General features: G+C 33.5%; 186 protein-coding genes, 3 tRNA genes and 1 CRISPR repeat array (1 of these 190 cut by a window edge). Of the genes, 102 read left to right on the top strand and 87 right to left on the bottom strand.

The window, feature by feature from the left end:
* The 4 genes from HM982_RS11450 to HM982_RS11435 form a co-directional block, all read right to left on the bottom strand.
* Window positions 1-68 carry the 5' end (the start) of a hypothetical protein gene (locus HM982_RS11450; protein WP_179353354.1) on the bottom strand. Its footprint begins 985 nt before the window's first position, so only the first 68 of its 1053 coding nucleotides appear in the window; its start codon is at window positions 66-68; its stop codon lies beyond the left edge, outside the window.
* A 3-nt stretch (window positions 69-71) separates the two neighbouring features.
* Complete coding sequence (locus HM982_RS11445; protein ID WP_179353352.1) at window positions 72-1754, bottom strand: DUF6909 family protein; 1683 nt, start codon at window positions 1752-1754, stop codon at window positions 72-74.
* Between the two features lie 34 nt (window positions 1755-1788).
* On the bottom strand, window positions 1789-3291 hold the full coding sequence (locus HM982_RS11440; protein ID WP_179353350.1) for a GH3 auxin-responsive promoter family protein: 1503 nt from the start codon (window positions 3289-3291) through the stop codon (window positions 1789-1791).
* Between the two features lie 217 nt (window positions 3292-3508).
* The gene (locus HM982_RS11435) at window positions 3509-4378 is read right to left on the bottom strand and encodes a M23 family metallopeptidase (RefSeq protein ID WP_179353348.1); all 870 of its coding nucleotides are present in this window, start codon (window positions 4376-4378) and stop codon (window positions 3509-3511) included.
* A gap of 113 nt (window positions 4379-4491) precedes the next feature.
* Between HM982_RS11435 and tatA the strand changes: the two genes are divergently transcribed.
* Window positions 4492-4674, top strand: a complete 183-nt coding sequence (tatA, locus tag HM982_RS11430) for a twin-arginine translocase TatA/TatE family subunit (protein WP_179353347.1) — start codon at window positions 4492-4494, stop codon at window positions 4672-4674.
* A 99-nt stretch (window positions 4675-4773) separates the two neighbouring features.
* On the opposite strand, the gene HM982_RS11425 is transcribed toward tatA, so the two are convergent.
* From HM982_RS11425 to HM982_RS11415, 3 genes are all read right to left on the bottom strand, one after another.
* Entirely contained in the window at window positions 4774-5754 is a 981-nt protein-coding gene (locus HM982_RS11425; protein WP_179353345.1) for a DUF4837 family protein, read from the bottom strand.
* A gap of 19 nt (window positions 5755-5773) precedes the next feature.
* Window positions 5774-7333 (bottom strand): LysM peptidoglycan-binding domain-containing protein, encoded by a 1560-nt coding sequence (locus HM982_RS11420; RefSeq protein ID WP_179353343.1) that lies wholly within the window; start codon window positions 7331-7333, stop codon window positions 5774-5776.
* Window positions 7334-7515: 182 nt separating this feature from the next.
* Window positions 7516-8703 carry a phosphoglycerate kinase gene (locus HM982_RS11415; RefSeq protein ID WP_179353341.1) on the bottom strand — a complete coding sequence of 396 codons (1188 nt, stop codon included), beginning with the start codon at window positions 8701-8703 and terminating at the stop codon, window positions 7516-7518.
* A 349-nt stretch (window positions 8704-9052) separates the two neighbouring features.
* Here HM982_RS11415 and HM982_RS11410 point away from each other — a divergent pair, with 349 nt between their 5' ends.
* Entirely contained in the window at window positions 9053-10210 is a 1158-nt protein-coding gene (locus HM982_RS11410; protein WP_179353339.1) for a DNA polymerase III subunit, read from the top strand.
* 38 nt (window positions 10211-10248) lie between these two features.
* Here the strand turns inward: HM982_RS11410 and HM982_RS11405 are convergent, their stop codons facing one another.
* The 6 genes from HM982_RS11405 to HM982_RS11380 all read right to left on the bottom strand — a co-directional run bounded on the left by HM982_RS11405 (window position 10249) and on the right by HM982_RS11380 (window position 18646).
* A complete protein-coding gene (locus HM982_RS11405; RefSeq protein WP_179353338.1) occupies window positions 10249-10797 on the bottom strand; it encodes an OmpH family outer membrane protein in 549 nt (182 codons plus the stop codon).
* A 213-nt stretch (window positions 10798-11010) separates the two neighbouring features.
* A complete protein-coding gene (locus HM982_RS11400) occupies window positions 11011-11871 on the bottom strand; it encodes a class I SAM-dependent methyltransferase (RefSeq protein WP_317167427.1) in 861 nt (286 codons plus the stop codon).
* 66 nt (window positions 11872-11937) lie between these two features.
* The gene (locus HM982_RS11395) at window positions 11938-12465 is read right to left on the bottom strand and encodes a hypothetical protein (RefSeq protein WP_179353336.1); all 528 of its coding nucleotides are present in this window, start codon (window positions 12463-12465) and stop codon (window positions 11938-11940) included.
* A gap of 108 nt (window positions 12466-12573) precedes the next feature.
* Window positions 12574-14445 (bottom strand): tRNA uridine-5-carboxymethylaminomethyl(34) synthesis enzyme MnmG, encoded by a 1872-nt coding sequence (mnmG, locus tag HM982_RS11390; protein WP_179353334.1) that lies wholly within the window; start codon window positions 14443-14445, stop codon window positions 12574-12576.
* Window positions 14446-14646: 201 nt separating this feature from the next.
* Complete coding sequence (gene ybeY, locus HM982_RS11385) at window positions 14647-15066, bottom strand: rRNA maturation RNase YbeY (RefSeq protein ID WP_179353333.1); 420 nt, start codon at window positions 15064-15066, stop codon at window positions 14647-14649.
* Window positions 15059-18646: a DUF4175 family protein gene (locus HM982_RS11380; protein ID WP_179353331.1), complete on the bottom strand. Its 3588-nt coding sequence runs from the start codon at window positions 18644-18646 to the stop codon at window positions 15059-15061. The genes ybeY and HM982_RS11380 overlap by 8 nt, the downstream gene beginning before the upstream one ends.
* 382 nt (window positions 18647-19028) lie before the next feature.
* Here HM982_RS11380 and gltX point away from each other — a divergent pair, with 382 nt between their 5' ends.
* From gltX to HM982_RS11365, 3 genes are all read left to right on the top strand, one after another.
* Entirely contained in the window at window positions 19029-20543 is a 1515-nt protein-coding gene (gene gltX, locus HM982_RS11375) for a glutamate--tRNA ligase (protein ID WP_179353329.1), read from the top strand.
* A 115-nt stretch (window positions 20544-20658) separates the two neighbouring features.
* Entirely contained in the window at window positions 20659-21597 is a 939-nt protein-coding gene (locus tag HM982_RS11370) for an SPFH domain-containing protein (protein WP_179353328.1), read from the top strand.
* Window positions 21584-22102: a hypothetical protein gene (locus HM982_RS11365; protein ID WP_179353326.1), complete on the top strand. Its 519-nt coding sequence runs from the start codon at window positions 21584-21586 to the stop codon at window positions 22100-22102. Before HM982_RS11370 ends, HM982_RS11365 begins: the two co-directional genes overlap by 14 nt.
* A gap of 185 nt (window positions 22103-22287) precedes the next feature.
* Here HM982_RS11365 and HM982_RS11360 read toward each other — a convergent pair whose 3' ends face one another.
* Both HM982_RS11360 and HM982_RS11355 read right to left on the bottom strand, forming a co-directional pair.
* Complete coding sequence (locus HM982_RS11360; RefSeq protein ID WP_179353324.1) at window positions 22288-23754, bottom strand: carboxypeptidase-like regulatory domain-containing protein; 1467 nt, start codon at window positions 23752-23754, stop codon at window positions 22288-22290.
* A gap of 116 nt (window positions 23755-23870) precedes the next feature.
* Complete coding sequence (locus HM982_RS11355; protein ID WP_179353322.1) at window positions 23871-25880, bottom strand: glutamine--tRNA ligase/YqeY domain fusion protein; 2010 nt, start codon at window positions 25878-25880, stop codon at window positions 23871-23873.
* Between the two features lie 139 nt (window positions 25881-26019).
* Between HM982_RS11355 and HM982_RS11350 the strand changes: the two genes are divergently transcribed.
* The 3 genes from HM982_RS11350 to HM982_RS11340 all read left to right on the top strand — a co-directional run bounded on the left by HM982_RS11350 (window position 26020) and on the right by HM982_RS11340 (window position 26954).
* Window positions 26020-26220: a zinc ribbon domain-containing protein gene (locus tag HM982_RS11350; protein WP_179353321.1), complete on the top strand. Its 201-nt coding sequence runs from the start codon at window positions 26020-26022 to the stop codon at window positions 26218-26220.
* A 171-nt stretch (window positions 26221-26391) separates the two neighbouring features.
* The gene (gene folB, locus HM982_RS11345; RefSeq protein ID WP_179353320.1) at window positions 26392-26754 is read left to right on the top strand and encodes a dihydroneopterin aldolase; all 363 of its coding nucleotides are present in this window, start codon (window positions 26392-26394) and stop codon (window positions 26752-26754) included.
* A 129-nt stretch (window positions 26755-26883) separates the two neighbouring features.
* A tRNA-Cys gene (locus tag HM982_RS11340) sits at window positions 26884-26954 on the top strand.
* Between the two features lie 76 nt (window positions 26955-27030).
* On the opposite strand, the gene HM982_RS18455 is transcribed toward HM982_RS11340, so the two are convergent.
* From HM982_RS18455 to HM982_RS11310, 6 genes are read right to left on the bottom strand one after another with little or no spacing between them, the layout of a single operon-like run.
* Window positions 27031-27573, bottom strand: coding sequence for a GldL-related protein (locus HM982_RS18455; protein WP_218849832.1), 543 nt, complete (start codon window positions 27571-27573; stop codon window positions 27031-27033).
* Between the two features lie 10 nt (window positions 27574-27583).
* Entirely contained in the window at window positions 27584-28264 is a 681-nt protein-coding gene (locus HM982_RS11330; RefSeq protein WP_179353318.1) for a LysE family translocator, read from the bottom strand.
* Window positions 28265-28307: 43 nt separating this feature from the next.
* A complete protein-coding gene (locus HM982_RS11325) occupies window positions 28308-28979 on the bottom strand; it encodes a head GIN domain-containing protein (RefSeq protein ID WP_179353317.1) in 672 nt (223 codons plus the stop codon).
* Between the two features lie 8 nt (window positions 28980-28987).
* Entirely contained in the window at window positions 28988-29224 is a 237-nt protein-coding gene (locus tag HM982_RS11320; RefSeq protein ID WP_179353315.1) for a hypothetical protein, read from the bottom strand.
* Between the two features lie 2 nt (window positions 29225-29226).
* Window positions 29227-29553: a YbjQ family protein gene (locus tag HM982_RS11315; protein WP_179353314.1), complete on the bottom strand. Its 327-nt coding sequence runs from the start codon at window positions 29551-29553 to the stop codon at window positions 29227-29229.
* Between the two features lie 56 nt (window positions 29554-29609).
* Window positions 29610-31853, bottom strand: coding sequence for a ribonuclease R family protein (locus HM982_RS11310; RefSeq protein WP_179353312.1), 2244 nt, complete (start codon window positions 31851-31853; stop codon window positions 29610-29612).
* A gap of 804 nt (window positions 31854-32657) precedes the next feature.
* Here HM982_RS11310 and HM982_RS11305 point away from each other — a divergent pair.
* From HM982_RS11305 to HM982_RS11290, 4 genes are all read left to right on the top strand, one after another.
* The gene (locus HM982_RS11305; RefSeq protein ID WP_179353310.1) at window positions 32658-34091 is read left to right on the top strand and encodes a T9SS type A sorting domain-containing protein; all 1434 of its coding nucleotides are present in this window, start codon (window positions 32658-32660) and stop codon (window positions 34089-34091) included.
* A 179-nt stretch (window positions 34092-34270) separates the two neighbouring features.
* Window positions 34271-34705 carry a ribose 5-phosphate isomerase B gene (rpiB, locus tag HM982_RS11300; protein ID WP_179353309.1) on the top strand — a complete coding sequence of 145 codons (435 nt, stop codon included), beginning with the start codon at window positions 34271-34273 and terminating at the stop codon, window positions 34703-34705.
* 39 nt (window positions 34706-34744) lie between these two features.
* Window positions 34745-35653, top strand: coding sequence for a cation diffusion facilitator family transporter (locus HM982_RS11295; RefSeq protein WP_179353307.1), 909 nt, complete (start codon window positions 34745-34747; stop codon window positions 35651-35653).
* Window positions 35654-35740: 87 nt separating this feature from the next.
* Entirely contained in the window at window positions 35741-36184 is a 444-nt protein-coding gene (locus HM982_RS11290; RefSeq protein WP_179353305.1) for a GNAT family N-acetyltransferase, read from the top strand.
* Here HM982_RS11290 and HM982_RS11285 read toward each other — a convergent pair whose 3' ends face one another.
* The 3 genes from HM982_RS11285 to rnpA form a co-directional block, all read right to left on the bottom strand.
* Window positions 36185-37024 (bottom strand): OmpA family protein, encoded by an 840-nt coding sequence (locus tag HM982_RS11285; RefSeq protein ID WP_179353304.1) that lies wholly within the window; start codon window positions 37022-37024, stop codon window positions 36185-36187.
* A 62-nt stretch (window positions 37025-37086) separates the two neighbouring features.
* Window positions 37087-38721: a S41 family peptidase gene (locus tag HM982_RS11280; protein WP_179353302.1), complete on the bottom strand. Its 1635-nt coding sequence runs from the start codon at window positions 38719-38721 to the stop codon at window positions 37087-37089.
* Complete coding sequence (rnpA, locus tag HM982_RS11275) at window positions 38718-39128, bottom strand: ribonuclease P protein component (protein WP_179353300.1); 411 nt, start codon at window positions 39126-39128, stop codon at window positions 38718-38720. The genes HM982_RS11280 and rnpA overlap by 4 nt, the downstream gene beginning before the upstream one ends.
* 215 nt (window positions 39129-39343) lie before the next feature.
* Between rnpA and HM982_RS11270 the strand changes: the two genes are divergently transcribed.
* Entirely contained in the window at window positions 39344-41338 is a 1995-nt protein-coding gene (locus tag HM982_RS11270) for a DUF3352 domain-containing protein (protein ID WP_179353298.1), read from the top strand.
* A 70-nt stretch (window positions 41339-41408) separates the two neighbouring features.
* Here HM982_RS11270 and HM982_RS11265 read toward each other — a convergent pair whose 3' ends face one another.
* The 3 genes from HM982_RS11265 to HM982_RS11255 all read right to left on the bottom strand — a co-directional run bounded on the left by HM982_RS11265 (window position 41409) and on the right by HM982_RS11255 (window position 45860).
* Window positions 41409-43211, bottom strand: coding sequence for a M1 family metallopeptidase (locus tag HM982_RS11265; protein ID WP_179353297.1), 1803 nt, complete (start codon window positions 43209-43211; stop codon window positions 41409-41411).
* Between the two features lie 87 nt (window positions 43212-43298).
* Window positions 43299-44900 carry a S8 family peptidase gene (locus tag HM982_RS11260; RefSeq protein WP_179353295.1) on the bottom strand — a complete coding sequence of 534 codons (1602 nt, stop codon included), beginning with the start codon at window positions 44898-44900 and terminating at the stop codon, window positions 43299-43301.
* A 99-nt stretch (window positions 44901-44999) separates the two neighbouring features.
* On the bottom strand, window positions 45000-45860 hold the full coding sequence (locus HM982_RS11255) for an MBL fold metallo-hydrolase (RefSeq protein ID WP_179353294.1): 861 nt from the start codon (window positions 45858-45860) through the stop codon (window positions 45000-45002).
* Window positions 45861-46054: 194 nt separating this feature from the next.
* Between HM982_RS11255 and HM982_RS11250 the strand changes: the two genes are divergently transcribed.
* Together HM982_RS11250 and HM982_RS11245 are read left to right on the top strand one after the other, a co-directional pair.
* Complete coding sequence (locus tag HM982_RS11250) at window positions 46055-46378, top strand: DUF202 domain-containing protein (protein WP_179353494.1); 324 nt, start codon at window positions 46055-46057, stop codon at window positions 46376-46378.
* A 149-nt stretch (window positions 46379-46527) separates the two neighbouring features.
* Window positions 46528-48459, top strand: coding sequence for a cation:proton antiporter (locus tag HM982_RS11245; RefSeq protein ID WP_179353293.1), 1932 nt, complete (start codon window positions 46528-46530; stop codon window positions 48457-48459).
* Window positions 48460-48726: 267 nt separating this feature from the next.
* On the opposite strand, the gene lepA is transcribed toward HM982_RS11245, so the two are convergent.
* Entirely contained in the window at window positions 48727-50523 is a 1797-nt protein-coding gene (lepA, locus tag HM982_RS11240) for a translation elongation factor 4 (RefSeq protein WP_179353291.1), read from the bottom strand.
* A gap of 153 nt (window positions 50524-50676) precedes the next feature.
* Here lepA and HM982_RS11235 point away from each other — a divergent pair, with 153 nt between their 5' ends.
* Window positions 50677-53088: a TonB-dependent receptor domain-containing protein gene (locus HM982_RS11235; RefSeq protein ID WP_179353289.1), complete on the top strand. Its 2412-nt coding sequence runs from the start codon at window positions 50677-50679 to the stop codon at window positions 53086-53088.
* 113 nt (window positions 53089-53201) lie between these two features.
* On the opposite strand, the gene HM982_RS11230 is transcribed toward HM982_RS11235, so the two are convergent.
* Window positions 53202-54311: a TolB family protein gene (locus HM982_RS11230; RefSeq protein ID WP_179353288.1), complete on the bottom strand. Its 1110-nt coding sequence runs from the start codon at window positions 54309-54311 to the stop codon at window positions 53202-53204.
* A 109-nt stretch (window positions 54312-54420) separates the two neighbouring features.
* Between HM982_RS11230 and HM982_RS11225 the strand changes: the two genes are divergently transcribed.
* Window positions 54421-55665, top strand: coding sequence for a M28 family peptidase (locus HM982_RS11225; RefSeq protein ID WP_179353286.1), 1245 nt, complete (start codon window positions 54421-54423; stop codon window positions 55663-55665).
* Window positions 55666-55888: 223 nt separating this feature from the next.
* The gene (gene dusB / locus HM982_RS11220) at window positions 55889-56881 is read left to right on the top strand and encodes a tRNA dihydrouridine synthase DusB (RefSeq protein WP_179353284.1); all 993 of its coding nucleotides are present in this window, start codon (window positions 55889-55891) and stop codon (window positions 56879-56881) included.
* 221 nt (window positions 56882-57102) lie between these two features.
* On the opposite strand, the gene HM982_RS11215 is transcribed toward dusB, so the two are convergent.
* Together HM982_RS11215 and rbfA are read right to left on the bottom strand one after the other, a co-directional pair.
* Window positions 57103-58305 (bottom strand): ABC transporter permease, encoded by a 1203-nt coding sequence (locus HM982_RS11215; protein ID WP_179353282.1) that lies wholly within the window; start codon window positions 58303-58305, stop codon window positions 57103-57105.
* Window positions 58306-58704, bottom strand: coding sequence for a 30S ribosome-binding factor RbfA (gene rbfA / locus HM982_RS11210; protein ID WP_179353281.1), 399 nt, complete (start codon window positions 58702-58704; stop codon window positions 58306-58308).
* A gap of 173 nt (window positions 58705-58877) precedes the next feature.
* Between rbfA and mce the strand changes: the two genes are divergently transcribed.
* From mce to HM982_RS11165, 9 genes are all read left to right on the top strand, one after another.
* Complete coding sequence (gene mce / locus HM982_RS11205) at window positions 58878-59282, top strand: methylmalonyl-CoA epimerase (protein ID WP_179353279.1); 405 nt, start codon at window positions 58878-58880, stop codon at window positions 59280-59282.
* Window positions 59283-59366: 84 nt separating this feature from the next.
* Window positions 59367-59440 (top strand) — tRNA-Ile (locus HM982_RS11200).
* Window positions 59441-59861: 421 nt separating this feature from the next.
* Window positions 59862-60236, top strand: a complete 375-nt coding sequence (locus HM982_RS11195) for a hypothetical protein (RefSeq protein ID WP_179353278.1) — start codon at window positions 59862-59864, stop codon at window positions 60234-60236.
* Window positions 60237-60393: 157 nt separating this feature from the next.
* On the top strand, window positions 60394-60693 hold the full coding sequence (locus HM982_RS11190; RefSeq protein WP_115811674.1) for a helix-turn-helix transcriptional regulator: 300 nt from the start codon (window positions 60394-60396) through the stop codon (window positions 60691-60693).
* A complete protein-coding gene (locus HM982_RS11185; RefSeq protein WP_179353276.1) occupies window positions 60690-61886 on the top strand; it encodes a primase-helicase family protein in 1197 nt (398 codons plus the stop codon). The genes HM982_RS11190 and HM982_RS11185 overlap by 4 nt, the downstream gene beginning before the upstream one ends.
* A gap of 347 nt (window positions 61887-62233) precedes the next feature.
* Complete coding sequence (locus tag HM982_RS11180) at window positions 62234-63094, top strand: toprim domain-containing protein (protein WP_179353274.1); 861 nt, start codon at window positions 62234-62236, stop codon at window positions 63092-63094.
* Window positions 63072-63584 carry a mobilization protein MbpA gene (mbpA, locus tag HM982_RS11175; RefSeq protein ID WP_246296748.1) on the top strand — a complete coding sequence of 171 codons (513 nt, stop codon included), beginning with the start codon at window positions 63072-63074 and terminating at the stop codon, window positions 63582-63584. Before HM982_RS11180 ends, mbpA begins: the two co-directional genes overlap by 23 nt.
* On the top strand, window positions 63581-64450 hold the full coding sequence (locus HM982_RS11170) for a relaxase/mobilization nuclease domain-containing protein (RefSeq protein ID WP_179353272.1): 870 nt from the start codon (window positions 63581-63583) through the stop codon (window positions 64448-64450). The genes mbpA and HM982_RS11170 overlap by 4 nt, the downstream gene beginning before the upstream one ends.
* Window positions 64451-64467: 17 nt before the next feature.
* Complete coding sequence (locus tag HM982_RS11165) at window positions 64468-64779, top strand: DUF6730 family protein (protein ID WP_179353271.1); 312 nt, start codon at window positions 64468-64470, stop codon at window positions 64777-64779.
* Between the two features lie 19 nt (window positions 64780-64798).
* On the opposite strand, the gene HM982_RS11160 is transcribed toward HM982_RS11165, so the two are convergent.
* From HM982_RS11160 to HM982_RS11150, 3 genes are read right to left on the bottom strand one after another with little or no spacing between them, the layout of a single operon-like run.
* On the bottom strand, window positions 64799-65125 hold the full coding sequence (locus tag HM982_RS11160; protein ID WP_179353269.1) for a hypothetical protein: 327 nt from the start codon (window positions 65123-65125) through the stop codon (window positions 64799-64801).
* Window positions 65126-65135: 10 nt separating this feature from the next.
* Window positions 65136-65480 carry a hypothetical protein gene (locus HM982_RS11155; RefSeq protein ID WP_179353267.1) on the bottom strand — a complete coding sequence of 115 codons (345 nt, stop codon included), beginning with the start codon at window positions 65478-65480 and terminating at the stop codon, window positions 65136-65138.
* Window positions 65477-66643, bottom strand: a complete 1167-nt coding sequence (locus tag HM982_RS11150; RefSeq protein ID WP_179353264.1) for a HEPN domain-containing protein — start codon at window positions 66641-66643, stop codon at window positions 65477-65479. The genes HM982_RS11155 and HM982_RS11150 overlap by 4 nt, the downstream gene beginning before the upstream one ends.
* Window positions 66644-66837: 194 nt before the next feature.
* On the opposite strand from HM982_RS11150, the gene HM982_RS11145 reads away from it, so the two are divergent.
* The 8 genes from HM982_RS11145 (at window position 66838) to HM982_RS11110 (ending at window position 79959) form a co-directional block, all read left to right on the top strand.
* Window positions 66838-67059: a helix-turn-helix domain-containing protein gene (locus tag HM982_RS11145; RefSeq protein WP_179353262.1), complete on the top strand. Its 222-nt coding sequence runs from the start codon at window positions 66838-66840 to the stop codon at window positions 67057-67059.
* Window positions 67060-67389: 330 nt separating this feature from the next.
* The gene (locus HM982_RS18530) at window positions 67390-67530 is read left to right on the top strand and encodes a Fic/DOC family N-terminal domain-containing protein (protein WP_246296746.1); all 141 of its coding nucleotides are present in this window, start codon (window positions 67390-67392) and stop codon (window positions 67528-67530) included.
* Between the two features lie 151 nt (window positions 67531-67681).
* On the top strand, window positions 67682-67855 hold the full coding sequence (locus HM982_RS11135; protein ID WP_179353261.1) for a hypothetical protein: 174 nt from the start codon (window positions 67682-67684) through the stop codon (window positions 67853-67855).
* Window positions 67856-68509: 654 nt separating this feature from the next.
* Window positions 68510-72931 carry a type II CRISPR RNA-guided endonuclease Cas9 gene (gene cas9, locus HM982_RS11130; protein ID WP_179353259.1) on the top strand — a complete coding sequence of 1474 codons (4422 nt, stop codon included), beginning with the start codon at window positions 68510-68512 and terminating at the stop codon, window positions 72929-72931.
* A 3-nt stretch (window positions 72932-72934) separates the two neighbouring features.
* Window positions 72935-73834 (top strand): type II CRISPR-associated endonuclease Cas1, encoded by a 900-nt coding sequence (cas1, locus tag HM982_RS11125; protein WP_179353258.1) that lies wholly within the window; start codon window positions 72935-72937, stop codon window positions 73832-73834.
* Window positions 73835-73886: 52 nt separating this feature from the next.
* Window positions 73887-74231, top strand: coding sequence for a CRISPR-associated endonuclease Cas2 (gene cas2, locus HM982_RS11120; protein WP_179353256.1), 345 nt, complete (start codon window positions 73887-73889; stop codon window positions 74229-74231).
* Between the two features lie 108 nt (window positions 74232-74339).
* A CRISPR array of direct repeats spans window positions 74340-77947; the repeat unit is 46 nt; unit sequence CCTGTAAATGCTATACTAAAATAGTAATCTGAAAGCAATTCACAAC.
* Window positions 77948-78302: 355 nt separating this feature from the next.
* A complete protein-coding gene (locus HM982_RS11115) occupies window positions 78303-79070 on the top strand; it encodes a type IV toxin-antitoxin system AbiEi family antitoxin (protein ID WP_179353255.1) in 768 nt (255 codons plus the stop codon).
* Window positions 79063-79959 (top strand): nucleotidyl transferase AbiEii/AbiGii toxin family protein, encoded by an 897-nt coding sequence (locus HM982_RS11110; protein ID WP_179353254.1) that lies wholly within the window; start codon window positions 79063-79065, stop codon window positions 79957-79959. Before HM982_RS11115 ends, HM982_RS11110 begins: the two co-directional genes overlap by 8 nt.
* Window positions 79960-79985: 26 nt before the next feature.
* On the opposite strand, the gene HM982_RS11105 is transcribed toward HM982_RS11110, so the two are convergent.
* The 13 genes from HM982_RS11105 to HM982_RS11045 form a co-directional block, all read right to left on the bottom strand.
* Entirely contained in the window at window positions 79986-80165 is a 180-nt protein-coding gene (locus HM982_RS11105; protein ID WP_179353253.1) for a hypothetical protein, read from the bottom strand.
* A gap of 141 nt (window positions 80166-80306) precedes the next feature.
* On the bottom strand, window positions 80307-80483 hold the full coding sequence (locus HM982_RS11100; protein ID WP_179353251.1) for a histone H1: 177 nt from the start codon (window positions 80481-80483) through the stop codon (window positions 80307-80309).
* 171 nt (window positions 80484-80654) lie between these two features.
* The gene (locus HM982_RS11095; protein WP_246296744.1) at window positions 80655-81842 is read right to left on the bottom strand and encodes a site-specific integrase; all 1188 of its coding nucleotides are present in this window, start codon (window positions 81840-81842) and stop codon (window positions 80655-80657) included.
* Between the two features lie 299 nt (window positions 81843-82141).
* Complete coding sequence (locus tag HM982_RS11090; protein ID WP_218849824.1) at window positions 82142-82294, bottom strand: transposase; 153 nt, start codon at window positions 82292-82294, stop codon at window positions 82142-82144.
* Window positions 82295-82446: 152 nt separating this feature from the next.
* The gene (locus HM982_RS11085) at window positions 82447-83751 is read right to left on the bottom strand and encodes a TRAP transporter large permease (RefSeq protein WP_179353247.1); all 1305 of its coding nucleotides are present in this window, start codon (window positions 83749-83751) and stop codon (window positions 82447-82449) included.
* A 2-nt stretch (window positions 83752-83753) separates the two neighbouring features.
* On the bottom strand, window positions 83754-84245 hold the full coding sequence (locus HM982_RS11080; protein ID WP_179353245.1) for a TRAP transporter small permease: 492 nt from the start codon (window positions 84243-84245) through the stop codon (window positions 83754-83756).
* Between the two features lie 2 nt (window positions 84246-84247).
* On the bottom strand, window positions 84248-85222 hold the full coding sequence (locus HM982_RS11075) for a TRAP transporter substrate-binding protein (protein WP_179353243.1): 975 nt from the start codon (window positions 85220-85222) through the stop codon (window positions 84248-84250).
* 4 nt (window positions 85223-85226) lie between these two features.
* Window positions 85227-86636, bottom strand: coding sequence for a glucuronate isomerase (gene uxaC / locus HM982_RS11070; protein ID WP_179353241.1), 1410 nt, complete (start codon window positions 86634-86636; stop codon window positions 85227-85229).
* An 18-nt stretch (window positions 86637-86654) separates the two neighbouring features.
* Window positions 86655-87842 carry a mannonate dehydratase gene (gene uxuA, locus HM982_RS11065; protein ID WP_179353240.1) on the bottom strand — a complete coding sequence of 396 codons (1188 nt, stop codon included), beginning with the start codon at window positions 87840-87842 and terminating at the stop codon, window positions 86655-86657.
* 10 nt (window positions 87843-87852) lie between these two features.
* Window positions 87853-88680: an SDR family oxidoreductase gene (locus HM982_RS11060; RefSeq protein WP_179353239.1), complete on the bottom strand. Its 828-nt coding sequence runs from the start codon at window positions 88678-88680 to the stop codon at window positions 87853-87855.
* Between the two features lie 132 nt (window positions 88681-88812).
* Window positions 88813-89637, bottom strand: a complete 825-nt coding sequence (locus HM982_RS11055) for a T9SS type A sorting domain-containing protein (RefSeq protein ID WP_179353237.1) — start codon at window positions 89635-89637, stop codon at window positions 88813-88815.
* 150 nt (window positions 89638-89787) lie between these two features.
* Entirely contained in the window at window positions 89788-91992 is a 2205-nt protein-coding gene (locus HM982_RS11050) for a glycoside hydrolase family 3 N-terminal domain-containing protein (protein WP_179353235.1), read from the bottom strand.
* A 108-nt stretch (window positions 91993-92100) separates the two neighbouring features.
* Window positions 92101-93801 carry a PKD domain-containing protein gene (locus tag HM982_RS11045; protein WP_179353233.1) on the bottom strand — a complete coding sequence of 567 codons (1701 nt, stop codon included), beginning with the start codon at window positions 93799-93801 and terminating at the stop codon, window positions 92101-92103.
* 310 nt (window positions 93802-94111) lie between these two features.
* On the opposite strand from HM982_RS11045, the gene HM982_RS11040 reads away from it, so the two are divergent.
* From HM982_RS11040 to HM982_RS10965, 16 genes are all read left to right on the top strand, one after another.
* The gene (locus HM982_RS11040) at window positions 94112-98254 is read left to right on the top strand and encodes a hybrid sensor histidine kinase/response regulator (protein WP_179353231.1); all 4143 of its coding nucleotides are present in this window, start codon (window positions 94112-94114) and stop codon (window positions 98252-98254) included.
* Between the two features lie 206 nt (window positions 98255-98460).
* Window positions 98461-101457 carry a SusC/RagA family TonB-linked outer membrane protein gene (locus HM982_RS11035; protein WP_179353230.1) on the top strand — a complete coding sequence of 999 codons (2997 nt, stop codon included), beginning with the start codon at window positions 98461-98463 and terminating at the stop codon, window positions 101455-101457.
* Window positions 101458-101481: 24 nt separating this feature from the next.
* On the top strand, window positions 101482-103098 hold the full coding sequence (locus tag HM982_RS11030) for a RagB/SusD family nutrient uptake outer membrane protein (protein ID WP_179353229.1): 1617 nt from the start codon (window positions 101482-101484) through the stop codon (window positions 103096-103098).
* A 16-nt stretch (window positions 103099-103114) separates the two neighbouring features.
* The gene (locus HM982_RS11025) at window positions 103115-104938 is read left to right on the top strand and encodes a glycoside hydrolase family 2 protein (protein WP_179353227.1); all 1824 of its coding nucleotides are present in this window, start codon (window positions 103115-103117) and stop codon (window positions 104936-104938) included.
* Between the two features lie 28 nt (window positions 104939-104966).
* Window positions 104967-106106 (top strand): glycoside hydrolase family 5 protein, encoded by a 1140-nt coding sequence (locus HM982_RS11020; protein ID WP_179353226.1) that lies wholly within the window; start codon window positions 104967-104969, stop codon window positions 106104-106106.
* A gap of 121 nt (window positions 106107-106227) precedes the next feature.
* On the top strand, window positions 106228-108507 hold the full coding sequence (gene bglX / locus HM982_RS11015) for a beta-glucosidase BglX (RefSeq protein ID WP_179353224.1): 2280 nt from the start codon (window positions 106228-106230) through the stop codon (window positions 108505-108507).
* Window positions 108508-108613: 106 nt separating this feature from the next.
* Entirely contained in the window at window positions 108614-109990 is a 1377-nt protein-coding gene (locus HM982_RS11010; RefSeq protein WP_179353222.1) for a sugar porter family MFS transporter, read from the top strand.
* Window positions 109991-110419: 429 nt separating this feature from the next.
* Window positions 110420-111271 carry a hypothetical protein gene (locus HM982_RS11005; protein WP_179353220.1) on the top strand — a complete coding sequence of 284 codons (852 nt, stop codon included), beginning with the start codon at window positions 110420-110422 and terminating at the stop codon, window positions 111269-111271.
* Window positions 111272-111488: 217 nt separating this feature from the next.
* Window positions 111489-113102 carry a hypothetical protein gene (locus tag HM982_RS11000; RefSeq protein WP_179353218.1) on the top strand — a complete coding sequence of 538 codons (1614 nt, stop codon included), beginning with the start codon at window positions 111489-111491 and terminating at the stop codon, window positions 113100-113102.
* Window positions 113089-116451 carry a YCF48-related protein gene (locus HM982_RS10995; protein ID WP_179353216.1) on the top strand — a complete coding sequence of 1121 codons (3363 nt, stop codon included), beginning with the start codon at window positions 113089-113091 and terminating at the stop codon, window positions 116449-116451. Before HM982_RS11000 ends, HM982_RS10995 begins: the two co-directional genes overlap by 14 nt.
* Window positions 116452-116453: 2 nt before the next feature.
* On the top strand, window positions 116454-117140 hold the full coding sequence (locus HM982_RS10990) for a fibronectin type III domain-containing protein (protein WP_179353215.1): 687 nt from the start codon (window positions 116454-116456) through the stop codon (window positions 117138-117140).
* A 211-nt stretch (window positions 117141-117351) separates the two neighbouring features.
* Window positions 117352-117489 carry a hypothetical protein gene (locus HM982_RS10985; RefSeq protein WP_179353213.1) on the top strand — a complete coding sequence of 46 codons (138 nt, stop codon included), beginning with the start codon at window positions 117352-117354 and terminating at the stop codon, window positions 117487-117489.
* A gap of 54 nt (window positions 117490-117543) precedes the next feature.
* Window positions 117544-117714: a hypothetical protein gene (locus HM982_RS10980; RefSeq protein ID WP_179353212.1), complete on the top strand. Its 171-nt coding sequence runs from the start codon at window positions 117544-117546 to the stop codon at window positions 117712-117714.
* A 3-nt stretch (window positions 117715-117717) separates the two neighbouring features.
* Entirely contained in the window at window positions 117718-118050 is a 333-nt protein-coding gene (locus HM982_RS10975) for a hypothetical protein (protein ID WP_179353210.1), read from the top strand.
* On the top strand, window positions 118044-118850 hold the full coding sequence (locus HM982_RS10970; protein ID WP_179353209.1) for an AbiH family protein: 807 nt from the start codon (window positions 118044-118046) through the stop codon (window positions 118848-118850). The genes HM982_RS10975 and HM982_RS10970 overlap by 7 nt, the downstream gene beginning before the upstream one ends.
* Window positions 118851-119274: 424 nt before the next feature.
* Window positions 119275-120654: a DUF2130 domain-containing protein gene (locus HM982_RS10965; RefSeq protein ID WP_179353208.1), complete on the top strand. Its 1380-nt coding sequence runs from the start codon at window positions 119275-119277 to the stop codon at window positions 120652-120654.
* A gap of 272 nt (window positions 120655-120926) precedes the next feature.
* Here HM982_RS10965 and HM982_RS10960 read toward each other — a convergent pair whose 3' ends face one another.
* Window positions 120927-121694, bottom strand: a complete 768-nt coding sequence (locus HM982_RS10960) for a hypothetical protein (RefSeq protein ID WP_179353207.1) — start codon at window positions 121692-121694, stop codon at window positions 120927-120929.
* Between the two features lie 510 nt (window positions 121695-122204).
* Here HM982_RS10960 and HM982_RS10955 point away from each other — a divergent pair.
* The 3 genes from HM982_RS10955 (at window position 122205) to HM982_RS10945 (ending at window position 124322) form a co-directional block, all read left to right on the top strand.
* Window positions 122205-122714 (top strand): outer membrane protein, encoded by a 510-nt coding sequence (locus HM982_RS10955; RefSeq protein ID WP_246296737.1) that lies wholly within the window; start codon window positions 122205-122207, stop codon window positions 122712-122714.
* Between the two features lie 15 nt (window positions 122715-122729).
* A complete protein-coding gene (locus tag HM982_RS10950) occupies window positions 122730-123344 on the top strand; it encodes a hypothetical protein (RefSeq protein WP_179353206.1) in 615 nt (204 codons plus the stop codon).
* Window positions 123345-123701: 357 nt separating this feature from the next.
* Window positions 123702-124322, top strand: coding sequence for a MarC family protein (locus HM982_RS10945; RefSeq protein ID WP_179353205.1), 621 nt, complete (start codon window positions 123702-123704; stop codon window positions 124320-124322).
* A gap of 55 nt (window positions 124323-124377) precedes the next feature.
* On the opposite strand, the gene HM982_RS10940 is transcribed toward HM982_RS10945, so the two are convergent.
* The 4 genes from HM982_RS10940 to HM982_RS10925 all read right to left on the bottom strand — a co-directional run bounded on the left by HM982_RS10940 (window position 124378) and on the right by HM982_RS10925 (window position 131171).
* On the bottom strand, window positions 124378-127551 hold the full coding sequence (locus tag HM982_RS10940; RefSeq protein ID WP_179353204.1) for an efflux RND transporter permease subunit: 3174 nt from the start codon (window positions 127549-127551) through the stop codon (window positions 124378-124380).
* Window positions 127552-127554: 3 nt separating this feature from the next.
* Window positions 127555-128763: an efflux RND transporter periplasmic adaptor subunit gene (locus HM982_RS10935; RefSeq protein ID WP_179353203.1), complete on the bottom strand. Its 1209-nt coding sequence runs from the start codon at window positions 128761-128763 to the stop codon at window positions 127555-127557.
* A 6-nt stretch (window positions 128764-128769) separates the two neighbouring features.
* On the bottom strand, window positions 128770-130161 hold the full coding sequence (locus HM982_RS10930; protein WP_179353202.1) for a TolC family protein: 1392 nt from the start codon (window positions 130159-130161) through the stop codon (window positions 128770-128772).
* A 245-nt stretch (window positions 130162-130406) separates the two neighbouring features.
* Window positions 130407-131171: a patatin-like phospholipase family protein gene (locus HM982_RS10925; RefSeq protein ID WP_179353201.1), complete on the bottom strand. Its 765-nt coding sequence runs from the start codon at window positions 131169-131171 to the stop codon at window positions 130407-130409.
* Between the two features lie 153 nt (window positions 131172-131324).
* Between HM982_RS10925 and HM982_RS10920 the strand changes: the two genes are divergently transcribed.
* Window positions 131325-132167, top strand: coding sequence for an EcsC family protein (locus tag HM982_RS10920; RefSeq protein ID WP_179353200.1), 843 nt, complete (start codon window positions 131325-131327; stop codon window positions 132165-132167).
* A gap of 182 nt (window positions 132168-132349) precedes the next feature.
* Here HM982_RS10920 and HM982_RS10915 read toward each other — a convergent pair whose 3' ends face one another.
* The 3 genes from HM982_RS10915 to HM982_RS10905 all read right to left on the bottom strand — a co-directional run bounded on the left by HM982_RS10915 (window position 132350) and on the right by HM982_RS10905 (window position 134289).
* Complete coding sequence (locus HM982_RS10915) at window positions 132350-132829, bottom strand: hypothetical protein (RefSeq protein WP_179353199.1); 480 nt, start codon at window positions 132827-132829, stop codon at window positions 132350-132352.
* Between the two features lie 32 nt (window positions 132830-132861).
* Complete coding sequence (locus tag HM982_RS10910; RefSeq protein WP_179353198.1) at window positions 132862-133950, bottom strand: hypothetical protein; 1089 nt, start codon at window positions 133948-133950, stop codon at window positions 132862-132864.
* Window positions 133951-134052: 102 nt separating this feature from the next.
* Window positions 134053-134289, bottom strand: a complete 237-nt coding sequence (locus tag HM982_RS10905) for a hypothetical protein (protein WP_179353197.1) — start codon at window positions 134287-134289, stop codon at window positions 134053-134055.
* 211 nt (window positions 134290-134500) lie between these two features.
* Here HM982_RS10905 and HM982_RS10900 point away from each other — a divergent pair, with 211 nt between their 5' ends.
* The 4 genes from HM982_RS10900 to HM982_RS10885 all read left to right on the top strand — a co-directional run bounded on the left by HM982_RS10900 (window position 134501) and on the right by HM982_RS10885 (window position 138867).
* Window positions 134501-135019, top strand: a complete 519-nt coding sequence (locus tag HM982_RS10900; RefSeq protein ID WP_179353196.1) for an RNA polymerase sigma factor — start codon at window positions 134501-134503, stop codon at window positions 135017-135019.
* Between the two features lie 55 nt (window positions 135020-135074).
* Window positions 135075-135980: a FecR family protein gene (locus HM982_RS10895; protein ID WP_179353195.1), complete on the top strand. Its 906-nt coding sequence runs from the start codon at window positions 135075-135077 to the stop codon at window positions 135978-135980.
* Window positions 135967-138465 (top strand): TonB-dependent receptor, encoded by a 2499-nt coding sequence (locus HM982_RS10890; RefSeq protein WP_179353194.1) that lies wholly within the window; start codon window positions 135967-135969, stop codon window positions 138463-138465. Before HM982_RS10895 ends, HM982_RS10890 begins: the two co-directional genes overlap by 14 nt.
* A gap of 204 nt (window positions 138466-138669) precedes the next feature.
* Complete coding sequence (locus tag HM982_RS10885) at window positions 138670-138867, top strand: PID-CTERM protein-sorting domain-containing protein (protein WP_246296735.1); 198 nt, start codon at window positions 138670-138672, stop codon at window positions 138865-138867.
* Here the strand turns inward: HM982_RS10885 and HM982_RS10880 are convergent.
* The gene (locus HM982_RS10880) at window positions 138864-139454 is read right to left on the bottom strand and encodes a riboflavin synthase (protein ID WP_179353193.1); all 591 of its coding nucleotides are present in this window, start codon (window positions 139452-139454) and stop codon (window positions 138864-138866) included. The genes HM982_RS10885 and HM982_RS10880 overlap by 4 nt on opposite strands.
* Before the next feature lie 138 nt (window positions 139455-139592).
* Here HM982_RS10880 and pdxA point away from each other — a divergent pair, with 138 nt between their 5' ends.
* From pdxA to accC, 6 genes are all read left to right on the top strand, one after another.
* Entirely contained in the window at window positions 139593-140633 is a 1041-nt protein-coding gene (pdxA, locus tag HM982_RS10875) for a 4-hydroxythreonine-4-phosphate dehydrogenase PdxA (protein ID WP_179353192.1), read from the top strand.
* A gap of 79 nt (window positions 140634-140712) precedes the next feature.
* Window positions 140713-141252 (top strand): YceD family protein, encoded by a 540-nt coding sequence (locus HM982_RS10870; protein ID WP_179353191.1) that lies wholly within the window; start codon window positions 140713-140715, stop codon window positions 141250-141252.
* A gap of 8 nt (window positions 141253-141260) precedes the next feature.
* Complete coding sequence (rpmF, locus tag HM982_RS10865; protein WP_076619181.1) at window positions 141261-141464, top strand: 50S ribosomal protein L32; 204 nt, start codon at window positions 141261-141263, stop codon at window positions 141462-141464.
* 177 nt (window positions 141465-141641) lie between these two features.
* Window positions 141642-142637, top strand: a complete 996-nt coding sequence (locus tag HM982_RS10860) for a beta-ketoacyl-ACP synthase III (protein ID WP_179353190.1) — start codon at window positions 141642-141644, stop codon at window positions 142635-142637.
* Window positions 142638-142669: 32 nt separating this feature from the next.
* Entirely contained in the window at window positions 142670-143152 is a 483-nt protein-coding gene (accB, locus tag HM982_RS10855; RefSeq protein WP_179353189.1) for an acetyl-CoA carboxylase biotin carboxyl carrier protein, read from the top strand.
* Between the two features lie 91 nt (window positions 143153-143243).
* Window positions 143244-144596 carry an acetyl-CoA carboxylase biotin carboxylase subunit gene (gene accC / locus HM982_RS10850; RefSeq protein WP_179353188.1) on the top strand — a complete coding sequence of 451 codons (1353 nt, stop codon included), beginning with the start codon at window positions 143244-143246 and terminating at the stop codon, window positions 144594-144596.
* Window positions 144597-144625: 29 nt separating this feature from the next.
* On the opposite strand, the gene HM982_RS10845 is transcribed toward accC, so the two are convergent.
* The gene (locus tag HM982_RS10845) at window positions 144626-145141 is read right to left on the bottom strand and encodes a hypothetical protein (RefSeq protein WP_179353187.1); all 516 of its coding nucleotides are present in this window, start codon (window positions 145139-145141) and stop codon (window positions 144626-144628) included.
* Window positions 145142-145209: 68 nt separating this feature from the next.
* Here HM982_RS10845 and HM982_RS10840 point away from each other — a divergent pair, with 68 nt between their 5' ends.
* From HM982_RS10840 to HM982_RS10825, 4 genes are read left to right on the top strand one after another with little or no spacing between them, the layout of a single operon-like run.
* On the top strand, window positions 145210-148221 hold the full coding sequence (locus HM982_RS10840; RefSeq protein WP_179353186.1) for a reprolysin-like metallopeptidase: 3012 nt from the start codon (window positions 145210-145212) through the stop codon (window positions 148219-148221).
* A gap of 52 nt (window positions 148222-148273) precedes the next feature.
* A complete protein-coding gene (locus tag HM982_RS10835; RefSeq protein ID WP_179353185.1) occupies window positions 148274-149389 on the top strand; it encodes an NAD(P)/FAD-dependent oxidoreductase in 1116 nt (371 codons plus the stop codon).
* 3 nt (window positions 149390-149392) lie between these two features.
* Window positions 149393-150076 carry a monofunctional biosynthetic peptidoglycan transglycosylase gene (mtgA, locus tag HM982_RS10830; RefSeq protein ID WP_179353184.1) on the top strand — a complete coding sequence of 228 codons (684 nt, stop codon included), beginning with the start codon at window positions 149393-149395 and terminating at the stop codon, window positions 150074-150076.
* Entirely contained in the window at window positions 150073-150522 is a 450-nt protein-coding gene (locus HM982_RS10825; protein ID WP_179353183.1) for a 3-oxoacyl-ACP synthase, read from the top strand. Before mtgA ends, HM982_RS10825 begins: the two co-directional genes overlap by 4 nt.
* Window positions 150523-150640: 118 nt before the next feature.
* Here HM982_RS10825 and HM982_RS10820 read toward each other — a convergent pair whose 3' ends face one another.
* From HM982_RS10820 to HM982_RS10810, 3 genes are all read right to left on the bottom strand, one after another.
* Complete coding sequence (locus HM982_RS10820; RefSeq protein ID WP_179353182.1) at window positions 150641-152041, bottom strand: RtcB family protein; 1401 nt, start codon at window positions 152039-152041, stop codon at window positions 150641-150643.
* 178 nt (window positions 152042-152219) lie between these two features.
* The gene (locus tag HM982_RS10815) at window positions 152220-153320 is read right to left on the bottom strand and encodes a slipin family protein (RefSeq protein WP_179353181.1); all 1101 of its coding nucleotides are present in this window, start codon (window positions 153318-153320) and stop codon (window positions 152220-152222) included.
* Between the two features lie 1406 nt (window positions 153321-154726).
* Entirely contained in the window at window positions 154727-155260 is a 534-nt protein-coding gene (locus HM982_RS10810; protein ID WP_179353180.1) for a hypothetical protein, read from the bottom strand.
* Between the two features lie 872 nt (window positions 155261-156132).
* Here HM982_RS10810 and HM982_RS10805 point away from each other — a divergent pair.
* The gene (locus HM982_RS10805; RefSeq protein ID WP_179353179.1) at window positions 156133-157143 is read left to right on the top strand and encodes a helix-turn-helix transcriptional regulator; all 1011 of its coding nucleotides are present in this window, start codon (window positions 156133-156135) and stop codon (window positions 157141-157143) included.
* Here HM982_RS10805 and HM982_RS10800 read toward each other — a convergent pair.
* The 9 genes from HM982_RS10800 to HM982_RS10760 all read right to left on the bottom strand — a co-directional run bounded on the left by HM982_RS10800 (window position 157122) and on the right by HM982_RS10760 (window position 169782).
* Window positions 157122-158036, bottom strand: a complete 915-nt coding sequence (locus HM982_RS10800; protein ID WP_179353178.1) for an ABC transporter ATP-binding protein — start codon at window positions 158034-158036, stop codon at window positions 157122-157124. The genes HM982_RS10805 and HM982_RS10800 overlap by 22 nt on opposite strands.
* Window positions 158037-158122: 86 nt before the next feature.
* Window positions 158123-160597, bottom strand: a complete 2475-nt coding sequence (locus HM982_RS10795; RefSeq protein WP_179353177.1) for an FG-GAP-like repeat-containing protein — start codon at window positions 160595-160597, stop codon at window positions 158123-158125.
* 10 nt (window positions 160598-160607) lie between these two features.
* Window positions 160608-161675, bottom strand: a complete 1068-nt coding sequence (locus HM982_RS10790) for an SO2930 family diheme c-type cytochrome (protein WP_179353176.1) — start codon at window positions 161673-161675, stop codon at window positions 160608-160610.
* A 148-nt stretch (window positions 161676-161823) separates the two neighbouring features.
* Window positions 161824-163890 carry an HAD family hydrolase gene (locus HM982_RS10785; protein WP_179353175.1) on the bottom strand — a complete coding sequence of 689 codons (2067 nt, stop codon included), beginning with the start codon at window positions 163888-163890 and terminating at the stop codon, window positions 161824-161826.
* Window positions 163891-163935: 45 nt separating this feature from the next.
* Window positions 163936-166092: a prolyl oligopeptidase family serine peptidase gene (locus tag HM982_RS10780; RefSeq protein ID WP_179353174.1), complete on the bottom strand. Its 2157-nt coding sequence runs from the start codon at window positions 166090-166092 to the stop codon at window positions 163936-163938.
* A gap of 190 nt (window positions 166093-166282) precedes the next feature.
* Window positions 166283-167272, bottom strand: a complete 990-nt coding sequence (locus HM982_RS10775; RefSeq protein ID WP_179353173.1) for an aspartate-semialdehyde dehydrogenase — start codon at window positions 167270-167272, stop codon at window positions 166283-166285.
* Between the two features lie 281 nt (window positions 167273-167553).
* Window positions 167554-167955 carry a large conductance mechanosensitive channel protein MscL gene (gene mscL, locus HM982_RS10770; protein ID WP_179353172.1) on the bottom strand — a complete coding sequence of 134 codons (402 nt, stop codon included), beginning with the start codon at window positions 167953-167955 and terminating at the stop codon, window positions 167554-167556.
* A 77-nt stretch (window positions 167956-168032) separates the two neighbouring features.
* Window positions 168033-169142 carry an alanine racemase gene (gene alr / locus HM982_RS10765; RefSeq protein WP_179353171.1) on the bottom strand — a complete coding sequence of 370 codons (1110 nt, stop codon included), beginning with the start codon at window positions 169140-169142 and terminating at the stop codon, window positions 168033-168035.
* The gene (locus HM982_RS10760) at window positions 169135-169782 is read right to left on the bottom strand and encodes a thymidine kinase (protein WP_179353170.1); all 648 of its coding nucleotides are present in this window, start codon (window positions 169780-169782) and stop codon (window positions 169135-169137) included. Before HM982_RS10760 ends, alr begins: the two co-directional genes overlap by 8 nt.
* A 204-nt stretch (window positions 169783-169986) precedes the next feature.
* Here HM982_RS10760 and HM982_RS10755 point away from each other — a divergent pair, with 204 nt between their 5' ends.
* Both HM982_RS10755 and HM982_RS10750 read left to right on the top strand, forming a co-directional pair.
* Window positions 169987-170784: a hypothetical protein gene (locus HM982_RS10755; RefSeq protein ID WP_179353169.1), complete on the top strand. Its 798-nt coding sequence runs from the start codon at window positions 169987-169989 to the stop codon at window positions 170782-170784.
* Window positions 170784-171140 carry a DoxX family protein gene (locus tag HM982_RS10750; protein ID WP_179353168.1) on the top strand — a complete coding sequence of 119 codons (357 nt, stop codon included), beginning with the start codon at window positions 170784-170786 and terminating at the stop codon, window positions 171138-171140. The genes HM982_RS10755 and HM982_RS10750 overlap by 1 nt, the downstream gene beginning before the upstream one ends.
* Before the next feature lie 26 nt (window positions 171141-171166).
* On the opposite strand, the gene HM982_RS10745 is transcribed toward HM982_RS10750, so the two are convergent.
* A complete protein-coding gene (locus HM982_RS10745) occupies window positions 171167-174553 on the bottom strand; it encodes a DUF7933 domain-containing protein (protein ID WP_179353167.1) in 3387 nt (1128 codons plus the stop codon).
* A 172-nt stretch (window positions 174554-174725) separates the two neighbouring features.
* On the opposite strand from HM982_RS10745, the gene rsmI reads away from it, so the two are divergent.
* The 4 genes from rsmI to HM982_RS10725 all read left to right on the top strand — a co-directional run bounded on the left by rsmI (window position 174726) and on the right by HM982_RS10725 (window position 177811).
* Window positions 174726-175400 carry a 16S rRNA (cytidine(1402)-2'-O)-methyltransferase gene (gene rsmI / locus HM982_RS10740; RefSeq protein WP_179353166.1) on the top strand — a complete coding sequence of 225 codons (675 nt, stop codon included), beginning with the start codon at window positions 174726-174728 and terminating at the stop codon, window positions 175398-175400.
* A gap of 4 nt (window positions 175401-175404) precedes the next feature.
* The gene (locus HM982_RS10735) at window positions 175405-175749 is read left to right on the top strand and encodes a HopJ type III effector protein (protein ID WP_179353165.1); all 345 of its coding nucleotides are present in this window, start codon (window positions 175405-175407) and stop codon (window positions 175747-175749) included.
* A gap of 127 nt (window positions 175750-175876) precedes the next feature.
* Window positions 175877-177238: a dihydrolipoyl dehydrogenase family protein gene (locus HM982_RS10730; RefSeq protein ID WP_179353164.1), complete on the top strand. Its 1362-nt coding sequence runs from the start codon at window positions 175877-175879 to the stop codon at window positions 177236-177238.
* Window positions 177239-177241: 3 nt separating this feature from the next.
* Complete coding sequence (locus tag HM982_RS10725) at window positions 177242-177811, top strand: uracil-DNA glycosylase family protein (RefSeq protein ID WP_179353163.1); 570 nt, start codon at window positions 177242-177244, stop codon at window positions 177809-177811.
* Between the two features lie 6 nt (window positions 177812-177817).
* On the opposite strand, the gene HM982_RS10720 is transcribed toward HM982_RS10725, so the two are convergent.
* Window positions 177818-178591, bottom strand: a complete 774-nt coding sequence (locus HM982_RS10720; protein ID WP_179353162.1) for a toxin-antitoxin system YwqK family antitoxin — start codon at window positions 178589-178591, stop codon at window positions 177818-177820.
* An 18-nt stretch (window positions 178592-178609) separates the two neighbouring features.
* Entirely contained in the window at window positions 178610-179212 is a 603-nt protein-coding gene (locus HM982_RS10715; protein ID WP_179353161.1) for a carboxymuconolactone decarboxylase family protein, read from the bottom strand.
* Between the two features lie 110 nt (window positions 179213-179322).
* Between HM982_RS10715 and HM982_RS10710 the strand changes: the two genes are divergently transcribed.
* The 4 genes from HM982_RS10710 to nrtS all read left to right on the top strand — a co-directional run bounded on the left by HM982_RS10710 (window position 179323) and on the right by nrtS (window position 183234).
* Window positions 179323-179745, top strand: coding sequence for an OsmC family protein (locus HM982_RS10710; protein WP_179353160.1), 423 nt, complete (start codon window positions 179323-179325; stop codon window positions 179743-179745).
* Window positions 179746-179817: 72 nt separating this feature from the next.
* Complete coding sequence (recJ, locus tag HM982_RS10705) at window positions 179818-181533, top strand: single-stranded-DNA-specific exonuclease RecJ (RefSeq protein WP_179353159.1); 1716 nt, start codon at window positions 179818-179820, stop codon at window positions 181531-181533.
* 146 nt (window positions 181534-181679) lie between these two features.
* Window positions 181680-182951, top strand: coding sequence for an MFS transporter (locus tag HM982_RS10700; RefSeq protein WP_179353158.1), 1272 nt, complete (start codon window positions 181680-181682; stop codon window positions 182949-182951).
* A gap of 58 nt (window positions 182952-183009) precedes the next feature.
* Window positions 183010-183234 carry a nitrate/nitrite transporter NrtS gene (gene nrtS / locus HM982_RS10695; RefSeq protein ID WP_179353157.1) on the top strand — a complete coding sequence of 75 codons (225 nt, stop codon included), beginning with the start codon at window positions 183010-183012 and terminating at the stop codon, window positions 183232-183234.
* Here the strand turns inward: nrtS and HM982_RS10690 are convergent.
* Both HM982_RS10690 and HM982_RS10685 read right to left on the bottom strand, forming a co-directional pair.
* Entirely contained in the window at window positions 183231-183983 is a 753-nt protein-coding gene (locus tag HM982_RS10690; protein WP_179353489.1) for a UDP-2,3-diacylglucosamine diphosphatase, read from the bottom strand. The two genes, nrtS and HM982_RS10690, sit on opposite strands and share 4 nt — an antisense overlap.
* 53 nt (window positions 183984-184036) lie before the next feature.
* Entirely contained in the window at window positions 184037-184486 is a 450-nt protein-coding gene (locus tag HM982_RS10685) for a 6-pyruvoyl trahydropterin synthase family protein (RefSeq protein ID WP_179353156.1), read from the bottom strand.
* A 288-nt stretch (window positions 184487-184774) separates the two neighbouring features.
* Here HM982_RS10685 and HM982_RS10680 point away from each other — a divergent pair, with 288 nt between their 5' ends.
* On the top strand, window positions 184775-185404 hold the full coding sequence (locus HM982_RS10680) for a 2OG-Fe(II) oxygenase (protein ID WP_179353155.1): 630 nt from the start codon (window positions 184775-184777) through the stop codon (window positions 185402-185404).
* 108 nt (window positions 185405-185512) lie between these two features.
* On the opposite strand, the gene HM982_RS10675 is transcribed toward HM982_RS10680, so the two are convergent.
* From HM982_RS10675 to HM982_RS10665, 3 genes are read right to left on the bottom strand one after another with little or no spacing between them, the layout of a single operon-like run.
* Entirely contained in the window at window positions 185513-185689 is a 177-nt protein-coding gene (locus HM982_RS10675) for a hypothetical protein (protein ID WP_179353154.1), read from the bottom strand.
* A gap of 33 nt (window positions 185690-185722) precedes the next feature.
* Window positions 185723-187057 (bottom strand): MATE family efflux transporter, encoded by a 1335-nt coding sequence (locus HM982_RS10670; RefSeq protein ID WP_179353153.1) that lies wholly within the window; start codon window positions 187055-187057, stop codon window positions 185723-185725.
* On the bottom strand, window positions 187054-187554 hold the full coding sequence (locus HM982_RS10665; protein ID WP_179353152.1) for a GNAT family N-acetyltransferase: 501 nt from the start codon (window positions 187552-187554) through the stop codon (window positions 187054-187056). Before HM982_RS10665 ends, HM982_RS10670 begins: the two co-directional genes overlap by 4 nt.
* Before the next feature lie 40 nt (window positions 187555-187594).
* Here HM982_RS10665 and HM982_RS10660 point away from each other — a divergent pair.
* The 14 genes from HM982_RS10660 to HM982_RS10595 all read left to right on the top strand — a co-directional run bounded on the left by HM982_RS10660 (window position 187595) and on the right by HM982_RS10595 (window position 208654).
* Window positions 187595-187671: transfer RNA gene (locus HM982_RS10660), tRNA-Ala, on the top strand.
* 353 nt (window positions 187672-188024) lie between these two features.
* Window positions 188025-188738 carry a FadR/GntR family transcriptional regulator gene (locus tag HM982_RS10655; protein WP_179353151.1) on the top strand — a complete coding sequence of 238 codons (714 nt, stop codon included), beginning with the start codon at window positions 188025-188027 and terminating at the stop codon, window positions 188736-188738.
* A 437-nt stretch (window positions 188739-189175) separates the two neighbouring features.
* Window positions 189176-191065 (top strand): NADP-dependent phosphogluconate dehydrogenase, encoded by a 1890-nt coding sequence (gndA, locus tag HM982_RS10650; protein ID WP_246296731.1) that lies wholly within the window; start codon window positions 189176-189178, stop codon window positions 191063-191065.
* A gap of 440 nt (window positions 191066-191505) precedes the next feature.
* A complete protein-coding gene (locus tag HM982_RS10645; RefSeq protein WP_179353150.1) occupies window positions 191506-193803 on the top strand; it encodes a polysaccharide lyase 6 family protein in 2298 nt (765 codons plus the stop codon).
* Window positions 193804-193892: 89 nt separating this feature from the next.
* Entirely contained in the window at window positions 193893-195110 is a 1218-nt protein-coding gene (gene manD / locus HM982_RS10640) for a D-mannonate dehydratase ManD (protein ID WP_179353149.1), read from the top strand.
* A 418-nt stretch (window positions 195111-195528) separates the two neighbouring features.
* A complete protein-coding gene (locus HM982_RS10635) occupies window positions 195529-198588 on the top strand; it encodes a SusC/RagA family TonB-linked outer membrane protein (protein WP_179353148.1) in 3060 nt (1019 codons plus the stop codon).
* A 16-nt stretch (window positions 198589-198604) separates the two neighbouring features.
* Entirely contained in the window at window positions 198605-199984 is a 1380-nt protein-coding gene (locus tag HM982_RS10630; protein WP_179353147.1) for a RagB/SusD family nutrient uptake outer membrane protein, read from the top strand.
* A gap of 163 nt (window positions 199985-200147) precedes the next feature.
* Entirely contained in the window at window positions 200148-200873 is a 726-nt protein-coding gene (locus HM982_RS10625; RefSeq protein WP_179353146.1) for a FadR/GntR family transcriptional regulator, read from the top strand.
* Window positions 200874-200939: 66 nt separating this feature from the next.
* Complete coding sequence (locus HM982_RS10620; RefSeq protein ID WP_179353145.1) at window positions 200940-201692, top strand: SDR family NAD(P)-dependent oxidoreductase; 753 nt, start codon at window positions 200940-200942, stop codon at window positions 201690-201692.
* A 387-nt stretch (window positions 201693-202079) separates the two neighbouring features.
* Window positions 202080-203054 carry a leucine-rich repeat domain-containing protein gene (locus HM982_RS10615; RefSeq protein WP_179353144.1) on the top strand — a complete coding sequence of 325 codons (975 nt, stop codon included), beginning with the start codon at window positions 202080-202082 and terminating at the stop codon, window positions 203052-203054.
* Window positions 203055-203806: 752 nt separating this feature from the next.
* The gene (locus HM982_RS10610; RefSeq protein WP_179353143.1) at window positions 203807-204943 is read left to right on the top strand and encodes a Gfo/Idh/MocA family protein; all 1137 of its coding nucleotides are present in this window, start codon (window positions 203807-203809) and stop codon (window positions 204941-204943) included.
* Window positions 204944-204955: 12 nt separating this feature from the next.
* The gene (locus tag HM982_RS10605) at window positions 204956-206713 is read left to right on the top strand and encodes a sodium:solute symporter family transporter (protein WP_179353142.1); all 1758 of its coding nucleotides are present in this window, start codon (window positions 204956-204958) and stop codon (window positions 206711-206713) included.
* A 13-nt stretch (window positions 206714-206726) separates the two neighbouring features.
* A complete protein-coding gene (locus HM982_RS10600) occupies window positions 206727-207554 on the top strand; it encodes a hypothetical protein (RefSeq protein ID WP_179353141.1) in 828 nt (275 codons plus the stop codon).
* A gap of 32 nt (window positions 207555-207586) precedes the next feature.
* Window positions 207587-208654 (top strand): polysaccharide lyase family 7 protein, encoded by a 1068-nt coding sequence (locus HM982_RS10595; RefSeq protein WP_218849821.1) that lies wholly within the window; start codon window positions 207587-207589, stop codon window positions 208652-208654.
* 30 nt (window positions 208655-208684) lie between these two features.
* On the opposite strand, the gene HM982_RS10590 is transcribed toward HM982_RS10595, so the two are convergent.
* From HM982_RS10590 to HM982_RS10570, 5 genes are all read right to left on the bottom strand, one after another.
* Complete coding sequence (locus tag HM982_RS10590) at window positions 208685-209524, bottom strand: alpha/beta hydrolase family protein (protein WP_179353140.1); 840 nt, start codon at window positions 209522-209524, stop codon at window positions 208685-208687.
* On the bottom strand, window positions 209524-212289 hold the full coding sequence (locus HM982_RS10585) for a PD-(D/E)XK nuclease family protein (RefSeq protein WP_179353139.1): 2766 nt from the start codon (window positions 212287-212289) through the stop codon (window positions 209524-209526). The genes HM982_RS10590 and HM982_RS10585 overlap by 1 nt, the downstream gene beginning before the upstream one ends.
* Window positions 212290-212350: 61 nt before the next feature.
* A complete protein-coding gene (locus tag HM982_RS10580) occupies window positions 212351-213748 on the bottom strand; it encodes an OmpA family protein (RefSeq protein WP_179353138.1) in 1398 nt (465 codons plus the stop codon).
* Between the two features lie 133 nt (window positions 213749-213881).
* Window positions 213882-215075, bottom strand: coding sequence for a glycine C-acetyltransferase (kbl, locus tag HM982_RS10575; protein WP_179353137.1), 1194 nt, complete (start codon window positions 215073-215075; stop codon window positions 213882-213884).
* Window positions 215076-215108: 33 nt separating this feature from the next.
* Entirely contained in the window at window positions 215109-218240 is a 3132-nt protein-coding gene (locus tag HM982_RS10570) for a UvrD-helicase domain-containing protein (RefSeq protein WP_179353136.1), read from the bottom strand.
* 115 nt (window positions 218241-218355) lie between these two features.
* On the opposite strand from HM982_RS10570, the gene HM982_RS10565 reads away from it, so the two are divergent.
* Window positions 218356-218964, top strand: coding sequence for a superoxide dismutase (locus HM982_RS10565; protein WP_179353135.1), 609 nt, complete (start codon window positions 218356-218358; stop codon window positions 218962-218964).
* Between the two features lie 581 nt (window positions 218965-219545).
* Here HM982_RS10565 and HM982_RS10560 read toward each other — a convergent pair.
* From HM982_RS10560 to purN, 4 genes are all read right to left on the bottom strand, one after another.
* Window positions 219546-221444 (bottom strand): amidophosphoribosyltransferase, encoded by a 1899-nt coding sequence (locus HM982_RS10560; protein ID WP_179353134.1) that lies wholly within the window; start codon window positions 221442-221444, stop codon window positions 219546-219548.
* Between the two features lie 94 nt (window positions 221445-221538).
* Window positions 221539-222465, bottom strand: coding sequence for a PfkB family carbohydrate kinase (locus HM982_RS10555; RefSeq protein WP_179353133.1), 927 nt, complete (start codon window positions 222463-222465; stop codon window positions 221539-221541).
* A gap of 267 nt (window positions 222466-222732) precedes the next feature.
* Window positions 222733-223374, bottom strand: a complete 642-nt coding sequence (locus tag HM982_RS10550) for a ribonuclease H1 domain-containing protein (RefSeq protein WP_179353132.1) — start codon at window positions 223372-223374, stop codon at window positions 222733-222735.
* Between the two features lie 100 nt (window positions 223375-223474).
* Window positions 223475-224038: a phosphoribosylglycinamide formyltransferase gene (gene purN, locus HM982_RS10545; RefSeq protein WP_179353131.1), complete on the bottom strand. Its 564-nt coding sequence runs from the start codon at window positions 224036-224038 to the stop codon at window positions 223475-223477.
* A 273-nt stretch (window positions 224039-224311) separates the two neighbouring features.
* On the opposite strand from purN, the gene HM982_RS10540 reads away from it, so the two are divergent.
* The 5 genes from HM982_RS10540 to pyk all read left to right on the top strand — a co-directional run bounded on the left by HM982_RS10540 (window position 224312) and on the right by pyk (window position 228757).
* Window positions 224312-224545 carry an acyl carrier protein gene (locus HM982_RS10540; protein WP_008269813.1) on the top strand — a complete coding sequence of 78 codons (234 nt, stop codon included), beginning with the start codon at window positions 224312-224314 and terminating at the stop codon, window positions 224543-224545.
* A 13-nt stretch (window positions 224546-224558) separates the two neighbouring features.
* Window positions 224559-225809 carry a beta-ketoacyl-ACP synthase II gene (fabF, locus tag HM982_RS10535; protein ID WP_179353130.1) on the top strand — a complete coding sequence of 417 codons (1251 nt, stop codon included), beginning with the start codon at window positions 224559-224561 and terminating at the stop codon, window positions 225807-225809.
* Between the two features lie 7 nt (window positions 225810-225816).
* Window positions 225817-226557, top strand: coding sequence for a ribonuclease III (rnc, locus tag HM982_RS10530; RefSeq protein ID WP_179353129.1), 741 nt, complete (start codon window positions 225817-225819; stop codon window positions 226555-226557).
* A 273-nt stretch (window positions 226558-226830) separates the two neighbouring features.
* Window positions 226831-227310: an IPExxxVDY family protein gene (locus HM982_RS10525; RefSeq protein WP_179353128.1), complete on the top strand. Its 480-nt coding sequence runs from the start codon at window positions 226831-226833 to the stop codon at window positions 227308-227310.
* Window positions 227311-227314: 4 nt separating this feature from the next.
* Window positions 227315-228757 (top strand): pyruvate kinase, encoded by a 1443-nt coding sequence (pyk, locus tag HM982_RS10520; RefSeq protein ID WP_179353127.1) that lies wholly within the window; start codon window positions 227315-227317, stop codon window positions 228755-228757.
* Window positions 228758-228836: 79 nt separating this feature from the next.
* Here the strand turns inward: pyk and dinB are convergent, their stop codons facing one another.
* The gene (dinB, locus tag HM982_RS10515) at window positions 228837-229940 is read right to left on the bottom strand and encodes a DNA polymerase IV (protein WP_179353126.1); all 1104 of its coding nucleotides are present in this window, start codon (window positions 229938-229940) and stop codon (window positions 228837-228839) included.
* Window positions 229941-230053: 113 nt separating this feature from the next.
* Here dinB and HM982_RS10510 point away from each other — a divergent pair, with 113 nt between their 5' ends.
* Window positions 230054-230521, top strand: coding sequence for a CYTH domain-containing protein (locus HM982_RS10510; RefSeq protein WP_179353125.1), 468 nt, complete (start codon window positions 230054-230056; stop codon window positions 230519-230521).
* Window positions 230522-230686: the final 165 nt, after the last annotated feature.

Here is a 230686-nt window from a genome sequence, read left to right as displayed (position 1 = left end):
ATAGCATTAAACAATTGCCCTAAATCAACCTCTTCATTGTCGGGTTTTTGTGGTAATTTTTCACTCATTTTTTATGAATTAAATATTTGTTCTAAAATCTTTTTTGTAATCACATACGTCGGTTTTACACCAGAAGTTCCTAAACCACCAGAAGCCAATGTGCCTCCTGTTTCTAAAGGATTATCACTAGCATAATACGCATACCTTACTTTAACGTCTTCATTAATACTGTTTCTTACTCGAGATGCCGCTTGAATGGCTTTTTGGTAGTGTGCACCTTCCATTTCTAAACCTATAACATTCCATGTAGAGTTTTTAAAGAATTTTAATATCTCTTTATTTTGAAGCGAAGTTCCTAATACTGTAATCATTGTACCTTCAAAAACAGAAACACCACAGTCTTCTAAATCCTTAATGCTCAATTCATTTTTAAAAGGATAATTATCAGCTGTTCCTTCAAAAATATGTGCTGTAGGAATCATTACATCGCCTTTAGCGCCTTCTAAAATCCCTGCTTTTCCCATTATTGAAATAGACTTTACATTCAGTTGAACATCTTTACCATCGACATGTATTGGTTTTAAAAGTTCGTCTAATGTTTCATAGGCTTGTTCTCCAAACGCATAATCCATAACAAAAATAACCGCTTTGTTTTCTTTAACTTCTTCTAAGTATTTAAACTCAGTTTTAGAGAAATCAATTTTATCCGTATCAAAAATCTGAATATCAATGTTTGTACCCGAAGTATCATTAATCTGAATCATTCCGCTTTGCAACGCAGATTTTTCTACTTTATTGCGTAAAAGACTGTTTTTTGATTCACTTAAAGCTTCATAAGTCTGAAAAATATCCTTTTTAGCATCAGCGCCTTTAAGTGTACCTTTAGCAAATAAAGAATTCATAACACTATGCATGTTTGCACTAATGATATGTATTGGTCGCTCTAATAATCCGTTTTTATGCAACTCAGATTTTATCGTCTCTGCCCAAACTTCACCATGAATATGGTGTCCTAAACGCTCTCTTAAAACCGGACTAAACGTTATAGTTCGCTTAGTATTATTAATGGTTTCTTCTATAGCTAATTTACCTAACCAATACACAATATGTAATAAACGTTCTGGCTGACTCTCTGTAGCAAACTTAGGGTAAGCTTCTGTAAGCTCATTAAATGTTCTGCCTAAAATATTGGCCGTATGGGTAATGGCAATTTCACGTTCTTTTTGTGTCAATTTTTTTGTTGCCGTAACCGCGTTTTCTAATTTTTGCCAATCTCTAACCGTTGATCCTTCTTCATCAATGATAACACGTTTGCTAATTTTATGAGACTCTACAAATAAAAATGTAAGATGCGTTAGTATATCGTATATCTCAGAGCGTCCTCTAGTGATTTCAATATTCATTTGCTCATCGTCTATTCTATAGCAATTCCGACGTCGTTTAGGTGGAATTATAGCTTTAAAGTGCGAATTAGCGTAGCCTTCATCACTAGTAAGATTAATAAATGTACACTCTTCTATGCCTTGTGGTAAACGATCTACTACATAGAGTAAACCTTCTAATTCCGCTTTTTCTTCTCCAATAGATCCGTAGATTTCTGGACGTAAAAGCAGTAATGCTTCACGTAAGGTCTCTCCAGAAACGCCCATTGGTTTGTAAAATCCTCTATTAAAAAGGTGGCGCATGGTAATGTACATACGCTCTATAGCACTAGAGCTCTCTTGAGCTCGTGTTCTTCCTTGTTTTTTATTCATGATATTCATATCATTTTAACCCACAAATATAGGTTTATTTAGTTAAATTAAGTTCATGCATTTGGTCTGCAATTTTTCTATCATTAGACAATCTTGGAATTTTATTTTGCCCGCCTAGCTTCCCAATCGATTTCATATATGTTTGAAAGCCGTCTTTTTTAATTTTTGTAAGCTTTAATGGCCTCAAAACTTTGCCTTCTATTAAATCAAAATAATAGGAATTTTGTTGTTTTAAAGATTGCTCTAAAGCAGCTATTAAATCGGATTCTTTTTCGGGTTCATTTCCAAATTCTACTAACCACTCGTGGTATGGTAAGCCTTCCGAAGGATTTATCTGTGGTGCTACCGTAAATTCATTTACCGAAATTGAGGTATTTGCCGTTGCTTCCTTTAAAGCTTGTTCCACTTCTTTCCCAATAACATGTTCTCCAAAAGCTGAAATAAAATGTTTTATGCGGCCGCTTACCATCACTCTATAGGGTTGTAATGAAGTAAACTGAATGGTATCGCCAATATTGTATGCCCAAAGTCCTGCAGTAGTAGAAATAATCATTACATAATTTACGCTTAACTTTACATCAGCAATGGTAATTCGTTTTGGGTTATCATCAAAGAAATGTTCAGCCTCTACAAACTCGTAAAAAATACCCGAATTCAATTGCAGCAACATGCCTTTTGCATCTTGTTTATCTTGAAATGCAAAAAAGCCTTCACTAGCCGGATACAACTCTATACTATCAACTTTTCGACCAATTAAATTTTCGAATTTAGCTCTGTAAGGTTCATAATTAACACCTCCAAAAATGAAGAGATTGAAGTTTTTAAAAAGATCACCTACTTTTTTTCCTGACTTTTCAGTTAGCTTTTCAAAATACATTTGAACCCAAGACGGAATTCCAGAAATGATGGTCATGTCTTCATTTATGGTTTCTTCAACTACAGCGTCAACCTTAGTTTCCCAGTCTTCAATACAATTGGTTTGTAAGCTAGGCAATCTGTTTTTTTGAAGATATTTTGGTACAAAATGTGCTACAATTCCTGATAATCGTCCGAGTTTAATACCATTTTGTTCCTCTAGAATTGGGCTTCCTTGAAGGAAAATCATTTTGCCATCCACAAATTTTGAATTTCCCGTTTCATAAATATACATCAAAATGGCATTCCGTGCCGCTTCAATGTGCGTTGGCATGCTTTCTTTTGTAATTGGAATATATTTTGCTCCAGAGGTTGTTCCCGAAGTTTTCGCAAAATAAATAGGTTTGCCTTTCCAAAGAATGTCTTCTTCTCCCGCAACAACGCGTTTTATATAAGGTTTTAATTCTTCGTAATCTCTAATAGGAACATTTGCTTGAAATGTTTCATAAGAGCTAATTGAGTTAAAATTATGATCCTTACCAAAAGCGGTATGTTTGGCTTCTGAAATTAAATTCTGAAAAACTTTCTGTTGTATTTCAACAGGGTTTTTTGCCCATTTTTGAATACGTTTGGCTACATATTTGGCAAATGGTTTTGCTAAAGCTGCTTTTATTGATGCCATAGTTTAATATGAATTTTAAACCCGTTAATTATTAAGTGATTTTGTTTTTGGCTAAAATTAAAAAGTGAATGGTTTCTTATTTCAACTCGAGCAACATTAAATAACCTTGTAATATTGATTACCTGTTGCGAAGGCGCTTGATTATGAAATATACTGTTTTGATTGTCTTTACTCGAAAAGAAATCGAAACTTAAAAAGATAAAACAGCAAATTATTTTCATTCAAAATTGATAAAATTAGTTGGGTTAACCGAATAGCCTTTACTCCACAATTCAAAATGAAGATGTGGTCCTGTGGTTAATTCTCCTGTATTACCAGACATTGAAATCACTTCGCCTGCCTTAACAATATCACCTTGTGTTTTTGTAATTGCTGAGTTGTGTTTGTAAACAGAAATCAATTCTCTATTGTGTTCTATTATAACAACGTAACCCGTTTCTACCGTCCATTCTGCAAAAATAATAGTGCCATCTGCTGTTGCTTTTACTGGTGTATTAACAGGAACCACTATATCTACAGCAAAATGCTTGTCTTCTAAATTATAGCCTTCTGAAATGGTACCATTTACAGGTGGAAAAAGTACGTAATTAGATTGGTCTCCAGAAACTTCAAACAAATTGTACTTATCTTCTTTGGCTACTTTCTCTCTCAATAAAGAATCCTCGCGATTGGTTGGCACCGGTAAAATATCAAGGTCATTTTTAGCTGCTTCTATAATAGAATCTCTATTGAAATCTATTGTTGCAACATCTCCTGTTAAAACTTTTCTTATGGAAGCATAATAACGCTTATTTAATTCTAATTCTTGAACTAGGGAATCCGTTTTATAATTAAGTACTGTAGCTTTCTTTTTTAATGATGCCGAAGAATACCCAGGAATATATTCTCTCAATGGCGTAAAAGCAATTAATAACACCGTAAAGAAAATCAGCGATATAGCAGATATTGAAGACAAAATAAACACATTAAGACGGGTTAATTTTATAGCAAACCGTTCCTCAAAAGTATCTTCATTAAGTATGACCAAACGGTACTTATGAAGTAACTTTTTAGTGAATTTCTTTTCTTTTTTTTTCTTTTTTGCCATCGAAACAAAATTAGTTAAAATACTGAAATAGTACCATCATAAAGTCTTAAAGTTGGTTAAACAACGTTATTATTAAACTATAATTACTAACTTTGCAGTCTAAATTTTATATTATGAGTTTAAGTATTATACCATTAGTGATTGGTCCATGGCAATGGGTTGTCATCGGACTCGGAATTCTTTTATTGTTTGGTGGTAAAAAAATCCCTGAATTAATGAAGGGGTTAGGTAGTGGAATTAAAGAATTTAAAGACGCTAGCAAAGAAGAATCTACAGACATTAAAGAGAAAGAATAAATTCTATTGGCCTAAAAGCCATTATAAAGAAATAAAAAAGAGGTCTACTAAACATATGTTTTAGAAGACCTCTTTTTTGTGTTTTAAGTATGTCGTATTTTACTCAATACTAATAGACTTAATTATTGCTTCTAATTCAAAAATATAATCGCGTTTATCTAAAGATGGTGCATAAACATAGCCATCAGCGACTAAATAACGATTATTAATTTTATCTTCTATAGCATACGTTATAAAAGGGCCTGCCATAGTGTACCCTTTCATTTCCCACATACCTCGTACTTCATAACTTGGTTTATTATCTATAATCGTTTTAAACATGGATGGCGCATAAGCATCTTCTACAGCCATATAAATACCATCTTCTCCTGGAATTTTTGTTTTAGTAATAGTATCTCGCATTTTTACTATATCTACAATAGTACTGTCGCCTTTAGAAAGTGTTTCCATAGGTACTTCATATAGCATTAAGTCTATAGTTTTAGTATTAGTCAGACTTTTTCTAATCCAGAAAAAATCGCCATCGGCTTTACCTATTTTGTAGGCTGAAGGAATATCAATTGTGATGCCCAAAGTCTTTTCCATCTCATCATCTGCTAATAAAGCAAGATTAATTCGTCTTAATTTCTCTTTAACTTCTTCTTTGTTAAAAGCATCTACAATTTTATCTCGGTTATCTTTTAGTTGTGCAATAATCTCTTCATCTGTTTTACCAGCTACAACTACCACTGTTTGTGGTTTGGCAAATGCATCTTTAACAATTTTAGTGGTGTCTACTACATTACCTTTTTCTACTTTTAATACAATTCTGCTTCGAGCAGCAAAACCATCGAATACCTGAGTTGGTATTTGTTTCATGTTAAACAAAGGTTCTTCTGTTGGCAAACCTTCTAAAGGTGCAGCAAAAATATTTCGGATATTTTCGCCTACATTTCCTTCCCAAACTATGTTATCAGCAACCACAGAAATAGTATTTAGATTACCATTAGATGCCGGCAAATACGATTGTTGATCTTCTTTTTTAGTCTCACCACAGCCTAGTAACAAGGCACAAAATAATACAGTATAAAAAGCTTTCATAAATTTATTTTTTATTGGTTTATTTAGAAACAATTAGTGTCATTCCTATTTTGAGTTTACTACCACTAATATCGTTCCAATCTTTGATATTATCAACAGAAACACCAGGAAATTTTTGAGCAATAGTCCAAAGTGAATCTCCAGACTCTACTTTATAGGTTGTTTTACCTGCTGTATTAACTGTTTTTGGAGCTGGTTTAGATGGTGCTGAAACCCCATGATTTCTAGGAAAAATGGTTAATCGTTGTCCTATTTTAAGATTGTTACTTCGTAAGCCATTCCATTGTTTTAATTGACTAACTCTAACACCGTACTGTCTAGCAATTTTACCCAAATAATCACCACTCCTTACACGATAACGAATTTTAGTTTCTGCATTGACAATCTCTGGTAAAGGTTTTTCTTGTTTTTTAAATTCAGCATCAGCAAAAGCATAAATTTGATCTTCATTGGTTACAAAGGTACCAATAGCTTCACGTGGTAAGCGTAAAGTGTAGGTTTTGCCTTCTACTTTAGGGATGATATCTAATTTATAAGCCGGATTTAAAAACTGTAATTCTTCTATTTTAATACCTGTAGCATCTGAAACATGTTTTAATGAGATCATTTGTTTCACATGAACCGTATCTGTTTGTATCAACTGAAAATCTGGTCGTTCGGGTTTAAAGCCATGTTCTTCGGCATATTCAAAAATGTACATAGTTGCTAAAAAGGCAGGCACGTAACCTGCAGTTTCTCTCGGTAAATTATGACGAATATTCCAATAATTTTTAGAGCCTCCAGAACGTCTAATCGCTTTATTTACGTTTCCAGGACCAGAATTATAAGCCGCTAATGCCAAATCCCAATCGTTAAAAATACGATAGACTCTATTTAAATATTCTGCTGCTGCTGTGGTCGATTTTATAGGATCACTTCGGTCATCAACATAACTACTCACATCTAAATTATGTTCTTTTCCGGTACCATACATAAACTGCCAAATACCTGTTGCTCCTACTCTAGAACGGGCTCTTGGTTTTAATGCCGATTCTACAATCGCTAAATATTTCATTTCTAATGGAATATTATGATTGTCAAATTCTTGCTCAAACATGGGAAAATAAAAATGACTTAAGCCCATTAAACGCTCTAATGAGCCTCGTCTGTGCTTTAAATATCTTTTTATTACACTTTCTAAAGACGTGTTATACTCCACATTAAAGGGCGTTCTTGCATTAAGCCGTGCTAATCGCGCTTTTAAAGTATCTGTAGACAATTCAGGATAATCAACTGGTTCATAATCTAGTTCGGTGACCGATTTATAAATGGTATCAAATAGCGAGTTACTATACAGTTCATCTAACCATTTTTTATCAAGTTCTGCAACGTGCTCTAAATCTTTAAGATTATTAACGTTTGTTGAGTCGATAATAGCTTCAATTCTATTCGCTGGTTTAAATAGCTTACCGTCTATAACCGAATCTTTATTTGAAACAACATCATCTGGCTTTTTTGTAATACTATCCGTTTTTATTTGGGAAAATCCCACAAAAACCGTCAAGCTAAAACAAGCCCATAAATATGTTTTTAATTTCATGTGTTTATATCTATTGATTTCAAATAGTTGTACCAATAACTATCAAGAATGTTCGCAATTAATCATTGGTTAAATGGTAATATATTGAACCCGTACTTCTCTTCATTTACAAGCATAAGCAATTAGTACAACAATGCATGTTATACTAACGCTTAAACTTTAAAAAATAGTATGTTTTACTTTTAATCTAATATGGCCGCAATACCAGGTAAAGTTTTACCTTCTAAGCTTTCAAGCATAGCACCACCACCAGTACTTACATAGCTTACCTTGTCTTCAAATCCAAATTGCTTAACAGCAGCAACAGAATCGCCACCCCCAACTAAAGAAAAGGCACCGTTTTTGGTTGAATTAGCAATTGAGTTTCCTAATTCAATGGTTCCGTTAGCAAATGTTTCCATTTCAAATACACCTAAAGGACCATTCCAAAGTATGGTTTTACATTCGTTTACAACCTTATCAAAATTTTCAATAGATTTTGGCCCCGCATCTAAACCTTGCCAGCCATCAGGAATTGTAGTCACATCACATACTTGTGTATTAGCCGTATTGCTAAAATCATCTGCAGCAATAACGTCTACAGGTAAGTGAACTTTGACACCTTTAGCTTCTGCTTGTTTTAAAATATCTAGTGCTAATTCCATTTTATCGTCTTCACAAATAGAATCACCAACACTTCCACCTTGCGCTTTTATAAAGGTGTAAGTCATACCTCCACCAATAATTAAGTGGTCTACTTTATCTAAAATATTTTCGATAACCGTGATTTTTGAAGATACTTTTGCTCCTCCAAGTACGGCTAGGACTGGTTTTTCACCATCATCCATAACTTTCTTAATACTTTCAATTTCTTTAGCTAATAAACTTCCGAAGCATTTATTTTCTGGAAAAAATTCAGCCACAATCGTAGTAGAAGCATGTGCTCTGTGTGCTGTTCCAAAGGCATCATTGATATAAATATCACCTAATTTAGATAATTTTTCTGCAAACGCTTTGTCACCTTGCTTCTCTTCCTCGTGAAAACGTAAATTCTCAAGTAATAAAATTTCTCCTGGTTGTAATGCTGCTGCTTTTTCTTCAGCTTCATCACCAACACAATTGGAAGCAAATTTTACTTCAACACCTAAAATATCTTTAATTTTTGGAATGATATGTTTTAAAGAAAACTCATCTTGAACTCCTTTTGGACGTCCTAAATGCGACATTAAAACGCAACTACCACCATCTTCTAAAATTTTAATGATTGTTGGTTTTGCAGATACAATTCTAGTCGCATCAGTAACTTCGAATTTATCATTCAATGGCACATTAAAATCCACACGGATTAATGCCTTCTTACCTTTAAAGTTGAAATCGTTTAATGTCTTCATTTTATATTTGAATTTTATATTTCTTAATTAGTGTAGTTTAAATATTAAAAACTAAAAGCCTTGTTTCTTGACACGGTATTACAGACAAAATTCTAGTCTAAAAACACATTTTATTTGTTTGAATTTTGAAACACAAATATAAAGATTAGAAAGAGAAATATTTTATATAGTTTTGCTTTTAGTAACGATAAAATTAAAAATGTCATTTTATTAGCCTCATAGGTATTAAAATTACGTTTTTATAGGCTTATTCTTACTGTTTAGACCTTCTTAGTTGAACTCAATTACACATACAAACTGATATTCACTAAACCATCTTTATTAATCTTGTATTTAAACCGTTTACGTTATGCTATTTTCTGAAGTATTAGGCCAAAAACACATAAAAAATCACCTTACCACAAGTGTTGATGCTGGCAGAATAGCGCATGCACAATTATTTATTGGACCAGAAGGATCGGGTACACTGCCTATGGCCTTGGCTTATGCGCAATATATTTTGTGCAGTAATCTAAATGGTGAAAATACCGGAGGCAATGCGTCTTGTAACTTAAAATTTAAAAATTTCTCGCATCCCGACCTCCATTTTGCGTTTCCGGTAACCACAAGTGATAAGGTAAAAAGTAAACCTGTTTCTAAGTTTTATTTGGAAGAATGGCGCCAACTTTTAGACCAACAACCCTACGGCAACTTGTTTGACTGGTACAAACTTTTAGGTGTTGATAACAAACAAGGACAAATTGGTGTTGATGAAGCTTTTGAAATTGTAAAATCACTCACCTTAAAATCTTACGAAGGCGGTTATAAAGTGATGCTCATCTGGATGGCGGAAAAAATGAATACCGCTAGTGCCAACAAACTTCTAAAACTGATTGAAGAACCACCAGAAAAAACAATTTTTATCTTAATTGCTGAAGATGAACAGCAGATTATTAATACAATTAAGTCGCGCTGTCAACTCTTACATTTTCCGCCCTTAGCCGAAGAAGCTATTACAGAAGCATTGGTAAAAAATTATCATATTGAAGAAGCCGTTGCAACCAAAATTGCTCATCAGTCCAACGGAAATTACAATAAAGCCTGTGATCTCATCTATCAGGATAGTGAAGATATTCAGTTTGAAAAATGGTTTGTATTTTGGATTCGTTCGGCATTTAAGGCCAAAGGAAATAAAGCTGCTATACACGACTTAATTTCTTGGTCTGAAGAAATTGCTAAAACAGGTCGTGAAACACAGAAAAAATTCCTAAGTTTTTGTTTAAACTATTTTAGACAAGCTTTATTACTCAATTATAATGCTAATGAATTGGTGTATTTAGAACCTAAATCAGAAGATTTTAAACTGGAAAAATTCGCCCCTTTTGTACACGATTCTAATATTTTAGAAATCTCAGAAGAGCTTCAAGATGCGATCTATCATATTGAGCGTAACGGGAGCTCTAAGATTGTTCTTACCGATTTATCCATTAAACTCACACGTTTATTACATAAAAAAAGTCAAGCTTAGATTAGCTTGACTTTTTAAAAATTGTATGTTAACAACGCTTATTCTTCTGTAGCTGCTTCTTCTGTTGAAGCATCTTTTCCGTTGTACTCTTCGTTAATTGCTTTAATGATTTCTTCTGTGATATCAATCGTTTCATCACCATAAACAACACTTCCTGCTTGGTTCTTCCCTAATACTAAAGTGTAACCATTATCTTTTCCGTAACCTTCAACAAATTTGTTCATTTTAGAAATTACAGAATCCATTTCTGTATTGAACATTTGCTCCATTTGCTGCTGCTGCATTTGCATTTGCTGCTGAATTGGTTGCCATTTTTGAGAAAAGGCTTGAGATTCTTGTTGTTGCTGCTGAGGCGACATCTGCGCTAAACGTTGCTGTATAGATTGCATTTCACTTTGATACATTTGAGCAATACTATCTCTTTGTTTTGTAAAATCTACATTTTGATTTTCAAACTTGGCTTCAATATCAATTTTCATTTGATAATCATTAATCACATCACCATTATCGATAAATGCAATTTTTTGTTGTTCTTGACAAGATGCTCCTGAAATTAATACGGCTAAACCTAAAATTATTTTTTTCATGATTTGTTTTTCGATTTGTTTTTTGCAAATGTATAAAAGTTAGTCTGTGTTTACTCAAATTATTTAAGTATTCGTATTTTCTATTTGAATAGAAACACAACATAAACAAAACCTATCAAAAACAACCTTAAATAAAGCGTTTTAAGCGCGTTTAATAAAATCACCACACATCAAGACCTTTGCGTGTTAAATATTAAAATAGACGCTATTAAATTAAGAATTAGCTCTTTTTAAGACATAAATATGGGAAGAATACTCTTTGGAACGTTTAGCTTTTAAATTTGATTGCCATCCGAGCCAAAATGCCTTAGCAGGATTCATAAATCCGGATTTGTATTTTTCAGAAAGTAAACACACATAATACGCATCAAATTTCATTGGCAACACCTGAATTAAATCTAAGCCTTCGCTTTTAAATAATTTTGAAATAGATTGCTTAGAAAAATGCCACAAGTGCCTTGGCACATCATACGCTGCCCAAAAGTTTTTATAATACACCGCATCATAACTTTTAAAATTAGGAACAGCAATAACCAAAGTGCCATTGGGTTTTAAAAGCGATTGCAATAATGAAATCTGTTTTTCTAAATCGGGTAAATGTTCTAACACATGCCAAAGTGTAATCACATCAAAACTGTGCGGTTTTAATTTTTCTAATTCACTGGTATCAAAAACTGCATTATTGGTTTTTGAATTCGAAATTTTACGCGCACTGTCGTCAGGTTCAATTCCTGTAATTTTCCAATTATCTTTTAAGGCCGTTTGCAAAAAATCTCCTGTACCGCATCCAATATCTAAAAGTATTTTAGATTCTGGTTGAAACGAATTGATGAGTTTTAATTTTCGTTTTAAAGAAATTGACCGCACTTTATGATAAACCAATTCTAATAAATTACGCTTCGTATCGGTATGGGAAATATAATCTTCGCTCTCATAATACTCAGATAACTTATCCCCTTTTGGTTGCGGAAAAGTTTCTAACATATCGAACTCCTCATTATATATAAGTTGAAATTCTTCTTTAGAAACGGAGTGGTCTTTTAGACGTAAGTATGTTGAATTTTTGTGTGACACTAATTAGTTCTAATTATAAATTTCTAAAAATTTTATTTCAAATGTTGAAACTTAAATCGTTTTCTACTAACTTCTAATTTCTTTTATGTCTTCACAAGATTTAGAATTAAGTATTCGATTTAAGTTATGATACGTTTCAACAATGAGTTTCTTTTTCCATTGGGAGATTTCTGTTTGCTTAATAGAATATGAATATTTACTATTTAAATCCGTTATTAGTAAAGTTAATTTTTTTCCATTTTCCTCCTCTAGTTGAACACCTATGTTTTTTATAGGAAGTTCCAAAAAGTAATCTCTAAATCGTTGACGATATTTAATTGCAAAAACTTCCTTATCCTGATTAAAACCTATGCGATATATATAAGTAAATGGCCTTCTAAAACCCCTAATCACATTCAAAAATAACAATAGCAAAATAACACAAACATAAGATGATAAAATTATTATTTGATTAGATTCATCACCTACAGTTAGAATTGAAACCATAAAAGCCACGCACATATACATCGTAATATTTAGAAAAATATATCCTATATGATGCGAAAATTTTAAGGGTTCTATATCGACTATAAAAGCATTAGCATTGTCCTCCAATTAGCTTAATAGTGTTTAAATTTCATCATTAAAATGCCATTATATTTTAAAGTGTTTCACGTGGAACACTATTAAATCATCCCAAAAAACTAGATTCAGTTTAATAAATTAACGTCCCAAATAAACCAATAACACAGAAATATCATTAGGAGAAACACCACTAATTCGAGAGGCCTGAGAAATGGTTACGGGTTGAATTTTATTTAATTTTTGACGCGCTTCAATACTCATAGATTTCAATTTTGAATAATCGAAATCATCAGGGATTTTTAAATTTTCAAGTCTATTTAACTTGTCAGCATTGTTCTTCTCCTTTTCAATATACCCTGCGTATTTAACTTGAATCTCGGTTTGCTCTATAACTTCGGAATCTAAATTATGAGATTGAATATAGTTTTCTACCGCTTCAAACTGACGGACATCTTCTATGGTAATATTCGGTCTTGCATACAATTTAAACATCTTATCTTGTTGTTTAACTGGTGCTGATTTTTTAGATTCTAAAACCGGATTTGCTTCTTCAGGTGTTACACTGGTATCTCTAAAAAACTGTACAAATGCGTCCGATTGTGATTGCTTTTCTTCCATACGTTTTAGACGTTTTTCAGAAGCTAAACCTAAACCATAACCTTTAGGTGTTAATCTAAAATCAGCATTATCTTGTCTCAAAAGCGTTCTGTATTCTGCTCGAGAAGTAAACATTCTATACGGCTCTTCAGTCCCCTTAGTAATTAAATCATCGATTAAAACACCGATATAAGCTTCATCTCTTTGCAAAGTAAAAGCGTCTTTCTCTTGCACTTTTAAACTCGCATTTATACCCGCCATTAATCCCTGAGAAGCGGCTTCTTCATAACCGGTAGTTCCATTAATTTGTCCGGCAAAATATAAACCATCAACCAACTTCGTTTCTAAAGTATGTTTTAATTGTGTTGGAGGAAAATAATCGTATTCAATAGCATAACCAGGTCTAAAGAATTTTACGTTTTCAAAACCAACAACAGAACGTAAAGCTTTAAATTGAACGTCTTCTGGTAAGGATGTAGAGAAACCATTTATATAATATTCGCAAGTATTCCAACCTTCAGGCTCAACAAAAAGCTGGTGTCTATCTTTATCTGCAAATCGATTAATCTTATCTTCGATAGACGGACAATATCTAGGACCGACACTTTTAATTCGACCATTAAACATTGGCGAACGATCAAAGCCTTCACGTAATAAATCATGAACCAATTCACTGGTATAAGACATATGACATGACCGTTGTTCAGACAATGGTTTTGTAGTATCTAAATAAGAAAATTTTTCAGGTTGAGCATCACCAGGTTGTTCATTCATTTTAGAAAAATCTAAAGAACGACCATCCACTCTTGGGGGTGTTCCTGTTTTCATTCTTCCAGATTCAAAACCTAAATTAACAAGCTGCTCGGTGATTCCAGTTGCAGCACGTTCCCCTGCTCTACCACCACCAAAATTTTTATCTCCTATATGAATTAAACCATTTAAAAAAGTCCCATTTGTAAGAACAACCGTTTTAGCTTTTACTTCAATACCAAGGGAAGTTTTTACACCAACCACTTTATGGTTTTCGACTAATAAACCAGAAACCATTTCTTGATAGAAATCTAAATTTTCAGTTTGCTCTAAAAGCATACGCCAATCTTCAGCAAAACGCATTCGGTCTGACTGCACTCTAGGACTCCACATTGCAGGTCCTTTAGATTTATTCAACATTTTAAATTGAATAGCAGAGGTATCTGAAACAATACCACTATAACCACCAAGCGCATCAATCTCTCTTACTATTTGCCCTTTTGCAATACCACCCATAGCAGGATTACAAGACATCTGAGCTATGTTTTGAAGGTTCATAGTAATCAACAGTGTCTTGCTACCCATATTAGCAGCAGCAGCAGCAGCTTCACTTCCTGCATGACCTGCTCCAACAACTATTACATCATATTGTTCATTAAACATATTTTAATTTGCTTTTTAAATATTATAATTAATATACCTATAATTACTAAACTCTATAAAACCGTATAATATCAAATACATTATTAGGACTGATTTAATAACAGTGTACATTATATTAATAAAACTATTTCACTGTTCCACGTGGAACATATTAAACAAGAACTTCAAAAACAATTATGAAAAGGAATTAGAAATTAAATTTTAGAACGTAGAATTAAGCTTCTCTAAATAATAATCTTCTTTAGAACGCATCAGTTTTGCATCAGTATCTGACTTATCTTTATAGCCACAATAATGAAGAATACCATGAATAATTACACGTGCTATTTCATCATTAAAAGAGACCTTAAAATCAGAAGCATTTTCTTTAACACGGTCAACGGAGATATAGATTTCACCATGTAGTTCTTTTCCTACTGAGTAATCAAAACTTATGATATCCGTTAAAGTATTATGATTTAAAAAATCTACATTCAGATTATATAAATAATCATCAGAACAGAAGATATAATCAATGTCTCCTAATTTGCAATTTTCTTCCGAAATGGTATAGGATATCCATTTTGAAAATTGGGCTTCGTTTACTAATGTAAAATTGGTTTCGTAGTTAAAACTAATCATTGTTGCTTTTAAAATACTCTTGAATTTTTTTCTTAAAATGATTTTGCAAAGGTAAGGCTTGTCGATTTAAAATCTCGGTAGTATTAAAATATTGTTTAGCAGTAGGAATCTGATTAGGTTGAGCACTATTAAACTCTTGCGTATTGGTCTCAGATTTACGTTTAGAATCTTCGCCTTGAAGAAAAGTTGCATTTTCTACTTTTAATAATTGATGTTGTACATCCATCATTTTTTGAAGCGTTTGTTGGGTAAAACCTTTATTCAATAAATCGAGTTCTATGTCTTCCATTTGTTTGATTAAAGCACCAGCTGATTCTATTTTTCCTTGTTTAGCTAAACGGTCTTCTAAGGCTTGTCTTAATTGTTGTTGTTGCTGGTAAATTTTAAACAATTCGCCATTTTGCTCTTCAATACCACCTTCTCCATAACCATCATTCATTTCACCTTCGCCTTCACCTTCACCATTTTTTCCGCCATTCTTAGCATTACCTCCTTTTTTACCTTCTCCGCTTTCGCCTTCTCCTTCTAGACCTTCTCCACTACCTTTCTGTTTGCCTTTTTGACCACTTTTACCATTTTTACCACTCTGACCAGATTGACCTGATTCACCAGATTGTCCTTGTTCACCAGGTTGCTTTCCTTCACCCTTTTTTCCCTGTTCACCCTCTTTACCTTCTTCGCCTGGTTTTTTGCCTTCACCTTGTTCACCTTCTTCTCCAGATTGACCTTCTTTGCCTTCCTGCTTTTTTACGCCTTCTTCCATTTTTTTATTCAATTCTTCTTGGGACATAATAATATCTTCTAATTGAGATTCGCCTTCTCCTTCACCAGAAGATGGATTCATAGACATTTCCATATTTTCAAGAATGTCACTTAAAAAACTCGCCAATTCATTGGTTGAAGTTACCGCATATTGTTGCGCACCGACACCTTGATATAATCTATTTTCAGTTAATTGATCTAAAGCTTTATCAATGTTGAAATAAACATCTGTGATATGGCCATTCACTTTTTCAGATAATTTAGGTTGTCTTAAGGATAAGGCAAAAAGACTATCATCGATGTGTTCAAAATGTTCTCTAAGATTATTTTGCTCAATAACATGTTTCCCGTATTGATTATTATTTATACCAATACTTTCAAAAGTCTCCATCAAATCTTCTTGATCAAATGAATACAACAAAAGATTGTTAAGAATACGACGTAACATCACAGCGTCTTCTGTCATTTGGTCTTTACCACCGCCACCACCAGCACTTGCAGATTTGAGCTTTTCGCTCATTTCTTTCATCTTCTTAGCCGCTTTCTTTTGATTGTCTTTGGCTGTCTTTTCCTGGAGTTCTGTCTCTTCTGAAGGTGAATCAGATTCCTTTTGTTCTTTTTGTTCTAGGGCATCAGAAGCTTCTTTTTGATTGTGTTGAATTTCATCTTCTAAAAACTCATCTCTAGGGATTTCCATTGGTTTTCGAAGTTGGCGATCATCACGTTTTAAATCTTCTAAATCTTTCTTTAGGTCCTCAAATTTTTTGTTTAAAGCATCTTGTGCTGCTTTAGTATTATCTTTCTCCTCTTCCGGAAGTTGCTCTTGAGCTTCAGCTAACTTTTCTAATTCGGTGGCAATTTTTTCAGCTTTTTTCATCACATAAAACCGCTTAGTCAGTTCTAAAAGCTGTTGCATACTGCGTTTTTTATTCTTGTTTTGCTTGGCTAATTCTTCAAGTTTTTGAGTGAATTGTTCTTTATTTATTTTGTCTTTTAATTCTTCAAGTTCATTTAAAAGCTTTTCATCTTTCTTTAATTGTGCTTCATTTTCTTTTAAGCGCTTCTCTAGATCTTTCTTAAACTGATCATCCTCTTGTTCTTCTTTCTGAAATTCTTCTAAATTATCCTGTAATTTTTTATTGAAGTTTTTCATAAACTGTTCTTGATTCTTTTGACGTTTTAAAAAATCTTCAAACTTTTTCTTATCATTATAATTGAGTTGATCTTTTTCCTTTTGAGTTTTTGAAAATTCTTCGAGTTCTTTATCTTGATCATTAAGCTTATTAAACGTTTTACTGAGGTCTTTTATGGTTTCGTTTTGCTCATTGAGTTGCTTCTCCTCTTCTTCGTCTTTCGTTAATTTTCTATAACTAAAAACAGAACTTTTTGTGCGTTTATAATTGTGAATGGCATCATTATCATACACCTCAAAATAGAGTTGGTAACTGACACCTTCTTCTAAATTAAATTGATTAGGAAAGGCACTTACAAATTCACTGAAATTAGAGTTAGAAATCGTAATCGGTTCAACCACTTTATTTGATTCCTCCTCAACCGGATAATACACCAATTGTAACTTGCTTAAACCATAATCGTCTGTCGCTTGGCCATAAAAATAGAGACTTTGTTGGTCTACAGAATCTTTTTGAACTTTAATAGATAACTCCGGATGAGTATCTTTAACGACATTAATATTGTAAGCTAAATTCTCATAATCTTTTAAATCATCATTACTCGTTGTGATACTATAATTGTAATTATTGAATAACTGTTTAGAAGCTTCAAAATTATTATTTTGTTGTGCCTTAAAACGCAAGGTATCTTCAGCATAAATCTTAACACCTGTTGTAGCTTTTGTTTTGGCTTTCCAGATTACATGAGTGCCTTCTGGAATCACAGCCGAACCCGTACTTTTAAGAACCTCATCTTGCTTTTTGGTGTGTGCAGGATAATTTAAAACCATTTCGAAATTAACCAAGTTGGGTGTGTTTACAACCTGTAAAGTGTAAGGTTTTGAGTTAACATCATTAGCGGATAACGTAAATTCTACCGCTTCTTTTGGAAGATTAAACGTGTATTGAAATTCACCAGCAGCAAGCTGTTGTAAAAAGTATGATTGTCCGTTGAATTTAATCTGTGCATTTTCAGGAATGACTTCACCAACCGTAGAAATTTGTAATTTAAAGTCTTTATTTTCAATAGCTTGTAAATTTTCATTCAATACAAAAAACTGAAAAGGTGCTGGTGGTTCATAAGCCGTTTTGTAATTCACCACACGTTCATAACTATCACTAAACCAATTCATTTTTCCGGTTAATACGGACAATAATATGATAGCAATAGGAATGGCAGCATATTTTAAATACTTGGTATTCGATTTAAAATTAATGGCTGACTTAAACGGAATCGGTTGCAATTCCATAGATTTCTGTTCTATACTTGCTAATAATAAATCGGATTGCTGTGGATTTTTATTTAACTGAAGCACATTTAATAATTTGTCATTGACTTCTGGAAAATGATTTCCTATTAATTGAGAAGCCGTTTCAAAATTAATACCTTGTCTAAGTTTAAATAAATGAGCTAACGGAATGGCAATGAACTTTACAAATAATCCTAATTCTACGGCAATAAATACCCAAAATAAAATGGTTCTTGCGGTGGAGTTAAGCCAAAACACATACTCTACAAAAAGTGTAATAATGAGATATAATAAACCGGCAGCAAAGAATAAGATGGCGCCTTTTAAAAGTTCATTGGTGTAATACCGTTTTATGAACTGCTCTAGTTTTTGTTTTATGGTATTAAAATTACTCAATGTGATGGTTGACTTTAATTAATCGATTTTTGGTCTTACTTGTCTTAATTCTCATAACTCAGGATTCATAACTCAAGACTAATAACTGCCTAAACTACAATTTTATTTTGGACTCCAATTTAGTAAAATAGTAAGATTCTGTTAATATTAAGCCTTTTTGGTGTTAAATAGCACTTAAAACGCGCCTTATACATTTCAAACTATAAAAAAATGAAACGATTTGATCTAAAATCTAAAACTAGAAACAAAAAACTATAGGCATCAAGCTTCCAACTTCACGGCTATAATTTTATCTTTGTGCGAAATTCTAAAATGAATTTATCGCTTCGAAAGCCTTTCGACTGCGCTCAATGTGATATTCAGTATAAATTAAACAGAAATTATGTCTAAAAAAGTACGTGTGCGTTTTGCACCAAGTCCAACAGGACCTTTACATATTGGTGGTGTAAGAACCGCATTATTCAACTATTTATTCGCCAAAAAACATGGTGGTGATTTTATTCTTAGAATTGAAGATACCGATCAAAATCGTTACGTTGAAGGCGCTGAAAAATATATCGTTGATGCTTTAAATTGGTGTGGTATTACTGTGGACGAGGGTCCAGGAATTAATGAAAAATTTGGACCCTACCGACAAAGTGAGCGTAAAGATTTATACCAGCAATATGCCGATGAATTAATCGCAAAAGGCAAAGCCTACTATGCTTTTGATACCGCTGAGCAATTGAATACAGAACGTAAAAATCATGAAGCAGAAGGGAAAACGTTTATCTACAATTGGCACAACCGTGAAAAAGGACGTTTAGTGAACTCTTTAGTATTAACTGAAGCAGAAACAAAAGCTAAGATTGATGCTGGTGAGGATTATGTCATCCGTTTTAAGTCGCCACAAGATGAAACCTTACATTTAAAAGATATTATTCGTGGAAACGTAAAAATTGATACCAATATTTTAGATGATAAAGTATTGTTTAAAAGTGATGGCATGCCTACCTATCACCTTGCGAATATTGTGGACGACCATTTAATGGAAATCACCCATGTGATTCGTGGTGAAGAATGGTTACCATCCTTAGCCTTACACAAATTATTATATGATGCGTTTGGTTGGGAAGCTCCAGAATTTGCACACTTACCATTAATTTTAAAGCCAACAGGAAAAGGAAAATTAAGCAAACGTGATGGTGATAAAATGGGATTCCCAGTATTTCCATTAGAATATACAGCACCAGACGGAACCGTTTCTAGAGGTTATAAAGAAGATGGTTATTTCCCAGAAGCTGTCGTTAATTTCTTAGCATTTTTAGGATGGAACCCTGGAACAGAACAAGAGCTATTTAGCTTAGAACAATTGGTTTCTGATTTCGATTTAGAAAAAGTTCACAAAGGTGGCGCACGATTTGATCCCGATAAAACCAAGTGGTTTAATCACCATTACATGCAAGAGCAATTAGATTTAGATTTAGCGGAACAATTTAAAGCCTTACAACCCCAATTAACTGAAGTTGATGTCAATTACGTCGCTTTAGTAATTGGACTTATAAAAGAACGCGCCACATTTGTTCAAGATTTTTGGGACTTGAGTCATTTCTTTTTTACAGCACCAACAAGCTATGATGAAAAAGCGTCTAAAAAAGCTATAAAAGAGCAGACACCAGAACTTCTTCAAGAGGTGATTAATATTGTCACAAGAACATCAGAATTCACCGTTCAGAATTTACAAGCTAAAGTTAAAGGTTGGATTACCGATAACGAGATTGGCTTTGGAAAAGTAATGATGCCTTTACGATTGGCTTTGGTGGGAGCATTACAAGGACCAGATGTATTTGATATTATGTTTATGATTGGTAAAGCTGAAACTATAAAACGTATAGAGGCTCTAATAAAGACTGTGTAGAACCGTGACCTTTTAACTTAAATATAAAAGCTTGTACTAAATACATTTAACCTAGGACTTGTGCTTTAAATAAGTTATTTTTAAACGTTAATATTTTTAATTTAAATGACAAGTTATGGGTAATTTTTTCTTGGTTCCAATTTTAATCTTGGGAGCTTTTATTGTGATTTCTGGGCTATTTGTAGTGAAACAACAAACGGCTGCAATTGTGGAACGCTTTGGTAAATTTCAAAGCATTAGACATTCAGGATTAAAACTTAAAATTCCGTTAGTAGACAAAATTTCCGGAAGATTGAGTTTAAAAATTCAACAACTCGATGTTATTATAGAAACAAAAACTTTAGACGATGTTTTTGTAAAATTAAAGGTATCTGTACAGTATAGAGTGATTAAAGAACGCGTCTATGATGCTTTTTACCAGCTAGATTATCCGCATGAACAGATTACAAGTTATGTTTTTGATGTGGTACGTGCTGAAGTTCCTAAAATGAAATTAGATGATGTTTTTGTTAAAAAAGACGATATCGCCTTGGCTGTAAAAGCAGAATTAAATGATGCCATGATGGAATACGGTTTTGATATCATCAGAACTTTAGTGACCGATATTGATCCTGATCCACAAGTTAAAATAGCCATGAACCGTATTAATGCGGCAGATAGAGAAAAAACTGCAGCACAATATGAAGGTGATGCGCAACGTATTTTAATTGTTGAAAAAGCAAAGGCAGAAGCCGAAAGTAAGCGTTTACAAGGTCAAGGTATTGCCGACCAACGACGCGAAATAGCTCGTGGTTTAGAAGAATCTGTAGATGTCTTAAATCGCGTTGGTATCAACTCTCAAGAAGCTTCAGCATTAATCGTAGTAACGCAACATTACGATACCTTGCAAGCTGTAGGACAAGAAACAAATAGTAACTTAATATTATTACCAAATTCACCACAAGCAGGAAGTCAAATGTTAAATGATATGGTAGCTAGTTTTACAGCTAGTAACCAAATTGGTGAGGCAATGAAAAAGAAGAAAGAAAATGATGAAAACAATGAACAAAACTAAAAAACTCGCACTATTAGTCTTACTAACGACAAGTATCAATTTGTTTTCTCAAAATAAAGCTGATGCTTTAAGAGATGCTAAAATTGCTTCAGAAGCTGCTTTTAATATGAATTTTGAAACCGTTTTAAAGCACGCACTTCCAGCTGTTATAGAAGAAATGGGTGGAAAAGATGCCGCCTTAAAGGTTATGAAATCCTCTTTTGAGGGTATGAAATCTCAAGGTTTTGAATTTGAAAAAACAGAAATAAAACAAGTCTCTGAAGTTGTCAAAGAACAAGGACAATATCGATGTATCGTTGAAAATTTTAACCAGATGAAAATGTCTGGAAAGCGTGTATTATCTACAACGTATCTCTTAGGGATTTATAATGATACTGATGATTATTGGTGGTTTATGGAAGCTAATAAGCTTAAAAACAAAACGCAGTCCGACATAATACTTCCCAATTTTGAAACCCAACTTAAAATTCCTGAAAATGATGGAAAAGTGGAAGTTGTCGATTAATACATCCGTTTATTAACCCATTAAAAAAAGCCTTATAATTAATAATTATGAGGCTTTTTTATATCTAAAAAGCTTACCAATTTAATGGTCTTCTTCTTTGTATTTGTCGCGTATTTACTTCAATTCATTGAGGTCATTTTCTAAATCTATTTTGTCTCAATAAACTATTAAAACCATTGCTTCTATTAATTGGTTTTATAGTCAATAATAGCTTGAACAGGACTTAAAACACTGTAATCTTTCCAAATTGAAGGGTCGTATTCAGAAATATAACTAATAGGATATTCTTCAGTAATTTGGAAATCTGCATCTGGTTTCAAATTCGCTTTATCTAAAAAGAACAGCTCACTTTTTGCTTTGTAATCTTGTTCAATCATAAATTTTATTTTTAACTGTTGTTTATCAGTATGTGCTGCAGTATTATTTCTAATAAATTTAAGTGAACGGTCTATATAAACATAGTTACCATTTTCTTGACTGATAAAATACAAATCGTAAATAGCGTTGTCATTCTTTTTAAAAATCACTGTAGAGCGATAGGCATTTTCTTCAAACTTAAAACCTGCTATAAACTTTAAATTCAGTTTTTTACCTTTCCTATTTTTAGCAAATTGATAGGCTAATTTTACCACTGCAAAATCGGACGTATTTACATACATCTGACCGGTGTATTTTGCAGACTTTCTTGTGGGATTAAAGCTGATATTATAAACAGCTTCATCATTTAAATAACTGATACCATCTATAGTATACTCATAGCCCTTATCATCGAATATAAAATCTAATTTTGAATTTTCAACAAGTGAATTATTTCTAATAATACGAGCTGCTTTATTATTCATTACAGTTGTTTTTCCTTTTTTAAGATCAGATTCTTCTTTTAAAATTTTACCTACCTTTAGTGAATCTTCGACAGTAAATAAACCTGTTTTTAACTTATACGTTGCTGTAGAATCTAAAACATTAAGCACACCTTTAATCAATTTGCCATTGACAGCATCTGTAGATAAATCTTTATCGATATTGACGAGTTTAGTGGCTTTTATTATATGACTTTGCGTACTATCTGCAACATGTAACAAGTCTAATAAGGTATCTTCAAAATACTTAGATTTACTATTCACCATTTGTTGACTCATCAACTCAAAATTTCTATTAATGTCTTTAATTGTTGACCTATTAAAATTTGAAGATTTTGCAACTTCAAAGTCAAAATCCATAATATTAAAATTACTACTTTCTCTTATAAACACCCGTTGCTTCCCATCAGTATTATAATTACTAGAAATATTTTCTCTAATCTTGGTCAGTATCTCTTCAATGGAGAGTTGTTTGTTGGTTAAAAACACTTCTGAAAGTTCGCTTATAGATTCTTCAAGGGTGTAAGTCGGATTTGTAAAATCGGAAAGTGGATATTCAAGAGATTTATAGCCTAAACATGAAATAGAGACAGTATCTGAATCTGAAAAATTATGAGTTTTAAGTGTATAAACTCCTTCTTCATTGGTAATAACCCCATAATTTGGTCCTATTTGCAAGGTGACATACGGAATTGGATTTTGATTAGTATCTAGAATTTTACCAGATATAACTTGGCTAAAAACAGCATGACCAATACTAAGGAACGCTAAAAAAAGTAATGATTTTTTCATGAATAGAAGTATAAATTTAATATTCACTAAACTACGCTTAATTATTTAACTAAAAAAAATCCTACAAAGTTTAAAAAACCATGTAGGATTATCATAATTATGAACAAATAAAAATACTATACGTCAGAAGCCTCAGCTACCAAAATATCGTTTTTATCATCTTTAGCTTTTTCTATAAACTCATCAATAGCTTCGTTACGCTCTAAGCCATTTGCAAGCAATACTTTTAACGCAATTAAAACAGCGATGCGAGTACCTGCTTTTTTTACTGCAGTGCCAAATAACGGCTCTAAATCATCGTAAGTAACCTCTTTAGCTAAGGTTTGTATTTCTGCTTTAGTTTTAAGTTGTTTTTCTTCGGAATAATTAGTGTACTTTTTTCCTAATTGTTGAATAACACTGATTGCCGGGCGCTTTTGTTGCGGCTGTTTTGGTGTATTAGAATTGGTATTATTTTGAGGTTTTGGCTTTTGTTTTGCCCAACTATCTCTTAAACCAACCGTTTTATTAAATACTAATTTATCGGCCGTAGAATCATTATCGACATTAAAATAGCCTAAACGTTGAAACTGAAACCGCTCTCCTACTTCCACATCCGCTAAACTCGGTTCTAAATACCCTGTTTTTATGGTTAAGGAATTTGGGTTTAAGAATTCCATAAAATTTTTGTCTTTATGGCTGTCTGGTGCTTCGTGCATAAACAAACGATCATATTCTCTAATTTCTGCTTTAATAGCGTGTTTTATAGAGACCCAATGCAAGGTGCCTTTTACTTTTTTAGAGGTATCTTCATCATAAGTACAGTGAATTTCCGTAATCTCACCATTAGCAGCTTTAACAACACTGTTAGCTTTTATGATATAGGCATTTTTTAATCGAACTTCACCACCGAGTTTTAATCTAAAAAATTTGTTTCCGGCTTCTTCTTTAAAATCGTCTTTTTCAATATATATTTCTCTTGAAAAGGGTACTTTACGGAATCCGGCAGCTTCATCTTCCTGATTATTTTCAGCTTCTAACCATTCCTCTTTAGCTTCCGGATAATTAGTAATGACCACTTTTATAGGGTCTAAAACCGCCATCACACGATTTGCTGTTTTATTTAAATCTTCACGAATACAAAATTCAAGAAGCGAAACATCAATCACATTTTCGCGTTTAGCAACGCCTACTTTTTTAATAAACTGACGAATAGAATTTGGTGTATAACCACGACGACGCAAACCAGAAATTGTTGGCATACGAGGATCATCCCAACCCGAAACCAAACCTTTTTCTACCAATGTGAGTAATTTACGTTTACTCATTATGGTATAACTCAAATTTAAACGTGCAAATTCGCGTTGTTTTGGTGGCAAAGGCAAATCGTCTTTACTGTAATCGTGTACATGGTCTTTAAACCAATCGTACAACTTTCGGTGGGGTTTAAATTCTAAAGAACATAAAGAGTGAGAAATTTGTTCTATATAATCACTCTCACCATGCGTCCAATCGTACATAGGATAAATACACCATTCATCACCAGTTCTATGGTGGTGCGCATACATAATACGATACATCATTGGATCACGCATCAGCATATTGGGATCTTCCATGTCAATTTTAGCACGGAGAATATGGGTTCCTGCAGGAAATTCGCCCGCTTTCATTCGTTGAAATAAATCCAGGTTTTCTTCCACACTACGATCTCTATACGGACTATTGGTTCCTACTTGCGTTGGTGTCCCTTTTTGAGCTGCAATTTCTTCAGAGGTTTGACTATCTACATAAGCTTTACCGTCTTTAATCATTTGAATGGCCCAATCGTATAATTTTTGAAAATAATCGGAAGAATACAATTCATTTTCCCATTGGTAGCCTAACCAAGCAATGTCTTTTTTTATGGCATCAACATATTCTTGCTCTTCTTTGGAAGGGTTGGTATCATCGAAACGTAAATTAACAGGAGCATTATACTTCTCTCCTAGCCCAAAACTAATTCCGATTGCTTTAGTATGCCCAATATGTAAATAACCATTAGGTTCTGGTGGAAAACGAAATCTAAGTTTGTCTTTAGGCAAACCATTCGCTAAATCTTCTTCTATAATATGCTCAATAAAATTGAGTGACTTTGTTTCTTCTGACATTTTTTAGGTATTAGCTGTTGGCTATTATAAAAAAGCTATAAAACTCAACATCATTAATCCGGTCGGTAAAATTAAGCAAAATGTAACATTTATTTACTTTTTTAGACTGATAGTATGAATCATTACCTATAGAAAATTTATGAATTATAAATGTCCAAAATGCGCTAATACAACTTATGAAATTGGCCAAATGCGTGCCACAGGTGGTACATTATCTAAAATCTTTGATGTTCAGAATAAAAAATTTAGTTCTGTAAGTTGTAAAAAATGCCATTATACAGAGTTTTATAAAGCTAAAACCGGAGCACTAAGTAATATTTTTGATTTGTTTACGAATTAAAAAAATAGAGTAAATACCGCATTGCTGTTAGAGACAAGAATCAATACAGGTTGTAAAGGAACAAAAAGAATTTTAAAAATTAATATCTGTTTATCAATGAGTTAATTTTTAGTCTTTGTACTTAGTTCTAAAAGCTAAGCAGTCTAATATCTTTTATATTATTTTTGCTTTATGGGAATAATTAAAGTTGAAAATATAAGGGTCTTTGCTAATCATGGTTGTTTAAAAGAGGAAACTGCTATTGGTAGCGATTATAGAGTAGATATTAAAATTAAGGCTAATTTACAATCTTCATCAGTTTCAGACGATTTAGCAGACACGGTTGATTATGTGTTTTTAAATCGCGTTGTACGAGAAGAAATGGCAAAGCCTTCTAAATTGCTAGAAAGTGTTGCTAAACGCATTTTAAATCGGTTTTTTGAAGAAGAATCTTTAATTACAAAAGCCACCGTAGCCGTTAGAAAAGTTAATCCACCCATTGGTGGTGATGTTGAAATGGTTACGATTCAAATGACTCATAAACGAAAAAATTAAAGTCATTTTTAGTATTAATAATACTAAAACCTGTAAACATCATCTAAAATATAATTGTTATACCGTATATAATTTTTATATTTGCGCTCTCGCTAATAAAATGAGATTCCTGCTTTAGCAAGAAATTAGGGTGTCGTGGCCGAGTGGCTAGGCAGTGGTCTGCAACACCATCTACAGCGGTTCGAATCCGCTCGACACCTCAAAAAAGAGATACTGAAAAGTGTCTCTTTTTTTATTCCTGATTCTGAGCGTAAAACTTTATCGTTAGTTAATAAGCTATTTACCAAAAGCTTTAATTACTTTTTCTAGCGATAATAAAGTAATCAAAATCAACAACACACTTAATAATAACACGCCAAGCGTAAATAATAAAGCGCCATAAGGCCAATGTTGAATTTTAAAGATAATGCCAAAAAACAAAGTAAAAACCGTACATCCAACGAGAAGATAATATACGATTTTAAGAAACTTATTTTTTTTAAATTTTCTGTTTTTAAAGTAATAAATACCCTCGACTATAAACCAATATACAAAAAGTATTAGTAGCAAAATTTTAAATATATAAGGAATATAAACGATGTGAAACGCTGATACTAAATACTGAAAAACCCAAAGTAAAATCATAAATAACTTTACATAATCTAATTTAGATTTGTGCTTTTTATTTATAAATCGAACACTGTATAATAAGCCTAAAGAAACCGTACCTATTAACATTAAGTGTGTTGCATATGGCCAATGCATAACTTTAAATAATGCGCCAAAAATTACAATTATAATGGAAAGACGTAATGGCAAAGTTAACAAATTAGTCTTCATATTCTAAAAGCTATATAGGATTTACAGATTCAATCTGTTCTATTCCTTTTTCATACAGATCAGGAAAAAGGCCTTGACTTAAAAGTAGGATTCCAAAAGCAAGAATGACTAGAGCTACTATTTTCTTAGTTTTAAAAACACGACGAGGTGTTAATTTATTTTTTAATCGTTTAGCGGCTGCTATTTTAACCAAATCGGTTAAAAAATAGGAGATTAACATTGTTGTAATAAAAATAGTTACTCCGTTCTCAGAGCTAGTTATTGAGGTTCCTATCACAATAAACCCTAGCCAACCTAATAAAACCCCAATATTTATAAAATTGAGTAAAAAACCTTTAATAAAAAGCATTCCATAATCCTTTTTAGGAAGTTCAATTCTATGATGTTCTCTTACAATAGAACGAAAAGATTTTGATGTTTTTATAAAACTGATGAGACCATAAATTACCAAGAGAGTACCACCAAAGACCAATAATTTAGGATCGTCTTTAATGTTTTCTAATAAAGAATCTGTGCTTAAAAAAATAACAAAAATGAAAACAATATCGGCAAAAATCACCCCTAAATCAAAGATAACAGCACTAGTAAACCCTTTAGTTGCTCCTGTTTCTAATAACACAAAAAAAACTGGACCTATAGTAAAGGCTAAAATTATCCCGAAGGGAATGGCTGTTAAGATATCGTCTAACATGTAAAACTTGCGGTTTACACAAAAGTAAGAAACTCAACCGAAACTACATGCGTTTTATTGTACCACCAAGCATGGTGCTTTCATCTACTTGTTTTGGTTCACCATAAATATAGATATTTCCGCCGGCTTTTATTTTTGCATCTGCATATTGAGTTGCATGTACATAGGCTTCTCCAGCAGCATTTATGCTAACTTTAGTTTCTGAGGTTATAAAATCTTGTCCATTGTAAACACCTCCTGTATAAATAGAAATATCTTGGTTTTTAGAACTTCCGGTAACATTAATTATTCCACCTGTAACGGCTCTAAAATTGGCATAGGTAGCTTTTAGTGCAGCTGAGATTTCTGCGCCTTCTTGTACCTTTAAATCCACTTCGTACTGTTCTATAGGTGCTTTAACAGTTACTTTAGCGCCTTCATTTGCATCAATAACATCTATTGTTGTAAAATAAAGTACTACTACAGTATCATTACCATCGTAACTTTCTTCGAGACTCATTCTTATTTTTAATGTACCATTCCTATTAACAAGCTCCACATCATTTCTGTTTTTTCCTGAAATAACGACTTTATTTTCATCTGATTCAATCATTTTGAGATGAATTAAATCAAATACTTTTACCGTTGAAAACGCTCCAATATTTTTTTCTATAGTCTCTTGAGCATTAATCGCTAAAGCGAAAAATAAGCTTATGAATGCAACAATATTTTTCATATTATAATTTATTTTATAGTAAATACCTTCTTACTGAATAACCATTTTAACTGAATTTCCTCTCCGGATTGTTTTTTAATTATACGTCTTTGAGGTGTTAAAACAACAGTAATTACAGCTGAAAGAACAGCTAAAACCATTTGGTTAATATCTGTAAATAGTGCTTGAATGCTAAATCTTACAATCACATAGATAACGGCAAATATTAAAAAAACGTATAAACTTGCTTTTGTTGAAGTCTTCATAATTAAACGGCAACTTTTACAGCTGTTCCTGTAATAGAAACAATTAATGTCGTTGTATTTGCTAAAGTTTCTATATCAACTTGAATGCCAACAACGGCATTTGCACCTAATACTTTAGCATTATTTTGAAGTTTTTGAAATGCTTCTTCTTTAATATTTTCGAGACTTTCTTCATAAATTTCAAAATATTTTTGCTTACTAAACATATCTTTAAAAGACATGCTTTTTCCTTTATAAGAATACGAAGAATTATAAGAAATACCAGTTACAATACCTAAGTAATCTATAATATTATGCCCTTCTATGGAATTGGTTGTTGTGAGAATCATAGTATACTTTATTTACTATATAAGAGTACTATTTTATTTAAGTGTTACAGTAATATTTAATTTTCTTCTTCTGGTTTTCCTACCATGTAGAAATCTAAATGCTTCTTTGTTAAATCAGCATTTTTAACCTTAACAACCACTTCATCACCAAGTTGATACATGGTTCCTGTTTTATTACCAACCATCGCGTATTGATCTTGGTCAAATTGATAGTGATCATCTTTCATATCTCTAACACTGACCATACCTTCACATTTATTAGAAATGATTTCGATATAAATTCCCCAATCGGTTACACCAGAAATCACACCTAAAAATTCTTCATCTTCATGATCTTGCATAAAACGAATTTGCATGTATTTAATAGAATCGCGTTCTGCTTTAGTCGCTAAATATTCCATGTTACTAGAATGTTTACAACGCTCTTCATAAATTTCTTCGTTAGCTGATTTTTCACCATCTAAATATTGTTGTAATAAACGATGTGCCATAACATCGGGATAACGACGAATTGGTGAGGTGAAATGACTGTAATATTCGAATGCCAAACCATAATGTCCGATGTTATGCGTAGTATATTCGGCCTTAGACATGGTTCTTATTGTAAGCGTATCTACTAAATTTTGTTCTTTTTTACCTTCAACATCTTTTAGTAAATTATTTAAAGACGATGAAATACTACCTTTATCTTTAAAATTAAGTTTATGTCCAAAACGCGCAACTACATTTTGAAGCTGTGCAAGTTTTGATTCATCGGGTTCATCGTGAACACGATAAACAAAGGTTTTCTTTTGTTTTCCTACAAATTCTGAAACCTTTCTGTTAGCTAATAACATGAATTCTTCAATCATCTTATTAGCATCTTTACTGGTTTTAAAGAATACACCAACTGGATTTGCTTGGTCGTCTAAATCGAATTTTACTTCTACTTTATCAAAAGAAATGGCGCCATCTCGCATACGTGCATTTCGCATTTTACGCGCCAGTTGATTCATTTTTATAATGGCTTGTGCTACCTCAACTGACGTTTGATATTCTTTTCCTGTTAATGAAACTTCTTCAGGAATTGTAGTATCTATTTTTTCTTTATGCTTAAGAACTTCAGCGTCATTGATTTTCGCATTATTTTCAATTATAGCTTGCGCCTCTTCATAAGCAAAACGCGCATCAGAATAGGTAACGGTCCTACCGAACCATTCGTTTTTAATTTCGCATTTTTCATTCATTTGAAACACAGCAGAAAAGGTATATTTTTCTTCATGTGGACGTAATGAACAAGCGCCATTAGATAATACTTCGGGTAACATTGGTACTACGCGATCCACTAAATAAATAGATGTAGCACGCTCATAAGCTTCATCATCTAAAACGGTTCCTGGTTCTAGATAATGCGATACATCTGCGATATGAATTCCTATTTCGTATAAGCCATTATCTAAAACTTTAAAAGATAAAGCATCATCAAAATCTTTGGCATCTTTAGGATCAATGGTAAAGGTTAAATCTTTACGCATATCACGACGTTTCGCAATTTCTTCAGCAGTAATAGAGGTATCTATCTGATTAGCAAACGCTTCAACTTCATGAGGAAATTCTAATGGTAAACCATATTCGGCCATTATAGAATTAATCTCTGTACCGTGTTCTCCTGGTTTTCCTAAAACTTCGATAACTTTTCCGTTAGGAGAATCGGCTTTTTCTGGCCAATCTTCTAAAGATACTAATACTTTATCGCCGTCTTCAGCTTTCAAGGTTTTGTTAATAGGTACAAAAATATCAGTATACATTTTGTTACTATCAACAACTACAAAAGCAAAATTCTTTTTATCATGAATTTGAATAGAACCAACATATTCCGTTTTAGCACGTTTAATAATATTGGTAATTTCACCTTCTTGCTTGCCGCGATGTTTTCTTTTATATGCGTAGAATTCTACTTCGTCACCATGTAAAGCTTTGTTAATATTGTTTGAAGCGATAAATACATCATCTTCAAAATCGTCTGAAATAATGTAACCATTGCCTTTTGAGGCCATATCTAAAATACCTGTATGATATTCGGTATTAACAATGGCTTTAAATTTACCACGATCGACTTCTTCAATCTCTTGTTTTGCTTTAAGTTGTTGAAGTTTCTTTATAATCTGGTTACGACTACTGGCATCATTAACACCTAGTTTAGCAGCAATTTGTTTGTAATTGAAAGTTGCGTTTCTATCTTTTTTTAAAATACTTAGAATTGTATTTGTAAGGTTGGAAATCTTATTATGAGACGGTTTCCTTTTTTTCTTTTTACTCATTTAATTTGTAATCTATTATTGTATTTGTCATTTTGAATGAAACCAAGCATCTTAGCATATAGTTTAAATTTAAACTATTGAATTTGTACTGCGCTCAATGTGACACTCACAATGACGATGTTTTAAAACTTAATTTAGGTGAAGAGAGGTTATTAAGTTTGATACAAAGTTACGTTTTAATTTTTTAATGGTGTTTAGAGAAGGTTAAATTAATAAAAATTGATGTTATCAACATATATATACATATAATCATTTTTCTTTTAAAATTTAAAAAATAAAATAATGGTTATTATAGTGTGTTAATAGTTACAATAACTTTTTTAAGAATTATTTTGAATACTCGTAGTTTACATTTTACTACACTTTAGTTAACAATAACTTTACATATAACTGCTTCATTTTAAAGCAAAATAAAAAAGCTATTAACAACTGTTAATAACCGATGTTAATAGAATTGAGTGATATGTTTATTATCAAATCCTGTTCATTTCATTACAAATGATGTTTAATAACTTCAGCGAAAAAAATGGTTAACTAATTAGGTTATTAAGTTTCTATTTTGGTTTGAAAAAATAAGTGGATATTCCTAATTTTTATTTTCAAGAGTTGTCAACAGTTATTAACAAGTTATAAGCTTAGTTATGATATGGCTAATTATAATTTACTATTAAATACAAATATTATCGATATACAGTTTTTTTTTGTTTATAAAGTCGATTATAAACAAATATTGTTAAAAATTAAAAAAGTTATGCTAATATTGTAGCCAAATTACTAATATGTAAATATTTAAAGGGGATTATTATGAAACAAAAATTACTTTATTCAGCACTTTTATTTAGTGTGTTATTTTTAAATTTTTCACACGCACAGCAAACTTATGTACCAGATAATTTCTTTGAGCAATTTTTAATTGATCAAGGTTATGATACTGTATTAGATAACTATGTTTTAACGGCTAATATTGAAACTATTGCGTCTCTTGATGTTAATGATATTAACATTACGGATTTAACAGGATTAGCAGATTTTGCAGCATTAACAACCTTAGATGTTTCTAGTACTTTAATTGTTAATTTAAATGTTAGTTCTAATACCGCTTTAACGTATTTAGATGCTAGTGATACAGCAATCACAAGTCTTGATTTAAGTAATAATGTAGTTTTAGAATCTGTTTATTTAGATAACTCAGATATAACGAGTTTAGATGTAAGTAATAATATAGTATTAGACGATTTATATTTAACTAATGCACCAATTTCTAGTATCGATGTCAGTTCTAATACCACTTTAACTGCTTTAGGTGTTTCTGGTACTCAGATTACAAGTATAGATGTTACTAATAATGTAGCATTAACGTTTCTAACGGTTTTTAATACCGAAGTTAATACTTTAGACTTAACTGCAAATACGGCTTTAACAACGTTTAAATCATTAAGTACGCCTTTATTAAATTGTATTTCTGTAGCTGATGAAACTGCTGCAAATGCTGGTACAGGTCTTTATTCTTTTTGGGAAAAAGATGATGCTTGTACGTATAGTGAAGTTTGTAATCTTACGTATGTACCAGATGATGCTTTTGAGCAGTATTTTATAGATTTAGGTTATGATTCAGGTGAATTAGACGATTTTGTACCTACAGCAAATATTATAAATATTACGTCAATAGATATTAGTGGGTCTAGTGTTGTAGATTTAACAGGTATTGAAGATATTATAGGATTAACTAGTTTAGATATTTCTTTTAGTACCGTTAGCGATTTAGATGTAAGTACTTTAGTTTCTTTAACTGAGTTGGTAATATCATATACTTCAATTGATAGCTTAGATTTAAGTGACAATACAACTTTAACAATTTTAGATGCTTCAAACACACCAGAGTTGGAATGTATTCAGGTAGCTGATGAAGATGCTGCAAACGCTGGTACCGGTATATATGCAGATTGGATTAAAGATGCAGATTGTGCTTATAGTGAAGATTGTGAAGCTTATTTAAGTAATCCTGATTATATCTTTTCTGATGTCTTTGTAGGACCAAACCCAGTTAAAAATGAATTAATTATAAGATTAAATAACGATACCGTTTTAAATGCTGTGAGTGTTTATGATGTATCAGGAAAATTAATTTTAAAATCTACAAATTCTACTATTTCTACAAGTCATATCGCTTCTGGTATGTATATGGTACAAATAGCAACAGATAAAGGTAGTTTTACTAGAAGATTAGTAAAAAACTAAATCGTAAATTAAGACATTATTTTATAATTAAAAACCTTGAGAATATTCTCAAGGTTTTTTTCTTTTATAGACTTATTAACATCTAATACCAGTTTCTAATTAACGGACTTTAATTATTCGTAACTTTGTATTATAAAACTAACCAAATATCCGTTTTACGGAAAGAATTTAAATAAGACATGACAATTTCAATAGGAAACGATCACGCAGGATCAGATTATAAATTTGCTATTATAAAACATTTAGAAGCAAAAGGACATAAGGTAACCAATTACGGTACTGATAGTTTAGATAGTGTAGATTATCCAGATTTTGTACATCCTGTTGCTAAAGATGTCGAAGGTAATAAAGTAGATTTTGGCATTTTAATTTGTGGAAGTGCTAATGGTGTCGCTATGACGGCGAATAAATACCAACATGTAAGAGCTGGCGTTTGCTGGACGAGTGAAATTACAGAATTAACACGTTTACATAATAATGCTAATATTATTTGTATTCCGGCACGTTTTACTTCGATTCCGCAAGCTATTAAAATGGTCGATACATTTTTAAACACTAAGTTTGAAGGTGGTCGCCATCAAAATCGTGTGGATAAGATTCCAATGTCATGCTAACAAAATAAATAACGCATATCAATTTTAAATTGATATAAAATGAGTCACTCACATTCTCATAATCATGCTCACGACCTTAATAGTCGTAATTTACTAATTTCTATATTTTTAAATATAGCCATTACAGTTGCTCAGGTTGTTGGTGGTCTATTTTCTGGTAGTTTAGCTTTATTGAGTGATGCACTTCATAATTTTAGTGATGTAGTTTCCTTAATCATAAGTTATATTGCTAATAAATTAGTTAAAAGAAAAGCCTCTTTAATCCGGACATTTGGTTATAAACGTGCCGAGATTTTAGCTGCTTTTATCAATGCATCTACTTTAATAATAGTTGCTGTACTTCTTATAAGTGAAGCGGTTCAACGTTTTCAAAACCCAGAGCAAATTGAATCTGATCTCGTCATTTGGTTATCTCTTTTTGCCATTTTTGGAAATGGTTTTAGTGTTTTATTACTGAAAAAGAATTCCAATCATAATATGAATATGAAAAGTGCCTACCTGCATCTATTAACAGATATGATGGCAAGTGTAGCGGTTTTAATTGGTGGCTTATTAATGAAATATTATAAAATTTGGTGGATCGATAGTGTATTGACCTTTGCCATTGCCATTTATTTGGTTATTATGGGTTGGGATTTACTTAAAAATTCTTTTAGAGTATTGATGCTATTTACACCAGAAACCACATCAGTACAATCTATTGTAGAAGATATACAGACCTTAGAACTTATTAAAAACGTCCACCATGTGCATATTTGGCAATTAAACGAACAAGAAATTCATTTAGAAGCACATATAGATTTTAATGAAGATATCTCACTTTCTGAATTTGATGTTATTCTGAAAGAAATTGAGGAACGCTTGTTTAATAAGTATGCCATTAACCATATTAACATTCAACCAGAATTTGGAAAAGTTGGTGATAAGGCTATTATTGTTCAGGATTAGAATTCCTGCGAAGGAAGTAATCTATTTATTATTGTCCTATAATTTTAAAGATTAACACGCTGCACTCTCAAATACGAATCAATTATTATGCTAAAAATAGAAGTAAAAACTTTCGAAGAATTAACAATTCAACAGCTCTATGACCTGCTTCAACTACGAAGTGAAGTCTTTGTAGTAGAACAAGATTGCGTTTACCAAGATATTGATGGTAAGGACCAAAAAGCACTTCATGTTTTAGGTTATAAAAATGAAAAATTAGTCGCTTATACCCGAGTGTTTCAACCTGGTTATTATTTTAAAGAAGCTAGTATAGGACGCGTTGTAGTGCTAAAAAACGAACGAAAGTATCATTATGGTAATGCAATTATGAAAGCGTCTATAAATGCTATTAAAACACATTATAACGAAACAGTCATTAGAATTTCTGCACAATCCTATTTAAAACAATTTTATAATAATTTAGAATTTTATGAAGTTGGTGAAGGCTATTTAGAAGATGGTATTCCACATATCAACATGATAAAAGCCTAGTTACTTTTCGTAAATCCGCGTTACAACAATTTCTACACGTCTATCTAATTGCGGATCTCCGCCAAGGGGTGCTTTTCTACGCATACCAGCAAATTTCATTCGGTAGTGTTTTACGCCTTTATCTACCAGATAATCGTAGATATATTTTGCACGAGCTAAAGATAGATTCCGTTTTTTAGTTTTACGATCAATAGCATCTCTTTGACCTTGAGTACAGCATACATGACCCTCTATAGTAAAATAAACATTGGTACGTTCAACTAAAATATCAGCTATTCTGTCTAGTACGGGTTTAGATTCTTTGGTTAAATAACTGTACCCTGTTCTAAATAAAAGATTTTCTAATAGAATTTTATCCCCTTCTTTTAAATCGCCTTTCAATATATCCTCAGCAGTTTCTTTTTCCGGTTCTTTAACTTCCTCTTTTACTTTAGGAGGAAAAACAGGTGTGACAATAATTTCAACTTTACGATTTAAACCTCGTATTTTATTTAAGTCATTTTCTTTAATAATATTGACCAAAATTTTACCCTTTCCATCAACATTGGTCATTTTTGACTCATCAAACTCATTATTAGAAAATACTGATTTTATGGCATCAGCACGATTTTGAGATAACACAAGATTATAATTATCACTTCCGCGATCATCTGTAAAGCCATAGATAGAAATCTTCTCAATATCTATATCTTCAATTTTTGATAAAAAAAGTAATAATCTGCTGTGTTCTGTTTCCGGAATATCGTGTTGGTCGGTTTCAAAATAAACCTCGTGTTTCACTTCTTCTTGGGCAAAAGAAAGCTGAACACATAAACATAAAAGTATAGTTAGGAATTTCATTTTATTATAATTTTCTTACTTCCAGAAAATAATTGCGATTATAAATATAAAAAAAATAATTTCTATCTCAAGATACTAGAATATTGTGAGGGATTATTGAGAATAGTCAAAGCTTTTTTAATTTCAATATTATTAGCGGTATAATAGGTATATAAGCCTTCACTGTAAAAATAACGTTTAATAATTTCGTCTGTAAGTAATGATTTTAATTGGGTTTTATTAGCGTCTATAGCATTGGTTTTATAAGTTTTTAGAGCTGCTGTTAAATCATTGTAATCAGATTTAATAACGGCATCTAGTTCTTCTTCTTTAGCAACATTGATAGCATTGATTAATGCTTTTTCAGTTTTTGTTTCAAAATTAAAACCACTTGCTTTTATATAATTTTTAAAATCTTTGAAGTCTGAATCTGATAGTTCAAAGCTTTTTAATGCTTCAACTTTATGATCGTAATAATAATTTGTAGCAAAGTTGAAAACAAGATTTTCTTCTGAAATAGCTTTAGTTATTGGGGTATGCTTTGCAAATTCAACTTCAATATCTGGTTGTACACCGCCACCATCAAATACATCGCGACCATTTCTGGTTTTAAAGACATTATAATTTTCTTGTTCTGTTCTGGTAGCTTTACCATTTTCATCTCTATTCCAGTAATCTAAAGCTTGGATACAGCGTCCTGATGGTGTGTAATACCTAGATATCGTAATTTTCATTTGCGTGCCGTAAATCAACGATTTTGGGCGTTGTACTAAACCTTTACCAAAACTTCGCGTACCAACCACAACGGCACGATCCATATCTTGTAATGCACCAGAAACAATCTCGCTTGCAGAAGCACTTCTTCCATCAATTAAAACCACTAAAGGAATTTCGGTATCAATAGCTTCTCGTTGTGTATAATAGGTTTTATTGTATTTTTTTACCTTAGATTTAGTGGTCACTACCAATTGATTTTGCGGTACAAAAATATTAGTGACGTTAACAGCTTCACTTAATAAACCACCAGGATTTCCTCTAAGATCCAAAATTAATTGCGTGGCACCTTGATTTTTTAATGCTTTAATAGCACTCATAGTTTCAGCTGATGCTTTATCATTAAATTTTCTGAGTACCACATAACCTGTTTTTTCATCGACCATAGAATAATGAGGTACAGCTTTAATCTCTAAGGATTCTCTTATAATTTTTACCGTTGTAGTTTTTTCTTGTCTTTTATAGGTAACCGAAACTTCAGTACCTGCAGCACCTTGTAGTAAATTGGCAGCATCATCTTTAAAATCGGCAACGGTTACGTTATCTACTTTTATGATTTCGTCTCCAGCTTTAAGTCCGGCTTTGTCTGCAGCATAATTTTTATAAGGTTCTATAATAACCAATTTGTTTTCTAAAGTTAAAACTCTAGCTCCAATGCCTGTGTAATCACCAGCATTATTAATTCTAGACGCTTCTACATCTTGTTCGTTATAAAACTGGGTGTAAGGATCTAAATCGTTCAACATGCTTTTAATCGCTGTATCCATAAGGTTTCCAGGATTAGTATCATCAACATAATTCATGTTGATTTCCTTATAAAGCGTGGTAAATATTTCGATTTGTTTGGCTATTTCAAAAAAGTCATTTTTGAATGCTGTGGTGCCAAAAAAAATAAGCACAGCTAAAATTGGGAACAGGATTCTTTTATGTAATAGGTGTCTCATGTTTTAGTAGTATTAGTACCAGATGTTTTAATTAATGGGGCGTTTTTAGCCAAGAATTTTTTAAACAGTACTGTCATAGTTTGGTTAAGTTTATCAAAAGATGTTCCACCTTTACCAATATACAAAATCATAAACGCATAAGATGCAGAACTATTGTTAAAATACAAGGGTTTATTAAGCCTGTAGGTTTCTCTTAACAAACGTTTAATTTTATTTCTAGAAACCGCTGTTTTATGTAATCTTTTGCTAACAGAAACCCCTGTTTTTAGTAGCGAACCATCTTCAAATTTAGTTTGTATGTAGACCAATCTTAAGGGATAAGCGGTAACTACTTTTCCGTTTGTAAACAGCTCTTCTATAAGCTTTTTACTTTTTAGTTTATCTTTTTTGGCGTATGTAAAAGACATCTTAATAAATTATGCTTTTAGTAAAGCTTTAAAATTTAGGGTATTCTTTAATATAACAAAGTAAGTTTAAATCTTAGCAATACTAAAGCTTTAGTAGTAAAAGTTTACGATTTGTAGAAATTCGAGGCCTAAATATTGATTCTCGTTTATTTACAAGAATATTAGGTTACTTTTGTTGTGAAGATTTTTCATTCTAACCCCAATAAACCGCTACAATGAGAAAAAGAAAATCTCTACTTATTATAATTGCCCTTATTTTTAGTTTTACCCTCTACGGCTTTTATACATTTTATATTGATACTAATGATAATTTAAAGTCTATTTACTTAGTTCCTAAAGATGCGGTTTATATCATAGAAACTCAAGATCCTATAGATAATTGGAACGACATCAGTAAAAGTGATATCTGGAACCATCTTAATACCAATACTTATTTTAATGAATTAGCAGAAAGCCTTAATAAAATTGATACGATTTTTAAACAAGAAAAAAGTGTTTTTGAAAGCATAGGAAATAGAGAAGTTTTAATTTCTGCTCATGTTTATAAGCCTAAGAAATACGATTTTTTCTATGTGGTAGATTTACAAAAAATAGCAAAACTAAATATTTTAAAAAATCATTTAAACAGCTTTACCGATAGTAATTATAAGGTGAGTAAACGCAAATATCACAATCACGAAATTATTGAGATTTACGATGTAACCGACCGTGAAACTTTACATATTAGTTTTATTAAAAATCAAATGATTGCGTCTTATGTACATACTTTGGTAGAAGCTTCAATAGATCAATATTTAGAACCAGAAATTGGTCGAAATTTAGATTTTATTGAAGTTGAAAAAGAAGTTGGTTATGGTGATATGTTTCGATTGTATTTACAGTACCAATATTTCGAAGATTATTTAAAAGTTTTTTCTAATGAATCTGGTGCCTTAACAAAGACATTGAGTAAGAGCTTACTTTTTAGTGGATTTAATTTTGATTTGGATGATAATACCATAACAGCAAACGGTATTACCAACTATAATGAGACGGTAAGCATTTATTTAAAATCACTTCAAAATTCGGGTAAAAGTTCTAGGCGAATCCCAGAGATAGCACCAAAAGAAACTGCTTTTTATTTGAGTTTTACCTTTGATCGTTTTGATAAATTCTACAGTAATTTTGAGAATGTATTAAAAGAAAAACCAGAAGAATTTAAAAGTTATTTAGATGGCACAGAACAAATAGAAAATTTCCTAAAAATAGATTTAGAAAAGCATTTTATAAGTTGGATAGATGATGAAATTGCCCTAATTCAATTGCACTCTACAGTAACTAATTCTAAAAAAGATGTTGCGTTTATCTTAAAAACAACCGATAGTGATGATGCTAAAAAGAACTTACATTTTATTTTAGAACAAATAAGACGCCGGAGTCCTGCCAAATTTAAAGAAGTCAGTTACAAAGGACATGCAATTAATTATATGGATATTAAAGGCTTTTTTAAAGCCTTATTAGGAGATTTATTCAAAGAAATTGATAGACCGTATTTTACAGTTATAGATGATTATGTGGTTTTTAGTAACCATCCTAACACCTTAAAAAGTATAATTACCAGCTATATTAATGATCAAACACTAGCAAATTTTGAATCTTTTGAAGATTTTGATAATAATTTTGATAGTCGATCTAGTGTTTTTGCTTATATAAACGCACCATATCTATACAATAGTGCTTATAATTTTTTAGATGCTAATACCAGAAAGGAGTTACAGGCTAATAAAGATTATTTTATCTGCTTTTCACAAATAGGGATTCAATTGCAATCCGAAGATGATTTTTTTGAAACGAAGCTAGTTGTAGACTACGAAGATCCCGAAATTGTAAAAAGCAAATACACTTTCATGGATACTGCTTTTAAATCTAAAAGAAGTACCACTACAAAACAAGTTGAACTCACTGAAGCGACTATTAACAAGGCTACTGTTTTTAATATTAAAGAAATCTTTCCAACAGATTTAACCGCTAAGAAATTTAAAAAGACCTATTACAACGGTAAAACACGATTTTCTGTAGAACTCAAAAATGGATTAAAACACGGCGATTATTTAGAGTATTACAGTAATGGAAAATTAAAAATTAAAGGAAAATACAAAAGAGACCAGCAAGATGGGACCTGGCGTGTTTATAATTACCAAGAGGATGTGGTGTTTAAAAAACGATTTTAAGCAAACATTTATAAAATAAAAAAGAGCATAACCGCCAGTTATGCTCTTTTTATTTAGATTATTATAGGTTTTACTCTACAGTAATTATATTGTTTGTTCTATTAACATCTGCCATCATTTGTGAGGCATCTATTTCAACTGATTTTACAGCCTTTTTAGCATCAAAAGTATAGGTTGGCATTGCCCAAGCCCAATCTTCAATTATAGTGGCTGTGGTTGGCTTTTCGCCACGCATCATTTGAAGTGGAATATAAAAATCTTCCGAAGTACCATCTGTGTAGGTTACGGTAAGGTCTAAAGGCATTGGCATTAAACCAATACGCTCTAAAGTAATCGATGTATCTTCTACCGCTTTAACCCCATAATCAATTGTATTTGTAGTTTGTGCAAAATCTATAAAGTACCAGTCGAGTTCAAGGTCTGTAATACGCTCAGCTGTACGAATAACATCAAAAGGCTTAGGGTGTTTAAACTTAAAATCTTCGTAGTATTTCTTTATGGTTTTATCCAAATTCTCTTCACCAATTATATAACCTAATTGTGCTAATAATACAGCTCCTTTACTATAAGCAGCAGCACCATATGCTTGGTTGAAGGCGTAACGATCCGAGTGGGTTGTTAAGGGTTGTTCAAAACCAGAATTTGCTAAAGCAATATAACTAGCATAAGCACGTGCTAGAGGATTTTTACTTTTTTCTTCCTTAAAAATTTCCATGGCTAAGTTTGAAATATAAGTCGTAAAACCTTCATCCATCCATTCGTGTTTAGATTCATTTGAAGCCAATAAAAATTGAAACCAAGTGTGAGCTAGCTCGTGTGCAGTTACACCCAATAAACTACCGTAGCTGCGTTCTCCAGTAATTAATGTGCTCATGGCATATTCCATACCACCATCGCCACCTTGAATTACAGAGTATTGCTCGTAAGGATACGTACCAATTTCTTCATTAAAGAAGTTCATTAATTCTGCGGTATCTGATTGTAATTTTTTCCAATTGTCTAAATACTGTTGATCTAAAGTACTTTTATAGTAGAAATGTAATAATGGTCCATTTGGCATTTGTAAGGTATCGTGAATATAATCTGGATCAGCACCCCAAGTAAAATCATGCACTTTTGGCGCTTTAAAATGTAGCGTTTTCTTTCCTGATTCTACAGTAGGTTCGCCTTGAAGATACCCCGTTCCTCCTACAACATAATCCTTATCAATTGTTAATTTTACATCAAAATCACCCCAAACACCATGGAATTCTCTTCCGATATAAGGATCAGCGTGCCATCCTTCATCATCGTATTCAGCTAATTTAGGATACCATTGAGACATTGATAAAGCTACACCTTCTTTGCTATTTCTTCCTGAACGACGAATTTGAACCGGTACTTGCGCATCAAAATCCATATCAAAGGTTACTTTCTCCCCTGGTTGAATAGGTTCTGCTAATTGTACTTCTAAGACCGTTCCAACAGTTTTGTAAGCTATTGCTGTTCCGTTTTGTTGTAATGAATTGACTTTAATATAACCAATTTCATTGGGTTTAAGCTTACTAATACGGTCGCCCACTCTTGGATCGGGATCTTTTATAGTTCGCGATCGTACATCCATTTCACTACCAGGTTGAAACGCATTAAAAAATAAATGATAATAAACATTATTGATTACGTCGGGTGAATTGTTAGTATAAACCAACTTTTGCTTCCCTTGATATTGGTAGTTATTAACATCCATATCAATTTCCATCGCATAATCTACATGTTGTTGCCAATAACTATTTGTGGTGTTATTAGTTTTTGTAGCCGTTGTGAGGGTCTGTTCTGCAGTACCACAAGCGGTAAAAATTAAAAGAGAAAAAAGACTTAGAATGAAATATTTCATAGAATTTATGGGTTTTTATTAGGGGTTATTTTGTTTTCACTAAATAACCCCTATGAGATTAGTTTTTAAGGCAAATCAAAAGGTGTATTACAACTTTGAAGCCATAATTAAGGCATTATAAGCGTTAACTATTTTTCCTGTTTTAGATAAGTCTGAAAATGGTAAAACGTTAGAAGCTTCACCACCTACAACAACTCTTGTAGTAATAGGTAAACCAGACTCTAAAACCACTTGTTTAACTTGCGCAGCACTCAATTTAGGAAAATAAGAACGTACTAATGCAGCAACACCAGCTACTGCAGGCGAAGCCATTGACGTACCACTGTTTGGTTGATATTCGTTTTCTGGAGTTGTAGAATAAATTGCAGATCCTGGTGCAAAAACATCGACATTGTTTTTACCATAGTTAGAAAAACCAGAAACAATATTTGAACCATATTTCGAAGTTATAGAACCGACTCTAATATAGGTTTCTGAAATTTCAACAAAGTCTACATTATCATCTGGAAAATTTGGTTCAACATCTACATCTTCACTAGAATTACCAGCTGCATGTACAAAAACAACATCGTTATCTGATGCATATTTAATAGCATCTCTTACCCAGTCTGCATGTGGAGAAAATGATTTTCCAAAGCTTCCATTAATAACTTTAGCACCATTATCTACAGCATACCGAATCGCTAAGGCGATATCTTTATCGTACTCATCACCATTTGGAACCGCTCTTATAGACATAATTTCTACATGGTTTGCAACTCCATTTGCGCCTAAGCCATTATTGCGTTCTGCAGCAATAATACCAGCAACATGTGTTCCATGAGATTCAGATTTCTTAACTGGTTTAACGTTGCCGTTACCATAACCTGTATCCGTAAGATCATTAATATCATCACCAGTAGTACGACCAGAAAAATCGATATTAAAATGATAGTTTAAACGCTCGTTAATGCTTTCTAAAGCATTGTTAATTTCTTTTTTAGCTTCTGCTAAAGATATACCGTTGGCTTGCATTCCATTAGCCACTTGAATCGCTTGAGATAAAGTTTCATCTTCAGTTTCAATAGCATTAACCTCTTCAATGGTATAGTCACTTTTACCAAAGTGTTTTGTTAAAGCCTCATGAGCACCGTTTACAGCGAGCGCAATTTGTTCATATCTTATTTTTGTACTTTGGTATTGTTGCTGTTCTTCTTCGTGTAAGGCAACCGCTTCATTGTAACGTGGGTCAGATGTATCTCCACTGGCAATTAAACGTACATATTCTAATTGTTCATCATAGGCATCACCTAGAAAGTTCCAACCATGTACATCATCAACATAGCCATTTTTGTCATCATCTATGCCGTTGTTTGGTATTTCGTCTTCATTGGTCCAAAGGACATTTCTTAAGTCTTCATGATCAATATCAATACCAGAATCGATAACAGCAACAATAACTTTGTCACCTTTTTTGTCTTTAATGATTTCCGTATAAGCTTTATCAACACTCATTCCAGGAATGGTATCTTTTACAAGGTCTAAATGGCCCCAATTATTCGCTTCTGCTTCTGTTAGCTCCGTTACTTTTAGAGGAGTGCTGTCTATGTTTTCAATTGGAGTTGAAAGGATTTCAGAAGTACTTCCACATCCTAAAAATAAGGTTCCTACAAACCCTAAATAGGCTATTGATTTGTAATTAAATTTCATTTGTTTTTTATTGTTTTTATTGAATAGTTACATGTAGGTTTAACCATCATTACTAGGATGGTACAACTTTTACATGTTTGTTGTTCTGTTTTTTACACTTTAGTTAAATAGTGCTTTTGTAGTAAATGTTTCATTGAGCCTTACCCCCTTTTCGGTATGCTTAACGGTAATGATTTCGTTATGCGCATCATGTTCTAAAAAGAGATAGAAATTATTATCGGCTGCCATATTTAAAAACACCTCTTTTTCATCGAGCGTTAATAAAGGTCTTGTATCATAACCCATAACAAATGGCATAGGCAAATGACCCACAGTTGGTAGTAAATCGGCCATAAAACAAATGGTTTTTCCTTGGTATTGTAGCATCGGTATCATTTGTTTATCGGTATGACCATCAGCAAAGAAGATATCAAAACCTAAAGCAGAATCTTTTAAAATATGCTGATCAGAGACCCCTGTAAACTTCAATTGTCCACTTTCTTCCATAGGAAGAATATTTTCCTTTAAAAATGAAGCACGTTCTCTTCGGTTGGGTTGGGTAGCCCACTTCCAATGATTTTCATTGCTCCAAAAATGGGCATTCTTAAATGCTGGCTCGTAGCCGGTTCGGTCTTTATTCCACTGAATACTTCCACCACAATGATCAAAATGAAGATGCGTCATAAACACGTCTGTAATATCATCACGATGAAAACCATGAGCCGCTAATGATTTATCTATAGTATCATCACCCCAAAGGTAATAATAGCCAAAAAACTTGTCATTTTGTTTGTCACCCATACCGGTGTCAATTAAAATGAGACGGTCGCCATCTTCTATTAATAAACAGCGTGCTGCAATGTCTATCATGTTATTGTTATCAGCAGGATTGGTGCGCTGCCATAATGGTTTTGGTACCACGCCAAACATGGCGCCACCATCGAGTTTAAAGTTTCCGGCTTGGATTGGATATAACTGCATATGAATACGTTATTGTTGAACTACGCAAATTACTAAAAGCGCCAAAATAAAACGATTAAAGCGCTAATTATTACAGGATATTTAACAATTAGCACCTTATCGCTTTAAACTCCTTTTAAAAATAATTATATTTAGGTATAAAATCTCCCTTTAAAATGAAACGCATAATAAAAGCACCATTGCAAATTAAGAAAATGAAATTGTTGCGATTTGGGCGCGATTTTAAACCCGATCAACAAGTTATTTTAAGAGACTATCTTGCTATTGAACGCACACGTTTAGCCAATGAGCGTACACTTCTATCTTACATAAGATCATCACTTTATTTACTATTAGGTGCCATTGCACTTTTTCAATTAAAAGAGTTTGCAAATTTTGAATATTTAGCATTAACCGCACTGATTTTTAGTGTGATATTTTTTATTATTGGTGTCTACCGATTCACACTTTTAAAAAAGAGTTTAAAACATTTGTATTACAAATCTGAAGAAAAAGAATCTGAAGATGAGACCGCGTAAAGTGACTTCTATAAGGGCTTATTAATTTCTTTTATTAGGTCTAAAATTTTACCTTTCAATTTTACAAATAACCATTTATTAAGTATTATAAATATATTTGAAGCTGCCTATAAAAGTAGAATTTAGTACTTTCACAAAAAAGTAGATACATGTTAGAATTAGCAGGAATCATTATCCTTGGAATATTAGCACAATGGGTGGCTTGGAAGTTTAAGATTCCGGCGATTTTACCTTTAATCCTAATTGGTTTATTAGTAGGTCCTATTGCTGCACAGTTTTTAAGTGAAGATGGTACCAAATGGATTGAACCAATTTACAATCCGATATTAGACGAATTTGGTAAGCCCATTTTAGATGAGGACGGAAAAATAATTCCTGGAAAGGGCTTGTTTCCTGGCGATAGTTTATACTATTTTGTGTCCCTTGCCATAAGTATTATTTTATTTGAAGGTGGCTTAACTTTAAAACGCGCCGAGTTAAAAAATGTAGGACCTGTAATTACGAAACTTATTACCGTTGGTTCTGCGATTACGTTTTTTGGATCCGGAATTGTTGCACATTATATTTTTAACTTAAGTTGGGATTTATCATTCCTATTTGCGGGTCTTATTATTGTTACGGGACCCACAGTAATCACTCCTATTTTACGTAATATTCCACTTAAAAAAGATGTCTCAACGGTTTTAAAATGGGAAGGGATTCTTATTGATCCTATTGGTGCCTTAGTAGCCGTTTTAGTCTTTGAGTTTATAAGTGTTGGTGGCGATAGTGGTTTTACTAAAACGGCGCTTATTGAGTTTGGAAAAATTGTATTGTTTGGCACTACTTTCGGATTTACGTTTGCCCATGCTTTAGCTTTTGCGATTAATAAAAAACTGATTCCGCATTATTTATTAAATGTAGTTTCACTGTCAACGGTATTACTTGTTTTTGTAGAATCTGAATTATTTGCACACGAATCTGGTTTACTAGCTGTTGTGGTGATGGGTATGGTTCTAGGAAATAGCAAAATCGAAAATTTAAAGGAACTCCTCTATTTTAAAGAATCGTTAAGTGTATTATTAATCTCTATTTTATTTATTCTCTTAGCTGCTAATATTAATATCGATGATTTATTATTGCTTTACACCTGGAAAACAGCGATACTTTTTGCTATCGTTGTCTTTTTAGTTAGACCTTTTGCTGTTTTTGTAAGTACTTATGGCTCTAAGCTAAATTTTAATGAGAAGTTGTTTATAAGTTGGGTTGGCCCTCGTGGTATAGTCGCCGCAGGTATTGCATCACTTTTTGGTAGTAAACTTATGAAACAAGGCATAGAAGGTGCTGAATACATTACGCCTTTAGTATTTATGATAGTTTTAGGGACGGTTTTACTAAATGCTACAACAGCCCGTTTATTTGCGCGATTAGTTGGGGTGTTTTTAACCAAATCTAATGGCATCTTAATTGTTGGCGCTTCAAAATTATCACGGTTATTAGGCCACTATTTAGTCAACAATGGGCGCCATGTGGTATTAATAGATAGTAATCAAAATAATATTGACAAGGCCAAAGAATTAGGTCTTGAAGCGCTAAGTTCTAATATTTATGCGGATACCCTTTCGGATAATATTGAGTTAAATGATGTGGGCTATATAATGGCAATGACCGGAAACTCGGATATTAATGCTTATGTTATTGAGAAATTTAGTAAAGAATTTGGTGAGAATGGCGCTTATAGACTAGTCACTTCTGATGAAATGAATTCTCCTGAGAAAAGTCCGAAGGAGGGTTTATTCTCGCCTACAGATGATTATATTAATTTAACCGAAGTCATTAGAAAATATCCTGCCATACAAGAAGTCGATTTAGATGATGCAGCACACTATGAAAGCCTTATAGAAGTGGCAAGCAAAGATAAATTTATGATTCCGTTATTTTTAAAAGATGATGATGGTGAACTCCATATCATATCCGTGTACGACAGCAAAGCAGAAGCTATCAGTCAAGGTTTTAAATTGGTGTATTTGGGCAAGCCTTTTGATGTCGAGAAAGTCGTTAAAGAAGACGCTCAACAAAACGGATTAAATAAGGGCCTCTAAATTACAAATTTATGATTCTCAGAGCTTATAATCATATGCACGTGCATTAGACCTTTATTTGCGATACAATAATTTAAGGAGTCGTCTAGTATTTTAAATATTATAGATTTAGAAAACAAGTCCACCCAATTAATATTAGTGATGGTTATAAAAGTGGGTTGTGTACTATAGATTATCTTATACTTATATTTCGTAAGTATAAGATAATCATTGTATTAAATAATAGTCACGCTTTGAAAAAGCGCGCCAGTTTAAACAGGAATTGAATTAATCATTCAACTTTAAAACCGCCATAAATGCTTGTTGAGGTATTTCTACATTACCAACTTGGCGCATACGTTTTTTACCTTTTTTCTGTTTTTCAAGTAATTTACGCTTACGAGAAATATCACCACCATAACATTTAGCGGTTACATCTTTTCGAAGTGCTTTTACAGTTTCACGAGCAATAATTTTAGCTCCAATAGCTGCTTGAATTGGAATATCAAACTGTTGTCTTGGGATTAATTCCTTTAACTTTTCACACATCTTTTTACCAATATGATGCGCATTATCAGCGTGAATTAATGCCGAAAGAGCATCAACAGGTTGTGCATTTAATAAAACGTCTAATCTTACCAATTTAGACACCTTCATGCCAATTGGAGAATAATCAAACGAGGCATAGCCTTTAGAGACTGTTTTTAAGCGGTCGTAGAAATCAAAGACAATTTCTGCTAGTGGCATTTCAAAAATTAACTCAACACGTTCTGTAGTCAAATAGGTCTGATTAACAATCATACCACGTTTTTCAATACAAAGGCTCATCACGTTACCTACAAAATCAGACTTGGTAATGATAGTTGCTTTTATAAAGGGCTCTTCTACCCTATTTACGGTAGTTGGTTCTGGTAAATCACTTGGATTATTAACAATAAAAGCTTCATCAGGATTTTTATTAGTATAAGCATGATAGGATACGTTAGGAACCGTTGTAATCACGGTCATATCAAACTCACGCTCTAAACGTTCTTGAATAATTTCCATATGCAACATTCCTAAAAATCCACAACGGAAACCAAATCCTAAAGCAGCTGAACTTTCGGGCTGAAAAACTAAAGAAGCATCATTAAGTTGAAGCTTCTCCATAGAATTTCTTAACTCTTCGTAATCTTCAGTGTCTACAGGATAGATACCTGCAAATACCATAGGCTTAACATCCTCAAACCCTCCAATAACATTGGTTGTTGGGTTAGCAAAGTCGGTAATGGTATCACCTACTTTTACTTCTTTAGCGGTTTTAATACCTGTAATTAAATAGCCCACATCTCCAGCTTTTACACTTTGCTTTGCTATTTGAGTTAATTTTAAAGTTCCTACTTCGTCTGCAAAATATTCTTTATCTGTAGCGACGAATTTAATTTTTTGCCCTTTTTTAATTTCACCGTTAAAGACTCTAAAATAGGTTTCAATACCTCTAAATGTGTTATATACGGAATCAAATATTAAGGCTTGTAGTGGTTCATCGACATTACCTTTTGGAGCAGGAATACGTTCAATAATGGCTTTTAAAATATTTTCGACACCAAAACCTGTTTTTCCACTAGCATGAATCACTTCTTCGGGGTCACAACCTAAAAGATCAACAATATCATCAGTCACTTCTTCAGGGTTAGCACTTGGTAAATCCACTTTATTTAATACCGGAATAATTTCTAAATCATTTTCTAATGCTAAATAAAGGTTAGAAATGGTTTGTGCTTGGATACTTTGTGCGGCGTCTACAATTAATAAAGCGCCTTCACAAGCAGCAATAGAACGCGAAACTTCATAAGAGAAATCCACGTGACCTGGTGTATCAATGAGATTAAGGACATAGTTTTCGCCTTCATAGACATAGTCCATTTGTATGGCATGCGATTTTATGGTAATACCACGTTCACGCTCCAAATCCATACTATCTAAAAGTTGGGCTTGTTGCTCGCGGGCAGTTACAGAGCCCGTTACATCTAGTAAGCGATCGGCTAAGGTACTTTTTCCGTGGTCTATATGTGCAATAATGCAAAAGTTTCGTATATGCTTCATGTCTCTTTTCTAAGGCAGTGTGTAATTTGCAAATATAATCGATTTCTTGTGCTTTAATGCATCTTAAATTTGTTTTGTAAAATGTCTTTTAATGCGGAAAAACCGCAATAAAAATTAAAAAACTATTATTACCTTGCATCTTAAACCCTGTTTATGAACTTTTTCCTACGTTTCTGCACCATCTTTTTTATAGCTTCTTTTTCGGTGTCAGGACAAGATTTTTCAATTTCAGGACAAGTAGTAGATCAAAACAATACCCCCATTGTATTAGCAAATGTGGTTATTTTAACAGAAAGTGAAGGTGATTATCTCACAGGAACTTCTACTGATGATAGCGGTTTTTTTGAGTTAACTAGCTTATCTGAGACTACTTTTTTCCTACGTGTAAGTTATATTGGTTTTCAAGAGTTTCATCAAAAAATAGTGTTAACAGGAAATCTAGATCTAAAAACAATTCAACTTAGCGAAATTCCCGAAAACTTAGATGAAGTTACTGTTGTGGCTAAAAAACCAACCATAATACGCCAACCTGATCGCTTAATTTTTAATGTTGAAAACACAGCATTATCAGAAGGTTCTACACTTAATGTTTTAAAAAATACACCAGGTATTATTGTATCTGAGGGCAATATCAATATTAAAAGCGCACCAGCAGCAGTGTACATTAATAACCGACGTGTGCAACTTACTTCAGAAGAATTAATTAACCTACTAGAAAGTGCACCTGCAAACAGTATTAAATCGGTTGAGGTCATCACTAATCCACCGGCGAGTTATGATGCCGATTCAGGTGCTGTGATAAATATTATAATGAGTAAAAACTTGGTTACAGGTTATAGAGGCAGTGTATATGCCAATTATACACAAGGTGTTTTTCCGAGATACAATGCGGGAACCAGCCATTATTTTAAAAATAATAAGGTCAACCTTAATGTAAACTATAGTTATACCGATAAAAAAATCAATAGAGATCAAGACGATACAGTGAATTATTTAGATAACTCTAATGAAATAGACGAAATATGGACCTCAAATACCAACAGAAATTCGTGGACTAAAACTCATCATCTTAATCTTAATTTTGACTATTATATTAACGATAAGAACACCTTGAGTTTAACAAGTACAGGACTTTATACACCAGATTTTGAATATAAAATTAGAAATAACACGAATATTACAGACCAAAATTTAAATTTCTTATCGCGTTTTACAGCTGATAATTTTTCTAGTGACGACAAATACAACATTGGTACCGATTTAATTTTTAGACACGATTTTGATAATAGTGCCAATCTAACATTTAATGCCCATCATACAATTTACGATTATGAACGCGCGCAAAATGTAATAACTAATAATTATGATAGTAATAACCAATTTGATGACCGTTCTGAGTTTAATACCAACGCCAATCAAAACACCAATATTTTAACGGGTAAAGTTGATTATAACTTACCTATTAACGACAGTTCTAGTTTTGAAGCGGGTATAAAATACTCGCATGTAAATACAGATAGTGATATTACTAAATATGATATTATTGGCGAATCTGAAACTATAGATACCAATAATACAGACGCTTTTAAATATGAAGAAAATGTATTTGCCGCCTATACCAACTATGCCAAATCATGGGATAAATGGAATCTTAATTTGGGGTTAAGGCTAGAGCAAACCAATGTGGAAGGCGAATCTGAAACCTTAAGTGAAACCAATACACAGGAGTATTTAGATTGGTTTCCTAATGCAAGTTTATCGTATCAGCTATTAGAAGACGTAAGTGTATATGGAACTTATAAACGTAGTATTTCACGTCCCAATTATACAGACTTAAATCCCTTTACATTCTTTTTAAATGAAAACACTGTGGTATTAGGTAATCCTAATTTGGTGCCAACCTATAGAGACCATTATAAAATAGGTACCAACTTTTTAGAACATTTTACAGTTGAAGCTTACTATATGAATTTTGATGGCGATATTGTAGAGTTACCACGACAAAACAACACGACGAATACCATTGCTTATACACCTACAAATCTTGATAAAAAAGTAGAATACGGTTTCGATTTTGTTTTTGATTATTATCCAACCAGTATCTGGAACCTTTATTTTGTTACCTCATTTTACAACATTTCAGAAGAAGCTAATTTTGGGGAAGGCTTTGTAGAACAAGACCAATGGTCTAATTATAGTATTTTATATAACAGTGTATCATTATTAGACGATCAGAGTTTAAATATGAGTCTAGCATTGACTTGGGTTGGTAAGAACTTACAACAATTTCAAACTGTTGGAGATCGCTTAATTACTGAGTTAAGTGTCTCAAAATCTATTTTAAATAAAAAAGGTATAATCTCTCTCTCGGTTGAAGACCTGTTTAATCTTCATGATTACGAAACCACAGTTGATTATCTCAACCAATCGAGTTCCGGTTTTGTAGATGATGATAATCGCTATGTTAAATTAGGCTTCCGATATAATTTTGGAAACACAAAACTTAACACTAATGAACGTTCAACCAACGCAGAAGAACGTCAACGACTTAAAGATATGCAGTAGTAATAGTACGTTCTTTATTTAAATAGAAATGTAAAGTTGTGCCGTTAGGTACAATATAAGGGTGTTTATCAGTCATCGAAACTATGATGATTCCTTTTTGCAAAGGTATTTTGTTAATCCTGCCATTCCGCAATAAACAAATTCGTATCACGTCCACCACCATTATTTCGGTTAGAAGAAAAGGCTAGGTACTTTCCATCATTAGAAAACACAGGGAATGCATCAAAAGTTTCACTATGCGTAACACGTTTTAAATTCTTACCATCAATATCAATTAAATATAAATTGAAAGGAAAACCTCGTTCCGATTCAAAATTAGAAGAAAACAATATTTTCTCACCCGAAGGATGAAAAAACGGACTCCAATTGGCATTACCCAAATCGGTTAACTGACGTAAGTCAGACCCATCCGCATTACAGATATACAATTCCATTTCCGTTGGTTGAACCAAACCTTCAGCTAATAAATCCTTATACTCTTTAATTTCCTCTTCCGTTTTAGGACGCGATGATCTAAAGATTATTTTAGTGCCATCTGGTGAAAAGAAAGCACCACCATCGTAACCTAATTCGTCCGTGATTTGTTTTACATCGCTACCATCAAGATTCATGGTATACAATTCTAAATCACCACTTCTGGTCGAGGTGAATACAATTTTATCGCCTTGTGGAGAAACCGTTGGCTCAGCATCATAACCTTCTTCATTGGTTAATTGTTGTACAATATTACCTTCTAAATCCGCCACAAAAATATCGTAGCTATCATAAATTGGCCAAATGTATTTTCCATTTTTACGAAGTGGCGTTTCTGGGCAAAAATCATTCCCAAGATGTGTAGAGGCATAAATAATGTGTTTGTTGTCGGGCATAAAATAAGAACATGTAGTTCGCCCTTTTCCCGTACTTACCATAGGCGGTGCAATACTATCCGTAAAGGTTTCATTAGCATCCATTAAGAACATTTGATCACAATCAACATCCCATTTTTTATTATTAGATTGAAACACCAATTGTTTATCATCAAAGCTCCAATAGGCTTCAGCATTATCGCCACCGTAAGTGACTTGTCGCATCGATTTAAAATGTGTTTCTTCAGGGTAAATTAAAGAATCATAGGTTTCAGTGGCGCCAGACGTCGTATCCGTGGTAGCTTTTGAAGTATCGTTTTTACATGAAAAAGATAAGGTAAGTACTAATAAAACTAATAGGTAATGAGATTTCATACAATAATGGTTTATCCTTCAAGCTGTGTACCAAATTTATTTTGGTAGCTTATCCTGTAGGTCTTCTTAAGAATTAATGCCTAATTTTGTGTAAAAATAAGATTTCAATATGAAAAAATTACTCTTTTTATTGCTTTTAGCAGGAATAACCGCTTGTAAAACCGAACCAAAAGTGGCCGAAAACAAGATAAAGGAAGACGTGGCTTTTTTAGCTGATGACAAACTAGAAGGTCGCCAAACCGGAACTCAAGGCGAAATTTTAGCGTCCGAATATCTTATCAAACGTTTTAAAGCTATGGGAATACAACCCAAAGGAACAGACGGTTTTTTACAGTCCTTTTCATTCAAACCTAAAACAGACCCGCATAGTGAAGTTGAATTCACTACCAATGCTGACAGTACTATAACTGGTCACAACGTTATTGGTTTTATTGATAATAATGCCAGTCAGACCATTGTAATCGGAGCACACTACGATCATTTAGGGTATGGCGGCGATGGCTCTTTATACAGAGGCGAAGACAAAGCGATACATAATGGTGCTGACGATAATGCCAGTGGCGTTGCAATTATGCTAAATTTAGCGAGTCGCTTAAAAGTGAAAAACGAGAGTGCTGAAATTAAAGACCACAACAACTATTTGTTTTTAGCTTTTTCTGGTGAAGAAATGGGATTATTGGGTTCTAATTACTTTTCTAAAAATCCAACAATCGATTCAGAAGCTATTAATTACATGATTAATATGGATATGGTTGGTAGAATGAAAACCGATAGCACTTTAGCGGTTTATGGTACAGGAACCTCACCAATGTTTAAGCAAACCTTAAAATCAAACAACGATAAATTCAATATAGTTGAAAATGAAAGTGGCGTAGGACCAAGTGATCATACTTCATTTTATTTAATTGATATTCCGGTATTGCATTTTTTTACAGGTCAGCATGAAGATTACCACAAACCAAGTGATGACGCCGATAAGTTGAATTACGAAGGTATGAACCTTATTTCAGATTATATTTTTGATATTATTACAGATTTAGATGATAATGGCGAATTAGCCTTCAGAAAAACGAAGAACGAAAGTGAAGAAACACCACGTTTTAAAGTCGGTTTAGGCGTGGTTCCAGATTATTTATACGACGGAAAAGGCATGCGAATCGATGGAACACGAGAAGAAACTCCTGCTTTTAACGCCGGTTTACAAAAAGGCGATGTAGTAGTAAAACTAGGCGACAGCACCATCACAGATATGATGAGTTATATGCGTGCCTTATCGGTGTTTGATAATGGTGATGAAGCTGCTATTACGGTAAAACGAGGTAAAGAAGTGATTGATACTAAGGTTCAGTTTTAATCAGCCTATTCCAACCCTTCCCAAGGTAAGATTACTACTCATACGGAGAAATAACATATAGGCCTCGGAGGTTTTCAATGCCTTTTGAGGTCTTGTATTTTAGAGAGATTGAACTTTATTTAAAACATAAGTTATGAATCTTCCTAAGGGAGATTTACTAGGGTTTTAGATTCTAGTAGGTCTTTTAATAAAAAGCCCTAATTTTGCGTCAAAATAAATAGACTTGGTTAAAATAGGCGACATAGAATTACCCGACTTTCCTTTACTCTTAGCACCGATGGAAGATGTCAGCGATCCACCATTTAGAGCACTTTGCAAGGAGCAAGGCGCAGATGTGGTGTATACGGAATTTGTAAGTAGTGAAGGCTTAATTCGTAATGCTGCAAAAAGCGTTATGAAATTAGATATCTACGAAAAAGAACGTCCTGTAGGGATTCAGATTTTTGGTGCCAATATGGAAAGCATGTTGCAGACCATTGATATTGTAGAAAAATCCAATCCTGATATCATTGATATTAATTTTGGTTGTCCGGTTAAAAAGGTAGTATCTAAAGGCGCAGGAGCAGGTATTTTAAAAGATATCTGTTTAATGGAACAACTCACTGCCGAAATGGTTAAACGCACCAATTTACCTGTGACCGTTAAAACCCGTTTAGGTTGGGATCACGATTCTATAAAAATTGTTGAGGTGGCCGAGCGTTTACAAGATGTAGGCTGTAAAGCAATTTCTATACACGGCAGAACCCGAGCGCAAATGTATAAAGGGGAAGCCGACTGGAAACCTATTGCCGAGGTAAAAAATAATCCGCGTATGCATATTCCTGTATTTGGAAATGGCGATGTAGATACCCCAGAAAAAGCGATGCTCATGCGCGATTCTTATGGCTTAGATGGTGCTATGATTGGTAGAGCTTCTATAGGAAATCCATGGTTTTTTAAACAAGTGAAACACTTTTTTGAAACTGGAGAACATTTAGGTCCAATTTCTTTAGCCGAACGTGTAGAAGCCGCTAGAAGACATTTGCAAATGGCAATAGATTGGAAAGGGGAGACCTTAGGTGTTTTTGAAACCCGAAGACATTATACCAACTATTTTAAAGGCATTCCACACTTTAAGGAATACCGCATGAAAATGGTCACCAGTGACGACTCTAAAGACGTTTTTGCAGCCTTTGATGAGGTGTTAGATAAGTTTTCGGATTATCAGTTTGAGTAAAAAGTTGGAAGTTAGGAGTTGGAAGCACGAAGCATGAAGCACGAAGAATTATGAATGAAGAATTTGATAAAAATTAGAGCAATTATTGTCTTTTTTACTCCGTGTACCTCTGTGTTGCAACTTTCACGCGAAGTCGCTAAGCATTCAAATTGATTAATAAATTTAGTGTCTGATTTTCTCCGTGTAACAACTTTCCACACCAAGTCACCAAACTTTAAAAATCAACCCTTTATCAACCCAGGCGTAATCCGTTGCGAAGCAATTTTAGAAGCAATTATTCCCAACGTAAAGATAGTAGCCAGTACAATAAGCACATTAGAAAAATGAAAACGCACCGGGTAAGCCAAATCGGGAGTCAGCATTACAAATTCAAAATGTTGCTGTAAAAAGACAACCACGAGTCCAATAGTAACCCCAATAAGACCACTAATAACGGTCATTAAACTCCCCTGTAAGAAGAAAATAGATTTTATAGCCTTAGTCTCAGTACCTAAACTAAATAAGGTATTCAAAGATTTTTTTCGGTCTAAAATCATCATAATAATAGCACCAATCACATTAAAAAGCGCAATGATAATCACTAAAGTAAAGATGAGGTAAATCGCGAGGTTTTCGGTATTCAACATCTTAAAAAGCGCATCGTTAAGTTCAGCTCGGTTTTTTATATTGAATTTATTACCAAAGGTGGTTTCAAGCTGTGTTCTAACGTCATTTTCATTAGCGTCTGCTGACAATTTAAGCTCTAAAGCACTTAATTGTCGGTCTTTATAACTCAATAAGTATTTAGCGAGTTCGATATCTGAAAAAATATAATTATTATTCAGTTTTTCGTTAATTTCAAACAGTCCAACGTTATTTACATACACCGAATTATAATAGCCTTTAGGTGAGCTAGACTGCCCTTTTCCTACTTTAGGCACATAAAGTGATAAAGGTTTCAAGTAATTAATAATACCAAAGGAGAGATTATTAGAAATTCCCCAACCCGAAACCACTTCATTACTATTTGGTGTAATCCAATCTCCTTTCGTTACCATGGTATCAATATTGGTAACCTTTAAGTAGTTTTCATCCACGCCTTTTAGGGTGGCGACTAAATTTTTGTTTTCAGACCGAATAAAAATACGTTCCTCTATTATTTCAGAATAATTAGCAACACCATCTATTTTTAAGAGTGTATGAGCTTCCTGTTCGGACCATTGAAACGATTTCCCTTCTGAAGGGATTAATTTTAAATCAGGATCAACAAAAGAAGAAAAATTAAGGCTGTAATCCTTTAAGCCCGCAAATACCGAAAGGACGATAAAAAGTGCTGATGAAGCAATAATAACCCCACCAGACGCAATTAAGGTCATAATATTAATAGCATTATTACTACTTTTAGAAAGCAGGTAACGTTTTGCTATATATAAAGGAAAATTCACTTAAGATTTTTTACGCTTACTTAATAAATCGGGATCTTTAAGAGGATCATCTTCACCTTTTAAAGAACGCTCTATACCATCAATATATTCTAAAGAATCGTCAATAAAGAATTCTAATTGTGGCATACGTCTTAGTTGGTGACGTGTACGTTGAGATAACTCGTGTCTAATAAGTGGTTTATTAGATCTTATACCTTCTAATAAAGGCTGCGCTTCTTTGTTAGGAAAAATACTAAGATAGACCTTAGCTACAGAGAGGTCTGTAGTAACATTAACTTTACTCACAGAAATAATAACACCGCGCAAACCACCGTCTGTCGCTGCTTTTTGTAATACTTCTGCTAAATCTTGTTGAAGGATGCCTCCTATTTTTTTCTGTCTTTGTGTAAATTCTTCCATAATGTCCCAGTCTAACTAATCAACTGCAAAAGTAGCGGATATTTAAGGATTATCTTATTTTTGAAAGTAAATTATTAATGAGATTTCCGTTTAAGCGGTTACTGAAACAAGAAATCTTTTTTAATAATAAGGAATAATAAATAAAAAGATACCCGTTTTCACGGGCACTAAGGATGAAAAAAATAGAGCATATCGGCATTGCTGTAAAAGACATTGAAAATTCCAATCAAGTATTTAAAGCCTTATTCGGTAAAGACCATTATAAAATTGAAGACGTAGAAAGCGAAGGCGTAAAAACATCTTTTTTTAAATGTGGACCAAATAAAATCGAATTACTTCAGGCTACTAATGACGCCAGTCCTATCGCTAAATTTATTGCTAAAAAAGGGGAGGGCATGCATCACATTGCTTTTGCGGTTGATGATATTGAGTCTGAAATTCAGCGCTTAACCAACGAAGGCTTTACAATGATTCACAAACAACCTAAGCAAGGGGCCGACAATAAATTAATTGCTTTTTTGCATCCAAAATCAACCAATGGTGTTTTAATTGAGCTCTGTCAAGATATAAAGGATTAAAACGGTTTATTTTTCTTGTAGAGTTTTAAAATATGTAGTAATATTGCACTCGCTTTAGAAATAAAGAGATTGACAAATGTCAATGGTCCTATAGCTCAGTTGGTTAGAGCACCTGACTCATAATCAGGTGGTCCATGGTTCGAGTCCATGTGGGACCACTGCAATAAAGACAAGCCTTTCGAGAAATCGAGAGGTTTTCTTTTTTTGCACCAGTACAACATCTGTACAACAATTGGTGTTTCTTTTGTTTTCATTTATTCTTATCTTTAGAATGTGGAACGATTAGGTGAAATATTCGCGAATTGGTTATATCAAAGTAGAAAGGAATTTAAACTTCTCTGGGTAAGATATGGCTTGTTAACCACTGACAAACTTTCTATTGTCGTTTTAATATTATTTTGCATAATACCATTAACGCTTTATTTTTTAATTTCTACTGTAGCTTATTCCTTGATACAAATTATTGCAAGCTACATTTTCGTTACATTATTATTTAGTTTGTCATTGTTGATGGTGATTACTTGGTTTAAATCTGAGAGATTGTTCAAAAACAATATACAAGGTTTTTCTTTTTTAAAGTTGTCTCAATCAAGAATCGATACCGTTTTTTTTGGTTTTGATAATAATGATGTTGAGAATCTTTTGAGGTTAATCAATGGGCTCCCCGCAGTGCAAAAAATTGTAATAAGAGAAACGCCTAAGAACAAACAATCTGGAAACATTCGGTTTTTATTTACTTTTTTGGATTTGATAGTGCGTGGAGGGATCTTTAGAATGGAAACCAAACCCAAAGAGTCATTAAATATCCTTATGTCGAAACGCTTTACGTTTCAAGACTCAGAAATAAATCAAAATACGCTTCCTTCGAGTTACTCCAAATGGTGTTCTGCGACCGAAGAAGGGAGTTATGATGATATGCGAAGGGACATTTCAAATGCGTTGGGTATCTCTTAATATTTATAATCTTTCAATTTATAGGGAAAACTTAGGGCAATCCTAAAGCAATCGTCATTTCTCTATTGTTTTTACTGTATTTAACGTCATATGTTTGTTCTGTACAATTGAAGTGAAAGGCCTTTTACTCATTATTAATTCTTAAAACATAAAGATTATGAATGAGCAAGAAAATGTTGTGGAGTTATTGCAGGATATTAAAGGTCTGCTTTCACACAGCAAAAAAGTATTGAATATCAATGACCTTGTCAAATACACAGGTCTGTCCAAGAGTAAAATATACAAACTCTCGCAGTTAAAACTCATACCAACAGGCAAAAACAAACACATCCGTCAATTATTCTTCAGTAAAGCAGAGATTGATGAATGGCTTTTAGGAGAACCCAATCTTTCTGATGAATTCCTGGAATTGCAGTTTAATAAACAGATGCTGCGAAATAGAAAATCAGGATTATGAATGACGCAACATACATCCGAGTGGGAACGTCCTATTATAAATCAGTACAAGTGCCAACTATTGCTGGACATTTTAATGAAATCATTGTACCATGGACATTGGAAACAATTCGACAAGATCATGGAAGAAGTTTTATTGGTACCATAAAAAAATATGATGGGTTCACTTGTCTTCCAAGTCATATTGACTTTCAAAGGGAGTGTCATGGTTTCTACAATACGTATGCTCCCTTGCCTCATAAACCTGAAGAAGGTGAATTTCCTTATACTTTAAAACTATTGGATCATATTTTTGGTCAGCAATTGGATATAGGGATGGATTATTTACAATTGTTATTCGAAAAACCCATCCAGATACTACCCATCTTATGTTTGGTGTCCAAGGAGCGTTCTACCGGTAAGACGACCTTTCTAAAATGGCTAAAAATGATTTTTGACAATAATTTGACTTATCTGACCAATGATAGCTTTAGTAGCCAATTCAATGCAGATTGGGCCAATAAGCTTTTGATTTGTATAGACGAGGTGCTTTTTAATAAAGAAGAATTGACAGAGCGGATTAAGTACTTGAGCACAACCAATTTTAATAAAATTGAAGCTAAAGGAAAAGACAAAAGAGAAGTAGAATTCTTTGGGAAATTTATTCTTTGTAGTAACAACGAGGATAACTTTATTAAGATAGATAACAATGAAACCCGTTTTTGGGTATTGAGAATACCTTCCTTAAAAAAAGAGGAAACACGGTTTCTTGAATACTTGGAATCCGAAATTGCTGCATTTCTTTACCATTTACAACATCGAAAATTGATTAGTGTAAATAAAACTAGAATGTGGTTCTCTCCTTCACAAATTAAGACCAAAGCTTTGGAAAACTTAATGCAGAACAACCGAAACCGTGTAGAGAAAGAGCTTGCTAGTATTCTTCTTAGTGCCATGGAGACTTTGGAGACAGAGGAAATATGTTTATGTCCACTAGATGCCCTTCAGCTATTGAGCCGCACACGTATCAAAACGGATCTTACCCAATTGAGACATATTCTTAAAAGGGACTGGAAGTTAGTGAATCAAGATAACTCGATGTCTTATAGTAAATTAATGATTTGGCAGGACGGAGGATTGGGGTGGATGGATGCCAAGGGGCGATACTATTCTATACATAAGGATTTTCTAACGGAATATTTTTGTGAAGCTTAGAAAACGATGAAATGATGATAAAATGATGATGTGGAAATCTATTATTTACAGGTAATACAAGAGTTTATGATCAGTTCTCGTAAAAAAAGGCAGATGAAAAGAAAAACACATTACCATATTAGACTTTTTTTGATGAAACGATGACAGATAGTGCTAAAGCTAGTAAAAGCAAGGGATAAGGTTGTCATCAAACTGTCATCATTTTGTCATCAAAAAAATAATGATGACCGATTACTGTAAAAATACACGAATAGTGAAATGTGATTAAAACGATAATACCTAGACCTAATAAGAATAGGTCTTGAGGGTTTTGTTATCATATAAAATATTTTAAAACATATTGGCTTATGAAAAGAAAAATAAACTGTGAAAGAGCCCGAGCTTTTTCCATCGAAAAAGCGCTGGCAAAACTCGGGCACTTTCCAAAAAAGACAACGGAAAAAGAAGCTTGGTTTCTAAGTCCTTTCAGGTCAGAAACCCAAGCCTCTTTTAAAGTTTCTAAAACAAGGAACCGATGGTATGACTACGGCGAGGGTGTAGGCGGAAACGTAATAGACCTGGTGTGCAGAATTTTAAAATGTTCAATTAAAGAAGCTTTGGAATTCTTGAATGAAAACATAGCGACTGAATCACTCATATTAAGCGAAATTTCAAATGAAAAAGAGTCATGTATTGTTGTCACAAGCGTAAAGAAGATGACGCATCCTGCATTGATCCAATATTTAAACAGTAGAGGTATTCCATTAGGAATTGCCAAACTCTATTGTAAAGAAGTTTGGTACACATTTAATAACTCCAAGTTTTTTGCCATTGGGTTAAGGAACAATAAGGATGGTTGGGAATTGCGTAACAAGATTTTTAAAAATAGTTGCAGCCCAAAATTCTATACATATCTTCAAAGAAATAAATGTCAATTAATCATGTTGGAAGGGATGTTCGATTTATTATCCTTGGCGGTTTTAAATGAAACACTATTAAAAGATTCTGATGTGTTGATTTTAAATTCCATTTCATTTATAAAACATATAGAGACGAGAATTTTGAATTATCAAGCGGTTCATCTCTACTTAGATTGTGATTCAGCTGGACAAAATGCGGCTCAATATTTAACGACAAAATACAGTCATGTTATGGACAAAAGTGACTTCTATAAAAACCATAAAGACTTAAACGAATTTTTGTGCCATGAGAAAAGAAGAAATCATTAGTTCAGTTGATGAACAGAAGCAGGATCTAAAGATTCCTACTGAATTACTAAAACATTCTGATACTTTGGATTTGGATTTAAAAATGGATGCAACCGGTAGGGAAATTGTTCTGGGTAGGAATTCAAGATGTGTGTCTGTGGACACATTCTTGTTTGCTCCCGATGGTCGCAAAGAAAAAAAAGGAGTGTTTACGGCGAAAAAAGCCCTCGTTAAATTTAGATGTTCTGTATATGAGAAGAAGCTTTTAAGTATTAAAGCAGCAGCATCAGGATTGAGTCTGAGTGAGTATATTCGACGTGCTGTATTTGAAAAGGAAATCAAAGAACGTTTTAAGGAAGAGCATATTGAAATCTATAAAAGGCTCATTAAGTACCATAACAATTTCAAGGCCATTGGAAATATGTACAGAAAACGAAATCCCAAGTTGACAGAAGCGGTCTATGAATTGGCGAATGAAATAAAGGCTCATCTTAAAAAAATTCAGCAATGATAGGAAAGGGTAAAAGTATATCACATACCAAAGCATCGATGTCTTATGGTTGGAATCAAGAAAAGGATGCAGAAATTGTATTGAAAGAGTTTCTTCATGGAGATTCACCAGCTGAAATCACTCAAGAATTTAAAATGCTCCAGGACCAAAATTACCATTGCTCAAAAAACACGTTATCATTTGTTATAAGCCCGACCATAGACGATGGCAAAAAATTGGATAAAGCGAAATTACATAACATCACAAAACAGTTTATCAACGAAATGAAGCTTGGAGAACGACAGGCTATAGCTTTTGTTCATCAAGATAAAGATCACAAGCACATTCATTTGTATGTCAATCGTATTGATTTTAAAGGTGTAGCTTATAATGATAGTTTTATAGGAAAGCGAAGTCAATTAGCGGCAGAAAAAGTAGCTGAATATATGGGCTTAACTACGGTAAAGCAAGTGCAATTTGAAAAGGAATTCAATCTAAAAGAAATACGAACTGAAATCAAACGCAGACATGATCTAAGCATGAGACAGTTTAAACCGAAATCGTTTGATGACTACATAAAGGCAATGGAGACCAATAAGGTTAAAGTCATTCCAACGATAAACAATCAAAACAAGTTACAAGGGTTTCGGTTTGAATTTCAAGGGCATAATCTAAAGGGCAGTGAAGTGCACCGAAACATGTCTATAGGTAATATAGGGAAACAAATAGCAGGCATTGAAGGATCACAAATCTTAAAGGGTACAACGGCAGGTGTTCAAATAGCAGGTAAAATGGTTGATCTCACGCCAAACATCGCTTTAAAATTGTCCAAATTCATATTGAAAAAAGTAATTAAGAAGGCGATACAAATAGGCACTTCATATTAAATTAAAAAGATAGAATCATGAAAAAACTAGAAGAACAAATGACGCTAATGGTTAATGAGATTAACGATTTTAGAAATGGTGTAGAGCAGTTAGAAAAAATAAAGGATCAATTGAAAGCAACCAAAATCAAAATGGATTTAACAGACTATAAAACTACTATTGAAATCCATAAGCAGCAAATGACATCTTGCTTAAAATCTATAAAAAGCTTTGAAAACCGTTTTGAGAATACGATTATGCAGGCTAAAATTTATCCGAACTGGGCTGTGGTGATGTTCGTTGTTAGTGTTATAGGCAATTTAGTACTAGTTTTATATCTGTTTATGTAGTAATTCACATTAATATAGGTTATCTTATTGAGTCTTTATGCTTCAATAAAATATTCACATTATCTAAAAACTCACCTTCATCAAAGGGCAGTAATTTATTGGCTAATTGTAAGGTCTTACGAATATCCAATCCATCATCTTCAGTTCCATTGGAGTTATTGACATGACTGGCCATTATACAGACATTGATTAACGATTCAATGGTAATAAATAAATCGAGATAGCCGTCGAACTGTAAAAAAGAGGCTTTAAACTTACCCGTTTGTACATTAGAAGGTTCTAATGTTATTAATTTATATTTAGCTGATCTTATCAGCTTTTCAAGGTCTTTTCTTTTTGGTTTCATATCGTCGTATTTAAGGTTTCGGTTTTTTGAGTTCCTGTGCAGAAAGGATTTCAGTGATCTTATCCAAACAGAACATTTGGTCGTGAGGCAAGAGATCAATAACCATCTCTAGCACCTTGGTTACGCTAGTTGTTGGCGTCCTATTGCTATGTTCAGGAGATACGAAAACCCCATTGCCATCTAGTGCATAATAGCACAATTCTAAAAGTGCAGAAATACTGCTGGTTATGTCCTCATGGTCAGAGACCTCAAAACTTATGGTCTTTCTTGTTCTATTGCCATGTGGATCTAAACTTACTCCAGGGAAATTTTTAATGTGCTTCTTTATTGCCTTTAATTTCTTTTTTTCTTTCATAAGCTGTTCCTTTTCGGGTTTAAAACTATATCCTTAATGCCATCCAAAACTTCCATTTCATTATGGGGTATCATGTCTAATACATATCCTAAAACTTCTTTGATATTATGCTCTGGATTGGGAATGGATCGTGTAGAGCAGTGGTCTGTATCCATAGCTGTGATACATACCTTTAGTAGATTTGAAATCATGAAGGATGTGTCCAAATAACCTTCAGTTAGGACATCGATAGTATATAGCCCTTTTTTATGAGGATAGGGTTTTAGGGTTGAAAAGTCATTTATAGAAAGTGAATTAATAAACTTAGACAATTCTGTATCATTTGGCTGAGAAGATTCTTTTTTCGGAATACTAACATCGTTTGGATTTAATTCGTGCTTTATACAATTGTCCAACTTATTTTTAAATAACAACGTGGCTATTAATTCAATTTTAGTAGCTTTCTCTATTATTCTATGAATTTGTTCATTGTTAATATGGTAATTGTTTTCATAACGTGTAGTGATATAGGCATCATCCAATAATTTTAAAAGGTGTTTCTCTTCTTCTATTTCCGTAATGAAAAGATTACCAAGTTCAGCTGAAAATGTTTTTAGATATGTTTGAAGCTCTTTGAGACTATGACTTTTTCGTTCTTTACCCATTAAAATAAGAGCAGTATAGCGAAACCACAATTCTATATATTGGTGGAGCATAAAAGCCGCTTGATGAAGATTACTTTTTTCGACAAAAAACTTAGCACCATCCATAAATGCAGCCATTTTATAATGTTCTTTTTCGAAAATTGTCTGTATCTGATTTAGCGTTTTTTCGGTTGCATAATACTCATGAAAATTATCTAATTCTGAATTTGGATTATAGAAGATTTGTTTTTCCCATGAGCAACCATGAACAAAAAATAAGTTTTCTTCTTTTAATTGGTGATGGGCATATTCAAAAGAAAAGATTCGGTATAAGAATTCTGTTTCCTCTTGAAATATTTTAGCAACCATCGCTGATAATTCTTTGGTTAAGGAAGAACAATTTCCTTGCAGTATTATAATTAATAACGATTTGAGATATTTTCCTCCTTCGACTTTTGATTTATATACATACCTAATTTCTAAAAGAGATTTTAGTTTGTCTATGATGTGTTTTTGTTTAGTTTGAATTTTAGCATACATAATTCTCTCTCTTTTTTTAGTTATCTAAGACGATATCTCATCACTTTACAGTATAAAATAGTATCTATTAATTATACGTTAGTATTGAAAATCATTACTAATGTATTTAAAATAAATCCAAATTCAAAACAAAAGTGTAATTATTTTATACAAGAGTATATACTTTCTATATTTAAATATTCAAAAGATGTGTTATGACTAATCTAGGATTATATTTAATTAAAAAATCTATAAATAAGGCTGAAGTGGCTAGAAGAACAGGTATAAGCAAATCTCGATTGAGTCAATTAAGTGGAAATGAATCAACTAAATTGCGAGCAGATGAACTTTACTTAATTGCTTTAGCTATTGATGAAGACCCATGTGAATTATTAAATGAGGTATGTAAAGACCTTAAACTTCCGAAAGAATGTTGATTAATAGATCACGGTGAGCTAAACTTTTTAATGTCTTCTTCATAGGATTGGCTAATGATTTAAATGAACCGCTTTATTTTTCGTGATTGATTTAGAAGTATCACAAATTAAATCCACTCATAACGCGAGTAATCTTTACCCTTAAGTTAAAAACGAGAGTAATTTTTCGCTATAATTACCTTTGTTAATAAAACAAACGTAATCATTACCCTTGTATAGAATGACAAAATTTAAGAACCTTCCTCTATTACCTCCACCGGCAAGCTTAGAAACGACTAAGGTATTGCGTAAAACGATAGAGGTTAGTAGGCATTAGCACAACTAAATGGAATGCTAACTAATTTGCCAAACCCTACATTGTTTTTAGACACCATTCATTTGCAAGAAGCCAAGGCGAGCTCCGAAATAGAGAACATTATTACAACTAATGATGATTTATATAAGTCTTTGGTAGCAGACAAAAAAGTTTGATAATCCTGCCACAAAAGAAGTCATTAGCTATAAATAAGCCGTACGATATGTTCTAAAAAACGGTATCAAAAAACGTGGTGGTGACGAACTAGGTAAGACTATAATTTTAGTTAAACATAGAAAGCACGCTCAGTTTCTAAAAGACACCTTTATGGACCTGGAAAAAGAACAGTTTCGTTTAGTGCAATTCATTATATCATTAATCGGATTAAGTCTGGCGAAAGTAGATGATGCTTTTGCAAAATTCATCAATGATTATAAGCTAAATGCAGTACAAATAGAATTTTTAGACACAATTAAAAAAATCTTAACCTCGAAATGGTAAGATAGAGCCAAGTCAGTTATACGATGCACCATTTAAGAATTATCATAGTATGGGTATAGAGCCAAAAAACAGTACATAAGCAAAATATCATATGTCGTTATCTACAACTAACCAACCAATTGTTCAAGAAAGTACTCATAAAGAACGTCATTATACTTTTACAAAAGAGTTGTTTGTAAATTTAGATTGATATGTTTCTTAATTGCCGTAATGCCATGCTAGTTGTTACTTTATGGTAAACCAAATAGTCAACTTTATAGGAACAACTATAAAGTTGTAAATTTTGATAACTAGTTTCTTTAGTGTTTTTATTTAAGAGGTTGATATGCTTGTGTTTATGTGGGGGTAAGCAGCCAGCAACAGGATTTTTATTTTTATAGAGATGGCTGTGGTAAATAAATGTAAACAAAGACACTTTTAAAAGCTTGTAACAAAAAAGAGAGAGGGTGGTATTATTTGAGTCTCCATTTAGAATAAAAAAATGCCCCGTATAAAAGACGAGGCGACTTAAATGTTTTCACAACGGAATAATCCTTATTGTGAATTGCTTTCAGATACTGTAAATATAGTGTTAAATTTTAAACTTTGCAATGAGGAAAACCGTAAGGTTTTGTAAAAAGATTATTGTAATTTTCTTATCTAAAAGATTTATATATGAAACGAATTTTAGGTTTAGATTTGGGAACCAATTCTATTGGTTGGTCATTAATAAAAAATGATTTCAAAAATAAGACAGGTGAAATTGAGGGTGTTGGGGTAAGGATAATTCCAATGAGTCAGGATGTTTTAGGTAAATTTGATGCAGGTCAATCAATCTCACAAACAGCAGAAAGAACAAATTATCGTGGTGTTAGAAGATTATATCAAAGGGATAATTTACGAAGAGAAAGGCTTCATCGTGTATTAAATGTCTTAGGTTTTTTACCAAAACATTATTCTGAAAGCATTGATTTTAATATTCGGTTAGGACAATTTAAATATCAAACTGAAGAAAAAATAAATTATAGAAAAAATGAGTTAGATAAATATGAGTTTATATTTTTTAATTCATTTCAGGAAATGGTTAAAGAGTTTCAAGAAAAGCAACCTCATCTTTTTTATCTTAAAAAAAATGGAGAAATCACTAAAATTCCATATGATTGGACACTTTATTATCTTCGTAAAAAAGCATTAAATCATAGAATAACTAAGGAGGAACTGGCTTGGTTGATACTCAATTTTAATCAAAAAAGAGGGTATTATCAATTAAGAGGTGAGGAAATTGATGATGATAAGAATAAGCAATTTGTTCAGTTAAAAGTAAAAGAGGTTATTAATTCGGGAGAGTCGGTTAAAGGAAAACCTTTGTATAATGTGGTTTTTGAAAATGGATGGCCATATGATAAACAAATTACTAAAACTGAAGATTGGATAGATAGAACAAAGGAGTTTATTGTATCCATTTCAACTTTAAAAAATGGCAATACTAAATATTCATATAAAATAGTAAATTCAGAACAAGATTGGGCGGCTATAAAAGCGAAAACAGAACAGGATGTTGAAAGGTCAGGGAAAACAGTTGGTGAATATATTTATGAGAGTTTACTTTTAAATCCAAAACAAAAAATCAGAGGGAAATTAGTAAAAACAATAGAGAGAAAATTTTATAAAGAAGAGTTTAAAAAAATTCTTTCAAAGCAAATAAGTTTACAGCCAGAATTATTTAATAAGGAGTTATATAAAGCTTGTATTTTGGAATTGTATCCAAGAAATGAAGCTCATCAAAACAATATAAAAGATAAAGGATTTGAATATTTGTTTGCAGATGATATTATTTTTTACCAAAGACCTCTTAAAAGTAAAAAATCAAATATTTCAGGATGTCAGTTTGAAGTAAGAAAATTCAAGAAAAAGAATCATGAAACAGGTGTTTTAGAAGAAGTTGTTGAACCTGTAAAAGCAATTTCAAAATCACACCCATTGTTTCAAGAGTTTCGATTATGGCAATGGCTTCAAAATCTAAGAATTTATAAAAAAGAAATTAAAGAAAAAGATATTACAAATTCTCTTTTGAAAACAGATGTAGACTGGACAGATTTATATGATTTTCTTACTAAAAAACAAGCAGTAGAACAAAAACAAATTATTGACTATTTCATTAAAAAGAAGTTAATAAGTAAAGATGAAAAAGAAAATTACCGATGGAATTATGTTGAAGATAAAAAATATCCTTGCTGTGAAACAAAATCACAATTCATTTCAAGATTAAGTAAAACAGAGGGGATTACTAGTGCTCATGAATTTTTAACTAAAGATAATGTAGAAGAGCAATTATGGCATATTATTTATTCTGTAACGGATATTAAAGAGTATGAAAAAGCTCTTAAAAAGTTTGCTAATAAACAACATATAGATGAAACTTCTTTTATAGAACATTTTATCAAATTCCCACCTTTTAAAAGTGATTATGGTAGTTTTTCTAAAAAAGCAATTGAAAAATTATTACCATTAATGCGAATGGGTAAATATTGGAATCTAGATAAAATTTCAAATCCTATAAAAGATAGAAGTATTGCTATCATGGAGCGTGTTAGTCAATTAGAGCTTAGTGAAAATTATACATCTAAAGAATTAGCAGAAGCATTAATAGATGTTAGTGACGATGATATACCTAAACAACTTATAAAAAGTTTTATTTCTTTTAAAGAAAGAAATCCCTTAGTGGGATTAAATACCTACCAGGCTTGTTATTTAGTTTACGGTAGACATTCTGAAATAGGAAATATACAACAATGGAAATCTCCTCTCGATATTGAAAAATATTTACTCTCGTTTAAGCAACACTCTTTACGTAATCCTATCGTAGAACAGGTGGTGACAGAAACGCTTAGAGTTGTACATGACATTTGGAAATATAAAGGAAATGGATCTGAAGATTTTTTTGATGAAATTCACGTAGAACTTGGTCGAGAAATGAAAAATCCTGCCGATAAACGTAAACAGATTTCGCAAAAAGTATCTGAGAACGAAAACACAAATTATCGTATTAAGGAAGTCCTAAAAGATTTGATGACAGATCCCTTAGTTGATGGAGGTGTGAGATCCTTTTCTCCTAGTCATCAAGATTTATTAAAGATTTATGAAGAAGGTGTTTATCAAAATCCTAATGCAAGATACGATGCTGTAAGTGAGGACGAAATTCAGAAAATTAGACGTAATAATAATCCGTCTAAAAATGAAATTACACGATATAAGCTTTGGTTAGAACAAGGCTATATTTCTCCTTATACAGGTAAGCCAATTCAGCTTTCAAAACTTTTTACTACCAATTATCAAATAGAACATGTTATACCACAGTCTCGGTATTTTGATAATTCTTTAAGTAATAAAATTATTTGTGAAAGTGAAGTAAATGAAGATAAAGACAATAAAACGGCTTACGAATATTTAAAAGAAAAAGGCGGAAGTATTATAAACGGACATAAACTTCTAAAAATAGATGAATATGAAGCACATATTAGTCGTTATTTTAAAAATAACAGAACAAAACTAAGAAACTTGTTAAGTGAAGATATTCCTGAAGGCTTTATAAATAGACAACTAAATGATAGTAGATATATAAGTAAATTAATTAAAGGTTTATTAAGTAATATAGTACGAGAAGACAATGAAAAAGAAGCAACTTCTAAACATATAGTACCTGTAACAGGTAGTGTTACAGGTAAATTAAAAAACGATTGGGGATTAAATGATAAATGGAATGAAATAATAGCACCACGTTTTAAACGATTAAATACATTAACAAACTCAGAAGATTTTGGTTTTTGGGATAAGAAAATAAATGCTTTCCGTATTCAAGTTCCCGATGAAATAAGTAAAGGATTTAATAAGAAAAGAATAGACCATCGCCATCATGCGCTAGATGCTTTGGTTATAGCATGTGTATCTAAAGAACATATTAATTATTTAAGTGCATTAAATGCAGAAAAGAAAAACTATGGATTAAGGGATAAGCTTTTAATAAAAAATGATAAAGGACATTATACTAAAATTTTTACAATGCCTTGGAGTAATTTTCCTGTTGAAGTAAAAAATACAATTGAGAAAACAGTTGTTAGTTTTAAACAAAACACAAGGGTAATTAATAAAACCAATAATAAGTTCTGGTCTTATAAAGATGAAAATGGAAATATAAATATAGGAAAAGACGGAAAGCCTAAAAAAATACTTAGAAAACAAATAAAAGGGGATAACTGGGCCATAAGAAAATCGTTACATAAAGAAACTGTTTCTGGTGTTTACGAAATAAAAATACCTAAAGGAAAAGTTGCAACTTCTGTTAGAGGTGCGCTAACCGATATAAAAAACGAAAAACACTTAGCAAAAATAACAGATAGTCAAATTCGAGATGTTATTTTGCCAAATCATTTAAATAATTATTTAGATGAAAAAGGAAAACCTCAATTTACCTTAGCTTTTAGCGATGAAGGTGTAGAAGATTTAAATAAAAATATAACCCAACTAAATAATGGCAAAAAACATCAACCAATTAATAAAGTTAAGTTTTTTGAGATTGGTAGTAAATTTCAAATAGGAGAGAGTGGTAATAAATCTTCTAAATATGTTGAAGCAGCAAAGGGGACTAATTTGTTTTTTGCTGTGTATTGGGATGAGAAAAAGAAGAAACGAAATTTTGAAACGATACCACTAAATGAAGTGGTAGCACATCAAAAACAAGTGGCGCATTTGCCAAAAGAAGATAGAACACCTATACAAACTACCCCAGAAAAGGGAAAGTTTTTATTTACACTTTCTCCAAACGACTTGGTTTATGTACCAACCGAAGAAGAAAGAGAAAATCCTCATTTAGTTGATTTTGAAAATTTAAGTAAGGAGCAGGTCAATAGAATATATAAAATGGTGAGTGCTTCTAATTCACAATGCTTTTTTCTTTTATCAAATGTATCAACTACCATTAAAAATAAATTTGAATATTCTGCTTTAAACAAGATGGAAAAAGATATTGATGGAATTATGATAAAAGATATTTGTTTGAAACTTAAAGTAGACCGTTTAGCGCATATTTCAAAAACTTAAATTATGATAAAACGGACACTATTTTTTGGTAACCCAGCTTATTTAAGTACTAAAAACGAACAATTAGTGGTTAATTTTCCTGAAGACAATAAAAAAGAAGCCGTTGTTTCAATTGAAGATTTGGGCTATGTAGTATTAGAAAATCCTCAAATAACAATTACTACAGGGTTGCTAATGAAATTGGTACAAAGTAAAACCGCTGTAATTACTTGTGATAAACAACATTTGCCTTGTGGATTTTTACAACCTATGGTGGGACACACAGAACAGACAGAACGCATCCGTTATCAATTAAAAGCTAGTGTGCCTTTAAAAAAACAATTGTGGCAACAAACCGTATTCGCAAAAGTTGATAATCAGGCCAATCATTTATTAAAACAAGGTAAAAAAGCGTTAAAATTAAAGCGTTGGGTGAAGGAAATAAAAAGTGGTGATCCAGGAAATATAGAAGCCATTTCTGCGGCCTACTATTTTCAAACTTTGTTTAATGAGTTAGATGGGTTTAGTAGAAACCAGAAAGGAGTTGCGCCCAATAATTTATTAAATTACGGTTACGCTATATTAAGAGCGGTTACAGCCCGTGCTTTAGTAAGTAGTGGGCTCTTGCCTGCGGTAGGGATTTTTCATAGTAATAAGTACAATGCGTTTTGTTTGGCAGACGATGTTATGGAACCTTACCGTCCCTATGTAGATGCCTTGGTTTATGATATGGTGGAAACAGGTTGTAATATAGAAGACTTAAATAAAAATATAAAAACAGAATTATTAAAAATTCCGGCATTAGATGTTGTTATTGAAGGAAAAAAGAGTCCGTTAATGGTTGCTATGAGTCGTACAACACATAGTTTACAAGAATGTTTTTCTGGAGTTAGCAGACGAATATTATATCCAGAGTTCTGCTAATGTGTTAAATATTGTAAGAACTTTGTAGAATAAATGTAAGAGGTAAAATGACATGCAAGATCGTTATTCTAGACTAAATCAATATAGGAGTATGTGGGTGTTAGTGTTTTTTGATTTACCAACAGAAACGTTTTCTGAACGGAAAGCGGCTAGCCAGTTTCGTAAACAATTGCTAAACGATGGTTTTGCTATGTTTCAGTTTAGTATTTACATGCGTTTTTGTGCTAGTAGAGAAAATGCAGCAGTACATATTAAACGGACTAAAGTTAATTTACCTAAAAAAGGAAAAGTGTGTATTATGGAAATTACAGATCGGCAATTTGGTATGATGGAGTTATTTCATGGGCAAAAAGAAGTTGATCCCGAAACACCAAGTCAGCAATTAGAATTGTTTTAGGATTAAAAAAAAGATTTCCAGTTTGAGTTGAGTAGAAAAATCAGGTCATTTTTTTATAAGCTAGAAAGTGTTTTAAAAAACAGGATACCAGCTGTTTATGGCGGGTATCCTGTAAATGCTATACTAAAATAGTAATCTGAAAGCAATTCACAACAAGCTCAATCAAATCCTCTATTATCGTTAGCCTGTAAATGCTATACTAAAATAGTAATCTGAAAGCAATTCACAACAGCTAAACCACTGCTATCTTTAGATGAAACCTGTAAATGCTATACTAAAATAGTAATCTGAAAGCAATTCACAACAATCTAAATCCTAATTCGTTGATTCAAGGACCTGTAAATGCTATACTAAAATAGTAATCTGAAAGCAATTCACAACATAGTGGTATATCCTTAATAAATAGCCCTACCTGTAAATGCTATACTAAAATAGTAATCTGAAAGCAATTCACAACAAGGTTCTCAAAATACATCAGAAATTATAACCTGTAAATGCTATACTAAAATAGTAATCTGAAAGCAATTCACAACTTTGTGTTCATGTTTAAAATTTATTAATGCCTGTAAATGCTATACTAAAATAGTAATCTGAAAGCAATTCACAACACCGTTTTATGATCGTTGTTTTTATAACTACCTGTAAATGCTATACTAAAATAGTAATCTGAAAGCAATTCACAACCAACCGAACCTACTAATTTCGCTACAGGTTCCTGTAAATGCTATACTAAAATAGTAATCTGAAAGCAATTCACAACAGTGATTGCTCTGGGGATTCAATAGTTTTTCCTGTAAATGCTATACTAAAATAGTAATCTGAAAGCAATTCACAACGCAATGGATTAACTAATTTAGAATATTGTACCTGTAAATGCTATACTAAAATAGTAATCTGAAAGCAATTCACAACAAATCAATTATTGATTTTTTTAAAAGCATCCTGTAAATGCTATACTAAAATAGTAATCTGAAAGCAATTCACAACTAATATTGCGCCAGGTGTTAAAGAAAACCACCTGTAAATGCTATACTAAAATAGTAATCTGAAAGCAATTCACAACAGCCCGATATAGATAAGATACTTAATAAATCCTGTAAATGCTATACTAAAATAGTAATCTGAAAGCAATTCACAACAAACAGACGCAGACCAATTAAAGCGAATACCTGTAAATGCTATACTAAAATAGTAATCTGAAAGCAATTCACAACGCCTTTTCAACTGCTAACTCAGCTTTTAACCCTGTAAATGCTATACTAAAATAGTAATCTGAAAGCAATTCACAACAAGACCTTCTAGGTGTGTTTGCTCCTTATTCCTGTAAATGCTATACTAAAATAGTAATCTGAAAGCAATTCACAACTATGATTGACAACTAATTTCATCCCGCAACCTGTAAATGCTATACTAAAATAGTAATCTGAAAGCAATTCACAACGGCGTGGCAATGGATTAAAACCATTAACGCCTGTAAATGCTATACTAAAATAGTAATCTGAAAGCAATTCACAACAGACTTAATCAATCAAGCAAAAGAATTAATCCTGTAAATGCTATACTAAAATAGTAATCTGAAAGCAATTCACAACAAAATAACGAGTCGTTTATAACAAAGGCAACCTGTAAATGCTATACTAAAATAGTAATCTGAAAGCAATTCACAACGATAACTTCTTTTGTTCTTCTTGTTTGGTCCTGTAAATGCTATACTAAAATAGTAATCTGAAAGCAATTCACAACCCGCCTGCTGTTATAGGCTGACCGTTATTACCTGTAAATGCTATACTAAAATAGTAATCTGAAAGCAATTCACAACGGCACTGTAGTTTCGGTTACAGAAATAAGTCCTGTAAATGCTATACTAAAATAGTAATCTGAAAGCAATTCACAACCATGTCGCCTTCGGGTTCTTTTCCGCCAGACCTGTAAATGCTATACTAAAATAGTAATCTGAAAGCAATTCACAACACAAGGTAGCTAATATACAGTAACATGACTCCTGTAAATGCTATACTAAAATAGTAATCTGAAAGCAATTCACAACGCCAATAGTTACAAGTATTTCATTTTATTCCTGTAAATGCTATACTAAAATAGTAATCTGAAAGCAATTCACAACAAAGCTTGTGTATTAGAAAAGTAAGCTAAACCTGTAAATGCTATACTAAAATAGTAATCTGAAAGCAATTCACAACAGCTACTGTAAAGCAATCTAAGTTAGATTTCCTGTAAATGCTATACTAAAATAGTAATCTGAAAGCAATTCACAACCCAACGTGCTATATCTTGTACGGTTGTTTTCCTGTAAATGCTATACTAAAATAGTAATCTGAAAGCAATTCACAACAACGGCGGACTAATTGAAACATCGAGAGCACCTGTAAATGCTATACTAAAATAGTAATCTGAAAGCAATTCACAACCATGTCGCCTTCGGGTTCTTTTCCGCCAGACCTGTAAATGCTATACTAAAATAGTAATCTGAAAGCAATTCACAACACAAGGTAGCTAATATACAGTAACATGACTCCTGTAAATGCTATACTAAAATAGTAATCTGAAAGCAATTCACAACGCCAATAGTTACAAGTATTTCATTTTATTCCTGTAAATGCTATACTAAAATAGTAATCTGAAAGCAATTCACAACAAAGCTTGTGTATTAGAAAAGTAAGCTAAACCTGTAAATGCTATACTAAAATAGTAATCTGAAAGCAATTCACAACGGCTACCGCTAGACCACTGACAATAACATACCTGTAAATGCTATACTAAAATAGTAATCTGAAAGCAATTCACAACACAGTATCATTTGTAAAGTCTAATCCTAAACCTGTAAATGCTATACTAAAATAGTAATCTGAAAGCAATTCACAACGGGATACAACATTGATTAAAAAAGAATATGCCTGTAAATGCTATACTAAAATAGTAATCTGAAAGCAATTCACAACACATCTTTTAGAGTATGTTAACGACTTAAACCTGTAAATGCTATACTAAAATAGTAATCTGAAAGCAATTCACAACTTGGTGTCTGGTGCGTATAGTTTCATAATACCTGTAAATGCTATACTAAAATAGTAATCTGAAAGCAATTCACAACAATATGACTGAATGTACTATAAAGGAATATCCTGTAAATGCTATACTAAAATAGTAATCTGAAAGCAATTCACAACACACGCTGTTACTTTTACACCTGAGTAAAGCCTGTAAATGCTATACTAAAATAGTAATCTGAAAGCAATTCACAACAATAAGTTTGCTCTCATAATTAAAATGGACCTGTAAATGCTATACTAAAATAGTAATCTGAAAGCAATTCACAACACGCTACTATTCTTATATTTTAACGTTAGCCCTGTAAATGCTATACTAAAATAGTAATCTGAAAGCAATTCACAACTGTTTTTCTAACTGCTGAAACATTAGGTATCCTGTAAATGCTATACTAAAATAGTAATCTGAAAGCAATTCACAACAGAGTATTCAGAATCAAAAGCTTGTCCGTTCCTGTAAATGCTATACTAAAATAGTAATCTGAAAGCAATTCACAACTATACGTCCAAAAGTATTAGTAGGGTTTATCCTGTAAATGCTATACTAAAATAGTAATCTGAAAGCAATTCACAACAATACTTCTGGTACTAATGCAGTTACTGGTCCTGTAAATGCTATACTAAAATAGTAATCTGAAAGCAATTCACGACAACTAAAAGCCTTAAAGGTTTTTCTTTGTATCTATTTTGTACCTTATGTTTTATAAAGCCATATTAAAAAAAGAATGGCCCTGGCCTAAATTAAACAGTTGAATATATCATAACCTTTATAAGACTGGGTTAATTGATTTCTATGTAAAAATGAAGTCATTAATAAATGTTTAATATCACACCTTCTTTTGTCATTTCATTCAAATTTACACTTCAACCCTTTGTTAAATACTTATAAGACACATGAGAGATAATAGTTTATATTTAATAAATAGACTAAACTATTAGTTTCTTTATTTGGGTAATTATAAACTAGTTTATATCTTTGGTTTATATTTGTAAATAATACTACACTATGAGTTTAGAAAAAGAACAAAAAATAAACTCTCTTTTGCGTGGTTGGCCACAAAACGCTGTGTATCTTACATCGTGGTTAGTGGAAAACGGGTATTCACATCAGTTATTGAGCCGATATAAAAAGAGTAATTGGATTACTTCTCTAAATAATGGAGCATTTGTGAGAAGTGGAGATGCAGCAACCATAGAAGGTGCTGTTTTTGCATTACAATCGCAAAGTCATGTTAGTATTCATCCGGGCGGGAAATCCGCTTTAAATCTATTAGGAAAGGCTCATTATCTGGAATTTTCAAGACAACAGTATATTCTTTTTGGAAATGAAAACGAGCGAATTCCTTCTTGGTTGACAAATTATAATTGGGAAATGAAGTTAAACTATTACCCTACATCATTCTTGCCTGCTGATTTTGGTTTTACAGAGGTTGAAATAAATGGATTTTCTATAAAAGTATCAGGTGCAGCACGAGCAATAATGGAGTGTTTGTATTTAGCTCCTAAAAAGCAAGATTTAAAGGAATGTTATGAACTTATGGAAGGTTTGAATAATTTACGTCCTAATCAAGTGCAGCAATTGCTAGAAGCCTGTAAATCAGTAAAAGTAAAACGATTGTTTTTATATCTGGCTAATAAGTGTCGACATCCGTGGTTAGAATTTGTAAACGTTGAGAACATTGACTTGGGAAAGGGGAAACGACAAATTGTCGCCGATGGCGTATATGATTCAAAATATAAAATTACAATTCCAAAAAATTTGGTGGATGAATAATTATAAGCATCAAGTGCGATTACTTCTAAGTGTTATTCCTGAAGTAGCAAAAGAAAAGTGCTTTGCTCTTCATGGAGGTACGGCTATCAATTTATTTGTAAGGGATATGTCTAGGTTGTCAGTTGATATTGATTTAACATATATACCTATAGAAAATAGAACAACTTCTTTTTCTAATATTAATAATGCCTTAAGAGAAATAAAGAAACGCTTGAATACAATTTTTCCAAATTTATTGATCGAACATCAAAAGGACAAGCTAAAATTACAGATAAGTAATAAAGATGCTTTAATTAAAATTGAAGTAAATCAAGGCATAAGAGGTTTATTGGGTGATACGCGTACTTTGGTTTTATGTAATAAAGCGCAGGAAGATTTCGATGTCTTTTGTTCAATTCAAGGGGTTTCTTTTGGACAATTATATGGTGGAAAAATAGTTGCTGCGTTGGATAGACAACATCCAAGAGATTTATTTGATGTAAAGGATTTGTTAGACAAGGAAGGGTTTACAGAAGAAATAAAAGAAGGTTTTATCTTTACATTGCTGAGCAGCAAAAGACCTATTAAAGAAGTATTATTTCCAAATTTAATCAATCAAGAACAAGCTTTTGAAAACCAATTTATGGGTATGACAGAAAGGCTTTTTTCGTATGCGGATTTTGAGCAAACTAGGGAAAAGCTAATTGGAAATATACAGGAAGAATTAACCGAAAGTGATAAGAAATTTATTGTGAATTTTGAAAACACGTCTCCGGATTGGAGCGTTTATGATTTTGAAAAGTTTCCAGCCATACAATGGAAACTTCAAAACTTACAATCACTTAAGGAAAGTAACCCTGAAAAGCATACTTTCAATATGAAGGAACTGAAAAGATTACTTCTCAATTAGTTAATACATCTTTTTTAGAAATACTTTCAAACCAAAATTTCAATCCCATTATTTAAAACTGAATTATCAAATGCCTTAAGATAAGTTTGTGTAATACTGATATTTTGATGGTCCATAGATTTGCTAATATTATCGGTAGTTACTCCTTTTTGTTTTAAGTATTCACCAGCATAATAATGTACCGAATGTTCCGAACGAAAATTCATTTTTCAATAGCTCTTGAATTAAATAAATTGTGTTTTAGTATTGTCGTATTTTCAAGGTTTTTTTTAATACGGGTGATATTTTCAAGGTTGCTTATAAAAAAAGCCCTCTAGAAAATCAGAGGGCAGTTTGTTTGCTGCTATTTATTTTTTAGCATCTTCTATAGAGACTTTTCTAAATTCTTTTAATAGTTTTTCAAGCCCTAAAGTTGATTTACGTGCTCTTGGCCCAGCTGCTTTTACCCCATTTTCAATTAATGAAGTTGATTCTTTTTTGAATGTTTCAATTTCTGCGTTGATTTTTTCAATTAATTCTTTCATGATTTTTTTTAAAATTAGGGGGCAAAAGTAGTGTGTTTGTTTTTGAAACCTAAAAAGATTAGTGTTAAAATAGGATTTTTTAGTGGCTACTGAAATCTATCAATTTTCATTATGAATTGCTACAGTTAAGTCCTGACAAATATTGGTCATCTTGCAAAATTCAATTCACCTTCAAACCAAAATTTCGATCGCATTATCTAAAACTGAATTGTCAAATTCTTTAAGATAAGTTTGTGTGATGCTGAGGTTTTGGTGGCCCATAGATTCGCTAATAATATCGGTAGCTACTCCTTTTTGTTTTAAACAGTTAGCAAAACTATGTCTGGCGACATAACTGGTTATCGGTTTATCAATTCCACAAATTTCGGCAATCTCTTTTAATTCTTTGTTATAGCGCTGAAGGGTTTTATGTTTTCTGTTTTCCAATTGTGGAGGGGTCAAGTTGTTTTTTAAAAGAATAGGAAACACATATTTAGTATCAATGGCAAACTCTTTATAGTAATTTAAAATCTCTCTAACAGGGGGTAGAATTTTAATTTTAAAATTCCCTTTAGTTTTAGATCTTGTATAATATATTTTATCATTGTTAATTGCTTTCCACTCAAGTTTCATCATATCCGCAAAGTTCATTCCTCTAGTGTAAAAACTAAATATGAAATAGTTTCTGGTATTGACGTACCGGGGATATCTTGCTAAGTCGAAATCTCTAATTTGAAGGATTTCTTCCATTCTTAAAGCCTTTTTCAGATTTTTCCCTTTGAGTTTTGATACCTTATAAATTTTAAATGGGTAGTCTTGTTCTTTAGCTATTTTTCTTTCAATAGCAAAATTATATAGCGCTCTTATAGTTCTCATTCGTACACCTATGCCACCATCGCTTCCTCCTCTTGACCTCAAGAAAGCTTCATATTTATTTAGAAAGGAAGGGGTGATGTCTTTAAAGTTAAGCCTAGTGCTTTTATGAAATAAATTTAAAGAAGCGAACACTTCTTTATTTACGCGTGCATTGCCTGTTCTTCCTGCATAATTCATTTCGCCAATAATCTCATCCCAAAAATAAAAAACGTTTTGTTGTACTGGATTAGACACAAGCCTAAAGCGATTTTCAAAATCTTTTAGAGTGAAGTCACTTTTTTCCATTTCTAAGTCAGAAAGAATTTTTAATGCTCTATCCTTGAATTTAAGAAGTAACCTGTTATTTTGGATATTATTTGAATTCTTTTTAGTAAAACTACCTGTTGTTTGATTCCACTCCATCGGGAATGCTCTAAATATTGTTTTGAAATATTTCGATTTTCTATCTTTCGACACTCTTAAAGAGATGGGGTAACTACCATCAGCAAGTACTGTTTTTCTCAATACGGTTTTTACGGTTGACATAGATTTAGATTTAATCAGTACAACATCTGTACAACAAATTGCCTTTTAAAGGTAAATCATATGCAAATAAAAACAAAACTAAAAACATTAAATATCTGATAATGAATATATAAGGTGCTAAATGTTACTAAATGAAAACTAAAATAATCCGTCTCATAATCAGGTGGTCCATGGTTCGAGTCCATGTGGGACCACAAAAGCCTTAACAGCAATGTTGAGGCTTTTTTTTATACTTTTAAAATAATAATAGAGTGTCGGATTAAGATTAAAAGTTGTGTTTAAGCAAAGATTGTAGTTAATCTAAACAGGAAAAATTCTATATTTTTGACGCCTTTAAACTGTGTTCTAAACGCTTTTATTTTAACATTAAAAGCTTCTGCAGCATTAGTACTTCTATTTATAAAATAATTTAAAATTGACCGATAGTTCAATTTTATTGTATTGAAATTGCTGTATTAAATATATCTTTTAGCCTTTTAACAAAATTTGATTCCCTTGATATTGTTTCTCAGTCCAATTAATTATTACATATAACTTTTAGAAATAACCTATAGTAAAGTTTATAAAATGTTTTATATCAGTTTTATAAGTTAAATAAACGAGGTAAAAACATCGATATTTCTGGGATATATGTGATGAGTAGTAACACAGCAATCATTATTAATAAAAATGGGAGCAAGGGTTTTATGACTTGTGATACCGAAACTCTAGCAACTCCACTTCCTACAAAAAGAATGGTGCCAACAGGCGGTGTACATAAACCAATACAAAGGTTGAGGACTAAGACAATTCCAAAGTGAACCGGATCCATACCTAAAGCAATTACAACGGGTAAAAAAATAGGGGTAAATATGAGTACAGCAGGCGTCATATCCATAAAGGTTCCTATAATTAATAGGACTAAATTGATAACTAAAAAGATGACAATTTTATTACTAAATTGTTCGAGCAGAAAACCACTAATCAATTCCGGAATACCTTCAAACGAAAACAGCCAAGACATCGCCATAGACGTACAGATTAAAAACATAATAACAGCCGTAGTCTTAGCGCTTGTTAATAATATGGCAGGAAAATCTTTTAAGTTAACGTCACCATAAATTAAGGCCAATACACCAGCATATAAAACAGCAATAGCAGAGGCTTCAGTAGCCGTAAATATACCTGAAACAATACCGCCAACCACAACGACTAATAGTAATAGGCTGAAAAAAGCTTTTCTAAAGTAGGTCCAAATTAAAGCTAACGGCACGCGTTCCCCTTTAGCAAATTTTCGAGTTATGGCGACAAAGGCTATGTAAGACATCAAGGCTACACCAAGTAAAATACCAGGTAAATAACCTGCAATAAATAAAGCTGCTACAGAAGCGGTGCCACCACTGGCTAAAGCGTAAACAATTAGAATATTACTGGGCGGAATTAATAAACCTGTGGTTGATGAGGTGATATTTACTGCAGCACTAAACGCTCTAGGGTAACCTTCTTTTTCCATAGGGTCGGTCATAATACTTCCTATGGCTGAGGTTGCGGCAATTGCAGAACCTGAAACGGCTCCAAATAACATGGAAGATAAGACGTTGACATAAGCTAAACCGCCAGGCAAACTTGCGACTAATGACTTCGCAAAATTAATAAGTCGATTGGCAATACCACCTTGTTTCATTATTTCACCTGCAAGCACAAAAAACGGAATGGCTAACAAAGCAAAACTATCGATTCCGGTGGTCATTCGTTGTGCAATGGTCGTTATACCAGGCATTTTATCAATATTAAGGAGTAAACTCAATGTGGTAGAAATGCCTATACTATAGGCCACAGGGACTTTAAGCATGAGTAAAATAAAAAAGCTTAAAAATAAAACGAGAATACTAATGACTTCTATACTCATAATTATTCGGTGATATCGTTAGTTCTAATTTTGTTGAAATGATATATTGAAAAACACATCATAAGTAAACCGCTCACAGGTAGAATAGCATAAATGTAACCTAGAGGAATACGTAAGGTTCCTGATAATTGTTCTAAATGAAGTGTTATATACACCAAATTAAATCCTCCAATTACCATTATAAAAAGGGCGAATAAAAACACACAGATTTCTATAAAAATTAGCGTTTTCTTTTGAGATTTCTTTCCCATTTTTTGATAGAGAAAATCCATAGATAAATGCTCTCGTTTGGCACTGAGATAAGCGGCACCAAGTATAGATATCCAAATTAATGAAAAGCGTGCTAATTCTTCTGTAAATGTAAATGAGGTGTTTAAAATGTAGCGCGAAAACACTTGTAATAAGACATCAATAACTAATAAACCAAAAATAGAAACCAGTACAATTTCTATGAATTTGCATACTTTTTGGAAAAGAATATCTGCAGTTTTCATATTTATTGTTTTTTAATGCTGTTAATAATAGGTTGCATTTCAGGATGTACTTTTATGAAATTTTCTAAGACAGATTTTGAACGCTCTTGAAATAAAGACTTTTCCGGAATTATGATTTCAACACCAGCGGCTTTGGCAATAGACATGGATTCTTCAACCGAAGCATTCCAAAATACTTTTTGAGCTTTAGCAGAAACTTCAGCAGCTTCTAGAACCCATTTTTTTTCTTGCTTGGATAATTTGTCCCAAAATTTTGTACCGATAAGCAGTACATCTGGAACTGAAGAATGCTGGTCTATCGTATAGTACTTGCTAACTTCATAATGATTTGAAGACACAAAAGAAGGTGGGTTATTTTCTGCACCATCAACCACACCTTGTTGCATGGCTGTGTATAATTCACCAAACGCTAATGGTGTTGCAGAACCTCCCATGCTATTTACCATATTTATGGCCATTTGGTTATTCATCACGCGTATTTTAAGCCCTTTTAAATCTTCGGGTGTTCTAATGGCTTTTTTTGAGGTGTAAAAACTTCGGCTTCCGGCATCGTAATAGCATAAACCACGTAACCAAAATTGACTTCCTTTTTCTAAGATAGATTTTCCAACGTCGCCTTCTAAAACATCAAATTGATGCTGTTTGTTTTCAAATAAATAAGGAATCCCAAATACATGGTATTCTGGTACAAAATTAGATAAGGTGGCTGCACTCACTTTGGTAATAGCTACACTTCCTATTTGTAATAATTCTAGGACTTCCCGCTCTGAACCCAGTTGACCATCAGGGAATATTTTTACATCTAATTTACCTTCAGATTTTAATCGTAATGCTTTTTGAAATTCTAAAATGCCTTTATGAACTGAGTGCGTTTGCGGCATATTATGGGCTAAATACAGTGTTTTAGTCGACTGGTCTTCTTTGCAACTTTGTAAACAACCAAAGAGTATTAAGATGTAAAACACGCTTTTTTTCATGGCTTTAATTTTCAAAGTTGAAATAGTTAACCGCGTTATAATAACAGATATTTTGAATCATTTTACCAAGGAATTCAATATCATTTGGCACCAGTCCGCTGTTAACATCTTCTGCAATTAAGTTACATAAGATGCGTCTAAAATATTCGTGTCTTGGGAAGGATAAAAAACTACGACTATCAGTTAGCATGCCTACAAATCGACTCAACAAACCCATATTAGAAAGTGTATTGAGCTGTTTTTCCATACCGTCTTTTTGGTCTAAAAACCACCAACCAGAACCCCATTGCATTTTTCCCGGAATACCTGCTTCACTATAATTTCCCATCATGGTGGCGAAGACTTCATTTTGCGATGGATTTAAATTATAAGTTATGGTTTTTGATAAAGAATTTTCAGCATCTAGCTGATTAAATAATTTAGACATGGCTTGCGCCTGATTAAAATCGCCAATTGAATCGACACCAGCATCTAATCCTATTTGATTTAATAATCTACTGTTATTGTTTCGTAAAGCTCCTAAATGAAATTGTTGCACCCAGCCTTTGTCATGGTACATTTTGCATAATTCAAATAAGATACAAGAGGCAAATACATTGGCTTCGTCTTTTGAAATAGCGCTATTTGAAAGACGTTTTTGAAAGATAGCATCGGCTTCGGTTTTAGTAAAATCGAAAGCATAAATTTGTTCTAATCCATAATCTGAAAGTCGGCAACCTAAGGTATTAAAAAAGTCAACTCTATGTTGAATAGCCTTTAGTAATTCTGACAAGTTTGAAATTGAAAATCCAACGCTTGAAGCCAGTTTTTCAATATAACTGTTATAGCTATCCGCTTCAATTAAAATTAAATTATCAGGTCTAAACGTCGGTAAAACTTTGGTAAAGAAGTCTTTTTTAGCAATTGTTTTATGTTGTTCTAAATTATCTGTTGGGTCATCTGTTGTACAAATAACTTCAACGTTCATTTGCTCTAATAATTGGGCTGGTGTTTTGCTTTCTAAAACAGCGTTTGCTTTCTTATAGATGGCTTCTGCAGATGAGGGTTGCAAAATCTCATCAATCTCAAAGTACCGTTTTAATTCTAAATGTGTCCAATGAAATAGGGGATTTCTCAAGGTGTACGGAACTGTTTCAGCCCATTTTAAAAACTTCTCTTTCTGTGTTGTTTTACTTCCTGTTATAAAAGCTTCTTCAATACCATTAGCACGCATGCCACGCCATTTATAATGGTCGCCATTGAGCCAAGCCTCTGTGATATTTTTAATAGGTTGGTCTTCTGCGATGAGTTTTGGTGACAAATGATTGTGATAATCTATAATTGGTAAATCTTTAGCATACTGATGGTACAGTGTTTCTGCGACTTCAGATTGCAGTAAGAAATTAGCCTTTATAAAAGGTGATTTACTAGTCATTTTGAAAAATTTTCTATGTTATAAGGAACGTCTAATACCTAATTCTAAACCACGTAATTCTGCTAAACCACGTAAGCGTCCAATTCCTGAATAACCAGGATTTGTTTTCTTTTTTAAATCATCTAGCATTTTGTGACCATGATCGGGCCTAAAAGGCATTCTAAGGTCTAATCGTCCTGCTTTTATACGTTTTTGTTGTTCTTTAATTAAAGCTTTCATCACGGCATACATGTCTACATCGCCATCTAAATGATTTGCTTCATGAAAATTACCTTCAGCATCACGTTTTGTAGCACGTAAATGAATAAAATGAATACGATCACCAAGACGTTCTACCATTCCTGCTAAATCATTATCAGCTCTTACACCAAACGAGCCTGTGCAGAATGTTAGTCCGTTGTTGTGAGATGGAATCGCTTCGTATAAATCAACAATATCCTGTTCGGTTGAAACCACTCTTGGTAAACCTAAAATTGGAAACGGTGGATCATCTGGGTGAATACACATTAATACACCAGCTTTTTCTGCAGCCGGAATAATTTCAGATAAAAATAAAAATAAATTCGCTTTTAATTCCGCCGGACCAACATTTTTATAGCTTGCTAAAATGGTATTAAATTCTTCTAAAGTATAACCTTCCTCTGCGCCAGGTAAACCTGCTATAATATTTCTAACTAAAGTCTTTTGTTCTTCAGCTGTTGAATTTTTTAAAAACGCTGATGCTTTTTCTTTTTGAGCATCAGAATAGTGGTGTTCAGCACCTGGTCTTTTCAATAAATACAATTCAAAAGCGGCAAAAGCTGCTGCTTGAAAACGTAATGCGGTTGATCCATCTGAAACTTCATAGTCTAAATTGGTTCGAGTCCAATCTAAAACGGGCATAAAATTATAACAAACAGTATCAATACCACACTCACCTAAATTCAATAAGGTTTGTTTGTAATTGTCAATATATAACTGATAATTTCCAGTCTTTGTTTTAATGTTTTCGTGGATTGGTACAGACTCAACAACAGACCATGTAAGGCCAGTGTTTTCTATAATTTCTTTTCTTTTGTTGATTTCTTCAACAGTCCAAACTTCACCATTAGGAATGTGGTGTAAAGCCGAAACAACTCCTGTGGCTCCTGCTTGTTTTATATCTAATAAAGAAACAGGATCGTTAGGTCCGTACCAACGCCATGTTTGTTCTAAATTTTGCATCATTTTTTATTTTTTAAACGCCACTGTATGCTGAAAATCCACCGTCAATTGGCACTACAACACCCGTTACAAATTTTGCGCCTTCGCCACATAACCATAAAGTTGTACCTATTAAATCTTCAGGTTCTCCATAGCGACCCATTGGCGTTTGGTCAATGATTTGTTGGCCTCTTTGTGTTAAACTTCCGTCTGTATTTGTTAATAATGTTCTATTTTGATCGGTTAAGAAAAATCCTGGGGCTAGAGCATTAACTCGGATTCCTACCTTAGAAAAGTGCACCGCTAACCATTGCGTAAAGTTAGATACAGCAGCCTTTGCACCACTATAAGCGGGTATTTTTGTTAAGGGTGTAAACGCATTCATAGAAGAAATGTTTAATACTGAACAACCTTCTCTACCAACCATATCTGTTGCGAAAACTTGTGTAGGAATTAAAGTTCCTAAGAAGTTGAGGTTGAATGTAAACTCAATGCCTTTTGGGTCTAAATCGAAAAACGTTTTAAAACCCTCAGTGGTATTGATTAAGTCTTCCGTTTCTAAAAAGGGGTTAGAGGTAGTGCCTAAAGGATGATTTCCACCAGCACCGTTTACCAAGATATCTACTTTACCAAAAGTCTTATTTACAATTTTCTTAGCAGCTATTAGTGAGTCTTTTTCTAAAACATTAGCCGTAATTCCAATAGCTGTTCCGCCGTTAGAATTAATTTCATCTGCTACTTTGTCTGCAGCTTCTTTTCTTAAATCTAAAACAGCAATTTTATTTCCTTGTTTTGCAAGGGCTATAGCTAACGAGCTGCATAAAACTCCTCCAGCGCCCGTTAGTACAATAACTTTATTCATTATTAAATTTCTTAGTTGGTTATAATTCTTATTATTTATACTTTTTCTAAAAAAAAAACAGCTATTTGCTGCGAAAAAAAGATTGTCTAAAAAAATGATTTTTAAACAATCCCTTTATACATTAAATAGGCTTTATTCTTTTATGAGTTTTGTGCTAGTCGTCTTTCCATCTGCCGTAAGCTTAACAATATATATTCCACTCTTTAAGTTTGAAATATCAATAATTGAGTTATTACTTTTAGGATTTACAACAAGTACTTCTTTTCCTAAAACATTATAGAATTTTATAGTGTCCATACTATTTTTAGAACTAATACTAATTTCTGTATTAGCCGGATTTGGAAACATAGTAATTTTAGATAGCTCAAAAGTCTCCGTTGACAAAACATCATTACTAGTAGAAAAATAAACGTGATCTATGTAAAAAATATAAGTTTCTGGTACAACAGATCCTGCGTCACCAGGTGTACTTTTAATAAAAAAGACATTATTAACGTCCGTGAAATTAAAACTTGCGTTTTGTGTAGAAATATCAGTAAAGGGTATTACCATAGTATGCCAGTTTCCATCATATGCAAAACCATATGATGTTGGGTCAAAATTTGCTTGTTGTCCACCCGCATCTTCAAATCTAATAATTGTTGGTTGTGGACTAGATGACTTCATAGAAAAGTGATAAAAGCTATAACTACTTAAATCTTGATTAGGGCTTCCGGGATAATTAAAATAACCCTGATAATTTTCAGCCCCACCAGAGTTTGCAACAGCTTCAATAACAGTGCTACCACCATCTGTACCTGCGTCAGAGAACGAAGTGTTAATAGTGATACCATCACCATTTAGATTTTGAGTAGCTACTGTTTCTGTTACGGTTGCTTCCGTGTAATACCCTAAAGTAGTTTGTGAATAACCCAAAGCACATGTTAATAAAGTAAAAATGAATGTAATTTTTCTCATAATAAATTGTTTTTAATTATTGGTTGAGATAAAATTATTACTTATATAACTTTATGAGTAGGACATACATTCTTGATAAGGGTGCCTTATGTGTTTATTGTTTTAAAATAAGGGTTTGTTTAGGTTTCAGATTAAAATCAATCTCTTTATCTATTCTTCAACCAATTCAAAATGAATTTTTTGATTTTTTATAATCACATAAAAATCACCCGGCTCAAGATGTCTGTTTCCTTCACTATCTACAAAACTTAAATCTCGTTCCGGATTAATTTCAAAACTATATTTTACTTTTTCTCCAGCTTTGATAAATTTTTTATCAAAATGTTTTAGCTCTTTTATGGGTCTAGAAATAGATGCAAAAGGATCTTTTATAAACCATAATAGAGTCTCTTTTCCGTCATAATCACCTGAGTTTTCGATTTCTACCTCAGCTATTAAAGTTTCATTTTTTGTTATTTTTTTGGAAGATAATTTTACGTCGCTATAGTTATATGTAGTATAGCTTAAACCATGTCCGAACCAGTATAATGGATCTCTTGGGATGTCTTGATAATGCCCTAACGTAGGTCTTGCTGCCTGACGCATGTTATAGTAAATAGGAATTTGCCCTGTGGTTTGTGGGAATGTCATAGCTAATTTACCTGAAGGATTATGTCTTCCTGAAAGTAAACCCGCAACTGCAGGTCCTGCCATTGTTCCAGGTTGCCAGATTTGAACAATAGCATCGGCCATTTTTTCTAATTTCATTAACTCTAATGGTCGTCCACTAGACAGCATCAGAATAATAGGTTTGTTAGTCTTTTGAAGTTCTTCTACTAAAGCTTCTTGAATTTTAGGTAGAGCAATGGTCGAGCGCGAACCATTTTCACCACTCCAATGTCTTTTTTCACCTAAAAACAAGACTACAGCATCCGATTTGTTTGCGGCTTGTATGGCTGCGTTAAAACCACTTTTATCCTCGCCATCGTAATCACAACCTAGTGCGTAATTTAAGTTTGCTTTATTTTTAAATTCTTTTTCTAAGCCTTGGTATATGGTTTTAACATCTTGTGGTCGTCCCATACCTTCCCAAAAGCCCATAATATGTATAGAGTCTTTAACCATAGGACCTATTACAGCTAGGTTTTTATACTTAGAAGTTATAGGGAGTGTTTCATTTTCGTTTTTAAGAAGTACAAACGATTCGGCAGATAATTGTTCAGCAACCTCTAAATATTCAGGGAGTAGGTAGCGTTCGTCTTCAGAAACGACATCTACATATGGATTTTCAAACAGTCCGAGTTTCATTTTTACTCTTAGAATGCGTCTTACGGCTTCGTCAATTGATGCCATTGGCACTTTTCCTTCTTCAACAAGCTCTGGCAAATAATCGATATAGGCATTGTCTACCATATCCATTTCAATTCCTGCCATAAATGATTTTTGAGCAGCTTCTTTTAAGTCTTCAGCAACACTTTGTTCAACAAGATTACGGACGGACCCCCAATCTGAGATTACAAAGCCATCATGCTTCCATTTGTTTTTTAATACTTCTGTAAGCGTGTAGTGATTGGCGGATGCAGGAATACCAGAAATATCATTAAAACCACTCATTAATGTGGCTGCACCAGCATTTACACCCGCTTCAAAAGGAGGCATAAAAGTTTCCCATAGCGTTTGATTTGAAATATCGCTATAATGGTAATCGCGCCCACCTTCAGATAAACTATAGCCTATAAAATGCTTTAAGCAAGCGGCAATCGTGTATTTTTCATTTAAATTAGAACCTTGGTAGCCTTGTACTGCTGCCACTGCAAATGCAGAATTGGCATAAGGGTCTTCACCATAACCTTCAGAGACCCGTCCCCAGCGTGGATCGCGAGCCACATCTACCATTGGTGAGAACGTCCAATCTAACCCTGATAACCAACTCTCTTTAGCTGTTATCGCACTCGATGTTTTTACTAAATCTGTATTCCAAGACGAGGCTTGTGCTAATGGAATAGGGAAGATGGTACGGTAACCATGAATGGCATCAAAACCAAAGATGATTGGAATGCCAAGTCGAGATTCAGTCATGGCCTTTTTCTGAATTTGGTTGCGGTATTCCGGATTGGTACTTCGGTATAATAAGGAACCTATCTCTGGACTTACTTCACGCATTTTTTCTCCAATATTATTAGGGTTGGCATTTTTACCGTAGGTCCATTGGTTCATTTGCATAATTTTCTCATCTAAAGTCATAAGACTTATAAGATGTTCTATACGGTCTTCAATAGGAGCATCTGGATCTTTATAATTAGCCGTTTCATTTTCGGTTTTATTGGCACAAGCAACCATGAGAAGTATGGCTAAGGCGAAACATAGTTTTTTCATTGAAGTAGATTTTTTGATTTAGAGAGAAAGTTTGAAGTATAAAAGTGATATATAAAAACCTATGACATATTGCATTCATAGGTTTCAAACTGTTTTAAAATTTAGTTGTTAATTACCAGCACCTAGATATTCTACGGTATTAATAAAAATGGTGTTTCCTGTTTCGTTTAGTCTGTACCCTGTAGGCGAAGACATAAACATTCGTTTTCCTGAAGCAGGAATCGCTCCAGCATACGCTTCGGTATTTGCTTCCCATTCTACAATAGCAACTTTGGTACCATCAGAAGCTATAAGTGTACCATTACCTACATCAGAGACTAACACGGTATGGAGACCATCAGCAAAAAGAATAGCTCCAGTATTTCCATCTGTTAACTCAACATCTGTAAAAATAGGATGCTCTGGTAGGTTGGCATCTAAACTATTTCCGCTGCCTTCATCAACATCTGTACTATTAAAAAGTTGCAGTCGAGAACTTCTTGCGGTATAAGCATTCATATTAAGTACTGGTGTAGATACTGATGCCCAAACATCAACGAGGGCACTATTATCGCCGCCAATGTTAACGCTATTGGTGTTTCTGCTAATAATTACTACATCAAAATTGTTTAATTGATTTGCACCCCCAGCATCAAGATTATTAAATTGACCGTTTATGGCTTGTACTGTGTGTCCGGCTTCTTCTAATAGGGTAATAAAACCTTGATCGTCTGCAACACTATCGGTTACCAATACAACATCAAAAGGTCCTCCTGTATTACAAGGTTCTGGTATGGCACCTGCAACAAGGTATTGTACGGCATTTAATAAGATGGCATCACCAACGTCGTTTAACATATAGCCAGACGTAGAAGACATAAACATTCTTTTTCCAGCAGCAGGTATTGCACCATCATAAAACTCTACGTTAGCATCCCATTCTACGATGGCAACTTTAGTACCATCTGAGGCGATTAAAGTTCCATTTCCGATATCAGAAACAATAACGGTTTCTAATCCAGACCCCGTAAGAATGGCACCTGTATTATTATCGGTTAAGGTGATTCCGCTAAAAACGGGATGGTCTGGTAGATTGGCATCTAAGCTATTTCCGCCACCTTCATCGACTTCTGTACTATTAAAAAGTTGCAGTCTAGAGCTTCTAGCGGTGTAAGCATTCATGTTTAAAACAGGCGTTTCAACTGTTGCCCAAATTGATGCCAAAGCACTATCTTCTCCACCAATTTCAACACTATTAGTACTTCTTGAAATGATAACAAGATCAAAGTTATTTAATTGGTTAGCACCTGTTGAGGTTAAACTATTATATTGTCCTTCTACGGCTTGTACCGTATGCCCAGCCTCCTCAAGTAACGTAATAAAACCTTGATCTGCACCTACGCTATCGGTTACTAAAGCGATATCAAAATTGCCGTATTCACCACATGGTACATCTGCAGGGCCTGCATTTGGGTCTTCTGCAACATTTATAGAAAATGAAAAGGTTTCGGTAGTATTATCTACATATTTAATAAGAAGGCTTGCTTCAAAAGTTCCTGAAGAATTATAAGTTACCGTTACGTTTGGGTTGATAGATGTAGAGGGTGTACCTCCTTCAAAGGTCCAATCTGTAGTAATTGCTTTTGTAGAAGAACTCGTAAAATTAATTGATTCTCCAAATTCTAGTTGAGTATTAGAGACATTAGCTATTGTTTCGCCTTCATCATATAAGGTAACTTCCCTGATATCATCTTCACAAGAAAAATTGAGTGCTGTGAAGCATAGAATGAAAAAATAGAGTTTGCTGAATTTTAATTTTTTAAGTTTCATAATAATTCATAATTAAGGTCTTGCAAAGTTCAAAATTTACATGGATACCACAGATTATAATTGTTTCTCTTTAGGGGTAAGAATGTACGTTTATTTAAAACTGAAGCGGGTTTCTATTTTTAAAAATTCAAACAATAGGCATAAGTGTATGATTTTTAGTTTTTTGTGGTTTTTTGTTCTGTTTTATTTAAAGGCGATGTACGTTTTCACCCCTAAAAGGATATCTTTAATGGTGTATAATTGTGATTATAATATTAATTTGCTCTTGTCCTTATTGGGGCAATGAAATTAGTAATTCAGTTTTAAACCTATGTGCAATTTGGCTAAATATAAAATAGGATTCGTCCTCATAATTTGTTTTCAGTGTCTGCTACAAGCACAAGTTTCACGATTAAATTTTGAGCAAATTAATTATGATGAAGACTTTTCTCCAAGTATGATTTCTAGTTTGGTGCAAACTAAAAAAGGTTTTATTTGGATAGGAACTGAGAATGGTTTGTTTAAATATGATGGTTACAGTTTTAATAGGTATGTAAGAGATAAAAATGAGGGGAGTTTAAGTAATAATCACGTGAATGTGATTTTTGAAGATAGTGAAGGCGATTTATGGATTGGTACCAATCACGGTGTAAATAGATTTAATAAAGATTCCAATACGTTTAGTTTTATTAATATTTCACTCACTAAGGGCGGTCGTAATTATATCAGTTCGTTTGTTGAAGATGGAAATAATAACGTTTGGGTTGGGACGTTTGGTGGAGTTAAAAAACTAAATAAGAATGAAAGCCTTTTAGAAAAAGTATCCAACGATTCTAATTTTATTCTCAACCGAAGTCGTGTGCTGTCATTATTTTACGATGAAGATTACGGTATTTTAATGGGAACAGCACAGGGTTTACAAGCCTTTGACCCAGAAACTAATTTACTGAATACCTTGCCTAGTGCTTTTCTAAGCAATCCTGAATTTTTAAAAGCTAAGATTTGGAAAATAGTAAAGGAGTCAAACGGCGATTTATGGTTTGGAACAGAGACAATGGGTGTCTTTAAGTATGCTAAAGAAAAAGATGTTTTAGTACAATTTGTACATAACGCTGAAGCTGAGAATTCAATTTCTTCTAATTGGATAAATGATATTATTACAGTAAATGAGCATACGATTTGGTTTGCTACTCAAAATGGCTTGAATGTTTATGATAAAAAGACCAAAAATTTTACCAAATACAAGCATAATGCATTAAACACGAGTAGCCTTATAGATAATAATTTACAGTGTTTTTTAAAAGACAGAGATGATTGTTTATGGATTGGTACAAAGTCTGGAGCAATAAATTTTTATAATAAAGCCAATTCAAATTTTACAAATATTGGAGAAACGGTTTACCCAAATTTTGGATTAAATCATACAGTTGCAACCGCTGTTATTGCAGATGGTGAGAATGATTTATGGGTTGGCACTTATGGTGGTGGACTTACACATCTTAACTTTAAATTGAATGTCTCTAACCATTATATGGTAAATGAAAAGGCAGAACGTAAAACCAAAAATCTAATTACTGCTCTAGCCAAAAAGAACGAAGACCATTTTATTTGTGGCACCTTTAATGGCTTATTTGATTTTGATAAAAATAGCAAAACTTTTACTTCTATACCATTAGCTTATGAAGGTTCTATAGCGAATGAGCGGCCTATAACATCGCTTGTTGTAGACCGAGATATAATTTGGGTAGGCACCGACGGTAATGGACTTAAGAAAATATTACCAGATGGAACTATTGAAAATTATTTAGCAGATGGTTCGCCTGGTGGCTTATCAGATAATTTTATTATCGATTTAGAAAATAGGAAAAACGGTATTTGGATCTCTACTCAAAACGGACTAAATTATTTTGATAAAGCGCTTAATAAGGTAACTAAAATTTATAAAACAACAACAGAACCTTCTATAGGAAACAATAGTTTAACAGCTTTGTTTACAGATTCTAAGGGTAGATTATGGATTGGTGGTGATTATGACGGCCTTTTTTATTTTGATGAATCAACGGAGCGTTTTTCAGTATTAAATAAGGATAAAGGATTTACAAATGCTTCTATTCATAGTATTTCAGAAGATGCAGAAGGGAATTTATGGGTGAGTTCAGAAGACTTTTTATTCAGAATAAAGTTTAATAGTTCTTCTAAAAAAGTTAATTTTAATACAGCAGAAATCAGTAAATTTTCTGAAAAAGATGGGGTTTCTGTAAAGCAATTTTCTCGTAATGCTAGTGTTTTATTTAATGAAAAGCAGCTTGTATTTGCTGCGGTAAAAGGGATCACTATTTTTAATCCTTCCGTTATATACAAAGCGCCCAATGAAAATGAAATTGTATTAACAACATTAATTGTTAATAATGAAATTGTAGAATCTAGTGAGGACAATTCAATTCTTCAAAAGCCTATTTCTGAAACATCAAACATTGTAATTAATTACGATCAAGGGTATATAGGCTTAGAGTTTAGTAGTTTAAATTTTATAAATCCCAGAAAAAGTAAGTACGCTTATAAATTAGATGATGATTTAAGAAACGATAATTGGCATAATACAGGAACTCAAAACAGAATAAACCTGTCTAATTTAAACCCTGGAGATTATTTACTGTCTATAAAATCTACTATTGAAGACGGCAGCTGGAATCCAAATATAAAAACGTTAGGAATTACGGTATTACCGCCTTGGTGGAAAACTTGGTGGGCAAATTTGGCGTACTTGCTTTTGTTTATTCTAGTTGTTTTAATCATTGTGAAATTTATAAACAATAGAGTAAAACTGAAACGGAAATTGTTTTTAGAGCATGTAGAAAGTGAACGAAAACAAGAAATGTTGAACATGCAACTCAATTTCTTTACAAATATTTCTCATGAGATAAGAACACCCTTAACTTTGATAAAAGGGCCTATTGAAGAATTATTAGAAAACTCGGATAATACTCCAAAATCAGAAAGTAAATTAAAGACGATACAGCAAAACTCGGATCGTTTATTAAAGTTAGTTAATGAACTATTAGATTTTAGAAAAGCTGAAAAAGGACACATGCGTATATATTGTGAAGAGCAAGATATTGTAGCCTTTTGTTTTGAAATATATGAGTCCTTTAAAGGTCTGGCGGCAAAGAAAAACATAGAGTACAATTTTGTTTTAAATTCTAACTCAATAAAAGTGTTTTTTGATAAAAATCAAATGGAAAAAGTGGTTTACAATCTGCTTTCTAACGCCTTTAAATTCACTAAAAAGAATGGAAAAATTGTATTTGCTGTAGAACAAATTCATACCGGAAATAAGAAAGTCTTAATAAAGATAAAGGATAATGGTATTGGAGTTCCTGAAGCAAATAAAAGCAATATTTTTAATCGGTTTTTTCAAGTAGATGATAGAGGTGTTCATAATATGGGAAGCGGTGTAGGGCTAGCGTTGTCTAAATCAATTGTAGAGTTACATAAAGGAAAGTTAGTCTTAGAAGAAGAAAAAGAGTCTTGGGCTAATACCGTATTTCAGATAGAATTACTTCTGGGTAAAGCGCATTTAGATGATGATCAAGTTGATGATGAATTAAATTTGGGTAAAACCGTTATTGATGCCGACTCTAATGCAAAGACACCTGTTACAGCGCACGAGAATTTTGAATTCGAATACACGGCATATGATCCTGATAAGAAAACAATTTTTACTGTAGAGGATAATGATGAGGTAAGAAAATTTATCGCAGGCGTTTTAATTGAAAGCTATAATGTTTTAGACTTTTCTAGTGCTAAGGAAGCAATCAGTTATATGGATAAAGAAATTCCAGATTTAATAGTATCTGACATTATGATGCCAGAAATGGACGGGTTACAATTTTGTAAATACATAAAAACAAACGAGAGTACCAATCATATTCCTGTTATATTGCTAACGGCTAAAGCTTCAGTAGATAATAAGGTGGAAGGTTTATCTATAGGGGCTGATGCTTATATCTCAAAACCCTTTAGTACTAAGGTGTTATTGCTAAGTGTGCAAAACTTATTAAAATCTAAAGAAATTTTTAGACAAAAATATAGTGGCAATTTTATCGTAGATTCTGATCTCGATAAGTTAACGACACCAGAAGAGTTGTTCCTTAAAAAGCTAATGAAAATCATTGAAGAAAACTTAGAAAATCCCGATTTTGACGTGAGTATGTTGGTCGATAAAATAGGGATGAGTAGAACAATTCTCTATAAAAAAGTAAATTCATTAACTAATCACTCCGTGGCCAGCTTAATAAAACAGCTGAGATTAAAAAAAGCAGCAGAAATTATTGTTAAAACAACATACCCTATTTCTGAAATTGCATTTATGGTTGGTTTTAATGATCGCAAACACTTTAGTAGAGAATTTAAAAAAATATACAACCATTCCCCTTCAGCATATAAAAAACTTCAAAGTGAGGCTGAAAATTAAAAGTGTTTTATCAATTTTATAAGGTTTTTATTACAATTTAGGGGTTGTATTTGCATTTTGTTTAATGTTAAATATTTGTTTTTTAGTGTTTTAACATGCAAACACATTCACACCCCTTGAAACGCATATTCAAACACCTAAAAATTTATTTTATTCAATCATATTTGTGTGCTACATAATATAACGCAATTAACTTCCATGATAAGATGAAAAATAAATTTATAATATCTAGATGTACCAAAACACTACTTTTTACATTGCTTTGTACGGTGTTCTCAAGTGTTTATGGACAAAGCAAAACAATAACAGGTATCGTTATAGATAATTCAGGTGTACCATTGCCTGGTGTTAATATTTTAATTGATCAAACGACAACGGGAACCCAAACAAATTTTGATGGCGAATATACACTACAAGTAGAGCCAGAAGATGTAGTGGTCTTTTCTTATCTCGGATTTAAGACGATGAAAATCACTGTTGGTACTCAAAATGTAATTGATGTAACTTTAGAAGAAGATACCGCAGCACTTGAAGAAGTGGTGGTTGTGGGCTACGGAACAAAAAAGAAGAGTGATATTATTAGTTCTGTGGTTACCGTAGATAATGACGACTTAGTAAAGGTGGCAACTTCAGATGTTGGAGAGATGTTAAGAGGTAAAGCTGCTGGTGTACAGGTCACTTTAGCGAGTGGTGCTCCAGGGGGATCGTCTACAATACGAATTAGAGGTCAAAACTCAATAAGTGGTGGTAATGATCCTATTGTTATTGCAGATGGTGTGCGTATTGGTAGTATAAACGATATAAATGCTAACGACATTGCATCTTTAGAGGTCTTAAAAGATGCTGCAGCACAAGCTATTTATGGAGCAAGAGCTTCTAACGGTGTTATTCTTATTACAACTAAACGTGGTAAAGAAGGCAAAGTCTCTGTATCCTATAATGGTTTTTCAGGGATACAAACCATCAATAGAAATTTTGATATCTATAGTGGTGAAGAATTTGCACAACTAAAACGAGAAGCTTTTAGAACTAATAATGGCGGTGAATATAGATTAGATGAAGATATATTTTCTGGTTTAGAATTGGCAAGTATACAAAACCAAGATTATATAGATTGGGAGGATTTAGTACTAAGAACTGGTGAAACACAAAACCACGCGATAAACATATCGTCTGGAACAGAAAAATTTAGAATCTTTAGTAGTGTAAATTATATCAATACTAAAGGTGTAATCCCTAACTCTAGTTATAATAAAGTTGGTTTAAGATTAAATGCCGACCAAAAAATAAATGATTGGTTAAACATCGGTCTAAATACCTCATTTCAATTTTCAGAAACTAATAATCCTAATAATGATGGGGTAATTTTAAATGCATTGACCACAGCGCCCTTAGGTAGCGTGTACAATCCAGATGGATCCTTACGTTATTTGCCTGGTGGATTTGAAGAAAATAAAAATCCATTAATTGACTTAAATGAAACCACAAATGTTACAGACCAAAGAAATGATATCTTAAATGTATTTGTAGATATATCTCCTATTGAAGGGTTAAATTATAGAGCTAATTTAAGTAGAAGGTCATGGAATTATAAGCGTAAGTCATATAATACTACGCAATCGTTATCAGGAATTGCTAACAATGGTCAAGGTAGTGGGTCTATTCAGTATCAGGATAACGTAGAGTGGCAATTAGAAAACATTATCACTTACGACTTTGATATCAATGAAGTTAATCATTTTGGGCTTACAGCAGTGCAAAGTATATCTGAAACCACGTATAATAATTTTCAAAATGTGGCAGAAAGAATACCAAATGATATTTTAGGTATAAATGGTTTAGAAGGTGCTTTTTTAAACACACCGAGTATAAGTGCCAATACTAGAGGTATTGTTTCTGCAGTGGGAAGAATAGAGTATGATTACGATAACAGATACTATTTTACAGTTTCAGGTAGAGCTGATGGCTCTACAGTTTTTGGAAGAAATAATAAGTGGGCCTTTTTTCCTGCGGCAAATTTCGGTTGGAATGTTCATAGAGAAACCTTTTTAGAAAATGCAGAAGCTATTAATAATTTAAAACTAAGATTTAGTTATGGTAGTGTAGGAAACGAAGGAATCAGTCCTGGGCAAAGTCAAAGTACAGCCGATCAGAGAGATTACATTATAGATGGTAATCAGGTGTCTGGTTATGTGCCAGGAACAACATTGCCAAATCCAGATTTACGTTGGGAAACTTCAACCACGTTTAATGCTGCTGTAGATTTTGGACTATTTAACAACAGAATCACGTCTACAATAGAATATTATAATACGAGAACAAAAGACCTTTTAGTGAGTGAACAGTTAGATCCTTCTTCGGGTTATAATTCAAAGCTTACTAACATTGGTGAAATTGAAAATCAAGGTCTAGAAATTACTTTAAATACCGATGTGGTAAGAAATGAAAATTTTAATTTAAATCTTGGAATGTCTTTCACTAAAAATCAAAACAAAATTATTAGCCTCTATGGAAGAGATGAAAATGGCGATGGTATTGAAGACGATGACATTCTTAATAGAAGATTTATAGGTGAAGAAATAAATGTGTTCTATCAATATCAACCGATAGGTATTTTTCAACAAGGTGAAGATATTGTGAATTCAGCGCAACCGACAGCACTTCCTGGAGATGTAAAATTACGAGATGTAAATGGCGATAATGTTATAGATGATGGTGATCGTGTGATTGTTTCTCAGTCGCCAGATTGGTTCGGAACATTGTCTATTAGTGCAGACTATAAAGGCATTGATTTCTCTGCTGATATATATACAGTGCAAGGCGTAACCAGAGATAATCCCTTTTTATACGGTTATTTAGAAGGCGGTTCATTACGAGGAATTAAAAACGGAATTAAGCAGAACTATTGGACGCCAGAAAATCCTGGTGGAGATTTCCCAAGACCTAGAGAAGGTAATGATCCTGATAATATATATTCATTAGGATTGCAAGATGCTTCCTATGTTAGATTACAAAATGTGACTTTAGGATATACACTACCAAAAGAACTATTAAGTAGCTTAGGATTAACAAAATTAAGAGTTTACACAACTGGAAGCAACTTAATAACCATTACAGATTTTCAATCTTATAGTCCTGAGAGAGACCCTAGCGATTATCCAGAAGCGGTAACTGTAGTTATGGGATTACAAATAGGATTTTAAACATAAAACATTAAAACATTTATTATGAAAAATACTAAATATCTATTATCACTTTCAATGTTAATAGCAATAATGCTGTTTTCTTGTGAGGATTTTCTTGAAGAAGAAATATTAGATGAAGTTTCAGTAGATTATATTTATAATTCACCTGAAGGATTAGAAGTTGGTGTTAATGCATTATATAATAGAATGCGAATTTATAATTCTCCAAGTGGCGATAATGATAACTTAAGAGCAAATGTGTTCTTTTTAGCAGCGACAGATTTAGGCTTGCACAGAACATGGTTTACGCCTTATGGGGCTACAGAACATACACCAGCGAGATTCCCAGCAGATAAGTGGAACAATGCTTACCGAGTTATAGATAGAGCTTCTGCTATAATTACGAGTGCAAGATCTGTAAGTATGGATGCTGATGCTAAAAATAAATTGGTAGCACAAGCTAAAGTTATTAGAGGCGAATTGTACCTCGATTTAATTAGAATGTATGGGACTATAATTTTAGATACTGTACCAACCACTCCCGAAAATATTAATGACCCAGTAGTTTATGAAGCTGCTACCGAAGAGGCTGTTTTTGGAGTCATCAATCAAGATTTAGATTTTGCCATCGAACATTTAGATTGGCAAGATCAAATAGGTCGCTACCGCCAAGGTGTGGCAAGACACTTAAGGGGTAAATCTGCTATGTGGACTGGTGACTGGCAAGAAGCCGCTGATCAGTTTGATGCAATTGTTAATAACGGAACACACGATTTAGTTAATATAGATCAAGTCTATGGCGCAGATGTAAATCACCAAGAAGCTTTATTTGTTTACCAAAGAGATCAGTTACTTGGCGAAGGTGATGCCCTTGCTGGAGGAGGCGGATTTTGGTTAGGAAGTGTATTTAACCAAAGACTTTACGAAAAGCAATCGGGCTCAGATCCCGTAGCAGGTAACGAAGTCATCAATAGTGTCGAATATGGTGGGCAGTCCTTAGGTTGGTTCTTTCCTAATAGTTATTTAGAATCCTTATATGACACGGCAACAGATTTGCGTTTTACAACTTATTATTGGCCAAAGGACTATACAGATTATTATGTAAATAACCCAGAGCATCCAAATTTTGGACAACCCATTACAGAACCAGAAGACAATTACAGAAGATTTCACTGGAGCTTAAAAAAATACGCCGATTTTGAAACCAAATTACCCAACACATTAGAAAGTTATAAGGACTATATGTATTACAGATTTGCTGAAACCTTACTGCTAGGTTCTGAAGCTCATGCTAATCTTGGAGAAAATGGTATTGCCTTAGAATATCTCAACAAGGTAAGACGTAGAGGTTATGGCTTAGATCCTAATGCAGCAGCGCCTAGTGTAGACTTCCCCTCATGGAATTTAGACGATTATTTAGAAGAATCAGCAAGAGAGTTAGCTTTTGAAAATAACAGATGGTTTTTATTAAAACGTTTAGGCTTATTAGAAGAACGCGTTTCTATGTATTACAGAAACGGTGATAATTCTACGGCAGAAGCTAATGATGCCGCAAACAGCGCAACACCATTTCAACCGCATTTTGTGAATTGTCCTATACCTCAAAGTCAAATTGATATTATAGGTGAAAATGCATCACAGTTTAACATTGGATATTAAGATTTAAAGAAGACATATGAATTACAGAAAAATTATTTTCGCACTAATAGCGATCACAACAATCAGTAGTAATGTTTATAGTCAAAAGACCATTCAAAATGTCTTTGATAGAGAGGCTATAAGTTTAAATGGTTCATGGAATTATATCATTGATCCTTATCAAATGGGCTATTTAGATTATAGACAAAAACCATTTGATGAAAGCAAATCGGGTAAAGGTGGTTTTTATGATAATCTTCATAATGTCTCAAAAGAAACTAAAGTAGAATACGATTTTAGTAATGAGCCAACCTTAGATGTTCCCGGAGATTGGAACTCACAAGATCAACGTTTACTTTTTTACGAAGGTACTTTATGGTACAAAAAGGACTTTGTAGTGAAGCCAACAACAGATAAAAACTACATCCTTTATTTCGCTGCAGTAAATTACGAATGCCACGTCTATCTTAATGGTAAAAAGTTAGGAACGCATAAAGGGGGCTTTACACCATTTCAGTTTGATGTCACTTCTAAACTTAACGACGGTGAAAACTTTGTAGTTGTTATGGTAGATAATACAAGAAAGAAAGATGAAGTGCCAACCATTAACACCGATTGGTGGAACTACGGTGGGATTACAAGAGATGTATTATTGGTAAGCACACCAAAAGAATATATCAATGATTATAAAGTTCAATTAGCAAAAGATAATAAAAAAGTAATTGAAGGATTTGTAAAAGTAAAGGGTATTAACACCAGTCAAGATGTTGTGGTAGAAATCCCTGAATTAAAGATTAAAACGACCTTTAAAACCGATAATCAAGGGTTGGTTAAGTTTAATATTCCAGTAAAGAAACTCACGTATTGGTCACCTAACTCACCAAAACTCTACGATGTAAAAATAACGTCTAAGTTAGATGAGGTTGAAGACAAAATTGGGTTTAGAACCATACAAACGGTCGATAAAAATATTCTGCTTAATGGCAAATCAATATTTTTAAAAGGCATCTCTATTCATGATGAAAACCCATTGTTAGGCGGACGATTAAGATCTGATGCAGACATGAGAATGCTACTCACTTGGGCTAAAGAATTAGGCTGTAACTATGTGCGTTTAGCGCATTACACACACAATGAAAGAATGGTGCAATTAGCAGATGAAATGGGCTTATTAGTTTGGGCAGAAGTTCCTGTGTACTGGACCATCTCTTGGACCAATGCAGAAACTTACGCTAATGCAGAAAATCAATTAGCTGTTGGTATAGAACGCGATAAAAACAGAGCAAGTGTAATTATTTGGTCTATCGGAAATGAAACACCTGTTAATGAAGACCGAAATGTTTTTATGGGGAAACTTGTAGATAAAGTAAGAGCGTTAGACGACACAAGATTAGTCGCAGCAGCTTTAGAAATTGAACGCGAAGGTTATAAAATTACAGTAGAAGATCATTTAGGAGACAAACTAGATTTGGCTAGCTTTAATGAATATGGAGGTTGGTATTGGTCTAATGCAAAAGAATTACCAAAATATTCTTACGATATTAAATTCAACAAACCCGTAATTATATCAGAATTCGGCGCAGGTGCCTTAGCGGGTTTTCATGGCGATGACGATACGATGTGGAGTGAGGAGCACCAAGAGTTAATCTATATTAATCAACTTGAGATGCTAGATAAAATGGACGGATTAAGAGGAATGACCCCTTGGATTTTAGTCGATTTTAAATCCCCGAGAAGACAGAATCCTGTATTTCAAAACTTCTGGAATAGAAAAGGATTAATTTCAAATACCGGTGAAAAGAAAAAGGCATTTTTCACTTTACAAGAATATTACAAGAAAAAAACCAAGCAATACAAATAGTATGAATTATTTAAGAAAAATGTACGTTATGAAAAACAAATTAAAAATTTTCACATTCTTAATTCTACTCACATCTTGTGCTTGTACAGAGGATGAAAAAATAGTATTTGTAGATGGTGATACTTTAGATGAATCTCCTATAGATTCAGAATTTCCTCGTGCTAAAGAAGTCGTTTTAGAAATGGGTGCTGGGTTTAACTTGGGTAACACGTTTGATAATGGTCAAAACGAAGCAACATTTCAAGCCTCAAAGCCCGTATTAGATTTGTATATCAGTGCTGGTATGACTCATGTAAGAATCCCAACCACGTGGATGGATCGTTTTGAGGGAGATCATATGGCCGATGCCGATGGAAATATCAATACCAATCACCCCAGGTTTTTAGAATTGGTTCAACTTATCGATTATGCATTAGATCAAGATATTTATGTGGTTCTTAATACACATCACGAATCTTGGTTAAAAGATAATTATGATGGTAGCGAAGCTTTCGATTTAAAGTTTCAAAACTTATGGACGGGAATCGCCACGTATTTTGAAGACCGTTCTAATCATTTAATCTTTGAAGTGCTTAACGAACCAGAAGGAAATTTAGGTGAGTTTGATGGCGACGGACCTTTCCCTGATCCAACAGATGCAACAGCTTTAGAGTACACAAGACATCTTAATAATGTAGGGTACGAAGCGATAAGAGCAACAGGTGGTAATAATACAACACGTATTGTTATGGTCGGTGTTAATAGTCAAGGTAACGCCCTATATATCGATGAAGTTTACCCAAATCAAATAAGTCTTCCTGGGGAAGGTGCAGATGATTATTTAGCCATACAGGTGCATAGCTATTCACCATGGGATTTTTGTGGAGAGATAGGGAGCAATGCCGCTTTTCCTGGTAATTCATTCTTTGAGCAAGGCATTCAAGATGTTAGTGTGCACGCCTCATTATTAGATGTCGCCATTAATTATGGTGAATTTGGTGTGGGTAGAGAATCTAATCAAAATGAAAGAAATACACCACTTGTTAGAGGGTATTATAAAACCGTAGCAGATGCTACTTTAGGTCAATCGATGTCATACACCGTTTGGGATGACCGCGGATGGTTTAGATTAGTTAATGATGAAGCTACTGATTTTTCATATGATATTATCCCTACGATGCTTGATTAATCTTAATTTGTAAACTTATAAAAGTCTGTGAACGTATTGTGTTCACAGACTTTTTAATATACTGTAAGGCGAAAATTCAATCGTATTTCAAAACAGAGTTAACCCTTCTAAAATCTTTTTTATGTTTCTAAAAAATAAATTATTTGCACTCTTAATCATAAGCGTATTAGGTCATATTAATCAGAATGTTTACGCACAATCAAAACCCTCGGAATTAAACACAGAACAAAAAATAGATGCTTTGTTAGCCCTCATGACGGTTGAAGAAAAAGTGGGGCAATTAAATCTGTACAACGGGTTTTGGAATGTCACTGGGCCAGCGCCAGAACATGGTGGTGCAGCCACTAAATACAAGCATCTAAAAAATGGTTGGGTTGGTGCAATGCTTAATGTTAGAGGTACAGAAGAGGTAAATAAAGTACAACGAATTGCGGTTGAAGAATCGCGCTTAGGTATTCCGCTTTTAATAGGATTCGATGTTATTCATGGCTATAAAACCTTAAGTCCAATTCCTTTAGCAGAGTCGGCTAGTTGGGACCTCAAGGCTATAGAAGCATCGGCACGTATTGCAGCTATAGAAGCCTCTTCAGCAGGAATCAACTGGACGTTTGCACCAATGGTAGATGTGTCTAGAGATGCACGTTGGGGACGGGTAATGGAAGGCGCAGGCGAAGACCCTTTTTTAGGGAGTCTTATTGCAATAGCGCGCGTAAATGGGTTTCAAGGAGATGATTTAACGGATGCCAATACCATTGCAGCCTGTGCTAAGCATTTTGCGGGTTATGGATTTGCGGAAGCCGGAAAAGAATACAATACCGTAGATGTTGGTCTTTCTACACTTTACAATACCATTCTACCACCTTTTAAAGCAGCTCAAGAAGCAGGTGTGAAGACCTTTATGAATTCGTTTAATGATTTAAATGGAATTCCTGTAACAGCAAGTGAATTTTTACAAAGAGACATCCTAAAAAATGGATGGGACTTTAATGGCTTTGTGGTTTCAGATTGGGCTTCTATGAACGAATTAATTGCTTGGGGTGTGGCTAAAGACAAAAAAGAAGCGGCAAAATTAGCGATTACTGCAGGTTCAGATATGGATATGGAAGGACATGTGTATATCAAAGCATTGGCAGATTTAATAAATGAAGGCACTGTAGATGTGCAATTACTTAATGATGCTGTAAGAAGAATTCTTCGAGTTAAGTATGAATTAGGATTGTTTGATAATCCGTACAGATACGGCAATAAGAGGGATGAAGAAAAACGAACTGGTAGCCAGTCGCATCGCGAATCGGTGTTAGATATGGCTAAGAAATCCATTGTATTATTAAAAAATGAAGGCGACCTTCTTCCTCTAAAGAAAAAAGGACAACGTATTGCATTAATAGGCGATTTGGCAAATGATAAATCGAGCCCTTTAGGAAGCTGGAGATTAGCTTCAGATGATGAAACTGCGGTGTCTGTATTAGAAGGAATGCAGAAGTATAAAGGCAATACGCTTAACTTTAGTAACGGTCCAGAAGTGTTTAAAGGCACATCCACTTTCTTAAAAGAATTAGATATAAATACTACGGATTATTCAGGTTTTGAGGAAGCTGTGGAAACGGCAAAAAATGCGGATGTTGTGGTTATGGTACTTGGAGAACACGGTTTTCAGAGTGGTGAAGGCCGCAGTAGAACAAATTTAGAATTACCAGGATTACAACAAGAATTACTTCAAAAGGTTTACGAGGTAAATCAGAATATTGTATTGGTCCTAAATAATGGTAGACCCTTAGCTATAACTTGGGCGGCAGAACATATTCCTGCTATAGTTGAAGCATGGCAATTAGGAACCGAAACTGGTAATGCCGTAGCACAAGTGTTGTATGGTGATTACAACCCTAGTGGAAAATTACCAATGACGTTTCCTAGAAATGTAGGGCAAATGCCAATATATTACAATTACAAAAACACAGGACGTCCAATTGATAAGGATAATAATGTGTTTTACTCGCACTATTCCGATGTTGATAAAACGCCACTCTTTGTTTTTGGCCATGGACTGAGTTATACAACATTTAGCTATTCTAATTTATCGGTCTCAAATACCTATAAAACGAATAAGGAAATTACAGTAAGTTTCGATGTGAAGAACGCCGGAGAGGTTACCGGTAAGGAAGTCGCGCAATTGTATATTAGAGACTTAGTCGGCAGCGTATCAAGACCCGTTAAAGAACTTAAGGGTTTTGAATTGGTAGAATTAGAAGCAGGTGAATCAAAACGAATTACAATAAAACTGACGGAGAAAGAACTCGGGTTCTATAACAATAAACAAGAATTTAAAGTGGAGTCTGGCGACTTTAAAATATTTGTTGGTGGTAGTTCCGAAACGGTTTTAGAAGCTGATATCGAGCTCTAATAACTTCAAAATACAAGATTGTTTAAAACCGAAATAGCAACGTTGAGCAACCTTGTAATTTAAAAATAATAGTCAAACCAAATCTAAAATTTAATAGTTCAAAAAAATGAAAAAAAGTGCGTATTTACTCTTAATTGCAGCAGTTTCTGCATTGGGTGGTTTATTATTTGGTTATGATACGGGTGTTATTAATGGCGCTCAATTTTACCTCACAGAACATTTTGATTTAAGTGATGGTCTAAAAGGTTGGGTTGTTGGTAGTGCGTTACTAGGGTGTTTTATTGGGGCTATAGTGGCAGGTCCGTTGAGTATTAAAATAGGTAGAAAATGGTCTTTAATTATTTCAGCCATCTTTTTCTCCCTATCGGCATATGGTTCAGGCTTACCTGATATATTTCCGCAATCGGTGAGTATGTTGGTGTTTTTTAGAATTATTGGTGGCTTAGGTATTGGGATCGCCTCAATGAATGCCCCAATGTATATCGCTGAAATAGCACCTTCAAATATTAGAGGACGTATGGTGACCTATTACCAATTGGCTATTGTCATCGGTTTTTTTGTGGTGTTTTTAGCGACGTATTTTATCGGTAATAATTTATCGGTTGCAGAAAATATAGAATTTGGGTGGAGACGCATGTTTTGGTCAGAATTAATTCCAAGTCTTTTATTTTTAATCCTCTTATTTATAGTACCTAAAAGTCCAAGGTGGCTCGCCTTAAAAGGAAAAGATGAAGACGCGCTTAATATTTTACAGAAAATAAATGGCGAGGATAGCGCGGCAAAAGAGATGCTACTGATAAAAGATTCTTTAAAGGAAACAAATAAAGGGACTAAGGTCAATTATTTTTCTAAAGCTATTTTGGTCATTATAGTAATTGGTACAGTACTGTCAATGCTTCAACAATTTACGGGGATTAATGCGGTGCTCTATTATGGGGCAGATATTTTTGAAAAATCTTTAGGCTTCGGGAAAGAAGATGTCCTTGCGCAGCAAATACTATTAGCGTTTGTAAATTTAGTATTCACATTTGTGGCCATGTTTACTGTAGATAAGTTCGGTAGAAAACCGCTTCTTTATATTGGCTCTATCGGGATGATTATAGGATTTCTATTGTTAGGCGTAACCTTACAACAGCAAAATGTTGGAATGTTATCTTTAATAGGTGTGCTTATTTTTATAGGGGCTTTTGCCTTGTCCATGGGACCTGTAGTTTGGGTGTTATTATCAGAAATGTTTCCTAATAAAATTAGAAGTGTAGCCATGTCAGTTGCCGTTGCAGCACAATGGGCGGCCAATTATATGGTTTCCCAATCGTTTCCGGTTGTCATGGGAAGTGAGGCTAACAATAGTGCCCCTTGGAATGGCTCTCTGCCTTATTTTATATTTGTAGCTTTTATTTTAATTATCGTTTTTATCACCTATAAGTTTATCCCCGAAACAAAAGGGAAATCCCTTGAAGAAATTGAAAAATTTTGGGAATAAATTTTGATGTTTTTTATAGATGCCTACACTAATTAATACGATTTGTGAGTAAATAATGCTCTATTCTAATTAGTTTAAATATAGGTGCGACCAAAAAAGCCTCAACAGCAATGTTGAGGCTTTTTTGGTATATTTATTTCAATGAGTTGTTGCTACATTTTATATAGTCCATCGATAGACAATTTTTATTTTATCAATAACATTTCTTTTTTTTACTAGCATTAAAGGCAGATTCTACTGATTTTGTTTAATTAAGTATAAGGACTAAAAATCTATATCCTTAACCACATATTTATGCTCATAATATAATTAAAGATAGTTTTAATAGCTTAATTTCACCCCTTACTAAAGGTCAGTAAATTCATACATTTAAAAGAAGGTTTTTAAGGGTAGAAGTTTTAAAATTAATCAAACAATAACAAATAAATGATGAGGACTATATTTTTAGCATTAATAGCTATTTTTTTATTTACAGCGTGTTCCACAGAGGATAACGATAACAGTTTAAATGATGAGCAATCACAGATATTAGGAAAATGGTTTTTTGATAACCCTAATAATAACCCTTCCTGGAACAATTCTTTTACATTCAATTCTAATGGTAATGTAACCTATTCTTTTTGGGATGGCGTTGATGGAAGTAATAACTACGACAGCGAAACAGGTACTTTTAGTTTTGAAGGAGATATTATGACTATGGTTTTTCCTGAAGGAGTAAGCTTAACTTTTGTTCAAAAAGTGGTTTATATTAATGATAATGTAGTAGAGTTTCAATCTACTGGCGTAACTGGTGAGGAAGCTTACGATGGAGATTATTTTAGGGAAGGAGCTGCTAATTATGAAACCCCTGATGATGGGGTAAGGATAGTCGCTTTTGATACCGGTAATGTTTTAAACTCGGGTTGGGGTTCTAGTTGCTATGGTTTATCCTCAACGGAAGACAATATCAATGTAAAACTCACTTTTTTATCCGATGGAGAAGAAGTATATACTCAGAATTATTCTCAAGAATCAGGCTACCAAATTCATGAAGTTGTAGAACTAACAGGAGATGTGATTTCTGTTAAGTTAGAATTATTAGATTTTAACCCTGCTATTTTAGATAAAGATATTATTATCTATGATATAAGTGTAGCCATAGAAAATGGCGTTGAAACTCTCATTACAAGTGAGTATCTCGGAGAATTGTACTATTGTACGGATTCAAGATATGAAGTGGTGTATACCTACAATAATACTAATGATACGTCTAGCATTGAAGAGCAAACCCATTCCTTTTAATTAATTGAATAATAATTGAGGTTAATAAATCACTTACTGTGGCTCGTAGCTTAAATCAAGCCCACAAACAACCTCAAGCCCAGCAGCAATGCAGGGCTTTTTTTGTGAAGCAAAGCGAAACAAATACAAAAGGTGTCAATAGTCTTTTTTATATGCTGTTTTTAATCTGAAAACCGTTTTCAATTGTTAAATTTGTCTTAATTCTGATTTTTTTACTATGAAAATAAAATGCGTCTTCACAATCACATTATTATTCTTTTTTTATTTGAGTAGTAGCCAAACCTTTGTCAAGGATTTTAATTCTATTAATGAATTTATTTCCAACGGTGAACAATCCTTTTTTGTAGCTGATGACGGTATTCATGGCGTTGAATTATGGAAAACAGAAGGAGCTAATAACAATACTGTTTTAATTAAGGACATTAATACGTTGTCTTCTAGCTCACCTAATCAACTTTTTATATATAATAATGAAGTTTATTTTACCGCTCATGATGGCGTATTTGGACGTGAATTATGGAAAACGGATGGTACAGAGCAAGGAACTATAATGGTAAAAAATATTCACACAGTATTTGGTGCAAGTTCTAATCCAAACGATTTTACAATTTATAATAATGAGCTTTATTTTACAGCAACTGATAACTATGCCGGAGCAGGTTTTCAAATATGGAAAACTAATGGTACTGAAGAAGGTACGGTTAAAGTCTATGACGGAAATGGAATTAGCATTTCACAATTAGTAACAGCTAACAATAAACTATATTTTAAGTTAAGTTATGGCCCTAATGGTTTAATTGAATACAATGGAAACAATACTTTCAATCAATTATCAATAGATGATTACTATACAATAAATCGATTAAATTCATTTAATGATGAATTATATCTTACCACAAACACCTCAAATAATCAAAGCATTAGAATTTATAAATTAGGTGCTAGTGGAAATCCTATCTTGCTTCAAGAATATACACGGCCTCAATATGGTGATATTGAAATTTACAATCTAACTCAAGTTGGAAGTGAGGTCTATTTTTCAATAACCACAGATTTTAATTCAGACGATGATATTGATCAACTTTGGAAAACAGATGGAACATACGCCGGAACTACAGTTGTTAAAAGCTTCGATTGGACGACTTATTTATATCAATCAAATATTTCAAATTTTATAGCGTATCAAAATGAATTATATTTTAATTCGGGGTCCCAAAATAATTATACGCTATGGAAATCTGATGGTACAGCAAGTGGAACTGTACAGGTGTCTAATGTTTCAGTTAATAATTCTACGGGTTTTATTGTTTTAAACGATTTATTGTTTTTTACAAGCAGCCAAAAATTATGGTCTACGGATGGGTCTGAGACTAACACTCAAAAAATATCGGATTTAAGTATTGAAAACCCGACCTATGACAATCTTTTTAGTTTTAAAGCGGACAGTAATAAGGTTTATTTTAAATCTCAATATCAAAATAGTAAGGCGCTTTTTACAACGGATTCAAACCCTATAATCGAGGTAAAAATGGGTTACTCAGTCATAGAACCTAATAGTAATACTTCTTTTGAATCAAAAATAGATAGTGTTGTTAAACAAACAATTCGTATTAAAAACATTGGAAATAAAGATCTTGTTTTTTCCAATATAAAAGTTATAGGCGAAGATTTTTATATAGATGGACAAATATTGAGTAATGTTTCAGGTGAAAATCCTGATGGAAATTTTTCTCAAGTTATAGAGCCTGGGAACGAATCTAATTTTGATATTTCTTTTTACCCAAGCACAGAAGGTTTAAAAAAAAGGGACCTTAAGTATGTTAAGCAATGATATTAAAACGCCTAATTTTCAAATAGATTTAATTGGATTTGCTGAAAATGAAATTGCACAAAGTAACAATGAAGACATTAGCCTCAATAAGGAAATCGATTTTAACACAAATGATTTTCTAATTCACATTGATAATAATTCAGTAATTGAAGATGCTGCAGTCAATTCACTTGTTGGAGCATTAAGTGTACCCAACAGTAATGATACTTTTAATTTTCAATTAAACTCAGAAGACAACGATACTGATAATCAATATTTCGTCATCGAAAATAATGAGTTAAAATCTAATTATGCTTTTAATTTTGAACAGAAAAACACTTATGTCTTAAGGATAAAAGCAATCAATACTACCACAAGTGAAGTCATCGAGAGCGATATTATAATAAATATTATAAATGTTACTGAAGATCCTATTCTCTTAGATTGCGCCATGGAAGTTAATAATATTGGCTTTGGCTTAAATGATGTTGAGTTCATAGATAATCAACATGTCGTTGCTGTTGGAAGCCATGGTGTCATTTTAAAATCAGATGATGCTGGTAATTCTTGGAGAAAAATTAGAAATGACATACAGAGTCACTTATATACGCTTCAATTTACAAGTAGTACTATAGGGTATGCAATGGGAGATAATTTTTTTAAAACAGAGGATGCTGGTGAGACATGGTTTGCTCTCAATTTACCCAATACATCATATCCATATCCTAATAATCTATACTTCATAGATTCAGATAATGGTTTTGTGTTTGGGAATGATGGAAAATTTTACAAGACAACGAATGGTGGGTATTACTGGAAACAAAAGAATATTGGCTATTTTGATATTAATTCTGTTTTTTTTATTAATAATTCTAAAGGATTCGTTGTTGGCGATTCTGAGAATTTGATTGTCACTTTAGATGGCGGTGAATCTTGGGAAACGGTTGACTTAGATATAGGGAGTTTAGGTTTTGGTACAAATTTTAGAAATGTCTTTTTTGTGAATGATTTAACGGGGTTTATTTCCACAAACAATGGAAAAATAATAAAAACGATTGATGGTGGAGATTCATGGACCTTAATGGGCGAAATACAATATGGTTCAAGCATTACTGAAATTTTTTTCCAAGATGAAAATTTAGGATATGCCTTAACAGAGGGGGCTTTGTCCAAAACAATAGACGGAGGAGAAACATGGGTTGTTGAGGATATAGAGTATTATTACAGTGGTTTTCAGGCGGTAAGTTTTAACAATAACGAAACGGCATGTTTGGTTGGTCATGGTACGTCATGCTGCTCTGGCATTAATACAGGGCATATTATTCATACAAAAGAACTTAATAATGATTGGGAAAATAAGTCTTACCTCTCATTAAGGTCCTCACCGCTTTTAGCTGTATTTTCTAATGAAACAATTCAATACGTTTTTGGTGATGATTTAGCAGCAAAATCTATAGACGGAGGTGTAACTTGGTTAGAAGTTATACCACCAGAAGAAAATATTTATCAAGTAGAAGTTATTAGCGACCATGTATACTTGCTAGGTCAAAATAATGTTTACAAAAGTGAAGACTTTGGGGAAACATGGACAACTCTTAGTTCATCAATTTATTTTAGAGAGCTTTTCTTTATCAATGAGTCAACTATTTTTGCTGCGTCATATGGGTCAGGGGTTTATAAAAGTACCGACGGTGGATTGAACTGGCTTAACGTTAATACAAATGCTTCTTATGGAGTTGATTTGTTTTTTAAAAATGAAAATGAAGGTTATGTTGGTACCATCAATGAAGGAATGTTTAGAACTTTAGATGGCGGAAACACATGGTCACAAGTCCCATTAGAACCCGTAGACTCATATCTGCATGTGTATTCTACTTATATTCTAAATGATATCGGTTTCTCAGGATCTTCAGCAGGATTATTAAAAACTATTGATGGAGGCGACACATGGGAAAGAACATATATCAACTTAGGTCAGGACATTAAGTTTCTACATGCTATTAATGAAGTAGAATGGTATGCCGTTTCTGAAAGTATGGTGTTTAAATCTAATGATGCAGGAGCGAGTTGGACAACGATTTATCATGGTGGCGATATTGAAGATGTACATTTTACTACGGAGAAAGCTTATGTGGTTGGCGATGAAACATTTATAGAAATAGACAAAAAAGGTGCGCCAACAACAACGGGTTATATATTAGGAGATACACATGTTAATAGCCAAAGTTTAGTAGAATTTAGTGTACCCAATAATTATGATTTTAATTATACTTGGACGGTTTCTGGAGATAATGAAATTAATAATACAGGACATAAGGCCCAAGTTTTTTGGAACAGTGCTGGCACCTACCAGATAACTGTAACCCCTTTCAATGATTGTGGTAGTGGAACTGCAAAAGAGATTACTGTTACTGTTGATGAGAACTTCAATCCTACAATTCTAGGAGACCAAGACGTAGATGAGTATGCAATGGATATAGAATATTCAACAGAATTAAATACAGAACTAAGATACGATTGGTTTGTATCCGGACACCAAGATTATAGTGCAAACAATAATGTAAATAGTATCAATTGGGGAACAGGAGAACTCGGTTTAGTAAAAGTTAGAGTAACAAATGAAAATTCAGGATCAAGAGAAGAAGCTATTTTAAATGTTAATATTAATTCAACATCACTTCCTATAAACAATATTGATGTTGAAGTAATAAGTGAGACTTGTCCAGGCCTAAATAATGGTCAAGTTATAATTTCAGCTATTGAAGCGTATAACTATTTAGCGACTATTAATGATGTTGAATATCATTTCACTGAGACTTTAATAATTGATGGTTTATCACCAAATAATTATGAGTTGTGTGTGTCAGTACCAGAGATTTCATATGTGCAATGTTATGCGATAGAATTAATGGAATCAGAAACTATTTCTGGAAGATACGCTGTAGATTCTGGAGTGGTTTCAATAGATATCGACAGAGGATCAGCGCCTTATTCTGTATTCATTAATGACCAGCTCTATATAGAGGAATCGTTATCAACATCGTTCTCATTAGACGTTAACCATGGTGACGTTATTGAGGTAAAAACAGATAAAGCTTGTGAGGGTTCTATGCTTAAAACTATTGATATCTTAGATGAAGTTATGCTCTATCCTAACCCAACAAATGGAAACTTTTACGTTAAGTTACCACTAGAAGTAGAGAATGTTACTATAGATATATTCACCTCAGATCAAAAATTAATATCATCAAACAATTATAGGGTTACAGACGGTCAATTACAATTAAAACTTAATGAGGTTAATAGTGGAATGTATGTTGTGAAAGTACACCTAGAAAATCCTGTAATCTTAAAACTTTTAAAACTATAATTATGAATAAAGTTATGTACATGATGGGTTTATTTATTTTATGCTCATGTGGTGGATCCGATAACGAAACAACAACTGAAGATAGTAATGAAGCGCCTACAGTGCCAATTTTGGTTTACCCATCAAATAATTTATTATGTATTGAAAATGGTATTGATTTTCAGTGGAACGCATCTGCTGATATCAATGAAGATATCATAGATTACACCATAGAGGTTTCAACAGACAATCAGTTTAATAGTATTGACTTCACAGAAAATGTATCATTAACATCACAGTTTTTCATTTTAAGTAAAGGTGTTGTGTATTATTGGAGAGTAAAGGCTACTGATACCAATAATGCTTCTAGTGATTATTCATCAGTAAATAGTTTTATTACTGAAGGAGATGGGGTTTCTAACCATCTACCTTTTCCACCAGAATTGATAAATCCTGCTTTAAACACAGAAGTAAATGATGGAAGTGTTGTTTTAGAATGGTCAGCTAGTGATGTTGATGAAGATCCATTAACGTTTGATATTTATTTAGGAACAGAAAACCCTCCAACAAATATAATTAGTCAAAACCAGACGAATAATTTTTTAAATGTAAATACCATTTCACAAACAATTTATTACTGGAAAGTGATTGTTAAAGACAATAACGGAGCCCAAACAATTGGACAAACATGGAGTTTTAGTATTAACTAATTAAGGACTAAAAAGCACACCAAACCAAGCATACTTCTTTTTCAGGCCAAGCTTATGTCTATAAAAAAGAGAGGATACAGAAAGACGACAACCAAAAGATGAAGCTTCAGCTAATGCGGGTGTTTCCAAAATTACAGGAGTTATAAGTTCTTGTTTTTTTACAATCTACAATAGCGCCATACAAAGGGGGGGCAACCTAGTACCATCTGAAATGGCCATAATCAACAAGGCAGAAGCCGTTTCTGTAAATTATCTTAGGCCTGTTAATGCTAAAGACCATATCGCTGGCAAAGCTAAAGGGTTGGTGATTCCTAATACCGAAACAAAATGTAATTACGGAAATCAGTAAGCAAATAACAATAGTTATTCTTACTTTTAAGTTTTCAATAAATCAAAGTTACTAATGGCACTATATCAGGTATCTGTAACTAAACAGCAACTTAAACTTAGAGCAAAACAAATTGTAGAAGCCTTACAAATCCAAACTGACCAAACCGATGCAGCAATTGACAAAATGGTTTATGAGTTGTATGGGTTAACTGAGGATGAAATTGAAATTGCAGAGAACAGTTAAAATATGGCAAGTATAAAAACTATAAATAAGTTATTTCTAGTCGGTAATGGCTTTGACAGAGCATTGGGTTTAAAAACAACATATGAAGATTTTTTATTCTGGTATTTTAATAAATTTATTACTGAAGCTTTAGAGTCTAATAGGGTAACAAGTGATACTGGAATTTATAAATATTTTCATAACGATGATGAGCTAATTACTCATTATTATACTAGAAGAATTCCTGATAATAAAAGATTTAATGAAAATTTCAAAAGAGATAATAATACTTATGAAAAAATAAGGAAGTATGTTTTTAACACTTCTAAACAGTTTATATTTAATCTGATTTGCTAAAAGCAATTTTAGAAGAATCTATAAAAGGTTGGGTTGATATTGAAGGGATTTATTTTAAGTTATTAAAGCAGGAATTTGAAAGTAAATCAATAAAATCAATAGATTCACTCAACAAAGATTTAGTTTGCTTAACACAATTATTGAAAGACTATCTAACCCAATTAGATATATCTAAAACAAAAGAGAAAACTGTAAGTCAGAAATATATTGACCAATTTATTAGTCCAATCGTTCCAAGAGATGTTATTTATCCTATAAATGAACATTTAATTAAATCAGATAGGTACTACTTTTTAAATTTTAATTATACCAAAACACTTTCAAATATTCTTTTAACCTTACCAGATGAATACTTTAAAAAATATGGTCACGATATAAATGCTTTTGTGTCTCATATTCATGGGGATATAGATAGAGAAGAAATTGTTTTCGGTTATGGTGATGAAATGGACAAAGATTACAAAGGCATTGAAGATTTAAATGATAATCGGTTTTTTGAGAATATAAAATCGTTTAAGTATAATAAAGCATACGAATATCGAGACTTACTAAGGTTTTTAAACTCAGGCGAATATCAAGTGGCTATTTACGGTCATTCATGTGGTCTATCAGATAGATTATTGTTAAATGAGGTCTTTGAGCATGATAACTGTAAATCAATAAAAATATATTATTACGATGAACCAGAGTTTACTACTAAAACTATGGATATCTCTAGGCATTTTAATAGTAATCAATTAATGCGTCAAAAAATTATAGAGTTTAACGAGAGGTGTGCAATACCTCAGATAGAAGAATAATTAAAACGAAATGAACAATCTTAGAAACGACATACCAGACTTTCAAACCATAATGCTACCAATGCTAAAGTTGTTGGAAGATGGTAAGCAGTAGACATTAAATGAAGTAATGCGTGCATTAACAGCGCATTTTAATCTAACATCCTAATGAAAAAGCATTACTTTTGCATCAACAGTACACACCACGCTACCCTTAAGCACAGCGTCCCAGGGTGTGTCTTTTGCTTTAAATAGGCTGTATACGTAACCAATTAGTCCTCACATCTAAATAGAATTGCATATAGTTTATTTTGCATGGTCATGACTTAAAATAATACCAGAAGAAATGCAAAATAGCAGCATAATTATAAATAAATTTTATTAATATGCAAAAGCATCACAAACCTAATACCCCCTTTTAATAAGGAATTTTAAAACAAACATTATGAGTAAAAACGCTGAGGTAAAATGTCCCAACTGTAAAGAAGTATTTAAGGTAGACGATTCGGTGTATACAGACATTGTAAAACAAGTGCGCGACCAACAATTTCAAGAGGAAGTCAACAACCGTTTAGAAGTCGCGCAAAGAGAAAAGCAAGCAGCCATTCAATTAAAAGCCGCAGAACTAAAAAATGAGTTTCAAGGCCAATTAGCTCAAAAACAGCGCGAAATAGAAGAGTTAACTCACAAAAGTAAAGCGCAATTGGTCGATGAGGTCTCTAAAAAAGAGAAACTCATTCAAGACTTACAATCTAAAATCCAAAATTCAGAAACCCAAAAATCATTAGAATTATCTCATGCAGTTAAGGATGCGGCCGAAGCATTATCTAAAAAAGAAGCCGAGATAAAAGCCTTAGAAGCTAAAATAGAAAACACCAACATCCAAAAAACATTAGAACTGTCTACAGCCGTTAGAGAGGTAGAAAAAGAAAGAGACCAGCTCAAAAACGATTTAAAGAGCAAAGACACCGAAAAAGAACTTTTAGAAAAGTCCTTAGTAGAACAATTCAAAAATAAATTAGAACACAAAGAAGAAGCCTTAAAACTAAAAGAAGAGGAAATAGAACGCCTTAAAGATTACAAGCAAAAGCTATCCACCAAAATGATTGGCGAAACGCTAGAGCAACACTGCGAAACCGAATTCAATAAATTACGAGCAACCGCCTTTCAAAATGCCTATTTCGAAAAAGATAATGATGCCTCTGGCGGTACCAAAGGCGATTATATTTACAAAGAACAAGATATAAATGGTAACGAAGTCATTTCTATTATGTTCGAAATGAAAAACGAAAACGACCAAACCGCGACCAAAAAGAAAAACGAAGATTTCTTTGCCAAACTAGACAAAGACCGAAAAGCAAAAGGCTGCGAATATGCCGTATTAGTATCCTTATTAGAAGCCGATAACGAATTTTATAACACAGGGATTGTAGACGTCTCCTACAAATACGATAAAATGTACGTGGTACGTCCGCAGTTTTTTATCCCTATCATATCCTTGCTGCGTAATGCAGGCATGAAATCCCTACAGTACAAAGCCGAACTAACACTCATGCGGAATCAAAATGTGGATATCACTAATTTTGAAGAAAAAATAAACGATTTTAAAACCGGTTTTGCAAGAAATTACGATTTAGCCAGTCGTCAATTTGGGGAAGCCATCAAAGAGATAGATAAAACCATGAACCACCTGCAAAAAACCAAAGACAATTTACTATCCTCAGTAAATAACTTACGTTTAGCAAACAACAAAGCCGAAGATTTAACCATCAAAAAACTGACCTACAACAACCCTACCATGAAACAAAAATTTGAAGACCTATAACACCCACCCCAAACCTTAAAACAACAATGCTGCTTGTGCTAAGCAAGCAGCCATTTTCCGTTGGACTTAAAATTAGCAAGTCACTTTTCAATAGCTATTATCATTTTAGTAGCACAACACAAGATTTTAGCAAAAAAACAATAACTTAATCACCAATCACCAATCACCAATCACCAATCACCAATCACCAATCACCAATCACCAATCACCAATCACCAATCACCAATCACCAATCCCTAATCCCTAATTCCTAATCCCTCACACCTCACACCTCACTCCTGACACCTCACTCCTGACACCTCACTCCCCAAAACCCGACACCCAACACCACCAGCCAGTCCATAAACCTCACCATCAATCACCTCATAAAAACGGAAACCCAAAACCGAAATCCCAAAATATTGCGGTGAGAGTACGGCATCAGGGACAAGCGTAAACGAAGCAGAAGCGGTTCCAACCTCTAATAAATGAGTGGGTGATACCGCTAACGTAGAGCTCAAACCTTCAAAATCAAAATCCAAAACCCCTAAGGTAACACCAACATGAGTCGCTGATTTAGGAAACGAATACAAACTCAGATTAAAATCACTAACCACAAATTGCTGTGAACTCCAGTCAAAAGAACCACGTCCAGACAAAGCATCTAAGAGTTGATGCTGAGGGGTAAACACAAACTGCGATAATAAACGCCTGCCTTTTGCTGTTTGCAAGCCTTGTATAACACTGCGTTGACCACGTTCAGAAACACCATCCAAAGCCTTAATACCTAAAAACAATTGCATCAGTCTAGCGTGCAATGCCCGACCTTTTATGTCGGCTAAAAAAGGCGATAATGCCAACCGGAATTCCTTTTTTACCTGGCTACAACGGCCAAATTCACTAGCATTTTCGCGTACACGGTGCATATTGGGCTGCCGCCGTATCGCTTCACCATTAAAGCCACCACCAGCTTTACGAGCATAACCAACACCCTTAATTACATAAAAATTAACAGCCCCCAAAGTCCCTGTTAGTTTTAATAAACCTTTTTGTCGTGCCATAGTAAAGCTAATATAGTGATTATTAGTTATATATAAAATAGGTATAGCGTATCTATACCGTATCTACCCCGTGTATCATCCGTGTCTAGTCCGTGTATGCGCTAGGGCAACCCCCAACTAAAGCGGTATTTAAGAGTCTAACACGCCCAATTTTCTTCATTTTAATGATATTGGTCAGTGTTATTAGTGTTTCTGCCTGCTAATGATAGCTTCTCTCAAAACGAAACTTTGGAGTGCTAGTTGGATTTGTTATGTGGTTAACATTTAGTGAGTTAAAAAAAACATGTGTGTTTATAATTTAAAAAATGACATTTTATATAGATTTCCTGCAACGAGTACAATATTTGCTGTCGTCCATACATAAGTAGTCCCTAGACACAGTTATAAATCAGATATTTGAGCACAAACAACAACTAATAAATAAACAATTAGTGTTTTGTAAGTGCTTAAATCTTAATGGGATTTAATGATTTCTTAAGCACTTTTCAGGCACTGTAAACTTTAAAAATCATGAATTTAAAAACACTTTTTTTAGGCGTATGTATGGCTTTTCTAGCGCCTTTTATTTCTAATGCGCAAGACGAAACAAAACTAGGCGGATATTTAGCCTATGGCACAGAAATAGAAAATATTGGAATCGGTGTCAATGCTGAATTTCCTATTGCGGAGCAATTAACAATAGCCCCGAGCTTTACGTATTTTTTACCTAAAGATGAATACGGCGTTAAAGTCAGCTGGTTTGAAGTGAACGCAAATGCAAATTATTATTTCGTTGAGGCATCAGGTGTTAGTGTCTATGGACTTGGCGGACTTAACTACTCAAGTGTTAAGGTATCTTACGATGACACTTTCGGATTTGGTGGTGACTATTCGGCTTCAGATGGTCGATTTGGACTTAATTTAGGAGCGGGCGCTAACTTTGAAATCGGAAGTAGCATCTTGCCATTTGCTGAACTAAAGTACGTTATAATTGATGGTGGTCAACTAGTAATTGCTGCTGGTGTAAAATTTAATATTTAAAAACATATAACTATAATGGGGATAAATAAAAATATTGTAAGAGTACTATTTATAAGCTTTGTGTTTTTGATTACCGCTTGTAGTAGTGATGATGATAATCCAAATGATGATGATAATGGAGGTGTAGTGGGCGCTGATCACACCTATGACATAGAGTTGGTAGGGGATTCTGAAACGATTAATGTTTCAGGTTCAATTTCTAATCCTGTTCAAGATAATGAGGAAAACAATTATGGTGTGGTTTCAGTATATGCTATTAATCCTGAAGCAGGTGAAGATAGTATCATGATATCAATGTCTATAGGTACTGGTAATGCTTTACAATCTATTTTTGGTGTATTTATGTTAGATGAAAATCGACAAGCATTATATCCTTTTGCCAACCCTGATGATTATGATGATAATGAAACAGGATTAGCAATACGACCAGAAGGGTCAAATACAATTTACGAATCTATTTCCGGGACATTAAATTTCTCAAATGTTGAGTTAGCAAGCACTTCAGCGGTATCTGGTGTGGCCAGTTTTACACTCAACTTTTCAGGTGTTTTCATAGATGATGAAGAAAACACTTTTCAAGGTTCAGGTACAATTGTTATTAACCCTTTATTGGGGCTTACCTATAATTAATCATTTTAGTAATTACAATGCAATTCTATATCGCTATTTCAAATCAACATAAAACCAATTAAATTATTGAGTTAGAAATTGTTTATTCGGTTTTTGAAACCAATTAAGAAATAGAGGCATTCGTTTCTTTAAGGTAGATAACGGCCCTAATCTAATAAGTTAGATTAGGGCTTTTTTATAGTAATATGAATTGCGATACAGTACAAATAATGGTTAAAGCAAAATGCTGAACTTCGGTTAATTTAAGATTAGAATTATTATTTATGAATCATTAGTATAAATGTAAAATGCGTTAAAATTTACATTAATTTTGAGGCCCTATTTTTATAGGAATCTAAATTGACTAATGTTACTATAATGGAAAATTTAATCACATTTGCATTAACCGTATTCACTGGGTTTTTCGCTATCATGAATCCCATCGCAAGTATTCCTATGTTTGTTTCTCTAACCGAAGGAGCTGATGCACAAACGAAGGAGCGTATCAATAAAAAAGCGACATTAACGGCGTTTTTAATTGTATCTACATTTGTGGTTTTGGGCAAGTTCATCTTCGACCTTTTTGGTATTACGATTCCTGCATTTAAAATAACAGGTGGTATACTTGTATTTTATATTGGTTTTGAAATGCTTCAATCTGTAAAATCTAGTGTAAAACATTTAAAAAATGTAGCTTTCGATGAACAAATAGCAATTTCACCACTCGCCATACCGCTACTTGCAGGGCCGGGTTCTATTGTTACAGCGATGAATTTTGTAACAGATGTGGAGGCCACCCGAATTATCATCGTGGTTCTTATGTTTGGTTTTATTTGTATGCTGACGTATTTCTGTTTTCGTTTGAGTGATTATATCGTTGACAAAATTGGAAAGAATGTCATCGGTGTGCTCAATAAAATCATGGGGTTAATTATTGCCATAATAGGAACCAATATGGTTATTGAAGGCATTAAAATTGCATTTGATTTAACGGTTTAATTCCTTGAAGAAAAAAGCACTGTAATATTTCAGATTAAGAGTTGAAAACTTGTTTTTAGTTGTCTGTAAACGCATTATCACGAGGTTCTGTGTCAGAAATATCCACTTGCTTTACGGTTTTCCCTTTTATAGCTAAGAGACGTAAATCTTCAAAAATAAGATATAAACAAGGCACGATAACCAGAATAATTGCTGTAGCAAAAACAATTCCGAAACCTAATGAAATTGCCATAGGAATTAAATAATAAGCCTGACTAGACGTTTCTAAAATTATAGGCGCAAGACCTCCAAAAGTGGTCATCGTGGTTAACATAATAGGGCGAAATCTTCGCAGACCTGCCTCGTGTATCGATTGGTAAATAGGGTCGCCTTCTTTTCTGCGTTTGTTGGCATAATCGATCATTATCAATGAGTCGTTTACTACCACTCCCGAAAGCGCAATAACTCCCATTAAGCTTACTAAAGACAAATCATAACCTAATAGAATATGACCAATAACTGCACCTACAATACCAAAGGGAATGGCTGTCATTACAATTAGAGGTTGTAAATAACTACTAAAGGCGATGGCTAACAAGGCGTAGATTAATAGCATCGCAATCGCGAATCCCAATTTTAAGGTGTTAGTGCTTTCGCGCATATCGGCTTGGCTGCCTTCAAAAGTCCAGGTTATCCCTGGGAAATCGGCTCTTAATTGTGGCAGCGTTTCATTTTGCACCGAGGTAATAACGCGCCCTACAGCATTAGCTGGTTCTATATCCATACCTACATTTACAACTCTACGACCGTCTCTTCTGTTGATGCTAGTAAAGGCTTCGCGTTCTACAATTTCAACAACATCCATCAAAGGAACTTCAATGCCATTAGGCGTACGGATTAAAAATTTTTCGAGATTATTAATATCCTTCCGTTCTTCCATTGGTAATTTTACACGGACTTCTATTTCATTCATGCCGCGTAATTGTCGAATGGCTAAAGCGCCAAAGAATCCGTCTCTAACTTGTCGACCAACTTCGTTAGAGGTTAAGCCTAGATTTCTTCCTTGCGGAAGTAATTTAAAATCGTATTGTAATTTGCCTTTGTTGTAATTATCGGTAACGTCTCTTGTATTCGAAAAGCTCTGCATTCGTTCTACAAAAGCGGTACTTGCACGTTCTAAAACAGCGATATCGGAATGGCTTAAATCGATACTTATGTCTTGTCTGGCGCCTCCTGGTCCACGTTCAGCTTCAAAAGTAATTTGATCAACGCCTTCAATATCTCCTATATTATCGCGCCATAAGGCAATGACCTCAGCAGCTGTAATATCGCGTTGGTCTGGCGGTAACATTACAATTTCCACATCGATAAAACTTTGTCCGCGGACATTGGTTTTTATGCCTTCAGCGACTTCGTAAAGGTTGTGTTCCTCAAACATACGTTGCGTAGATTCTGAAACGGCATGGGCTACTTTTGCGGCTTGGTCTGGGGTCGTACCGACAGGTAGCCGTACTCCAGCTTCAATTTCGTCAGCAGCGACTTCTGGCATCATAATCATGCCCATATGGCCACTAAAACCATAGCCACCAACAATAAGTAAAAGGGTTACGGCAGCACTTAAAGTGATGTACCTATATTTTAAGCAAAGGTCAAGAAAAGGCCGGTATCTTTGGTCTATAAACCTATCGAAACTAGAAGCAAAAGCACGTTGCCAATTTTCTAATTTTAGAACCCATTTATGTTTGTTTTTTTTCTTTTTAAGATGCGCTAAATGTGAGGGTAAAATAAAAAAGGCTTCAAGTAAAGAAACAGCCAAAATAACAATCACAACGGCAGGTAAAGGTTGCCAGAATTTCCCCGTTTCTCCAGGCATAAATAGTAGGGGCACAAAGGCAATTATAGTAGTGATAATACTGAAGGTAACGGGTAGAGAAACGTCTTTGGCTCCTGCAATAGCAGCCTTTAATGGGCTTAATCCTTTTTGTCGATATTCATAAACATTTTCGCCCACAACAATGGCATCATCGACAACAATACCAAGCACAACAAGAAAGCCAAACATAGAAATCATGTTAATACTGATGCCAATTAAGGGGAGTAGAATAATCCCACCAATAAAGGAAATTGTCATGCCCATCATTACCCAAAAGGCCAAGCGGTATTCTAAGAAAAGGGTTAGTATCACCAACACAATAAGGATGGCGAGAACACCATTTTCGGTCAATAGAGATAAGCGTTCTTTATAATCCGCAGCGCGGTTGCTATCTGTGCGATATTTGATTCCTGGAGGTAACTGGAAATTATCCATTATGTCTTGTGTAACATCGGCGATATCTAAAGGCGATTGATTTCCTATTCTGAAAATACGCAGTTCTACATAATTCTCTTGGTTAAATTGCCCATGAAACCCTGTCTCTTCAAAACCATCGGTAATAGTTGCAATATCGCTTAAGGAAACGTTTGCACCGTCTTCAGAAGTTACAATTGCAATACTACCATACTCTTCAGCCCATTGTTTTCGCTCTTGCATGCGTAGCAAAATTTCACCACTTTGGGTTTGTACAGCACCTGCCGGAACATCATTACTACTTTGTTCTATTAGATTTGCAACTTGCCCCAAGGTTAAATTATACTTTTGAAGGTTGAGCCTAGGGATTTCGATACGGGTTTCAAACTCAGGGACATTACCTAATTCTACTTGTGTAATTTCGGGGTCACTCAGAAGAATATTTCTTAAACGTTCTGCTACTTCGCGCAAGGTCCAGATATCAGCATCGCCATAAAGGCCTATTTGTAAGACATCTCTTTGGCGTGATTGCAACCTTACTTCGGGCCTTTCAATATCATCAGGAAATGTTCGGATACGATTAATGGCTTGGTCAATATCTTGGAAAACCTGCATCCGCTCAGATCCAGCAACGAGTTCAATGCTTATTTCAGCAGAACCTTCACTAGCTTCAGAGACCACTTCTTTAATGCCTTGCACACCTTGCACGGCTTCTTCAACAGGTTGAAGAACCCCTTGCTCTACTTCCACAGGGGATGCTCCAGGATAGGCAACAGAAACTTCAACAAAGTCGAGTTGAAATTCAGGGAAAACTTCTTTTTGAATGTTATACATGGTAAACAAGCCACCAACGAGCAATAGCAACATGAGTAAGTTAGCTGCAATGGAATTTTTCGCCATATATGCAATGATGCCTTCTTTTCTTATTGGCTTTCCATTTTCTTTGTTTTCCACGTCTCCCATTTCCTATTGCGCTTTTTTATTTTCAGAAGATGCTTTAGCTGTACGTAATTCAATACCTTGACTCACGGTACTTAGATCGGTAATAACAACATTTTCATTCGCTTCTAAACCTTGACGTATATAAGCATGTGTATCATCGGTTAACACAATATCTACATTCCTAATTTCTAATTTATTGTCTTTCATCACCCACACCGTCTGATTGCTTCTTACATAGTCGCGGTCTAGCTTTACAACATTGGCTATGGCATTCGCTTCAATTTTAACTTCTACAAAAGTGCCTATCATTAATTTTGGTTTCCCTTTCAATGCTTCAGTTGTCGCTAAAGGATCTGAAACTTTAATCATGATTCTCGCTAATCGGGTTTGTTCATCTAGGGCACCTATTTGTCGGTCTAAATAGCCTTCACGATAGGTGTCACCGCTCCAAGCTGTTGAATTTTCGATACGGACTAATGCACCTTCCGCATGAGTTTCATTAGGAAAACTCAACCATTGTAACTTAGACACAGGAACCGTAGCGACCACCCAATAATCTGCTGTGCCCACCATACGACCTAAGTCATCACCTTGAGAAACTAATGCCCCTTCGGTTACATTTTGGCTTAAAATATGAGCATCAAAAGGCGCTCGTATAGTGGTGCGTTCTAGATTTAGTTTCGCTTGATCCATAGAAGCTTTGGCGCCAGAAATTGTTGCTTTTACAGCACTGAGTTGAGGTTTTCTAAGGACTAACTTGCGTTCTTCTTCTGAAAGTGGATTATTTCCAAAAAGCGTATCGCCTGTAATAAGTTCTAAATCTTGTTCCGCAATTTGCTGACGCCCCATTTCGGTATCTAAGGTGGTTTGAGATTGCATGAATTCGCTTTTACGGAGTTCTAGGGTATTGCGATAATCGGCAGGGTCTATTTGCAACAACACCTGATTTTTTTTAACAAATCCCCCAGGTGTAAAAGCAGGATCTCTGCGGATAATTTGTCCGGAAACCAAAGGACTTAAATTGACGTCTTCTACAGGTTGCACAGTTCCAGTAGCCACAATAACAGGATTGAAGGTGTCTTTTTTAGTTGCAACCACTTCAACTAAAATAGCGGTTTCAATACTGGCACCTTCTTTAGTTGCTTCAGGTTCTGTTGAAAAGATAAGTATGGTGATTATGATACCTACGCCCAGAATGGCTAAGCAAATCCAAAGTATTTTTTTAGTGTTCATAATATCTTATTCGTTAGTTTCACCGTTATTTATTGTTCTGTCGGTTTCAAAACCACCTGCCAAAGCTCTATAGAGACCGATTCTAACCTGTATCTGTTCTAATTGTGCCGATACATAATCGCGTTGTAATTGTTGCTCTTGGTCTAAACCAATGAGCACGTCTAAATAAGGACTAAAACCATTTAAAAACTCGACGCGTAATTGCTTATTACTTTTAGTTGCCAGCTCTAATTGACGACTTATATTTTCTAATCGTTGCTTTTGCATAAGGTTTTGTGAAAGCCCATCTTCTACGTCTTTAAAGGCATCTAATGTGGCTTGTCCGTATTCATATAGCCGTTGTTGTTTGAGGGCTTCAGTTCTGTTAACTTCAGCATTTAATTGGCCGCCATAAAATAAGGGGGCTAATAAGTTTCCTGCAATGGAGTAGGCCCAATTATCAAAAAGATTAGCGAAATTATTGGATCGTAATTGGCCTTGTGTTTGAATAGAAATTCTAGGGTATTTGTTTCGTACGGCAGATGCCATGTCTCGGTCTGCAGCAAGTAAAAGGGCATAAGACTGTTGTATATCTGGCCTACGACGCACAAGTTCTAATGGCATTCCGGTTTGTGGTAGTGTTGAAATATCAGGTAACTCGGTTTCAGTTAATAACATACTTTTTTGAGGCTGGTGCCCTAATAGTACCGCTAATTGATTTTCTAGTAAACGAACATTGGTATGGAATATAATCTGTTGTTCCTCGGTGCTTTTTAACAGTTGCGCTTGCCGTAAAATATCTACACCACGAATTTGACCACCAACAAAACGAGAGCGCATTAATTTTATGATATCTTGATTTGTTTCAATTTGGTTTTGGGTAATTTTTAGTTGTTTTTTTGCTGCGACCAATTGGTACCACGTTGTTGCAATTTCTGCAGAAAGTGATAGGGCTGCAGTGCGATAATCATAAAGACTGGCTTCTGCTCTGAATTTTTCAGCTTGAACAGCTGTTTTTATTCTGCCCCATAAATCTAATTCGTAGGAGGCGGAGATCCCTAATTGTGTGTTTTCACCTCCTCTAAAATCATTTATCGGGAAGTTCTCTGCAGTTTGAGCAGAAGCATCGATTTGAGGCCATTTATTGGAAGTTTCCCTAGAAACTACGGCATTTGCTGCTACAAATTGTTGCCAAGTTGCCGCCAAATTAAAATTACGTTGCATGGCACTGTCAATTAAAGTGTTGAGCTGCTCGTCTTCAAAAACTAACCACCATTGGTCTTCAATTACACTTTCACCTGTATTTGAAAATACTTCTAGGTCGTCTATCGGAAGTTCTGTATTTGATAAGCGCGGCGAACAAGCCATAAGCAACAAAAACAAACCACCGATATAATACGGTAATTTGTTTTTTATCATTCTAAATTTGAAGTGCCTTTTAGTTTTCAAGAAGCTTTATTTTAACAGTTTTGAACGTAAAACATTGACGCTTAACACTAATATATGTATTATTTAATACTTATTTCTTAAGGAATACTTAATTGTTCTTTCGTAATTATTACAAATAGCGCAATAAGGTCTGTGAGAATAATGGTAAATACACCTTGAAGTTTGGTGTCTTTCGTAAATTTAAAAGCAGGGTTTAATCTTAGCTATTAGACGTGTTAATTGAAAATAGAAGCGTCTCTCTCTAGCGCATTTTTCGTCGTGGTATATCCTAAATTAAAAATAGCATCTACATGGCTCATCCCAAAAGTGGTGTAATTCACTAATTCTTGAGGACTAATTACCATATCGCAATTTGAAAATTTAGACATCGATTCTGCAGCAACCATAATTTTATAAGAACGTTCTACAACAGAATATGAATGTTTTAAATCTTTCATGGTTACCTTTTTTAAAGGATTGACATATACACCAACAATTTTATCGCATTTTGGGATTAAAGGTTCTACCGGAAAATTATTTAGTGTACCCCCATCTACATAAAATTTTCCATTAATTTCGGTGGGTGTAAAAACACCAGGAAAAGACGCAGAGGCAATGATGGGTTTTATAAGCTGTCCTTTACTAAACATCTTAGATGTTCCGTCTACAATATTTGCCGCAGGAATAAATAGTGGTTTTTTTAAATCTTCAAAGCGGTCTTGTGGCAAATAGCTTTTAAGATCATCATAGAAGTTTTCGGAATTTAAAAAACCTGGTTTTTTTCGAGCGAATCTTTTCGTATGGAAAAGAGGAATGGTTTTAAAGAACGTCAATATTTCAGACCAAGGAACTCCTGCGGCATATAGAGCACCGACAATAGCACCTGAGCTTGTACCTGCAATGTGTGTGGGAAAAATACCCTGTTCTTCTAAAGCTTTTATGACACCGATATGAGCAGCTCCACGAGCTCCTCCACCAGAAAGCACCAATCCAATACTCATTTTACAACTCTTTAAGATTGTTTATAAATGTATAATGATTTTTGTTATTTCAATATTAAATAGAGCAAAAATTATTTTTAAATAGGACTCATGTTTTAATGGCTTTGTAACATTTATCATAATTTCCCGACAAATATTATAAATAATTACTATTTGAATCTAATTACAAACACCATATCACCAGAAGATAAACAGGCCTTATTACATGCGAAATCTAGTATGCAAAACTTAGGCTGGGCTATACGTAATGTCAATAAAATTGGAAGTACTGTAGAAACCGGCGTTAGCTACGTCCCAGAAAAAGTCTTAGTTAAGGTCGAAAAGATTACAGAAAAAGTCTTGTTAAAGATTATTAAGGCCAATTTGCTAACCATACAAAAGCACAAGACTTTTAAAAAGCCTTCAAAAAACACTTATAAAAGTATTGTTACTGGTACAGGCGCGCTCAGTGGATTTTTGGGGTCATCTACAGGTTTTGGGACTGCTATTTTTGCCTCGGAAGTTACACTTACAACCAATTTTCTAATGCGAACCATAATGGATATTGCGCGTAGCGAAGGTGAAGATATTTATAGTTTAGAAGGGCAAATGCAATGTTTACAGGTTTTTGCTCTTGGTGGTGAAGCTAAAGATGATGATGGCATGGAGACCAGTTACTATACGACACGTGTGGCATTAAATTCAACTTTAAATAATATATCAGCTGCGGGAATAAAGACTAGTTTAGATGGCTTGGTCAAAGGCGTTGGTGCTTTGGGGTCTAATGCAGTTAGTGATTTCTTGTCTAAAATAGCAACACGATTGAGCCTGTTGATTAGTGAGAAATTTTTAGCACAAGCGGTTCCTGTGGTTGGTGCTATTGGAGGCGGTGGGTTAAACTATGTGTTTGTGGATCATTTTCAGAAAATGGCTACGGCACATTTTACTATTAGACGTCTAGAACGCAAATACGGTGAAGCTGAGGTGAAGGCGCTGTTTCAACATTTAAAACCTTAGCGTCTAGGACAGAACTTTAATTGGTTTTAATAAACGAGTTTCAGTCTAGAATAAAAAAAACCAACCACGACATATTTTCGTGGTTGGTCTGCTATTAATCAAGTAGGTAGGGCTTTAATAGGGATTAGTCAATTCATATTTAGGTTTAACGGTTTAGATGAGAACTGTAACAGTTCAATCTTTTACACGTTACAATTCGCATTTTGAAACTCTAGTTCATCATTTCCAATTTTAAAATCGACTTCAAATTCATCATCGTCTTCGTCATCGTCATCATCGTCATTATCAATGTCATCTAATAGCCAAGTGTCATTAATATCATCAAAACCTAGAATATCAAATGTTACATAAATGTTGTTACCTGAGGTACTTGTTGACCAAGTTCCGCTTGCTGTTTCGTCACCCCAAGTTACCGTAACCGTATTATCGATAGTGAAATTAAAATGATACCCAATATAGTTGTTTTCTAGGTCGCTATTGTTGCGTTCTAAATCGTCGATATACCAATCGGAACAAGCGCTTAATACAGACTCTAATTGTTCTGAGGTACAATTATTACAATCATCACCATAGTTAAAATCATCGTCGTCACTAGAGCAAGTTGCAGACATTAAAGAGAAGCCAAGCATTAAAAATACGCCGTAATAAAATCCTTTTTTCATAATATTATTTTTTAAGTTGTTAGTTATTTTGTTTAGTTACAATTATTATTTTGAAATTCTAGTTCGTCATCATCTCCAATTTCAAAGCTCACTTCAACATCGTTGTCATCATCATCATCATCATTGTCGATTTCATCTAAATACCAAGTAGCATTAATATTTTCAAATCCTGGAATATCAAACGTTACGGTGATATTGTTTCCTGTTCCACTAGTGGTCCAAGTTCCATTTTCGGTATTTCCATCCCAAGTCACGGTAAGTGTATTATCGGCAAAGAAATTAAAGAAGTAACCAGTGTAATTGTCTTCTAAATCATTGTCGTTACGTTCTAATTCTTCAATATGCCAATCTGAACAAGCGGTTAATACGGCTTCTAGTTGGTTTGGTGTACAATTATTGCAATCATCATCACCATAGTCGTAGTCATCATCTTCATCACAATCATCTTCGTAATCGTCAATAGCTTGTTCTAATTCGTTTAAGTTGTTAATATCAATAACAACACCATCGGAAAGCACTATACTTAGCGGGAATTCGAAACCAACAAGGTCGTCTTCATCGATATCGTCTATAAATTCGTAGAAATTATTATCGTTAGTGAAGGTGTAAGCGGCAATCACTTCGTTATTAGTATTAAAAACAGAGGCTGTTATAGGATATACAAAATCTAAACATTCTATATCGTCGTCAATTTCATTTTCGTCATTGCAATCGTCAGCTAAATCATCTAGTTGGTCTAGGCTGTTTACTTCAATTTCAGTATAATCGGCAAGAATAATAGTTACAGGAAAATCGATATCAATGTGATCATCATCGTCGTCAAATTCATCTAGAATATCTTCAAGGGCGTCATAATCATTAACTTCAGTAATGGTTAATTCTACGCCATTAATGGTAACTGTTATAGGAAGTTGAATAGTAAAACAATTGGCATTATAAACGATATTATCAACAGAACCATCGTTCATGGTTACATTTTGTATCTGGCTGGCTAAAACAGAATTAGCTTCTAAGGTGCTTTCTGCTGGAGGATCAATACTTAAATCGTCTTCAGTTCTACAAGAAATCATGGTTAGTGATAATCCTATTAGGGCAAAAAGGAAAGGTTTAAAGGTTTTCATAATTAAATTGTTTGTTATTAGTTTTAAAAAGGACCCTTTAATTGGGGCTTTATACTTAGAACAATTAAGTAATTAAATGTCCCAAGAATATTATTAATTTTTTTATTTATGCAATTGAAACTCGAGTTGTTTAAGGCTTTTAAAAGTTGATTTTAATTGAACAAATCGCGTTTGTACCACATTATATTTGTGTTTTTTTAGGGTGTTGTTAGAGTCTTGTTCAACTTGTTCTTTTAATTCTAACATTTTATTTTGGTATTGCCTCAATTCGCTTTCTTTTAATAATGCTATGTTAGAAACTAATCGAATTGTTTTTTTGCTTTCAATGGATTGATTCATGTTTTAGAGGTTTTAAATTTTCACTGCGCTTTTAAAAAATGAAGCAGTTATTTAGGGCTTCTATTTTTAAAACAACTAAATTGTAAAATCTCCCAATATTTTTTCACGTTAAAATAAAATCTAAAACTTGATGTTTTAATAATATTCCCTTTTTTATGTCCATTGAAAAAGATATAATTTTGTAGATTTAAAATTTCAAAACCACCTTTAATTGCCAAAGTCACTCCACAAAGATACTTGTGATAAACTCCGCTTTTCTAAACTCTATGAAAAGTATGCACAGAGCATGAGCAATATTTTGTACTACAAGTATGGCGATTTGCTCAATCCTTCAGATAAAGTGCAAGATGCTTTTATAAAGTTATGGGAAAACTGTGCTAAAGTTGCACCCGAAGCCGCCAAATCTTATTTATATACGGTTGCTAATAATATGATGTTAAACGAAGTAAAACATCAAAAGATAGTGTTTAAACATCAGGAAGTAAAGCCAAGGGACTATACTAATGAAACGCCAGAATTTATGTTGCGGAAAAAAGAATTTTCAAAACGTTATGAAATGGCTTTAGCAAGTTTAAAAGAAGAAGAACGAGTCGCTTTTCTTTTAAATAAGGTGGACGGCAAAACGCACAAAGAAATAGGTGAGCTATTAAATATCACTAAAAAAGTTGCCGGACATAGAATTTATGCGGCTTTAAATAAGCTAAAAGACCAATTAGAAGAACTTAATTAAAAATAATTTTGGGACAATTATAAGTTGAGTTGTTTTATAAGTATAGCATCAAGTTATGGACAAAGAATATTTATTAAAAAAATGGTTGGATAATGATTTATCTGAAGCAGAAGCGAAAGCTTTTAAAGCTTTAGAGGATGCTGATTTGTATGAAGAAATTGTAGAAGAAGCCCAGCGATTTGGTGGTCATCACCGAGCTAAAGTTCCTGCATTTGAAACTTTAGAACAACGTTTGAAAGATAAAAAAGTATCAAGCTTTAATTGGATAAAACCAGCATCCCAAATTGCCGCAGTTTTATTTATTGCTTTAGCGGTATTTATGTTTTGGAATACTAATAAAACCAATACAATTTCAACCGAATTAGCACAAAATGAAACGATAATACTTCCAGATAATTCTGTTGTAGAACTTAATGAATTATCGCAATTAGACTATAAACCTTCCAATTGGGACAAGGAAAGAACCTTAAACTTAAAAGGAGAAGCCTTTTTTGATGTGGAAAAAGGAAAGCGTTTTGACGTCACTACTCAATCGGGAACCGTAAGTGTTTTAGGTACCGAGTTTAATGTGTTTTCTAAAGATAGTATATTTAAAGTTACCTGTTATGAAGGCTTAGTGCAAGTGAGTTATATGGATGAGGTGATTAAATTGCCAGCTGGATCCGAATTTATTTTAGAATCGGGTAAAGCTCAAAAAACAGAAATTGCTATTGCCGAACCCTATTGGCTTAAAAATATGAGTGTATTTAAAGATGCGCCAATTCAAGCCGTATTTTCTGAACTTGAAAATAAATATAATCTTACAATTACAGACTCTATAACTGTAGATAATTTAAGGTTTACAGGCGCTTTTGAACATCTCAATTTAGAGCGTGCCCTAGAAGCCATTAGCCAACCACTTGGTTTGACCTACACTATCGTAAATAACAAAAAGGTCATATTACGCAATGCTAAAAACTAGTTACTTAACCTGTATTTTCAGTTTGCTTTTTTGCGCCGTTGCGAAAGGACAAACCAATACTCAGGAAGTTTCAATTATTAATGCGCTCAATGCGATTTCTAAAGCGCATAATATTACGTTTAATTATAAAAGTGACCTTCTAAAAGATATTTACGTTGTTTCTACTTCAGAAGACCTCAGTATCAATGCGAAAATTGAAAATCTAGAACAGCAAACCAATTTAACGTTTACAAAAATTAGTGATTATGTTATTTCTATTACAGAGGCGATAAGTATCTGTGGTTATATAAAAGACAACTCCGGATTACCGTTGTACGGTGCTACCATTACTACCCAAAATGAATATGCAGTAACGGATGATGCGGGGTATTTTGAAATTGAAATACCTTCTGAAGAAGCTGAATTGATGATTCGATTTATCGGTTTTAAAACCATAGAACGCCAAGCCAAATTTTTTAATCTCGAAAGTTGTGATACCATAACGCTTATTGAAGAAGCCCAACTTTTTAGTTCTGTGTTACTCAATGGTTACCTTGTAAAAGGTATCGATAAACGTCAAGATGGAAGTGTTTCTATAGACTACAGTAAGTTTACCTTGTTACCAGGACTCATTGAATCGGATGTCTTACAAACCGTTCAGGCATTACCAAGTGTATTGAGTGTAGATGAAACCGTATCTAATTTAAACATTAGAGGTGGTTCTCACGATCAGAATCTAATGCTTTGGGATGGTATTAAAATGTATCAATCGAGTCATTTTTTCGGACTGATTTCAAGTTTTAATCCACAAATGACCCAAACAGCTACAGTAATTAATAATGGTACAGATGCCTCGTATACTGATGGTGTTTCAGGGACTATTGCTATGCAATCTAACAAAGCAATCGAATCTAATTTTAAAGGGGCTTTTGGTGTTAATCTACTTAATGCAGATGTATTTTTAAATATTCCCTTTGGAACAACATCATCCGTTCAAATTGCAGGAAGGAAATCTATTGACGACTTGGTACGAACACCAACTTACGATGCTTATTTTGAACGTGTCACACAGCACACCGAAATTGAGGAAAACACTTTTAATGTTACCAATTCTAATCAGTCTTTCGATTTCTATGATACTTCGGTACGCTGGCTATATAATCCAACCGATAAAGATTTTATTCGGTTAAATTTTTTACGCGTTTATAATGATTTAACTTTTGATGAGTCGGCTTTTTCTAATGGTGCTTTAGAAACGAAAGAAAGTAGTATCTCTCAGAATAATATTTCTGCAGGTTTAAACTATAAAAGAGCGTGGAACGATAAATTTAGTACAACTCTTAGTGTTTATAACACTGATTATAAGTTACAAGCTATAAATGCGAATGTTATTGCAGAACAACGCTTTTTACAAGAAAATGTAGTATCGGAAACTTCGGTTAAATTTGAAAGTTTTTATACTCAGAACCAATGGCAATTTAATTTGGGTTATAATTTTATTGAGACTAAAGTTACCAATCTCAATGATATTGATGCCCCAAGATATGTAAGGCGTGATGAAGAAGTTTTAAGAGAACAAGCCGCTTTTGCACAAGTGCAGTTTCAAAATGACACTAAAGATTTTACTGTGAAAGTTGGATCGAGAGTTAATTATATTGAAAAGTTTGATGCGCTAATCATTGAACCTCGTGTTAGTGTTAGAAAAGCCTTAGGAGCGCATTTTGAATTTGAAGCTTTAGGGGAGTTTAAACACCAAAATACCTCACAGATTATTAATTTTCAAAATGATTTTTTAGGCGTTGAAAAACGACGTTGGCAACTTACAGATAATGATAGTATTCCTATAATTAAAAGTAAACAAGCCTCTGTAGGATTGCTTTATAAAAATAAAGGCTGGTTGTTAGATGCCAAAGCTTATTATAAAACGGTAGATGGTATTACCACACAAAGCCAAGGTTTTACTACTAAATATGAATTTGAAAAAGAAAAAGGAAGTTATGAGGTTTATGGCGCTGAATTTTTAGTCCGAAAAAATTTCAAAAACTTAAATACGTGGCTAAGTTATGCTTATCTTTTAAATGATTATACGTTTGAAACCCTCGAAGAAATTGAGTTTCCAAGTAATTTTGATATCTCTCACGCCTTTACATTGGGCACAACCTATAGTAATGACTCTTGGAATATTTCGGCTGGTTTAAATTATAGGTTTGGAAAACCAACATCAGTGCCAATTTCAGAACAAGAAGTAGTGAACGGAGATATTAATTATAGTCGTGCTAATTCGGAGCGCTTGCAAGAGTATTTAAGAATTGATGTTTCGGCACTGTATAAATTTAAAATTAATAAAACGTTCCGTTCAGAAGTTGGTATTTCGGCATGGAATTTATCAGATATAGAAAATCCGATTAACAACTATTATAGGATTAGTTCGGAAGGCAATGTGAATGAATTTTCTAGATATTCATTAGGAATTACAACTAATGCAGTGTTACGTGTTTATTTTTAAAAAACACTTTGGGAATTAAATACGTATTTTAGGTTTGAAAAATGTTTTTAATATTATATTTGCGTTAAATGTAGGTGACTTCCCTAAAATAGCCTAATATTTTGCGTTTTGTCGATAAAAAATAACCGTTCGTGGATATTTATAAACGTTTAAATTTTGTCAATTCGTTTTTTTTTATACTTTTACACCGTTATAAATAATAGAATGCAGAAGAAAAATTTGTTAGCCTCAATCTTAGTTTTTTTTGTAGGTTTCGCATCTATGGCTCAGGATATGCCTCCGCCACCCGCACCTCCACCACCTCCAGGGCTACCTATAGATGGTGGTATTGTTGTTCTATTTATTGTAGCTTTAGGTTATGGTGTTTATAAATCTTTTAAACTAAACAAGCCTAGTAATTAAGAGCGTAGCTCATTTAAGCGTGTTACGTATTTTCCGATCACATCAAATTCTAGATTTACCGTGTCGTCTACTTTTAAGTTTTTAAAAGTCGTATGATTAAAAGTATAAGGTATTATAGCTACAGAAAAACGATTCAACTGAGAATTAACCACAGTTAGACTCACCCCGTTTACAGTAATAGATCCTTTTTCAATAGTAATATTATTCAGATTTTTATCATATTCAAAAGTAAACACCCAACTGCCGTCTGCTTCAACAATAGAAATGCACTTCGCTGTTTGATCGACATGTCCTTGAACAATATGACCATCTAGTCGGTCACCGAGTTTCATGGCGCGTTCTATATTTACAAAATCTTTACTTTTTAAGAAGCCAAGATTGGTTTTTTCAAGGGTTTCTTGTATAACCGTTACGGTATAGGTGTTTCCGTCAATACCAACAACGGTTAAACAAACGCCATTATGCGCTACACTCTGATCTATTTTTAATTCATTTGTTACAGAAGCACGTACAGTAATATGCAGATTACCACCTTCTTTTACTAATTTATCAATTGTGCCTAGATCTTCAATAATTCCTGTAAACATTTTTGTACTTTATTTAGTTAAATTTGTAGTCACAAAGTTAAAACCAATTAATGGAATAGCGCTTTGTTTAGTGTATAGAAACTTTGATTAAAATAAAATCTTTATTATTTTCTATACCAATTAAGATAATACAAATATATGAAGCAAAATGAATCGGTCATCGTCGGAATATCAGTTGGTGACCTTAATGGAATTGGCCCAGAGATTATTATTAAAGCCTATGAAGACCCAAGGACTTTAGAGCTAAATACACCTGTTATTTTTGCAAACGGTAAAACCATGCAGTTTTTTAAGAACCATTTTAAAAGTAAAATCAATTTTTTTAATATTGATTCTCCAGATAAAGTCGTCGTTGGAAAAGTTAATGTTGTAAATGTATGGAACGAAACTGTTAAAATAGATTTCGGTAAGGAAGACAAAAAAATAGGCGAATACGCTATTAAATCATTAGAAGCAGCAACAAATGCTTTAAAAGAAGGGACTATTGATGTCTTGGTAACCGCACCAATTAACAAACACAATATTCAATCTGAAAAATTTAATTTTCCAGGTCACACCGATTATTTAGCTAAAGCCTTAAATGGTAAAAGTCTAATGTTTATGGTGTCAGACACTCTACGTGTTGGACTTTTAACAGATCATGTACCACTTAAAGATGCTAGTGAAACTATCACGGAAAATCTTATAAAGGAAAAAATTGCCACTGTAATAAAGTCTTTAAAACAAGATTTTGGCATTAGAAAACCAAAAGTTGCTGTTTTAGCTATTAATCCACATGCTGGAGATAATGGTGTCATTGGTGATGAAGATGATACGGTTTTAAAGCCAGCTTTAGAAAAAATAAAGTCGGGCGGTCATTTAGTTTATGGACCTTATTCAGCAGATAGTTTTTTTGGATCTGACACGTTTAAGAATTTTGATGCTATTATTGCGTCCTATCACGATCAAGGTTTAATCCCTTTTAAAACCATAACTTTTGGACAGGGCGTTAATTATACCGCAGGCTTAGATAAAGTAAGAACGTCTCCGGATCACGGTACAGCCTACGAAATCGCTGGAAAAGGGGTTGCGGACGAAAACTCTATGAAGCAAGCTATTGTAGCTGCAACCCAAATTTTTAAACTGAGAGCGGTATATAATCACTATGGTAAAAACCCCTTAAAAAAGGGTTCTCGATAGTTATAAACAAAATTTGTTGATATCTAGGCGTTAAGTAATTAAAAATTTATATATTTGCACGCTCAAAATGAATGTGATAATGAAGGCATTAAAATCTTATACTATCCCTTTTGTAGGTTTAAAGGTAGGAGAACACCATTTTGATTATCAAATTGATAATACGTTCTTTCAGCATTTTGAATATGATGAATTTAACGCTGTTGATGTAAAAATTGACCTTAAGTTTGAAAAAAAAACAACCTTTTTAGAGTTGCATTTTTCAGCCAAAGGCACTGTAAACGTTAACTGCGACATTACAAATGAACCTTATGATCAAACCATTGATGACCATTTAAATTTAGTTGTTAAGTTTGGTGATGAGTATAATGATGATAATGAAGCAATATTAATTGTACCTCACGGTGAGTACGAAATTAATGTAGCACAATATATATATGAACTTATTATTTTATCGGTTCCTATAAAACGCGTTCATCCAGGTATTGAAGACGGTACATTGCAGTCTGAGATATTTTCAAAATTAGAAGAATTGAGTCCAAATGAGGACAACAAAACAAAATCATCGGAGGATATTGATCCTCGTTGGAATAATTTAAAAAAACTATTAACGGATAAATAACATTTAAAATGGCACATCCAAAGCGTAAAATATCGAAAACAAGAAGAGATAAAAGAAGAACTCATTATAAAGCTTCTGTACCTCAAATAGCAACTTGCCCAACAACTGGTGAGCCACACTTATACCATAGAGCTCATTGGCACGAAGGTAAATTATACTACAGAGGTCAAGTATTAATTGACAATTCAGTAGAGGAAGAAAACGTAGCATAAGTATTATGCATGCATACAAGAAAACGCTCCAAAGGAGCGTTTTTTTTGTTATTATCTTTTTCAATAGAATAAAAACTACTTACTTTGCGTAATAGTTTGCCTAAAAATGATAAAAATTGACCGAATTACATCAATTTTTATCATTTTTGCCTACTTTTAATTATCTAAATCCTAATAATGAGTAAAATCACAGCGGCAATTACAGCTGTCGGAGGCTATGTTCCTGACTTTGTTTTATCTAACAAAGTATTAGAAACAATGGTAGAAACTAACGACGAATGGATTACCTCCAGAACAGGAATCAAGGAGCGTAGAATCCTAAAAGAAGAAGGCAAAGGAACTTCGTTTTTAGCTATAAAAGCAGCGGAAGATCTAATTCAGAAAAAGGGCTTAGACCCTAAAGAAATTGAATTAGTAATTGTTTGTACTGCTTCGCCAGATATGAAAGCAGCATCAACTGCAGCATATACGGCAACACAGATAGGCGCTGTAAATGCATTCTCTTACGATTTAGAAGCTGCATGTTCAAGTTTCCTATTCGGAATGTCTACCGCAGCAGCTTATATAGAATCTGGTCGATACAAAAAAATTCTTTTAATTGGTGCCGATAAAAATTCGTCATTTATCAATTATAAAGACAGAGCAACCTGTATCATCTTTGGAGATGGCGCAGGTGCCGTACTTTTTGAACCTAATGAAGACGGTTTAGGATTACAAGATGAATTATTGAGAAGTAATGGTGAGGGAAGAGAGTTTCTTCAAGCTACTTACGGTGGTTCTTCTTATCCTATAACAAAAGACACTTTTGAGGAAGGTAAACATTATGTGTTTCAAGATGGAAAAACGGTATTCAAAAATGCGGTTTTCAATATGGCAGATGTTGCTGAAAAAATAATGGATCGAAATCAACTGACCAATGATGATATAGCTTGGTTAGCAGCTCACCAGGCCAATAAACGAATTATTGATGCCACAGCTAACAGAATTAATTTAGAAGAAAACAAAGTAATGATGAATATTCAGCGGTATGGAAATACAACCTCTGCAACATTACCTTTGTTATTATTTGATTACGAATCACAACTTAAAAAAGGTGATAAAATAATATTCGCAGCCTTTGGAGGCGGATTTACTTGGGGCTCTATTTATTTTAAATGGGCTTATAATTCCTAACTAACAACTAACAAATAAAATATCTAAACATTATGGAATTAAAAGAAATTCAGAACTTAATAAAATTTGTTGCCAAGTCTGGTGCAAGTGAGGTTAAGTTAGAAATGGATGACATTAAGATTACCATTAAAACAGGTTCAGAAGACACCACAATTGTACAGCAAGTACCAGTACAAGCACCGTCTTCAATGATGCAACCTCAAATGCCAGCACAGCAAGCTGTGGCGGCACAAGAAACACCAGTTGCAACAACAACAGCTGTAGAAGATTCAAAATATATCACTATAAAGTCACCAATAATTGGAACATTTTATCGCAAGCCATCTCCAGACAAGCCCGTGTTTGTTGAAGTTGGTACAGATATAAAAGAAGGTGATGTACTTTGTGTTATAGAAGCCATGAAGTTATTTAACGAGATTGAATCTGAAATTTCTGGTAAAATAGTAAAAGTACTGGTAGATGATGCTTCTCCAGTAGAGTTTGATCAACCGTTATTTTTAGTTGATCCTTCATAAACATTTAGTTTAGAAGTTTTAAGTTTTAAGTTTAAATAAATGTATTTAAGCCAATAAACTGCTAAACAATAAACTCTTAAACTCAAAAGACATGTTTAAAAAAATATTAATTGCCAATAGAGGGGAAATAGCACTTAGAGTTATTAGAACCTGTAAAGAAATGGGCATTAAAACTGTAGCAGTTTACTCTACTGTAGATGTCGATAGTCTCCATGTTAAGTTTGCAGACGAAGCAGTTTGTATAGGGCCACCTCCAAGTAGTGAATCTTACTTAAAAATATCAAATATTATAGCCGCTGCAGAAATTACAAATGCAGATGCTATTCATCCGGGTTATGGATTCTTATCCGAAAACGCAAAATTTTCTAAAATATGTGAGGAGCATGGTATCAAATTTATCGGTGCATCTGAAGATATGATTAATCGCATGGGCGATAAAGCCAATGCCAAAGCCACGATGAAAGCTGCTGGTGTTCCTTGTGTGCCAGGAAGTGAAGGGGTTATAGAAAGTTTTGAAGAGTGTGTAAAAACCGCTAAAGCTACTGGATATCCCGTAATGCTAAAAGCCTCTGCAGGTGGTGGAGGAAAAGGAATGCGTGCGGTTTGGAAACCAGAAGACCTTGAAAATGCTTGGGAATCTGCACGTTCAGAATCTAAAGCTGCCTTTGGAAATGATGATATGTATATGGAAAAGCTTATTGAAGAGCCTCGCCATATCGAAATACAAATTGTAGGTGATTCTAGAGGTAAAGCCTGTCATTTATCAGAACGCGATTGCTCTATTCAACGTCGTCACCAAAAGTTAACCGAAGAAGTGCCTTCGCCTTTTATGACCGATAAATTGAGAACTAAAATGGGTAAAGCCGCTGTAAAAGCTGCTGAATTTATTAAGTATGAAGGTGCTGGAACTGTAGAGTTCTTAGTTGATAAGCATAGAGATTTTTACTTTATGGAAATGAATACACGTATTCAGGTAGAACACCCAATAACAGAACAAGTTATTGATTTCGACTTAATTCGTGAGCAAATATTAGTGGCAGCAGGAGTACCAATTTCTGGTAAAAACTATACGCCAAACTTACATTCTATAGAGTGTAGAATTAATGCTGAAGATCCATTTAATGATTTTAGACCTTCACCAGGCCGAATTACAACATTACATGCACCTGGTGGACATGGTGTTCGTTTAGATACACATGTGTATGCAGGTTACAGTATTCCGCCAAACTACGATTCTATGATTGCTAAGTTGATAACTACAGCACAAACAAGGGAAGAAGCTATCAATAAAATGAAGCGTGCTTTAGATGAATTTGTTATCGAAGGTATTAAGACCACCATACCATTCCACAGACAATTGATGGATCATCCAGACTATTTAGCAGGTAATTATACCACTAAATTTATGGAAGATTTTAAATTAGAAAAACAGATTGAAGAATAAATAGAAAAGCGGCTTTTTAAGTCGCTTTTTTACATTTCGGCAATTACTTTAAACTGCTTGAGTGTTTGAGGGACCTCATTAATTTCAAATTCAAAATCAATTTCATACTGCGTTTTGGTAATCTTTTTGATGTTTAATTGACCTTTATCAATTGGAAAATACCCAGACTGACCTCTACAGAAACAAAGTCTGCCATATGACGCATTAACTTGTTTCAACATCTTGTCTTCAAATGACATTAACTTTTCTTTGTTAATTTCTAGATAAACAACTTCTGTAAAACCGCTATCAGGAACAGCCTCAATTTGCCCACTTTTAAATTCAAATTTTAAGAGGTTAGATGTTGCTTCTGTGATTTTTGGATAATATTCACCAATATCATCTTTAACTAATTTGAAGCTTTTGTTTTTCAGAATTTCAAAACTACATGTTCCGCTTTCAGGGCATAATTCAGATGTATTGCTCTGAACACCAGTGAAATTGTCCTTTTGCGAATTACAAGAAAAATTAAGAAAAGCGATTAAAAAAAAAACAAATAATTTCATATATATAGTGATATTAGTCTTTTAGAGATATACCAACTATATTTGAGGAAATTAAATTCCCTTTATATATGAAAATATACTACTCAAAATTTATTTACAGTCTGCTAACGGCGTTCTTTTTTGTATCCGTATCTGCAGCCCAAAGTCAAGAAACTCTTTGGTCTAAGTCTACTACGGATAAAGTTAAAAAAGAAAATGTTATTTTTTATAAATCTATACCAAAAAATTCAATTTTACTAAGTCTTAATGTTCAAGCATTGCAAGCACGTTTATCAAATGCACCAAAGCGAACTCAGAGCTCTGCTAATGAAGGTGTAGTTATTGATTTTCCTGATCAAAAAGGAAATTTTCAATCTTATTTGGTGAAAGAAGCTTCTGTAATGTCATCGGAATTGCAAGCCCAGTTTCCTCATATTCGGTCTTATATTGGCAAAGGTATAGATAACCCAGCTTCGGTTATTAGATTTAGTATTTCACCAGAAAAAGGACTCAGTAGTATGCTCCTTTCTGATAAAAAAACAATTTTTATTGAACCTTACTCAGCAGATTTACAAAACTATTTGGTGTTTATCAATTCTATAGAAGATGGTCCTAGAACACCATTTGAATGTGAAACAGAATATGTTGAACCTGAACTTAATATTTCTAATGAAGCATATGTTGCACTGAGAAACGCGGACGATCAAACCTTGAGAACGTATCGTTTGGCATTAGCTTGTACTGTAGAATACTCACAATATCACGGCGGCACACTTGCGCAAGTTACTGCAGCTATGGTTGCCACAATGACGCGTGTTAATGGCGTTTATGAACGAGATTTAGGAATAACAATGGAAATGGTACCTAACTCATCTATAATATTCTTAGGGCCAAATGTAAACTCCGATCCTTATACTAACAATGATGGTAGTGCTATGCTAGGAGAAAATCAAACCACATGTGATAATGTAAATAATATAGGGTCAGCAAATTATGATATAGGCCATGTATTTAGTACTGGTGGTGGTGGAATTGCTCAGTTGTTCTCTCCTTGTAATAACAATTCTAAAGCAAGAGGGGTAACAGGTTCTTTTGCACCAACAGGAGATGCTTTTGATATTGATTATGTAGCACATGAGATGGGCCATCAATTTGGTGCCAACCACACACAAAATAATAATTGTCAGCGTTCTAATGTGTCAGTAGAGCCAGGTAGTGCTTCTACAATTATGGGCTATGCAGGTATTTGTGCACCAAATATTCAGAACAATAGTGATGATTATTTTCATGGTGAAAATATTAAAGAAATATGGTTAAATATCTCTGCAGGTACGGGTAGTACTTGTTTTACAGGAACTAGCACCAATAATGCTGCTCCGTTTGTAAATGCAGGTGCCAATTTTTCAATACCAAAATCAACAGCTTTTACTTTAAAAGGATCTGCTGTAGATGCCGATACTCCATTTGGGTTAACTTATTGTTGGGAACAAACTGATGCAACACCAGCAACAATGCCTCCACAGTCTACAAATACAGGTGGACCAACATTTAGATCTTTAGACCCTTCTAGTTCACCTAACAGGTATATGCCAGCATTACCTACAGTCATGTCTGGTTCACTAGCTTCAACCTGGGAAGTTGTTCCTTCTGTTGCTAGAGATATGAACTTTTTACTAACGGTAAGAGATAATGAATTAAACGGCGGTGCTACAGGGTCTTCAGAAATGATGGTTTCAGTAGAAGATGTTACGCCTTTTACGGTAGTTACTCCACCAACTTGGGGACAGAATACAAGTCAACAAGTAAATTGGATAGTTGGAGCAACTGCTGATCCAACAATTAATTGTCAATTAGTAAACATTTTGTTTACAGTTAATAATGGTGCTACATTTACAACTCTAGCAACAGAAGTTCCTAACACGGGTTCAGCGACAATTACAGTACCTAATATTGCTGATAACAATAATGCCAAAATACTTGTTGAAGCGGCAGATAATATATTCTATGCTGTTTCAAATGCATTTTTAATATCAGACGAAGAAGACTTCAGTATTGTTTCGCTAACAGAAAATCAAGAGGTATGTGCTGAAGATTCAGTAACTTTTGATTTTGATTTTATAACCACAAATGGCTTCTCAGAAAATACGTTTTTTACGGCATCTGGTGTGCCTGCAGGAGCAACGACAACATTTACGCCTGCATCTCTAAATTCAGATGATAGTTTTACATTAACAATCGGTAACCTTGGAGCCACAACTGTTGGTGTTTATGATATCACAGTAACTGGTACATCACCTTCATTAACTAGAACAGCAAATGTTGTTTTAGATAGAAGTTGTACAGAGGTTGTTTGTAATCCACCATATGCTACAGCAGAAAATTTAGGAGTTGCTATTCCTGACCCTTCAGGTGGAAATGCTGGTTTAGTAACCCATACCTTAAACATTCCAGATTCAAATATTATAGAGAGTATGACCCTATCTTTAGATATAAGCCATACTTGGATTAGTGATTTGCAAGTTTATATTTTACCTCCGGGAGGAACATTTGCCAACGATGCAATTAAACTTTGGGATAATACTTGTGCAGTAAGTTCAGGGACGGGGTATGAGAATTTTGCAGTTACTTTTGATGATCAAGCAGCAGCATTACCTGGTGTTGATGGATGTAGCGATAACTTTACGGGGACCTACAGCCCAAGTGAATCTTTGAGTGCTTTTACAGGCTTAGATGCCCAAGGCGATTGGCAATTACTCGTTGCAGATTTTTTTAATGGAGATACAGGAACTTTAAATAGCTGGTCTATTGAAATATGTTATGAAGCACCTTTAAGTATTGAAGAAAATAAATTTGAAGATTTAGCGGTCTACCCAAATCCAAATAATGGTAGTTTTAATATCGCTTTCAATCCAAAATCAGATGAAGACATTATAATCGAGGTTTTTGATATTAGAGGTCGATCTATTTACACTAAAACTCATTATAATAACATAAGTAGATTTGAAGAGGTTATTAGGCTTAACAATGCCCAATCTGGTGTTTACTTATTAACGATTGCTAATGGTACTCAAAAAGTGACCAAGAAAATTATAGTAGAATAAGAATTTAATTTATAATTTTAAAAGCTCCTAAATTAGGAGCTTTTTTTATGCGATGAATTTATCATATTGGGAAATAAAAAACAAACTGACTAACATTGATTATACCATTGTTGGTAGTGGTATTGTAGGGCTTAACTGTGCACTTCAATTAAAGCTCCGTTTTCCAAAAGCTAAGATTTTAATCTTAGAAAAAGGGATATTTCCGCAAGGAGCAAGTACAAAAAATGCAGGATTTGCCTGTTTTGGAAGTCTAAGCGAAATTATAGAAGATTTACACAATCATTCTAAAGAAGAGGTTTTAAAGCTGATTAAAAAGCGAATTAATGGACTTCAGTTGCTTCGTGAAACATTAGGTGATAAAACAATCGGTTATCAAAATTTTGGCGGTTATGAATTGTTTTTAGACTCAGATGAAACCCTTTATAATTCCTGTTTAAATCAGCGAGATGATATCAATCAACTTTTACATCCAATCTTTAAGTCTGATGTTTTTTCGTTTATGCCGAATGACTTAGGCTTTAAAAACTTACAATCTAAGTACAGTTTTAATCCGTTTGAAGGACAAATAGATACCGGAAAAATGATGACTGCTTTAGTACATAAAGTACAATCTTTAGGCATAGAATTATTAAATAATATAAGAGTTGAAACATTTTCTGAAGATTTAGATAAGGTGAAAATAAAAACCAATCATTTTGAGTTTTCAACAAAAAAGCTTTTTATTGCCACCAACGGATTTGCAAAACAGCTTAATATTCCAGAAGTTAAACCAGCTAGAGCTCAAGTTTTAATTACCCAGCCTATTGACAATTTACCGATTAAAGGGACATTTCACTTAGATAAAGGCTATTACTATTTCAGAAATATTGATGATAGAATATTACTTGGAGGCGGACGTCATCTCGATTTTAAAACCGAAGAGACAGATAGATTTGGGGAAACAGCGATTATTCAAAATAAATTAGAAGACCTTTTAAAAACAACTATTTTACCAAATACTGACTTTAAAATAGAATACCGTTGGTCTGGAATTATGGGTGTAGGCACACAGAAAAAGCCTCTTGTAAAAGCCATTGGAAATCATGTGTTTTGTGGTGTAAGGTTAGGTGGCATGGGCATTGCCATTGGTAGCTTAGTTGGAAAAGAATTAGCAGATTTAGTAGAATAGCAGATGAAGCGATTGTTTAGATTTATTGGGAAACTAGTATTGTGGTGTATTATCCTTTCTGTAGGTTTGGTTTTTTTATATAAGTATGTTCCAGTGCCTGCAACGCCTTTAATGTTTATACGTTATTTTGAAAATACAGATGAAACTAAAATTTGGAAGCACGACTGGGTGACTATAGATGACATATCAAAACATATGCAACTCGCAGTTATTTGTAGTGAGGATCAAAAATTTCTAGCTCATAATGGGTTTGATATTGAAGCTATTGAAAAAGCCTATGCATACAATAAACAAGGTAAACGTTTACGAGGAGGAAGTACCATTAGCCAGCAGACAGCTAAAAATGTGTTTCTATGGCCAGAACGCAGCTGGTTTCGCAAAGGTTTAGAAAGCTATTTTACGTTTTTAATTGAAATGATTTGGAGCAAAGAGCGCATTTTCGAAGTGTATTTAAATAGTATTGAAATGGGACAAGGTATCTATGGCGTTGAAGCAGCTGCTCAACATTGGTTTAATAAGTCGGCTGTTAATTTAAATGCCTATGAAGCAGCAGCTATAGCTTCAATTTTACCTAATCCAAGAAATTATAAAGCTAATCCAGCCACGTCGTATATTCAAAAACGGAAACAGTGGATTGTTAAGCAAATGCGATTTTATGGGGAATTTAATCTGAGTACTCAAAAATGACCATAAAACAAAAATTATATAACCAGTGTTTACAATTTATTGATAATCGATTGACTACCGTAAACCGAACCATTTCTGATATTCAAAATTCGCTACAATCTGAAACCAAAAGTAGTGCAGGAGATAAACATGAAACCGGAAGAGCTATGGTGCAGTTAGAGCGCGAAAAAGCGGGTCATCAATTAGCTGAAATTGAAAAACAGAAACAAATCCTTCAGAAAGTAAATATGGATTCAAAACACCATAAAGTGGCTTTAGGAAGTGTGGTTAGAACAACACAAGCGAATTACTTTATAAGTATCAGTGTTGGAGAAATTATTATAGACAACACTTCTTATTTTGCGATTTCTGCGGCAACGCCAATCGCGCAATTGTTATTGTCTAAGAGTGTTGATGATGCTATTGTATTTAGAGATAATAAATTCAAAATAAAAGATGTTTTTTAAAATTAAAAAGCAGACCAACCGAAGTCAGCCCACTTTTCCCCTTTCTAAGGTTAAATTGTAGACCTTGCGTTCCCTAAACCTTTCTGGATTAAAAACTAGCAGGTCTTATTTTTAAAGATTAATTTCTCTTTTTAGCGTTTCTACGCTTCTCACGTCTAACCTTCCAAGGAGCATTCTTCTGCCAATCGCCAGCCATAATACATCCATAAGGCAACACTTCATCAATGACTTTTCCTAGATTAAATTCGTCCATTTGTGCTCTAACGGCTTTCGCGTTTTTGTAAGCAGAAGGCAACTCAGTAATATCAATTTCCTTTGAGAAAAATCGGATATCTAATCCACGTGTTTCTTCTTTAAAGATTTGCATCGTAGTACCTGTTTTACTTTTTCTATGTTGGGTTCTACTTATGTTTCTACCTGCGCCATGTGGTGCAAACCCTAAATTGGTGTTTGTGGTATTCCCTTCAACAATCAAAACAGGTTCGGACATATTTAACGGAATCAATCTTGGTCCTGTAATGTCTGGCATAAACTTAGTATCTAATGGTGTTGCACCTTTAGCGTGGTAAAATAAATCGCCATCCTTAAATACAAAGTTATGCTCGTTCCAGTAACGGTTTTCAATCTCTATTTCTAAAGCTTCAGCTACTGAATTATGCAATACTTCATGATTGGTTTTTGTCCAATCTCTTATGATTTGCAAGGCATCCCAATAGGCTTGTCCTTCTTCGGTTTTAAACGGAATCCATGCATTTTGTTTCTTGGTATCTGGCGATAATTCTTGTCTAAAACGTTCCGCAATTTTCATGCCTTTGGTATACAATTTTGCGCCAGGACCTCTAGATCCGTGATGTGTGACCAACATGGTGTTTCCTGTTTTTTTAGATTTACCAACAAACAAGAAATGGTTACCATCACCTTGTGTTCCTAAATGCGACCTTGCAATTGAGATCATGTTACCATCATTCAAAAAATAGTTTGACTCAAAAGCGTCCAATAATTTCTTCGGAAATCTGAATTGGGAATCTCTATCGCGTCCACCAGGACCAAAATGAGTATTAGCATGTGCTGCATCTAAAATAGCCTTTGGGTCTGCTTTTCCGAAATCGGTTAGCATTACCGAACAGCAAATATCTGCACTATGCATTCCTGGATGAATGGCGTTTTTTGCTACCGCAACACCTCCAACTGGGATTGTTCCATCTGGACCCGTTGGGCAAGCATCTGGCATAATGGCGCCATCAACTAATGTTGGTGTTTTCATTAGGGTTTGCATTGAGTTAATCACCTTATCTACGTTGTCTTTTTCTTCTTCGTTTTCTGCTTTAATGTTTATTGAAAAGTCAATTGGTGTGTTGTGTAATGCTATTGGGTCTGGTGATTTGAATTGCTCTAAATATAAGTCTAAGGCTTCGCCTTTTAATTCATTTTTGTTGATATGAGTTAAGGCATCTTTCATCCATTTGCCTTGTCTGTAACCTAGGGCTTTTAAATCGTGACCTGTTATTTTAGTTTTCATGTTTTCTAATTTCTTAATTACATTACAAATATTATAGTGTATTGCGTAATGTTTTTGCGTAGTTGTTTTTTTGTCCTGCAAGGCATGTGCTGAACTTGATTCAGTATCTATTCTTGTAGGTATAATTACTTAAATATAATACCTACAAGGTTTTTGAAACCTTGCAGGATTAAATAATTTACTTATTCACGGAGAAAATATCCTTTAATTGTTCAATAACGTTTCCGTTTCCGGCTACTGTGATTTCTCCAATTTTGTCGGCAATTTTCTCAACATATTCCATCTCTTTTAATTTAAACAACATGCTGTTGTCTTCCATTAATTTTGCGGTGTTTAACAAGCTTCTAGTAGAAGCTGTTTCTTCTCGTCTTGTCACCACATTGGCTTGTGCTTTTTTGTGAGCTATTAAAACCTGGTTCATGATCTCTTTCATATCGCCTGGTAAAATAACGTCTCGTAAACCTGCGTGCAAAACATTAACACCTAACTTGTTGGCTTGTGCTTTTACAGCTTCTAAAACGGTTTTAGCAATCGTTTCCTTTTGCTCTAACAATTCGTCTAATGTATAAGCACCAACAAAAGCTCGTAATGCCAATTGCAACGTGATGTACAATTGCTTTTCGTAATCTTTGCTATGCATTAACGCGGTTTCTATGTTAGTCACTTTGTATTGTGCATAGAAGTTAATACGAACGGTTGCTTTGTCTTTGGTCAATAATTCTTGACCAGCAATTTCTAATTGCAACTGACGCATATCTGCTCTTAAGATTTTAATGGTTTGCTCGTTTTTCCAGAAATGGTACGTACCATGTTCTAGGATTTTAACAAACTCATCATTAACAATCATAATGGCTTTTTCGAATGCCGCTACCTCAAGCGTTCTAATGTATTGACGTAATTGCATATTGCTAAACAAAGCTTTGCTGACGTCTTCTGTGATGTCAATTTTACTTAAATCTACAGTGACAAATTTGTAATCTATTAAACCATTCCAGAAGGTGTAACGACCCGCTTTTAACACACATTTAAAGTTGTTGTTTTCGTAAAGCAAAATGATTTCGTTATCCTTTACATCTACAACATGCAATAGGTTTGCCAACGCCTCATCTTTGAGCAAGATTTCTAATGCTTTTGGCGCACTGAAAGCTTGAGATAAATCGTATTTTAAGACTTGCTCTCTAAAATTTATCCAATGTTTTCCTGCGGTAATAACGCGAACGTAATTACCGTTTTTAAACACTAAACCTACTGTACCTGCATGAATTCTTACTCTATACATGATTTCTAATTTTTTTGTTCTGAAGTTTCTATTTTTATTTCAGAACGGTTAAACATTTATAATAGAATTCTCTTTTTGAGAATGACTATTCAAAAGATCCCGCTTTTCAGCGGGATTAGTTCAACTAACATTTTTGAATGCGTCTTGACGACTTTCCAAAAACGAGTTTCACTAACAGAGCGAAAGAAAACCGTCTTTCTAACTACGGAAATACAAGCGATTTAAAGTGTTTTTAAATTTTGTTCTTTAGATGATTAATCAATTTTGAAACCATAGTTGTGGCATCATTAATTAAAAAATGAATCTTTAAAAGAAAACCTAAAACGGCTTTTCATACATTAGTATTTCAAGGTGTTTTCTAGACTACAATTACAACACGTTGCTTTTGCGAGTTTTAGTTCACTTTGTTTTTGCCATTTAAAGTGCGACACACTTGGTGGTTAGTTTTGTGAGATAACCAGCTCTTGGATATGGATTATGAGTCCATTTCAAACTGTAACCGAAATACAGCGCGTCTACCAATTCCGCCACAAACCGAATCTCGATTTGGTAGGACTCGAACCTACATATTGGATCTACTGCTTAACCGAACTTAGCTACTTCCCGTTAGAGAAGACAGGATTCGAACCTGTGTACATAGATGTGGTGGTTATTATTTACCAAATAACCCGTTGGTATCAAGTCAAGTTGGATATAAAAACCTCATACCAATTGGTAAGGATTTATACAATAGTGCTATACTGAAACACGTAACTAGACTTGCTTGATATTATTTCCTGCGAAAGCAGGAATCTAAGTCTGAGAAGCAGGATTACTCATGCTTTTAAATTTTTATGATTTGGTATTCGTGAATGCAATACATTTCGAACCTGCATCCTCTCGCACCCAAAGCGAGTAAACAGCCAATCGTTATCTTCCCAGTTTTTATGTTAATGAACTTTTATTAAGCTCTGCTAGATTCCTTTTTCTAGCAGAGCGCTACTTCAAAAAGTCTGATTCCAAATAGACTTCTTATTAATTACACTGCAAATATTTTATGCTATTGCGCAATGTTTTTGCGTAGTAAAGAATATTTTGTAAATTTTTGTTTACGTTCATTTTGCCTTGATGCAAAACCCTTCGACTACGCTCAGGATAAACCAAGCAAAAAAATCACGGTCAAGCCAAGGAATTTTCAGTTTTTCAAACTGAAACCGATTTGAAAACTTCGCGTCGAACTTCGTTCTCCTGATTTCGAAGCTTTTCTTCATCTATTCTGCACCTTGACGTTCAGTTCTAGGAATTGATAGGGGACTTCAGTTTTTACTTTTTTGTCGAAAATCTTTGGTTTTTGAATTCTTGCTTGTTACGTATAAACGTTTTTAGTTAACCAATAATACCTCTTGACTTTATAGGTTGGGTTAGTTTCAATTTTTCTTCTTTTGTTTCTTCTTGAACTTCGCTTTTTTAGGCTTTTTTGGTTTCATTTTGTTCTTAATTCTTTTAATTTCAGAATCTACAGTACAGATAAATCCATCGTTATATCCAAAAATTTTAGCCTTTTTTAGTGCTTTTATAGCTTTTTTATAGGCTTGAAGGTTTTCAAATAATTGCCCTTGAAACATATAAACCTCTCCTTTGTTCAGTCCTTTTACAGTAAAGGCAAAGTCGATTAGCTTTTGAGCTTCTTTATAATCTTCGTTCCATATCAACACTAAAATGTAGTGCGAATACACCTTGTGAAAATCTAGTTTATTAGCCAAAGCCTCTGCATAATACTCCTTGGCTTTTTCGTAATCGCCAAATTGTTCGGCTTGTAAACGTCCCATTAAATACAAAGCATACGCATTGTTAGCTTCGTAGGATAAGGCGTAGTTTAGATTTTCTACAGTTTCTTCTAGTTCGTATGGATAAGCATCTATGGCTTTTAGTACATAACTGTTTAATAAATTGGTGTTCATTGTTTTTTTGTCCTGTCCCAACGTTTTAGAATTTTCAGGATCTTTTTATAATTATTAGTTTCTTTAGAACTGAAATGCTTAGACTACGCTCAGCATGACATTGAGATTCGATTTTTATAATTACTGTTTGTGGAAAGATGTTTAGCAGAAATGCTAATTGTGAGATTCTGAAATTAATGCAGAATAAAAAAAATCCGAAACAGTATTTAACTGGCTTCGGATTTCTCATTTATAAGTTTGAAAAGTTTATCTAACGATAATCACGAAGCATCACAAAAGGCAGAATTCCTTTTGGATCGTTTTGATATGTTATAAATAAACTCATAGATTCTAATTTTTAATTCAACTTCTGTTTTGGTTGTGCTTCGACTGCGCTCAGCATGACATTGCGATGCAAATATAAAGTGATATTTTTGAACTATCCAAATAATAATTTAATTTATTTAGTTGACAATCAGAATATTATATTGTTTTTGGAATAGGGGATTCGAGTCCGCAAATGGCAGATTATATAATAAATTGAAGTGTAGTTATTTGCGTTTTAGACATGCATAATTATCAACTTGAAAAAAATTAATAAAAAAAGCATCCTTTTTTATGAGGATGCTTTTTAAACTTGACTATTTTTAGTTTTACCTATTTCTCTACACTACAGAAATAGCTTTTTCAGCATCCGATTATGTAAATTTTGTATTGTCATAGGTTGTTTTTTTCTTTGTTTCTTGGTGCAAATATGGTCATTTTTTTTGAAATGAAAAGTTTTAGTAACTACGCGGTTCTTTAACGTATTGTTTTTTTAGTTTAAATTTAATGTTTTAGACCTGCAAGGTTTTACAAACCTGATAGGTCTTTTGTTTTAAAAACTAAGTCCTATGGCAGTAAACAAAAACGCATTAATTAGATATAAAACCATTGATAAATGCCTTCAAAATCAGTTTAGACAATGGACGCTTAATGATTTAATAGAAGCGGTTTCTGATGCGCTTTACGAATACGAAGGCAAAGATATTAATGTTAGCAAACGTACTGTGCAATTAGATTTACAAATGATGCGAAGTGATAAATTGGGTTACAATGCCCCAATTGTAGTTTACGACCGTAAGTTTTATAAGTATGAGGACGCTGATTATAGCATTATTAATATTCCTGTGACAGATAAGGATATCAAAGTAATGAATGAAGCGATTCAGTTACTAAGGCAATTTAAAGATTTTTCGCTATTTAAAGAAATGGATGGTGTTTTACAACGTCTAGAAGACTCCGTTTACTCATCACAAAAAGATAAACGCGCGATCATTCATTTAGATAAAAACGAACAGCTAAAAGGTCTTAATTATATAGATGTTTTATACGATGCTATTCAAAATAAGAAAGTCATTGAAGTGTCTTATCAATCGTTTAAAGCAAGTAAAGCGAGTGTGATGAAAGTGCATCCACAATTACTTAAAGAATTTAATAATCGATGGTTTTTATTGGCAAGTCAAAACGGGAAATTTATAACTTTAGCTTTAGATAGAATTAGTGATATTGTAAAGCTAAACAATGAAGTTTATGAAGATTTTGAGGTTGATGGTGATGACTATTACAAAGCGGTCATTGGAGTTACAGTTTCCAATTCTAGAGCAGAACGGGTTCAGTTTAAAATAGATCATAAAAATGCTCCTTATGTAATTACAAAGCCATTTCATACGACACAGCGTATTATTGAAAAGACGAATGAAGGTGTAATTTTCAATATTTTTGTACAAATTAATTTTGAATTAGAACGCCTTATTCTAGGATTTGGAGATACTATTGAAGTTTTAAAGCCCCTTAAACTTCGAAATAGAATGCTTAATAAATTAAAAACTGCTGTAAAGCATTACGAAACGACAGAAAAGTAGATTTCTGAATCTTTATCTAATTCTGTATGATGTTGAATAAATATTTTTTCGGAATTATAAAACGCTTCTATAAGCCATACATTTCCATTAAAATATGCACGATTTACTATCGCTTTAAGATTCGATTTTTCTACAATTTGAAGCTGGTGAGCATACACAATACCATAAGGTTCAATGACGTTGAACTCACCGAAAAACGAAGCGATTAATGGTAATTGGGGGTTCTTATATAAATTTTGAGGTTGGTCTTTTGCGATGATTTTAGTATCGTTGAGTACCATAATTTGATCGGCAAATCCGAGGACGTCATTTCTATCGTGAGTGGCAACAATACAGGTGATTTTATTATTTTTTAGATAATTAAATACATTACGTCGTAAACCTTGTTTCTGAAAATTATCAATATGGCTAAAAGGCTCGTCTAATAATAGTATTTCGGGTTGTTTTGCTAATGCTCTAGCTATGGCAACGCGTTGTTTTTGTCCGCCACTTAAAAATTTCACTTTAGTATTGGCAAACTCTTCAAGCTCTACTACTTCAATAAGTTCTTTGGTTCGTCTTTGGCTTTCTTCAGGATAAAAACGCGATAAAAACTTACTAATATTTTCTGCGACTGTTGTTACTGGCATTAAGTCGAATTCTTGACTTACATATTTCATAAAATCGTAACCAACCACTAAATTGTATTCCGGACCTAAAATTTCTTCGTCTTTCCAAAAAATCTGACCTTGCTTTAGGTCGTGCTCACCGTAGATTAATTTTAATAAAGTGCTTTTTCCGGAACCGCTTTCGCCAATTACAGCTAGATTTTCTCCTGTTTCAACAGTAAAATCTATAGATTTTAGAACCTTAGTTTTTTTGTATCCGAAAGTGAGGTTTTTTACTTGAAGCATATTACAAACATACTATTTCAAAAATAAATTAAACAAAAAAACCATCTGATTTCTCAAATGGTTTTTCAACATTTTTATTAAGATAATTATTTTTTAATAAACTTTCGTTTCATAGTTTTTCCTTCAGATTCTAATCTTAAAAAGTAAACACCACTTGCTAAGTTAGAAACTTCAATAGTATTTGATTGTAGTTTCATGCTGTGTATTTTTTTGCCGTTAACATCAAAAATTGTTGCCACTTTATCATTAAGATGAGCCGTTGTTTTTATGTTTAATTCAGCTTCAACCGGATTAGGATAAATAGACACATCGCTTAAAGTTTCGTCTTCAATACTTAATGTAGTACCTTCAGTAATATTATGTGTCGTATTTATATCAGGATTTAGAATTGTATCTATTGTGCCAGATGGCCAATAAATAGTTATGCTGTTAATATTAGTGTCTGTACCGATACCGAAATGTGTATTTAATGAGCTCATGTATTCAAAACCTTCACCACTTCTAACATCTCGTATTTGTGTTCCGGATGGTGTGAGTATTTCTACTCTAGCTCCAATACCATTACTATTACTAGCGGTTCCGACTGTATTAATTTTAATCCAATTATTAGCATTGGTATTATTTAAATAAATATTGCCACTCCTAAAGATATCTAAAAAGCCATCATTATTTGTATCTCCAATAGCGCCACTAGGTGGCATGTTAGTACTGTGATTTGTAAACGTAAAATCGCCATTATTAAATAAAATATCCCCATTACTTAGAATATCTACATAACCATCATTATCAAAATCGGCAGGTGCATTTTCAATTCCTAATTGTGCGTCTAAAACACCAGAACCAGCGGTTACGTCTGTAAATGTGCCATCGCCATTATTACGCATAAGTTTAGAGTCACCATCTACAGTACTACTAGCTCCAACATAAACATCCATATAGCCATCATTATCAAAATCTGCCCAGGCAGAAGACCAAGTTTGCACTAAGTCACCCAAATTAGAAGAGTTATTATGACCTACACCTGGATAGTTGCTATTGTGCCAACCATTACTATCCGCAATGTTTACAAAGACACCGTCACCATCGTTTCTCCACAACTCATTGATACTTATGGTTGAATAACCTCTACATTTTGCGATAAATAAATCCATATCATGATCATTATCAAAATCTATCCAAACGGTACCGTAATTACCTCCTCCAGGTACTAGACCAATACCATTTGGCAATTCTGTACTTTGTCCTTGGTAAAATGTTAAATCACCAGAGCCATCATTCATATAATAAACATTAGCCTGAACATCATGACAAACAAAGGCGTCTAAATGGCCATCATTATTAATATCTACAAAATTTGTACGTTGAGAAAACACATAATCGGAACCTGATATTTCAGTATATGCTGTACCTGTACTATTTGCTTTCATAAATGTAACGCCATTTTGACCACCATAAACAAGGTCATTATAGCCGTTACTATCAAAATCACCTGCGGCTAAACTCCAACTTGGCGGATTACTTACAACCGTTGTTGGTATATTAACGATGTTAAAACCACCAGAAGTTAATTGATAATGTACGTTTAAATTATTAGCACTAACAGAAACGACATCATCTAAAAAATCACCATTCAAATCAACCAGAGCACTATCATAATTGCCAGTAGTATTTATAGGGTTTGTTGTAAACGTTACAGGATAACCAGAGATATCAATCCCTGTTGTAAATCCTTGGCTTGCCCAATTGCTGTAGCCACCATCATTACAATTAGCTCTTACATAAACAATATAGTACGTTTCTGGGGTAAGGTCTGTAAAATTATACGTATTTGTTGTTGTCGTATTTGTAGTGGTTGGTACACCATCAGAAGGTAGTAAAACAGTAACTTCCCATGAGGTTTCTGAACTACCAGCAGTCCAGTTTACTGTTGCACTTACCGCATTAATATTATTAATAGCCAATGCAGTTACATTAGAGCAAGCAGGTGGAGGACTTGAACTAATTATTGGTGAATTCACACAAAATCCCCAGCCATAAGAGCCATTATCGTTATAGATAATACGGTACTTAAACCCGGTTAATTGTTCATTTGAAAATGAAGCAATATCTAAGCCATTGCTACTGTAGTTAGTTGAGGTACCTGAACAGAAGTTGACTGTTGTTGTGGTCGTATTTTCATCAAGTGCGTTTCCCCATTCTAACCATTCATTAGCGCTATTATCCCAATATTGAAGATGAAGCGTTTCTGTCTGCCAAATATTTAAGACATAGGGAAATACAACTGTTATTTGAGTTTCATTAGCGTTATAGGCAGCACTAAGGTTAATAATTGGTGATTCTGCAGCAATTATATTATTAGAAGTACTTCCTGCGAGGTTGTCATCAAACGAAAATGACCCACTTGAAGATGTTGTTGGGTCTTCAAAAAAATAGGCCGCATTATAATTTCCTGAAAGCGTCCACTGACTATTAGGCCAATTCGCTTGCTCATTTAGTTGTTGAGCAAAACTTAATGTGCAAACAAAAATTAAAAGTACTGTAAGGCGTAATAGTCTTTTCATATTAATTGGTTTAGTTACAATTTGTGTTTAAATTATTTATCCATGCTTCAATGAGCTCAACACCTTCTGTGTGAACAATGTTACGTGATAATAGAGGCATTCTGTTTGAGGGTTCTATAGAACTTAGCCTAAAGTGTAAAACAGAATTTCTGGGGTCACCAGGCTTTACAATTGGTCCGAGTCCAAGCCCTAAATCTGTATCTGGATCAACACAAACGCCCATATTTATTGGGTTTTCAGTTGAAGTAAAATCGAGTCGTAACGGTCTATACGAACAATGGGTTTCTTCGGAATGGCAATGTGCGCAATTAATGTCTAAATAGGCTCGTGTTCTTAACTCTAAAGATTCATTAGTATCATTATAGTTTGGTGTTTTTGTGATGTTAGTCGGAAGTGTGTTTTCTAAATAGCCAACACTAACTAATTTGTCTAATTGGTTTGCTGTCCCTTCATTATAAGTGTAGGTTAAATTGAGGTTTCTTGGTTTAGGACCAATGGGTTTTGCTATTTCCATCACTTTATGGCAGGTGTGGCATTCGGCATCTGATGGAATTCTGTATTGTACCGATTTTAAGGTTTCATTCTGTTGCCATTGTATATCTACAAAGCTTCCGTTTAGATCTAAAAAAGCATCGGACTGTTCACTGTTCCATACATAATTTGCAAAAACCCAACCCTCTTGTTTTCTAATCATTAGCCTTGTTTCAATATGCCTTGTATCGTTTTCTGGAAGGACATTATTGTAGTAGAAGCTTTTTATTAATATAGTGCCTACCGGAAAATTTAAAATATCGTTTTCATTTGTAAAGGAAGCTTTCTGGTTGTCTGGCATCCAGATAAATCGTTTTTTTTGTGCATAATCACTAAATAAAGTGGCGTTTAGTGTATAAGGAATAACACCAAATGTAGGTTCTAGATTTTTTAAGTCACCTTCAAAAAATTGGTAATCTGTTAGGGATTGAAAAGGCATTTGCTCTAATTCGTAGCGCACAGTTGTAGCTGGTGATAAACCATCATCTTTAGCACAAGAAAGTATAAACAAAACAGGAATTAAAAACAGAAAGTATTTTTTTTTCATCTACAACAATTAAACTACACTCATTAAACAACTCAGTTGAACAAAGCCCTACCTGAATTTGATGAATAAGCGTTAAATCTAAAGTTTTTTTATGAATAACGAAGTGATTTTATAAAAATACAGCAATATTACTAGTTAAACGTTAGTTTTATTTAAAGACATTAAATTTCAATAAAAAATAACGGTTAAGAATTTTAAACCTGAAGTATTTATTAATTCTAAAATAGAGGTAAACTAAATACATTGGTGTAAAAAATGCAATGAGCTTGTTTTTTTTATAAAGCATTGGTTTTAGCTTTACTAAATACCTAAAGTACTTTTCGGGTGTCATTAAAAATTTAATGACACTTTTTACTGGACTTTTAATTTTAGGAGGCTCATAAGAAATGCCAACTTGATTATGACCTACATTTTGATAAAAACCATGGCTTAAGGTTTCTAAAAATTTTAATTTTTTAGTGTTTTGAAATAAGCCAACTTTCAATGCCATTTTAGAAATGGTATCTTGGAGTGTATCATAATTGTAGCACAACGATTCTAAATCCTTTAAAAGCATTTGCTGTAGCGCAAGCATTATTTCCTGATGATTTTTGATGTGATTATCGTACAACCACTTTTCTTCAGGTTTATGATATTCTAAAGAAAAATTTTCAGCCTCTAAACTATAACCCAAAGCACTACCATGGTCTGCGGCCGAAAACTGTTCGTATAACTGCATGTTAGCCATTAAAATACAATCGTTGTAATCTGTGTAAGGCAATAATGAGAAGTTAAGACCATAGCGCTTAGTTTTTGGTTGAATATCATAGATATTAGCTAAACCAAGATAATAGCCTGTTACAGGAATTTTAGTATCGAAAAACTCATATATAGCTTCTTGCATAGTGCCGCCCCAACCAATATCTACAAGTTGAATTCCGTTTTGTTCAATGTCTGAATTAAAAGAATTAATGTAGGCACTAAATGCATCATGACTTGCTTCTCTATGGGCATTGTAATAGTTTCTAAAGGTTTTATTTTGCTTTAAGTTTTCAAAAATTGAAGTATTAAAGAAATCTATAACTACAGTTTCGCCTTCTTCCTTAAGTTCTAATAAGATTTGTGCTCTTAATTCATCTGAACAATTAACCGCAATTAAAAATTCATTTATAGAAAGGTCACTGTATTTTTTTCTTAGGAAAACAAAGGGTTCAACGTCTATTGCTTTAAGCGACATTTGAAGTGCTGCATGCCTCGATATTTTTAAATAATGGGTGTTGATTTTTTTACTTTCATCAATAAGTGAAAATGCTTGATAAGCATCAAACAACTTTTTAATAAACTGACCTTCTCGCGATAAAAAAAATAAATCCTTAATCTGTTTTCTTTTTGCCGTTTCGTACAAGCGTTCAGCAAAAGTGTGATAATGTACAATGTATTCTGTATAAGGAATAGCTTCCTTTTTACAGGTTTTATAAACGTTGTTAATAATTTGATTTAGACGTTTTTTATCATTTCCAAAATTATTGCGTTTGTTCTTTTTAAGATACTTAGCATGTGGTAAATGGTAGGCGTTAAGTCCGTTTTTAATCGCATTATTATAATCGCTTCGCTGATTGTCTCCAATCATCATCACTTCTTTAGCATCTATAGCTAATTCAGATAAAATCGGTGCATAAATAGTACCAGTATGTTTACTTTTTTCTAGCTCAGCAGAGCTATAAATAGCATCAAATAGGTTTATAATGCCATGATGAATTAAAAGCTTTTTAAACAATGTTTTAGAACCGTAAAAATCGGAAACCAAATAGACTTTTCCACCATTTGATTTAAAATACTTTAAAGCATCTACCACATCTTGATTTAAGTATTGAACACTCGATTCTGCTTTTACATCAGCATCTTCAAAAAGCGCTATAACATCTGCTTTTTCTTCAATCGTAATAATATCTGAATTTATAAGACGCTTACAGATTTCTTCTTGTAATGCCTTATATGGAATTTCGGCATCTATTCTGCCGAGTGTTTCAATAAGGTAACTAACAGATGATTGTCTTATAAAATAAAGTTCATCAATAGAAATTGGTAAACCTAATTCTCTAATCATAAACTTTGCCCAAATACGTTGTGCATAATTAGGGTGTACAGTTCTATGGACTATAGTATCGTAATAGTCTGTAAAAAGAAATTTTATACTTTTTTCTTTAAGTTGTTGATGAAGTGGTTTTAGTGACAAAATAAATTGATTAGGTAGTTTTATAGCTTAAAATCAGTTAGCCTTTTACTTTTCTTCAATTTTAGTTGGTAAAACTTCAAATCCCATATTGTAGAGTGTAAATCCAAAAATATCAGCATACTGTTCAATAGTTTTGCTTACAGGTGTACCAGCGCCATGGCCAGCATCTGTTTCTATTCTAATAAGTGTTGGGTTATTACCAGTTTGTTTGCTTTGTAGCTCGGCAGCAAATTTAAAACTGTGTGCTGGTACAACTCTATCATCATGATCTCCTGTAGTTATCATTGTTGCAGGATATGCGACACCTTCTTTTACATTATGAACAGGTGAATAGCCTTTAAGATACTCGAACATTTCTTTGCTGTCCTCAGCTGTTCCATAATCGTAAGCCCAACCTGCACCTGCTGTAAAAGTGTGATAGCGTAACATGTCTAAAACACCAACCGCAGGAAGTGCTACTTTTGCTAACTCTGGACGCTGTGTCATGGTTGCTCCCACTAATAAACCACCATTAGAACCACCTCTAATCGCTAGATAATCTGAGGCGGTATAGTTTTCTGATATCAGATATTCTGCTGCAGCTATAAAATCATCGAATACATTTTGTTTTTGAAGTTTGGTACCTGCATCGTGCCATGCTTTACCATATTCGCCACCGCCTCTAAGGTTTGGAACCGCGTAAATGCCACCTTGTTCCATCCAAACGGCATTAGCAATACTAAAGCTTGGGGTTAAGCTAATATTAAAACCACCATAACCATAAAGAATGGTTGGGTTTTTTCCATTAAGCTCTAATCCTTTTTTATGGGTGATTATCATTGGTACTTTGGTACCGTCTTTGGAGGAAAAGAATACTTGTTTGCTTTCGTAAGCTTCAGGATTAAAATCGATACTTGGTTTTTTGTATAATTCTGAAGTCCCTTCTTCTATATCATATTTATAGATACTACCTGGTGTTACATAATTAGTAAAAGAGTAGTATAATTCTGTTTCTTCTTTTTTAGCACCAAAGCCACCAGCACTTCCTATGCCTGGTAATTCGACCTCACGGATTAATTTTCCATCATAATCGTATTGTAAAACTTTTGAAACGGCATCAACCATATAATTTGCAAAGAAGTAACCTCCAGCTGTAGATGGACTTAAGACGTTTTCAGTTTCAGGTATAAAATCGACCCAGTTTTCTGGTGTTGGATTAGCCGCATCAACAGTTACAATCTTTTGGTTTGGCGCTTCCAAATTCGTCATGATGTAAAGTTTAGAACCTACGTTTTCTATGATATTTGAATCGGAATCGGTATGTCCTAATATCTCAATTAATGGCGCATCTGAAATGGTTAAATCTTTGATGTAGAGTTTGTTTCCTGAAGTTGAAACGCGTGGTGTAATCACCAAATAGCGGTCATCCTCTGTTACACTCCCATAAATATAACGGTGTTTTTCTTCTGGAGTTCCACCAAATATTAATTGATCTTCAGCTTGTTTGGTTCCTAATTTATGGTAATATACTTTATGTTGGTCTGTTTTAGCAGATAACTCACTGCCTTCAGGTTTGTCGTAGCTAGAGTAGTAGAAGCCTTCATTTTTATACCAAGACATACCGCTGAATTTGATATCGATTAAAGTGTCTTCAACGATTTCAGTGGTTTCAGTATTCATGACTAGAATTTTTCTCCAATCACTTCCGCCTTCAGAAATAGCATAAGCTAATGTTTTGCCATCTTTTGAAAAACTGGTGCCGCCTAATGAAATTGTACCATCTTCTTTAAAGGTATTTGGATTTAAGAATACTTCGGCTGTACTCGGATCAGCATCCGTTTTGTATCTGTAAAGCACAGATTGGTTTTGCAAACCGTCATTTTTATAGAAATAGGTGTAATCCCCTTCTTTAAATGGGGCACTTATTTTTTCGTAATTCCAAAGTTTGGTAAGGCGTTCTTTTAATTCTTCTCGGTATGGTATAGTATCTAAATACCCAAAAGTAACATCGTTTTGCGCTTTTACCCAAGCTTCGGTTTCTTTACTTCGGTCGTCTTCTAACCAACGGTAAGGGTCTGCTACAACTTCACCAAAATAGGTGTCGGTAGTATCAATTTTATTGGTTTTGGGATAATCTACAGTAATTGTTTTCAATGTTTCAGCTTCGTTTTTACAAGACACAATAGCAAATGATGCTAAAGTGATAAGAAGTAGTTTTTTCATGGATTTAAGTTGTTTTAAAATAAAACGTCATTTACTTCAAAATATAGGTTATTTGACTTCGTAAAAAAATTTAAAGTCAATTTAGTGACCAATATAGGCAAAGATATATCTTGCAGATTAATTAATGGGTTGAAATACATTAATTTACCGCTATTTTGAAATTTTAAGACGAAGTAAAGAGAACTTAGGTTTAGACTAAGTCATTTTTAACAAGATATTCAGCAATTTGAACCGTATTAGTGGCAGCTCCTTTTCTAAGGTTGTCACTTACAACCCACATGTTTATGGTGTTTGCTTGTGAGTTATCGCGTCTTATACGACCCACAAAAACATCATCTTTACCATGAGCAAACATTGGCATTGGATAAACGTTAGTATCTAGGTTATCTTGTAAAGTAATACCATCAGTTTCACTGAGAAGTTGTCTTACATCGCTTTCGTCAAACTCATTTTCAAATTCGATATTAACAGATTCACTATGCCCACCAGCGGTTGGAATTCTTACAGCAGTGGCAGTTACAGCAATCGTATTATCACTTAGAATTTTTTGCGTTTCGTTTACCAATTTCATTTCTTCTTTGGTATAGCCATTATCTTCAAAAACGTCGCAATGTGGAATGGCATTTTTATGAATTGGGTAAGGGTATGCCATAGCACCTTCTTTACCTAAAATCTCATTTTCCATCTGCTCTACAGCTTTTACTCCGGTACCAGAAACAGATTGATAGGTTGAAACAACAATACGTTTTATTTTATATTTTTTATGAAGTGGTGCTAATGCCATTACCATTTGTATGGTAGAACAGTTTGGGTTAGCAATAATTTTATCTGATTTAGAGAGCTCACCAGCATTAATTTCTGGAACAACTAATTTTTTAGAATTATCCATTCGCCAAGCCGAAGAGTTATCGATAACCGTAGTCCCTACTTCCGCAAATTTTGGAGCCCATTCTAAAGAGGTGCTGCCACCTGCAGAAAATAAGGCAATATCAGGACGAGCTTCTATAGCGCTAGGAATACTAATTACAGCAATATCTTTGCCTTTAAATTTTATCTTTTTACCTACAGAACGTTCTGAAGCTACTAATAATAATTCATCTAAAGGGAAATTACGTTCTTCTAAAACGTTGAGCATTACATTTCCTACCAAACCTGTTGCTCCTACAATTGCTACTTTCATGTGTTTATATTTATTGTTATTAATCCGAAATTATCGGGACTCAGATGTGACATCTTTAGCTGTTGATACTTTTATTGATTAGCTAATATTAGGGATGTTTCATTAGGTCAAAAGTTTACGAACTCAAATTTATAATATTTCTTTAAGGAAATGTCATATTTAGGTCTTAAAAATGCGATAAAATAGTGGAATTTAATTATTATTCTGTAAAAAGAAAAACCCAAACTTTTCAGTTTGGGTTTGGTTAAAAAATAATAGTGTAGCGATGATGCTAACTGTGTTTATTTTTTTAATGAATCTCTGATTTCTTTTAAGATATCTAATTCTGATGGTCCTGCAGGAGCTTCTGGTGCAGGCTCTTCTTTTTTCTTCATGTTATTAACGCCTTTAACAACTAAGAACATTACAAATGCAACGATAATAAAGTCGATAACATTAGTTAAAAATGTTCCGTACTCCAAGAAAACTTCACCGACCATTTCGCCAGCATCGTTTAAAGTTCCCTCTTTTAATTGGTATCTTAAGGCTTTAAAATCTGAATCGAATATCATACCAATTAATGGTGATACGATTCCTCCTGTAAATGCAGTAACAACTTCTTTAAAAGCAGCACCCATTACAAAACCTACTGCAATGTCAATGAGGTTGCCCTTCATTGCAAATTCTTTAAACTCTTTTAACATAATTTAGTGTTTTAATTTAGTTAGTGTTATAGTTTAGACCCCAAGTTAATTAAAAAAGTCACATTATCTAAAAAAAATTATTGAGGTAAGATAATGCGCTTAATACGCTGTGATAAAGCGGTTAGTATTTCATATGAAATTGTACCGGCCGACTCAGCAAGAGCACTCACTTTATGTTCTGAATTAAAGATGATAACTTCATCTCCTTCTTTACAATCGATATGAGTAACATTCACCATAATCATATCCATACAGACATTACCAATTATGGGTGCCTTTTGGTCATTAATATAGACAAAACCTTTGCCATTTCCATAAATACGGCTAATACCATCAGCATGACCAATGGGTATAGTTGCCGATTTTTCTGTTTTATTAGAGGTATATGCCCTGTTATAGCCAACAGTTTGACCTTTTTCTATCGTGTGAATTTGTGAAATAATAGACTTTAAACTCGCAACGGGCTTTAATTTTTTATCTTCTTCATCAGAATTTCCGTAGCCATAAAGACCAATACCACTGCGTACCATATCTAAATGTGCTTCGGGATAATTAAGAATTCCAGAAGTATTACACAAATGTAGCCATGGCTTAACTCCTGATTGTGCTTCAAAAGTATCAGCGATGTTTTTAAATTTTTTAATTTGAAGTTGGGTAAACTCTAACTCATTTAAATCTTCGCTAGCTGCTAAATGTGAAAATATAGAAGTGACTTTAATTGCCGATGTATTTTTAAGTTTTGAAACGATGGCCTCAATATCATTCTCATTAAAGCCTAATCGATTTAAGCCTGTATTAAATTTTATATGAACAGGGTACTGTTTTTGACCTTGTGCTTCGGCTGTTTTTATAAATTGATCTAAAATAGCAGTACTGTAAATATTGGGCTCTAAGCAACGGTCAATAAGTGTTTTAAAACTAACAGCCAAAGGGTGCAGGACTAAGATAGGCTTTGTAATCCCTGCGTCTCTTAATGCCACACCTTCTTTGGTGTAAGCCACAGCAAAATAATCGACATCTAATTTTTGAAGATGTCTTGCAATTTTTGCCGCATCATTTCCGTAAGCAAAAGCTTTTACTACAGCTAAAAATTTAGTTTTAGACTGTAATTTTGATTTTAGGTAGTTATAATTATGAGTAAGTGCACTTAAATCAATTTCGAGAACGGTTTCTTGAGCTTTAGGCATCGTCATTATGGTCTTTAGAGTCTATTTCCTTCGCGTCATTCACGTTCATTTGCCTTAATTTGTCTCTTTGCATGCTTTTGTAATACGCCGCTCTGCTTAAAGGTTCGTATTCATCAACTTCTCCTAATAAAACCAAGTCGTCACTTAGTGCTTTTCTGTGACTAAATTGTGCTAAGTTTCCTGTTTTTGTACAGACCGCATGAACCTTAGTAACATATTCTGCCGTCGCCATAAGATTAGGCATAGGACCAAACGGATTCCCTTTAAAATCCATATCTAAACCAGCCACAATAACACGGATGCCTTTATTAGCAAGGTCGTTGCAGATGCGTACAATTTCATCATCGAAAAATTGAGCTTCATCAATACCCACCACATCGCAGCCATCGGCTAAAATCGGAATATTAGCCGCAGCAGGTACAGGTGTTGATCTAATTTCATTAGCATCATGAGAAACCACCATTTCTTCATCGTAGCGCACATCTACAGCGGGTTTAAAAATCTCTACCCTTTGTTTTGCGAATTTTGCGCGTTTAAGTCGTCGGATTAACTCTTCGGTTTTTCCAGAGAACATTGATCCGCAGATGACTTCAATCCACCCAAATTGTTCTTTTTGATTTACTGTATTTTCGAGAAACATTTTGTAATTTTAGCACTAAATCGAAGTTTGGCTTCGATTTAATAAAGGTCACGCAAATTTATTAAAAATCAAAAGCAAAATAAGCTAAAAGCGTATAAAGAAATTATAAGCTGGATTTTAATAAGTGTGTAAAGTTTTTTATTTTAATTAAAAATTAAGGAGAGCCTTAAAATTCTTCATTTTAAAACTATTAAATTTAGAATAATGAAAAAGAAATTAGAATCAGAGTTGGTTAGTATTGCGCATAGAATTCTGAAACTGAAAGGTAGAGAGGATGTCGATCAAATGCATAGCGAAGTCTCTAAGCTTTATGAAAAATTGACCGTTTTAAAATTTGCTCAAGAAAACTTTGAAGATCGAATGCCTAAAATTGGCCATAATTCTTCATTTTTTGGAATGTTGGATACTGCCTTTAATAATAAAGTGAGCGATAATGTTGAGGTTGAAGATCGCACATATGTAAATTTAGATGAGGTAGAAGATGATGGTATCATTGAGCCTGTGATGACTAAAATTAAAGATTTAGTAGCGCACATGCCTGAAGATGAAGAGGTAGGGCCTGAAAAAGAAATGGAAGAACCTAAATTAGAGAAAGTAGAAGAAGAGGTTAAACAAAACGTAGAAGAAGAAAAACAAGATGTGCCTTCTTCATCTAATGAATTTGAAAGTATTACATCTGGTTTTGATCAGATTCCAGAATTCGAACCTATAGAAGAGGCTAAAAAGCGCGAGGTAGCCTTAGAAAAAAAATCACTCAACGATAAACTTAAAGGCAAACGATTAAATATTGGTCTTAATGATAAGTTAGCATTCATTAAACACCTCTTTGAAGGTAAGAATGAAGACTATGATCGCGTGATTTCTCAGGTTAATACGACTCACTCTTTTGAAGATGCACAAAATTTAATTTTAACCATGGTAAAGCCCGATTATAATAATTGGGAAGGAAAAGAAGAGTATGAAACGCGTTTTCTTCAAGTTATTGAAGGGAAGTTTAATTAATGAGAATTAAACAAATAATATATTGGTTCTGCACTATCGCCTTGTGCTTCATTTTTTTGTATTCTGCACAACTATATTTTTTCAATTTAGAAATGATGAAGGGCTATTTTGAAAACCTTAACTATCCAAGCTATATTGTTTTGCCGCTTGCCATTTTAAAAATCCTTGGTGTTGGTATGGTATTGTGGCGAAAAAACAAATGGTTAACAGAATGGGCTTATGCAGGTTTTTTCTTCGATTTGGTTTTAGCAATAACCGCTCACTATTTTGCAGGTCATGGTATTTTTGGTGTTTCCTTTTACGGACTGCTTGTTATTTTTCCGTCTTATTTTTTAGGCAAAACGCTACGAGACTAGCTCTTAAATTGGGTTGAAAGCCATAATTAATAATTCAAATATATATATCCTACAAAAGGGTCATTAAAGCTGTTTATGCTTAATATATAAAAGTAAGTCCCTACAGGTAATAATTCTGAAGATTTAGGAAATCCCATATTTGCTTTTCCATCCCAGGTATTTAAATAATTTTGAGCTTCATAGATCTGTGTGCCATAACGATTGTATATTTTGAGAGTGTTTTCTGCATAATCTTCTATACAAGGAATAAACAACACATCATTTTTTCCATCGTTATTAGGTGAAATCCCTTCAGGAATCATTAAACAATTTGAAATTTCTACCGTGGCAGAATCTTCATTATTACTAAGGTCTCTATCAACTTCGTTAACGCTATTTAATAATGCAACATTAGTTAAATTACTTGAAGCAATAACACGTGCCGTTATAGTTAAGGTTTCAAAAGCATTGGGATTAAGGTTAGGAATATTCCAGATAAAAGTAGTCTCGTCAAAAACACCAAAACTTGTTTGTGCAGAAAAAAATTGATAGCCTTGAGGTAAATTGTCTATCACTTCAATTAGCGTCGCTGTGGTTGTGCCTAAATTGGTTGCTGTAATGGTAAAATCAACATCCTGCCCCATAACAGCTTCAGAAGGAGAAACAGTTTTAGTAATTTCAATATCAACATTAGAGGTATCAATAATGACTTCTAATGTGGCACTGGTTTGGGACGTGTCTATATTGTTATTATTGCTAAAGTTTTGAAAATTATTTAGATAAATTCCTGGCGTGTTAGAAGTTACCATAACCGAAAAAGAACAACTAGCAACACCTTCAGGAAATACTAAGTTTTCTAACCCAACAAAAGCATCATCAATAGTGCCTATAAAAGTGGCAGTACAACCATTGGCTTCAATCCAGCTGAGAGTACCAGAAAGTAGTATGCCACTAGGTAAATTATCTAAAAATGAAATATTAGTTTGATTAGGATTAGACGCTAAATTATACACTGTAAATAGTAATTCACTTTCTTCACCTTCAACAATAATATTTGGCGTAAATGATTTTTGAAGTGTAGGCGCAATAATCTGAATGCTATTGATTGAAATATTAGAGTCTGGTGTTAATTCTTCATTGTTAGCAGCATCAGGAATCGCTTCAGCAATATTATTAAAAGCACCTCCAAAACTTGGCGCCATAACCGGAATACTAATTCTAACGGATGAACCTGCTGCCATGCTTGGGATAGTTCCTGTTATAAAATTATCAGTACTATTAAAATTTGTCATGCAAGTCGCACTTCCTGAAGTTACCGTGCAAATAGGATTTCCAACAATAGTAAAAACAGGATTAACAGTGTTTTCAAAAAGAACATCAATCGCGTCAGAACTTGTACTGCTATTGCTAATGTCTACAATCCAATTGAAGGTTTGATTGGTGTTTACTTGAGAAAATTCAGGATAGGTTTGCACTACCAAATCTATACAAGGCGCAAAATAAGTCCTTAAAGAAGCTGTGTTATTTTGGGGGGTGCTATCTATTAAATCATTAGCATAACTAACTTCCACGGCATTAAGCCCAATCATTGGGTCGGTAGAGCATTCGGGAGTCCAATCTATAGTAAGATTAAAACTTACAGAACTATTTGCTGGTAATTCCCAATTGTCTTCAGCTGTAATTTGCCAAAAGATATCGGGTTCGCCATTTTCTATAATGCCATCTACAGGTACACCAATATTAGCGTTTTGGATATTGAAACAAGTTGCAGTTCCTGTGGTTTCAATACACTCAACATTGAGTAAAACAGCAGATAAAGAAGCGTTGCTATCATTAGGAAGCGACATAAAATCATCTAAAATAATTATAGCATCTTCATCTCCAACATTGGTAACAGTTACGTCATAAGTTACCAAGCCCCAAGGAGCAGTGATGTCTTCTGAGATTCCAATTGGTAATTCCGGATTTGTTTGCGTTTTACTAACTTGTAAATCATAGGCATCACATGGTTCTACAGCAGGTAGTACTACTGAGTTGGTAAAGTAATTATTATCGGGATTGGTATCTATAATCTGATTGTCTAAAATATTTGTAGCACTTCTTATTTGGGCCACAACCTCATTATGGTTTACGCCACATTCAGGTTCAAAATAACTCAGCACGGTTTCAATAGTTATGGTAGTATTGGGCTCTAAAATAAAATCAGTGCTCACCCAAATCTGTCCATTGTTGCTCAGTGAAAAATCATTACAGCTTACGGCGCCTGTAGTTGCTAAACAGTTGATGGCACTAATATCCCAAGTTAAAGTTGATAAATTTTGAAAAAAGAAGCGCATAGGTGCTGCAGAAGGGCCATTATTACAAATGGTAGTCTCAAAGGTGATGTCTTGTTCATAATCTATTACCTCTGAAATATCAGGATTAGTTTGTACCGTTTCGATACAAATATCAGTTTCTTGGCAAAGCTCGGCTAAAAGTAAATCTGTAGTAACGCTATTAGAATCTATAGTTGTTAAGCTAGACGTATTATAGGCTACAGAAATTTGGCTATCTACAGTAATCGGCATAGGGTCTGGCGAACAAGTAAAGTTGGTGTATTGGTAAGTCATTTCAAAAGTGATACTTCCGCCTGCGGTGATTTCAACAGGGTTACCAAACAAGAAGATTGTACTTGAGGACTGAATAGACGTAGAATTTCCTGTGAAATTTGTTAAATCCGGACAAATAGTGCCATTCGTTGTTGCTATACATTCAAGCGCTATAAATTGAACTAACGGTTGCCCATTATCATAAGGCGAACTTAAACTTAAAAGCCCTTCAATATATGATAACGGAAAATCAATAGCACTAGTATTAGTGATGGTAAACTGGTAAGTTACGGAGTCTCCCCAAGCAGCAATTGCCGTTCCTTCAGTAGGCTGAATTTGCGTATGTGTTATTGAAAAATCAATAGGAACGTCTAACACATCTATAGATATAATAGCTTGATTATTACTTGTGTTGGTGTCTTGTATGTTATCAGGCGGATTTACGGTTCCATTTGCTGTGATTCCTCCTATACTTGTTGGTGCAGTAACCAAAATAAGTAATTCTACACTAGAATTATTGGGCATGTTAGCTATAGAAGCTGTTAGAATATTATCCGTAATGCTAATATTAGAAATATCAGAAGCACCAGACGTATTGTTTTGCGAATTGTAAGAATTGATGCTTAAATCGGCATCAAAATTTATAGAAAGCGTAGTGTTTTCAACCGAGTTTCCAGAATTTAAAACAGTAACTAAATACTGAAAATCTTCATAAATATCGACTTGAGAAATGGCTGTTCCATTCAAGTTTTGAGCTTCAACAGAAATAGACAAATCTGTTGTTTGTCCATATATTTGTAAACTTATTAGAAATAAAAACAACAGGTAAACTTGTTTTCCTATCATAAATTGCAGTTTTAATTAATGCGATATGAAATTCTGTTTTTCTATAATAAAACAAGTTAAGAGGTGTTTTTCCTAGTAAAGTATCGAATTTACGAAAAACATGTTAAATATGATGTTTGGTTAGATAGTATATAATAAGAAACATTGTAAATTTGAAAAGAAATTGCCATCCATGAGTAAACTTTATCTTGTACCAACACCTATAGGAAATTTAAAAGACATGACGTTTAGAGCTGTTGAAGTTTTAAAGGAAGTAGATTTAATTTTAGCCGAAGACACGAGAACTTCAGGGAAGCTTTTGAAGCATTTTGAAATTACCACACAAATGCAAAGCCATCACATGCACAATGAGCACAAAACGGTCGATGGTTTAATTGAAAAACTAAAATCAGGTTTAACCATTGCTGTGATTAGTGATGCTGGTACGCCTGCCATTTCTGACCCAGGTTTTTTGTTGGTAAGGGCTTGTGTTGAGCATAATATCGAAGTGGATTGCTTACCGGGAGCAACCGCTTTTGTTCCGGCATTAGTTAATAGTGGCTTGCCAAATGATAAGTTTGTGTTTGAAGGCTTTTTACCTGTTAAAAAAGGGCGTCAAACCCGCTTATTGTTACTTGCCGAAGAAACGAGAACCATTATTTTTTACGAAAGTCCACACAAGTTGGTAAAAACGTTAGGTCATTTCTGTGAGTATTTTGGAGACGATAGATTGGTCTCTGTCTCAAGAGAAATTACCAAACTCTACGAAGAAACCATTAGAGGGACAGCCAAAGAAGTTTTTGAACACTACACCAATAAATCACCAAAGGGTGAGATTGTTATTGTGGTTGACGGCAAACATAAATAGTAGTATGACCTTAAACGATTTTTTAGTTAAGCTTAAATCACACCCAATGCAGATTGATTTTTCTGAGACCATGGCTGTCATAGAAGCTAATTACCAATTTATACCAACAGCTTTCACCAATGGCACTTTAGAAAATGCTGCAGATCAAAATTTAGGCTCTTGTAAATTATTTGCCTTTGCAGTAAATCAAAACTTAACAAAAGAAGACACTCTAGCGTGTTTTGGAGCTCATTATTTTAAAAATGTTTTAATTCATCCTGATGGAATAGGACATCAGAACATTAGAAATTTTATGAAAACAGGTTTTGAAGGCTTGCATTTTGAAACCTTTCCTTTAATTAAAAAATAATCGATGAACATCTTCAATATCGCAAATGAACAAAATATCATCCTTTTGTGATTGGGTTAATCTTTGAAGCAACAGCATTACTGAACCTTAATTAGATTTCATAATTTACTAGTTCAATATTAGAATTATGAAAACGAAACATTACGACGTATTTATCATTGGAAGTGGAATTGCAGGACAAACGGCTGCTGAGGTTTGTGTTGAAGCAGGTCAAACCGTTGCTATTGCAGACCAAAGAGAATTTGGAGGTACTTGTGCCACGAGAGGTTGCGATCCCAAAAAAGTACTGATACAGTTTGCCGACTTAATGCAAAATTCAAATCAGCTTAAAGGTTTAGGAGTCAAAAAATCACCTAAAATTAAGTGGAAAGCAGTACAGAAATTTAAAAAGACATTTACTAAGCCGGTCCCATCAGAGACAGAAGAAAACCTAGTAGACTCAGGTATCGATTTATATCATCAATCGCCAAAATTCATCAGTGAAACTGAAATTATGGTGGAAGGCAAAACTATTACCGCTGATAAATTTGTGATTGCTACGGGGTATTTACCACGAACATTAGAGTTTAAAGGGGCTGATTTATTAAAAACAAGCGACGCTATTCTTAACTTGAAAAAAATCCCGAAATCCGCGATATTTATAGGCTCAGGATATGTTGGTATGGAATTCTGCTACCTGCTTTCTACAATGGGATGCGATGTTACCATGATTGAAGTTGGTGAACGTGCCTTAGCACCTTTCGATGCCTTTTTGGTTGAAAAATTGGTTGAGGTATTAGAAAATCGTGGCGTTACATTTATTTTCAACGCAACACCTAAGCAAATAAAAAAAGGCAAGAAAAAGCTCAAATTAAGTGTTGAAATTGATGGCGAAACCAAGAAGATTAAAGCAAAAAAAATCTTTAATACCGCAGGTCGTGTGCCAGCAATAGATAAATTAGATTTGGAAAAAGCAAATATCAACGCTGATGAATCTGGTATACTCGTCAATGATTTTATGCAAAGTACTAGTCATGAAAATGTTTATGCTTGTGGCGATGTATCTAGTAAATCTCTACCTTTAACACCACTTTCTGGCTTACAAGGCTATATTGCGGGTCATAATATGGTTAATGGAAACTCAAAAGCATTTGAAAGTCCCTTAGTTCCTTCTGTAGTGTTTACAAAACCGCAAATAGCTAGTGTAGGTTATTCTGAAGAAGAAGCGCAAAGCCGCTATAAAAATGTAAAGGTTTATAAAGGTGATGCATCAAGTTGGTATAATGCCCAAAGAGAAAATGCTGAAGCTTATGCGTATAAAATTTTAGTCAACGACCGTACCGATAAAATTGTAGGTGCACATTTATTAGGTTCGCAAGCCAATGAAACGATTAATATATTTACAATGGCCATAAACAAAGAGATGACCGTTGCTGATTTTAAAAAGGAAATATTTACGTACCCATCTTATACCAACGACTTAAAAAGCATGTTGAAGGATGAGGATTAGTATATGAAGGAATTACTATACACCATTAGCCAATGTACACTTTGTAAAGCCCATTTGCCTTTAGGTCCAAGACCTGTAGTCACCTCAAACATACATTCTAAAATTGTAATTATAGGACAGGCACCAGGGACAAAAGTCCACGCTTCTGGTATTCCTTGGGACGACCAAAGCGGAAAACGATTACGACAATGGCTCAATGTGACGGAAGCCCAATTCTATGATACCAAAAATTTCGCGATTATGCCTATGGGATTTTGTTACCCTGGAAAAGCGAAAACTGGCGATTTACCGCCACGACCAGAATGTGCCCCAAAATGGCATGAGCAATTATTAGATAAAATGCCAAATGTGAAGTTGATTATTTTAATAGGTGCTTATGCGCAAAACTATTATTTAAAAGGTAAAGCTAAACGAACGTTGACGGAAACTGTTGGAGACTACAAGGCGTATTTGCCTAAGTATTTCCCCATTCCACATCCGTCACCAACCAATCGCTTTTGGCGTAGTAAGAATCCTTGGTTTGAAGAATTGGTAGTGCCTGAGTTGAGGAAGAAGGTTAAAGAATTAATATAAGTTTGATTAATTAAAATACGGATAATACTTCATGGCAGCATCTGGATTTGCTTTGACATCTACTTTTAAAATTTCATCGCCATTTTCATCGAGTTCTATGATGTAGAAGCTTTCTTTTTCTTCTTTTCTTTGTAAGTATATTTTTGTGCTTCCATCGTCATTGAAAAACTTTATAGTTTCGTAATCATCATAATTAGAGGACACCATTTCAGAGTATATCTTTCCTTCTACAATCTTTTGTGTAATTGTTCTGCTGTCTTTAATAAAACGTTGAGAAACAATATTTCCTAATAAATCAAAATACTGTGTCTCTATAGATTCTCCATCTTCAATTTTAGATTCGGATTGTACATTTCCACTTTGAAAATAAGAATAAGTACTTCCAACTAAAACATCATTTTGATACGTCTTTTTACTATTTAAAACACCATCAGGATAATACAATAGTTCGTCACCATGTTTTTTGCCATTAGCGTATAGCGTGTGAGAAAAAATTTCACCATTGGGATGAAACACAATATAATCACCATTTAACAAACCTTCTTTAAATTCAAATTCTTCCCATTTAGACATTTTATCACCAACAACATAATAGCCATCCATGAATTTTTGGGTTTCATTTAATCTATAGTATTCTAAACCATTGTAGTAATTTATAGTGTAAGCGTTTCTTCCAACAAAAGTAAAAGAGTCCTCACTTTTATCTTTTTCAGAAGATTTACATCCAAGTAAAAATAAGGTGTTTATTGCTATAAGGAAAGTGAATTTTAATAGTTTCATTATAAAATTAATTTTGAATTAATACAACGACCCATCATGCTTCCCAACCACAAAACCATGTTTTCCTAAAAATTGATTGCCACTTTCAATCGCTCCACTTTCCATAGTTGTTCCCATAGAATCATTCCAACGGTTTAAATAACCAAATAATGAAATGACACCTAACATTTCTACAATTTCACCTTCATCCCAATGTTGGTATAAGCGTTCTTTAATTTCCGCATTTACTGCATTTGGTATTTGACTAGCTGCTAAGCTAAAATCAAGTGCTGCACGTTCGGCTTCAGAAAATGCAGCATGGGTTTTATACTCCCAAATGTTATCTAACTGCTCTTGTTCTGCACCATAGCGTTCCGCTGCTCTAATGGCATGCGCCTGGCAATAACGACAACCGGTTGCATTACTACTCACCCAAGCAATCATGCGTTTTAAGGCTGAGGTCACGCGACCTTCATTAGCCATCACGGCTTTATTTAAGTTAATAAACGCCATACTAATTGCTGGCCGGTGCTGCATGGTCAATACCGAATTTGGACAAAACCCAAGGGTTTCATTAAAAAATTTTGCTAATTCCTGAGTTTCTAAATCGTGTTCTGCAGACAAAGGGTTGACTAATGCCATAGTTATTTTTTTAGTAGTATTTTTGAAGTAACTAAGATAACACTTTAAGATTTAGTAAAACTATAAATCTTAAATACCACAACGATTACTAACTTTTAAAACGAAACACTATGCAACATAAAATCACGACAAATTGGAAGGGTGGCTTAACATTCGAATCCGATAATCCAAGTGGAAAAACTGTCCTAATGGATACCAATATTGTGGGAACCGACAAAAGAAATGGACTTTCACCAAAAGCCATGATGTTGTCCTCTTTAGCAGGGTGCTCTGGCTTAGATGTGATTTCTACGCTCGATAAAATGAAAGTAGAAATTGATGATTTTAAAATGGATGTTTCTGGAGAACTCACTGAAGAACACCCTAAATATTACCACACCGTGGTTGTAGATTATCATTTTTATGGTACCGATTTAAACGAAAAAAAATGCGAACGTGCCGTGAACTTATCCGTTGATAAGTACTGTGGTGTTATGGAAATGTTTAGACAGTTTGCAACCGTTGAAACACATATTCATTATCATAATAAATAAGAATATAATTATTATCGAATAGTTTTTGGAATTTATAATTTTAAAGATTGAGATTTATTTTCAAAGAAAATTATGCGTTGGACACTTAAACCAAAACCAGAAGCCAGTAAAGTGGCATTTTTGAAAGAAGCACTTCAAGTTGATGATATCGTTGCAACCTTATTATTGCAACGTGGTATTACTACTTTTGATGCTGCTAAAACATTTTTTAGGCCAAGTTTTAAAGACCTTCATAATCCATTTTTAATGAAAGATATGGATAAAGCGGTTGCGCGTATTGAACAAGCGCTTGAATCTGGTGAAAATATTATGGTTTATGGTGATTATGATGTCGATGGAACCACCTCAGTGGCTTTAATGTCTTCATATTTAAAAACGCGAACTGATAAAATAGCGACGTATATTCCAGACCGCTATGACGAAGGTTATGGTATCTCTTTTAAAGGCATCGATTTTGCAGACGATAATGGCTTTACCCTAATTATTGCACTCGATTGTGGTATAAAAGCCATCGAAAAAGTCGCTTATGCTAAAGAAAAAGGTGTCGATTTTATTATCTGTGACCACCACAGACCAGGTGCTGAAATTCCAGATGCTGTTGCGGTTTTAGACCCCAAACGCGACGATTGTGACTATCCATTTAAAGAATTATGTGGTTGTGGCGTCGGGTTTAAACTCATTACGGCTTTGGCTTCCAAACAAGGACAAACAGCTGAAGATTTAACCGAATATCTCGATTTGGTGGCTACCGCCATTGGAGCCGATATTGTTCCTATTGTAGATGAAAATAGAGCTTTAGCCTATTTAGGTTTACAGGTAATTAATACCAGTCCAAGACCAGGATTTAAAGCCATTATTAATCAGGTGAAAAAAGAGACATTGACGATTACAGATGTTGTTTTTATTATTGCACCTCGGATTAATGCGGCAGGACGCATGAAACATGGTAATTATGCGGTTCGGTTATTATCCGAAACCAATGCTAACCTTGCGGAAACCTATGCTTTAGAAATTGAGGATTATAATGCAGACCGAAAAGAAACCGATAAACGCATTACGCAAGAAGCTTTAGTTCAAATTGAAGAAAATAAAGAGCAAGAAGGCTTTACAACCGTTGTGTATCATGAATCTTGGCACAAAGGTGTTATTGGTATTGTGGCGTCTCGTTTAATAGAAACGTATTACAGACCGACTTTGGTGTTCACTAAAAGCGGTGATAAATTAGCGGCTTCAGCACGTTCTGTAAAAGGATTTGATGTGTATAATGCACTCGAAGCATGTAGCGAACATATTGAACAATTTGGTGGCCATAAATATGCAGCAGGATTAACTTTATTACCTGAAAACTATGAGGCTTTTAAAGCCAAATTTGAAAATGTCGTTAAAGAAACTATAGACCCAAAACTTTTAACCGAAGAGTTAAAAATAGATTTAGATATCGAACTCGGTGAAATCAATAATAAATTATTCCGCATTATTAGACAATTTGCCCCATTTGGGCCTGGAAACATGTCGCCCACCTTTATGTCGCAAAACATAACAGATACTGGTTGGGGGAAATGTGTTGGCGAAGATGATAAGCATATTAGGCTAACGGCAACGCAATCTTTTAGTGCGTGTACTGAGCAAAGTGGAAATAATAAAATTGTGTGTATTGGTTTTGGTCTGGGAGATAAAATCGATATGATAAAAGATAAAAAACTTTTTAGTGTCGCTTATGCTATTGATGAAAACCATTGGAATGGAAATGTAAGTTTACAGTTGAAACTGAAGGATATTAAGGCATAATGAATCCTGCAAGAAGAGATATCAAATCAGGTTTGCAGGTGCCTTCTAGGTATAAATAATTGGTAATATTTTTTACAGTAATAAAAAATCCATTGTAGACCTGTCAGGTTTCAAAAACCTAACAGGTCTAGTAATTCTAAACTAAATTGGCAAAAAACGACCCCTACGCAGCATTAAGGATTAGAGAATTTAATACCTTTTTACTATTACGATTTTTATTAATTTTCGGCTGGTCTATGCAATTTATTGTGATAGAATGGGAGGTGTACACCTTAACTAAAGACCCGCTGTATTTAGGTTTAATTGGTTTAATGGAAATTATACCTGCTTTTACCATGGCTTTGTTTGCAGGGCATATTGTAGACCAAAAAGAAAAACGAAATCTACTTGCCTTATGTATCGCAGCATTTTCATTAATTAGTTTGGGCTTATTTCTACTAACTTGGGAACAAGCCGTAGGTGATTGGGAAACCTCTACCATTCTATATTGTATTTATGCTTTGGTCTTTTTTGGTGGCTTTTTACGTTCGTTTTTTGGCCCAACCATTTTTTCTTTAATTGCACTTATTGTTCCTAAAAAAGTATATCCTAATGCTGCCACTTGGAGCAGTAGCACCTGGAAAGCGGCGAGTGTTTTAGGTGCTCTTTTTGCTGGTTTTTCTATTGATTGGATGGGTGTAGACTATACCTTGTGTGTCGTTTTTGCTATGGTGACCTTATCGCTAATTATTACATTTCAAATTAAGAAAAAGCCTATTCTAAATCCAAATATTGGAGAATCTGTAAAGAAAAGTTTAAAAGTAGGACTGCAATTTGTATATAGTGATAAATCTATTTTAGGCGCTTTATCCTTAGATATGATTGCTGTTTTGTTTGGTGGTACCGTCGCCCTATTGTCTGTATTTGCACAAGATATTTTACACGTTGGTTCTAAGGGTTTTGGTGTTTTAAATGCTTCTATATCCATTGGAAGTATCCTTTCCATGTTTATTACAACCTATTTACCTGTGACTAAAAACGCAGGTAAAAAACTACTGATTTCCATTTTCTTATTTGGGCTCTGTATTATTACATTTGGTATGTCTGAGATATTTTGGGTCAGTGTGGTGGCTTTATTCTTGTCTGGCGTGGCCGATGGTGTTTCTATGGTGATACGGCAAACCATTTTACAATTAAAAACACCAGACCACATGCGCGGTCGTGTTGCTTCCGTAAATTCTATGTTTGTAGGGTCTTCTAACGAGCTGGGGGCTTTTGAAAGTGGTTTAGCTGCAAAACTATTAGGTCCGCCTGTTGCTGTTATTTTTGGTGGGACGATGACCTTAATTACGGTAACTGCAATTGGTATTAAAAATAAAACGTTGCGCAATCTCGATTTAACCAAAGATATTGAAGCACACGAAAAAGAAGGACTATAAAATAACTTTTAAGCCTTGTCATTTTTATTACTTTTGCAAGCAAAATATAACATTTAGCATGATTCTAAAACTGCTTAAAATAGCTTTAGAAAAAGACATCATTATTTCTTCAATTAAAGTCGCTATAGTGGTTGGTTGTATTTTAAATATTATCAACCAAGGCGACCTTTTATATCATTTAAATTTTGAGAAAGTAAATTGGTTAAAGCTTGGCTTATGCTTTGTGGTGCCTTATTCTGTGTCTACTTACGCATCTGTTAAAGTAAAAACAAGGCGAAATTAATAGGTATTTAATTCAAAAGTTTCTCCGTCAAAAACGCCGTAAGTATAATACTGAATCCAGTCGCCTAGGTTAATATACTTTGAGTTTTTATTCAAGTCAATTTCTAAAGGCAGGTGTCTATGTCCAAATACGAAGAAATCTCTATGCTTCGATTCCAGTTTACGTTTGCAATATACCGCTAACCACTCCTTATCTTCGCCTAAAAATTTAGCATCATCATCGCCAGAAATCATCTTGTTTTTTACAGACATATATTGGCCAATTTTAACACCAATATCTGGATGCACCCATTTAAAACACCACTGGAAAAACGGATTGGTAAACACTTTTTTCATGCGTTTGTAGCCTTTGTCTTCAGGACCTAAACCATCGCCATGACCAATAAATACAGCGGTATTATTAAATAGGAATTCTTTAGGTTCATGATATACAGGAATACCGAGTTCTTCTTCAAAATAACCATTCATCCATAAATCGTGATTCCCTACAAAATAGTAAATCGGAATTCCGGAATCGCTTATTTCTGCAAGTTTGCCAAGTGTTCTTGTAAATCCTTTTGGGACAACCGTTTTATATTCAAACCAAAAATCGAATAAATCGCCTAATAGGAAAATTGCAGCAGCATCATGTTTAATCTCATCTAACCAAGCGACAAATTTTTTCTCACGAGGTTTGGAAGCGTCACTTGTTGGAGCACCTAAATGATTATCGGAAGCGAAGTATATTTTTTTTCCTTCGGGAATGGTTATGTTGAATTTGTCTCTATCCATTGTAGTTTCTACTTTAGACCTACTAGGTTTTCTTAATTGTCTGATGCATACCATTCCGCAAAAGAGGATGCTGTTTCCGAAAGTCTTAATGAATGTAGCTCAATGTTATTAGGTAAACGTTTTTTGATTTTTTCAGCAAAATCAATCACCATCATTTCGCTTGTGGGTTGATAATCTACCAATAAAACGTTGTGGTCTCTAGCTTCTAATTCTCTTGCTAGCTCTACATGAGGGGTGTTTTTGTTAAACACCGTAGCATGGTCAAACACATCAACAATGTCTTCCTTTACAATCTTCTTTAAATCTCCAAAATCAATCACCATACCGTATTTTACGTTATTAGTATCTGAAATTGGCGTTCCAATAACCGTTACGTGTAAGTTGTAACTATGGCCATGCACGTTTTTACACTTACCATCGTAGCCATATAAGGCATGACCTGTTTCAAAAGAAAACTGTTTTGTAATTCGAATTTTACTCATGGGGTACTAAATTATACTGCAAAGATATTATAATTGAACTCATCTTGACTTTTTGTTTTTAACCGAAAATGAAAAGAAATTTGTTCAGATGAAGCTATTTTTGAAAGACATAGCACCGCTACGTGTAAGAAAATAGATGAAATATGGGCAAATTTAACTCATTTTTTAGGATAAAGAAAAAGTGATGATGAGTTCTTTCTAAAAGGAATGGCTTTTTAGATTACATTTGCGCACTTTTTTTAAAATATTGAAAGTGTATGAAGGCATTAAATTTTTGCACAAGTAACGGTGAATAGTCTTTTTGAAGCTATTCCGTTTGTTGAAAATTCGCTTTATGAGCGTATTATTTCAGACATTTCATCACAAAAATATAGTATTGTTGATGATTTTTTTTCAGAAGATGAGGTTGTTGCTTTACGGCATTCCTTGCTTTTAAAGTATGAAGAAGATGCTTTTAAAAAATCGGCTATTGGGAATAAAACCAACGAACTGGTTAAAAAAGCCGTCCGAGGCGATATTATTCTTTGGATTAATGAAAATGTTATTAATACGGCAGAGGAACTATTCTTTAATAAAATTAATGATTTAAAAGCGTATCTCAATCGCACGTGTTTCCTTGGGGTTAATCAGAAAGAGTTTCATTATGCTATTTATCCTGAAGGAACTTTTTACAAACGTCATTTAGATACCTTTCAGAATGATGATCGACGTAAATTATCATTTGTTTGTTATTTAAATAGTGAAGATTGGCAACCTGAAAATGGCGGCGAATTGGTACTTTATTTAGATGGTGAGGACAAAGTGATTTATCCTTTTCCTGGTAAAGTTGTCATTTTTGAGAGTCAAGAATTAGAGCACGAAGTAAAACCCGTAAATACGCAAAGATTGAGTATTACAGGGTGGTTAAAAACACGTTAAATACGGGATTAGCGACGTTTGTTTCTATTGTAGAAATATATAATAATGAGTCCTAATCCTAAGATTAGAAATAAGCCATTTCCGCTTAAAAAACTAAGGATATCCATGTTAATTGTCTTTAAATCTATTTTTATTATAACGGTAAATCGCAAATGCTATAAGTACCAATACGACAAATGGTAAAAGTGTGCCAATAAAGACACCCACACCATAACTACTATCTGGTGCATTTTTTATTTTTTCGTCAATATTAATGTCTTGTAATAATGTAATGAACAGATTCATCTATAGTGGTTGCGTTTCAAATAATGACCAAATTTAAGCCTTTTGTGCTAGTGGCTTAAATGTTTTTCTAAATTTTATGATTAATGGTAAACCACGTGCTACCATCCAAAGTGTGAACGCTATAAAAATACCATAAAGCTTATAGTTTAAACTATCGGTCCAAAAAATAACAGGTATAAAAATGACGAGCGATGAAAACAATAAAACATTTCTGAGGTATTTCATTTTACCGAGACCTTTAAAAACACCATCGAAAATAAATGCGAGCGCACACAAGGGTTGCATAGCCAGAATAATCCAGAATATGTTGTAAAATTCAGTTAATACGGCGTCATCATTACTAAAGATGCGTCCAATTGGAAAGTAAAAAATTGTTCCAATTAAAGCGATAATACAACCTGCAATAATGCCATATTTTATCAGTTTGTTACTTAATTCTATAAGGTTTTTATAATCTTTAGCACCAAATAACTTTCCTGATAAAATATTTCCAGCACTTGCATAGCCGTCAATAAGAAAGGCTCCTAGAAACCATAAATTAATTGCAATAGTGTAGGCTGCTATGTAATTAGCGCCATACTTTGTGGCAAAGCTAGTTCCAAAATATAACGCAATATTTAAAGCCAGAGTTCGGATAAATAAATTGAGAATCATGAGTGTAAATCGTTTCATCTCGGGATTAAACGGTAATGTGGCAAGCAATGGTACATCGGTTTTTTTGAGTAAATAAAAAGCAGAGAGTATTGCCATAAGTAATTGCGCTAAAACACTAGCGTAGGCTGCTCCTTTTATGTGCATAGCTGGAATAAGGTCTTCTATACCATAAACAAAAATAAAGTCTAGTAAAATATTAGCTGCAGCACCAGAAATGGCAATTAACATCGGAAAATAAGTGTTTTGAAGCCCTCTAAATGTACCAAACACCGCTATTGTGAATAGAGTAAATGGAAATCCAAACACGCGAATTCTGTAATAATCAACACTGTAATTTAAGATGGTTCCATCGGCATTATAAAGTTTAAAAATTTGTGCAGCCAACGGATACGTTATAGCGATTATAATAAGACTTAGCGTGGTGATTACCAGAATGGCTTGTGCAGGCAAGTTTTTTACAGCCTCAATATTTCCAGCCCCGAGATATTGTGATATTATAGATGAAATAGCACTTCGGGTTTGTCCTAAAACCCAAATTAGCATGGATAAAAAGGTCGTTACAATACCAACGGCAGCTAAAGATGTTGTGGCGTTTTCTTCCATATTACCTATAATGGCGGCATCTGTTAGAGACAAAATAGGTTCTGACACCCCAGCAATTAATGCAGGAATGGCGAGTTTGTTAATCTGTTTTAAGTTTATGCTAGTGTTCACAGGGCTAATTCGTAACAATGAAAAGGAAATTCACTTTGCTTTGGAAAGTAGATATCACCTAATCGTTTATAACCGCGAAGTTCGTAAAACTTTTGGTTTCTTATATTCTCTGAAAAGGTATCTAATCGAATAGAACTATAATTTTTTTCTACAGCGAATTGCTCTGCAAAATTCATTAGTTGTTGGGCGTAACCTTTACCTTGAATTTTAGGGTGTACAGCTAAACGGTGAATATAAATGTTGTTTTCATTTTTAGTTCGCCATTTAATGGGTTTGTATTCTGAATCCATATGTGTAGAAATCACAATGCATCCACTAATTATAGCATCTATTTCTAAAATATAGAGTTCGTTACGTGCTATATCTTTTTCAAACGCTAACTGATTAGGATATTGTTCGTTCCATTGATAAATACCTTTAGTAATCATGTGCTTTGCACAAGCTTTAGTGATTTCTAAAAGAGCTGGTATATCTTTTTCTAATGCTAAACGAATCATTAAATTGTTTACTTTTGTGCACCCAAGATAGTAATTATTTGGGGATGTAGCTCAGTTGCCTAGAGCGCTTGACTGGCAGTCAAGAGGTCGTGGGTTCGAATCCCATCTTCTCCACCATTAAAATAAGGGTTTCAGAGGTTTTAACTTTGAAACCTTTGTTTATTTATACACTAAATTCAGTATAGTCTAATTCGGTGTTAATGAGGTTTCCTATAGGGTTGTATACTTCTAAGTTATTGTCTAATACAATTAGGAGTATAGAAAGGTCTCTGAATTAAAAACCGATAACTTATCAGGCTAAACGCCTCATATGGCATTAGGAATTTAGTAATATAAGCAATACTATATTTCAGGTTGTCAAAAAAATAGCATAAAAAAAACATAAATGACAAAAAGAATTGGGTTTAGAACCTGTTTAGGCTTAAATTGTATGGTTTTCGTATATTTACAATAAACGGTATATAATCCAAATGAAATTGAGCCCTGTTAGAATTAAAGATAATGTTGAGGTTAATAGTTTAATACTATCTAAACTTAGAGATTTTATTGATTTAAGAAGGTTAGAGCTAGGTGATAAATTACCATCTGAACGTGTTCTTAGTGAAACGCTTAACGTTAGTAGAAGAAGTGTTAGAGATGCTATAGATAAACTTGAACTTTATGGTTTAGTAAAATCTGTTCCTAAAACAGGTATATTTATAAATACGGGACGAATTGCTTTTACAGGTGTGATTGAGGGGATGCTGAATATAGGAGAAGAAGACTTCCTTTCTTTAGTAGAATCTCGGCTTATGCTTGAAAACAAATCAGTTTCTTTAGCTGCTACAAGAAGAACCAAAGATGACTTAATTGATTTAGAGATTGCACTTAATGCCTATAATGATAAAATTTCTAACAGCGAAGATGCCTTACAAGAAGACCTTCTATTTCATTTAGCAATTGCAAAAGCAAGCAAAAACACCACGATTTATACTATGATGTTGCAAATGATACCTAAAATAATCACGGTATTTGTAAAAACTAGAGTTTGTGATGAAGAAGGGTTTAATTACGAAATAGATAAACACCAAGCTATTTTTGATGCTATTAAAAACAAAGATGCAGAACAAGCCGTTAAAGCTATGGATTTTCACTTTGAATTGCTTAATGAATATTGTAATGATTTTAAACAACGACAAATATAGTTGTTGCACGTCTTTCGTCTAATTTTTTAGATTAGTTCCTAAACCTTTACTAATAGTTCTATACATATCTAGTGTATAGATTTTTTTATAAAACAGTTTTATTTGTTTTTCTAATATTATTTTTTACTCCTCACCTTTATGAACCCTAATTACAAATAGCGGTTTTTATACATTTCGATTGTCATCTATGTAATCTTATAAAGCGTTTTATATTTTGTAGTACTCGTAATGGTTTCTAAAATCACCATAATAAGCAGGTTGCTTTTAGTTATGAAATAAAGGCTTTTTTTTAATGCCTAATGGCATCACCTAAAAATTTTAAATTGTTTTTTATATTATTTAAACTAATAATTTTTTTATGATTATATTTGGTGCACCAGTTTGGTGCGCCAAATATAAATTTAAAAAGGATAATAAAGTTTATAAATACATATTATATGAAAATGAACAATGTAATTTTTATAATGGGCGTTTCGGGTTGTGGTAAAACAACAATAGGAAAGTTACTTTCAGAAGAACTTTCACTTCCTTTTTTTGATGCAGATGATTTTCATTCTGTAGCTAATATTAAAAAAATGTCAGAAGGGAAACCTTTAAATGATACAGATAGGGAAGGCTGGTTAAAAATTATTAATAAACTCGCAATAGATCAATCTCTAAAAAAAGGTTGTGTAATTGCTTGTTCTGCACTAAAAGAGCATTATAGGTTTATACTAAGTACTAAGTTAGAAACAAATGCAAAATGGGTTTACTTAAGTGGATCTTTTGAGGACGTTTATAATCAAATTTCTGAACGTAAAAATCATTTTATGCCATCAGAATTATTACAATCACAATTTGAAATTTTAGAAGTTCCAGCAAACGCAATAGAAGTTTCTATTACGAATTCTCCCCTAGAAATTATTAAAATAATAAAAAAACAGTATATGAAAAGTGAATTTGGTTTATTTGGTTTAGGAGTAATGGGAAAAAGCTTGACTAGAAATTTAGCCAACAACGGCTTTAAAATTTCTATGTTCAATAGGCATGTAGCTGGCGTGAGTGAAAATGTAGCTGTTAACTTTAAAAACGAACATGATGAGTTGTCAAATACTTTAGCTTTTGACAATATTGAAGCATTTGTAAACTCGCTACAAACACCGCGAAAAATTATGCTCATGGTGAATGCAGGTAAAGTCACGGATTATGTTATTGAAGATTTATTGCCTTATCTTTCAGAAGGTGATACCTTAATTGATGGTGGAAACTCTAATTATAAGAAGACAAAAGAACGGTCAGCGTATTTAAAATCTAAAAACATCTACTTTATAGGTACTGGTGTTTCTGGTGGAGAAGAGGGCGCATTAAAAGGGCCTTCAATTATGCCAGGAGGATCAAAAGAAACGTACGAATCTATTGCTCCTTTTTTAAATGCTATTGCAGCAAAAGATAAAAATAATTTGCCATGCTGTACTTACATTGGGCCTGATGGCAGTGGTCATTTTGTTAAAATGGTTCATAATGGTATAGAATATGCCGAAATGCAATTATTAGCTGAGGTCTATGTTATTTTGAAAGAGTTAGGTAATATCCCTGATGAAATTGCTGATATTTTAGAATCATGGAAAGCATCAGCTAGCAGTTATCTGTTAGAAATTACTATTGATATACTTCGTAAAAAAGAAGGTGATGATTGGTTAGTTAATAAAATAATGGATAAGGCAGGAAATAAAGGCACAGGAAATTGGACCACAATTGCTACCGCAGAATTAGGAGTGTCTAGTTCATTGATAGCTTCGGCTTTATTTGCTAGATATACTTCATTTTATAAAGAAGAACGCGTACAACTTAATAAATTATACGATAAGCAAACTCAGACACCTAAAATTACAGTTGCTGAGGTTTTTGAAACATATCAGTTTGCTAGGATTGTAAATCACTACCAAGGTATAAAACTAATTGCTGAAGCCTCAAAAGCGTTTGAATGGCATATTAATTTAAGCGAAATGGCAAGGATTTGGACCAATGGTTGTATTATAAGGTCAACTTTTATGGAAGAATTAGTAGAGATTTTAAAAGAAACAGACAATATTTTAACTAATAGTGTCATTGTTGACCAGACAAAATCTTTAAAACCTAGCGCCAATAAAGTTATTGCTCAATGTGCTCTAGCGGAATTACCTATTGTGTGTATGAGTGAATCGGTAAATTTCTTTAATGGATTAACCACAGCAGATTCATCTGCAAATATTATTCAAGCACAACGCGATTATTTTGGTTCACATACCTACCAAAGATTGGATGATGAATCAGGAGCATTTTATCACACAGAATGGATTAATGAATAAACAGAGTAAGATTTAATAGGTAGAAAATGGTCGTTAATTAGTTTTTCTGTTAGTTTAGGAATTTTTTACATTCAGTATTATAAGTATAAGCCTTTTTACTTTTACTTAGGAAATATTTTAGCTTTTAAAACCATCTTATTTTATTAATAACCTTTGAAGTAAGTAATATTTGAAGTGCTTACTTTATGCAAAACAGGTTAATTTGTCAATATTATTTGTACCAATGTTTGTCAATTATCAACATTATTAAGATGAACTATCGTCTACATTCTATTAAATTCTCATTTTAATTACGATATATTATTAATTTCTCATTTTAAAATTTGTTTACATAATAAATATTTATATATTTGGTACACCAAACTGGTGCGCCAGTTTAAAACATTTAATATCAATGGCTTATTAGGTTATTAAAATGAGCTTTACTATTTAAATTTATAATGACACCACGTAACATTCATAAAGGAAATTCTAACAATTTAGTTAGCGATATTATGGAATTTAACAAAGCGGTTACAGATGCTAGCCCTGGTGATGTTATTTCCTTAACTAATGGTGTTTGGAAAGATGTAGAATTAGTTTTTGAAGGAAAAGGAACAGAAACCCATCCTATAAAATTAACAGTAGAAGAAAAAGGGAGTGTTATATTAGAAGGCGCTTCAAATTTACAATTAGCAGGAGAATATCTTGAAGTTGAAGGTTTGATTTTTAAAAATGGATTTACACCAACAAATACAGTAATTTCATTTAGAAAAAACAGAAATGAATTAGCTAATAATTGCCGTTTAACCGAATGTGTTATTGATAATTATAACAATTCAGAACGCAATGTACAAGATTATTGGGTTGCAATTTATGGTAAGAATAATCGAATAGATCACAATCATATTGTTGGCAAAAAGAATTTAGGCGTAACAATGATAGTTGGTTTGGATACTAAAGAAAGTTTACAAAATAATCACATAATAGAATATAATTACTTTGGTCCTCGTCCAACGTTTGGAAATAATGGAGGTGAAACTTTAAGAATTGGTACAAGTCATAATTCATTAGAAAACTCAAATACATTAGTACAGTCCAATTATTTCGATAGAACCAATGGTGAACATGAAATTATTTCAAACAAATCGTGTCAAAACACCTATAAATACAATACTTTTTTTGAATGTACAGGAACATTAACGTTGCGTCATGGAAATGAAACCTTGGTAGATGGTAATGTGTTTATCGGTAACGGAAAGCCAAGTACAGGAGGTGTTCGTGTCATTAACGAAACTCAAACGGTCATTAATAATTACCATTTTGGCTTAACAGGTTACAGATTTAGAGGAGCATTTGTAATGATGAATGGTGTGCCAGATTCTCCACCACACAGATATGTGCCTGTAATTGATTCAAAAATAAATAATAACACATTTATTAATTGCGATAATATTCAATTAGGAGCAGGAAGTGATGCCGAAAGAAGTCAGGCACCTAAAGCCTCAGAAATTTCTAACAATATTTTTTACCATGAAACAAAAAGTAATTTGTTTACAGTTTCGGATGCTATTTCAGGTATAAAATTTGAAAATAACATTACAGGAAAAAATATTGAACCTTTAACTGCTAATGGATTCGAAAAGGCTAGTATAGAATTAGTTGAAAATAACCAAGGGTTTTTGATTCCAAAATCAGATCAAATAAAAACACCAATTACAATTAGTGAAAATATTGCAACTAAAGAAAATACAGGGACAACGTGGTATTCAAAAAAGCAAAATATAGTTACCCTAAATTCAGGGAAAATTATAAAAGTGGCACCGGGTATTAACACCTTATTTAATGCTGCAAATAATTCTCAACCTGGAGACATTTTAGAACTAACTTCGGGTGAATCCTATGGATTAACGAAGACTGTTAAAGTTAAACACCCTTTAACATTGAAGTCTTCAGGAGTAAAAAAACCAATCCTATTTTTTGAACGGATGATAGCTTTAGAAATTCAAAATGGAGGAAGTTTGTTTTTAGATCATATTAAGTTTGATGGCCTTCACTCACCAGATTATGCTGGGAATTCTGCAATTGCTACCTGTAAAAAATCAATGATTCAAAATTATAAATTATTTATAGATCATTGTGAATTCAAAAACTTTACGGTCAATCATTCTTTTGATGTGTTAAGAGTTTCAGAAGGCACGTTTGCAGATATTATTAGCATACAAAATTCAACATTCGAAAATATAACAGGCCACATTGCAGCATTAGATAAAGAAACCGATGATATAGGAGCGTATAATGTTGAACATTTTGTTATGAAAAATAATTTGTTCACTAATATACAGGGTGCAGCTTTAAGATTATATAGAGGAGGAAAAGACGAAAGTACATTTGGTCCATTTTTAAATGTAAACCATAATGTATTTGATAACGTGGGTTACGGCAGTAAAAATAAATACAAAGCTATGATGTCTTTATATGGCGTACAGGTAAACGATATTACAAATAATATTTTTACAAATTGTAAACGCATGAAAATGCATTTAGTAGTAGGAGAGCCAATAGTAAATATTATAAACAATAATTTATACAATTCAGATGACATTCAAATTACTGGAGATGAAAAATACAACATAGAAAATTTATGGAACTTTAACCCGGAGTTTAATAAAGATGACTATTCACTTTTAGATATATCACCTTTAAAAGCAAAGGGAACCGAGGGCTTAGATTTGGGATTATTAAAAATAATAAAGTAAAAACTGCTATTTATGATCTGATTTCAATGTTGAGATGATATTGTTTGTTAAGTAGATCTGAAAGAGTATAAAAAATTAAAAGCATTAATATGAAAATTAAAGATATAAAAGTTTACGTATGTTCTCCCGGGCGCAATTTTGTAACCGTAAAAATTTTCACAGATCAAGGTGTCTATGGTTTGGGAGATGCAACTGTAAATGGAAGAGAGTTGGCAGTTGTTGCTTACTTAGAAGCGCATGTCATACCATGTTTAATTGGTAGAGATCCACATCAAATAGAAGATATTTGGCAATATTTAGCTAAGGGAGCCTATTGGCAAAATGGAGCAATCAGTATGGCAGCCATTGGAGCCATTGATATGGCGCTTTGGGATATTAAAGGTAAAGTTGCAGGTTTACCTGTTTACCAATTGTTAGGCGGAAAAAGTAGAAGAGCTGTAACCGTTTATGCCCACGTAAATGGAGCGACAATAGAAGAGGTTATAAATAACTTAGAGGTCGCTATTAATGAAGGGTATAAGGCTGTAAGATTACAATGTTCTATTCCTAATTTGGCAGGAACTTATGGCACACTAGAAGGCAAAAAAAATTATTATGAATTACAAGGTGATAGACCTTTACCTCCAGAACAAGTTTGGTCTACAACAAAATATTTAAACTTTATTCCAGAATTATTTAAAACGGCTAGGGAAAGATTTGGCTATAATATTGAATTGTGTCATGATATCCATAGTAGGTTAACACCTATTGAAGCGGCACAGTTAGGAAAAATGTTAGAGCCATACCGTTTAAAGTTTATGGAGGACACCACTACTTATGAAAATCCTGAAGGCTATAAAATTATAAGAAATCACACGACGACCCCAATTGCATTAGGCGAAAAATTTAATACAATTTGGGATGCAAAACCTTTAATTGAAAATCAATACATCGATTTTGTTAGAACAGCTGCAACTCACGGAGGGGGAATAAGCCCATTGAAAAAATTAGCAGATTTTGCAGCACTATATCATGTGAGAATGGCACCACATGGCGCACCAGATCTTTCGCCTGTTTGTTTTATGGCACACATGCACTTGGATCTTTGGGCCCCAAACTTTGGTGTACAAGAATTTATCGGATTTGGAACACCAGAATTAAATGAGGTGTTTAAATATAAAGCAAAACTAAAAGAAGGAGAAATCTACATTGATGATACACCAGGACTTGGAGTTGATTTTGATGAAGAAGCCTCTAAAAAATACCCTTACAACAGATCTTACTTACCAGTTAGTAGATTAGAAGATGGTACACTATGGAGCTGGTAAATAATTATTCGTAGTGTTATTAATTTTTAATTTATAGTAATTACCTGAGTTAAATATTTGATTTACTTGTAGATGTAATTGTTTTACTGTACAGTCAATTCTTTAATTTTTCTACACATTTAGTGCACTAAAATGTTGTGGGCAGGACATTGCTACATTTTATACAAACCAAAATAATTTATATATGAAACTAAAATCTAAAATGAAGTTAGGTTCTTATGCAACTATAATTTCTGGGTTACTTCTTATGAAATCGAAGTAAAATAAACTTGTGATGCTATACCTAAATCACTTTTTAATTTTAGAAATAGAGTTGAAATTCTGAGATGAAAGTATAGTAAAATAAAGTGTTAGTCATCTTTTATGTCAATATATATTCTGTATTGATGATTAATTAATTTAACTAAATAAACCACAAATGAATTTAAAAATAAAACTAACAATATTTGTGTTATTACTATGTAGCTTTACATTAATAGCACAACAAAGTTATCAAATATCAGGTACTGTTTATGATGTGTCAGCGATGCCAATTCCAGGAGCAAGTATTGTTATAGTAGATTCTTCAAAAGGGACTGTAACCGATTTTAATGGTGAATTTAATCTCGAAGTTACCCAAGGTGATGTTTTGAGCATTTCTTATGTAGGGTTTAAAACACAAACACTTACAGTAAGTGATCAAAAAGAATTAAATATTACGCTTGTTGAAGATACCGCAGTATTAGAGGAGGTCGTAGTAATTGGTTATGGAGCTATGAAAAAATCTCATGCTATCGGAGCCGTTTCTCAAGTAAGTGGAGACAAAGTATCTAAAGTCGCTACCGCAACTGCAGGTCAGGCACTTCAAGGGCAGTTGGCAGGTGTAAACATTAAAACAAATAGTGGTAATTCTGGAGAATCTGCTCAGATTCAGATCAGAGGGATGTCTTCAATATCTGCATCAAACTCACCATTAATTGTTGTTGATGGATATCCAATTCAAGGCGATTTATCTAGTGTTAATATGCAAGATGTAGAATCTATAAATGTACTTAAAGATGCTGCTTCTGCTTCCATTTATGGATCTAGAGCAGGATCGGGAGTTATTCTTATTACCACTAAAAAAGGTAAAAGGGGTAAGGTTACGGTAGAGTATAATGTTTATGGAGGGTTTAAAAATGGGATTCGAGATAACTTAGACAAAAACCCTATAAGCTCTAGTCTAAATAAATTTCCAACTATTGGAGAATGGAAAGATTATGTTATTTCTCAGGGTGGTACTGACTTAGATGAAATTAATTTAGCAGAAAGCTTTGGAACTAATACTAACTGGTACGATGAAATTTACAGAACAGGTTACATAATGAATCATCAGCTAAGTGCTTCTGGTGGAACAGAAAATGTTAATTATTTTTTCTCTGCTAACTATACAGATGAAGAAGGGATAATGCTTACAAATGATTATACTAAATATAGTTTCAGAGCCAATGTAGATGTTAAAGCTAACGATTGGTTAGAACTGGGTATAAATATTAATCCTACCTATAGTGAGACTAGAAAAGTTAATAGAGAAAATCATCAGTTATTTAGAACAGCTCCATGGGTTCCAGTGTATCACAATGCTGCAACTGCCGCCATTACAGGAAAAGAGATTGGAGAATACGCACATGAAAATGATTTTGATATAGGAAGAAATCCAAATTATACAGGAATTCGACTTAGAGAGCAGAGTGATTATAACCCTATTGCAATGTTAGAAGGAGAGTGGTATACCATTAATAGGATTGAAGGCTTTGCTAACGCTTATTTAAAAATTAATTTTTCGGATGAACTTTCTTTAAAAACTAGTTTTGGAGGTTATATGGATCAATTAGAAGACCAACGTTATTTGTCATCTATCGTAAGTAGAGAAGGCGCAGACGTAACTCTTGCACATTATAACACCACTAAAATTATTGATTGGTTAAATGAGAATGTTTTAACTTATAATAAAACAATTAATGACATACACCAATTAAATGTTGTAGCAGGTGTTTCAACACAGGTTACAAGTGTTACAAATTCGAGTGTAGCAGCGAATAATTTTGTGATAGATTATATTCATACAGTAAATGGCGGGCTTTTATCTGGAGGCACTTCAACGAGAAGTAAAAGTGCTTTGAATTCCGCTTTTTTCAGAATTAATTATGATTTAAATAATAAGTACTTATTTTCAGTTAGTTCTAGGTGGGATGGAAGTTCAAGATTTGGTGCAAATAACCAATACGGTTTTTTCCCATCGGCATCATTCGGATGGAGAATTTCAGAAGAAAGCTTTCTTAATTCTTCTGACGTTGTAAATAATCTTAAATTAAGAGCGAGTATAGGTACTACTGGTAACAATACAATTGGAGATTATAGCCATATAGGATTATTGGGGATTAATAATAGTATACTTGGAGGAGCAGCAACTACAGGATTTGCTCCAACCAATGTTTCTAATCCTAATCTTAGTTGGGAGAAGACACAAGAACTTAATTTGGGCTTAGATGTAGGCTTGTTTAACAGTAGAATTCAATTAGAATTTGACATGTTTAAAACATCTACAGAAGATCTTTTGTTAGAGGTGCCCCTTTCTTATGTTAGTGGTTTTGAATACTTTTTAGATAACCAAGGTAAAGTAGAAAATAAAGGTTTTGAATTAAACCTTAGTACCATTAATACCACAGGAGAATTATCTTGGAGTACAGGCTTCAACATATCTCGATATAGAAATGAGTTGGTAGATTTTGGAGGCACACAACGTCTTATAACTGTACCAGAACCTAAAAGACCAAACGAGTTTTTAGCAGAAGTCGGTAGTCCACTAGTTCAATTTTACGGATATGTATCAGATGGCGAGGTGCCTTACGGTTCTCATAATACAACCTGGCCTGTTAATGCAAGTACAGACTTTGTTTATGCAAAAGACTTAAATGGAGATGGGGTTATAGATGAAAATGATAAAACAGTTTTGGGGAGTCCATATCCAGATTTTACTTGGGGATTAACAAATAACTTAGAATATAAAAATTTCGATTTTGCAGTAACTTTTCAAGGTTCACATGGTGCAGAAGTCTTTAATATAGATTCTTATTATGAAAATTCCCAATATGCCAATGAAAGTGTAGACGGGTTTGACTTACCTCAAGCAGATAAAGATAGATTGGTTATACGTTCAAATTCTGATGCAAACGTTCAAGATGCTTCATATTTTAGTTTAAGAAACATGACGGTAGGATATACGCTTCCTTCGGAGTTTAATGATAAAATAGGCTTATCTAGTATGAGATTTTACTTAACAGGATCTAATTTAATATTTATTACAGGAAAAAGTTATACAGGTTTTAATCCTGAGGCTTCTACAGAAGCTACAACGTTTGCGGGCACTTATTCGGATAATCCACTAGTATCAGGATACCAAAGGGGAGCACATCCGGTTCAGCGAACTATTGCAATAGGAATTAATGCTAAGTTTTAATTAAAATTTTATACTTATGAAAAAAATATATAAAAAAACAATAAGAAGATGGGGCGTTTTACTTGCCATATTTAGTGTGTTAAGTTGCTCTGATTTAGATTTGCTTCCAGAGTCGCAAGTGCCAAACGATGGTTTTTATACTAACGAAGCTGAAATTGAAACTATAGTTTCAGGAGTTTACGACGGTTTACAACATAGTTATTCAAGACAATCTGCACCCGGTGGTTTATGGAGTTTAACTGATGTAAGAAGTGATGATTTGACTATTCTATTATCAGAAGGCGAATGGGGAAGAGCGGAAAATTTAAATATGTTACCAACAAGTGATATTACTCTAGATTTTTGGCAGAATTGTTACCTCACTATTTCAAGAACCAATAATCTAATTGCTAATTTAGATGTAATCAACGACGAAGGCACAAGAAATAAATTTGAAGGGGAGGGAAAATTTGTTAGAGCTTTAACGTATTTTAATTTAGTAAGGTTGTTTGGTGACGTCCCATTAACAACTACAGCAACACTTTCTACCGAAAATCTTCCAGATTTAACAAGACAATCGACTTCAATAATTTATGATCAAATTATTGCAGATTTATCTGATGCTATAAGCTTATTGCCAGAAACTAATGAGGTAGGTAGAGCTACCTCAGGTGCTGCCAAAGGTATATTAGCAAAAGTGTATTTAACATTAGGAAATAATTCTTCAGCCAAAAGTCTTTTAGAAGAAATTTTAAGTGCTGGTTATACATTAGAGCCAACGGTTATAGATGTATTCTCCGTTACCAATGAAAGTAACAATGAAATTTTATTTTCGGTAGGTTATAAGTCTGCATCAAACGGAGAAGGAAATGGGTTCTCTTATCATTTGTTAATAGACGGAACAGGTTATGTCCCAACTCAAGAACATATGGATCTTTCTCCTGCAGGTGATAGACATGATGCTACTTTAGCAGTTATTGGAGTAGAAAATAGAACGATTAAATATGATCCTGATTACGCTGTTGAATACGAGGGAGATAACGACTGGGTCGTATTAAGGTTAGCAGATATTATTTTAATGTATGCTGAAATATTAAATGAAGAAAATGGTGATGCTAATATGCAGCCTGCAATTGATGAGCTAAATAAAGTTCATGCAAGAGAAGATTTAGCGCCTTATGTGTTAAGTGATTTTGCAAATGCATCAGAACTTGAACAAGCCATTAGAGACGAACGAAGATTTGAACTTGCCTTTGAAGGGCATAGATGGTTTGATTTACAACGCTATGGAAACCTTGTTTCTGTAATGTCTAACCATTTAGGAGTTCCAGTTACTGAAGATGATTTATTATTACCTATACCTCAAAGAGAAATTGATGTTAGTCAAGGTGTAATCACCCAAAATTCAGGATATTAAGAAGATGTTTTTATTTGTTAAATGAGTTAAAAGGTTATCCGACCCGATGTGCAATGGGTCGGGTGAACTTTTAACATTTATTAAAGATTGTATGTTTTTGCAGCTAGAACTTATTTGATATTTTTACTGTTCCATATTGGTGCACCAATTTATTTTAAATAATATGAACTTAGATATACTTTCTAAAAACGAAAATCAGAAGATAACAGCACGTGTCAGTAAGTTAATTTCTCAAATACGAGATTTAATAATCGAGAAGCATTTGCAGCCAGGAGATAAATTACCTCCTGAAAGAATATTGGCAGAAAATTTTGGTGTCAGTAGAAGAAGTATTAGAACTGCAATTCTTAAACTAGAGTCTTATGGCATATTAAGATCGATGCCACAAAGTGGAACATTCCTTGCAAATATTGGTCAAATAGCAATGAATGGGATGATTGATGATATTTTAAGCCTTGGTTTACCAAATTTTAAATCTTTAGTAGAAACCAGAATTTTGTTAGAATTAAAGGCCGTAAAGCTGGCAGCAGAAATTCGTACCGAAGAAGATTTAGAAAAGATAAAAAGAACTTTAGATGCTCATAACTCTAAATTATTAAAAGGAGAAGATGCTGTTCAAGAAGATTTATTGTTTCATTTAGCAATTGCAAGGGCAAGTGGTAATGTTACTATAAATCAAATTATGATAGCCATTACACCTCAAATAATTGTTGATTTTAAAAAATATCATACAGATTATAATCATTTAGATGCGTTAAGAATTAAAGAACATGAAGAAATCTATAAAGCAATTGAAATTCAAGATCCGCAACTAGCAGAAGAAACAATGAGAAAACATTTTAATAAGTTGTTTCAATACTGTGATAATTACAAAGAAAATGAAGAATAAAGTTTAACATTAATATTTACATTCAGAATTTATATAAAAATAAATATTAATAAAATTGAAAATAAAATGAATTTAAAAGGTAAAGTAGCCGTTGTAACAGGCGGTGGTCGCGATATAGGTCGTGCAGTATGTGTAAAATTAGCTAAAGAAGGTGCTAAAGTTGTTATGAATTATTTTGATAGTGAAGCAGACAGAGATGCAACTATGGAAGCCATTAATGCTGTTGGTGGAGAAGCAATTGCTGTTTACGGTGATGTAACTAAGCAAGAAGACATCAATAATATGGTTGCTAAAACTAAAGAGGCATATGGAGAAAAAGTTGATGTTTTGGTGAATGTTGCCGGAGGTTTGTTTGCCAGAAAAACAGTCGAAGAATTAGATGAAAAATTCTATAACTTGGTAATGGATGTAAACTTTAAAGGCACCGTATTTGTAACACAGGCTTTTAAACCTTTGATGGAGAAAGGCGCTTCAATAGTGAATTTTGCTTCTCAAGCTGGTCGAGATGGTGGTGGTGCAGGTTCTGTAATATATGCAGCATCTAAAGGTGCCGTGATGACATTAACAAGAAACTGGGCTAAAGAATTAGGACCACAAGGAATTAGAATTAATGCTGTTTGTCCTGGAATGATTGCAACAAAATTCCATGATGATTTTACAAAGGATGAAGTGCGTAAAAATGTTGCCAATGGTACACCATTACGAAGAGAAGGTTCTGCTGAAGAAGTTGCTGATTTAGTAGCGTATTTAGCTAGTGATGAAGCCTCATTTATTACTGGTAATAATGTAGATATTAATGGAGGTTTAGCTTTTAGTTAATAGCCAATTTATAGCCATACATTAAATTAAAAAAATCAACCTTAAATTAATCTTTAAAAGGTGTTTTTGATTAAGACAAAGAAACATAATTAATTTTAATTGATTGTTATTCAGAACAATAATGGCGTATAATGTCGTGCTGTAGGGAATTTAGGTGCGGAATCGTAGACAATATAGATGCTGTCTAAAATGTTTCTAGTTGATACATAGTTCAGGCTACTCGTTTGAATTGAATAATTTAATTTAAAAATGATTAGATATTCAATGTTAGTTTGTATGAAGTGTTTTAGTACTTCACATCTAATTTTTAAACAAAAAAATGTAAAATTTTTGAGTTGAAATCATTTAAAAATAGCCTGGTTTAAAAATTTTAAACTAATAAATATTATGAGTAGAATTATATTAAGTACAATCGTTTTGTTTGCATTCGTCCTAATGGGGCAGTCGCAAACACCATACACACTTACAGCTAATGATGTAACGGTAGAAAATGGGGTTATTACATCCTCAACACTTACAAACAGTGATGGTGATAATTTTCAACCCGATATTATTATTTCAAAAAAGCTTAAAGGGCAAGTTATTACCGAAATTGGTGAAGATGCTTTTAAAGGTAAAAACCTAAGCAGTGTTGTTTTGCCTGCAGCGCTTAAAAGCATTGGATCCAGTGCTTTTAAAAATAATCGTCTAACTAGTATAGATTTTCCGGATGGACTAATGGTTATTGGAGATAGTGCTTTTCAGAACAATCGCATTACTAGCGTAACTTTGCCAAAAGGGCTTACCTCTCTTAATAAAAGTGTTTTTGAGTCAAATAACATTATCAGTGTCGATTTACCTAAAGGGCTAACGTCTATTGGGCATGGTGCTTTTAGAGATAATAGTTTAATCAATGTAGATTTGCCAGCCGGACTTACTTCTTTAGGGAGTTTTTCTTTTCAGAACAACCGGCTTATAAGTGTTGATTTTCCTGCTGGGATTACAACCATTGAGGAAATGGCTTTTAATGTTAACTTTCTAACTCATATGGATTTTCACGAAGGAATTACAACTATAGAGGACAGTGCCTTTAGAGATAATCGCATCACTAGCGTAAATTTTCCTGAATCACTTACATCTATCGGAGATAGTGCTTTTCTTGCTAATCGAATTACTCAAGTAGATTTTCCTGCTGGTTTAACTTCTGTAGGCGAAAAGGCTTTTAGTGTAAATGATGATTTATCTAATTTTGTTTTACCAAAGGTTTCTTCTACTGGAAATTCATTGCAATGGGAAGCTAGTAATGGAATTGCTTTAGGTACAGATTATGTTGTTCTACCTGAGGATTTTGGTTATAGTTATAAAGCTATTATCCAAGATTAAAGTGTCATTATTAACAGAATTTTTTTTAATTAAAAGAAATTTTTTCCTTTTTAAGGATTGTTTGCTAGTAACTTTTTTCTAAAATTTTGGAATTTAATTAATTCTGATAAATCAGTTTTACCATTCCAATAATATCTTACAAACAGTATTTGAATACTACAAAAATCTATTGATTTCTCTAGTACCATCAATGTATCTTAGACCTCCACTTCTTATATTAAATTTCACAAATTTTTATAAATAAAAGTGTCTACTTATATAAGTAAATAAACTTATAATGACTTTAGTACTAAATGTGAGATGTAAGTTTAAAAAAATCTAGAAAGCATATACGTGTCTTTTAATTCCTTCCTGAATTTAAATGGTTTTTTATCAGTATAGAGCTTCTTTTAAACTGTAACACGTAATTAAAACACTGATGTTCAGTTGTATATTATAAATGCCATAGTAAGTCGATATCTTACTATGGAAATCCAAAAAAAATCCTTATTTTTGGTACACCAATGTGGCGCACCAGTTTTTTGTTGATTTATTTTTAATAAAATTAAATAATCTTAAGCTGCTATTTTATAACAGTTGTCTTTTGCTTTCACATTGAAATAGAATGCAATTTCTAATCCGACATTTGGTAGTTTTTTTGCCGAGTTTAAGTTAGTCAATGCTTCTTAAAGACTTTTATAAAACCGCTGAAATAAAATAATAAAGCCCCACAAATAAACTAATTAAACAAACCCATATTAAAACAGTCTAAAATGAATAACAAATTAAAAGTATTAGTTTCTGGAACTGGATTTGCAGGTCAAGGCCACGCGGATGCATTTCGAGCTGCAGGTGCAGACATAGTAGGTATAGTAGGAAGAACACCAAGTGTTGTAAGTGAAGTAGCTAAGAAAAAAGGGATTCCTTATTTTGGAACAGATTGGCAACAAGCATTAGAAGATTGCAAACCAGATATTGTAACTATAGCAACACCTGGGGGAGCTCATTATGAACCTATAAAACAAGCTATAGCATTTGGGTGTCATGTATTTAGTGATAAGCCATTAACAGCTGAAGGAGAAACAGCTTTAGAACTATATAAACTAGCCCAAGATAAAAATTTAAAAACAGCATTTGCATCTAGCTTTCGGTATATGCCACACATTCAACATGCCAAACGACTTGTTGCTAATGGTGAAATTGGTGAGCCTACGGAAGTAGAGTGTATGTCTCACTTTAACTTAGAACGAGATATCCCTTTCGGGTGGTCACATAGAAAAGAAGATGGTGGTGGTAGACTCAACAATAACTTTACCCACATGATGTCAATTGTTACCTCTGTTATCGGTGAGAAGATACTATCAATTATAGGAGAAGTAAGAGATGACTTAGGAAAAGCGCCTATTGTTGAAGGTGTTCATAATTTTAAAACACGAAGAGACTTTATACCAAAAGATCTTAACGACCCATCTCTTAAATGGGGAGAAAGTAATGTAGAATGGTCATATACGGTTTTAGCACAGTTGGAAAGTCCAATAGCTTCTAAACCTGTTTCTGTGTTATTTAAACATGGAGGACTTAATCCAAAGTTTCACGAGAATCATATAGTTTTTTATGGTACTAAAGGGGCCATTTTCATTGAAGGACATTATGGTATGGGACCACTTTATGTATGGGATAATAAAACTTGGAAAACGTTAGACTTACCTCAAGATATTGTTGATAATCAACCAAAGGTAGATGGCGATACTGAGCGTAACTGGCATTATTTAGTAAGAGAATTTGTAAATGATATTAAAGGTGAAAAAGTAGCGTATTACCAGTCTTTTAAAGAGGGTAGTCTTTACCAACAACTTATCGATTTAATTAGAGAGAATAATAACTGGACAGATGTAAGTCATCTGCAATAAAATATCAAAACTATGTTTTACGATTATATTGTAATTGCACTCTACTTTGTACTAATTCTCGCTATAGGTGTTATATTTTCAAGAATGGCAAGTAAATCTACGAGCGATTATTTTCGTGGAGGAGGACGAATGTTGTGGTGGATGGTAGGTTCAACTGCTTTTATGGCACAATTTTCAGCTGTAACTTTTACAGGAGCTGCAGGTAAAGCTTTCAATGATGGGTTTGCCATTTGTGCGGTTTATATAGGTAACACTTTTGCTTTCTATTGTGGTTATTTATTCTTTGCGCAGCGGTTTAGACAAATGAGGGTAGATACTCCTACAGAAGCAATAAAAAGAAGATTTGGTTCGGAAAATGAGTTGTTTTTTTCATGGGCGTTAATCATATTTTCATTTATAAATGCAGGAGTTTGGTTAAACGCTTTAGGTGTTTTTACTAGCGCCGTTTTTGATGCCGATATCTTTACAACCATTATAGGAATCGGATTGACGGTTGTTTTTGTATCCGTACTATCTGGTGCATGGGGTGTTGTTGCCTCAGATTTTGTTCAAACTTTGGTAGTGGCTGTAGTTTCTATAGCTACTGCAATAGTTGCATTGGTGATGGTTGATGGTCCTGTAAATTTAGTTGAAAACTTCCCAGGTGGTTTCCTAGTTGGTCCAGATATGAATTACCCCTTAATACTAATTGGAACTTTTATTTTCTTTTTACCGAAACAAATCATAACCATGATGAATCTTCATGATTCATTTCGATTTCTTGGGGCAAAAGATACTTTTAATGCGCGTAAAGCGGCTTTATTAGCTATGGTGTTAATGGGCGTAGGTACTATAATTTGGTTTATCCCACCATGGGCAGCTGCGACTTTATACCCGGATGCTACAGCAGACTATGCGCAATTAGGAAACAAGGCTGCAGATGCAGTATATTTAGTATTTGCACGTAATGCAATGCCAATAGGAACTGTAGGGTTACTAATGGCTGGCCTTTTTGCTGCTTCCATGTCTTCAATGGATTCTGCATTAAATAAAAACGCAGGAATCTTTATCAGAAGTATCTATCAGCCTTTTTTAGCTAAAAGAAGTAAAGAAAAAGATGATAAAAAATTATTGAGAATTAGTCAATTAGTGAGTTTTATTAGCGGAATGGGAGTAATCGCCGTTGCGTTTTATTTCGCAACACTTAAAGAACTGAGTTTATATGAGCTTATGATGCGCGTTTCAACGATGGTACAGTTACCAATGATGGTGCCATTAGTAGTGGGAATTGTAGTGAAAAAAACTCCAAAATGGGCACCTTGGGCTACTATTGCTTTAGGTTTAGGTGTGTCTTGGATGATAGATAATGTTATTACTCCAGATGTTTTTGTGTCTTGGTTTGGTATAGACTCTCTTACAGGTCGTGAAATTGTGGATATGAATATTATTCTAACCATTGCTGGTCATGTATTTATTACAGGAGGATTTTTCTGGGCAACTTCATTATTTTACAACGAAGCCAAGGATAATCACAAACTTGAAACTGATCGTTTCTTTGAAGATTTAGTAACTCCAGTTATTGCCGATAATCTACAAGATGAAGTTGATAGTCAACAACGAAGAAAATTAGGTAATATGGTTATGACTATGAGTGCGGGTATTTTGCTTATGACTCTAATTCCAAATCCTGTTTGGGGTAGAATCTTGTTTTTAGTCTGTTCAATAATCATTTTCACTATTGGCTTTTTATTGAGAAGAAGTGCCAAAGTCAACGTGTCTACAACCAAATAATAACTATAAAATTATGAATGTGAAAAAATTGATTTTACTAGTTTTAATTCAATTATGGTTTTGCTCTTGTTCAGAACAAAAAGTAACACTTACACATGGCATAGATGAAACTGCTGGAGGTGGGTCTGCTTATATAGTAAGTACCCCTTCAGCTATATATTATCTAGAAAAAGAAGGCGGTGGCTTGTCGAGTATGATTGATAAAGATGGTGTAGATTGGATTGGCTTTCACAATGAAAAAGGATCAGGTCATAAGGGAGAGTACAGAGGATTTCCTAATGCAATTCATCGACAAGATGGAAGTTATTTTCACGCCATGAATGCTGGTACAGACCCTTCAACTTCAATAGTTGAAATTGAATATGAAGACCATGTTCGCATAATATTTACATCAGAAAATAAAAAATGGGAAGGCCAATGGGATTTTTATTCGGATCGCTGCGATTTTACGATGACTAAAGTTAGTGATGGGTATAAATATTGGGTACAATATGAAGGTGTACCTGGAGGAGAAATGGACACAACAGATTTTTGGTATGCCTCAATGGATAACCAAAAACATCCCATAACTGAAACATTTACAGGTGATTTGCCTGCTCCTGAATGGATGGCTTTCGGAGATCAAAAATCCTCACGGATGTTATTTATGTTACATCACGAGGATGATAATTTACCCGATAATTATGTTAGCAGACCAGATATGACTGTGTTTGGTTTTGGTAGAAATAATGGAGAGCGTACAACTAAACATTTAACTACAATTGAAACTTTTTCTATTGGTTTTATAGAGTCCACAGCGTATTCGTCAATTGATCAAGCTGTAACAGAATTACTTGATTAAAATTTTTGAATGTACATAAATAATCAGAAATAATGAGAATAAGAAAGATGCAACTATCGTCAAAATCACTCTTACTGATAAGTATTTCATTATTTCTGATTAATTGTGGTCATAGAACTAAAAAAACGACAACTGTAGCTAAAGACACCGTTAAGTATCCAAGTGATGTAATTCCATTTATGGATGGCTGGTGTAGTATGCTTTGTGGTGATGGTACGCGTCTAGAAAACTTAGAAAATTCTGAACATAAAAATTTTTTTTATGTGTCAAGTGATGATGAAACTGATTGGGTCGTATTTAAAGCACCTAATTCTGGTGTTACCACTAGGACTTCTAGTAATACTCGGACAGAATTAAGAAACCAAACGTATTGGACACCTAAAGAAGGTGGTAAATTAACAGGAAAGTTAAAAGTAATGCATGTTTCAACCTCGGGAGATGCAAGAGTAGCCGCGTCATATGCTGTGGTTGTAGGACAAATACATAGTAAAGATGGCCACGAAAATGAACCTTTAAAAATTTTTTATAAAAAATTTCCGGGACATAAAAAAGGTTCTGTTTTTTGGAATTATGAAATAAACACCAAAGGCGATAATTCGGGTAGATGGGATTTTTCAACAGCTGTTTGGGGTAATGATATGTCTGTAATTGGAACAGGCCCAAATTCATTCCCTGAAGAACCAAAGGACGGTATAAAATTAGGTGAAGAATTTAGTTATGAAATAAATGTATATGGAGGCATGATGCATTTAACTTTTATCAGTGAAGGACATGATACCAAAACATTTAGCAAAAGTTTGATAAAATCAGATTTTTCCAATAAACAAAGTATTCCTCAACAAATACTTACATTATATGCTCCGATAGGTCGTGATGGTATTGAAAAAGAGGAGGCATACGCCGAAGAATTACAAACTTTTATGCAAGGTGCTTATAATCAAACCAACGGTAAAGATCCAGAAGAAAATATTGTTTGGAGTACAGGCGCTGAGACGTATAATGGAGATATAACAAAACAATATGCCAATGGCAGTTATACTGAAGTATGGTTTAAAGAAGCATCTATAGGAGTTGGTACAAAACTAGATATGGATTATTAGTCCTATTTCATGGTTTAGCGTGTTGATTTTTTATTTCAAAAACTCCACACAATGTTTTATAACTGTCATGAGTTCCTCTGATAGCTCTTTCTTCTTCCAAGGATGTCTCGTATCAAAAACATGGTCTGCTCCTTCAATAATTTCAAGTTGACTATCAGGATTCCATTGATGTAAAGCTTCAGCTTCACTTAGTTTTACGGCAGCATCTTCAGTACCTTGAATAATTAAATGTGGAATGTTTAATTGTTTGGTTGCAGTTTCAATATGATATCGATTTTCATTGGCTTTAAAATCTTCAAAAAACTGATAATAATGTGGCATTTGTTGTTTCGTTCTGCCATTTACAATATATTTTACGCCTTTGGTTTTCCAGTCATTTATCTCAGCATCAGACCCAAACCTAACGCCAAAATCACTAACACTTGCTAAACTTATAAGCTTAATAATTCGTGTATCTTCAGAAGCTTTAATTAGTGTCACACCACCGCCACGACTATGACCTATTAATGAAATTTTGTTGGTGTTTATATTAGCATTGTTCTTGAAGTGATTTTGAGACCAAGTAATAATAGCATCTAAATCATCTAATTCTTTTGTGTAATTATTGTTCCCAAAAGCTTCTAAATCTGGAAAATCTATTGGGTTTTCCATAGTGCCACCGTTATGCGAAAAGTTGAACTTTATAAAACATAATCCAGCTTTGGCAAAAGCCTCTGCCATAAGATGCCAGGCACCCCAATCTTTAAAACCTTTGTAACCATGACAAAATATAAGTATGGGTTGATTCGCTTTAGTTTCAGAATAAAAGGTATCTATAAGAATAGGTTTCTTATTTTTTCTTTCTAAAATGATGTTTCTATCGATTTGCATTAGTTGAGTTCTTTTTCGGTGAATTTTAAATCAGGATTACTGATTTCAGTAATCAGTTTTTTAAGTTCTATTTCGAAATTCTGAAGTGTTTCACTTGTAATTAATTGGTCTTTTTTAGCATAAGCTCCTGCTTTGTCTTTTTTTGCGAACTTTAAAAAGCCGCCATTCAAATTTTTAAATGAAATTATTCCGGCTTCAATCGGTAATTCTATTTGCTTATTTTGATGCATCATATACGCATAGCATAAAATCTGAAAGGGTTTGCTGTATTTGTCGTAATCTGTGGTTATGTCCTCCCAATTTACTATTTCAACTTTGTTTTGTTCCACCTTACCAGATTTGTAATCAATGACTCTAGTTACGCCATTAAAACGGTCTACACGATCAACTTTTCCATGCAGTTTAATGGGGAATTCTAAGCCTTCAATAGTAATGTGTATGGCTTGGTCAGCTTCAATAGAAATGATTTCAATCTCATTACCTTGCTTAAGACTTTCTATTTCTAAATTAATAAAATTCAGGATATAACGCTGGGCAATTTCAAAAATGATAAGATTTTTTCCACTCGAAAAACCTCCTTTATTATAGAGGTCTTCAAAATGTTTAGTTACCATTGCCTTAGTACGGTTTTTAAAATCTTTAAGATGTTCAACAGTTAAAAAAACACCTTCCAAAGGTTTATAAAAATCCTCTAAGGAATTATGAATAACAGACCCTAAGGTATTGGCTGCAATATTTTCTTCAACCTCTTCAAATGCTTTAATGCCTAAAATTTTTTCATAATAAAAGTCTATAGGATTTCTAATGTAATTGGTTAGTGAGGACGGTGAATAGCCTTTATTAGAAAGTACTTTTATCTGTTCTACAACGAAAGGCGTTTTGTTTATTTCGGTTAATCTCTGTTCAATAATTGGTACTTCAGGTGCTAATATTTTGTGTTTAATGTTATGGATTCCTTCTACTTCTAACTGCGTAATAAATCTACTTTTTTCACCGCCTTTTAAAGCGTCAATTTCTGTATTATATAATATATAAACATTTTTAGCGCGTTGTAATAATCTGTAAAAGTGGTAGGTGTAAACAGCATCTTTTTCTTTAAATGTTGGGAGCTTATTTTCAATTTTTACATCAAATGGAATAAAGGAATTATTTGTCTTTCCAGAGGGTAAAATTCCCTCGTTAACAGAACTTATAATTACGGTTTCAAAATCTAAAACACGTGACTCTAACATGCCCATAATTTGAAGTCCTTCTAAGGGTTCACCTTTAAAATCTAAAGTTTCAGAACTTAATAATTCCTTGTAGACCCCATGAAGTGCTGTAATTGAATTTAAGTATTTGTAATTGTTATTTAATTCTGTTAGCTGATTAAATAGGGTGTTGAAACGGTACAGATACTCTAACTCGAGATGGTGATTTTGTTTATTCTTATCATAATTTACCTTCATTTTAAATATTAGCTCAGTACTTTGTTGTAATGCTAAACTTGGTTGGTTATGCCATGATTTAAAAATTAAATTTATGATTTCAGAATTTGATTTGCTGAGTTTTAAGAGTGTTTCTAGAGTGATATATACAAGGTTTTGTTTTTGTATAATTTCTATGATTTCATCAGCGGTATTCGTCTCTTCTGTTTCGAATAGTGGATATGCTGAAGGGTGAGATAGTAAGTTGATGACATCTTTATAATAATACTGTATTGTGTTGTTTTTATGAAGTACCATTAACTGTTCAAAAAATGATGCTAAAGGGACGTATTGCAAGGGTAGGCCCATTGTAACATTAAGCTTTTCTATAGTATTGGGAATAGAATTTAGTACAGGTAATAAGAGTTGTTCTTCCCCTAAAACAACTGCGATTTTAGAGAGGTTGTTTTCAGACTCTGTTAACTCTTCTAATATTTGACCGATGTATTTTGCTTGCCCAACAAGTTTTGGAATCCCTATGACCTGAATGTTTTTTTCTTGCTTGTAATTTGAAGTAACCCAATTAAAAGTATTTGATTCAAAGTAATTCCATTTATTTCTGTGTTGCCTTGTAAACCAACCAGCATCATGTATAGGGTCGTCAATAAAAGTTTTATCAATATCCCAATAGATATGTGTTAATTCATTTTTAAGTAAGCTTTGAATAATTTGAGATTCTGCCGTGTTTAAAGCATTAAACCCAAGAAAAATATGTGTTTTGGTAGAATTATTGTTTTTGTATACTTCTAAATTTTCAACTGCTTTTCTATAGATAAGGCCTTGATAACCCTGATCTGATTTTAACAAGTTTTCTGTAAATGCTATATAGTAGTATTTAAGCTGTTTCCAGAACTTTAAATGATTTTTAATCAGTTCGGTTTGGTTGGTTTCTAAAGACCAATGATTTAATTCTTTAATGGCACTTAGGTAGTCGAATATGTGATCTTTTGGTATAAGGTAGCGATCAATCTCATTAAAGTCTTGTAATAAGATTTGTGCCCATTTTGAGAAGGAATCAAAAGGCTCTTGTTCACTCTCATTAGTATGAGCTTTATAAGTTTGATATAACCTAAATAGTAAATCGGTATTAGGTAAGGTTTGTAAGCCAGATAGCTCTTCTACAAATTCTTCTATACTCAGTATTTGAGGTGCAAAAATAGGTTGGTCTTGCAATAATGTAGAAAGGTGATGTTTAAGAAATACACCAGCACGCTTGCTAGGTAATATGAAATGTAGATTTTCGAAATCTAATTCTTTCTTTTGAAGATCTACGAGTACAGATTTTATAAAACTTATCATTTTATAAAAATAAAAAACGCTCCGAATTTCGGAGCGTTTTTAAAATATATTTTAGATGTGATTAGTTTTTCAACTTCACTTCTACACGTCTGTTTTCTTTTTTACCAGCGCTTGTACTGTTACTAGCAATTGGATTGTCTTCACCAAAACCAGCAGCAGATAATCTTTCAGAACTAATTCCGTTAGCGATTAAATAATCTCTAACTGCATTTGCTCTTCTTTCAGATAACGCTTGGTTCATAGATTTAGATCCATCACTATCAGTGTGACCTTCAAGTGAGAAGCTAGCTTCTGGGTATTCTTTAAAGATAGCTACCATAGATTGTAATACTTGATCCGTTTGTTTTTGGAAAGTAGCTCTACCAGAGTTAAATAAGATAGATCTAGAGTACTCATTTAAAGTTTCCATAACTTCTTCAGTTGGCTCAATTTCAGGACAACCGTTGTTTGCAACTGTACCAGCTTCGTTAGGACATTTATCATCTTTGTCTAATACACCGTCACCGTCAGTATCTGGCCAAGGACATCCGTTGTTAGCAGCAGGACCTACTTCGTTAGGACATTTGTCATCAGCATCAGAAACACCATCACCGTCAGTATCAGGACAACCAGCTAATTCTTTTAAACCAGCAACTTCAGGACATTTATCATCTTTATCAACAACACCGTCACCGTCAGTATCAGGACAACCGTTAAATTCAGCTAAACCTGCTGTGTTAGGACAATCGTCTTTTGAATCTTGAATACCATCACCATCTGAATCTGGACAACCATTAAAGATTTCTAAACCAGCTTCTTCAGGACAAGCATCTTCGTGATCGTAAACACCATCACCGTCAGTATCAGTACCACCAAACTTAAAGCTTAAGCCTACTGAATGTTGGAAATGCTTTGGTAAGTAATCTTCAAATGCATGTTTGTAAGTCGATTGAAAATCTACACCTAAGTTCTCAGTAAACCAAAATTTGATACCTAAAGTTCCGTTTAATGTACCAGCTCCGATTTCATCTACCCAAGTATAACCACCACCTACACCTAAATATGGGTCAAAGGTTTTTGAATTAATAACGTCCATAAAGCTGTAAGAAACTCTACCGTCTAATCCGTAATAAGTTAAGTCATCAACATTATTAGTTGTTTCTTCACCTGTCATTAGGTCAACATTTGAACCAAATTTGTCAATTCTGTTTAAAGAACCTTTAGCAGTAAAGGTAAAACCATCACTAAGATATCTAGAAACGGAGATTGTAGAAAGCGAAGGAATAAAGTTCCAGTGATCATCTACGTTAAAGTATTCGTCAAAATACTCTCCTTGAGGCATGTCTTCTCCTACAGGGTACACATCAACTGCATTAGCTCCGATTGTAATAGCCCATGGATTGTTCTTGTCTTGAGCATCAGAAGTGCTAAAGCCTAAAATAAGCACTGCGACAAAAAATAATCTGCTAAGATTTTTCATATTCTAATTAATTTTAATTTAAGTGTTAATTATTGCAAAAATAAGATGTTAAGATTTATTAACAAAGACAAATATATAAAATTATTGGTATATCGCCTTTAAATAAAGCGATTGAATTAACATTTGTAGTATATCAGATAACATTTAGCGATTTTCCCACTTTTATGAAGGCTGCTATGGCTTTATCCAATTGTTTTTGGTCGTGAGCAGCAGAAAGCTGTACTCTAATTCTTGCCTTATCTTTAGGAACAACCGGGTAGAAGAAACCGATGACATATATGCCTTCTTCTAATAGCATATTTGCCATGTTTTGTGATAGCTTTGCATCATATAACATTACCGGTACAATTGCAGAATCACCATCTACAATATCAAAGCCAGCTGCTTTCATCCCTTTTTTAAAGTATTTTGTATTCCAATCGACTTTATCTCTTAGCGTGGTATCGTTTTTAAGCATGTCAAATACTTTAATAGAGGCACCTACAATGGCAGGTGCTAAAGAATTTGAAAACAAATACGGACGAGATCGCTGACGTAAAAGCTCAACAATTTCTTTTTTAGCTGTGGTATATCCTCCCATAGCACCACCCATGGCTTTTCCTAATGTTCCAGTGATAATATCAATTCTTCCAAGAACGCCTTTTTCTTCTAAAGTACCGATTCCTGTTTCACCTATAAATCCTGTAGCATGACATTCATCTATCATTACCATAGCATCATATTTATCTGCTAAATCACAAATTTTATCTAGAGGTGCTACCAGACCATCCATAGAGAACACACCATCAGTAACTATAATTTTATAACGAGCACCTTTGGCATTGGCTTCTATTAGTTGTGTTTCTAAATCTGCCATGTCATTGTTTTGATAACGATATCTTGCTGCCTTACATAACCTTACGCCATCAATAATTGAGGCGTGATTTAAAGAGTCTGAAATTATAGCATCTTCTTTTGTTAGTAAAGGCTCAAAAACACCACCATTAGCATCAAAAGCTGCGGCATATAGTATGGTATCTTCAGTGCCATAGAAATCAGCAATTTTTTGCTCTAGCTCTTTATGAATATCTTGAGTTCCACAAATAAAACGTACCGAAGACATTCCAAAACCATGCGTGTCCATAGTATCTTTTGCCGCTTGAATAACCTCTGGATGCGCTGACAAACCTAAATAATTATTGGCACAGAAGTTCAGTACTTTTTGTCCTGTGTTTAGAGTGATTTCGGCACCTTGAGGTGATGTAATAATGCGTTCTTCTTTAAAAAGTCCGGCGTCTTTTATAGATTCTATTTCTTGTTGTAAGTGATTTTTTATAGCTCCGTACATGGTTTTAATTTTGAGCAAAGATACTAGGAAAAATCAGACTTCAATAACTTCAATTGTGTCATTTATATAAACCAAGAGTTTATGGCTTACTTTAAGAGGCATCTGATTTAATACGGCTTCATAGTTGTTAAGTTGATTGGCGTGAGACGCCTTAGGTTCTCCTGTTTTATAATCTATAAGAGTAGCTTGATTTTTAGAGTTGATGTTCAATCGATCTGGTCTTAGAAGTTGTCCCGAGTTAGTAATAATATCACGTTCATTATAAATTTTAAAACCTTCTTGAAAATAATCTTTTAATTGCGGATGATTTATAATGTCTGTAACTAATAGTTTTAAAGGTTTGTAATGTTCTTTAGTTATATCGCCAGCAATTAATAAGTCATTAAAGGCTAAATCAATATCATTGGCAGTTTTGATCTTAGATAAAATTAAATGCACTAAATTCCCGCGTTCAATGGCTGCTTCTTGTTGGGTGTCCCACAATAACCCCGACTTGGTTACTATGTTTAAATTGTGAGCTTCCTTAGGGACTGAAATGAATTTTAGGGGATTAGAAACGGCTTTATTTTCAGAAATTTTTTGGTTGGGTGTTAAGGTTCCGTAACTATAGTTTAGTTGGTTCTCTGTCCATTTTTTTTCTTTTAATAAGAAATTGATAAGCATGCCGGCATACGTTTTTTCATTGATCACACCTTTAGAACTTATATCTTTTTTCGAAATAATATGCAGTTGTTCTACGGCTCTTGTTAAAACAACGTAAAGTAAATTAATGTTGTCTAGCTCTAATTGCGATTGATGAGTGTTGTAAATTTCAGTTCCTAGATCTCCAAAATCTTTCACGTCTTTATTGTAATTAAGCAGTAAAGTATTAAAACCATTGTAATTTTCTGCTTCAACAGGAAACCAGACTTTAGGTTCTAATTCTTTATAAATATTAAGGTCTGCATAGGGGAAAATCACCACAGGAAATTCTAGTCCTTTAGATTTATGAATGGTCATAATCTGAACTGCATCCATGTTTTCTGGTGTAACCACGCTTAATTTGTCGGCTTTCTTTTCAAAATAAATGACAAATGCTGCCACATCTGCATTCTGCTTTTGTGTGAATTCTAAAACCACATCTAGATAGAATTGTAGATATGCATCCGAAGTTTCATTAAGGTTAAAGAGTCTTACAATATGCTCCACTAATTCGTAAAGTGGTAGTTGAAGGCATTGGTTTTTGTCAATGTAAATATTTAACTGTTTTAAGGCTTCAAACATATCGTCAAGACTTTCCTTGAGATAACTGGTAAAAAACAGGTGTTTATCCGTAATGGAATGTTGGTCGGCTAAATATGATAAGACGTCAATCTTAAGCGTATCATTGGTGGGTTGAATGAGGAGTTTTAAAAATGAATTAATAAAATTCACCTTGTCTGAATTTTTTAAAAGTAAAGTTTCAGAAGACGTGATTTTAATTCCGTTTTCATTAAGGTAATTTGCAATTGTAACACCATCTTTTCTTTTTCTAACCAAAACACAAATGTCATCTAGCGGATATCCATTAGCTTGACATTTTTTTATAGTTTCTAAGACTTGTTTAGCATACATTTCATGGATGTCATCTTCTTTCTGAACATCTAAAAAATTAAGGTTAACATAACCTTCAGATTTGTTATGTGTTTTTTGTTTTGCCTGTTTATAAAGGTCCGCATATGTAGGGTCACTAAAAATGGTGTCACTTAAGAATTCGAAAAATGAATTATTAAATTCTATAACTGCTTTGGCACTTCTGTAATTGGTGCCTAATGGTAATACGTCGGCTTCAAGTGGAAACGGATTATCAATAGTATTGTAAAGTTTAATAAACTGCTCTGCTTCACCGCCACGCCATCTATAAATAGCTTGTTTAGCATCGCCAACCAACATAGCTGAGCCATTAGCAGCAGCAAGTACATTTTCTAATAAAGGGACTAAGTTTTGCCATTGCATTTTAGAAGTGTCCTGAAACTCATCTATAAAATAATGCTTAAATTTTTCCCCCAATCGTTCGTAAATAAATGGGGTGGGTTGATTTTTTATCTCGTTACTGATAATAGTGTTGAATTCTGAAATCAGCATTTTATTTTGATCAGCTTTCAGTAAATCTAATTCGTTTTTAATGGCGTTTAATACGGAAAGCGGTGTTATATTTTTGTATAATCCTTTTTTGAGTTTTATATCGAAAATTAAAGCTTTTGAAGTTGTAAAAGTATTTGCTAATTGTGGTTGAAGATTTTCAATAGTTGAAGCAACACTAGTAGAAACACGTTTTGGGTATAAGGTACTTCCATCAATGACATCATTTTGCCAGGCAGCGTCAAAACTTACGGAAAGTACACCTTCACTTAATTTTTTAAAGTGCTTTGGGAGTGAGCCTCTACTAAAATCGTCGAATTGTAAACCAGACTCTTCAATAAGTGTTAATGTGGTATCGGCAAGGTTTTTTATAGTGTCTTCAATTTTAATGATGTCTTTGGCAAGTTGTTGCTTTAACACTTTAAAATCATCAAGCGTTTTAGTTTTTAGGGTGTCAATGGCAGAAAGATCATTCTCATTGACCAATAATTTCGCAATTTTATTAAAATCAAAGCTAATATCCCAACTTCGATCATCGTCAGCCTTTTCAATCGCAAAATCAACCAAGACTTTGGTTAAGGTTTTATCGCTTCCAGCTTTAGCAATAAGACTGTCAACGGCTTCATTGAGAAGTCGTTCTTGGTCTAATTCGACTTCAAAATTTATCGGTAATTTTAAATCATGTGCAAACGTCCGGATGACGCGGTGTGTAAAACCATCAATAGTAGAAATATCAAAGGCACCATAATTATGCATGATGTGTTTTAGGATGTGTTTAGATTTATGGTGAAGTATTTCAGGTTGTATTTTTAGCTCTTCACAAATAGCGCTAAACATTGGGTGTGGGTGTACCAGGCTTTCTTCGGCAGAAAAAGAAGTTAGCATATCTACAATGCGTTCTTTCATTTCACCCACTGCTTTATTAGTAAAGGTTATCGCTAGAATGGATTTAAATTGGTCGTAGCTTTTAGATTGAACTAAAATTTTTAAATAGGCTTTTGCTAGCGTAAATGTTTTTCCACTACCAGCAGAGGCGTTGTATATTTTGAAGGCTGAATTTTGCAAGAGATAAATTTTATACCAAAATAGGGAATCTTAATAGTTTATTAAGATAAAATTGAGGACAAAATTGTAAATTTGAGTTCAAGTAAATTATTAACCAATTAAAAACAAAATAATTATGGCTTTCGAATTACCGAAATTAAAATATGCATACGATGCTTTAGAGCCTCATATTGATGCTCGCACAATGGAGATACATCACACCAAACATCACCAAGGATATACAACTAAATTGAATGCTGCTATTGAAGGCACAGATTTAGAAGGAAAAACAATTGAAAACATTCTTATTAATCTAGATAAAGACAACAAAGCTGTTAGAAATAATGGTGGCGGATTTTATAACCACTCTTTATTTTGGGATGTCATGAATCCTGAAGGAAAAGGACGTTTGTCTGGAGATTTAAAAGATGCCATTGAAGCAACATATGGTTCTTTTGAAGTATTTAAAGATGAATTTTCTAAAGCAGCGGCTACACAATTTGGTTCTGGTTGGGCTTGGTTATGTGTACATGAAGGTGGAAAAGTTGAAGTATGTTCTTCTGCAAACCAAGATAATCCATTAATGCCAGGTGTTGGTTGTGGCGGTACACCAATTTTAGGTTTAGATGTTTGGGAACATGCTTATTATTTAAACTACCAAAACAAAAGACCAGATTACATTGAAGCATTTTTTAATGTGATTAACTGGAATGAAGTTGAAAGACGTTATGCTGAAGCTAAGTAATTAAGTTTATCTTTTAAGTTTTTTAAAACCTTATAGGTAAGTATTATATAAATGAAATCCGAATCTTTTAGAGATTCGGATTTTTTTTATGAGTTAAATTGTAATTTCTGTTTAGGAGGTTTTCACTTTTGTAAGAATATAGATAGCTGTCTTTACAGATATAAAATGAAAAAGGTGAGTTATTTAACTCACCTTTTTGCCCCAAATCTACCATAAACTTAACCTACTTATGTTATGGTGGTTCAAATATAAGGGGACATTAATAACGTATTCAATTTTTTGGATAAACGACCTATAAATTAGTCTAAGCGTGGGAAATACTATGATTCTGCTATTTTAGGAGTTTAATACAGGTGTTTTAGAAAATTATAAGCTTATTAAGTTGCTTCATTATAACGCATAAAAAAAGGTGAACCAAGTTCACCTTTTTTTGCCCCAAATCTACCATGAACTTAACCTACTTATGTTATGGTGATAGCAATGTATATTTATTTTGACAGAACAAATTAAAAATCGGACGAAATGCATTTTTGAACGATAAAAAGCTTATTTTATCGGGTAAAATGATTGTTTGTCATATTTTAATAAGCACGTTCTTTATTTCCTTCATAAAAATTAATAAAGGCTCTGTTTACAACTCTATTTCCTCCTGCGGTTGGATATTCTCCTGTAAAATACCAGTCTCCTAAGTTTTTAGGACAAGCTTTATGAAGATTTTCAACGGGTTGAAAAATAATTTTAACTTCTGCCTTGATGTTTTCACCCCCTAATAATTCTGAAATTTTATCAGAAATCTCATCATCTGTAAATCTATCGTAGATTTCCTTGACGTGGTTTACTACATGAGCATCTTTAAGGTCTACTTGCTTAATACATTTATCGTAAACCTCTTCTACTATATGATACTGATTGGTATCTTTTAACAAAGCTAATGCCGCTTTAAAAGCAATTAGTGTTTCAAGATTAGCCATATCTATACCATAACAATCAATATAGCGTATTTGAGGCGCAGAAGAAACTACTATAATTTTTTTAGGATTTAAGCGATCCATCATTTTAATGATACTTTTCTTAAGTGTTGTACCTCTTACAATACTATCATCAATAATGACCAGGTTATCTGTTGGTTTTATAACGCCATAAGTAACATCGTAAACGTGTGCAACTAAATCATCTCTGCTACTATCTTCTGTAATAAAGGTTCTTAGTTTTACATCTTTTATAGCAATCTTTTCTATTCTTGGACGCTCAGATAGGATTTCTGTAACACGTTCAGCTGATAGGTTGCCGTTTCCATTGAGTATAGAGTTTGTTTTCTTTTCGTTAAGGTGATCTTCAACGGTTTCTATCATACCATAAAACGATGTTTCAGCTGTGTTTGGTATGTAAGAGAAAACACTATTTTCAGTATCGTTATCAATCGCCTCGAGTACCTTAGGCATGAGCAATCGTCCAAGCATTTTCCGTTCTTTATATATCTCAGCGTCACTTCCTCGAGAAAAATAAATACGTTCAAAAGAACAAGACTTACGCTCTAATGGCTCTAGTATTTTTTTGATTTTAGTTTCGCCAGATTTTTTGGTGATAATAGCATGTCCTGGTTCTAACTCTTTTACGGATTCAAAAGGAACATTAAACACCGTTTGTATGACTGGTCGCTCTGACGCAACGACTACAATTTCATCATCTTTATAATAATAAGTTGGTCTAATGCCAGAAGGGTCTCTTAATACAAAAGAATCACCATGGCCTAGCAAACCTGCCATAGCATAACCACCATCCCAGTTTTTTGCAGCACGCTTTAATATTTTACCAACTTTTAAACGTTCTGCAATAAGCGGTGAACATTCACTTTTATTGTAACCTTCCTTTTTAAGGTCTTTATAAATTTTAGCAACCGCATCATCTAAGAAATGGCCAATTTTTTCCATTACTGTAACGGTGTCGGCTTTTTCTTTAGGATGCTGACCAATTTCTAATAAATTGTCGAAAAGTTCATTGACGTTGGTCATATTAAAGTTACCAGCGACAATAAGGTTTCTATGCATCCAGTTATTTTGTCTTAAAAAAGGGTGTACACTCTCTACGCTATTTTTTCCGTAAGTTCCGTAACGTACGTGCCCTAATAAGACTTCGCCAATATAAGGGATGTGCTTTTTCTGTAATGCAACATCGTCTTGGTATTCTGGGTTTTTGGTCAATTCATCGTTAATACGTTCATTAATTTGAGCAAAAATATCCTGAATAGGCTGTTGCGCAATAGATCGCACACGACTTATATAGCGTTCGCCAGGTGTAACATCTAATTTAATGCTAGCAAAACCAGCGCCATCTTGGCCACGGTTATGCTGTTTTTCCATCATTAAATACATCTTGTTAACACCATAAAAAGCACTTCCATACTTTTCTTTATAGTATTCTAAAGGTTTTAAAAGTCTAATGAGGGCTATTCCGCACTCATGTTTTAAAGCATCACTCATGTTGTGTTTGTGCTGTTATTAGTGTTATAATAAATCATTCCGGTTTCTAGCGGAATAGTATAAAAAAAACACGCTCAATTTAGAGCGTGTTTGTTTAGTTTAATTCGATATCAAATTGCGTTAGACTCTTAAATTGGTCTAATCGTTTATAAATCTCTTTGTCTGTTAAGCTTTGCATGCGTTCTGTACCAAATTTTTCGACACAAAAGGAGGCTAATGTTGAACCATATATGACTGCTGTTTTCATGTTCTCAAAAGAAAAGTCACCAGTTTTTGCTAAATAACCTGCAAAACCACCTGCAAAAGTATCACCCGCACCAGTAGGATCAAAAACTTCTTCTAAAGGAAGCGCTGGAGCGTAGAATACATTTTCATTATGAAACAATAAGGCACCGTGTTCTCCTTTTTTTATAACGACGTATTTTGGTCCCATTTCATGAACCTTTCTCGCTGCAACAACTAAAGAATATTCCCCAGTTAATTGTCGTGCTTCTTCATCGTTGATGGTAATAACGTCAACATTTTTAATTACAGAAAGTAAATCGTCTAAAGCGATATCCATCCAAAAATTCATGGTGTCTAAAATCGCTAATTTTGGTTTTTTAGTCATTTGGTTTAATACCCCTTGTTGTACAAGTGGGTGTAAATTACCTAACATCACGACGTCAGAATCTTTGTAATTATCTGGAACTATTGGATTAAAGTGTTCTAGCACATTTAGCTCTGTCGCTAAGGTGTCTCGCGAATTCATATCGTTGTGATATTTTCCGCTCCAAAAGAAGGTTTTGCCCTCTTTTACAATTTCGATACCTTCAATATCAATATTTCTATTTTTTAAAAGGTCTAAATATTCTTGAGGAAAATCGCCTCCAACGACAGAAACTGCGGAAGAATCCACATCAAAATTTGAAGCTGATAAACCGATGTAGGTTGCTGCACCACCAAGAATTTTGTCGGTTTTACCAAAAGGTGTTTCAATAGCATCAAAAGCTACAGTACCAACAATCACTAATTTACTCATAAAAGTAGTTTGAATTAAGTTGCAAAAATACATGATTTTTTTGATTTGAATAGTTGCGAAAAACCAAACTTCAAATTTTTGTATTCTAGCAGTAGTTTATGAGGTAAATCTAATTTTCACATCGTTTTCTTAGTGAAATCTATTCTTTTTGTAAAAAATCACTTAAAATTTATACAATATGAAATTGTGTAAGTTGAAACTCAGAAAAGGGTTAATAGCTATCGTGTTCTCCATCAAAAGGAATATTGTAAATAATACAATTTTAAATTACTTCCTTCCAAAATCAGCAGGTATCTCTCCCCAAGCCTTGGTTTCCCATTTAACAATGGTTGTAGAATACTCATTGGTTTTTAACCAGTGTACAGCGCGATCTACCAAATCATAAACGGGTTTGTTTTTTGCATTGCGTTGTAGTTTAGAATTGCATGCTTTTTTACGTACCCAACTCATCGCAGTTCTAGAATCGGTGTACATAATACGTTCGCTTTTGTGTTGTTTTAGAAAAGCTAAGCCATGCACTAAGGCTAAGAATTCACCGATATTATTAGTGCCTTGTTCAAAAGGCCCTTGGATAAAAAGTTGTTTTTTTGTTTTGGTATCAACACCTCTATATTCCATAATTCCTGGGTTTCCGCTTGATGCAGCATCCACCGAAATAGAATTATAGTTGGGTTGACCTATTTTTTTAAGTTCAGCATCAGAAAGTCCACTGCTAAAGGTTTTTTTCTTTCCTATATAATCAAAGTAATTTCCTTTAAATGCTTTTTCGGCTTCATTAAGCGTCGGAAAAGATTTGTATTGCGCACCAGGGTAATCTTTGATTTGGGCTTTACAAGCATTCCAAGTTTCAAAGACCCCTTTTTTATGACCTTGCCAAACGGTATAATATTTTTTTTTCTTTTTACTCATGTTTACTTCCCGTGAAAACGGAAATCTCATTTTGTCATTCTGAATGAAATAAAGATTCTATTAAAGATGCTTCAATAAACTCAGCATGACAGTTGAATTATTAATTTAATAATTTTTCTACTACTAATGGAAAATGTTCCATTTCTAGCAAATGGATTTTTCCAGCAACATCTTCAGCTGAATCTGATGACAAAACGTCACACTTAGCTTGAAAAATAGTAGCGCCTTCATCATAATTCTCATTCACATAATGAATCGTGATGCCCGTTTCAGTTTCCTTGTTATTAACGATGGCTTCATGTACATGCATGCCATACATCCCTTTTCCGCCATAGTTTGGTAAAAGTGCTGGATGAATATTAATCACTTTATTTTCAAACGCTTTTAATATGAATTCAGGAAACTTCCAAAGAAAACCAGCTAACACAATTAAATCTGGTTCTGCTGCTTTTAAAATATTTAAAACATCTTCAGATTTTGAAAATGCAATTCGGTTAAAAGATAGGGCGCTAATATTTAATGTTTTACAACGATCCAAAACTTTGGCATGAGGATTGTTGGTGAGTACCTGAATAACAGACGCCGTATCGCTGTTGTAAAAAAACTTAATTAAATTTTCAGCATTAGATCCACTTCCGGATGCAAAAATTACAATACGTTTCATCAGTTCATTTATATTTTAATTAATGGTTGAATGGAATTTGCTAATTTAAAATTACAGAATGCACTGCAACCTTTGATTAAGCTTATTATTACACTAGCCATTCGAGTTCTATTTATTCAAACAAAAAAAAGAATAATAATTAACAATTAAGGCAAAACCAAAATACTTTATCTTTATTTTTGCTAAATTACAAGCACATTTTATCGGTAAAGGTGAATATTCAAATAAAGTTTTTTATTTTTGCCATCTAATTAAAACTTAAAATTAAAAATTATGTCAGACATTGCATCACGAGTAAAAGCGATTATCGTAGATAAATTAGGTGTTGATGAGAACGAAGTTGTAACTGAAGCTAGCTTCACTAACGATTTAGGAGCGGATTCATTAGATACTGTAGAATTAATAATGGAATTTGAAAAAGAATTCGATATTCAAATACCAGATGATCAAGCTGAGAACATTGCAACAGTTGGTCAAGCTATTTCTTATATAGAAGAAGCAAAATAATAACTCAATTTTTATGGAATTAAAGCGAGTCGTAGTAACGGGTTTAGGTGCACTTACACCAATAGGGAATACCAAAGATGAATATTGGGAAGCTCTTATTAGTGGCCAAAGTGGTGCTGCACCTGTAACGCATTTTGATGCTGAAAAGTTCAAGACACAGTTCGCTTGTGAAATAAAAAACTTTGAAGTAACTGACTTTATTGATAGAAAGTTAGCCCGGCAAATGGATAAGTTTTCGCAGTATGCAATGGTGGCTTCTGATGAAGCAATTGCAGACTCAAAACTAGATTTAGATGCTGTAAACAAATTGAGAGTTGGTGTTATTTGGGGCGCTGGTATTGGAGGTTTAGAAACATTTCAAGATGAAGTGTTAAACTATGCAGCTGGTGACGGTACACCTCGATTTAACCCACGTTTTATACCGAAAATGATTGCTGATATAGCACCCGGAAACATATCTATAAAATATGGTTTCATGGGGCCTAATTATACCACAGTATCTGCTTGTGCATCCTCTGCAAATTCAATGATCGATGCTTTAAACACTATTCGTTTAGGGACTTGTGACGTGATTATTACAGGAGGAAGTGAAGCGGCAGTAACCATTGCTGGTATGGGAGGATTTAATGCTATGCATGCAATGAGTACTCGAAATGATGATCCTAAAACTGCTTCTAGACCATTTGATGCTAACCGAGACGGTTTTGTATTAGGTGAAGGTGCAGGTGCGATTGTTTTAGAAGAGTACGAACATGCAAAAGCAAGAGGCGCTACAATCTATGCAGAAGTATTAGGTGGTGGTTTATCTTCAGATGCTTATCATATGACAGCGCCACACCCTGGTGGTATTGGTGTTGTTGCGGTAATGAAAAATTGTTTGGAAAATGCTGGTTTAAACCCTGAAGATGTTGATCATATTAATACACACGGAACATCAACACCATTAGGTGATGTTGCGGAGTTAAAAGCAATATCAGAAGTGTTTGGCAGCCACGCTAAGAACATAAATATTAATTCTACCAAATCTATGACAGGTCACTTGTTGGGTGCTGCCGGAGCTATTGAAGCTATTGCTTCAATTTTAGCAATGAAGCACGGTATTGTACCACCAACAATTAACCATGAAACGGTTGATGAAAACATAGATCCTGAATTAAATTTAACCCTCAATAAAGCTCAGAAACGAGATATTAAAGTCGCGATGAGTAATACCTTTGGATTTGGCGGTCACAACGCCTGTGTATTATTTAAAAAATTAGATTAAATCCCGAATGAACTTCATTCGTAACATATTAAATTCCCGCTCTCAAGAGGACGGGAATTTTTTTTTACAACTTAAAGAAATTCTTGGATTTAAGCCCAAGTCTAAAATACTTTACATTACGGCCTTTACACATCGCTCCATGAATATTAAGGACGATAAAGGCAATCCTATTAATTATGAGCGTTTAGAATTTGTTGGCGATGCCATACTCGGTTCTGTTATCGCTGCTTACCTCTTTGAAGAAGTGCCGCATGGCGATGAAGGCTACCTTACAAAAATGCGATCTAAAGTAGTTAGTAGAGAACATCTAAATAAATTAGGACAAGAATTAAAACTTATTGATTTTGTAGAAAGTAGAATTCCTAAATCTAATTTTGGCGACAATATTCACGGTAATCTTTTTGAAGCTTTAGTCGGTGCTATATACTTAGATAAAGGTTATAGTTTTTGTGAAAAATTTATTTACAAATGCGTTATTAACCCGCATATAGATATTGAAGTTCTAGAGGGTAAAGTCATAAGTTATAAAAGTTTACTGATAGAGTGGTGCCAGAAAGAAAAGAATACCTTCGATTATCAGGTCTATGAAGACACTGGTAATGATGAGTTAAAGCATTTTTCTGTAAAATTAGTCATAAATGACAAAGTGGTTTCAAAGGCCAGAGCAACTTCAAAGAAAAAAGCAGAAGAGAAGGCATCTAAACGTGCTTTTTTTGCTTTTCAAAATCAAATAACTAAACCACAATAAATTAAGCTAATCTATAAAAACTTATATATTTAGCTAAAACGTTTTCGTAAATTATAAATAGTAATCTTAACTTATTCTTAATGAGTTTAAGCTATTTATGCATTATATTTGTGGACTATTATAGATGCTATAAAAATACCAATTGTCGTCTAAAAGCTTGTTTTCTTTTAACGCATTTGTTGTTATTAAATTTGAACGGTAACTTTGGTTTCATTCAAGTTTTATTTCCAAGCTAAAAATTATAAATTTAGTTGGTATCAAAGTTATAACTGTATGGCTTTACACAAACTTCAAGTAGATGATTTTTATGATGACTCCTATAAGCTTATAGCGATTCATACAAGATTAGAAGATTATCGGTTAGCTTATTTGCTTAACAAGCATTTAGAACTTAAGTTAGAACGTAAGGAACATGATATTGACTTTAAGTATTTAGAGTCTTCATATAGTATTTTTGAATGGCATAATGAAACAGAATACGTTTTTTGGAATTTAATTTCAAACGTCTGTAAAAAGGAACAAGATAGTTTGTATAGTTCAGGCACTTTATTTGGCAATAACGAAAAAGTACTTAAAACATTTCATCTCATTTCAGAATACAAAAAGGTGGATTATTTTATTAAGATTTCTGATGAAATACAGTGTGTAGATGATAATTATATCTTAACTAAATTGCAGTCCATCCCACAAATTATAACAAGTTATACGGTAGATCCGTTAAAAATAAAGTCTAAAGATCATTTAATATTTTGAATTGATGACAAAAAATAAGAAAACAAAAATAGTAGCCACCTTAGGCCCAGCAACCAGTACTAAAGAAGTACTAAAATCCATGCTAGATGAAGGGTGTAATGTATTTAGAATTAACTTCTCTCATGCTGATTACGCCGATGTTGAAGCGCGAATAAAATTGATTAGAGAACTTAACGAAGAGTTTGGTTATAACGCTTCAATTTTAGGTGATTTACAAGGTCCTAAATTGCGTGTAGGTGTTATGCAAGGTGAGGTCATTGTAAATGAAGGGGATGAAATTATTTTCGCTACAGGAGAACGTTTTGAAGGTACGAAGGATCGTGTTTATATGACCTATGATAAATTTCCTCAAGATGCCAAACCTGGTGAGCGTATCCTTCTAGATGATGGTAAATTAATCTTTGAAGTTGTTTCTACAGATAAGAAATCTGAAGTTAAAGCTCGAGTAATTCAAGGCGGACCTTTAAAATCTAAAAAAGGGGTTAATCTTCCTAATACTAATATATCTCAACCTGCTTTAACAGAAAAGGATATTGAGGATGCTATTTTCGCCATCGGACAAAAAGTCGATTGGATTGCATTATCTTTTGTGCGTCATGCTGAAGATTTAATGGAATTAGAAGCATTAATTAATGAGCATAGTGATGAAAAAATTCCTATTATAGCTAAAATTGAAAAACCTGAAGCTGTTGAAAACATTGATAAAATTGTTGCTTATTGTGATGGTTTAATGGTGGCTCGTGGTGATTTAGGTGTAGAGATTCCTGCTGAAGAAGTGCCACTAATTCAAAAGCAATTAGTACTGAGAGCTAAACGTGCTAGAATTCCTGTAATTATTGCAACCCAAATGATGGAAACCATGATTACAAGTTTAACGCCAACACGTGCAGAGGTTAATGATGTTGCTAACTCCGTAATGGATGGTGCAGATGCTGTAATGTTATCTGGTGAAACTTCAGTTGGTCAATATCCTGTTCAAGTGATTCGTCAAATGTCTAATATTATACGTAGTGTTGAAGATTCACCACTAATTGAAGTGCCACAATCACCACCTCATATTCGTACGAAACGTTATATCACAAAAGCTATTTGTTATCATGCAGCTAATATGGCCAATGAAATTAATGCACAAGCGATTTCTACGCTAACCAATAGTGGTTATACCGCGTTTCAGATTTCAGCTTGGCGTCCTTCTGCTCATATTTTAGTTTTTACTTCTAACCGACGTATTTTAACACAATTGAGTCTACTTTGGGGTGTACATGCATTCTATTATGACAAGTTTGTAAGTACAGATGAAACCATTGAAGATGTTAATGCTATTGCTTGTAAAATGGGATACCTAGAAGTAGGTGACATGCTAATTAGTTTAGCAGCGATGCCTATTCAAGATAAAGGTATGGTAAATACTTTAAGAGTTTCAGAGATTGAAAACTGTAGTTTCTAACAGTATTTTACATAACTAATATTCAAAAAGCGATTTGGGTTTAATCTCAAATCGCTTTTTAGTTTTATTTATTTCATGATTAAAATGAAAACTTCAACTGTACACTTACTGTTGCTTTAGCTTCTTTTTTAATTTTTTTGACATCTGTATTCAAATTAGAAATTGAAATCCCGAGTAATCTAACGGAGTTATTCAGAGTGTTTTGATATAGTAATTCTCTTGCTGTTTCTAATAAAATAGCTTTTTCACTTACAAAATAAGGCAGCGTTTTGCTCCGTGTCTGTAAAGTAAAATCGCTGTATTTTATTTTTAAAGTTATTGTTTTTCCAGTAACGTTACTCTTCCGTAAGCGTTTCTCAACTTCTTCGGCGATATGTTCTAATTTTTCGAGCATAAATATTTCCGACGATAAATTCTCTCTAAAAGTACGTTCAGCAGCTAAGGATTTCCTGATCCGATTTGGTTTTACTTCACTGTGGTGTATTCCTCTAACCACATCGTAATAATAACGTCCAGATTTTCCAAAATGTTGGCTTAAATAGTCAACAGTTTTAGATTTTAAATCTTTGCCTGTAAAAATACCTTTTTGGTACATTTTTTCTGCAGTGACTTTACCAACACCATAAAATTTACGGATATCTAAATCCTCTAAAAATTGTAGGACATCTTCTGGGTTAACCGTTTTTTGTCCATTGGGTTTATTGTAGTCACTTGCGACCTTAGCTATAAACTTATTAATTGAAATACCTGCAGAAGCCGTTAAGCCTATTTCATCGAAGATGCGTTGTCTTATTTCTTCTGCTATTATTGAGGCGCTAGGAAGTCCTTTTTTGTTTTCTGTAACATCGAGATAAGCTTCATCTAATGATAATGGCTCTACTAAATCCGTATAATCAAAAAAAATTTGTCTTATGCGCTTTGAAATTTCCGTATAACGCTCAAAATCTGTGCTCACAAAAATGAGCTCAGGACAAAGTTTTATTGCTAATCGACCAGACATGGCGCTTTTTACCCCAAATTTACGTGCTTCATAACTTGCCGCACTTACTACACCTCGTGCTCCACCGCCACCAACAGCTATAGCTTTTCCCCTTAGTTCAGGATGGTCCATTTGTGCTACAGAGGCATAAAATGCATCCATATCAACATGAATTATTTTTCTTATAGGAAAATCGTTAGGCATAATGTAAATTTATGAATTACTGTGGAGTTTAGATTCTCATATAAGACAATATTAACCAATTATAAAAATTCCTATTTAAACGGTCACTAGGCCCTTAAATTATATCTCATATTATGATTGAAATTGAACGAAAATTTTTAGTGAAATCGGATGCTTTTAAAGTTGAAGCTTTTAATAAATACACTATTAAACAAGGTTTTTTAAATAGTGATAAGAACCGCACTGTGCGTGTTAGATTAAAAAAAGATTGTGGTTATTTAACTGTAAAAGGTAAATCGACTTCAAATGGCTTGTCGCGTTTTGAATGGGAAAAGGAAATTTCTAAGCAAGATGCTGAACATCTTTTAGAACTTTGTGAAACGGGTATTATTGATAAAACACGTTATGAAGTTAAATGTGGCCCTCATATTTTTGAAGTTGATGAGTTTTATGGTCTTAACCAGGGTTTAATTATTGCTGAGGTTGAATTAAATTCTGAAGGTGAACATTTTGAAGTACCAAATTGGTTAGGTAAAGAGGTGACTGGCGAGGTGAAATATTATAATTCACAATTGAGTAACCTACCTTTTTCAGTTTGGTAAATAAAAAAAGCCTATATTTTTAAAAATATAGGCTTTTTTTGAACTTAATGATTACTATTATTCTTCAGTAGTAACATCTTCTGTTGTCTCTTCTACAATAAGAAATTCAGAGCGTCTATTTTCAGCATGTTGATCTCTAGTACAACCTGCAGAACAATCTATTAA

The sequence above is a fragment of the Winogradskyella vidalii genome, from assembly GCF_013403955.1.
In the GTDB taxonomy this organism is placed as follows: Bacteria; Bacteroidota; Bacteroidia; order Flavobacteriales; family Flavobacteriaceae; genus Winogradskyella; species Winogradskyella vidalii.
The sequence above is the reverse complement of the archived record's forward strand: the minus strand, read 5'-3'. Positions and strand labels throughout refer to the sequence as shown.

Bases quoted from the DNA above. Each gene is read 5' to 3' on its own strand.
- HM982_RS11260 (WP_179353295.1), bottom strand. From the start codon at position 44,900: ATGAAATTTAATTACAAATCAATAGCCTATTTAGGGTTTGTAGGAACC.
- HM982_RS11225 (WP_179353286.1), top strand. From the start codon at position 54,421: ATGAAAAAATTACTCTTTTTATTGCTTTTAGCAGGAATAACCGCTTGT.
- HM982_RS11160 (WP_179353269.1), bottom strand. From the start codon at position 65,125: ATGAAACCAAAAAGAAAAGACCTTGAAAAGCTGATAAGATCAGCTAAA.
- HM982_RS10720 (WP_179353162.1), bottom strand. From the start codon at position 178,591: ATGAAACTATTAAAATTCACTTTCCTTATAGCAATAAACACCTTATTT.
- fabF (WP_179353130.1), top strand. From the start codon at position 224,559: ATGGAATTAAAGCGAGTCGTAGTAACGGGTTTAGGTGCACTTACACCA.
- HM982_RS10965 (WP_179353208.1), top strand. From the start codon at position 119,275: ATGAGTAAAAACGCTGAGGTAAAATGTCCCAACTGTAAAGAAGTATTT.
- HM982_RS10910 (WP_179353198.1), bottom strand. From the start codon at position 133,950: ATGAAAACCTTTAAACCTTTCCTTTTTGCCCTAATAGGATTATCACTA.
- HM982_RS11440 (WP_179353350.1), bottom strand. From the start codon at position 3,291: ATGGCATCAATAAAAGCAGCTTTAGCAAAACCATTTGCCAAATATGTA.
- HM982_RS10510 (WP_179353125.1), top strand. From the start codon at position 230,054: ATGATTGAAATTGAACGAAAATTTTTAGTGAAATCGGATGCTTTTAAA.
- HM982_RS18455 (WP_218849832.1), bottom strand. From the start codon at position 27,573: ATGAAGACTAATTTGTTAACTTTGCCATTACGTCTTTCCATTATAATT.
- HM982_RS11030 (WP_179353229.1), top strand. From the start codon at position 101,482: ATGAAAAATACTAAATATCTATTATCACTTTCAATGTTAATAGCAATA.
- HM982_RS11315 (WP_179353314.1), bottom strand. From the start codon at position 29,553: ATGATTCTCACAACAACCAATTCCATAGAAGGGCATAATATTATAGAT.
- HM982_RS10750 (WP_179353168.1), top strand. From the start codon at position 170,784: ATGAGAATTAAACAAATAATATATTGGTTCTGCACTATCGCCTTGTGC.
- HM982_RS10870 (WP_179353191.1), top strand. From the start codon at position 140,713: ATGAAGGCATTAAAATCTTATACTATCCCTTTTGTAGGTTTAAAGGTA.
- HM982_RS10820 (WP_179353182.1), bottom strand. From the start codon at position 152,041: ATGAAAACTAAAATAACAGGTCACGATTTAAAAGCCCTAGGTTACAGA.
- mnmG (WP_179353334.1), bottom strand. From the start codon at position 14,445: ATGTTTAATGAACAATATGATGTAATAGTTGTTGGAGCAGGTCATGCA.
- HM982_RS10620 (WP_179353145.1), top strand. From the start codon at position 200,940: ATGAATTTAAAAGGTAAAGTAGCCGTTGTAACAGGCGGTGGTCGCGAT.
- HM982_RS10815 (WP_179353181.1), bottom strand. From the start codon at position 153,320: ATGTATAGAGTAAGAATTCATGCAGGTACAGTAGGTTTAGTGTTTAAA.
- cas2 (WP_179353256.1), top strand. From the start codon at position 73,887: ATGCAAGATCGTTATTCTAGACTAAATCAATATAGGAGTATGTGGGTG.
- HM982_RS10540 (WP_008269813.1), top strand. From the start codon at position 224,312: ATGTCAGACATTGCATCACGAGTAAAAGCGATTATCGTAGATAAATTA.
- HM982_RS11040 (WP_179353231.1), top strand. From the start codon at position 94,112: ATGTGCAATTTGGCTAAATATAAAATAGGATTCGTCCTCATAATTTGT.
- HM982_RS11370 (WP_179353328.1), top strand. From the start codon at position 20,659: ATGGGTAATTTTTTCTTGGTTCCAATTTTAATCTTGGGAGCTTTTATT.
- HM982_RS10580 (WP_179353138.1), bottom strand. From the start codon at position 213,748: ATGAAAAATCTTAGCAGATTATTTTTTGTCGCAGTGCTTATTTTAGGC.
- uxaC (WP_179353241.1), bottom strand. From the start codon at position 86,636: ATGACTAGTAAATCACCTTTTATAAAGGCTAATTTCTTACTGCAATCT.
- HM982_RS10795 (WP_179353177.1), bottom strand. From the start codon at position 160,597: ATGAAAAGACTATTACGCCTTACAGTACTTTTAATTTTTGTTTGCACA.
- HM982_RS10940 (WP_179353204.1), bottom strand. From the start codon at position 127,551: ATGGGAGACGTGGAAAACAAAGAAAATGGAAAGCCAATAAGAAAAGAA.
- HM982_RS10565 (WP_179353135.1), top strand. From the start codon at position 218,356: ATGGCTTTCGAATTACCGAAATTAAAATATGCATACGATGCTTTAGAG.
- HM982_RS11180 (WP_179353274.1), top strand. From the start codon at position 62,234: ATGAAAAGAAAAATAAACTGTGAAAGAGCCCGAGCTTTTTCCATCGAA.
- HM982_RS11410 (WP_179353339.1), top strand. From the start codon at position 9,053: ATGCTATTTTCTGAAGTATTAGGCCAAAAACACATAAAAAATCACCTT.
- HM982_RS10715 (WP_179353161.1), bottom strand. From the start codon at position 179,212: ATGGCATTAGTCAACCCTTTGTCTGCAGAACACGATTTAGAAACTCAG.
- HM982_RS11415 (WP_179353341.1), bottom strand. From the start codon at position 8,703: ATGAAGACATTAAACGATTTCAACTTTAAAGGTAAGAAGGCATTAATC.
- tatA (WP_179353347.1), top strand. From the start codon at position 4,492: ATGAGTTTAAGTATTATACCATTAGTGATTGGTCCATGGCAATGGGTT.
- HM982_RS10905 (WP_179353197.1), bottom strand. From the start codon at position 134,289: ATGAATCAATCCATTGAAAGCAAAAAAACAATTCGATTAGTTTCTAAC.
- HM982_RS11355 (WP_179353322.1), bottom strand. From the start codon at position 25,880: ATGTCAGAAGAAACAAAGTCACTCAATTTTATTGAGCATATTATAGAA.
- HM982_RS11250 (WP_179353494.1), top strand. From the start codon at position 46,055: ATGAAATTGTTGCGATTTGGGCGCGATTTTAAACCCGATCAACAAGTT.
- folB (WP_179353320.1), top strand. From the start codon at position 26,392: ATGGGAATAATTAAAGTTGAAAATATAAGGGTCTTTGCTAATCATGGT.
- HM982_RS10755 (WP_179353169.1), top strand. From the start codon at position 169,987: ATGAAAAAGAAATTAGAATCAGAGTTGGTTAGTATTGCGCATAGAATT.
- HM982_RS10860 (WP_179353190.1), top strand. From the start codon at position 141,642: ATGAGTAAAATCACAGCGGCAATTACAGCTGTCGGAGGCTATGTTCCT.
- HM982_RS11170 (WP_179353272.1), top strand. From the start codon at position 63,581: ATGATAGGAAAGGGTAAAAGTATATCACATACCAAAGCATCGATGTCT.
- HM982_RS11280 (WP_179353302.1), bottom strand. From the start codon at position 38,721: ATGAGACACCTATTACATAAAAGAATCCTGTTCCCAATTTTAGCTGTG.
- HM982_RS11080 (WP_179353245.1), bottom strand. From the start codon at position 84,245: ATGAAAACTGCAGATATTCTTTTCCAAAAAGTATGCAAATTCATAGAA.
- HM982_RS11035 (WP_179353230.1), top strand. From the start codon at position 98,461: ATGAAAAATAAATTTATAATATCTAGATGTACCAAAACACTACTTTTT.
- HM982_RS10595 (WP_218849821.1), top strand. From the start codon at position 207,587: ATGAGAATAAGAAAGATGCAACTATCGTCAAAATCACTCTTACTGATA.
- HM982_RS10630 (WP_179353147.1), top strand. From the start codon at position 198,605: ATGAAAAAAATATATAAAAAAACAATAAGAAGATGGGGCGTTTTACTT.
- HM982_RS10615 (WP_179353144.1), top strand. From the start codon at position 202,080: ATGAGTAGAATTATATTAAGTACAATCGTTTTGTTTGCATTCGTCCTA.
- HM982_RS11330 (WP_179353318.1), bottom strand. From the start codon at position 28,264: ATGTTAGACGATATCTTAACAGCCATTCCCTTCGGGATAATTTTAGCC.
- HM982_RS10980 (WP_179353212.1), top strand. From the start codon at position 117,544: ATGGCACTATATCAGGTATCTGTAACTAAACAGCAACTTAAACTTAGA.
- HM982_RS11165 (WP_179353271.1), top strand. From the start codon at position 64,468: ATGAAAAAACTAGAAGAACAAATGACGCTAATGGTTAATGAGATTAAC.
- HM982_RS10835 (WP_179353185.1), top strand. From the start codon at position 148,274: ATGAATTTATCATATTGGGAAATAAAAAACAAACTGACTAACATTGAT.
- HM982_RS11050 (WP_179353235.1), bottom strand. From the start codon at position 91,992: ATGAAAAAACTATGTTTCGCCTTAGCCATACTTCTCATGGTTGCTTGT.
- HM982_RS10945 (WP_179353205.1), top strand. From the start codon at position 123,702: ATGGAAAATTTAATCACATTTGCATTAACCGTATTCACTGGGTTTTTC.
- HM982_RS10735 (WP_179353165.1), top strand. From the start codon at position 175,405: ATGACCTTAAACGATTTTTTAGTTAAGCTTAAATCACACCCAATGCAG.
- HM982_RS10885 (WP_246296735.1), top strand. From the start codon at position 138,670: ATGCAGAAGAAAAATTTGTTAGCCTCAATCTTAGTTTTTTTTGTAGGT.
- HM982_RS10675 (WP_179353154.1), bottom strand. From the start codon at position 185,689: ATGAATCTGTTCATTACATTATTACAAGACATTAATATTGACGAAAAA.
- bglX (WP_179353224.1), top strand. From the start codon at position 106,228: ATGTTTCTAAAAAATAAATTATTTGCACTCTTAATCATAAGCGTATTA.
- uxuA (WP_179353240.1), bottom strand. From the start codon at position 87,842: ATGATGCAAAATTTAGAACAAACATGGCGTTGGTACGGACCTAACGAT.
- HM982_RS10585 (WP_179353139.1), bottom strand. From the start codon at position 212,289: ATGATAAGTTTTATAAAATCTGTACTCGTAGATCTTCAAAAGAAAGAA.
- rnpA (WP_179353300.1), bottom strand. From the start codon at position 39,128: ATGTCTTTTACATACGCCAAAAAAGATAAACTAAAAAGTAAAAAGCTT.
- HM982_RS10880 (WP_179353193.1), bottom strand. From the start codon at position 139,454: ATGTTTACAGGAATTATTGAAGATCTAGGCACAATTGATAAATTAGTA.
- HM982_RS10745 (WP_179353167.1), bottom strand. From the start codon at position 174,553: ATGATAGGAAAACAAGTTTACCTGTTGTTTTTATTTCTAATAAGTTTA.
- HM982_RS11060 (WP_179353239.1), bottom strand. From the start codon at position 88,680: ATGAATAAAGTTATTGTACTAACGGGCGCTGGAGGAGTTTTATGCAGC.
- HM982_RS10975 (WP_179353210.1), top strand. From the start codon at position 117,718: ATGGCAAGTATAAAAACTATAAATAAGTTATTTCTAGTCGGTAATGGC.
- kbl (WP_179353137.1), bottom strand. From the start codon at position 215,075: ATGTACGGAGCTATAAAAAATCACTTACAACAAGAAATAGAATCTATA.
- HM982_RS10915 (WP_179353199.1), bottom strand. From the start codon at position 132,829: ATGAAAAAAGGATTTTATTACGGCGTATTTTTAATGCTTGGCTTCTCT.
- HM982_RS11445 (WP_179353352.1), bottom strand. From the start codon at position 1,754: ATGAATAAAAAACAAGGAAGAACACGAGCTCAAGAGAGCTCTAGTGCT.
- HM982_RS10590 (WP_179353140.1), bottom strand. From the start codon at position 209,524: ATGCAAATCGATAGAAACATCATTTTAGAAAGAAAAAATAAGAAACCT.
- HM982_RS10780 (WP_179353174.1), bottom strand. From the start codon at position 166,092: ATGAAAAAACTACTTCTTATCACTTTAGCATCATTTGCTATTGTGTCT.
- mce (WP_179353279.1), top strand. From the start codon at position 58,878: ATGAAAAAAATAGAGCATATCGGCATTGCTGTAAAAGACATTGAAAAT.
- HM982_RS11320 (WP_179353315.1), bottom strand. From the start codon at position 29,224: ATGAAGACTTCAACAAAAGCAAGTTTATACGTTTTTTTAATATTTGCC.
- HM982_RS11270 (WP_179353298.1), top strand. From the start codon at position 39,344: ATGAGAAAAAGAAAATCTCTACTTATTATAATTGCCCTTATTTTTAGT.
- HM982_RS11145 (WP_179353262.1), top strand. From the start codon at position 66,838: ATGACTAATCTAGGATTATATTTAATTAAAAAATCTATAAATAAGGCT.
- HM982_RS10810 (WP_179353180.1), bottom strand. From the start codon at position 155,260: ATGAACACCAATTTATTAAACAGTTATGTACTAAAAGCCATAGATGCT.
- HM982_RS11025 (WP_179353227.1), top strand. From the start codon at position 103,115: ATGAATTACAGAAAAATTATTTTCGCACTAATAGCGATCACAACAATC.
- HM982_RS11235 (WP_179353289.1), top strand. From the start codon at position 50,677: ATGAACTTTTTCCTACGTTTCTGCACCATCTTTTTTATAGCTTCTTTT.
- gltX (WP_179353329.1), top strand. From the start codon at position 19,029: ATGTCTAAAAAAGTACGTGTGCGTTTTGCACCAAGTCCAACAGGACCT.
- HM982_RS18530 (WP_246296746.1), top strand. From the start codon at position 67,390: ATGCTAACTAATTTGCCAAACCCTACATTGTTTTTAGACACCATTCAT.
- HM982_RS11420 (WP_179353343.1), bottom strand. From the start codon at position 7,333: ATGAAATTAAAAACATATTTATGGGCTTGTTTTAGCTTGACGGTTTTT.
- HM982_RS11290 (WP_179353305.1), top strand. From the start codon at position 35,741: ATGCTAAAAATAGAAGTAAAAACTTTCGAAGAATTAACAATTCAACAG.
- HM982_RS11360 (WP_179353324.1), bottom strand. From the start codon at position 23,754: ATGAAAAAATCATTACTTTTTTTAGCGTTCCTTAGTATTGGTCATGCT.
- lepA (WP_179353291.1), bottom strand. From the start codon at position 50,523: ATGAAGCATATACGAAACTTTTGCATTATTGCACATATAGACCACGGA.
- HM982_RS11005 (WP_179353220.1), top strand. From the start codon at position 110,420: ATGAGGACTATATTTTTAGCATTAATAGCTATTTTTTTATTTACAGCG.
- HM982_RS10775 (WP_179353173.1), bottom strand. From the start codon at position 167,272: ATGAAAGTAGCAATTGTAGGAGCAACAGGTTTGGTAGGAAATGTAATG.
- HM982_RS10960 (WP_179353207.1), bottom strand. From the start codon at position 121,694: ATGGCACGACAAAAAGGTTTATTAAAACTAACAGGGACTTTGGGGGCT.
- HM982_RS11000 (WP_179353218.1), top strand. From the start codon at position 111,489: ATGAAAATAAAATGCGTCTTCACAATCACATTATTATTCTTTTTTTAT.
- HM982_RS10845 (WP_179353187.1), bottom strand. From the start codon at position 145,141: ATGAAATTATTTGTTTTTTTTTTAATCGCTTTTCTTAATTTTTCTTGT.
- mscL (WP_179353172.1), bottom strand. From the start codon at position 167,955: ATGTTAAAAGAGTTTAAAGAATTTGCAATGAAGGGCAACCTCATTGAC.
- HM982_RS10685 (WP_179353156.1), bottom strand. From the start codon at position 184,486: ATGAGTAAAATTCGAATTACAAAACAGTTTTCTTTTGAAACAGGTCAT.
- HM982_RS10665 (WP_179353152.1), bottom strand. From the start codon at position 187,554: ATGATTCGTTTAGCATTAGAAAAAGATATACCAGCTCTTTTAGAAATC.
- rbfA (WP_179353281.1), bottom strand. From the start codon at position 58,704: ATGGAAGAATTTACACAAAGACAGAAAAAAATAGGAGGCATCCTTCAA.
- HM982_RS11255 (WP_179353294.1), bottom strand. From the start codon at position 45,860: ATGCAGTTATATCCAATCCAAGCCGGAAACTTTAAACTCGATGGTGGC.
- cas9 (WP_179353259.1), top strand. From the start codon at position 68,510: ATGAAACGAATTTTAGGTTTAGATTTGGGAACCAATTCTATTGGTTGG.
- HM982_RS11115 (WP_179353255.1), top strand. From the start codon at position 78,303: ATGAGTTTAGAAAAAGAACAAAAAATAAACTCTCTTTTGCGTGGTTGG.
- HM982_RS10560 (WP_179353134.1), bottom strand. From the start codon at position 221,444: ATGAGTGATGCTTTAAAACATGAGTGCGGAATAGCCCTCATTAGACTT.
- HM982_RS10625 (WP_179353146.1), top strand. From the start codon at position 200,148: ATGAACTTAGATATACTTTCTAAAAACGAAAATCAGAAGATAACAGCA.
- nrtS (WP_179353157.1), top strand. From the start codon at position 183,010: ATGATTCTAAAACTGCTTAAAATAGCTTTAGAAAAAGACATCATTATT.
- HM982_RS11055 (WP_179353237.1), bottom strand. From the start codon at position 89,637: ATGAGAAAAATTACATTCATTTTTACTTTATTAACATGTGCTTTGGGT.
- HM982_RS10655 (WP_179353151.1), top strand. From the start codon at position 188,025: ATGAAATTGAGCCCTGTTAGAATTAAAGATAATGTTGAGGTTAATAGT.
- HM982_RS10990 (WP_179353215.1), top strand. From the start codon at position 116,454: ATGAATAAAGTTATGTACATGATGGGTTTATTTATTTTATGCTCATGT.
- HM982_RS10525 (WP_179353128.1), top strand. From the start codon at position 226,831: ATGGCTTTACACAAACTTCAAGTAGATGATTTTTATGATGACTCCTAT.
- purN (WP_179353131.1), bottom strand. From the start codon at position 224,038: ATGAAACGTATTGTAATTTTTGCATCCGGAAGTGGATCTAATGCTGAA.
- HM982_RS10935 (WP_179353203.1), bottom strand. From the start codon at position 128,763: ATGAACACTAAAAAAATACTTTGGATTTGCTTAGCCATTCTGGGCGTA.
- HM982_RS11325 (WP_179353317.1), bottom strand. From the start codon at position 28,979: ATGAAAAATATTGTTGCATTCATAAGCTTATTTTTCGCTTTAGCGATT.
- HM982_RS10555 (WP_179353133.1), bottom strand. From the start codon at position 222,465: ATGAGTAAATTAGTGATTGTTGGTACTGTAGCTTTTGATGCTATTGAA.
- HM982_RS10995 (WP_179353216.1), top strand. From the start codon at position 113,089: ATGTTAAGCAATGATATTAAAACGCCTAATTTTCAAATAGATTTAATT.
- HM982_RS11295 (WP_179353307.1), top strand. From the start codon at position 34,745: ATGAGTCACTCACATTCTCATAATCATGCTCACGACCTTAATAGTCGT.
- HM982_RS10800 (WP_179353178.1), bottom strand. From the start codon at position 158,036: ATGCTTCAAGTAAAAAACCTCACTTTCGGATACAAAAAAACTAAGGTT.
- HM982_RS10645 (WP_179353150.1), top strand. From the start codon at position 191,506: ATGACACCACGTAACATTCATAAAGGAAATTCTAACAATTTAGTTAGC.
- HM982_RS10925 (WP_179353201.1), bottom strand. From the start codon at position 131,171: ATGAGTATTGGATTGGTGCTTTCTGGTGGAGGAGCTCGTGGAGCTGCT.
- HM982_RS11425 (WP_179353345.1), bottom strand. From the start codon at position 5,754: ATGAAAGCTTTTTATACTGTATTATTTTGTGCCTTGTTACTAGGCTGT.
- HM982_RS10605 (WP_179353142.1), top strand. From the start codon at position 204,956: ATGTTTTACGATTATATTGTAATTGCACTCTACTTTGTACTAATTCTC.
- HM982_RS11075 (WP_179353243.1), bottom strand. From the start codon at position 85,222: ATGAAAAAAAGCGTGTTTTACATCTTAATACTCTTTGGTTGTTTACAA.
- mbpA (WP_246296748.1), top strand. From the start codon at position 63,072: ATGAGAAAAGAAGAAATCATTAGTTCAGTTGATGAACAGAAGCAGGAT.
- HM982_RS11185 (WP_179353276.1), top strand. From the start codon at position 60,690: ATGAATGACGCAACATACATCCGAGTGGGAACGTCCTATTATAAATCA.
- HM982_RS10930 (WP_179353202.1), bottom strand. From the start codon at position 130,161: ATGATAAAAAACAAATTACCGTATTATATCGGTGGTTTGTTTTTGTTG.
- HM982_RS11155 (WP_179353267.1), bottom strand. From the start codon at position 65,480: ATGAAAGAAAAAAAGAAATTAAAGGCAATAAAGAAGCACATTAAAAAT.
- rnc (WP_179353129.1), top strand. From the start codon at position 225,817: ATGAACTTCATTCGTAACATATTAAATTCCCGCTCTCAAGAGGACGGG.
- dinB (WP_179353126.1), bottom strand. From the start codon at position 229,940: ATGCCTAACGATTTTCCTATAAGAAAAATAATTCATGTTGATATGGAT.
- accC (WP_179353188.1), top strand. From the start codon at position 143,244: ATGTTTAAAAAAATATTAATTGCCAATAGAGGGGAAATAGCACTTAGA.
- rsmI (WP_179353166.1), top strand. From the start codon at position 174,726: ATGAGTAAACTTTATCTTGTACCAACACCTATAGGAAATTTAAAAGAC.
- HM982_RS11285 (WP_179353304.1), bottom strand. From the start codon at position 37,024: ATGAAATTCCTAACTATACTTTTATGTTTATGTGTTCAGCTTTCTTTT.
- HM982_RS10955 (WP_246296737.1), top strand. From the start codon at position 122,205: ATGAATTTAAAAACACTTTTTTTAGGCGTATGTATGGCTTTTCTAGCG.
- HM982_RS11010 (WP_179353222.1), top strand. From the start codon at position 108,614: ATGAAAAAAAGTGCGTATTTACTCTTAATTGCAGCAGTTTCTGCATTG.
- HM982_RS10890 (WP_179353194.1), top strand. From the start codon at position 135,967: ATGCTAAAAACTAGTTACTTAACCTGTATTTTCAGTTTGCTTTTTTGC.
- alr (WP_179353171.1), bottom strand. From the start codon at position 169,142: ATGCCTAAAGCTCAAGAAACCGTTCTCGAAATTGATTTAAGTGCACTT.
- HM982_RS10550 (WP_179353132.1), bottom strand. From the start codon at position 223,374: ATGAGTAAAAAGAAAAAAAAATATTATACCGTTTGGCAAGGTCATAAA.
- HM982_RS11265 (WP_179353297.1), bottom strand. From the start codon at position 43,211: ATGAAATATTTCATTCTAAGTCTTTTTTCTCTTTTAATTTTTACCGCT.
- HM982_RS10635 (WP_179353148.1), top strand. From the start codon at position 195,529: ATGAATTTAAAAATAAAACTAACAATATTTGTGTTATTACTATGTAGC.
- HM982_RS11190 (WP_115811674.1), top strand. From the start codon at position 60,394: ATGAATGAGCAAGAAAATGTTGTGGAGTTATTGCAGGATATTAAAGGT.
- HM982_RS10895 (WP_179353195.1), top strand. From the start codon at position 135,075: ATGGACAAAGAATATTTATTAAAAAAATGGTTGGATAATGATTTATCT.
- HM982_RS11435 (WP_179353348.1), bottom strand. From the start codon at position 4,378: ATGGCAAAAAAGAAAAAAAAAGAAAAGAAATTCACTAAAAAGTTACTT.
- HM982_RS11305 (WP_179353310.1), top strand. From the start codon at position 32,658: ATGAAACAAAAATTACTTTATTCAGCACTTTTATTTAGTGTGTTATTT.
- HM982_RS10985 (WP_179353213.1), top strand. From the start codon at position 117,352: ATGGCCATAATCAACAAGGCAGAAGCCGTTTCTGTAAATTATCTTAGG.
- HM982_RS10730 (WP_179353164.1), top strand. From the start codon at position 175,877: ATGAAAACGAAACATTACGACGTATTTATCATTGGAAGTGGAATTGCA.
- HM982_RS11085 (WP_179353247.1), bottom strand. From the start codon at position 83,751: ATGAGTATAGAAGTCATTAGTATTCTCGTTTTATTTTTAAGCTTTTTT.
- manD (WP_179353149.1), top strand. From the start codon at position 193,893: ATGAAAATTAAAGATATAAAAGTTTACGTATGTTCTCCCGGGCGCAAT.
- HM982_RS10710 (WP_179353160.1), top strand. From the start codon at position 179,323: ATGCAACATAAAATCACGACAAATTGGAAGGGTGGCTTAACATTCGAA.
- HM982_RS10610 (WP_179353143.1), top strand. From the start codon at position 203,807: ATGAATAACAAATTAAAAGTATTAGTTTCTGGAACTGGATTTGCAGGT.
- HM982_RS11045 (WP_179353233.1), bottom strand. From the start codon at position 93,801: ATGAAACTTAAAAAATTAAAATTCAGCAAACTCTATTTTTTCATTCTA.
- ybeY (WP_179353333.1), bottom strand. From the start codon at position 15,066: ATGATTAGTTTTAACTACGAAACCAATTTTACATTAGTAAACGAAGCC.
- HM982_RS10725 (WP_179353163.1), top strand. From the start codon at position 177,242: ATGAAGGAATTACTATACACCATTAGCCAATGTACACTTTGTAAAGCC.
- HM982_RS11135 (WP_179353261.1), top strand. From the start codon at position 67,682: ATGGACCTGGAAAAAGAACAGTTTCGTTTAGTGCAATTCATTATATCA.
- HM982_RS10805 (WP_179353179.1), top strand. From the start codon at position 156,133: ATGGCAGTAAACAAAAACGCATTAATTAGATATAAAACCATTGATAAA.
- HM982_RS11110 (WP_179353254.1), top strand. From the start codon at position 79,063: ATGAATAATTATAAGCATCAAGTGCGATTACTTCTAAGTGTTATTCCT.
- HM982_RS11230 (WP_179353288.1), bottom strand. From the start codon at position 54,311: ATGAAATCTCATTACCTATTAGTTTTATTAGTACTTACCTTATCTTTT.
- gndA (WP_246296731.1), top strand. From the start codon at position 189,176: ATGAAAATGAACAATGTAATTTTTATAATGGGCGTTTCGGGTTGTGGT.
- mtgA (WP_179353184.1), top strand. From the start codon at position 149,393: ATGAAGCGATTGTTTAGATTTATTGGGAAACTAGTATTGTGGTGTATT.
- HM982_RS11365 (WP_179353326.1), top strand. From the start codon at position 21,584: ATGAACAAAACTAAAAAACTCGCACTATTAGTCTTACTAACGACAAGT.
- recJ (WP_179353159.1), top strand. From the start codon at position 179,818: ATGCGTTGGACACTTAAACCAAAACCAGAAGCCAGTAAAGTGGCATTT.
- accB (WP_179353189.1), top strand. From the start codon at position 142,670: ATGGAATTAAAAGAAATTCAGAACTTAATAAAATTTGTTGCCAAGTCT.
- HM982_RS11245 (WP_179353293.1), top strand. From the start codon at position 46,528: ATGTTAGAATTAGCAGGAATCATTATCCTTGGAATATTAGCACAATGG.
- HM982_RS11105 (WP_179353253.1), bottom strand. From the start codon at position 80,165: ATGAATTTTCGTTCGGAACATTCGGTACATTATTATGCTGGTGAATAC.
- HM982_RS11020 (WP_179353226.1), top strand. From the start codon at position 104,967: ATGAAAAACAAATTAAAAATTTTCACATTCTTAATTCTACTCACATCT.
- HM982_RS10760 (WP_179353170.1), bottom strand. From the start codon at position 169,782: ATGTTTCTCGAAAATACAGTAAATCAAAAAGAACAATTTGGGTGGATT.
- HM982_RS10600 (WP_179353141.1), top strand. From the start codon at position 206,727: ATGAATGTGAAAAAATTGATTTTACTAGTTTTAATTCAATTATGGTTT.
- cas1 (WP_179353258.1), top strand. From the start codon at position 72,935: ATGATAAAACGGACACTATTTTTTGGTAACCCAGCTTATTTAAGTACT.
- HM982_RS11350 (WP_179353321.1), top strand. From the start codon at position 26,020: ATGAATTATAAATGTCCAAAATGCGCTAATACAACTTATGAAATTGGC.
- pyk (WP_179353127.1), top strand. From the start codon at position 227,315: ATGACAAAAAATAAGAAAACAAAAATAGTAGCCACCTTAGGCCCAGCA.
- HM982_RS10950 (WP_179353206.1), top strand. From the start codon at position 122,730: ATGGGGATAAATAAAAATATTGTAAGAGTACTATTTATAAGCTTTGTG.
- rpmF (WP_076619181.1), top strand. From the start codon at position 141,261: ATGGCACATCCAAAGCGTAAAATATCGAAAACAAGAAGAGATAAAAGA.
- HM982_RS11150 (WP_179353264.1), bottom strand. From the start codon at position 66,643: ATGTATGCTAAAATTCAAACTAAACAAAAACACATCATAGACAAACTA.
- rpiB (WP_179353309.1), top strand. From the start codon at position 34,271: ATGACAATTTCAATAGGAAACGATCACGCAGGATCAGATTATAAATTT.
- HM982_RS10790 (WP_179353176.1), bottom strand. From the start codon at position 161,675: ATGAAAAAAAAATACTTTCTGTTTTTAATTCCTGTTTTGTTTATACTT.
- HM982_RS11405 (WP_179353338.1), bottom strand. From the start codon at position 10,797: ATGAAAAAAATAATTTTAGGTTTAGCCGTATTAATTTCAGGAGCATCT.
- HM982_RS10840 (WP_179353186.1), top strand. From the start codon at position 145,210: ATGAAAATATACTACTCAAAATTTATTTACAGTCTGCTAACGGCGTTC.
- HM982_RS11310 (WP_179353312.1), bottom strand. From the start codon at position 31,853: ATGAGTAAAAAGAAAAAAAGGAAACCGTCTCATAATAAGATTTCCAAC.
- HM982_RS10825 (WP_179353183.1), top strand. From the start codon at position 150,073: ATGACCATAAAACAAAAATTATATAACCAGTGTTTACAATTTATTGAT.
- pdxA (WP_179353192.1), top strand. From the start codon at position 139,593: ATGAAGCAAAATGAATCGGTCATCGTCGGAATATCAGTTGGTGACCTT.
- HM982_RS11100 (WP_179353251.1), bottom strand. From the start codon at position 80,483: ATGAAAGAATTAATTGAAAAAATCAACGCAGAAATTGAAACATTCAAA.